The following is a 227,479-nucleotide window of genomic DNA, read 5'->3' on the forward strand; positions in this document are numbered from 1 at the left end:
CGAATCGATCAGCGAGGTACGAAAACGCCCTTCGAACAGGCCGCCGCTGCGCTCGTACTTGTGATTGAACCAGGGGACATACAGCCGGCCTACCTTCTGCATCATCAGCGCCAGGCCGGTGGCGTCGCTGGGCGTGGCCAGCAGGTGCAGGTGGTTCGGCATCAACACGTAGGTGTGGATCGCCACGTCGTAGAACCTGGCGCCTTCCTTGAGCCACACCAGGAAGCACTGATAGTCGGCTTCTTCGCGAAAGATCACCTGGCGGTTATTGCCGCGCTGGATGACGTGGTGCGGCTGCTCGGGAACGATGAGTCGGGGTTGGCGTGCCATGACGTTTGCTCAAATGTTGAGCAGGGGATTCTACAATAGAAAACGACTCTGTCCCTCATTAATCGCAAGCGGCGGCAAAAACACGCTGACTCTGTCCCTATTTAATTGACACATAAGCCAGGGGCAACAGAAGCCGAGCAATTTTGCGAGAATTTGGGTGAAAAGGGCAAGGTTGCCAAAGATATTGGCCAATAATTCTACTCTGACCCTAATTGTCCGAGCGGCTATTGGCCAATAATTCTACTCTGACCCTAATTATTATGAGAGGGTGAAGCCGGCGGAGAGGCTGTAGCCTTCGCCGTAGGCGCTGCGCAGGGGGAGGTCCTGGCCGAGGCCGGATCGGGCTTTCTTGCGCAGGCGGTAGACCAGCATGTCGACCCGGCGGCTGGCGTCCGGATCTTCGCCGCCCATGCCGGCCACGATCACATGGCGCGGCACCGGACGGGTGTTGATCGTCAACAGGTGCAGGAAATTGCACTCTTTTTCGGTCAGGTCGACGACCTTGCCCATCAGCTCGAGTTGGCGCGCACTCACGCGCAGGATCCACTTGCTCGGCGTCGGGACCGGATCGGGCGGACGCACCCGGCGGTCCAGGGCTTCGATGTGGGCCGCCAGTTCGGGGAACTTGATCGGCTTGGTCAAATAATGGTCGGCGCCCAGGCGCAGGCCCAGGATGCGGTGGTCGAACGCCACCCGGCCCGTCAGCACCAGCAGGCCGATCTCGGGATACAGCTGGCGCATGCGCGGAATGACGTTGAACCCGTCCTCATCCGGCAAGCCGAGGTCGAGCACGACCACCGCGGCCGGGGTGCGCGTCAACGCCGCCCACATTTCGCTGGCGGTCCTGGCGATCGTCACTTCATGGTCGAGCTCCTTCAGGAACTCGGCCATGTCGTCGGCGTACTCGCCATTGTCTTCAACAATCAGTATCTGCGTCATTCCCTGGCCATATCGTTCAATCACTCGACAATGATACCAATGGTAGCGTTATCCTTGCCGGGTCGCGGTCCGATTATCGTTGCTGAGGCGGTCTGAAGCAAGGAGTTGTTCCTCTACTGAGGCACCGATGTATTGTGGCGAAAGGGATTGGCACAGAAAAAAGCGGCCGGCAAGGCCTCGCCGGTCGCGCATCCACCTCAGCCATACCGCGCGTGGTTGGCGAGGATGTGCAACGCGGCAGGACGTTTTCATGTGCCGAACCGCCGCCAAGACTGGATCAGCCTCCCTACAGGCCCAAGGCAGGCATCCACAGGCGGAACTCGGCGCCCGCGCCTTCCTCCCCCGGCGCCAGGCTCAGCACTCCGCCATGCACCTCGACGATCGAGCGCGCCATGTACAGGCCGAGGCCGCTGCCGGCCAGGCCGGCGGCGTTGCGGCCGCGGTAGCCTTTGTCGAAGACCCGCAGCGCGTCTTGCGGCGGCACGCCGGCGCCGCCGTCGAGCACCGCCAGCTCGACCCCGCCGCCGCTGCGCCGCACACGCAGGATTACGGGCGCCGACGGCGGCGAAAACGCCAGCGCATTGTCGATCAAGACCTTGAGCGCCAGCCGCAGGCCTTCCGGCTCCCCGCGCAGGGTCAGTGGCAGTTCCTCCAGCCGCAGCACGGCTTCGCGGCCGGCCGCGCGGATCTGGGTGGCGCCGCTGTCGACCAGGCCGTTCACGGTGATCGTGTTCGGCTGGCGCGCGCGGCCGAGCGCGGCCATGCGGTCCGGAGACAGGTATTCGTCGAGCATCCCGATCAGGCGATCGACCGCGGCGCCGATCTTGCGGTAGCGCGTGCGCGTGGGCTCGTCGGCGTGGCTCGAGGTCGCCTCGAGGCGCTGGATGGCGCCGTCGATCGTGGCCAGCGGGGTGCGGAATTCGTGGTTGAGCATGCTGGCAAAACGCTTCTGCTCGCTTTGATGGGCGCGCTGCGCCGACAGGTCGCGCAGCAGGCCGACCAGGGTCGGGGCAGGGCCGGCCGCCGCATCGGCCACGGCATCGGCCAACACCGTGGCCAGGCCGTCCAGCGCCAGCGGCCGGCCTTCGGCGTCGAACAGGTCGAATTCGCGCCGGCTGCGCGCGCCGGGCTCGCCGCCGGCCGCCTCGCGCAGCCAGGCCGCGAGCGGCGCCAGGGGCGACACGCCCTCGCCGTCGAGCGCACGCTGCAGCGCCGCGCGGTCAAAGCCGCTCAGCGCGCCGAAGGCGGGGCTCAGATACACGAGGCGGCGCGCCGGCAGCGCGATGGCGAAGGCCACGTCGCCGCCCAGTTCGGCGATCGCGCGGAACTGGGCGGCCGGCAGCGCATCGTCATCGAGGCGGCCCGTGACGGGTGAGGAGCCTGGTGACGGGGCGGCGGCATGGGGGCTGGACTTCATCGGGGGTCTTTCTTAACCAGCTGACAAGGATGTCAGGTTTGACACCAAGTATACAGCCACGAAACAATGTTTTCGGAATATCTCTCGATGGCGCGCCTGATTCGCGCGAGCCCCGGCCACAAGCGGCCCGTACAAAGAAATGCGCCATGTCCCGGCGAGTTGAGGGATAATTCGCGCACCATGAACGATACCGCAACCCTCCCCCCGCTCCCAGACCGGCTGTCGATCGATCCGAGCAGCCCTTTCCACAACCGTGACGTGTTCCAGCACGAAATCGGCATCCGCTTCAACGACAAGGATCGCTACGACGTCGAGGAATATTGTCTCAGCGAAGGCTGGATCAAGGTTGCCGCCGGCAAGACGCTCGACCGCCGCGGCAAGCCGATGCTCATCAAGCTCAAGGGCAAGGTCGAAGCCTTCTACAAATAAGCCGTCTTGACGGCGCTGCACGCGGCCTTGCGCCGCGTGCATTCTTTCCGGGCCACGCTCACGCCAGCGAGCGCGGCCCCACCCAACCCACTCAATCGTCCAGCGGCGCGAAGATCGCCTGCAGGTCTTCCTGCGTCAGCGCCATCTTCTGCGATTCGCCTTCGGACAGGATCGACTGCGCCAGTTCCGACTTCTTCTGCTGCAGCAGCTGGATTTTTTCTTCCAGCGTGCCTTTCGCGATCAGCTTGTACACGAACACGGGCTTGTCTTGCCCGATGCGCCAGGCGCGGTCGGTCGCCTGATTCTCGGCCGCCGGGTTCCACCACGGGTCGTAGTGGATCACGGTGTCGGCCGCGGTCAGGTTGAGCCCGACGCCGCCGGCTTTCAGGCTGATCAGGAAGATCGGCACCGCGCCCTGCTGGAAGGCCGCCACCTGGGCCGAGCGGTCGCGCGTCTCGCCGGTCAGGATCGCGTACGGGATGTTGCGCGCGTCGAGTTCTTCCTCGATCAGGCCGAGCATGCTGGTGAACTGCGAGAACACCAGGATCTTGCGGCCCTCGCCCAGCAGGTCTTCGACCATCTGCATCAGGTCCAGCAGCTTGGCCGACACGGCGGCCGTGTTCTTCTTGGACGGCATCGACTTGACCAGGCGCGGATCGCAGCAGACCTGGCGCAGCTTGAGCAGCGCCTCGAGGATGACGATCTGGCTGCGCGCCACGCCCTTGCGGTCGATCTCGTCGCGCACCTTCTTGTCCATCGCCAGGCGCACCGTCTCGTACAGGTCGCGCTGCGGCCCGGACAACTCGATGCGGCGCACCATCTCGGTTTTCTCCGGCAGCTCCTTGGCCACATGGTCCTTGGTACGGCGCAGCAGGAAAGGCCGGATGCGGCGATTGAGCAGGGTGCGGCGCACCGGGTCATCCTGGCGTTCGATCGGATGGCGGAACTGCGTGTTGAAGGTCTTTTCGTCGCCCAGCAGGCCAGGGAGCAGGAAGTGGAACTGCGACCACAGCTCTCCCAGGTGGTTCTCGAGCGGCGTGCCCGACAGGCACAGGCGATGGCGGGCGTCGAGCGAGCCGGCCGTCTGCGCCGCCTTGGAGCGGGTGTTCTTGATGTAGTGCGATTCGTCGAGGATCACCAGGTGGTAGTGGTGCTTGCGCAGTTCTTCTTCGTCGCGCGGCAGCAGCGCATAGGTGGTCAGGACGATGTCGGCGTCGTCGATCTGGCCGAACAGGTCCATGCGCTCCTTGCCCTGCAGGAGCAGCACCTTGAGGCTCGGCGCGAAGCGCGCGGCTTCGTCGAACCAGTTGGTCATCAGGCTGGTCGGGGCGATCACCAGGGCCGGGCTGGTGAGGCGGCCGGCTTCCTTCTCGGTGAGGATGTGCGCCAGTGTCTGCACGGTTTTACCAAGACCCATGTCGTCGGCCAGGATGCCGCCCAGGTCGTACTCGCGCAGGAACTGCATCCACGACAGGCCGTCGAGCTGGTAGTCGCGCAAGGTGGCCTGCAGGCCGGCAGGGGCCTCGACCTTCTTGACCGCCCCGAACTGGCTCAGCTTGCGGCCGGTCTCGCGCAGGCGCTCGCCGCCGGTCCAGCGCAGCTCGACGCCGCGCGCCAGTTCTTCGAGGCGCGCCGCATCCAGGGTCGACAGGCGCAGCTTGCCCTTGATCTTGTCGTTGAAGTACAGCTCGCCCAAGGTGGCGAGGATCGGCTTGAGGCGGGCCCATGGCAGCGCCACGCGCACACCGTCGGGCAGGACGGCCAGCATCTGGTCGGCCTCCTGGTGGGCGGCCAGCACGCTTGGGTCGAATTCGAGCGGCGCGCCGCGGATCAGCTGCACCAGCACCGGCAGCAGCGGCACGCGCTTCTTCGCCACCACGATGCCCAGCTCCAGCTCGAACCAGGCATTGCCTGCCTCGGCCGGCTCGTCGATGTCGGCATACCAGTCTTCGACCGGGACCACGTCGTAGCGGTACTTGTTCGATTTCTGCAGATGCCAGCCGGCGTCGGACAGCGCGTCGACGTCGTTCTCGGCAAAGCGCAGCCAGTGCGCCTGGCTGTCGAGCTGCAGCGCACCGGCCATGGCGTTGAACGGGGCGGTGGCCGGCTTGCGAAAACCGATCTCGCCCAGTTTATCGAGGGCGTCGCTTTCGGCCTTCGGATCGCGCTCGATGATTTCGGTGACGTCGCCGATCTGGCGCACCACGCGCTGCGACGGGTCGAACGAGACGCGCTGGCCGTCGTAGTCGAAGGCCAGCACGGCGAAGTCCTGCCAGCGCGTGACGTTGCCGTCGGCCAGCTGGACGGCATCGAGCAGCAGGTGCGGAATCGGCTTGACGTCATTCCTCAGGCGCTGGGTGAGCGGCTGCGGCAATGGCATCAGCTGCTGCAGGCCGTGGGCCAGCAGCAGCTGCGAGACGCGCTTCTTGTCGGTGCCGGTCAGGGCCGGGGCTTGCGCCACCAGGGCCTGCAGTTCGGCCAGCGAGATGTCGATGCCGCCGCGATTGAGTTCGAGCGGCCCGCAGGACAGGTTGTCGATGTACCACGGCGGATCGGTCGGCAGCATGTAGTCGATCTGGTCGGCCGCGCTGTGGGTGGCGGCGCCGCCGACCGGCTCGACCGACCATCCGAGCTTGGACACGCGGCCTTCGTCGCGCCAGGCCAGGCTGGCCAGGCGGGTCGGGCCGCCCTGCAGCGGATACACCAGGCCGCTGGCCATGTCGGACCACGAGTTCGCCCACAGCAGCTTGCCCTGCTCGAGCAGCATCTGCAGCAGGATCGCGCCCACCTTGCCCTTGGGTTCGGTGGCGCTGGTGCCCTGGGCCGAGCCGCTGCGCATGGCGATGAAGAAGCGCACCAGGTCGACGTCGTCGCCTTCGAGATAGCTGGGCGGCGCCGACAGGAGCGAAAACACTTCGCTGACCGGGCTGGCCGCGGCCACGTCGCCGTTCGGGCGCAGGCGCGCCTTGCACAGGCACAGCGCGACGTGGCGGCCGCCGCTGGTGGGCGCCATGACATAGACGAACTTGTATTGCGCGGCCTTGGGGTCAACGACTTCGTCGGTCAGCTTCGGCTGGGGGTGGGCCGCGGCCTCGACCCGCTGCAGCCAGCTCACCACCGGCGCCGGAAGGGCCGGGGAACGTGCGGGAGCGCGGGCCGGAGGTGCGTCGCTGGCTTTCTCGCGAAGATAATCGACTGTGGTCATTGGGTCTCGTGGCTTCGTATCAAAAAAGGCAATAAACGGCATTATCTCGCATACGGACACTTCCGTTTTGTTCGGAATCGCACGTAGTGGACAAATCTCATCCGTGCGCAAAGCGCACGCTTACATGTCAACCGGTTGTTCTCTCATGTTCGTGTGGCGCTGTCAAGACTGGCGCATCGTCGATGAGCGCGTATCATTGGCCGCTTGGGAAGCGCTGATTTATTCTGGCGGATGGGATTGGCGACGGAAAAAGGCGCCCGGCAAGGCGTAAACCACAGCCATACCGCGTGGTATGGCGAGGATTTACAACGCAGCAGGGCGTCTTTTTTCCGTGCCAAGACCGCCGCCAGAATGAATCAGCGCTTCCCCCACCTTCGATACAACGATTCACGATCCATGCTGCCCTCCATCGAACAACGCCTCGCCCAAGAACTCGCCGCCCGCCCGGCCCAGGTGGCCGCCGCCATCGCCTTGCTCGACGAAGGCGCCACCGTGCCCTTCATCGCCCGCTATCGCAAGGAAGCCACGGGCGGTCTCGACGACATCCAGCTGCGCCTGCTCGAAGAACGCCTGCGCTACCTGCGCGAGCTCGAAGACCGGCGCGCCGCGATCGTCGCGTCGATCACCGAACAGAACAAGATGACGCCCGAGCTGATGCAGGCCATCGCCATGGCGGAAGACAAAACCCGGCTCGAAGACCTGTACCTGCCCTACAAGCAGAAGCGCCGCACCAAGGCCCAGATCGCGATCGAGGCTGGCCTGGCGCCGCTGGCGGAAGCGCTGCTGGCCGACCCGACCCTGAACCCGGAACAAGCCGCGAGCGGCTACCTGCGCGAGGCGTTCACGAATCCGGACGGCGGCGCCAACCCCGGCGTGCCGGACGCCAAGGCCGCCCTGGACGGCGCGCGCCAGATCCTGATGGAGCGCTTCGCCGAGGATGCCGAGCTGCTGCAGTCGCTGCGCGAGTACGTGGTCGAGCATGGCGTGGTCGAATCAAAGGTCGTCGCCGGCAAGGAAGACGAGGGCGAGAAGTTCGCCGACTACTTCGATTACAACGAGCCCCTGAGCGCCGTGCCGTCGCACCGCGCGCTGGCCCTGCTGCGCGGCCGCCGCGAGGGCGTGCTGGACGTGAGCCTGCGCCTGGATTCGGAACCCGAGAAGCCGAAGTGGGACGCGCCGCTGAACCCGTGCGAGGGCCGCATCGCGGCGCGCTTCGGCATCAAGGCGCAGGGCAGGCCAAGCGACAAGTGGCTGCAGGACACCGCGCGCTGGACCTGGCGCGTGAAAAGCTTCATGCACCTGGATACGGAGTTGATGGGCGCCCTGCGCGACAGGGCGGAACTCGACGCGATCGGCGTCTTCGCGCGCAACCTGAAAGCCCTGCTGCTGGCGGCGCCGGCCGGCCAGCGCGCCACCATGGGCCTCGATCCGGGCCTGCGCACCGGCGTGAAAGTGGCCGTGGTCGACGCCACCGGCAAGGTGCTCGATACCGCCACCGTCTATCCGCACCAGCCGCGCAACGACTGGCATGGCGCGCTGCACACGCTGGGCCAGCTGGCGGCGAAGCACAAGGTGTCGCTGATCTCGATCGGCAACGGCACCGGCTCGCGCGAGACCGACAAGCTGGCGCAAGACCTGATCAAGCAACATCAGGAACTCAAGCTCCAGAAGATCGTGGTGTCGGAAGCGGGGGCTTCGGTGTATTCGGCCTCGGAGTTCGCCTCGCGCGAGCTGCCCGACATGGACGTGTCGCTGCGCGGCGCGGTCTCGATCGCGCGCCGCCTGCAGGATCCGCTGGCCGAACTGGTCAAGATCGATCCGAAGTCGATCGGCGTCGGCCAGTACCAGCACGACGTGTCGCAGACCCAGCTCGCGCGCTCGCTCGACGCGGTGGTCGAGGACTGCGTGAACGCCGTGGGCGTGGACGTGAACACTGCCTCGGCGCCGCTGCTGGCGCGGGTGTCGGGCCTGTCGAGCACGGTGGCCCAGGGCATCGTGGCCTACCGCGACGCCAACGGCGCTTTTGCCTCGCGCGCCGCGCTGAAAAAAGTGCCGCGGCTGGGCGACAAGACCTTCGAGCAGGCGGCGGGCTTCCTGCGCATCGTGGACGGCGCCAATCCGCTGGATGCGTCGGCGGTGCACCCGGAATCGTATCCGGTGGTCGAGAAGATCCTGGCCGACGTCAAGCGCGACATGAAGGCGGTGATCGGCGACGCCGCGCTGCTCAAGGGCTTGAATCCGTCGAAGTACGCCGACGAGAAGTTCGGCGTGCCGACCGTCAGCGACATCCTGAAGGAGCTGGAAAAGCCGGGCCGCGACCCGCGTCCGGAATTCACCACCGCCACCTTCAAGGAAGGCGTGGAAGAAATCTCGGACCTGCGTCCGGACATGATCCTGGAAGGCGTCGTGACCAACGTCGCGGCCTTCGGCGCCTTTGTGGACATCGGCGTGCACCAGGATGGGCTCGTGCACATTTCGGCGCTGTCGAACACCTTCGTGAAGGATCCGCACACGGTGGTCAAGGCCGGCCAGGTGGTCAAGGTCAAGGTGCTGGAAGTGGACCCCAAGCGCAAGCGCATCGCGCTGACCATGCGCCTGTCGGACAGCGCGCCGCAGGCCGGTTCGCGGCCGGAGCAGCGCGGCGACCGCGTCGATGCCAAGCGCGTGGTCCAGCATCAGCGCCAGGAACGGTCGGCGCCGCCGTCCAACAATGCGATGGCGGACGCCTTCGCCAAGCTGCGCAAATAGCTGGCAGCTTCATCGTAAGGTGGGCGGGCTTCCCGCCCACGCGTTCGACCTCGATCCGCTCTGCCGCCACGCCTGCGTGATTTGAATGCGTGGACGGCACAGCCGCCTACGCTACGACATCGCGCCGCTGGCCCGTTGTCTCGTTTATCCGCTGTGCTTCATGAACATGCCGATCAGGTAGACCGTCAGGCAGCCGAAGCCGATCAGGAGCATGCGCGCCTGCGGGATGGCCGGCAGGCCGGTCTTCCTGATGTGGATGGCGTCGCGCACCAGCAACACGGCATACACCAGGGCCGCCGCGCCGGACAGGATGTCGCCCACGCTGGAGCGCGTGATGCCGCCATAGATGTTCAGCAGGCCGGGAATGCCCAGCAGGGCGGCGATCACGAAGTTCATGTTCGGCGACGGTACGCGCGGGCGGGGTTGCTGCATCGTTACTCCAATAATCGAATGACAAACCAGGCGATCATACCGCAATGCCGGCTGCATACCGTTACATCCCGGGCAGTTTCAGGGTCGCGCCCTGGGTCATGATCTTCACCAGGAAGCTGCCGACAAAAGCGCCGAAGCAGATGTAGCCGATCAGGGCGACACGCGGCGACTCCAGCAGCGCCGTGCGGCCGGCGCGGCGCTGCCAGGCGCACCAGGCCAGGTACAGCGCCATCATCAGGGGCCCGAGCGCGAAGAACATGCCGGCGAACCAGCCGCGCGCGAGGGCGCTGGCGATATCGAACAAGGCAGGCAGCCCGAGCACGGCCGCGAACACCCACATGGCCACTGGCGGCAAGGTAGCAAACGTCTTCATCGTGTTTCTTGATAATCTTGAACTGATCGATGATACCGCAGTCCACCAGCGGCCGACGGCGATGCGAACCTGCCCCCCCACCTGCGTGGGGGCGACTTGGCCAACTTTGTCGGCCAAGTCGTTATAGAATGTCGCCATCTACTTATTCCTTTTCTTCAAAGGCAGAATCAAATGAGCGACGTGCAAACCTGGATCAAAGAAACCGTGACCTCCACCCCGGTCGTGCTGTTCATGAAGGGCACCGCCCAGTTCCCGCAGTGCGGCTTCTCGGGCCGCGCCATCCAGATCCTGAAAGCCTGCGGCATTGACAACGTTGCCACCGTCAATGTGCTGGACGACGCCGAAGTGCGCCAGGGCATCAAGGACTACTCGAACTGGCCGACCGTTCCTCAGCTGTACGTGAAGGGCGAGTTCATCGGCGGCACCGACATCATGAACGAGATGTACGAATCGGGCGAACTGCAGGCCCTGCTGAAAAACGGCTGATCCCATGGCGGAAGGTCTCCGCCGCGGCGGCGAGCGCCGGATCGTTGTCGCCATCACCGGCGCAACCGGCGCGGCCTATGGCGTGCAGCTGCTGCGGCGGCTGCACGCCACCCCGGGCGTCGAGACCCACCTGGTCGTTTCCGACGCCGCCTCTCTCACCCTGCACCAGGAACTCGGCCTGCAGCGGCGCGACGCCGAAGCACTGGCCCACGTCGTCCATCGCAACCGCGACGTCGGCGCCTCGATCGCCAGCGGCTCGTTCCAGACCGACGGCATGGTGATCGCCCCCTGTTCGATGAAAACGCTGGCAGCGGTCGCCCATGGTTTTTCTGACAACCTTGTGACACGCGCGGCCGACGTGATCCTCAAGGAACGCCGGCGCCTGATCCTGATGGTGCGCGAAACGCCCTTCAACCTGGCCCACTTGCGCAATATGACGGCCGTGACCGAAATGGGCGGGATCGTCTTTCCTCCCCTGCCCAGCTTCTACCACCGGCCGGCGACGATCGCGGACATGGTCGAGCACACGGTGGACCGTGTCGTGGATTTGTTAGGGATAGAAAATGCCCAGGCCGCCCGCTGGGGTGGCATGAAGGGCGAACAAGACGCCTGAATGGCGGCGCCAGCGTCCGGCCGGCTCCCCGCGTTCAGCGTTTGTCGTCGTACTTGTCCTGGGACTTCTTCAACTCGCGCGCCTCTTCAAGCATTCGTCGCCGGGCATTGCGCTCTCGCATGACCTCGGCATGACGCGCTGCCGTCATGGGCGGCGCCGTCATCAAATCCTTGAGCTGGGCGGTATTGGCGTAGTTGTTTCGCATGCGTCAGCTGCTCCTGGGTGGACCTGGGGGCGGTGGCGAACAGGCTGCCACCTGAACAGATTATGACCCAGCTGCGGCCGTTTGTGCGGCACGGCATGACGAAAAGTGCAAGCCCCGGGCAAGCCGGCTTACTTCGCTTCCGCTTTCTGGTGGTTCATGCGCACCAGCATGCGGATGAACTCGCGCGCCAGCTGGCGATGGTGTTCATCCAGGCGCTGCAGGTCGGCAATGAGCTTGACGTCGGCCGATTCGAACCGGGCGCCGCCGTTGGCGGCGTCAAGGCTCGCGGCCTGCTCGGCGCCGCCGAAGCGCAGCCAGTCGGCAGGCACGCCCAGCCACTGGGCGATCATGCGCAACTTTTCCTGGGTGGGAATGGCTTCACCTACCAGCCATTTGCGGGCCGCGTGGACCGTGATCGGACGGCCTTCGAAGCGAATATTAAATTCTCGTGCCAGGCGGGTCGGGCTGTCAGGCGAGTAGTGTGCGTTCTTCAGGGCCTGCTGCAGTCGCTCGCTGAAGCTCTCCCGTTCATTCGTTGAATTCATCGTGATACTGGGTTATTGAGACTTGGACGGGCGGCTTCGTCTCCCTGTGGATGAGAAGCCAAAGGTCCAAATCATACAACCAAAATGTAACAATGATGTGGTTTTTTAATAGTTTTTACGCTTCGTGCAACTAATACCCAACAGCAATCCCGCAAAGTAGGATTTTTACAAAATTTTCTACGATGCGAAAGAATCAATCTACGCACCATTGGTTAGACCGTTCCTCGGGAATGCGCATGCCAAAAAAATTGTATCCGCCCGTGACAAATTGGATGTTAGATTTCCTGAAATCTCACCACGCCGTCGTCACCGGTCATGCGGCGCAGGCGGCCGCCGTACCAGAGCATGTGCAGGTGGGCCAGCGCCTCGCCCAGCGCGAAGCTGAGCTGGTGCGCATCGAGCGGCCGCCGGAACATGACCGGCACGATGTCGGTCGCCGAGCATGGCGTGGCGCAGGCCGCGATCACCTCATCCAGGCGCGCCGCGTGGTGGTCGCGCAGCTGGGCGATGCGGGTATGCAGACCGCGGAAGGGCTTGCCGTGCGACGGCAGCACCAGCACGTCTTCGGGCAGGCCGGCGAACTTCGACAGCGAATCGAGATAGAGCTGAAGCGGATTGCCTTCGGGCTCGACGGCGAATACCGAGACATTGGTCGAGATCCGCGGCAACACCATATCGCCCGAGACCAGCACGTTCAGCGCCGCGCAGTAGAGCGAGGCGTGTTCCGGGGAGTGACCGAAGCCGGTGATCACGCGCCAGGCCTGGCCGCCGATCGTGACGAGCTGCCCATCCTGCAGCCGGGTATAGGCTTGCGGTACCGCCGGCACCAGCGAAGGATAGTAATTGCGGCGGCTGCGCATCTGGTCCAGCAGCGCCGCATCGACCAGGCCGTGGCGCTCGAAATGGGGCACGGCCGACGGTCCGTCCACGCCGGGCAGCGCCGCCGCCATCATGCGCATGAAGCCGAACTCGCCGGTGGTGGTCCAGAACGGCGCCGCAAACCGCGCGCACAGCCAGCCGGACAGGCCGACGTGGTCGGGATGGCAATGCGTCGCGATCAGGCGCAGCAGCGGCCGGTCTTCCAGGCCCTGCGCCACCACCTGCTCCCAGGCGGCGCGGGTGGCGTCGGTACCGGCGCCGGTATCGACCAGACTCCAGCCGCGTCGCTCCTCGAGTTCGTCTTCCAGCAGCCACACATTGACATGGTCCAGCGCAAACGGCAACGGCATGCGCGCCCAGCGCAGGCCCGGCATGACGTCGTGCACGGCGCCGGGTACGGGGATGGCGTCGCCAAACGGATAATCCAGCTGGGCTTCAAGGGCATTCATGGCAATCTTTCGTTTTCGGGGTCGGAGACCGCGCTACAATGTGGCGACACTGTCAGTTAACGTAAACGGCAATCACGGTATCGTTTTGCGATTCTAAGCGATTCCCGCAAACGTTTCCCAACCGCCTGAAAACTCATGCCCACTACCTATACCATCGCCGAACTGGCGCGCGAATTCGACATCACCGCAAGGGCGATCCGTTTTTATGAAGACCAGGGCCTGCTCAGCCCCATGCGCGAAGGCGTGGGCGGACGCAACCGCGTGTACACCCCGCGCGACCGCACCCGCCTGAAACTGACCCTGCGCGGCAAGCGCCTGGGCCTGACATTGTCCGAAATTAAGAGCATCGTCGACATGTATGAGTCCCCAAGGGACACGGTGGCCCAGATCAACCGCTTCCTGGGCGTGCTGGCCCAGCAGCGCCTGACCTTGGAACAGCAGCGCGCCGACATCGACATGGCGCTGGAAGAAATCTCGGCCCACGAGGAAGAATGCCGTCGCCTGCTCTCCGAGGACGAGACGGCGCGCGACACGGCGTGACATTCGCCTGGCCATGTTGGCAGGAAGACCTGCAGTGATTCGGCTGATCAGAAGTGGTCGATCAAGTCAGCTGTCGGAGAACGAACAATTCCAACCCGCATGGCCATGAGCGCCGTGCGGATGGAATCAATATCGGTATCAGGACCGACGTCGAGGGCCGATCGATAGGTCGGCTAAATATTGAAGCACCCTCCAGCCCATCCCGAATTGGCTTTCCGAAATTCGGCGAGCGCCGTACGGCATTGCCCCAGAGTAGCGTACTTTCCGATACTCTTGAGATTCTGATTATTGCTCTGCCAGACCTTCAGCTCATAATGCACTGTATTGGCGGACGCAAAGCTTGCATGAGTTGACAGCAACAATATCATCAATAGCGCTTTCATGGTTTGCCTCCTGCTATGTAACATCAGAATCTTATACGTGGCAGAATTTTCTTGACTTCCCTCCCAATATTCTTGCCTGCCTTTTCCATTTCACGCACCGAATGATTAACAATCTTGACCGCTTCGTTATTCGGCCCAGGCATGGTGGTCATGGCATTCCAAGCCTGGACTGCCGCACTGTTCTGGCCAAAATGCTGTCCGATTTCATTTCCAATATTCCGAGCAGTGCTGACCAATGTATTCCCATCACCAAAACAGCCATTTCCACCGATGCCGTGCGTAAAACACTTGTTCAGCTCATTCGTGGCGAGCTGTCCACCAGTGCAGGTAGCAAACGTCATCGGATCACCACCACTAGCCATGGCACATTGCATTGCTATCAAGGACTCCTGATTCATGCCTTTCATTAAATCAGGCCCGGCATAGCACACCCCCATTCCCAGATAATCTATTCCGTTGCCACCGGCGCTCTTCTCAAGACACTGGATGGCGCGCGCCGTCCGTTCATCGAACGGCAGATTGTTCTGCAAGGCGCAAGCGGGGTATTGTTGCCAGGCCGTGCCGTATTGCCGATAACAAGCCTCTGCAGCATTCAGGGCCGCCCTCTCGTTCTGGCCCATTGATCTGCCGAGCATGCACAAGGCAAGTTCATCCTGGTTACCGCCATGCCGGCGCATGCAATCGTAGTAGCCATGTTCGCGGCTCCCCATCATTTTCGGCGCCATGCAATCCATGAATCCGTTGTGATTTCCCTGGCTCACATAGGACTGGCATTCCTGTGCTGCCGACAACTGGGGAACGAGCGGTTTGACAAACGTGATTTCTTGAATCAAGAAATTTGCCGGGATCGTTGCCGATCTTGTCATCCCATTCGTGCCCGGTGATTCGAAAACCACCGCATTATATTGCTGCGGCATCGGGAAGGTGACGATCGCCATACTCTGCACAAATTGTGGATTCATCTGGCATTTTCCGATGACATGCCACCCCATCTGGTCGATCTGGATCATGTTCATGTCCCAGGTCACCCAGACCGCGATACTGCTCACCGAGGGAAACCGCATGAAGGCCTGGCCGGAAGGATCGCGATAACCCTGACCTTGGTTTGCTGGGAAAAACTTTTGTTGTACAAAAAAATTTTGATAGACGCCAAAGATCTTTCCATCCCCTTGCAAACATTCACCGACGATCTGCTGCGCATGGGAAGGACGAGAAAAACCAGCAAACAAGAAACACAAAATGATTGCCAAATAACAATTCTTCATTTGTTATCCCCTAGCCACATCATTTTAATTGTTTTTTAAGAATAACAATAAAGGTAGCTTGATGCTTAGCTTATGATGCAAATACAACATTTAATACATATCAAGCCGGGCACCTGACTTTATGCTTTTTAGAGATCTTAGAATTTTTATTCCCTGCTTTACCCAGTTCCCGCTAGTTCATTCTCACCGACTTAAGTTGTTGTCGTTCCTGTCAACAATGGCTCCATCATGCGGGCTGGTTCGCTCACTAAACCATGAGGTCGCCACAGTGGCCTCACTTTACGTTTACGTTAACGTAACAGGCGAGTATGATATTCGTTCACTGGCTGCCCCACTCTGCCCAACCACCGTTCACCGTGAGGACGACATGCTGCATCTCCCAGGCTTGACCTTTGACCATGGCGACGACATCGCCGCGCTGCGCGAAGCGGTTCAACAATTCGCGGCAAGCGAAATCGCGCCGCGCGCGTCTGAAATCGACCGCAGCGACCAGTTCCCGATGGACTTGTGGAAGAAGATGGGCGAACTGGGCCTGCTGGGCATCACCGTCGGCGAGGAGTACGGCGGCGCCAATATGGGATACCTGGCCCACATCGTGGCCATGGAAGAAATCTCGCGCGCTTCGGCCTCGGTCGGCTTGTCCTACGGCGCCCACTCGAACCTGTGCGTCAACCAGATCAAGCGCAACGGCAATGCGGAACAGAAGCGCAAATACCTGCCCAAGCTGATCTCGGGCGAGCACGTCGGCGCGCTGGCGATGTCCGAGCCGAACGCCGGTTCCGACGTGGTCAGCATGAAGCTGCGCGCCGACCTCCAGGGCGATCGCTACGTGCTCAACGGCAGCAAGATGTGGATCACCAACGGTCCCGACGCCGATACCCTGGTGGTGTACGCCAAGACCGACCCCGAGGCGGGCCCGCGCGGCATGACCGCCTTCCTGATCGAAAAAGGCTTCAAGGGTTTCTCGGTCGCCCAGAAACTGGACAAGCTGGGCATGCGCGGCTCGCACACCGGCGAACTGGTGTTCCAGGATTGCGAAGTGCCTGTGGAAAACGTACTGGGCGGCGTCGGCAAGGGCGTCAACGTCCTGATGTCGGGCCTCGATTTCGAACGCACCGTGCTGTCCGGCGGTCCGCTGGGCATCATGGCGGCCTGCATGGACGTCGTGGTGCCGTACATCCACGACCGCAAGCAGTTCGGCCAGGCGATCGGTGAGTTCCAACTGATGCAGGGCAAGATCGCCGACATGTATTCGACCATGATGGCTTGCCGCGCCTATGTGTACGCCGTGGGCCAGGCTTGCGACCGCGCCACCGCGCCGGAACAGGTGCGCGCCCTGCGCAAGGACGCCGCCGGCGCCATCCTGTACAGCGCCGAGAAGGCCACCTGGATGGCGGGCGAAGCGATCCAGGCCCTGGGCGGCAACGGCTACATCAATGAATACCCGGTCGGCCGCCTGTGGCGCGACGCCAAGCTGTACGAGATCGGCGCCGGCACCAGCGAAATCCGTCGCATGCTGATCGGCCGCGAGCTGTTCGGCGAGACGATGTAATACTTGGGTTCCCGCCTGCGCGGGAATGACGGTTCACAGCTTCCAACTTTGGAGACTTTACAATGAATGATCCAGTCGTCATCGTCGGCGCAGCGCGCACCCCGATGGGCGCCTTCATGGGCGATTTTTCTTCCAAGACCGCGAGCGACCTCGGCGCGGTGGCGATCAAGGCCGCGGTCGAGCGCGCCGGCGTCGCGCCTGACGCGGTCGAGCACGTCTACTTCGGCAACTGCCTGATGGCCGGCCAGGGCCAGGCCCCGGCGCGCCAGGCGCTGATCAAGGCCGGCCTGCCGCTGTCGACCGGCGCCGTCACGCTGTCCAAGATGTGCGGTTCGGCGATGCAGGCCGCCATCTTCGCCCACGACCAGCTGGTGGCCGGCAGCGCCGACATCGTGGTCGCCGGCGGCATGGAGTCGATGACGGGTGCGCCCTACCTGATCCCGAAGGCGCGCGGCGGCTACCGCATCGGCCACGCGCCGATGTTCGACCACATGATGCTCGACGGCCTGGAAGACGCCTACTCGCGCAACGAAAAGACCGGTGAAGGCCGCTCGATGGGCACCTTCGCCGAAGAGTGCGTGGCCACTTATCAATTCACGCGCGAGGAGCAGGACGCGTTCGCGATCGCCTCGGTCAAGCGTGCCCAGGCCGCCAGCCTCGAGGGCGGCTTCGACTGGGAAATCGCGCCGGTCACCGTCACCAGCCGCGCGGGCGACACCGTGATCGACAAGGACGAAGGCCCGCTCAAGGCCAAGGTCGACAAGATCCCGTCGCTCAAGCCCGCGTTCAAGAAGGACGGCACCGTGACTGCCGCCTCGTCGTCGTCGATCAACGACGGCGCCGCCGCGCTGGTGATGATGCGCGAATCGAAGGCGAAAGAGCTGGGCCTGACCCCGATCGCGCGCGTGCTGGGCCACGCCACCCACGCGCAGGAACCGAACCTGTTCACCACCGCCCCGATCGGCGCGATGCAGAAGCTCTTTAAAAAGACCGGCTGGACCGCCGGCGACGTCGACCTGTTCGAGATCAACGAAGCCTTTGCCGCGGTGCCGATGGCCGCCATGCGCGACCTCGACATCCCGCACAGCAAGGTCAACGTCCACGGCGGCGCCTGCGCGCTGGGCCACCCTATCGGCGCCTCCGGCGCGCGCATCGTCATCACCCTGCTCGGCGCGCTCAAGCGCAGCGGCGGCAAGCGCGGCGTGGCCTCGCTGTGCATCGGCGGCGGCGAAGCCACCGCGATGGCGATCGAGCTGGTGTAATCCCGTTCGACCGGGTGTACGGCAATGATGAACGAACCATGCGAACATTGAGAATTCAACCGTTCACAAGGAGTTCATCATGCCTACCGTATTGATCGTCGGCGCCTCGCGCGGCATCGGGCAAGAAATGGTTCGCCAGTACCGCGCGGACGGCTGGCGCGTGATCGCCACCGCGCGCAAGCAGGAAGACTGCGACGCGCTGGTTCAACTGGGCGCGGTGGCGCACCAGCTGGACGTCACGAGCGCCGAATCGATCGCCGCACTCGGCTGGCGCCTGGACGATGAAAAGATCGATAGCGCCTGGCTGGTGGCGGGCGTCTACGGCCCGGACCACGGAAGCTTCCCGACCGGCCCCGAATTCGACGCCGTCATGCACACCAACGTGCTGGCCGCAATGCGCCTGATCCCCATCATCGGCCCGCTGCTGGCCGACACGCGCGGCAAGCTGGCCGTACTGTCCTCGCGCATGGGATCGATCGGCGAGCGTTCCGGCACAGACGGCACCTTGTACCGCGCCAGCAAGGCGGCGCTCAATTCCGTGCTGAAGGACGCTTCGATCACCTATGGCGCGCAGGGCGTCACCTGCGTCGCCTTCCATCCGGGCTGGGTCCAGACCGATATGGGCGGCTCGGGCGCCAGCCTGACGCCCGAACACAGCGTGCGCGACCTGCGCGCCACCCTGGCGAAGGTGGACGCCAGCGCCAACGGCAGCTTCCTGAACCACGATGGCGCCGCCATCGCCTGGTGAGTCATCCCCACACATAAAAAACCCACGAGACACCATGATCCTGAGCGAAGAACACCAGATGATCCGCGACGCCCTGCGCAGCTTCGCGCAGGAGCGCCTGGCCCCCAACGCCGCGCGCTGGGACCGCGAGCACCATTTCCCGAAAGAGGAGCTGAAGGAACTGGCGGCCCTGGGCGCGTTCGGCGTGGCGGTGCCGGAGCAGTATGGCGGCGCGGGCCTGGACTACGTGGCGCTGGCGCTGGTGCTCGAAGAAATCGCGGCCGGCGACGGCGGCACCTCGACCATCATCTCGGTCAACAACTGCCCCGTGTGCAGCATCGCCATGATGTATGCGAACGAGGAACAGAAAGCGCGCTGGCTGCGGCCGCTGGCCCAGGGCGAACTGCTGGGCGCCTTCGCCCTGACCGAGCCGCACACCGGCAGCGATGCGGCGGCGCTGCGCACCACCGCAGTACGTGACCAGGACGGCGCCGGCTACGTCATCAACGGCGCCAAGCAGTTCATCACCAGCGGCAAGCATGGCGACGTGGCCATCGTCATGGCCGTAACAAGCAAGGAAGCCGGCAAGAAGGGCATCAGCGCGTTCTGGGTGCCGACCGATACGCCCGGCTACATCGTGGCCGGCATCGAGCAGAAGATGGGCCAGCACTCGTCGGACACGGCGCAGATCGTGTTCGACAATTGCCGCATCCCGGCGGAGAACCTGATCGGCGAGGAAGGCATGGGCTACAGGATCGCCCTGTCCGGGCTGGAGGGCGGCCGCATCGGCATCGCCGTGCAATCGGTCGGCATGGCGCGCGCGGCCTACGAGGCGGCGCTCGGCTATGCGAAAGAACGCGAGAGCTTTGGCAAACCGATCTTCGAGCACCAGGCGGTGCAGTTCCGCCTGGCCGAGATGGCGATGAAGATCGAGGCCGCGCGCCAGCTGATCCTGCACGCCGCCGCGATGAAGGATGCGGGCCTGCCGTGCCTGAAGGAAGCGGCGATGGCCAAGCTGTTCGCTTCCGAGATGGCCGAGAACGTCGTGTCGAGCGCGATGCAGGTGTTTGGCGGCTATGGCTACGTGGCCGACTTCCCGGTCGAGCGCATCTACCGCGACGTGCGCGTATGCCAGATCTATGAAGGCACGAGCGACATCCAGAAGATCCTGATCGCGCGCGCACTGTGAGCCTGCCCCTCCTCCAGATCGCGCCGCTGGCGCCGGAGCGGCTGGCGCAGCTTTTTCAGTATCTCGACGACCAGCTGCAGGAAAATGGCCGCGCCGGCATGCCGCTGTTCCAGCCACTGTCGCGCCTCCAGTCGCGCGTGCCGCCCGAGAAAGCGGCGGCCTTCGCGGCCAGCTTCGCGGTGCCGTTCGGCCAGCCGGGCTGGCGCCGCATGTGGGTCGCGCTCGACACGCTGGGCGCGATCGCGGGCCACATCGACCTGCGCGCGCGGCCCGATCCATCCTCGAGCCATCGAGCACTGCTGGGCATGGGCGTGCACCGCGACTACCGGCGCTTTGGGCTGGGCCGGCAACTCGTCGAGACGGCGCTGGCCTGGGCCGCCGCCACGCCGCCGCTCGAATGGGTCGACCTCGACGTGCTGTCAGTCAACCTCGCCGCGCGCCGGCTGTATGAGCGCGCCGGCTTCGTGGTCACGGGCGACGTGCCCGACCTGTACCGCATCGATGGCGAGTCGCACGGCTCGGTCATGATGAGCCGGCACGTAGGGTTGGCGGCTGCGCCGCCGACGCGGTGAGCGCTACCGGCTCCGATATCGCGCCGGATGATCTCGCTGCCAACCATCAACGCGTCGGCGGCGCAGCCGCCGACCCTACGATACAGCAGCCTCCAGCAACGTGATCGTCTGCGCCCGGGTATCGATCCGCGCCTGGATCCCCATCGGCAGGGTGAACTGGTTGCGGATATGCCCGATCGAGTAGCCTGACACCGCGGGGATGGTCAACGGATGCAGGTGCAGGCCCAGCGTGCGCTCCAGCGTGAGCGAGATGTCTTCGTGCTCCGGCCCGCAGTTCTCGCAGATGCCGACCACCAGCGCCGCCGCATTCCTGAAGCCGCCCGCCAGGTCGAGCTGGGTCATCCAGCGGTCGATCCGGTACGGCGCTTCGTTCACCTCTTCCAGGAACAGGATGCTGCCCGCGATGTCGGCCGCGTACGGCGTGCCGGCCAGCGCCGCCACCAGCGACAGGTTGCCGCCCATGAGCGGACCGGTGGCCACGCCGTGGGTGAAGGTGTGGACGCCGAAGTGCGGTTCGCTCAGCGCGCGCTCGGCGTTCTCCCGCGACATCGGGATCGTGTAGCTGGCCTGCGGATCGGTGAGCACCGCCATCATGTGCTCGGTCGAATACGGCGTCATCGTCGACGACGCCACCGGGCCGTGGAAGGTCACCAGGCCGGTCTGCTTGAATATCGCCAGGTGCAGCGCCGTGATGTCGGAGTAACCGATCAAGACCTTGGGGTTGCGGCGAATGAGGTCGACATCCAGGCTCGATACCAGCGAGATGCAGCCCGAGCCGCCGCGGATCGGCCAGATCGCCTTGACCTCGGGGTCGAGGAACATCGCATGCAGGTCGGCCAGGCGCTGCTGGACCGAGCCTGCGTAGTTGCCGAACACTTCGCGCAGGTAGGCGCCCTGCTTGACGCGAAAGCCCAGCGCTTCGATATTGCGCACCGCCTTCTCGATGGCGCGCTCGTTGGTGTAGCCGCCGGGCGCGATCAGTCCGACGACGTCGCCGCGCTGCAGGCGTGGCGGCTTGATGAGTTTTTTCATGGGACGCGAGGAAGGCGTGCGCGCCGGGGCAACGCCGGGCAAGGCAAGGGACAAGGCGGCGGCAACGGCGCCGAAGCTGCGGCGGCTGATCTTCATGCGTGAGGCAACGCTCCAAAAGAAAAACGGCCCGCGCCGGGAGGTCGACCACCTCCCCGGCGCGGGCCATCAGTGTAGAGCAATCAGAAGAACTTGTAGGTCGCCATCAGGGTGAACGAGCGGCCACGCGGATCGGCCACGCGCGGTTCCCAGGTGCTGCCGGCGCCGGTATTGCTGTCGTAGGTGATCGCGAACGGCGGATCCTCGTCCAGCAGGTTCTTGATGCCGCCGGTCAGGGTCAGGTTCTGGAAGCCCGTGTAGTTCACCGTCAGGTTGAAGATCGAGTAGTCGTCGACCTTGCGCTGGTAGTTCGACGGCACGACGCGGCCGCTGGCCACGCCCGGCAGCACCTGGTCGTCATAGCCCGAACGGTAGATGTTCTGCAGCATGCCGCTCCAGTTGCCGTGCCTGTAGGTGGCATACGCGCTGTGCTTCCACTTCAAGCCCAGGTCGCCGGTGAACAGGAAGCGGCCCACTTCGCTCTCGCCGAATTCGGCGTTGCGGGTGGCGCGCGATTTCTTCTCGAGCAGGCGCGAACCGTCCAGGCCCACGCTCCACACCGCGCCGGTGCCGAGCTTGCCGTTCAGGCGGGCGCCGACTTCGACGCCGCGGGTGATGCGCTCGCCGGCATTGAGCCAGCGCTGGTCGATCGCCACCAGGTTGCCGGCCGGGTCGCGGAAGAACTGGTCCTGGAACAGGTTGTAGTTCGCGACCATGGTCGCCACATTGAACGAGTCGATCGTGTTTTCCTTGCGGATCTCCCACAGGTCGGCGTTGGCCGAGAAGTAGTTGGTCGGCTCGAACACGACGCCTAGGCTGGCCTGCTTGGCCGTTTCCGGTCCCAGCGTATCCTTGCCGCCGGTCAGGGTGATCGGGTTGACCGCGTCGCAGCCCGGCACGGTGGTATCGACGCGGCCGATCGAGCAGGTAGCCGGGTCGACCAGGTCCTTGCCCGCGTACGACGACTCGGTGATGCCGTTGAACAGCTGGTTGAACGACGGCGCGCGGAAGCCTTCGTTGTACGAGCCGCGGAACATCAGTTGCGGGATCGGCTGGTAGCGGAACGACACCTTGGGATTGGTGGTGGCGCCAAAGCCCGTGTAATCGTCGCGGCGGATGGCGAAGGTCAGTTCCAGCGCCTGGGTCACCGGCACCAGCACCTCGGCGTAGACCGCCTTGATGTCGCGCTTGACCTGGTCGAGCGCATTGACGTCGTCGAACGGCGCGTTCAGGATCGCCGGGCGCGCATTGGCGGCGCGGCGGTCGCCATTGAATTCGTACTCTTCACGACGCAGGTCGGTGCCCACCGCAGCCATGACCGGGCCAGCCGGCAGGTTGAACAGCTCGCCCGAGATCGCGGCGTCGAACTGGGTCAGGGTCTGCTTGCCGCCATACATCACCACGCCCGCGGCCGAGGTGGCGCGGATCGCGTCGATCGCTTCCTGGCTCTGGCTCTGGCCCGGCAGCAGGAAGGGATTCACGATGCCCGAACCGAGCACGTCGGCCAGTGCGCGGGTGTAGTTGAAGCCGGTGCCCAGCGTCGATTCGGATTCGCTATAGGCGCGCGACAGGCCGACACGGTAGTCGTAGCGCTTGCCGAACAGGTTCACCGGGCCGTCGGCGCCGACCAGCATGCGGCCGGCCTTGGTTTCGGTCTCGATCTCGCGGTTGCCGCATTCCATGCAGCGCCAGCGGTAGGCGATCGGCAGGCCGTAGTTGGCCGAGATGCTCGGGAAGACCTTGACCAGCGCGTTGTACACGCCGTCGTAGGCGGCGCCGGTGCTCGGATAGAACGAGGCCGGGCCGAAGGTCGAGGCGGAAGGAGAAACCTGGTTCGGCGAGAAGCGCTTGGCCACTTCGACGCGCGAAGCCACGCCTTCGGCGAAGAACTCGTGCTCGCCCATGCGGAAGGTGGCGCGCGCCAGCGCATTGGTATTCTTGACCGGCTGCTGCAGCACGGCGGCGCGGCCGGTATCCCAGGCGCAGCCATAGGCCGAGCCGGGCGAATCCCACAGCTTCTCGTCGTAGGCGCCCATGCCGTCGATGCTGTCGCAGCCCGGGCCGCCCGGCAGGTCGAGCAGGCTGATCCCATTGTAGGCCACGGTGCCGCCGCCCGGAATGGTCGGGCCAGTGCCGGTGCGCGACAGCAGGGTCGGCGCCAGGGTAGTAGCGAACACGTTGGCGCTCGGCGCGCCGCGCGTATCGACCGACACGCCGCGGTTCGGCTGGAAGGTGTTCACGAAGTCGCGCTGGTCGCCGCGCAGCGCCTTGTTCTCGCTGTGCGCGGCCGTCACCAGCACATTCCAGCCCTGGGTATCCAGGTCGCCCCAGCCGCCGGTGATGGAGGCGCGGCCGATCTCGCCGCCGCTCGCTTCGGCGACATCGGTGAAGGCCTGGGCTTCCAGGCCCTCGTAGTTCTTGCGCAGGATGAAGTTGATCACGCCGCCGATCGCGTCGGTGCCATACACGGCCGAGGCGCCATCCTTCAGCACTTCGACGCGCTCGACCGCCGCCATCGGGATCGAGTTCAGGTCGACCGCCGAGCCTTTCATGCCGTGGGTCGCGACGCGGCGGCCGTTGAGCAGCACCAGGGTGGAATCGGAACCCTGGCCGCGCAGGTTGGCGCTCGAGGCGCCGTTGTTGCCGCGCTGGGCGCCGGACGTCACGTCGGCGTTCGACGCCAGGTTGTCGGAACCGTTGCCGTTCACGTTCAGCGTCGCGATCAGCTGCTCGGCCGTCACGATGCCCTGGTCTTCGAGCTGCTTGCGCGAAATGATCTCGACCGGCAGCGCACCTTCCTTGGCGATGCGCTTGATGCTCGAACCGGTGATTTCCACCCGCTGTATCGACGCGTCGCTTTGCGCCTGCGCCTGCGCCTGCGCCGCGATCGGGGCAATCGCGCCCATCAGGGCCATCAACCGTGCCAGTTCCTTTAATTTCACCGTGTTTCTCCTAATGTTTCCCGTGGCGGTCTTGGGCCAGTCGGGTGCACCGCAGGGGTGCAACGCCTGGCCTGCTCTCTTCGCAATAGCTATTTCGCTCTTAGCATTACGTTATGTTATGAATCCAGAGTACGCCGACAAAAATCTCAGGTGCCAATGAATTATCCGGAGGGCAGTATAACCAGCAGGAATATTTTGTTTAGGAAAAACTAACGAAATCTAACGTTTAGCTCTGGCAGAGCGTGCTCTTTGCGCAACATCGACATCGAGGTAACGCCAGGTCGTGAATTCAACCGGATGCCGTTTGTAGTTTTTCAGCCACGGATGACGCAGGTCACTGGACAGCACATGGGTCAATGGCACCCACGGGTTATAGGCGTGGATGAGCTGGTTCATCTCGACATACAGCTTGTTGCGCTCCGCACCATCGCTGAGCAGGCGCGCTCTTTCGTAGCGCACATTGTATTCAGGCAAGTTAAAACGGGCGTAGTTGGCGCGGCCGGCATTGGGCCCGTACAGCAGCTGGTAAAAATTGTCGCCATCGGGAAAGTCGGCGATCCAGTTACTCTCGAACATCTGCACCGTGCCCAGGCGCGAAGCCTTGATGATCTCGGTCTTCTTGTCCGACTTGAACACAACGCGCAGGCCGATCGCGTTCAGGCATTTTCTCCACAACTCGTCGCGCAGGCGGCCGCCGACCGTGGCTTCGCTGTGCATGGTGAGCGTCAATGGCTTGCCGCCGGGCGCGCGCCTGAATCCATCGGCGTCGCGCTGGTCGTAGCCGTAGCGGTCCAGCAGCGCATTGGCCAGCGCCGGGTCGTACGGCACCGGGCTGCGATAGGCCGGATCGTAGCCGAGCACGTTCGGCGGCAGCGGCGATTCGGCCTTGATCGCGAATCCCTTCTTGAGCAGCGCGATGTCTTGCGCGCTGTTGTACGACATGGAGATCGCGCGCCGCAGCGCCACCTTGTCCTTGCCGTAGCCGCCGACCACCGGGTCGTTCATGTTCATCCACATGTAATAGGTCTGCAGCACCGGGAAACGCGACAACACGATGCCGCGCGCCGCCAGCTCGGGTTTCAGTGCGCCGTCCCGCACCACCATCTCGGTCATCGATTCGGGAATCTGTTCCAGGTAGTCGTATTCGCCATTCAGGAAGCCCAGCATGCGGCCCTGGAATTCTTCGGCGATCTTCACGTCGATCCGGTCCACCCGCGGCAGGCGCTTGCCCTCCAGGGCGGCGGCGATGGCCCGGTCTTCCGGGTCGTCTCCCGGCGTGGCATGGAACACGGCCGTCGAATACGGGTTGGCCAGCAGGACGATCCGGTCGCTGCGCTTCCACTCCTTGACCATGAAGGGCCCGGTGCCAACCGGGTGATTGCCGGCCTGGCCCGGATAGGCGTCGATCACCTCGCGCGCGACCACGCCGGTGGCCGGGGTGGCGAGGTAGAACAGGAAGTTGTTGTCGGGCGCGGCAAGGCGGATGCGCAGCGTGTAGCGGTCGACTGCCTCCAGCTGCTTGCCTTCGACCAGATACGACCACGGCGACCTGAGCGACGGATCGCGCAGGCGCCCGAGGCTGTACACATAGTCGGCCGCGGTGACTTCGCGTTTCACGCCCTTGAAGGCCGGGTCGGGCGTGAAGTAGATGCCGGGGCGGATGCGGAAGGTATACGTCAGGCCGTCGGCGCTGACCTGTGGCATCGCGCTCGCCGTGTTCGGCCGCAGCTTGGCCGGCCGCGCCAGGTAGTCGTAGCGCAGCAGCGGATCGAACAGGTTTTCCAGCAGCGACAGGGTGGCGTTGTCGGACGCCATCGCCGGATCGAGGCCTGTTTCGCTGGTGGACAGGAACATGCGCAGCACTTTCTGCGGCGCTTGCGCGGGCGGCTGCGCCTGGGCCTCGGCCGCCTGCGCTCCGAAGCAGGAGGCGGTGAAGGTGAAGGTGAAGACGAGGGCGGCGGCGTAGCGCAATGTCATGACGGCGGCTTGTGTTGGGCGTTGCGTATCATAGGCCGGCGCCCATCCCCGAGGCAACGCTCATAACTTTTGTACATGGTGCGGCTGCATTCTTTCATCTATGCAGCTTGCCCTCAGTCTCTGTCCACTGCACAATCGTGCGATACCCAGCAGCGATACATGACATGGCACTCAATTACATCTGGACAGGCTTCTTTCTCGTCGGCTTCATCGCGGCATTGGGACAATGGATCTTCCTCGGCGATACCGAGGTCTTCAAGCGCATCATCGACGGCACCTTTTCCTCGGCCAAGATGGCGGTGATGGATATCGCGCTGCCGCTGGCGGGCGTCATGACGCTCTGGCTGGGGATCATGAACGTGGGCGAAAAAGCCGGGGCGATCAATGTGTTCGCGCGCGTCATCGCCCCCTTCTTCTCGCGCATCTTCCCCGGCGTGCCGAAGGAACACCCGGCCAACGGCCACATGGTGATGAATTTCTCGGCCAATATGCTGGGCCTGGACAATGCCGCCACGCCCTTCGGCCTGAAGGCGATGGAAAGCCTGCAGTCGCTCAATCCGAAGAAGGACGAGGCCAGCGACGCCCAGATCATGTTCCTGGTGATCCAGACCTCGGGCCTGACCGTCATCCCGCTGGCCATCATGGCCCAGCGCGCGATCCTGGGCGCGGCCAATCCGGCCGACATCTTCATCCCGACCCTGATCGCCACCTATTGCTCGACCATGACCGGCATCATCGCAGTCAGCCTGCGCCAGCGCATCAACCTGCTCGACCCGGTGGTGTTCGGATGGATCGGCGGCGGCACCGCGCTGATCGGCGCCCTGGTCTTCGTCTTCACCCATTTCCTGGACAAGTCCCAGATCGAGCTGGTGTCGGTGGTCGCCGCCAACCTGATCCTGTTCTCGGTCATCGCCGTCTTCATGACCGGCGCCCTGCTCAAGAAGGTCAACGTGTTCGACGCCTTCATCGAAGGCGCCAAGGGCGGCATCGAGACTTCGCTCAAGATCATCCCTTATCTCGTCGGCATGCTGGTGGCCATCAGCGTGGTGCGCAACTCGGGCATCCTGGGCCTGATCGTGAGCGGTTTCGCCTGGATCTTCAATGCACTCGGCCTGCCGACCGACTTCGTCGGCGCCCTGCCCACGGCCCTCATGAAGCCGCTGTCGGGCAGCGGCTCGCGCGCCATGATGATCGACGCCATGACCACCTATGGCGTCGATTCCTTCGTCGGCCGCCTGGCCAGCATCCTGCAAGGCGCGGCCGACACCACCTTCTACATCGTGGCCCTGTATTTCGGCTCGGTCGGCATCCGCAAGACGCGCTACGCGATCGGCTACGGCCTGCTGGCCGACCTGGCCGGCGTCATCGGCGCCATCTTCGTCGCCTATCTCTTCTTCGGCTAAGTCTTCTTCATTCAGGAACAGCATGTTTCGACGCTACGCACTCGCCCTCGCCCTCCTTACGAGCATCTCGTTCGCCCACGCCCAGCTGCCGCAACCGGTGGCCCAGGCGCTGCAGCAACACGGCATCGGCCAGGACGAGATCGGGGTGCTGGTGCTGCGCGGCGACGCCGCCGTGCTCGAACACCGGGCCGGCCTGCCGATGCAGCCGGCGTCGACCATGAAGCTGGTGACGACCCTGGTCGGCCTGGAACGCCTGGGCCCCGCCTTCCGCGGCCGCACCGAGCTGCGCACCACCGGCCAGGTCGAGGACGGCGTGCTGCGCGGGAGCCTGTACCTGAAGGGCGGCGCCGACGCCGACTTATCTGGCGAACACATCGCCGACATGCTGCGCGCGCTGCGCTACGCGGGCATCGAGCGCATCGAGGGCGACCTGGTGCTCGACCGTACCCTGTTCCAGCCGGACCGCCCGGACGTGGGCCTGCCGCCCTTTGACGAGTCGCCCGAAGCGTATTACAACGTGATCCCGGACGCCCTGCTGGTCAACAAGAACATGCTGCAGCTCGACATGCGTTCGACCGCGTCAGCCCTGCAGCTGCGCATGCATCCGGAGCTGGAGCGGGTCTCGGTGGCCTCCGAGATGACCCTGGTCGACGCCGACTGCGCCCGCTGGGAGGCCGGCTGGCAGCTGCCCGAGGCGCGGCGCCAGGCCGATGGCCGCATCAAGGTGGTCTTGCGCGGCACCTTCCCCAGGAACTGCAACCGCAGCTACGGCGTCAACGTGCTCGATCGCGACGATTACGTGAGCCGCCTGGTGCGCCAGGTCTGGAGCGACCAGGGGGGCGTGCTGAGCGGGCGCACCATCACCGGCGCGACGCCGCTCGACGCCCGCCTGCTCGCCGCCCATGTGTCGCGGCAGCTGCCGGAACTGGTGCGCGACATCAACAAGCCGTCCGACAACGCCCTGGCGCGCACCCTGTTCCTGAGCCTGGGCAGCCTGCAGGACGACCCGGTGGCGGGCAGCCTGGCGCTGCCGCTGGCCGAGGAATCGACCTTTGCCCGCGCCGACGCCGCCGTGCGCGGCTGGCTGCGCGAAAAAGGGATCGACGACACCGGCTTCGTGATCGACAACGGCTCCGGCCTGTCGCGCATCGAGCGCATCAGCGCGCAGCAGATGGCCCGCTTGTTGCAGGCCGGGCTGCGCAGTCCCTGGGCGCCGGAATTCCAGTCCAGCATCCCGATCGGCGCGGTCGACGGCACCATGCGCCGTCGCCTGCAGGACAGCCCCGCCGCCGGGCGCGCGCGCCTGAAGACCGGCACCCTGCGCAACGTCACCGCGCTGGCCGGCTACGTGCCGGACGCGAACGGCATCCCTTGCGTGTTCGTGGCGATGATCAACAGCGAGCAGAGCGGCAATGGCCGCGGACGCGTCGTGCTCGACACGCTGGTGGACTGGGTGGCGCGCTCGGGCGCGGCGCCGTGAACCGGGAATGCACAGGTTAATGTTGCTTTTGAAATAAATTAATTGTCAAATTGCTATAATTTGTTAGTTTTCGATAGAAAAAGCTGACACAATAGCGGCCTGGCGCGTGTCCCGCGCCACCGGTTTCCGCCTCCGCAGGACGCGCTGCCGACTGTCAAGTTTGGCTGTCCTGATCATCCATGAAATTCCATCCCCTGACCGGAGAATTCGCGCGCGCCGCGGACGAGTCCGAATTCCTGAACAGCCAGTTGCCGCGCACGCGAGCGCTCCTCGGCTTCACGCTGCTGTTCTACGTCGTGTTTTTCCAGTTGTTCTTCCTGACCGATATCGCGGCGCTGGGCCTTTACACCGCGCTCAGGGAAACCCTGCCGGCGCGCCTGGGCGTGGCGCTCAGTAGCGGCATCTGCGCCTGGCTGGCCTATCGCCGTGCGCTGTCGGTGCGCGGCACGCGGCTGGCCGCGTCGAGCGCCGAAATCCTGTCGCTGGGCTGCTTCATGGTGGTGGCGCTGGCGCGTCCGAACGAAGTGCACTGGCATGCGCTGTCGATGGTGGTGATCCTGGTCGTGATCTACCTGTACATCCCGAACCGGCTGGCCTACGCCACCGCGATCGCGAGCGGCGGCATCATCGTTTTCGTGGCGCTGGTGCACTACATGCTGCCGCCGCGGCCCGTGGCCGACCTGCTCACCATGGGCATGCTGCTGGCGATGATCAATACCTTCGGCATCCTGGCGGCGCGCCGCTTCAACCGGGTGGCGCGCGAGGAATTCCGCCTGCAGAACCAGCTCAAGCGGCTCGCCGAGCGCGACCAGCTCACCGGCTGCTACAACCGCCACTACCTGCACGACCACCTGCTGGGCCCCGAGCTGGCGCGGGCGCGGCGCTTCGGCCATCCGGTCTCCGTCGTGCTGTGCGATATCGATCACTTCAAGCACATCAACGACACCTTCGGCCACCACCAGGGCGACAACGTGATCCGGAACTTCGCCACGCTTCTGCAGCGGATGACGCGCGAGGGCGTCGATGCGGTGGTGCGCTACGGCGGCGAGGAATTCCTGCTGATCCTGCCCGGGACCGGACTGGCGGGGTCAAGCGCCCTGGCCGGCCGCCTGCGCGACGCCTTCGCCGCCAGCACCTTCACGGTCGACAGCGAACCGGTGCCGACCAGCGCCAGCTTCGGCGTGGCCGCCTTCGATTTTTCCAGCGCCGACCTGCGCGTCACCCTGCCCGACCTGATCGTGGCGGCCGACAAGCAGCTGTATGTGGCCAAGCGCAACGGCCGCAACCGGGTCGAGTCGGTGGAGTTGGCGTAGACCCTACAGGACGCGGCGGAAGGTGGCGCGCACCAGGTCGCGGTCGCCGCAATCGAAGTGCCACCACTCGGTCTTGATGCCGAGGAAGCCGGCCTGCAGCATCGCCGTGCGCAGCAGGCGGCGGTTGGCCAGCTGGTGCCCGGTGAGCCGGCCGGCCAGCACGAAGCCCTCTTCCAGCGCCGGATGCGACAGCTCCGTCATGTCGTCGAAGGCGGTGCCCATGTCCAGCTCGACGCCGTCGGCGTCCACCAGCGTGATGTCGAGCGCCATGCCATACGAGTGGATCGAGCCGCGCGCCGGATCGGCCAGATACAGGCGCAGGTCGGTGCCCTCGAGCGCATCCCACAACTGCTGCTGCACGCGCTGCGGACGCAGGGCGTCGAGCACCAGCGGCCGCAGCCCGGGCGCATGCACGGCCAGCCAGGCCACCGCGCGTTCCAGCGCGGCCGCCGCCTCGACGTGCAGCCAGGCGCAGTCATGGGGCGAATACAGGTCGCGTCCGACGAAATTGTTGGCCGTGGCATAGCGCAGGTCGACATCGATGCCGGCGATGCTGTCCAGGTGGCGAAATTCCGGGCTGCCGGCGATGTCTTCGCTGGCGAGGGTCAGGTTCATTCAGGTATCTTCAAGACAGGCGCGCGCGGTGGCGCCGATACAGTTGGCCAGCTCGCGCGCCCCGTGCGACAGGGGTGAATGGCTGGCGGTGAGCAGGTACAGGTGCACCGGGATCGACGGCGACCACTGGCGGCACTGCACCCTGGCCGGGGCCGCCGAAGCGGCGGTAAACGGATCGAGGATGGCGGTGCCGGCGCCGGCCTCCACCAGCGAGCGGGCGATCTGGTAGGTCTGCACCACGGTGCGAAACACCGGCTGCACGCCCTGCGCCTCGCAGGCGGCGACGACCATCTCGCCCAGCGGATCGCGGTCGGCCAGGCCGATCAGTTCGCCGCTCAGGTCTTCGGCCGAGAGCGGCTTCCTGCATTCGTCTTCGGTCCAGGTGCCGGCGGGCGCCACCACGGTCAGCAGGCCATGGGCGATCGGCTCAGCCACGATGCCGGGATGGCGCGGATCCTGCAGCGACAGGGCGAGGTCGGCTTCGCCCAGGCGCAGCGCATTGACGATCTCGCTCGTGTGATGCGTTGCAAGTTCACAACGGGTATCGGGGAAATCGCGGCGCCAGGCCGTCATCCCCACCGGCAGCACGCTGACCGCGATGGTCGGCGTCGACACCAGGCGCACGGTCTCGACCGCGCGGCCCTTGAGGCTGGCGGCCAGGCGGCGGATGCCCTGCAGGTCGCGGTTGAGCTTCTCGGTTTCTGCGAACAGGCGGTGCGCTTCCGGCTTCGGATAGAGCTTGCCGCGCACGCGCTCGAACAGCGGCATGCCCAGCTGCAGCTCGGCGTGCTGCAATACCTTGGTCACCGCCGGCTGGGAGATGTGCAGCACCTGGGCGGCGCCGCTGATGGTGCCGACTTGCATGATGGCGTGGAACACCTCGATATGACGCAGACGCATTGCTTCATCCTTCAGTAGAAAATCCACCCTGCTTACGCACCGGGCGGATGGGCGAAGGATACAGTGAAACTTGCCGTCCGGCGATGGTCACGGCGGTGGTCATGGCATATTGACTGGCGGTGTCGCGGGCACTGGCGCAGGCACCGGCGCGGTCGGCGGCACGTTCTCCAGCGCGCCTGGCAGCGGCTCTGCGGTCGGGGCCGGCGCCGATGGCGGCACCGGCGTCGGCGCAGGTGCAGGTACAGGCGCCGGAGCAGGCGCCGGTGCAGGTGCAGGTGCCGCAGGCGGGAGCGGCGCAGCCGGCTGGCCGGGCACGGCCTGCCATGGCTGCGGCGGCGCCGGGATCGCCGGGATCGCCGGGATCGCCGGGATCACCGGCATCGGCGGCGGCGGCGTGCCGGCCGGCGTGGTCAACACTTCGAGCAGCGTCGCCGTTTCGGCGTCCGGATTGCCCGCGATATCGAGCGGACGGTATTTCATCTGGAACGCCGCCAGCGTGGTGCGGGTGGCCTCGTCGTACACGCCGCTCTGCTTGACACCGAAGCCGTGCATGGCCAGCTTGCGCTGGAACCAGCCGACGTCGGGCAGCAGGGCGTCGAAGGCCGGGCGCACGGCCGCCACGCGGACGGCGTCCGGCCACAGCACCAGGCCCTCTTGCGCCAGGCGCCGCCACGGGAATTGCGGCCCCGGATCCTGCTTCCTCAGCGGCGCGATGTCGCTGTGGCCCAGCACGTTCTCGGGCGCGATGCCGTGGCGCTGGACGATGTCCTTCACCAGCGGAATCAGGGCGTCCACCTGCGCTTGCGGGAACGGCGCATACACGCGCCCGGCCGGCGTGTCCTTCCAGCCGGCGTTGACGATCTCGATGCCGATCGAGCTGTTGTTGAGCTGAGTGAAGTTCTTCCAGCTCGAGTTGCCGGCGTGCCAGGCGGCGCGGTTCTCGTCGACCAGGCGGTAGATCTTCGGCGTCGCCTCGTCGGTCAGCAGGTAGTGCGAGCTGACCTGCTGCTCGGTCAGGATCTTGATCGAGCTCGGCGTGTTGGCGACCGTGTAATGCAGCACCAGGAAGCGCGCCCGGCTCGACTGGCCCTTGGCGGTATAGGTGGTGTCGTAGCGCGGGACGGTGGTGCAGCCCGCCAGCACGGTCAGGGCGAGTAAGGCGGCGATCGATTTCATGTTGTTCTCCTTGGTGGTTTCTTGTCGTTCAACCCAGCGCCAGGCGCGCAGCCGCGTGGTGGGCCCGCTGGCCGGTCTGGCTGAACGCGGTATTCGGGGGCAGCGCCGCGCGCATGGCGCCGGCGACCAGCGGATGCAGTTCGGCGGCGCGCCCGCTGAGCGCCACCGGACGCGCGCCGAAGCGCGCGATCAGGGCCGATGCCAGGCGCGCCAGTTCGCCGCCCGCCGCGACCAGGATCGCGCGCGCTACCGGATCGTGCTCTGCGCTGGCGGCGACGGCCAGCGCCAGCTTGCCGATGGTTCCGCGCTCGCTCTGATAGATAAATGTTCGCGACTCGGCCCAGTCCGATCCGCCGATGTGCGCGAACACGGCATGCGCCATCGGCGAATCGCGCCAGCCGCCGGGACGCTCGTCTTCGTTGCGCCAGATCTGGCGCAGCGCTTCGCGCGCGATCCAGAAGCCGCCGCCGCCATCGTCCAGCACCACGCCGCGGCCGCCGGCGCGGTGGAACACGCCGTGTTCGTCGATGAAGGCCCCGATCGAGCCGGTGCCGGCATAGACCAGGTAACCTTCGCCGGGCGCGAAGCTGGCGCGGTAGGCGATCTCGATGTCGTTGCACAGCACGACCGCGCCAGGTGCCACGCCCAGCAAGGCGGCCAGCCAGCCCTGCAGCAATTCGCCGTCGCCGCCGAACCCGGTCAGGCCGGCCTGCACGCGCGCCGGGCGCGCATGCTGCAGCACCGCCGCCGCCAGCCGCTCGAAGGTGGCGCGCACGGCTTCACGGCCGTGGGGCGTGGCCATCTGCAGGGCGGACAGACCCTCGACCGTGCCCTCGGCCAGGATCGCGCCGCCGGGCGCGGCCAGCGCCCAGCGGGTCTGGGTGCCGCCGGCGTCGATGCCCAGCCCAGGGCCGGGGCCAACCCCACGCGGATTGTCTTGATCAGTCGGCATACCGTGATGCTACCCGCATTATGGCTTCGACCACACACGCACGCGCTCGCCCTCGTTGCCGAGGCGGTCGACCGCGCTCACCACGACGACCTCGGCCGGGCCAAGGCGCTCGTCGTCGGCAATCGTCCAGGTCGTGCGCGCCGCCGGCGCCACGGCGAAGCGCCATTCATTGCCGTGGCGGGCCCAGATCGCATACAGGGCATTGCCCTTGCCCGCCTTCAGGCTCAGGTCGACCGAGCGGGCGGCGCGAACGGCCTTGATCGCGGGCGTGCCGGGACGCGTGCTGCCCAGCCATGGCGTGGCCGGCACCAGCGCCTGGCCGGTGTAGCGGGTCGCGCGCAGCTGGTCGCCGATGCCCTTGCGGTTCTGCATCAGGGCCACCATGCTGAAGTGGATGTGGCCGGTGGCCAGCGGACGCGAACGGGTCACGCTGACCTGCTGCAGCACTTCTTCCGGCTCGTAGTCGCGGGTCGGCGCGCCGATGCGGCTGGTGAACAGGCCCGGCCAGATGTGGCGGCCCAGCGGGTTCTGGCCGATCCAGTAGTCCAGCAGCACGTCATAGGCCTGGCCCGGCGGCTTGATCGGCCAGTACAGCTGCGGCACGAAGTAGTCGAGCCAGCCCTCCTGCAGCCACAGTTCGGCGTCGGCATACAGCTTGTCGTACTGCGAGAAGCCGACAATGCCGGGCGGACGGCGGTCGGGCCGGCCGATGCCGAAGGGACTGATGCCAAAGCGCACCCAGCTTTTCTCGGCGTGGATGCCCTTGTACATGGCCTCGATCAGGCGGTTGACGTTGTCGCGGCGCCAGTCGGGGCGCGCCAGGGCGCCGCCGCTCTTCAGGTAGCGCTGCCAGGCCGGATCGTCGGGAAAGTCCAGTTCGGCCTTGGCCGCGCGCCCGTCCAGCGCGGCGGCATTGCCGGCCACGGCCGGCGTGGTCTCGATCGGGTAGGGATAGAAATAGTCGTCGATGTGCACGCCGTCGATGTCGTAGCGGCGCACCACGTCGAGGATCACGTCCATGGTCTGCTTGACGGCGGCCGGCTCGCCCGGGTCCATCCACATGAACTTGCCGTAGCGCTTGACGATGTCGGGATTGGTGTTGGTGATGTGGTTGGGCGCCGACTGCGAGCGCGCCGCGTCCAAGCGCGCGCGGTAGGGGTTGAACCAGGCGTGCAGCTCGAGGCCGCGCGCATGCGCCGCGTCGATCCAGAACTTGAGCGGATCATAGGCCGGCATCGGCGCCTTGCCTTGGACGCCGCTCAGGTACTCGGTCCATGGCTCGAGCCTGGACGGGTAAATCGCGTCGGCCGAAGGACGCACCTGCAGCACGATCGCGTTCAGGTTCAGGGCCTTGGCGCGGTCGAGGATGGCGATGGCTTCCTGCTGCTGCCTGGCGGACGACAGGCCGGGTTTGCTGGGCCAGTCGATATTGGCGACGGTCGAGACCCAGGCGGCGCGCAGCTCGCGCGGTGCCGCCGGCGGATCGTCGCCGCCGCTGGTTTCGGCGACCGGCACGGTACCGGTAAGCGGCCGGGTGCCGCAGCCGGCCAGCAGGCCGCCGAGGGCGAAGGCGCTCGCCAGGCCAAGCGTGAAAGCGCGTTTTTTCATGTCGGGAAGCAAAGTGGCTCCTTGTGTGATCCGTTCAGACTTTGACGAACCAGCGCTTGCGCCACATCCACCAGGCGATGGCGAACATGCAGGCGTTGAAAGCGATGGCGTACAGTAATGAGGTGTTGCGTGGGTCCAGCGGCAGCGCGGCGAATGGCGCGTACAGCATGCGGCCGAGCGCGAGCTGGCTGCCGTCCGGCTGGGTGAGCTTGATAAAACCGAGCATCTTGGCGATGAGGCCCGCGAGCGCGAAGATGAACAGCGCGTTCATGCCGTAGATGACGAAGGGCGTGCAGAGGCGCGTCATGCGCTCGCGCAGCGCCGTTGACGGCGCCGCGTCCAGCAGCCAGTAGCTGGCGCCGAAGGCGAGCAGCGCCCAGCCGCTCATCAACAGGCAGAACGATGCCGTCCACAGGCTTTATTGATCGGCATGAGGACCGCGTCGAGCGTGGAGCCCAGCGCCAGGCAGGCCAAGCCAGAGAGCATCAGCCACACCACCTGCTCGACCCGCGGCAGCGCCGAAAGCAGCAGGCGGCCGGCCAGCACGCCGAACAGCAGGCTGCACACGGCCGGGAGCGTGGACACCAGCCCTTCCGGATCCCAGGTCGTCGCCTGCGCCCACAGGTGGCCGTCCATCAGCGCGCGGTCGACCCAGGCGCCGAAGTCCTGCCCCGGTTCGAGCCTGCCGGCGCCGATGCCGGGAACCGGAACGACGAGCATCAGGAAGCTGTACAGCGCCAGCAGCAGGAAGATGGCAAGCGCCTGGCCGCGCCAGCCCAGGTAGACCACCAGCGGCGCCGCCAGCAGCGTGCACAGGGCGATGCGCTGCAGCACGCCGGGAATGCGCACGCTGCCCCAGTCGAAACGCGGGATCAGGTGGAGCAACAAGCCGATCAGGAAGATCAGGGCTGCGCGTTTGGCGAGCTTGACCAGCAGCCGCGGCTTGTCGGCGCCAGCGGCGGCCAGGCGGCCCAGCGACAGCGCCATCGCCACGCCGCCGATGAACAAAAAGAAGGGAAAAATCGTGTCGGTGAACGTCCAGCCATGCCAGGGCGCATGCGCGAGCTGCGCATGCAGGTGGCCCCAGTCGCCCGGATTATTCACGAGCACCATCGCGGCGATGGTGAAGCCGCGAAAGGCGTCGAGCGATGTCAGGCGCACCGGTGCGTCGTTCATGGTCCGTTATTTTTTCCCGAACTCGGGATCGATCTTCACCAGCGCCGCCACGATGAAGGCGGGGATCGTGGCCAGGCAGGTCCAGATGAAGAAATGCTTGTAGCCCAGGTATTCCTGCAGGTCGCCGCTCCACATGCCGGGCACCATCATCCCCAGCGCCATCAGGCCGGTGCAGATCGCGTAGTGCGCGGTCTTGTTGGGACCGTCGGCCACCATGATCATGTACATCATCATGGCCGTGAAGCCGAAGCCGTAGCCGAACTGTTCGAGCGCCAGGAAGGCGGACACCGTCACCAGGTCGGTCGGCTGGGTCTGCGACAGATAGACGAACACCAGGTCCGGCAGGTGGATCGCGAACACCATCAGCCACAGGCAGCGCTTCAATCCCAGGCGCGAGATCAGCCAGCCGCCGGCCAGGCCGCCCAGGGTCAGCGCGATGATACCGACCGTGCCGTAGGCGATGCCGTATTCGGCGGTGGTGAGCCCCAGGCCGCCTGCGCTGACCGGGTCCTTGAGGAACGGCGCCACGAGTTTGAGCAGCTGGGCCTCGCCCAGCCGGAAGGTAAGGATGAAGGCGACGATCATCCAGATGTCGCGCTTTTTGAAGAAGGCGGCGAAGGTGCCGAAGAAGTCGCGCAGCGGGTTATCGCTGGTCGGGACGGGCTTGTCGTCGGGCGGCACCGGCAGCACGAACTGGTGCCAGGCGAACGCGGCGAAAAAGATCGCGGCGAGCACGTAGAACACGATCGCCCAGGCCTGCTTGACGTCACCCAGGGTCACGGCCAGGTAGCCGGCCAGCACCACCAGCGGACCCTGGCCGACCAGGGTCGCCAGGCGATAGAAGGTGCTGCGCACGCCGACGAAAGCCGCCTGCTGCTGCTGGCGCAAGCCCAGCATGTAGAAGCCGTCGGCCGAGATGTCGTGGGTGGCCGAGCTGAACGCCATGATCCACATGACGGCCAGGCTGACGGCGAAGAAGGCGGGCGTGTGCAAGACGGTGCCGACCGCGATCAGCGAAGCGCCGACCACGACCTGCAACAGCACGGTCCAGCGGCGCTTGGTGCCGAACATGTCGACGATGGGCGACCACAGCGGCTTGATCACCCATGGCAGGTACAGCAGGCTGGTGTAGAAGGCGATGTCGGAATTCGAGATCCCCATGTCCTTGTACATGATGACGGTCAGGTTCATCACCACGACGTAGGGGATGGCCTGGGCGAAGTACAGGGACGGCACCCACAGCCATGGGCGGTTCGCTTGCGGTTTTTGCATGTCTCTTTCTTGTGCCGCGCGGGCCGACGATGCGGGAATGGCGCGCCCGAGGTGAAACCCTCAGGCGAGCGCCTGGCGCACGCTGCCGCGCGCCGCTTCCAGCAGCGCTTGCGCCTGCTCGACACTGGTTTGTTTGGACAAGGCCACGATGGCGGTCTTGACGTGGAATCCGCATTGCTCCAGCACCGCCCGCGCGGCCTCCTCGTCGGCGCCGGTGGCGAAGCTGGTGAGGCGGATCGCACGCCGAACCAGTTTGGCATTGGTAGCCTTCAAGTCTACCATCAGGTTGCCGTAAACCTTGTTCAAACGCACCATCAGCGCGCTGGAAAAGGTGTTCAGCGCGATCTTTTGCGAGGTGCCGGCCTTCAGGCGCGTACTGCCCGAGACGACTTCGGGGCCGGTGTCGAGGGTGATGCCGATTTCGGCTTCCTGCGTGACCGGCGCGTCCGGGTTGTTGGCGAAGCCGATCGTCAGCGCGCCGACCGCACGCGCGGCCCGGATCGCGCCCAGCACATAGGGCGTGCCGCCCGATGCGGCGATCGCCAGCACCACGTCGTCCGGTCCCACGTTCACGCCCTCCAGGTCGGCGCCGCCCTGCACGGCATCGTCTTCCGCGCCTTCGACCGCGACGAACATCGCGTCGCTCCCGCCGGCCAGCAGCGCCACCGCGCGTCCATGCGGCCACGAGAAGGTCGGGTACAGCTCGACGCTATCGAGCACCCCCAGGCGGCCCGAGGTGCCGGCGCCGACGTAGATCAGGCGTCCGCCCGCTTCCATGCGCGGCAGCGCGGCGGCGACCGCGGCGGCGATGCGCGGCGCCGCCTTGCGCACCGCCTCGACGGCCTGGAACTGGTCGTCGACGAAGACGTTCACCAGTTCGGCGGTCGGGTACTGGTCGAGGGCGGCGTGCGCCTGGGAAGGGGTTTCGGTATTGAGCATCGCCATGTCTCGAAAATGGATTTTTGATGAAACCAGTGTAATACCAATTCGGCAAGCCATCCCATGAAAGGATCGGCCGGCGTCATGCCGCGAGGTTATGTGGGCCCGACGCAGGCGTCTACGCGGGCCTGCGCAGCTCGGCCACGAAGTCGTAGTGGTCGCTGCGGCAATAAGAATGGGTCAGCTCGACCGGCTCGCCCGACTCCAGGTAGCCGACGCGGGTGATGAACAGCACCGCACGGCCTTCCGGCACGTCCAGGCGCGCCGCCAGCCCGGCGTCGGCGTTCATGGCGCGGATGTGCTGCAGCGCGCGCACCGGCATGTGGCCGGTCTTGCCCAGGTGGGCGTAGAGCGAAGCGGCCACTTCGCCGGGAAGCGGCAGCACCGTGGCCGGGATCACGCTGACCTCGTAGGCCATCACGACGCCGTCGGCCAGGCGCAGGCGTTCCAGGCGCGCCACCCGCGCGCCGGGCGAGAGGCCGAGCGAGAGCTGCTCGTCGGCGTCGGCCAGGACCACTTCGCGGCGCAGCCACTCGGAGCGCGGGGTATAGCCGCGTTGCTGCAGCTGTTCCGAAAAACTCGACAGATTCGACAGCGGCTGCTCGATGCGCGGCGCAATATAGTTGCCCGAGCCGCGACGGCGCACCACGAGGCCCTGCTCGACCAGCTGGTCGATCGCCTTGCGCGCCGTGACGCGCGAGACGTCGAGCCGTTCGGACAGCATGCGTTCGGAAGGCAGCGCCTGGTCGGCCTGGTAACGGCCGTCGCGCACGTCCTGCGCCAGCTTGCGCGCCAGCTGCATATAGAGAGGAGAATTGTCGTCCAGGTTGACCTGGAATCCGGGACCGGGAATGTTCATACCGTGGAAGCATACCACTTGAGACCAATACAAAAGAGTTATGACTTCCCCACGGCTATTCATTAGGCAAGGGTTTCGGGCTGTCCGTATGCTGATCCGGCAAACACGATAAAAAAGGGAATGAAATGAATCATGGCAGGCGATCCCTGCTCGGCATGGCCATGCTGGGCGCCATGGAACCGCTGTTCGCGGCGATGCCGCCGGCGTCCGGCGGCGCCGCGGCCTCGCTCGACGCCGAGCTGGCCGCCATCGTCGACGATCCCGCCTTTCCGCTCGCCAGCCTGTCGGTGGTGGCCGTGCGCGCGGGCCGGCCGGTGTACGAAGGCGCATTCGGCCGCCGCACCATCGGCAACGGCGCCTTCCCCGACCGCCCGGCCACGCCCGACACGCTGTACCGCATCGCTTCGATCTCGAAGCTGGTCACCACGCTCGGCCTGATGCGCTTGCTCGAAGACGGCAGGGTCGACCTCGATGCCGACGTCTCGGGCTATCTCGGCTTCCAGCTGCGCAATCCCCATTTCGCCGGCCAGGCGATCAGCCTGCGCCACCTGCTGCTGCATACCTCGTCGCTGCGCGACGACGCCGGCTACTTCTGGCCGGCCACGACGGCGCTGAAGGACGTGCGGCCCGCCTGCTCTAGCCACGCCGGCCCCGGCGCCTACTACAGCTATTGCAACCTGGGCTTTGGCCTGGTCGGCACGATCATGGAGCGCGTGACGGGCGAACGCTTCGACCGCCTGATGACGCGCCTGCTGCTGCAACCGCTCGGCCTGCAGGCCGGCTACAACCCGTCCGAACTGCCGAAGGCGGCGCAGGACAGGCTGGCGACCATCTACCGCAAGCGCGCGCCGGACAGCGACACCTGGCAATCCGACGGCCCCTGGGCCGCGCAGGTGGACGCCCCCGGCATCCAGCCGCCCCCTGGCCTGGCCAGCTACGTGCCGGGGACGAACGCCACGCCGTTCAGTCCCACCGGCGGCCTGCGCATCTCGGCGCGTGATCTTGGCGTCGTCATGCGCATGCTGATGGCGGGCGGCGTCCATGACGGCAAGCGCCTGCTGCAGGCGGCGACGATCGAGCGGATGTTCGCCCGCCACTGGGCCTACGACGGCGTCGGCGGCAACGGCAACCCGCTGGGCAGCATCCTCAGCCCGCGCGGCCTGGGCAACGCCCATTATCCCGACCGTCCCGGCCTGTGGCTGACGCCCGGCTTCGACGCCGTCGGCCACCTGGGCGACGCCTATGGCCTGCGCTCGATCTTCGCCATGGACCGCACGATCGGCCACGGCGGCGGCAACGGCGGCGGCAACGGCATCGTGGTGCTGGCCGGCGGCAGCGCGCGCGACCCGGCCGACCAACCCGGGCGCGACTCCTCGCTGGCGCGCTACGAGGAACGCGTGCTGGCGAGCGTCTACCGTCGCGCCATCCTCGGCCAGGCTGCCTGAACGGCCCTGCGGATGCGTACATATATGCCGGTTATGACGTCGCCCCCACGATTCATTGGCGGCCTGTCCGTACAGCCTCTAAGCTCCTTTCCCCTATCTGAATGAACGAGTCTGGCATGCAGCACATCATCGTGATCGGCGGCGGCGTCGTCGGCCTGGCATCGGCCTGGTGGCTGGTGGAAGCCGGCTACGGCGTCACCCTGCTGGAGCGCGCGCCGGAAGTCGGCAGCGGCGCCAGCTACGGCAATGGCGGCCAGCTCAGCTACCGCTACGTCTCGCCGCTGGCCGACGAGGGCATTCCGCTCAAGGCCGTCAAATGGCTGTTCCAGGCCGACGGCCCGCTGCGTTTCAAGCCCGAGGCCGACCTGCGCCAGTACCGCTGGCTGGCCAGCTTCCTGGCCCACTGCCGCGCTGACGTCAACCGCCGCACCACGGCCAAGCTGCTCGAGCTGGGAGAGTGCTCGCGCCGCGCGATGGAGCAGCTCGCGCTGGTGGTGCCGCCCGAATCCTTCCACTGGCGCGACGCCGGCAAGCTGGTGGTCTACCGCTCGCGCGAAGTGTTCGAGGCGGCCGCGTCGAAACCCGGCGCCGGCCAGGTCTGGACGCCCGAGGAATGCGGCGCGCGCGAACCGGCGCTGGCGGCGAGCCAGCATCTGCTGGCCGGCGGCATCTACAACGCCGGCGAGGCGGTGGCCGACTGCCACGCTTTCTGCCTGGCCCTGGCCGAACGCCTGCGCGCGCATCCGCGCTTTCGCGGCTTCGCCCATGGCGAGGCGCGCGGGCTGTACGCCGAGCGTGGACGGATCCGCGGCGTCGAGACGGCCGGCGGCCTGCTCACGGCGGACGCCTACGTGCTGGCGGCCGGGATCCAGAGCCGCGACCTGGCCGAATCGATCGGGATCGACCTGCCGCTGTATCCGCTCAAGGGCTACAGCCTTTCCGCCCCGATCCGCCAGGACGACGTGGCGCCCGAGATCAGCGTGACCGACTTCGAACGCAAGGTGCTGTATGCGCGCATCGGCGACCGGCTACGCGTGGCGGCGATGGTCGACATGGTGGGCGAGGACCTGCGCCACGATCCGAAGCGGGTCGAGGGGCTGACGCGCCAGGTGCGCGACACCATGCCGCGCGCGGCGGATTATTCGCGCGTAGCGGTGTGGGCCGGATTGCGGCCGGCGACGCCGAGCAGCGCGCCGATCATCGGAGCCACCCGCTACGACAACCTGTGGCTGAACGTCGGCCACGGACCGCTGGGGTTTACCTTTGCCTGCGGGACGGCTGCGGTGCTGGCCGACCTGGTGCAGGGGAAGGCGCCGCCATTCGGGCTGGATGGGTTGACGCTGCGTACGTAGGGTCGGCGGCTTCGCCGCCGACGCGGTGATTGTTATCGGCTCCGATGTCGTTCCGGATGATCTCGCTGCCAACCATCACCGCGTCGGCGGCAAGCCGCCAACCCTACTGTTGGCACATATTTAACGGATTGACAGCCATGCATCCCGCATGACCGGCAGTGGAAAAATCGCGGATAATTGCCGCCATGTCCACCCGCCCCACCTCTCCCTGCCCCTGCGGCGGTCCCGCGTACGAGCAATGCTGCGGCCCCTACCTGGCCGGCGCGGCCGTGCCGCCGAGCGCCGAGACCCTGATGCGCTCGCGCTATACCGCGTTCACGCTCAAGGACGAGCCTTATCTGGTTGCTACCTGGCATCCCAGCACCCGCCCGCAGGAAGCGATCATCGATGAGCCCGAGCCCATGCGCTGGCTCGGACTCGAGATAAAAACTGCTTTACGTTTACGTCAACGTAAAGCAGAATTGGTGAACGATCCAGGGCAAGACCCGAACCGCATCGATGAGGACAGCGTCGAATTCGTCGCCCGCTTCAAGGTAGGCGGCCGGGCGCACCGCCTGCACGAAGTCAGCCGCTTCGTGCGCGAGCCCGGTCCGGATGGCGTGCTTCGCTGGTTCTACCTGGACGGCAGTTTCCCTGACAAGAAGTAACCGCCGGGAGAGGCGGACGAAAGAAGAGGACGGCACATGCCCCAGATCGAGAGCAAACTGAACCCGCGCGGCGAGGACTTCAAGACCAATGCCGCGGCAATGCAGGCGATGGTGGACGACTTGCGCGCGCGCGTCGCACAGATGTCGCAGGGCGGCGGTGCGGAGGCTTGCGCCCGTCATCTGGCGCGCGGCAAGCTGCTGCCGCGCGAGCGCGTCGAACACCTGCTCGATCCGGGCACGCCCTTCCTTGAATTCTCCCAGCTGGCCGCCTATGAAATGTATGACGGCGCCGCCCCCAGCGCCGGCATCATCACCGGCATCGGCCGCGTATCGGGCCAGGAGTGCGTGATCGTCTGTAACGACGCCACCGTCAAGGGCGGCACCTATTATCCGATGACGGTGAAAAAACACCTGCGCGCGCAGGAGATCGCGGAGCAGAACAACCTGCCCTGCATCTACCTGGTCGACTCGGGCGGCGCCAACCTGCCGAACCAGGACGATGTGTTCCCCGACCGCGACCACTTCGGCCGCATCTTCTACAACCAGGCGAATCTCTCCGCCAAGGGCATCCCGCAGATCGCCGTGGTGATGGGCTCGTGCACCGCCGGCGGCGCCTATGTGCCGGCGATGAGCGACGAGTCGATCATCGTCAAGGAGCAAGGCACGATCTTCCTCGGCGGCCCGCCGTTGGTGAAAGCCGCGACCGGCGAAGTGGTCAGCGCCGAAGACCTGGGCGGCGGCGACGTCCACACCCGCCTGTCGGGCGTGGCCGACCACCTGGCCCAGAACGATACGCACGCGCTGGCGCTGGCGCGCACCATCGTGTCGAACCTGAACCGGGTCAAACCGGTGCAAGGCGCGCTACGCCCATCGTGCGAGCCTCGCTATGCGCCGGAAGAACTGTATGGCGTGATCCCGGTCGATACCCGCAAGCCGTTCGACGTGCGCGAAGTGATCGCGCGCGTGGTCGACGGCAGCGAGTTCGACGAGTTCAAGGCCCGCTATGGCACCACGCTGGTGTGCGGCTTCGCCCACATCTACGGCATGAAGGTCGGCATCGTCGCCAACAATGGCATCCTGTTCTCGGAGTCGGCGCTCAAGGGCGCCCACTTCATCGAGCTGTGCTGCCAGCGCAAGATCCCGCTCGTGTTCCTGCAGAACATCACCGGCTTCATGGTCGGCCGCAAGTACGAAAACGAAGGCATCGCCCGCAACGGCGCCAAGATGGTCACTGCGGTGGCCACCGCCTCGGTGCCGAAGTTCACCGTCATCATCGGCGGCTCCTTCGGCGCAGGCAACTACGGCATGTGCGGCCGCGCGTTCTCGCCGCGCTTGCTGTGGATGTGGCCGAACGCGCGCATCTCGGTGATGGGTGGCGACCAGGCGGCATCGGTCCTGGCCACGGTCAAGCGCGATGGGCTGGAAGCGAAAGGCGGCCAGTGGTCGCTGGACGAAGAAGCCGCGTTCAAGCAGCCGATCAAGGACCAGTACGAGCACCAGGGCCACCCTTATTACGCCAGCGCGCGCCTGTGGGACGACGGCGTGATCGACCCGGTCGACACGCGCATGGTGCTGGGCCTGGGCCTGTCGGCAGCGATGAACAAGCCGATCGAGGACACGAAGTTCGGCGTGTTCCGCATGTAAGGAGAACAGCATGGATTACCAGACCCTCGCCATCGCGATCGCCGGCAAGGTGGCCACCGTCACCCTGAACCGCCCCGAGCTGCGCAACGCCTTCAACGAGCACACGATCGCCGAACTGGCGCTGGCCTTCGATGCGCTGGGCCGGAACGACATGGTGCGCGCCATCGTGCTGGCTGCGAATGGTCCGGCCTTCTGCGCCGGCGCCGACCTGAACTGGATGAAGAAGATGGCCGCTTACTCGCATGAAGAAAACCAGGAAGACGCTCTGCGCCTGGCCGACATGCTGCGCACCATCTACCTGTGCCCGAAGCCCACCGTGGCCAGGGTGCAGGGCGACTGCTACGCCGGCGGCATGGGCCTGGTGGCCGCCTGCGACATCGTCGTCGCCGTCGACACCGCCGGTTTTTGCCTGTCCGAAGTGAAGCTCGGCCTGATTCCGGCTACCATCTCGCCTTACGTGATCAAGGCCATGGGCGAGCAGGCCGCGCGCCGCTACTTTTTGACCGCCGAGCGTTTCGATGCGCCTGAAGCGCGCCGCATCGGTTTCGTGCATGAAGTGGTGGCCGCCGACGCGCTCGACGCGACGGTCGCCGGCATCGCCCGCGCCCTGGTCGACAACAGCCCGAACGCCGTGAGGCAAGCCAAGACGCTGGTGCGCGACATCGTCGGCAAACCAGTCGACGATGCGCTGCTGCTGGATACCGCCGGCCGCATCGCCGCCATCCGCGCCTCATTGGAAGGACGGGAAGGCGTGGCTTCCTTCCTTGAAAAACGCAAGCCGGCATGGCTGCGCTTTGACTAGATACTTATAGATATATTGGAATCCTGAAGTGACTCAATCGACCTCCTCCGAGTGGATCGCGCGCAGCCTGCGCAGCGTATGGCATCCCTGCACCCAGATGCAGCACCACGAGGAGGTGCCGCTGATCGCGGTCAGCCACGGCAAGGGTCCGTGGCTCTATGACTATGACGGCAAGCGCTACCTGGACGGCATCAGCTCGTGGTGGGTGAACATGTTCGGCCACGCGAACCCGCGCATCAACGCCGCGCTGAAGGACCAGCTGGACAAGCTCGAACACGCGATGCTGGCCGGTTTCACGCATGCGCCGGTGGTCGAGCTGGCCGAACGCCTCTCGAGGCTCACCGGCCACGCGCTGGGCCACGCCACCTTCGCCTCGGACGGGGCCTCCGCGGTCGAGATCGCGATGAAGATGAGCTTCCACGCCTGGCGCAACGCCGGGCGGTCGGACAAGCAGGAATTCGTCTGCCTGCAGGGCAGCTATCACGGCGAGACCATCGGCGCGCTGTCGGTCACCGACGTTGCGCTGTTCAAGGATGCCTATGGCCCGCTGCTGCGTGCCTCCCACGTGGTAAGCGCGCCGGACGCGCGCAACGCGAGAGAAGGCGAAACGGCCCAGGACGTGGCGCGCCGCGCGATCCTGGAGGTAAAGGAACTGTTCGAGCAGCGTGGCGACAGGATCGCCGCCATCATCGTCGAGCCGCTGGTGCAGTGCGCGACCGGCATGGCGATGTACGACCCGCTCTACCTCAAGTTGTTGCGCGACCTGTGCGACCAGCACCACGTGCACCTGATCGCCGACGAGATCGCAGTCGGCTGCGGGCGCACCGGCACCTTCTTCGCCTGCGAACAGGCGTCGATCTGGCCGGACTTCATGTGCCTGTCGAAAGGCATCAGCGGCGGCTACCTGCCGCTGTCGCTGGTGCTCACCCGCGACGACATCTACCAGGCCTTCTACAGCGAAGACATCACGCGCGGCTTCCTTCACTCGCATTCGTATACCGGCAATCCGCTGGCCTGCCGCGCGGCGCTGGCCACGCTCGACATCTTCGAACAGGACGATGTCTTGAACCGCAATCGCGAGCTGGCGACCAGGATGACGGCCGCGCTGGCGCCGCTGGCCGAGCATGCGCGCACGCGCCACTTCCGCCAGCGCGGCATGATCTTCGCGTTCGACGCCATCGAACCGGACAAGGATCGCGCCTCGACCTTCTCGCGCCGCTTCTTCTCCACCGCGGTCGAGAACGAGCTGCTGCTGCGCCCGATCGGCCGCACCGTCTACCTGATGCCGCCCTACGTGCTGGACGACGAGGAGGTCGCCGGCCTGGCCGCGCGCACCCTCAAGACCTTCGAGTCGGTGATCGCGGGTTGATGCCATGGATTTAATCGCCACTATCGACCGCAAGCTCGACGCCCTCGCCGCCCACAGCCTGGTGCGCAGGCGCCGCGTGACCGACGGCGCCTGCGCGCCGCGCCAGATCGTCGATGGCCGCGAACTGCTGGCCTTCTGCAGCAACGACTACCTCGGCCTGGCGTCGCACCCGCTGGTGGTCGAAGCGCTGCGCGCAGGCGCCACTTTGTATGGCGCCGGCAGCGGCGCCTCGCACCTGGTGTCGGGCCACGGCCGCGCCCACCACGTGCTGGAAGAGCGCCTGGCCGAGTGGATGGCGCCGCACCTGGAACAGGCGCGCGCGCTCACGCTGTGCACTGGCTACATGGCCAACCTGGCGATCCTGACCGCGCTGGGGCTGGACGCCGACGCGATGATCTTTTCCGAGGAGCTGAACCACGCCTCGCTGATCGACGGCGCGCGCCTGGCCAAGGCCGGCGTCGCGGTCTACCCGCACGGCGACGTCGACGCGCTCGAAGCGCGGCTCGCGGCCAGCAGCGCCGCCACGAAAATCGTCGTCACCGACAGCGTCTTCAGCATGGACGGCAACCTGGCCCCGCTGCCGGCGCTGCTGGCCGCATGCGAGCGTCACGGCGCCTGGCTGGTGGTCGACGACGCCCACGGCTTCGGCGTGCTGGGGAACAACGGCCGCGGCGCGCTCGAACACTTTGGCCTCTGCTCGCCCAATCTGGTGTACATGGGCACGCTCGGCAAGGCGGCCGGCGTCGGCGGCGCCTTCGTCGCCGCGCACGCCAGCGTCATCGAATTGCTGGTGCAGCGCGCCCGTCCCTACATCTACACCACGGCCTGCCCGCCGGCCCTCGCGCACGCCCTGCTCGCCAGCCTTGATATCATTGGCGGCGCCGAAGGAAAAACACGACGCGCCCACCTGGCGGGATTGGTCAAGCAATTGCGCGAATCGCTGGATTTCCAGCGTTGGACACTGGCGGCATCGACCACCGCGATCCAGCCCGTCGTCATCGGCAGCAACGACGCTGCGCTGCGCGCCTCCGCCGCCCTGCATGAACAGGGCCTGTGGGTGCCGGCGATCCGCCCGCCGACCGTGGCGCCGGGCACGGCGCGCCTGCGCGTGACCCTGTCGGCCGCCCACGGCATCGACGACGTCGCGCAACTGGCGCAGGCGCTCAACAGACTGGAAAAGGCCGCACCATGAACAACCCGAACGATCCGAACAACCTGAACGACCATGACGACCCGATCGCCGCGCCGGCGGTCGCGCCCTCGCCCATGATGCCGCAGGCCGAGTTCGACGAGCCGGCCCTGGAGCCGGAACTCGAGGCGCGCGCCATCGACGGCCTGCCCTCGCGCTTCGCCTGCTTCGTCACCGGCACCGACACCGAGATCGGCAAGACCCTGGTCTCGAGCGCCATCCTGCACAAGCTCGCCGCCAGCGGCGTGCGCGCCTGCGGCATGAAGCCGGTGGCGGCCGGCGCCGAACTGCGCGATGGCGAACTGCACAACGACGACGCCGACATGCTGTCGGGCGCCGGCAACGTGCACCTGCCGGTGTCGATCACCACGCCGTACATGCTGCGCGAACCGGCGGCGCCGCACATCGCCGCCGCGCTGGAAAACGTCACCATCGAATCGGCGCCGATCATCGCCGCCTTCGCCGAGATCCAGGCCGCGTCCGATGCGGTGGTAGTCGAGGGCGTGGGGGGCTTTCGGGTGCCGTTCAACGACACCTTCGACAGCGCCGACCTCGCCGCGCAGCTGAACCTGCCGGTGATCCTGGTGGTCGGCATGCGCCTGGGCTGCATCAGCCACGCCCTGCTCACGGTCGAGGCGATCGTGGCGCGCGGCCTGGTGCTGGCCGGCTGGGTCGCCAACACGGTCGATCCCGATATGAGCTTCGAGCAAGAGAACATCAAGGCGCTGGCACAGCGCATCCCGGCGCCGCTGCTGGGTCATGTGCCGCGCCTGCAAACACCGACGGCCGCCGCGGCGGCCGAATTCATCGATCTCGCTGGACTGCCGGGATGGCCGTCCACGCGAGGCAAGTCCTGAAGGAACCACCATGTCCGATATGAATACCATCGCCCTGCACCGCCCTGCGGCCGCCATCAAACCTGCTGAAAACGCCACCTGGCCGCTGGCCGATGTGCTGGCGCTGTTCGAGCTGCCGTTTCCCGAACTGATGCACCGCGCCTCGACGCTGCACCGCGAACACTTCCCCGACGGCGACGTCGAACTGGCGACCCTGCTGTCGATCAAGACCGGCGGCTGCGAGGAAGACTGCGGCTACTGCCCGCAGGCGGCGCGCTACGACACCGGCGTCGAAGCCAAGAAGCTCCTCGACATCGACACCGTGCTCGACGCGGCGCGCGCGGCCAAGGCCAGCGGCGCGACCCGCTTCTGCATGGGCGCCGCCTGGCGCAGCCCGAAGGAGCGCGACATGGAAAAGGTCGAGACCATGGTGCGCGAAGTGAAGGCGCTGGGCATGGAGACCTGCGCCACCCTGGGGATGCTCGAAGCCGGCCAGGCCGAACAGCTGAAAAAAGCGGGCCTGGACTACTACAACCACAATATCGATACCGCGCCCGACTTCTACAACAACGTCATTTCGACCCGCGAATACCAGGACCGCCTGGACACGCTGGGCCGCGTGCGCGAAGCGGGCCTGAAGGTCTGCTGCGGCGGCATCGTCGGCATGGGCGAGACGCGCGAGCAGCGCGCCGGCCTGATCGCCCAGCTGGCCAACCTGAATCCGTATCCGGAATCGGTGCCGGTCAACCACCTGGTGCAGGTGGCAGGCACGCCGCTGCACGGCCTGGACAAGCTGGACCCGATCGAATTCGTGCGCACCATCGCGGTCGCGCGCATCACCATGCCGCAAGCGCGCGTGCGCCTGTCGGCGGGCCGCCGCGAGCTGGGCGAAGCGGTGCAGGCGATGTGCTTCATGGCCGGCGCCAACTCGATCTTCTACGGCGACAAGCTGCTCACCACCGACAATCCGGAAGCCGACGACGACCGCGTGCTGCTGGCCAAGCTGGGTCTCAAGACGCGCGCCGCCATGCTCGATTCGGTGCAGAAGGAAGCCTGCGGGTGTTAAGAAAACTTAGGTTCCCGCTTACGCGGGAATGACGTTTCTGCGGCCGGGGAGACACGGCCGCGCGCACGACTCGTCCGAACAACCATAAGCGAAAGATAAAGCGCATGTTCACCAAGATCCTCATCGCCAACCGGGGCGAAATCGCCTGCCGTGTCGCCGCCACCGCGCGCCGCATGGGTATTCGTACCGTCGCCGTGTATTCGGAAGCCGACGCCGGCGCCAAGCACGTCGCGGTGTGCGATGAGGCGGTCCTGATTGGCCCTGCGGCCGCCAGGGACAGCTATCTTCGTGGCAGCAAGATCATCGAGGTGGCCAGGGCCACCGGCGCCCAGGCGATCCATCCGGGCTACGGCTTCCTGTCAGAGAATGCGGAGTTCGCGGATGCGGTGCAGGCCGCCGGACTGGTGTTCATCGGCCCGCCGGCGTCCTCGATGCGCGCGATGGGTTCGAAGTCGGCCGCCAAGCAGCTGATGGAGGGCGCCAACGTGCCGCTGGTGCCGGGCTACCACGGCGACGAGCAGGACCCTGGTTTTCTCCGCCAGCAGGCCGACCGCATCGGTTACCCGGTGCTGCTCAAGGCCAGCGCCGGCGGCGGCGGCAAGGGCATGCGCGTGGTCGAGCGTTCGGAGGATTTCGAGGCCGCGCTGGCCTCGTGCCAGCGCGAAGCGATCAGTTCGTTCGGCGACGCCAAGGTGCTGGTCGAGAAGTACCTGATCCGCCCGCGCCACATCGAGATCCAGGTCTTCGCCGACCGCCTGGGCGCGTGCGTCTACCTGCACGAGCGCGACTGCTCGGTGCAGCGCCGCCACCAGAAGGTGCTGGAAGAAGCGCCCGCGCCGAACATGCCGGCGGACCGCCGCGCGGCCATGGGCGAAGCGGCGGTCAATGCCGCGCGCGCGGTCGGCTACGTCGGCGCCGGCACGGTGGAATTCATCGCCAACCAGGACGGTTCGTTCTACTTCATGGAGATGAACACCCGCCTGCAGGTCGAGCATCCGGTGACCGAGATGATCACCGGGACCGATCTGGTCGAATGGCAGTTGCGCGTCGCCTTTGGCGAGCCGCTGCCGAAGAAACAGCATGAACTCGGCATCCACGGCCACGCGATCGAGGCGCGCGTGTATGCCGAAAACCCCGACAAGGGCTTCCTGCCGTCGATCGGCACCCTGCGCCACATGGACGTGCCGCGCGCGGTGGCGTTCGAGCTCGGCGCGGATGGCGTGGCCGGGGCGACGACGCCGGCCGCCGTGCGCGTCGACTCCGGCGTGCGCGAGGGCGATGCGATTTCGCCATTCTACGATCCGATGATCGCCAAGCTGATCGTCTGGGGCGCGGACCGCACGCAGGCGCTGGCGCGCATGTCGCAGGCGCTGGGCGAGTTCCGCATCGTCGGCCTGGCCACCAATATCGCCTTCCTGAAACGCCTGGTCGACGGCGAAGCCTTCTCGCGCGCCGACCTGGATACGGGTTTGATCGAACGCAATCAATCCACCTTATTCCCGCCGCCGGCGCCGGCGCCGCTGGGCGCCCTGGCCCTGGCCGCGCTTGCGCTCGTCAATGGCGAGACCGCGCACGGCGCCGCCAACGACGCCGATCCATGGAGCCAGGCCCGTGGCTGGCGCATGAACGGCGACTACCGCCGCGTGCTTTCCTTTAACGATGAGCACGGCGATTACCGTGTCGGTCTGACCTATCGCAATAGTGGATGGGAGATTGACCTTGATAAGCAACATCAGCGCATCGAATTAGTGTCGCAGAACGATGCCGAGCTGGCGCTGCGGCTGGGCGAAACCGCCGTGCATGGCGCCGTGCGCCGCGATGGCGACACATTCCATGTGTTTAGCGGTGGCCACCATCACACGCTGACGTACAATGACCCGATGGCACATGCTGGCGAGACTGAATCTGCCGGAGGCCGCCTGACGGCGCCGATGCCGGGCAAGGTGGTCGCGGTACTGGCCCAGTCCGGCGAGACCGTGGCGAAGGGCGAGCCGCTGGTGATCATGGAAGCGATGAAGATGGAACACACGATTTCCGCGCCGAGCGACGGCCTGGTGGAAGAAGTGCTGTACCAGGTCGGCGACCAGGTGGCGGATGGCGCGCCGCTGCTGGCCTTCAAGGCGGCGTAAGCGAACATACAAGAACCACCCTGACAAAAAACGAGGGGGAGACATGCGCATTGTCCTGTACCGGGGCGATGGCGTCATCGAGCCATGGGAACGCGAGTTCTCGGCCGTGATGCCAGGCGTCGAGACGGTCACCTGGAAGGAGGGCCAGCTACTGCCTCCTTGCGATTACGCGGTATTGTGGAACCCGGCGCCCGGCCTGCTGGCGCAGCTCGGCGAGGTCAAGGCGATCTTCCTGATGGGCGCCGGCGTCGACGCCGTGCTCAAGTTCGGCGACGCGCTGCCGCGCGTGCCGCTGGTGCGCCTGGGCGACGCCGGCATGGGCGTGCAGATGGCCGAGTACGTGGCGCACGCCGTGCTGCGCTATTTCCGCCGCTTCGACGAATACGAACAGCAGGCCCGGCACGGCGCCTGGAATGCGCTGCCCCAGCATCCGAAAGAGTCGTTCACGATCGGCGTCATGGGACTGGGCAAGCTCGGCATGCCAGTGGTCGCGGCGATGCGCCATTTCGGCTTCCCGGTGCGCGGCTGGAGCCGCAGCCCGAAGGACATCCCCGGCGTGCCGACCTATGCCGGCATGGAGGGGCTTGACGACTTCCTGCATGGCACGCGGGTGCTGGTCTGCCTGCTGCCGCTCACCGCGGAGACGACCAACCTGCTCGACCGCCACCGGCTGGGCAAGCTGGCGCCCGGCGCCTACCTGATCAACGTCTCGCGCGGCGCCATCCTGGCCGAGCCGGACCTGATGACGCTGATCCGCTCGGGCCACATCGCCGGCGCCACGCTCGACGTGTTCCGCCACGAGCCGCTGCCGGCCCCGCATCCGTTCTGGAACGAGCCGCGCATCGCCCTCACCCCGCACATCTCGGCGCTCACCATGCGCACGGATGCCGTGCGCCAGATCGCCGCCAAGATCGGCGCCCTGGAAGACGGCCAACCGGTCGACGACCTGGTCGACCGCCAACGTGGATACTGACATGAACCAACAACCCGCCGCCTTGCCCACCTTACCCGCCAAGGTCAAGATCGTCGAAGTCGGCCCGCGCGACGGCCTGCAGAACGAGAAGGAAGCGCTGAGCGCCGACGTGAAAGTGGAACTGGTCGAGCGCCTGGCGCGCGCCGGCTTCGTCAACGTGGAAGCGGCCGCCTTCGTCTCGCCGAAATGGGTGCCGCAGATGGCGACCAGCGCCGAGGTGCTGGCGCGCATCGAGCGCCGTCCCGGGACCGTCTATTCGGCGCTGGTGCCGAACATGCAGGGCTTCGAGGCCGCCCTTGCCGGCGGCGCCGACGAGGTGGTCGTGTTCAGCGCGGCCTCCGAGGCCTTCTCGCAAAAGAACATCAACTGCTCGATCGCCCAGTCGATCGCCCGCTTCGAACCGGTGGCGCGCGCGGCGCAGCAATACGGCCTGCGCCTGCGCGGATCGATCAGCACGGCCTTCGGCTGCCCCTACCAGGGCGAGGTGCCGCTCGACGCCGTCGGCGACGTGGTGGCGCGCATGCGCGACCTGGGCTGCATCGAAATCGACATCGCCGACACCATCGGCGTCTCGACCGCGCGCAAGACGCAGGCCGTGATGCTGCGCGCGGCGCAGGAATTCCCGATCGCCCAGCTGGCAGGACACTTCCACGACACCTACGGCCAGGCGCTGGCCAACATCTATGCGGCGATGGAGGTCGGGGTGGCGATCTTCCACTCCTCGGTGGCCGGCCTGGGCGGCTGCCCGTATGCCAAGGGCGCGACCGGCAACGTGGCGACCGAGGACGTGCTGTACCTGATGCAGGGGCTGGGCATCGAGACCGGCATCGATCTCGACCAGGTGGTCGACGCCGGCCTGTTCATCTCGCAGCAACTGGGCCGCAAGAGCATCAGCCGCGCCGGCAACGCGATCGCGGCCAGGCGCGCCGGATAATTTTTCGCGCTCGGCGCGACCATCGTCACCACGCAGGGTGGACGGCTTTGCCGTCCACGCGCGGATCGCCAGCGCCAGCCAACGCCACAACGAAAAAAGCCGACAACTCGCGTTGTCGGCTTTTTTCTTGATACTGGTCGGAGTACAAGGATTCGAACCTTGGACCCCCTGGTCCCAAACCAGGTGCGCTACCGGGCTGCGCTACACTCCGAAGAAGCGAGATCATAGCGGTTTCGCGTGACCCGGTCAAGTTTTCGTTGCAAAATAGTGAGTTGGTAGTTTTCTAAAGTTAAGTTGAGGTAGGTATGTCATGCATATGGCTCTGAGCTACGGCGATCCTGCCAGCCTGCGTCACGGCAATCGCCGCGTCGTCGTCGGCATAGTGGTATCGATCGCGGTGCATGCATTGTTCCTGCTGGCGTACCGGCATACGACCTTCCGGACGATGGAGTCCGGGCCGGCCGAGCCGACGGTGCTCTCGGTCTGGATCGCCCCGCCGGCCCCGCCACCGCCACCGCCACCGCCAGCGCCACCGCCACCGCCGGAGCCGGACATCGTTCGTCCCCCTGCGCCGGCCCCGAACGCCACCGCACCGCGCACCACCCGACCGGCGCCGCCGCAAGCCGTGATCGCGGTCCCGGACAGCGCAAGCGCCGCACCCGATCCATTCGTCGTGCAACAGGAAGAAGCCGCGGAACCGGCGCCGAAGTTCGACATGAACGCCGCGCGCGCGGTGGCGCGCGCGAATGCCCACCTGCGCGATCCGTCGAAGGAAGGCACGGCGCTGGCGCAATTTCCCGAGCCGGCGCTGCAGACCGAATCCAAGCTGGCGCGCGGCATCCGCGCAGCCAAGCGGCCCGATTGCAAGGACGGCCTTCCGGGCGGGCTGCTGGCGCCGATTTATTTATTGATGGAGAAAAAGGATTCGGGGTGCAAGTGGTGACCCGTCATCCGCCCTTGATCTGCAGCGCGCGCTCGTACAGCGCATTCTTCTTGCGGCCCGTGATCTGCGCCGCCAGGTTGGCCGCCTGCTTCACGCTGCACTCGCTCAACAGGATCTGCAGCACGCGCTCGGCTTCGACGTCCTCGGCGTCGGTGGCGTCGACGGCGCCGGCCACCAGCACCACGAATTCGCCGCGCTCGCGGTGCTGGTCGGCCGCGATCCAGGCCAGCGCATCCTTCAGTTCACAGCGGTGCACTTCCTCGAACATCTTGCTCAGCTCGCGGGCAAACACCACCTGCCGGGTCGGCTCGAACGCCGCCGCCAGCGCCTCGACGCAATCATTGATGCGGTGCGGCGCCTCATAGAACACCAGGGTCGAGGTCTCGCGCGCCAGCGCGGCCAGCGCCGCCTCGCGGCCCTTGGCCTTGGCCGGCAGGAAGCCGACGAAGTGGAAGCGGTCGTTGACCAGGCCGCTGGCCGACAGCGCCGCGATCGCGGCCGAGGGGCCGGGCAGCGGCACCACGTTCAGGCCGGCACTACGCACCGCATCGACGATGCGCGCGCCAGGGTCGGACACGCCCGGCGTGCCGGCGTCGGACACCAGCGCCACGCGCTGGCCGGCGCGCAGGCGCTCGACGATCTTGTCGGCCACTTCGCGCTCGTTGTGCTGGTGTGCGGCGATGGTCGGCTGGGACAGGCCGAAGCGCTGCAGCAGCGCGCCGGTCTTGCGCGTATCCTCGCAGGCGACCACGTCGGCCAATGCCAGCAGGTGCAGCGCACGCAGGGTGATGTCGGTGACGTTGCCGATCGGAGTAGCCACGACATACAGCGTTGCGGTAGGATAGGACTGCTGGGCCGCCTCGCCCATGACGGGAAGTCGGGCGATGTCGATGGTCTGCTGATCTGTCATAAGGGTTCCGATGCTGAAGAAAAAAAATCTACCGGGCTTGCTCGCGGCCGCCGTACTTACCTCAGTTGCCACATTGCTCGCTGGCTGCGGCAGTACGCCATTGCCTCCCGATACCGGTTGCGGCATGCCGGGCGGCGCGTGCGGTCCCGCGACGCCGGTGACGAATGCGCCGCCGCCGGCGCCAGCTTACACGCCGCCGCCGCGTCCTGAAAGTGGCGTACAGACCAATCCGGTCGAACTGCCGCCGAGCGCCGACGGCAGCCCGCGCGCGGCAGCGCCGTCGTCGGTGCCATTCTCGGCGCCCTACAGCGGCCCGGCCGTGCGCGTGGCGCTGTTGCTGCCGCTCGATTCGGCGGCGCTGGCCCAGCCGGCCGAAGCGGTGCGCGCCGGCTTCATGGCCGCCCACGAACGGCAACCCGAAGGCGTCACCGTCAACCTGGTGCCCACCGGCGACTCGTCGCCGGCCGCGCTCGACGCCTATCGCGGCGCAGCCGGGCAGAACGATATCGTGGTCGGTCCGCTGGCGCGTTCCGCCGTGGCGGCCCTGGCCACCAGCGGCGCGGTCAACAAGCCGACCATCGCCCTGAACCACCCGCAAATCAATGCCCCGCTGCCGCGCCAGATGCTGGTGATCGGCCTGTCGCTCGAAGACGAAGCGCGCCAGGTGGCCGAGTGGGCCGCCGCCGAGCAGCCGGCCGGCCAGGCCCTGGTGCTCACCGGCCGCGCCGCCTGGCAGCAACGCCTGTCGGGCGCCTTCAGCCAGCGCTGGGCCGAACTGGGCCGCATGCACGCCACGGTCGAGCTGCCGGCCGAAGGCGGCTACGTCGACGGCAATGCGCTGGCCGAGCTGCGCGCCCGCTTGTCCGCCGAACCGCCGCAGCTGGTCTACGCCGCGCTCGACGCCAACGGCCTGCGCCAGGTACGCAGCGCGATCGGCACCTCGCTGCCGACCTATGGCGCCGCCTCCGTCAATCCCGGCCTCGACTTGTCCAGCGTACCGTCCGAACTGGTCGGCGTGCGCTTCCTCGACCTGCCCTGGACGGTGCAGCCCGACCATCCGGCGGTCGCCGGCTATCCGCGCTGGAACGGCGCCAGCCAGGGTCTCGACCCGCAGCGCCTGTACGCGCTCGGCATCGACGCCTACCGCATCGCGCGCGAGCTGGCGCAGCGCCCCACCGGTTCGTTCGAGCTCGACGGCGCCACCGGCCGCCTGTCGGTGAACATGGGGCAACCCGGTGGACCGAACCAGCGCGCCTTCCGCCGCGTCGAGACCGGCGTCGTGGTGCGCGACAACGCCCCGCTTGACAACATCCTCACCGACGATGCCGGCGGCAACAGTGTCCCGCCACCGCGCCGCGTGTTCGAACCGGTCGCGACCGGCCTGACCGGCCAATGAGATGTGGCCCCTGCGCCTGTCCCGACGCCAGGCCCAGGGCCGGGAATGGGAACGCACCGCCCGCGATTACCTGAAGCGCCATGCACTGTCCCCGGTCGAGGAAAATTTTCGCTGCAAGGGCGGCGAGATCGACCTGATCATGCGCGATGGCGCAACCCTGGTGTTCGTCGAGGTGCGCCAGCGCGCCGACCGCGAGCACGGCGGCGCCGCCGCCAGCATCACCCCTGCCAAGATGCGCCGCCTGGTCTGTGCGGCGCAAGTCTACCTATTGCGTTATCCCGTCACTCCTCCCTGCCGTTTCGACCTGGTCGCCATCGATAGCGGGCAGATTGAATGGTTGCGGAACATCATTGAAGTGTAAGCAATTTTTACTACGCTTGCTCAGGTGGGGTTGCCGCTGCACTATAATCCTCGGCTATGAATACTCAACGCATCCTCGCTCACTTCCAGGAGAGCGCCGACCTGAAGATGAAGTCGGCCGCCACCCTGGCTCCTTCCATTTCGGCGGCAGTAGAACTCATGTTCAGCGCCCTTTCCAACGGCAACAAGATCCTGGCCTGCGGCAACGGCGGTTCGGCCGCCGACTGCCAGCACTTCGCGGCCGAGCTGGTCGGCCGTTTCGAGCGCGAGCGCTTTCCGCTGCCGGCGATCGCCCTGACCACCGACACCTCGATCCTGACCGCGGTCGGCAACGACTACAGCTTCCGGGAGATCTTCTCGAAGCAGGTGCAGGCATTCGGCCAGGCGGGCGACATCCTGCTGGCGATTTCGACCTCGGGCAACTCGTCCAACGTGCTGGCCGCGGTCGAGGCGGCCCTGGAGCGCGAAATGCGCATCGTGGCCTTTACCGGCAAGGACGGCGGCCAACTGGCCAAGCTGCTGACCGACGCCGACGTGCACATCAACGTCCCGCATGCACGCACCGCGCGCATCCAGGAAGTTCACCTGTGCGCCATTCACTGCATCTGCGACGGCATCGACGTCGCGCTGTTCGGAGGAGACGAGAATGCGTAACACCCGCCGGCCCATGGCCGCGCTGCTGACCAAGATTATCCTGGGCACCACCCTGGCCGCTTCGCTGTCGGGCTGCTTCGGCCTCATCGTCGGCGCCGGCGTGGCCGGCGCCATGTCCACGGTCGACCGCCGCACGCTGGGCGCCCAGACCGAGGACAAGTCGATCACGGTCAAGGCCGAGCTGGAAATGCGCAAAATCACGGGCGGCGCCGGCAACGTCAACGTCACCAGCTTCAACCGCCGCGTGCTGCTCACCGGCGAAGTGCGCGACGAAGCGATGAAGCAGGCGGCCGAACGCGAAGTGCGCGCGATCGCCAACGTGGTCTCGGTCATCAACGAGCTGGCGGTTTCCGGTTCGTCGAGCTATACCTCGCGTTCGAACGACGCCCTGATCACCACCAAGGTCAAGACCAGCCTGGTCGACATGAAGACCGTGTCGGCAATCTCGTTCAAGGTCACCACCGAACGCGGCGTGGTCTACCTGATGGGCCTCGTCACGCCACGCGAAGGCAATATCGCCGCCGATGTCGCCAAGGGCGTCTCGGGCGTGACCCGCGTGGTGAAGATCTTTGAATACATCAATGAAGAGGATCCGCGCGTACGGCAGAACAGCCCGGCGCAGGTTTCGCTGAACTGACCACGGGCTTTACCGGCCCTGGGCAAGCGGCAGGACTATAATGGTCCTGCCGTTTTTTTATATCGACGACCATGACCGCTCCCACCTCTTCCCGTTCCTGGTTCAAGCCCGCCGCCATCGGCGCCGTGGTGCTCGCCCTGGCCGGCATCGGCTACGCCTCGTTCAGCAGCACTACGCAGGCGCCTGACGTCACCTTCATCAGCATCGCCGGCGAAAAGATCAGCACCCAATCCTTGCGCGGCAAGGTCGTGATGGTCAACTTCTGGGCCACTTCCTGCGTCACCTGCGTCAAGGAGATGCCGGACATGGTCGCGACGTACAACAAGTACAAGGACCAGGGCCTGGAATTCGTCGCGGTCGCGATGCAGTACGACCGCCCCGACTACGTGCTGAACTTCACCGAGCAGCGCAAGCTGCCGTTCAAGGTGGTGCTGGATTCGGCCGGCGATATCGCGCGCCAGTTCGGCGACGTCACCCTGACCCCGACCACCTTCCTGATCGACAAGGAGGGCCGCATCCTCAAGACCTACGTGGGCGAGCCCGATTTCGCGGCGGTCCACAAGCTGATCGAGAAGGAACTGGCGGGGTAGGCTGAATATCGGCTCCGCTTTCGTGCCGGATGACGCGGCTGCCAACGCTCACCGCGTCGGCGGCCAAGCCGCCAACCCTACGCCTTCGGGTAGAGGATCATCTGGGTGCAGCGGAACAGGGCGATGGTCTTGCCGCTGGCCGCATCGATGACGGTGGCGTCCCACACCTGCGTGGTGCGGCCCAGGTGCACGGCGGTGGCGGTGCAGGACAGCAGGCCTTCGCGCGCGGTGCCCAGGTGGTTCGATTTCAGTTCGATGGTGGTGAAGTTCTGCGCGCCTTCCGGCAGGTTGCTGATGCAGCCGTAGCCGGCGCAGGTGTCGGCCAGGGTGACCACGCTGCCGGCGTGCAGGTAGCCATTGGGCGCCAGCAGATGCGGCTCGACCTTCATCTCGGCGGACAGCTTGCCGGGGCTGACGTCAAGGATGCGGATGCCCAGGTGGCCGGGGAGGAAGGTGGCGCCGAATTCGTTGAAGGCTTGCGGGGTGTGCTTGGTATTCAATGGTGTCTCGATGTTATTGTAAAAAACGGCATCGTACACCGGGAGTGCGTGGTTGTTTCGGGTATCGCGTCTATTCCGAGTTCTGAGCTCAGCCATCACCGCCTACGCCCTTCCTGGCGCTTCCCCCCACCCGGCTTCCCGCCCTGTCTTTTGCGCGCCGCCGAATTCTGCTGCTGCAGCACCGCATCGACCCGCTCCGCCGCCTCGCGCGCCAGCGCCAAGGCCAGCTCGATGCTCGGGAAGTATTCCGGCTCGCGGTAGCCCAGCCAGGCATAGGCCGAATACAGGCGGCAGGTATCCTCGATCTCTTGCAGGTTCATAGTGAACAGGTGCTGCGGATTCGGGTTCGGCTGCAGCTTGACCACCTTTTTCTTGGCCAGCGACAGCGCCCAGTGTTCCCAGGCGCTTTGCAGCACCGGCACGCGGCTCGAGATCGGCACCAGCGACAGCATGAATTTTTCCGCCACCGACAGCGGCAGCGTGTCGAGCCATTCGGCGCGCTCGTTCTGTTCATCCTGGATGCGCGGGTAGAAGAAGCCGTCCGGCACGTCGATGTTGTGCACGAAGCGTTTCAGGAGCTTGACCAGCGAGGTCTCGCCGGTCACCGCCGCGATGCGGTGCAGCTGCTCGAGCGACGGCGCGACCGCGAAACCGGTGGCGGCCACCGGCGGGATCTTTTCCTTCATCAGCGCGCGCATCACCTGGTGGGTGTCGTCGTCGTAGCCGGCGACGAAGCCTTCCTCGTGCACGCCGTAGCGCCCTGCCCGGCCCGCGATCTGTTTGGCGAGCGCCGCGGGGATCTCTTCTTCCTCGTAGCCGTTGTACTTGACCGTGGTGGTCATCACGATGCGCGCGATCGGCATGTTCAGGCCCATCGCCAGCGCGTCGGTGCCGACCACGATGTCGGCCTGCCCTTCGCGGAAGCGCTCGGCCTGGGCCCGGCGCACCTCGGGCGACAGGTTGCCGTAGACCGTCGCCACCGACAGGCCCTTCTCGGTGATCATGTCGCGCCACATCAGGACCTCGCGCCGCGAGAAGCAGATCACGGCGTCGCCGCGGCGCAGGTTCGACAGCTTGCGCACGCTGGACGGCTCCATCGACAGCGGCCCCATGCGCTTGAGCACATGGACTTCGAGCGGCACTTCCAGGCGCTCGGCCAGCGCCTCGATCGCGCGCCGCGCTTCCGGCGCGCCGACCAGGTACACGACGTTCGCCGGCGCCCCCACCACGGCGGCGGTCCAGGCGGCGCCGCGGTCGCGGTCGGCCAGCATCTGGATCTCGTCGATCACGGCCACTTCCACCGGCGTCCTGGTGTCGAGCATCTCGACCGTGCTGGCGACATGGGTCGCGCCTTCCTCGAGGCGCCGTTCCTCGCCCGTGATCAGGCTGACCTTGAGCGCGTCGCCATGCGCGCCGTGCGGACGCGCGGCCTGCAGGCGCTCGTAGTTCTCCAGCGCCAGGAGGCGCAGCGGCGCGAGATAGACGCCGCTGGCGGCCTTTGCCAGCGCTTCCATCGCGCGGTGGGTCTTGCCCGAGTTGGTGGGCCCGAGCAGGGCGATGAACTTGCGCTGCATGCGGCTGGCCACCTCGAACGACTGCGGATACTCGGCCAGGTTGATGCTTTCCTTGGTGCGCGCCGCATGGCGCTCTTCCTCTTCGCGCTCGGCCGCGTGGGTCAGGCGCTGCGAGATGCGCTGGAACACGTACTCGGCCGGCTCGGAGGTCTCGAGCTCGTCGAGCACGTCGAGGAAGGTCATCGGATCCCAGCCGAATTCGTCGGCGTCTTCGGCGATGTCGCGCACGAATTCCTCGGTTTCGAGGTGCAGGCGCCGCAGATCTTCCTCGTGGGTGCGTTCCTCGATCAGCACGCGCCGCGCGAGCAAGTCCATCTTGCGCCACTTGCTCGGCTTGGCCAGCACGCCGCGCGCCGGCACCAGGCGGTAGGGCACGCGCAGGCCGTCGTACTGCACCTCGCCGGAAAAGCGCAGGAACACGCGGCCTTCCATCTTGACCAGTTCGACGCCGCGCGCGGCCAGGCCGAGTTCACGCTCGAGGAAGGCGTCGTCGTGCTCGAGGTTGTCGGAAGTAGGCAAATCTCGGTGGTCGCTCATGGATCGGTGCTGGATGTCTGGTTGTCGTCACTATATCGCGCTGGCGGCGCGGGCCTCGCGCCGATGCCTGGAAGCAAAAAGGGACGGCCAAGCCGTCCCTTCGATCGAACGCGGAATCGAATTACGCTGCGACGCCCGCCTCGTGCGCCTGCTGGTCGGCGTGGTACGACGAACGCACCATCGCGCCCACGGCGGCGTGCACGAAGCCCATCTCGTAGGCCTTTTCTTCGAACATCTTGAAGACATCAGGATGCACGTAGCGGCGCACCGGCAGGTGCGAGTTGGTCGGCGCCAGGTACTGGCCGATGGTGAGCATGTCGATGTCGTGCTCGCGCATGTCGCGCATCACTTCCAGGATCTCTTCGTCGGTCTCGCCCAGGCCGACCATCAGGCCCGACTTGGTGACCGCGCCCGGGTACATCTTCTTGAAGTCGCGCAGCAGCACCAGCGAGTGGGTGTAGTCGGCGCCCGGACGCGCTTCCTTGTACAGGCGCGGCACGGTTTCCAGGTTGTGGTTCATCACGTCCGGCAAGCCGTCGGCGAAGATGTTCAATGCTTTTTCGAGACGGCCGCGGAAGTCCGGCACCAGCACCTCGATCTTGGTGTTGGGCGACAGCGCGCGGGTCTTCTGGATGCACTCGACGAAGTGGCCGGCGCCGCCGTCGCGCAGGTCGTCGCGGTCGACCGAGGTGATCACGACGTAGGACAGGCGCAGGTCGGCGATGGTCTTGGCCAGGTTGCCCGGCTCGTTCACGTCCAGCGGATCCGGACGGCCGTGGCCGACGTCGCAGAACGGGCAGCGGCGGGTGCACTTGTCGCCCATGATCATGAAGGTCGCCGTGCCCTTGCCGAAGCATTCGCCGATGTTCGGGCAGCTGGCTTCCTCGCACACCGTCACCAGATTGTTGGCGCGCAGGATGTCCTTGATCTCGTAGAAGCGCGACGAAGCGGTGGCCGCCTTGACGCGGATCCAGTCCGGCTTTTTCAGGCGCTCGACGTCCGCGATCGGCACGATCTTGATCGGGATGCGCGACGTCTTGCTGGCGCCTTTCTGCTTTTCGCTGGCGTTGTAGGCGGATGCGGAGGCGATGCCGGTGTCGATTTCGGAAGTCATTTGGCTCGTTGCCCCAGAAGGGCGTCAGTTGGTTTGTTCGGTTCGGACTGGCCGGGGTCGACCTGCGTACTGGTCTGCTGTCCGAGATGCACGACCAGGGCCCGGGCCAGCGCCTGCTGGACATCGGCCAGCGGCGCCTCGACGCCCATGGTGCGCATGTCGACCGTGGCCAGTCCCGAATAGCCGCACGGGTTGATCCAGGAGAACGGGGCCAGGTCCATGCCCACGTTCAGCGATACGCCATGATAGGTGCAGCCGTTGCCGCGCACCTTGAGGCCGAGCGCGGCGATCTTGGCGCCCTTGCGCGGGCCTGCGGCGATATAGATGCCGGGCGCGCCGGCGATGCGCTCACCGGCCAGATTATACGCCCCTAATACATCGATCACCGCCTGTTCGATTTTTTCCACAAACTGGCGCGCATACAGCTTGCCGCCCGGCTTGTTGCGGCGCAAGTCCATCAACAGGTAGATCACGACCTGGCCCGGGCCGTGGTAGGTAACCTCGCCGCCGCGGTCGGTCTGGACCACCGGCACGCCGTGCGGCGCCAGCACGTGGCCCGGGTCGGCGCCCAGGCCCAGCGTGAACACGGGCGGGTGCTCGACGATCCACAGTTCGTCCCGGGTCTCGGGCGTGCGCGCGTCGGTGAAGGCGCGCATGGCGGCGAAGGTGGGTTCGTAGTCGGCCCGGCCGAGTTCACGGACGAGCGGCGCGGCGGGGTGGATCGAAGACATGGAATCGGGACGCGAATCAGCGCGCGAAAATCGGGCCATAGGATGGGACAGCCCCGTCATTATAAGCCAGCGCGATCGGATGTGCCTGCCAAACAGGCAGCCCGGCCCGCCGGTTATCGATATGGCAATGTGCCGTTACAGGACCATCTTGACCATCGGGTGGGTCGACAGGGTGCGGTACACCTCGTCCAGCATCTCGCGGCTGGTGGCGGTGATGGTGACGGTCAGGCCGGTGTAGTTGCCCTTGGCCGACGGACGGGTTTCCAGCTTGCCTTCATGGAAAGTCGGATCCAGCTGGGTCACCAGCGCGACGATGGTGGGAGCGAAATCGATATGGGTCGCGCCCATCACCTTGATCGGGAATTCGCTCGGGTATTCGATGAGGGATTCTTTCGGGTCCATGACTAATCCTGTGTAAATGCGCATTGTAGCCAATGCCGGCGTTTTCCTCAGCGTTCCTGTATCTGCTCGCCGCGCGCATTGGTATGGGCGCGCTGCTCGCCGCCGCCGCGCGGCGTGAAGGCGGGCGTGGAAGGTTGCGGGCGCGGCGCGGGCGGTGCCACCATCTGCGGCGGCGGGGAGACCACCATCTGCGGCGGCGGACGCATGTCGGGCCGCGGCATCGGGCGTGGCTCGGGACGAGACTCGGGACGCATGTCGGGACGCAAGTCGGGACGAGAAAACGCCGGCGCCGGATTGGTCGCCATGGCGGGCGGGCGCTGCTGCTGCTGCAGTTGCTGGCCGCGTTCGGCCCGCTCGCGCATGCGCTCGCGCTGCTCGCGTTCGCGCTCGGCGTGGCGCCCGAAGCCCATGCGGTCGGCCTGCATGCGGTTGTCCAGGTCGCGCTGCATGCGGTCGCGCTGTTCCTGCTGGCGCATGACGCGCTCCTGGTGCTGCAGGCGTTCGCGCGACAGGCGCTCGTTGCTCTCGCGCTGGCGCGCCATCGGATCCGGCGCGAAACGGCGATCCTGCACGAAGCCGTCGCGCGTCACCTGGCCGGTCTCCAGGCGCGCTCGCGCCTCGCGCCGCTCGAGCAGGTCGCGCCGCTCATCGGTCGCGCGGTTCCAGCCGGCGCGCGCCACCAGCGGCGGCGGCGGGGCGCTGCCCTGTCCGCGCGGCAGCGCGAAGTTCGGGCGGTCGGGGCGCGGCGCGCGCGGCACCACCACCGGACCACGGCCGCCGAAGTGTTCGCGCGGCACCACGGTCAGGCCGTGGTGCCCGGGCCGGTGCCGGTCCGCGCGGCGGCTGGCGTGACGCCAGTCGTTCAGGCGCCGCAGGCGCTCGCCGGACAGGCGGTAGCCGGGCACGTAGCGGTCGTAGGGGCTGAGCGGATACCAGCCATGCGCGTGCAGGTCGTGCGAGGCGAAGCCGACGCTCCAGTTGCCGCCGCCGACCCAGCCGACCAGCGCCGGCGACCACACCGGCCGCCGCTCGAGGCGGCCCGGGGCCCAGGCCCAGCGGTCGCGCACCTGCACCCAGCGGCCGTAATGGAAGGGCGCATAGCCCCATGGCGCGTTGTCGACCCAGGTCCAGCCCCACGGCGCGATGTAGCTCCACTGGCCGTCGCGGTAGGGCGTCCAGCCGGACGCCACCACGGTCGGCGTCCACAGGCTGCCGTAGTCGGCGTGGGTGCTCCAGCTGCCGTAGCGGTCGAGTTCTTCGTAACCGGTCATCTCGGTGCCGATGTGGCGCGAGGATTGCTCGGCCACCAGCGTCTGGTCGCGCGTGAGGGCCCAGTCGTCGAATTCGTCGCGCCGCGCCTGGCGCGTACTCACGTCTTCGTCGCGCACCTCGGCGCTGCGGCCGGCGCGCACGGTGAGGCTGGCGCCGGCGCCGTCGACCTGGGCCTCGCCGTCGAGCACGCTCACCAGGCTGGTGTCGGGCACGCGGTCGGCATCCACGCGCAGGCGGCCCGGCTCGGTCAGGCGCACGGTCGCCTGGGGCGTGCGCAGTTCGAACTCGGGCGCCACCTCGCTGTTCATGACGCGGATGCTGGCGCTGCCGAAGTGCAGGCGCAGACGCAGGCTGTCGTCGTCCAGTTCGGTGAACTCGAGCGAGCTGTCGCCGTCCAGCCGGATCGAGGTGGAGCCGATCCGGATCTCGGTGCGCGCGCCGGGCGAGGTCGTGACCAGGTTGCGCGTGGTGACCGGCCAGTTGACCACGGCGGCGCTGCTCTCGGCGCCAACGTCGCCGCCGATCTCGACCTGGCCCTGGACCAGGGAAACGCGGCCGACCCGGCCCGGCGGCTCGGTCTCCATGACACCGCTTCCTGCCACCTCGGCCTGGCCAGGCGGATCGGTCTGCAGCACGGTCTGCGCGGTCGCGCCTGTGGAGAACGCGGCCAGCGTTGCCACGGTCAGCAGGGCGGCGGAATAGGCGAGGCGATGGGTCATGAGATGCTCCAGGATGGAACGCGGACGGGGTGGCTCAGCCTCATTACAACGCTCGCACTCCCGCGTGGACAACGCGGGTTACACAAAGTTGCATCTGCCGGCATAGCGGAAATAGTCGCCGACAGGACAAAGCCTCAGGCAGGCTGGCGCTTGACGAAGAATAGCATCGAACCGATCAGCACCAGTACCGCGCCGAACACGCGGTTCTGCAGGCGCATGTGGCGCGGATCGCGCATGAAGCGCTGCATCGAGGCGGCCAGGGCGGCGTAGCCGTGCATCACGATCGAATCGATCGCCACCATGGTCACGCCCAGGATCGCCAGTTGGGTGAACAGCGGCGCATCCTTGGCGATGAATTGCGGCAGCACGGCGACCATGAAGATGATGCCCTTGGGGTTCGTGGTATTGGTGAAAAAACCGGTCAGCACGCGCTTGCCGAAGGACGGATGCGCTTCCAGGCCGGCGGTCGACGCCGTCGGGCCGGGCGCCGGGGCGGCGCGCCACTGGCTGACGCCGAGGTAGATCAGGTACAGCGCGCCGATCACCTTGACCGCCGTGAAGGCGACCGTGGACGCCAGCAGCAGCGAACCGACGCCAGCGCCGGCGATGACCAGCACCAGGATCAGGCCCAGCTGCAGGCCGAGGACGGTCGCGCTGGCTTTCCTGAGGCCGTAGGCCAGGCCATGCGACATCGACAGGACCGCGCCGGAACCGGGCGAAATGGCGATCAGCGAACCGGCGATGACGAAGGCGATCCAGGTGGCGAAGCTCATGGCGGTGAAAAAATGAATGGTGCTGCAGGAGGGGGAATACGGCTGCCGGAAAGGCAAGGAACGGCACATTCAGCCAGCGCGCGCGACCCGCGCACGGGCCGCGACGCGAGGCCGGGTACGGATTACTTCTTCTTGGTCGGGTTGACCGCTGCCTTCAGGGTCGCGCCAGCCGAGAAACGCGGGCTCTTCGATGCCGCGATCTTGATCACTTCGCCGGTGGCAGGGTTGCGGCCCTTGCGTGCGGCGCGCTTGGTCACCGAGAAGGTGCCAAAGCCGGTGATGCCCACCGTGTCGCCCTTTTTCAGGCGCTCGGTGATGATCGCGATGATGGTGTTCACGGCGTCGCCTGCGGCAGCGCCCGACATCTCGGTGCGCTTCGCGAATTCTGCGATCAGTTCGCCTTTTTTCATAAATCCCTCCGGGGTTAAAAGAGCGGGAAGATTAGCATAAATATTGCTATGTGTAATGCCGCTCCCCGGGGGAAATTTGAAAGGAAGCCTTATGCGACGCCAGATTCGATGACCGGACCACCCAAACGGTTGCGCAGCGCGGCGTTGATCAGGGTCTGGTAGCCGGTGCCGCAACGCTCGGACAGGTTGCGGAATTCCTTCAGCACCTCGTCGTCGAGATAGATCGTGATGCGGGTCTTGCGCTTCGGCGCGCGGGCGCGGCGGGCCGGAGCGGAAGTGGCAGCAGCAGCGGCAGCGGCAGCGGCAGGCTGGATCGAATCGGTGTTCATTGGATGATCTCCTTCGTTTGGGGGGACGAGGCTGCAGTACCGCAACCTTCAGTGTCGCACTATACGTATGCAGACAGCTGGTTACCCGGCAAAAGCGACGAGATGCAGATTTCCAGGCATGAAACGCAAAAAGCCGCGCCGAACGGCTCTGCGAACCGTGTAGCCAGCATTTGGCTGGCTCTGTTAATATTGTATTAACTTGACATGAAGGAGCAGAGCTATGGCTGGAGTCGGTTTACTTGCACTCCTGGACGACATCGCCACCATCCTCGACGATGTGGCCGCGATGAGCAAGATCGCGGCCAAGAAGACCGCGGGTGTGCTGGGCGACGACCTGGCGCTCAATGCGCAGCAGGTCACCGGCGTGAGGGCCGACCGCGAATTGCCGGTAGTGTGGGCGGTGGCCAAGGGATCGATGATCAACAAGGCGATCCTGGTGCCGGCCGCGCTGGCGATCTCGGTCTTCCTGCCCTGGCTGATCACGCCGCTCCTGATGATCGGCGGCGCCTTCCTGTGCTACGAGGGCTTCGAAAAGATCGCGCACAAATATCTGCACAGTGCGCAGGACGACGCCCAGCACAAGGCGCAGCTCGAGAAGGCCGTGGCCAACCCTGCGATCGACATCGTCCAGCTCGAAAAGGACAAGATCAAGGGCGCGGTGCGCACCGACTTCATCCTGTCGGCCGAGATCATCGTGATTTCGCTGGGCACCGTGGCCGGCGTGGCGCTCGGCCAGCAGGCGGCGGTGCTGGTCACCATCGCGGTGGCGATGACGATCGGCGTCTACGGCCTGGTGGCGGCCATCGTCAAGATGGATGACGCCGGCCTGCACCTGAGCAAGAGCCAGAACGGCGCCGCGCGCGGCCTGGGCAGGGGCTTGCTGGCGACTGCGCCGCGCCTGATGAAAGTGCTGTCGGTAGTCGGCACGGCCGCCATGTTCATGGTCGGCGGCGGCATCATCGCGCACGCGATCGAAGCCGTGCACCATTTCTCGCAAGGCGTCGCCGCCTCGCTCGCCGATACCCCGGCGGTCGGCCCGGTGCTGGCTTTCCTGGCGCCGATCGTGGTCGATGCCCTGGTCGGCGTGCTGGTCGGCGCCGTGGTGCTGGCGGTCGTGACCCTGGTACAGCGCATGCGCGGCAAGAAAGCGGCCGCGCACTGACGTTCTTCCTGGTGCGGGTACCCTACCCGCACCATCGCTCCACTTCAGCGCGGCGGCTGATCCTTCCGCGTCAGGACGGCCCCGATGGCCAGTCCGATCGCAAACCCCACATACACCACGCCCAGCGCATTGCGCGACAGGCGCTTTTCATACCCCGGCTGCAGCGGCCGCGGCGTCAGCTTGTAGTCGGTGAAGGCGGCGAATGCCGACGTTGCCGCCGAGGCGGCGGCGATGGCCATCGGATTCTTGGCGTCCATGACTCCTCCCAAAGCGCGCTCGAACACGAACGACCAGAAGGTCGCGCTGGCATGGTGGATCAGATACCCGGGAACCGTGTAACGCAGCGAGAAGCGGTCGCGGTAGCCCGCTTTACGGCCGTGAACATAGTGGCTGACGGCATTGGTTGGTGCATAAGCGCTGCCGGTCTGGATCTTGCCGACCAGGGACATCGCCACCGTCGACAGGATGCTCGAAGTTGCCCCAGAGATAAGTGCGCGCTGTAATGCCGTATTTTCCATACAATCCTCTTTTACTCGATGTGAAGGGAACAACGGATGCGGATTTTGCTGACGGGGGCGAGCGGTTTCATCGGGCAACATCTGCTGCAGGCGTTGCTCACCGAAGGCCACCACGTCGTGTGTGCGGTACGCTCGCCTGAAGCGGTGCTTCCGACAAGCCATGACCCGCGCCTGAGCACTATCCACGCTGATTTTTCCAAAGATACCGATAAAGCCACCTGGCTGGCGCGCCTGTCGCACGTCGACGCAGTGATCAACACGGTGGGGATCTTCCGCGAAAGCGGGCGCCAGGATTTCGCCCGCCTGCACCGCGACGCGCCGCGCGCGCTGTTCGCGGCCTGCGCCGAATCGCATGACGTGCAGATGGTGATCCAGCTGTCGGCGCTGGGCGCCGACCGCGATGCGGCAACGCCTTACCACCGGTCCAAGCGCGATGCCGACGACTACCTGGCCTCGCTGCCGCTGCGCTCCTACATCGTCCAGCCCTCGCTGGTGTACGGCCGCGACGGCGCCAGCGCCCGCACCTTCCGCACCCTGGCCAGCATGCCGTTCGCCGTGCGCTTCGGCGCAAAGCCCCAGCTGGTGCAGCCGATCCACGTCGACGACCTGGTGTCGGCCATCGTCGGCCTGCTCAAGCACCGCCTGCCGATGATGCCGGGAGCCGGCACCTCGATACGGGTGCCGCTGGTGGGGCCGCAGGCGATGCCGTTCACCGACTATCTCGGCCTGCTGCGCGCGCGCATGGGCATGGGGCGCCAGCGCGTGTTGACCCTGCCGGGGCCGGTGGCGCGGCTGGCGGCCGCCGTCCTGCCCGGTTCGCTCATCAGCCGCGACGCGCTGAGCATGCTGGACCGCGACAACACGGCCGACGTCGTGCAGACGGCGGTGCTGCTCGGGCATCTGCCGCGCTCACCGGACGACTTCATCGGCGACCCGGACGGCGAACGCGCGCGCGCCAAGCTCGGCTGGCTGCTGCCGATGCTCCGCTACAGCATCGCCGCGGTATGGATCCTGACCGCGATCGTCTCCTTCGGCCTGTATCCGGTCGAGGCCAGCTACGCGCTGCTGGCGCGCACCGGCATTCCCCCCGATCTGCAACCGCTGATGCTGTATGGCGCCGCCACCTTCGACCTGCTGCTGGGACTGGGCATCCTGTTCCTGGCGCGGCGGCGCTGGCTATGGCTGGCGCAACTGGCCCTGATCGGTATTTATACGATCGTGATCGCGTTCAAGCTGCCTGAATTCCTGCTGCATCCCTACGGCCCGCTGACCAAGAACCTGCCGATGCTGGCCGCGATCTGGCTGCTGTACCAGCTCGAGGAAAAATAATGGATTACGTGGTGCTGAAGTGGCTGCACATCGTCTCGTCGACGCTGCTGTTTGGCACCGGCATCGGGTCGGCCTGGTACATGCTGTTCGCGACCGTCAGCCGCGACGTGCGCGCGATCGCGGTGGTGACGAAATACGTCGTCGTCGCCGACTGGCTGTTCACCGCCACCACCGTCATCCTGCAGCCGGCCACCGGTTTCTACCTGATCCACCTGGCCGGCTATCCGCTGCACAGCAAGTGGATCATGTGGTCGATCATCCTGTACGTGGTCGCCGTCGCCTGCTGGCTGCCGGTGGTGTGGCTGCAGATCCGCATGCGCGACATGGCGGCAGAGGCGGCGCGGCGCGATACGCCATTGCCGGCGTTGTACTGGCGTTATTTCAGGATCTGGGTGGCCCTGGGCGTGCCGGCGTTCGCGGCGTTCATCGTGATTTTCTGGCTGATGGTGGCCAAGCCGGTGTAGCGGGATGCATCCTTCGTTTCAAAATATGTTTGCGCCATGGCCCACCCGGCCCGGACACCCATGCCAAAGGCGATCAGGCCGGCTACCACGAGGACTGCTTTAAGCACTTTCCAAGTTGCTTGATCATCCATTCTTCCCTCTATAAATTGCAACCAAGATTCCTAATTTATCATCAAAGCCGGTACCCGGACACGAAACTGGCGAGCGTCCCGCCCCCAGGCGCGCGCGTACAATGCCCGTTTACCGATCAACCACAAGGGGATTAGGCATGCGAGCTTATCAAATCATTCACGGGGCGAACATCGACGGCCTCCAGTGCATCGACTACCCGGAGCGCGACCTCGGCCTGGGCGAAGTGCGCATCCGCGTGCATGCGGTCTCGCTCAACTACCGCGACCTGATGGTCGCCGGCGGCAACTACCTGGTCTCGGTCGAGGATCCCATCATCCCGTGCTCGGACGGCGCCGGCGAAGTGCTGGCGGTCGGTCCCGGCGTGACGCGGGTGCAGGTCGGCGACCGCGTGGCCGCTTCGTTCTTCCCGCACTGGCTGGAAGGCGGGCCGACGCCGGAGAAGGTACGTCACGGCCTGGGCGGCGACATCGACGGCATGCTGGCCGAAGAAGTCATCCTGCACGAGGACGCGTTGGCCCTCATCCCGGCCGGCCTGTCCTTCATCGAGGCGTCCACCATGCCGTGCGCCGCCGTCACCGCCTGGAACGCGATCTTCGTCTCCAGCAATCACGTCAAGCCGGGCGATACCGTGCTCCTGCTGGGCACCGGCGGCGTCTCGATCCTCGGCCTGCAACTGGCGCGCGCGGCCGGCCTGCGCACCATCGTCACCTCGTCCAGCGACGACAAGCTGGCCCGGGCGGGCGCGCTGGGCGCCCACCACACGATCAACTACCAGGCGATTCCCGAGTGGCACGACGAAGTGCTGCACCTCACGCACGGCGCCGGCGCCCAGGTGGTGCTGGAAGTGGGCGGCAAGGGGACGGTCAACAAATCGGTCTCGAGCGCTGCAATGGGCGGGAGCGTCGCCATCATCGGCGGCGTCAGCGGCTTCGGCGGCGACGTCAATCCGGCCTCGCTGCTGGCCAGCGCCAAGCGCCTGGTGGGCATCTACGTCGGCAGCCGCGCCATGCTGGAAGACGTGATGCGCTTCGTGGACGTGAGCGGCGTCAAGCCGGTGATCGACCGTGTGTTCCCGTTCGGCCAGGCCCGGGAGGCGTATCGCCACATGGCGTCCGGCGCGCACTTCGGCAAGGTGGTGATCGACGTCACCGACCGCAGCTAGCTTCCCTGGCTCAGCGGCGCAATTTATTTGCGCAGCTTGGGCACCAGCTCGATCTCGAACACCTTGGGCCACAGCTTGCCGGTGACGAACAGGCGCTTGCCCTTGCCGTCCCAGGCGATGCCGTTGAGGACGGCGTCGACTTCGCTGGTGCCGCGCTGGTCCCGCGGCAGCAGGCCGGTGAGGTCGATCACCCCGAGCACCTTGCCGCTGCCGGGATCGATGCGGGCGATGAGTTCGCTGCCCCAGATGTTCGAATACAGCTCGCCGTCGACCATTTCCAGTTCGTTCAGGCGCTCGACCGGACGGCCCTCGGCCGTGACCTGCACCCGGCGCAGCTCCTTCATCGTCTTGGGGTCGAGAATGCGGATGAAGGAACTGCCGTCGCTCATGTACAGCTGCTTCGCATCGCTGGCCAGGCCCCAGCCCTCGCCCTCGTACTTGAAGCTCTGCTTGAGCTTGAAGGTCTTGAGGTCGAACACATAGCCGACCTGCGAGGTCCAGGTCAGGCCGATCAGGTTGTTGCCCACTGCTGTCGACCCTTCGCCAAACACCTCCTTCGGCAAGTCGGCCTTCTGCACCACCTTGCCGGTCTTGAGTTCCACCTTGCGGATCGTCGAGCGGCCATACTGGCCGGTGCTTTCGTACAGGTGGCCATCACGGTAGAACAGGCCTTGCGTGAAGGCCTGGGGATCGTGGGGGTAGGTATTCTTGACGACAAAACCATAGACCGGCAGCGCGGCCTGGGCGGCGCCGGCGCTCACACAGGCGATGGCGCAGGCGACGGCGAAGGTGGAGAACTGTTTGGGCATCGTGGTTGACTGAAAAAGCGGCAACAGACTGTAGCACGATCGCCGCCGGCTCGCCGTCGCCAGCCCATCAGACATACGCCAGCAGGCGTCCGCAGGCGATCACGGCGATCCAGAGCAGCAGCGACAGCACGGCATGCAGCCTGGCCCAGGCCGGCACTGCACCCATCCAGCGGGCCGCCCCGCGCCAGGGGCCGGCATGAAAGGCGAGGGCATTCGCGCCGGCCGCCACGATCAGCGCCAGCTTGAGCAGGAATACGTCGTTACTCAACAGCTCGGGCTGGGTCGAAAACATCAGCAACCCGCTCGGCACGATCAGCAGCAGGCCGAACCAGGACCATGGCAGCAGGTGGCGCGCCAATGCCTGCACCGGCAGGCTGCGGCCGAAGCCGAGCAGGCGCAGGTCGAACATCGCCGCCGCCCCCACCAGCACGGTGAAGCCGACGATGTGGACGATCTCGACGATCGGATACAGCCAGGCATCGTCGCGCAAGACCTGCGCCAGCGGCGTCGCGGCGGCCCAGGCGGCCGCATCCTGGACGAAGTCCGGAACGAAATTCAGCGCAGCTCCGTCACCTTGTCGCCGACGGTGATGCGCTCGGCGCGCAACTCATCGTCCTTGCTGCGGTTGGGATAGCCGTAGACGGTGACCTTGTTGCCGACGGCCAGCATGTTCTTTGCCAGGCCGCGATTTTCCATCCGCCCCGGCGGCGCCAGCACCACGAGCCAGGTCTTGTCGGCCGTCTTCAGGCGCACGAAGCCGTGCGGCTGCTGGTAACCGGATTCTTCGATGGTGCCGGTCAGCTGTTGGGGTTGCTTGGCATCGTATTCGCTCCACCCGTGGTGGGCAAAAGCGCTGGCCGCGGCGGACAGCAGGGTGGCCAGCACGAGTGTGCGCTTGAAAGGCAGATTCATTGGCTTACTCCAGAAGAAGAAATCCGTGACGAATGCAGCATCCCAGCATAACGCCGGGGGCAGACGACAGGCGCACGGCTGCTCTGCGGGAGTGCGCACCGGGGCAGTCGGCGCGGTATGAAACAGTTTGCCATTATCGGTGTTCACCCAGGACGGGGCGATTTCCTGCAGGGTCACCGACGGCGTGCAGTGCTGCAGGCCGTCGTTCTTGCCGCCCCCCCCCGGGCGGCGCGATCGAGCGATCAGATGAAGCTGAAGGTCGCTTCCTGCGTCAGGCGCGATTTCGGCAGGCCGGCGTTGAAATCGCTTTCCGACGAATAGCCGAAGCTCACCAGCACCAGGCTGCTCAAGCCTTTCGCGTTCAGGCCGAACTCCTCGTCCAGGATCTTGCGGTCGAAGCCTTCCATCGGGGTCGCGTTGATCTCGAGCGTGGCTGCGCCGAGCAGCGCGGTGCCCAGCGCCAGATAGACCTGCTTCTCGAGCCACTGCGCCACGTCCTTGTCGCCGAAGCGGTGCTGCTGCACATAGCCGCGGCGTCCCGCATCCTGGCCGGCGCGCGCGGCGGCGTCGCGGAAGCGGCCGTCGCGATGCTCCTGGTCCAGCAGGGCTTCCAGGTGCGCCTCGTCCATGTCGATGCGCGAGCACAGCACGATCACGTGCGACGCATCAAGGATCTTGGGCGCGTTGTAGGCAAAGCCGCCCTGCGCCGCCTTGGCGATGCGCGCACGACCTTCCGGCGTGTTGGCGACGATGAAGTGCCAGGGCTGCGAGTTGACCGACGACGGGCTGCAGCGCAGCAGGTCATACACTTGCTGCATCACTTCTTCAGGGATGCGGCGCTGCGCATCGTAGGCTTTGGCGGTGTGGCGTTTTTGTGCGGCCGACAGAATATTCATGAGTCTCCTTCTGATGATGAATCTGGCAATCTTAAGCGATCTGCGCCTTAGAAGTCTTCGAGGACGATTTTTCCGATCGCGCGGTTGCTCTCGATGAGGGCGTGGGCGCGGCGCAGGTTGGCGGCGTTGATCGTGCCGAAGTGCTGGCCCAGCGTGGTGGTCAGGGAACCGTCCTCGATCATTGCGGCCACCCGGTTCAGGAGCTCGTGCTGGCGCACCATGTCGGGGGTTTGGTACATCGAGCGGGTGAACATCAGCTCCCAGTGCAGCGACAGCGACTTGCTCTTGAGCGGCATCGCGTCGAGCGTGGCCGGATCGTCGATCACCGCCAGCTGGCCCTGCGGCGCCAGCGCCGCGATGATGTCCTGGTAGTGGCGGTCGGTATGGGTCAGGCTGATCACGATGTCGACGTTGGGCAGGCCCAGCTCGGCCAGCTGCGGCTGCATCGGACGGGTATGGTCGACCGTGTGGTGGGCGCCGAGTTTGGTGACCCATTCGCGGGTGGCGTCGCGCGAGGCGCTGCCGATCACGGTCAGCTGGGTGAGCTGGCGCGCGAGCTGGACCAGGATCGAGCCGACGCCGCCGCCGGCGCCGACGATCAGCACCGACTTGCCCTCGCCGCCGCCTTCCGGCACGTGCAGGCGGTCGAACAGGAGTTCCCAGGCCGTGATCGAGGTCAGGGGCAGGGCGGCCGCCTCGGCGAAGCCGAGGTTGCGCGGCTTGCGTCCCACGATGCGTTCGTCGACGACCTGGAACTGGCTGTTCGAGCCGGGACGGATAAGCGAGCCGGCATAGAAGACTTCGTCGCCCGGTGCGAACAGGGTCACGGCGGAGCCGACGGACCGCACCACGCCGGCGGCGTCCCAGCCCAGCACGGGTGGATCCGGCAGGGCGCCGCCCAGGTCGATGGCGCCCTGGCGGATCTTGGTGTCGACCGGATTGACCGACACTGCGCGCACTTCGACCAGCAGATCATGCGGGCCGGGCACCGGCATCGGCAGTTCGGTATCGACCAGGGCCTGCGGGTCATCGATGGGCAGGCCGGGTTGGGTATAGACTGTCGCTTTCATTTTCTTCTCCGAGCATAAAGTGAATCAAATAGTGGCGAAGATTCTAGAGGTGGGGCGGGCCGCGAAACAGTGTCGCGGGAGGGTTACACTTTCACTGTGGCAGAGAAAATGATCCGTCTCAACGACCTATCGCTGTTCGTGCGCGCCGCCGCCCTCGGCAGCTTTTCGCAGGCCGCGCGCGAAGTGAACCTGCTGCCCGGCCAGGCCAGCGCGGCAATCGGGCGGCTCGAACGCCAGCTCGACGTGCGCCTGTTCGCGCGTTCGACGCGCAGCCTGCGCCTGACCGACGAAGGCAAGCGCTACCTGCCCTTCGCCCAGGATGCGCTGCAGGCGCTGCGCGACGGCCATGACGGCATGCGCGGCGAGAATGCGTCCCTGTCCGGCACGCTGCAGGTGGCGGCGCCGTCCGACTTCGGCCGCAACGTGCTGCTGCCATGGATCGCGGAGTTCCGGCGCGCGCACCCGGGCCTGGACATTCAACTGCTGGTGTCGGATCAGGTGGCGGACGTGTTCCGCGATCCGGTCGACATCGCGCTGCGCTATGGTCATATCGACGACGCCAGCTTCATCGCGCTGCCGGTGGCGCCGCACAACCGGCGCGTGCTGATCGGGGCTCCCGCCTACCTCGAACGGCGCGGCCGCCCGCGGGCGCTGGCCGACCTGGTCTCGCACTGCTGCCTGGCCTACCGCCTGCGCGGGCGCATCTATGACCGCTGGTGCTTTCCGCTGCCTGAAGGAGACCAGATGGTGCAGGTCAAGGGCTCGCTGGTCAGCGACGACGCCGACGTGGTGCGGCGCTGGGCCGTCGCGGGCGAAGGCATCGCCTATAAATCCTGGCTCGACGTCTGCGAGGACGTGACGGCGGGAAGACTCGAGGTGGTCTTGCCGGACGTGCCCGGCGAAGCCACCCCGATGAGCCTGGTGTGCCCGCATCGCAAGCAGTTCTCGCCCGCGGTGAAGCTGCTGCATGCGCTCCTGAAGGAACGCTGCGCGCCAATGCTGGAGCGCCTGGACAGCCTTTAGAGTGCGCCGCCCTTGACGACGGCGCCGCCCTGGATCACGACCGTTGGCGCCTCCAGCAAGGTGACGTCCACGAGCGGGTCGCCCTTCACCGCCACCATGTCGGCGTAGCGGCCCGGCTCGACGACGCCGACGTCCTTGCGCGCCAGCGCCTCGGCCGCGTTCACGGTCGCGCTCTGGATCGCCTGCAGCGGCGTCATCCCGTACTGGACCATGACGGCGAACTGCTTGGCGTTGCCGCCGTGCGGGTGCACGCCGGCGTCGGTGCTGAACACCATCTTGACCCCGGCCGCATGGGCCTTCCTGAAATTCTGGCGCTGCAGCTCGGTCACTTCGCGGTCCTTGCGCAGATTATCTTCCAGCACGCCGTTCTTCTTGCCCTCGGCCGCGGTATAGGTGCCGTTGTAGATGTCCATCGCCAGCCAGGCGCCGTGCTTCCTGGCGAGAAGGATGCCTTCGTCGTCGATCAGGCTGGCATGCTCGATCGTGTTGACGCCGGCGCGGATCGCATCCTTGATGCCGGCTGCGCCGTGGGCGTGGGCCGCCACCTGCAGGCCCCACTGGTGCGCTTCCTCCACCGCGGCGCGCATTTCGGCCAGGTTCATCTGCTGCTGGCCCGGCTCGGTGTTACGCGAAAACACGCCGCCGGTGGCGCAGATCTTGATCACCTGGGCGCCGTACTTGCGCAGCTCGCGCACCGACTTGCGCACCTCGTCGGGGCTGTCGGCGTTGTACCGGTTCTTTTCTTCCATCGACGGCGGGAAGTAGGTGCTGTCGCAATGGCCGCCGGTGGCCCCGAACGACCAGGCGGCCGGGACGATGCGCGGGCCGCGCACCTTGCCGGCGGCGATGGCCTGGCCCAGGCCGACGTCGTTCCAGTCCGAGGCGCCCAGGTTGCGCACCGTGGTAAAGCCGGCGTCGAGCGTCTTGCCGGCATGGGCCACGGCCAGCGCCGACCAGAAGCGGTCGTTGTATTCGAGGCCCTTGTAGCCGCCATAGGTTGGATCGGCATCGAGATGCACATGCATGTCGATCAGGCCGGGCAGCAGGGTCATGCCGGGCAGGGCGATGCGGGTCGCGTCGCTGGCCGGCGGCGAGGCGGCATCGGGCTTGAGGCTGACGACCTTCCCGTCGCGCACCAGGATCTCGGGGTTCTGGATCATGCGGCCGCTCTTTACGTCGAGCAGGCGGTCGGCGCTGATGATTACATCCGCGGCATGGGCAGAAGACCAGCCGGCGGCGGCCAGGCACAGGGATACGACGTTCAGGGTCAAGCGGTTCAAGCAGCCTCCGGGCAATGGATGGGTAAATAGCAACTTTACACCGGACAACATCTTACCCATCCATTTTTTTTGCTTAGCTGTCTATCAGCAGCAACGCCGCCAGCACCAGCATCATCGCGCCGCTCAAGGCCTCGAACACGCGCCACACGCCAGGGCGCGCCAGCACTGGCGCGAAGCGCCGGGCGCCGACGCCGATCGCCGTGAACCACAGGATCGAGGCCGTGATGGCGCCCAGCGCGAAGGAACTGCGCTCTTCCAGCGCCAGGCTGCTGCCGACGGCGCCCAGCAGCACCACGGTGTCGAGATAGACGTGCGGGTTGAGCAGCGACAGCGCCAGCACGGTCGCCAGCGCCGCGCCGAGGGTCTGGGCCTGCGCCGACGGCTCGGCCGCCAGCGCAGCGCCGCCGCGCAGGCTGCTGTTCCAGCAGAAGAGGCCATACCAGAGCAGGAAGGCGGCGCCGCCATAGCGCGCCACCGACGTCAGGAGCGGCGAGGCCTCGATCAGCGCGCCCAGGCCGGCGGTGCCGGCGGCGATCAGGATCACGTCGACCACGATGCAGGTGAGCACCGTCGGCAGCACGTGGCGGCCGCGCACCGCCGTGCGCAGCACATGGGCGTTCTGGGCGCCGATTCCCATGATGAGGCCGGCGCCCAGGCCCAGGCCCTGCAGATACACCTGATGCGAGAACATGGCCGCCTCCTTGCGCTTTGCTGGTAAAGCGCCACTATCCCAGTGCGGCGGAGCTACTTCAATTATATTCATGATTATTCACGCTACTTAAGAGAATCTAATCCATGACGATCGATCCCCGCCGCAGCGCAGCCTTCCTGGCCGCCATCGATTGCGGCAGCCTGGAAGGCGCCGCCGCCCAGCTCAAGGTGACGCCGTCGGCGATCTCGCAACGCATCGCGGCGCTCGAGCAGGAGCTGGGCACGCCGCTGCTGGTGCGCAGCCGTCCCTGCCGCCCGACCGCGCCCGGCACGCGGCTGCTGCAGTATTTGCGCCGCTCGACCCTGCTCGAATCGGAATTCCTGGCGGAGATGGAGATCGATTCCGGCCCGACGCGGGTCGCGCTGGCGGTCAACAACGACACCCTCGCCACCTGGCTGCTGCCGGTGCTGGCGCCGATCCTCGATGCCGAAGGGCTGCTGGTCGAATTCGTCCTCGACAACCAGGGCCATACCTTCGCGCTGCTGGAAGCCGGCCAGGCGGTGGCCTGCATCTCGGGCGAGACCGAGCCGATGCGCGGCTGCCGCGCCAGCGCGCTCGGTGTGATGCGCTACCGGATGGTGGCCTCGCCCGCGTTCGCGCGGCGCTGGTTCCCGGATGGGATGACGCGCGAGACGGCCCAGCGCGCGCCGCTGGTGGTGTTCGACCGCAAGGATGCGATGCAGTCTTCGTTCCTGCTCACCCACTTCGGCCTGCCGGACGGCGCCTATCCGTTTCACTACGTGCCGGCCAGCGATCCCTTCGTGCACGCGGTGCGGCATGGCATGGGCTACGGCATGCTGCCGCAGGAGCAGTGCGGCGCCCTCCTGGAAACAGGCGAACTGGTCGACCTGGCCCCGGCCTTGTACCACGACGTGCCGCTGTACTGGCACGCCTGGCGCATTCAGCCGCCGCGGCTGGAGCGCATGGGCGCGGCGCTGGTGAAGGCGGCGCGCGGCGTGCTGCTGCCGCTCGCCTGAACGACCGGCCACCACTGCGCCACGCCCCACAGCAGCTCGGGGATCAGGAACAGCCACAGCACCGGCAGATCCGCCTCGAGCATCGCCCAGCCGATCCAGAACGCGAACAGCAGCCGTCCGAGGCCGTCGAAGCGGCCCAGGCGCAGGCTGGGTTCCTTCAGGCGCACGGCGCACCACAGCAGCACCAGCGTGCCGAGGAGCGTGGACAGCAACAGGTGCAGCGGCGCGAACGGCGGCAGCGGCGCGCCGCCCAGCCACACGTTCAGCGCCGACAGCTGCCCGAGCAGCAGGGCGAAGGTCCAGGGGGTGGCGAAGGGCAGGATCTGCACGACGTCGTAGGCGGCGCTGGCGCGCGCGAGGCGCAGGTAGGCCGATAGTGGCAGGACAGGCATGGAAGGCTCCCGGTTGGATGCTCCGGTCGATGCTGACACGGGCCGGACTGGCCCATCTTGCGCCCCATAAAGGGAAGGGCCGGCTGCTCGCGCAACCGGCCCGTTCGCGCCTTGCCGACGTGAGATTACGAACCGATGCGGCCGCCGTCGTTCCTGGTGATGACCAGTGTCGCCGAACGTGGACGCTTGCCGGCGCCGTAGCCCGCGTTCGCCGGCCACTGGCTGGTGTACTTGCCCGCGTCGCCGATGTGCGCAGCGGCCGTGTTCTCGCCCGGATGCTGGATGTTGACGAACAGCGCCTTGCCGTCCGGGGTCTCGGTGATGCCGGTCAGTTCGCAGCCGACCGGGCCGACCAGGAAGCGCTTGAGCGTGTCGGCGCTGGCGGCCTTGCCCACGAAGGTGTCGACGCTCAGGGTCGAGCCGTCGGTCTTCGGATAGCTCAGGGTGACCTTCTTGCCGTCGCCCACCTTGCCCGGCAGGCCGGCCACCATCATGCAGTTGGTGACGTCGGTGTAGGCGCCGTCGTCGGTCTGGAACCAGCAGATGCCGGTTGCATTGCTGAAGGCCAGGCCGTCCGGGCTCGAGAAGTCCTGGTCGTTGGTGAGACCGGACAGGTTGATGCGGGCGGCGTCGGCGGCGGCTTCGGCGCCGAACAGGTAAACGTCCCAGGCGAAGCCGGTGGCGGTCGAACCGGCGGCGTCTTCACGCACGCGGATGATGTGGCCGTTCGAGTTGCCCAGCTGTGAGGCTGAACCCTTCATGTCGGTGTACGAACGCGGGTTGGCCGCGTCCGGCGCCATCTGGCTCGCGCTGCCCGGCTCGACGCGGCGGTTGCTGTTGTTGGTCAGCGTGTAGTAGATCTCGCCGTTGGCCGGGTTTACCGCGCACCATTCCGGACGGTCCATCCGGGTTGCGCCGACGGCGTCGGCGGCCAGGCGCGCGTTGACCAGCACGTCGGCCTGGTCGGCGAACTGGTAGGCCGCGTAGTTGGCGATGACGGCGTTGGCGATGGTCAGCTCGATCCACTGGCCCTTGCCGTCGGCGCTGAACTTCGCGACGTACAGCTTGCCGCTGTCGAGGTATTTGTCGCCGCTGGCGATGCGGTCGGCGGCGACGGCGTCGGCCGGGTTCCACGGTGCGGTGGAGACGAATTTATAGATGTATTCGCCGCGCGAATCGTCGCCCATGTACACGGCCAGCGGCTTGCCGGCTTCCAGGCGGCCGAACGCGGCGCTTTCGTGGGCGAAGCGGCCCAGCGCGGTGCGCTTCTTGATCGCGCGCGTCTTGTCGTAGGCGTCCATCTCGACGATGTAGCCTTCGCCGTTCAGTTCATTGCGGTAGTCGTCGCTGCCGTCAAGCGACGTGCCCTTCTTGCTGATGTCCCAGCGCTGGTACTTGTCGTCCACGCCGCCGGTTTCCCAGCCATGGCGCGAGGCCGCGCCCTGCGCCAGGCCGTAGCGGTTGAGCGAAGCGACGCTCTTGTCGCCGCGCGCGGCATTGTCGGCGCTTGACCGGGTGAAGTAGCCGGCCCAGTTTTCCTCGCCCGACAGATAGGTGTTCCATGGGGTGCGGCCGGTGCCGCAGTTGTTGAGGGTGCCGCGGAATCGGGTGCCGTCCGGCGAATACCTGGTCTTGACCAGGGCGTTGCCGCGCACCGGACCCGAGATCTGGACTTCGGTCTGCTGGTGCACGCGGCGGTTGAAGGTCGATCCCTTCAGGTATTCCCACTTGCCGTTGTTGCTGCGTACTTCGACAACCGACAGACCGTGCAGCGCCATTTCCTTGTCCACTTCCGCGCCTGGCCTGGGCAGCGCATTGGTGCCGCCGTTGTCATGCACGAAGAATGACGCCAGGCCTTCGTTGGTGGTGGCCTCGTGGTTCATCGCCAGCAGGCCGCGGGTGGCGCCGGTGGTCGAGACGCCGCCGGTGTCGGACAGCGAGAAGAACTCCATGCCGTCGTGGTGGTCGCCCGCACGGTTTTCGAAATCCAGGTCGGTGCCGTCGTTCTTGTAGGCCGGGGTGCTGCCGGTGAGCGGATCGCCCAGCGCATACAGGACGGTGGCGGTATAGCCGGCCGGGACCACGACGGCGTCGGCCAGGCTCTTGCCCACGGCGGTGAAGCCGAGCAGTTTTTCGACCGGCGCCGGCGGCGGCGTGGCGCCGGTCGGCGGCGCAGCGACGGGATCGTCGTTGGAACCGCCGCAGGCGGTCAGGCCGAAGCTGCCGAGCAGGGCGGTCGCGGCCGTCGCAGCGCCGCCGCGCAGCATGTTGCGGCGGCTCAGGCGGGTCTGGAGAATGGTGCTGAAGTGTTCGTTCGACGAAACGTTCGAATCGATGTCATCGTGGTCGACAGGCATGCGGGCGAAATCGGTCGGCTTGTTCACGGAAGTGGATCCTGTTGTCTGTTGTGGGAAAGGAAAGCCACTGCATGGTAGTCAGGCAGCATGACGTCTCTGTGACGGTTTGATCACAGTTTGATGACACTGCGGCGGCTTGCCTGTGCGTTTTTCGGCGGCGCCTTCAAGATTTGCGCGTCATTCACCGGACGCGGCCACCCAGGCCCTGGCTGCTGTGGTATAGATGACGTTTTACCGGGACCAGACAGATGCAGGAACAGCGCGCCACCATGCAGCAGCAGGACACGATCACCCTGGGATGGGCGCTCTTCGAAGCGATTCCCGACTGCGTGCATCTGCTCGACATGGACGGCATGGTGGTGGCGATCAACCGCAACGGCCTGCGCTCGATGGAGATCGACGACGCCGAGGCGGTGCGCGGCACGCCGTGGACGGCATCCTGGCCGCCGTCGTCGCGCGCGGCCATCGACGCGGCCCTGGATGCGGCGCGCGCCGGCGGCGCCGGGCATTTCCGCGCCGCCGGGCCGGCCGCGCGCGGCGCGCCCAGGTGGTGGGACGTGATCGTCACCCGCACCGCCGCGACCGGCGGCCAGCAGGCGCGCCTGCTGGCGATCGCGCGCGACATCACCGAGCAGGTGCGGCTTGATGCCGAACGCAAGCAAGCCGAGCGCGCGCTGCACGCCAGCCGCGAGCGCTTCGAGAAGATCGTCAGCCAGGCCGCCACCGGCGTGGTGCAGCTGGACACTGCGGGCCGCATCGTGCTGGCCAACCAGAAGTTTTGCGCGATGGTGGGGCGCAGCGAGGCCGAGCTGCTCGGCATGAGCGTGATCGAGGTCACCGCGCCGCAGTCGCGCGCCCAGACCCAGTCCGCGCTCGAGCGCCTGGCGGCCGGCGCCGCCGGCTTGGCGCTCGACAAGTGTTACCTGCACAAGGACGGCTCGCTGGTCTCGTCCACCAGCAGCGTCAATGCGCTGCGCGGGCCCGACGGCGAGTTCGAGGGCCTGGTCGCGATCGTGCTCGACACCACCGGGAGCAGGCAGGTCCAGGAGCAGCTGCGCGCCAGCGAGGAACGCTATCGCACCCTGTTCGAGTCGGTCGACCAGGGCTTCTGCATCTTCGAGATGATCTTCGACGCGGCCGGCAAGGCGGTCGACTACCGCTTCCTCGAGATGAACCCGATGTTCGAGCGCCACACCGGCCTGACGAATGCGGCCGGCCGCACCGCGCGCGAGCTGATCCCCGGCCTGGACGAGTTCTGGTTCGAGACCTATGGGAGGGTGGCGCTGACCGGCATCCCGGCGCGCTTCGAGAACGAGGCGCCGGCCATGGGCCGCTGGTTCGACGTGTATGTCAACCGCATCGGCGGCCCGGACAGCCGCAAGGTGGCGCTGCTGTTTTCCGACGTCTCGGCGCGCAAGCGCTCCGAGGAAGAGCTGCGCCGGCTGGCCGACGACCTGGCCGAGGCCGACCGCCGCAAGACCGAGTTCCTGGCCACGCTGGCGCACGAGCTGCGCAACCCCCTGGCGCCGATCCGCAACGGCCTGTCGGTGATGCGCCTGGGCGGCGACAAGCCGGCGGCGGTCGGCAAGGTCAGGGAGATGATGGAACGCCAGGTTGGCCACATGGTGCACCTGATCGACGACCTGCTCGACGTGGCCCGCATCAGCGGCGGCAAGCTCGAACTCAAGCGCCAGCGCGCCGACCTGCACGCGATCCTGGCCAGCGCGGTCGAGACCAGCCTGCCGCTGATCGAGGCCGGCCAGCACGCGTTCGAGGTGGACGTGCCCGACGTGCCGCTGCCGGTGTTCGCCGACGCCACCCGCATCGCCCAGGTGGTGGCCAACCTGCTCAACAACGCCGCCAAGTACACGCCGGCGCTCGGGCAACTCCGGCTGGCGGTGCGGCGCGATGGGCGCGATGCAGTCATCGCCGTCAGCGACACCGGCGTCGGGATCGCCGCCGACGCCCTGGCCGGCGTGTTCGACATGTTCAGCCAGATCGGCCGCACCGTCGACCGCTCGCAGGGCGGGCTGGGCATCGGCCTGTCGCTGGTGCGGCGCCTGGTCGAGATGCACGGAGGCAGCGTGGTGGCCGCGAGCGGCGGCGCGAATGCCGGCAGCGTGTTCACGGTGCGCCTGCCGCTGGCCGAGCCGTCCGACGACCGGGACGCCCACGCGCCGGGCGCGAGCGAGCCGGCCCGCGACGGCGGCGCCGGTCTGAAAGTGCTGGTGGTGGACGACAACGTCGATGCCGCCCTGACGCTGTCGATGATCCTGGAAGCGTCGGGCCACGTCACCCGGGTGACGCACGACGGCCACGGGGCGCTGGAGGCGGCGCGCGACTTTCGCCCGCACGTCGCCTTCCTCGACATCGGCATGCCGGGCATGAGCGGCTACGACACGGCGCGCGCGATGCGCGCCCTGGAGGAGCTGGATGGAATCGTGCTGGTGGCCCTGACCGGCTGGGGCGCCGAGAGCGACCGCCGGCGCTCGAGCGAGGCCGGCTTCGACCACCATCTCACCAAGCCGGTGCAGCTGGCGGTGGTGGTGGAGTTGCTGGCAGGGTTGGCGGCTGCGCCGCCGACGCGGTGATTGTTGTCGGCGCCGATACCTTGCCGGATGATTTTGCTGCCAACCATCACCGCGTCGGCAGCGAAGCTGCCGACCCTACGTCCTTCTCAGTTCATCTTCCAGGTCGCCGATCAGCTGGACCACGCTCGGCGTGATGCCCTTGTCGCCCGGGGTATAGAACACGCCCGGCAAGACCCGGTCTTCCTCCAGCTGCGGCAGCAGTTCGTCGATCAGCTCCTCGAGCGAGAACGCCTGGGCGTCATAACCGTCCCATTCGTATTCGGCGCACAGGCTGGCGTAGTCGCTCGCCGGCCACATCGGAAACACCAGGGTGCCGTCGTCGGTCTTGGCCAGGGCCCAGCCGTCCTGGTACAGCCCCCACACCTCGCGCGCGTCGGCGACGCGCTTGATGAAGTACTCGTAGCGTTCCGGCCCCGGCAGCGTGACCACGGCGGCCAGCTGCTGGCCGCCCAGCTTGATCGCCGAGATGATACGTTCGCTCATCACCATTCCCGTTCATTGAGGCGCAAAGCCTGACGGCATCAGGATACGCCATCGGGAGCCGGTGGGTGCGTTCGACAGGACCGCAAGGGGATCAGGATGCCTGCCCGGCCGCGTGCGCGGTAAGGTGCAGCCCATAGCGCACGTCGTGGCGGTCGCCCGGCGGGGCGTCCAGCACCAGGAAGGCGTCCCAGCCGAGGCGGCCGGGATGCCGGTCGTCCAGCGTGGTGTTGTGGACGTCGGCGGCGCGCAGCACCACCTCGACCTCGTATTCGAGCGCGACGCCGGTGAACAGCGCCAGCACGCTCCCCAGGGCCCGCGCCGCCAGGCCGCCCGGCAAGAAGCCCTGGAAGCTGGCATGCGCCAGCGGTCCCACGACCAGGCGCAGGCGCAGGCTGCGCTGCCAGACGCGGGCGCCGGCGATCGCGCGCGTGCCGAGGACGGCGCTGTCCTGGCCCAGCGTGGTCTGCTGCGCCAGCGGCACGTCGTACCAGGATCCGACGAACTGCTCGGCCTCGACCTGCTCGCCGAAGTATTCCGACAGCACCCGCGCCAGCTGCACGGCGGACACCGGGCGGTGCCGGATCGCGGCCGCGAAATACCCGATCGATTCGTCCAGCACGGCGCCGTCGTCCGCCCCGGCCAGGCGCCGGCGCAGCGCGGCGTCGCCCAGGCCGGCCAGGGACAGGAGCAGGGGCAGGAAGGCGTCCTGGCCGTCCAGCTGGTACTTGAACGGCAACCGGTACTTGCGCCAGGCTTCGTAGAACAGCGCCAGCGAGCGGTTCGAGAACACGTCCAGGAAGGCGCGCGGGCCCTGGTCTTCGTCTTCGTTCCTGTGGCGCGCCGCGTGCTCGGCGATGCGCTCGGTGTAGTGGGCCGGCAGCACGCCGTGCCCGCCCAAGAGGCCCATGAAGGCGGGGGTCAGGTGCACGCGGCGCAAGGTGCCTTCGCGCACCGCCTCGCCCAGCGCGGCGGCGTCGTTCGGCAGGTCGAACGGCATGCCGATCTCGAGGTCGCGCAGCTCGGGCTCGATGGCTTCCAGCTGGCTGGCCGGGAAACCCAGGGAGAGGGTGTTCCGGAACCGCAGCATGTCGGCCACCAGGCCGTGCGGGTCCCGGCCGCGGCGCTTGAGCCACAGCTCCAGCACGCGCACCGCCTGGAAGAACTCGAAGCGCCACGGCTCGCGCAGCAGGCGCTCGATCACAGGAGACTCAGTTCTCCGCTTCTCGGCCCGCATCGCAGCAGCTCCTCTCCGGATTGGTGGGACACGATCACCAGCTGGGTGAAGCTGTTGGCGTGCACGTACAGCGCCAGGAAGCGCTCGACGATGTGGGCAAAGGCATGGATGCCGCTCCCCACGAACGCTTCCTCGTCGATCGTGATCCTGACCTCGACCCCGCGCACCAGGCAGTTGAAGGGGTTCCCGGACAGCCAGGCGCTGGTGGGCACGTAGGCGATCGCATTGATGCCGCCGACCTGGCGCGTCGAGGCGGCCGAACGCGGCAAGTCGTGCAGCGCCAGCATCTCGCGGAAGGCGTCGACGCCGCCGTCGGCCAGCGACAGGTGGTTGAGCGAGAGCAGCGAGATCAGGCGCCAGTGCGCGCTGCGTCCGCGCGCGAAGCGCCAGGTGGGGCTGGGTTTGCGCAGGAAGGAAATCTCGCGCACGCTGGAACCGCCTTCGAGGAACAGGTCGCCGCCCGGCTGGCCGTAGCTCAGCAACTGTGGCAGGTCGCGGTTGGTGCAGGTCAGCTCCAGGTTCAGGGTCGTGGTCTCGACGTCGGCCGGGTCGAAGTCGATGTCGACGATCGAGATCTGGGTTTCGAAGCCCGGGCTGCGCTCGGCCATCGTGTCGTCGCGGCGCATGGCCCAGTAATGCCCGTTCTGCTCGGGCGTCTGCGCATGCTTGAGCGAATAAAAGGGCTGGAACCGCACCACCGTCTCGCCCTGCGGCGTCTGGCGCACCAGGTTGACCTCGTCGATCGCGTTGACCTCGTAGGCATAGGCGCGGCGCGCGTCGGCCAGCACCGGATAGCTGGCCGTGGCATGGGTCAGGCGGATCGGTTCGCCGCGCTGGGCGAACAGGTTGATCACCGGCGTGCAGCCGGCCACCAGGTTGTTGGTCGACAGGGTGGACAGCATGCGCGCCAGGTTCGAGTCGCTGCGGATCCCGCTCAAGGCCAGGTGCACGGTGACGCGGCGCGTGCCCGCCGGCAGGCTGCGCGCCAGCAGCGCCAGGTCGAGGTCGACGAAGTTGAACTTCTCGGGAAAGCAGAAGTATTCGGTCAGCAGGCGGTAGGCGGTGTGGGAACGCGCCGGGAAGTCGATCAGCGCGTCGCCCTCGACGAAACCGGCGGCGCGCACCGGCAGCGCCGGCAGGGCGATCCAGTGGCCGCCCTCGGGCTGCGCATAGGCGGCGACCGTGCGCGCCAGCAGCGCGTCGCGCAGGGCCGCGCAGAACGAGGGTTCGCCATCGAGGAACAGGCGCAGCGCCGCCAGGTCGATCGCCTCGAGGCCGCCCCCTTCGCAGCCAACGCTCAGGGACAGGCTGATGCTCGCGCTGGCGCCGGGCGGCAGGCGCACCGCGTCCGGCGCGTGGATGATCGGCGAGAACACCGCGCGGCTCAGGGCCAGCGGCGCCATCGCGACCGGGTACACGGTGCGGAAGATGCACGTCACGCCGCGCACCGGGCGCGTGGTCAGCTTGGTGCCGCGCGGGATGGTGCTCACCGCGGTCTGCTGCTTGGCCGCGGCGGCGATGTCCAGGCGCGCGATCGAGCACGATGGAAAGGGCCGCAGGTAATGCGGATACAGCACGTCGAACAGCGCCTCGGTGAACTCGGGATAGTCGTCGTCCAGGCGCTTGGCGATGCGCGCGTTGAGAAAGGCGAACGACTCGATCATGCGCTCGGTATGCGGGTCTTCGCATACTTCGCCGCTGATCGACAGGCGGCCGGCGATGCGCGGATAGCGTTCGGCGAATTCGCGCAGGTTGCGCCGCAGGTAGGCCAGTTCGCTTTCGTAATAGGGCAGCAGGCGGTCCAACTCAGGCTCCCGCCGCCGATGGCGATGCCGCCGCGCCGGCGGCATTGGCCGAGCCCGCGCGGCCGGCCTTGCGGATGCTGTACTGGAGCGTGGACGGCTGCAGCACGGCGTCGAAGTTGACCGGTTCCTGCGACATGCTCCCCATCAGCACCGCCGTGATCGAGAAACTCAGGCGGTTGACCGAAGGCGCGCCGCCATCGCCCTGCATCTCGAGCAGCGCCTTCACGTTCTGCAGCCGCGGTTCATGGCGCGCGATGGTGTTTTCGATGCAGGCGCAGATGTGCGCACGGTCGGCAGGACTGGACAGCGAGCGGTCGGCGAAGTCGCACAGCCCATAGCCGACCATCGACCGGACGCATTCGGGAAAGGCGGCCAGCGCGCCGTCCTGGATGGTCGAGCGCGTGTTGAGCAGCGCTTCGAGGTCGCGCGCCACCGCATCCTTCAGTTCCTCGACGTTCAGGCGCGCGACCGCCACGCCATTGCGCTGCGGCTGGCCGAGCAGGCGGTCGAACAGGTCCGGCGTGAATCCTTTCATCGATCCCCCTCGTTTGGCACACGCTGGTGTTGCAGACTGAAAACCAATCGCATGTTGCCACGGCGTTCAGCGTCAACCTTTGATCAAGTTCACATGCGCAACAGCATCTCGTCGTTATCGTTTCTTTTCGCACAGAACAAGGTGAAGGAACGACAACCATGACCAGCAAAGTCCTCTGGGGCGAAGGCCTGCTGCTACGCCCGCAGCATTTCCAGCGCCAGGACGCCTACCACGAGCATTGCCTGTACAAGGGCGTCAAGGCGGCGCACCCGTATGCATGGGGGGTCGAGCAGTTCGAGATCGACCGTGAGGCGCTGGCGAGCGGCATGCTGCGCGTGCTGGCGCTGTCGCTGCGCTTCCAGGACGGCGAGCTGTACGAGGCGCCCGGCCTCGACGAACTGCCCGGCACAGTCGACCTGAGCGGCCTGCCGCAGTCGGTGCAGGCCGTGACGTATTACGCGGCGCTGCCGGGACTGAAGCCCTTCAATGCCAATTTCGTCCAGCCGGGGCAGGCAGCGAACACGACGCGCTTCATGCAGGCCAACGAGGAGACGCCCGACCTCTACACGCAGGCGGCACCGGTGCAGCTGGCCTACCTGAAGCGCGCGCTGCGCCTGGTGTCCGAATTCGAGCCGCGCGACGCCTACATCCATTTTCCCTTGCTGCGCGTGCGTCGAAGCGCCACCGGCGGCTTCGAGCCCGATCCGGCGCTGGTGCCGCCGTCGATGTCGCTGGGCGCCGCCCCGGCCCTGTTCCAGCAGCTGCGCCGGCTGCTCGACGCGCTGCAGGCCAAGGTCGGCGCGCTGTACGGCCACCACCGCGAGCCGACCCGCAACGTCATCGAATTCCGCTCGGGCGACATGTCGTCGTTCTGGCTGCTGCACACGGCCAGTTCGGCCTATGCGGCGCTGTCGCACCACTTCAACCACCCGGCGCTGCACCCCGAGCGCCTGTTCGAGGCGCTGCTGGACGTGGCCGGCGGCCTGATGACCTTTTCCAAGAACTGGACCCTGTCCGACCTGCCGTCCTACCAGCACCACGACCCCGGCCCCGCCTTCGCCAAGCTGCACCAGATCATCCGCGAGCTGCTCGACACCGTCATCTCGGCCAAGTACTTCGGCATCTCCCTGAACGAAGTGCGGCCGTGCTACCACATCGGCATGCTCGACTCGGGCAAGATCGACGACGACACCACCCTCTACATCGCCGTCTCGGCCGACATCCCGGCGGTGGAACTGGTCGACGTGGCGCCGCTGCGCTTCAAGGTCGGCGCCCCGGACGACGTCGAGAAATTCGTGCTCTCGGCCCTGCCCGGCGTGCGCCTACAATACACGCCGCAGCCGCCGGCGGCCATCCCCGTGCGGCCCGACACCTGCTACTTCATCCTCGAGGCGAAAGGACCGATGTACGAGCGCATGCTCAAGGCGCAGTCGATCTCGATCTATGTCCCGGCCGGCATGAAGGAGCTCAAGCTCGAGCTGCTGGCGGTGATGTCCTGACCGATGTTCTGAAAAAAGGAGTGCAACCATGGCAGGAGCACTGATCAGACTCGGCGACAAGACCTCGCACGGCGGCGTCGTGCTCGAAGCCTCGCCCAACAGCGACATCGACGGCGTCGGCATCGCCCGCATGGGCGACCGGACGAGTTGTCCCAAGCACGGCCCCGGACCGATCATCGAAGGCGATGCGACCCTGATCGTCGACGGCAAGGCGGCCGCGCGGCACGGCGACAAGACCGCCTGCGGCGCGACCCTGATCGCCGGCCAGCAAACCACCATCGACCAGGTCTGACCCATGTCCACCATCACTTCGCCTCCTTCCCCAGGCTGGCTCGGCCGCATCGGCGGCAGGCTGATCGCGCGCCAGCCTGTCACGCAGGCAGCCGCCGCGCCGGCAGTGCAAAAGGACGCCGTCCCGGCACGCCGTTGCCCGACCTTGGCCATCCTGGCCGGCGCGCTGCGCACGCCTCACGGCGCATCCGCAGAGGAGCTGGGCGCCGCGCTGGCCGCCAACAAGGTCGATGCCGACCTTGACCGCGAACTGGTCGACGACGATGGCTTTCCGGTCATGAGCGCACGCTGCGAACCGGCCGGCGACGAAGCGGTGCGCGACGAGATCGCCGACTGGCTGGAGACCTGCGCCACGCCGGCGCCGCATCTCGGCGAGGAACAGTGGCGTGCACTCGTCCTTGGCACGGCGGTCCTGCGCGAACTCGCCGACCAGGCGGCCGGGCTGCCGGTCCCGGACGACGGCGCGCCTTTCGCGCTGCAACTGGCCCTGGTGCTGCCGGACGACTGGCAGGTGGAACCACGGCAGGCGGCGTCGATGTGGTGCAGGCAGGTGCTGGCGCAATCCGGCTGGCCCGCGGCGCGCATCGATGTGACCGAACAGGCAGCCCCGGCGCCGCTCCTTGCCCGGATGGCGCAGCAGGCGGAAAAAAGCACGACGCCCGCAGCAGCGATCCTGCTCGCGTTCTGCTCCCACATCGGCCAGGAGACGGTCGACCGCTGGTCGGCCGACGGCACGTTGTTCACCCCCTCTCACCCGCGCGGCCGCATCCCCGGCGAGGGCGCGGCCGGCCTGCTGCTGGCGCCGGCCGTGGACGGCGCCGGCATGGCCCACGTCAGCCTGGAAGCCGAGGCCTGCGATCCGGCATCCGTCGGCCTCAGGCGCCTGTCGCCGCAGCGCCTGAACACGCTCGCCGGGCGCCTGCTGGAAGATGCGGCGATCGCGCCGGCCGCCATCGCCATGATCGTCGCCGACGCCGGCGCCGACACGCGCCACGCGCTCGAACTGATGGAGTTTGGCGGCGCCACCGCGCCCCACCTCGACAATGCCAGCGACATCGTGCGCCTCGGCCCGGCCTGCGGCGCATGCGGCGCCGTGCCCTTCGTCGCCACGCTGGCGCTGGCCGCGCACGCCGCGCTCGAACGCGATGCGCCGCTGCTCTGCGTGAGCAACGACACGCCGGACGTGCGCGCGCTGGCCCTGGTCCGCCCCGCTCCTTTGTTACAGGAACAGGACACGCCGTGAGCTCACCCTATTACGTGCCGTCGGGCCGCCTGCCGGCGCCGGCGTTCGTCTGGACGGCGGCCTGCGCGGCGTTCGTCGTCATCCCGGCCTGGCTGTATGCCTGGCTGACGACCCACTCGCCGCTCGTCCTGCTCGACTGGGTTGCCATGTGCGTCTTTGCGGGCGTGATGGGCGTGGCCGCGCGCCAGGTGGCGCGCCGGGCCAAGGCGCGCAACCCCCTGTGGATGGGCGGATTGGGCCTGGCGATCGGCGTCGCGGGCTGGTATGCCCACTGGGCCGCCTGGCTTGCCATCGCCGACGCGGGCAGCTTCTCCTCTCTGCTCGGCGCGCCCCAGGACATGTGGCGCTTCGGGATGATGCTGGCGGAGCACGACGTGCGCCACGTCGCGGGGATGCGGATCGAGGGCAGCGCGCTGGTCGCCGGCTGGATCGCCGAATGCATCCTGTTGACCACCTTGCCCCGGTCGCTGGCGCGCAGCGCGGCCGAAGAACCGTTCTGCGAGCTCACCAACAGCTGGGCGACGCCGGTCGCGCTGCCGCGCAAGTTCGCGTGGATCGAGGAACCCGACGTCGTCGTGCACCGGCTCGAAACCGCGCCCACCGAACTGCTGTCGATCCTCGGCGCCGGCGTCGCAACGGACGCCGTGCGCTACGGCGCGGTGACGCTGTACCGCACCGCGGGCGACCCGTTCGTCTCGATCGACAACGTGAAGGTCGAGCGCGACGCAAAAAAGGAAAACAAGGAGCAAAAAAAGACCACGCGATCGGTCATCGCCTACCTGCGCCTGCCGGGCATGGACGCCGACCGGATCATCGAGGCATGCAGCGCAGCGAGCGCAACCCAAAACACAACAAACACCGGACAGGCCCAGGCCGACCCGCCGGAACTGGCCGAGGCCATCGACCATCTCGGCGCCGGCCGCCTGGAACAAGCGCTGGCCGGCGCCGTGCCCCATGTCGCGGCCACGCAGGACGGCGTGCGCATCGATGCGATCCGCCTGTGCGCGATGGCCAGCGCGCGCCTGGGCCGCTGGGCCGAATCGCTGCTTTATTGGCATGCCTTGTGCGACGAGGAGCCGAACGCCTTCAATGCCCTGCAAACCGGATGCTGCTGCGCCATGACGGGCGACCCGGCGCGCGGCGAAGAGTGGATCGCCTGGGCACGCGCACGCAATGCCGCCTCGCAAGAGATGCCGGACCCGCAGATCGTGACCAGCTTCATCTCGGCCCTCACCCAGTCCGGCCAGGCGGCGCGGGCGATGCCGTATCTGGAGCAGATGCGCGCGATCTATACGGACCTGGGCTGCACCGACGCCACCTTGCTGTTCGTGCGCCGGGCGCCGCTCTTCGGCGCTTTCCTGCAGGACAGTCTGCCCATCGTCCGCGCCGTGCTGGACCAGGAGGAGGGACGCGCCTGGTATGCCGCGATGCTGCCGCATCTCGACGGGCCGGCGAACGAGACATTGAACGCCTGGCTGGACGAGAATTTTGCCAACATGGCATCGGTCACGCCGGCCTCGGCCTGAGATAGCGGCAAATCCGCGACACTTGGCGTGATTGCCTGATGCTTTTGAGCAACCAAACCATCGTCTAGCGTATGATGGACAGCCCTACAACGAACATCCTGACGCGGTATGAAAACGGATATGGCACACCTGGACGTGACGCTCGACGACGTCATCGGGGCGGCCGACACCCTCCAGAACGACAAGCAGCAGGTCACGATCGAGGCGGTGCGCGCCCTGATCGGCGCCGGCTCGACCAAGACCATCCACCAGCACCTGGCCACCTGGCGCGCCAGCCACGCGAAACCGGTGGAGGCGCCGAAGGCCGAGATGCCGCCCGAGCTGCTCGCCGAACTGAGCCGCTGGGCGCAGCAGTATGCGCAGGATGCCGGCGCCGGCATGCGCGACGCGCTGTCGCGCGCCGAGAGCGACATGGATGCGCTGCTCGCGGCGGGGAATGAACTCGAAGCCGAGCGTGACGGCCTGAACGCCGAACTGGGCGACGCACGGATCGCGCGCGAACAGGCCCAGCTGATCTCGGACGAGCGCAACGAAGAGATCGAGCGCCTGACGGCCGAGCTGCGCAATGCGCGCCAGATCGCGGCCGACGCGCTGGTCGGCAAGGCCAAGGATCAGTTGGCGATCGACGGCAAGGATGCCCAGCTGGCCGACCTGCGCCAGCAGCTCGAGCGCAACGTGGCGGCCACCGCGGCCGAGTCGGATGAGCGCCTGCGCGCCCAGATGGAGCTGGTCGGCGTCACGACCGAACGCGACAACCTGGTGGCCGAGGTCAAGGAATTGCGCACCATGCTCGACAACTCGCGCAACGAACGCAGCAATCTGCGCGCCGAACTCGAAACCCTGCGCGCGCGCAAGTAAGCGTGTCTACGATGAAATAAAAAAAGCCTCGGTTCAAACGAACCGAGGCTTTTTTAATGCTTGAATCATTGCTGATTGAATCGCTGCGGCAGCGCCGCAGTCCTTCTTTACAGCATTACTCCTGCGTTGCCGCCTGCACGTCCAGCGTAACCGCCTTCAGGCCCAGCGCAGCGCTGCTCTGCTGGCGGATCTGGTTGGCGAAGGCCGGATCGTCGTTCAGCGTGCGGCCGTACGACGGAATCATCTCGTGCATCTTGGCTTGCCATGCTGGCGTTTCCAGCTTGTCGCGGAAGGCCGATGCCTTGAGCACCTTGAGCATGATCGGCGCGGCGGTCGAGGCGCCCGGCGAAGCGCCCAGCAGGGCGGTGACGGTGCCGTCGCTCGATGCCACGACTTCGGTACCGAACTGCAGCAGGCCACCCTTCTTCGGGTCATCCTTGACGATCTGGACGCGCTGGCCGGCGTTGACCAGTTCCCAGTCTTCCATCTTCGCTTCCGGGAAGTATTCACGCAGGGTCGCCACGCGGTCTTCCTGCGAGTTCATCACCTGCTCGACCAGGTACTTGGTCAGCGGGATGTTGTCGATGCCGGCTTGCACCATCGGACGCACGTTGCCGGTGCCGATCGAGGCCGGCAGGTCGACCCACGAACCGTTCTTGAGGAACTTGGTCGAGAAGGTCGCGAACGGGCCGAACAGCAGGGCTTTCTTGCCGTCGATGATGCGGGTGTCGAGGTGCGGCACCGACATCGGCGGCGAACCGACCGAGGCCTTGCCGTACACCTTGGCGTGGTGCGCTTCGATCAGCGCCTGGTTGGTGGTCACCAGCCATTGGCCGCCGACCGGGACGCCGCCGTAGCCCTTGGCTTCGGGAATGCCGGTCTTTTCCAGCAGCGGCAGCGCGCCGCCGCCGGCGCCGATGAACACGAACTTCGCGCTCACGGTCTTGAGCTGGTTGTCCGCCAGGTTCTTGACGGTCACGTTCCACAGGCCATCCTTGCCGCGCTTGATGTCTTCGACCTGGCTGCGCAGGTTCAGGGTCATGCCGTGGGTGCCGGTCAGGTGCTTGACCATGCTGCGGGTCAGGGTGCCGTAGTTGACGTCGGTGCCGATGTCCATGCGGGTCGCGGCCACTTTCTGGTTCGCGTCGCGGCCATTCATGACCAGCGGCGCCCACTTGCGGATGGTCTCGTGGTCTTCGGTGTACAGCATGCCCTTGAACAGGTTTTCCTTTTGCAGCGCGGCGTAGCGCTTGCGCAGGTAGCTGATGTTATCGTCACCCCAGACAAAGGCCATGTGCGGCACATTGGTGATGAAGGTGTTCGGCTCTCCCAGATATTGCTTCTTGACCTGGTAGGCCCAGAACTGCTTCGAGATCTCGAACTGTTCGTTGATGTCGACAGCCTTCTTGGTGTCGATGGTGCCGTCCGGCATTTCGGGCGTGTAGTTCAGTTCGGCGAAACCGGAGTGACCGGTGCCGGCGTTGTTCATGGCGTCCGAGCTTTCGGCCGAGACCGAATCCATGCGCTCGAACATCTCGATCGTCAATTCGGGATCGAGTTCCTTGAGCATGGTGCCAAGGGTGGCGCTCATGACGCCGGCGCCGATCAGGACGACGTCGACCGGTTTGTCATTGGAAGGAGCGGGGGCTTTGCTGCACGATGCGACGATGAAGCAAGAAAGGACAACGAGAAGCGAGGTGCGCATACGAAGTATCACCTGAAAAATGGTTGCGATGGCCTGGCATGCAATCAGATTTAAAAAGTTCAACGGCTCGGTAAAGGAACGTTTCCACACCGCCTGCTGGCGGTATCGAAGCACCGATAAGGAACGGGCTGGCGAGACATGTCGCGATCCGTGAGGACAGCAACAACACTCGGCAACCGACGCATAGCGAAGGCAAGGCAACGGCGCGCCGATGACGGTCGGGCCGGCCTTGCAAGCAACACGGATATGACGCGCTGACACGGGTTGTCAGGCGGGCCAGTCGATATCCCTGGCGTCCATTGAGCGGGAAGTCCTATAGAGGACTGAATGGAGTATAGCCCAAACGAATCAGGCTTGTGCGGGCCGCTGTCGGTATTCCCGGCCCTCTCAGTATTCGAGCTGTGGCGGCCTAGGTAGTATTACTTAGACCACGCGCCGGCGGGCCTGCGGCCCGGGTTCAGTCGTCGTCGGCCCCAGGTTTCGGGGCGCTCAGCCCCATGACTTCGAAGATATGGATGCGGCCATCGCGGCGCAGGAACAACTCCTGGTACAGGTCGGCCGCGCCCAGTTGCCCCCACTCGGCCGCCCGCCGCAGCAGGTAGGGCACCGGACTGTGTGGCTCGGCCCGTTGCAGGAAACCCGCCACCTGCTCCAGCAATGCGTAGGCTTCGGCGCGGTCGCGGATGCCGCCATCGCCGGCGCCGGGCGCCGTGTTGGCGGCAGCAGCAGGGGCAGCAGCAGCGGCGGGCAGTGCGCGGTCGGCGGCGCACACCGCCGGTTCCGCGACCGGCACAGCCGCCGCAGGAGTCGCGATGGGCGCCGCAGCCGCAGGCGCAGTCGCGATGGGCGCCGGATCGGCATGCCGGGCCAGGCCGCGCCGCCGCAGTTCGGCCTCGACCAGGCCATGCACCTGCTCCAGCGTGGCCTTGAAGGCGCCGAACCCTGGCGCCTCTCCGCCCAGATGGCGCACCAGCAGGGCGGCCAGGCGCGCCAGCATCGCCAGGGAGTCGGCCAGGTCGCGTTCCAGCGCGACCTGGACCTCGTCGGCGGTGGCGGCGAGCGCAGCGGCCAGCTCGGCGAAGCCCGGGCCTTCCAGCGCGCGTCCCGGCGCGGCCTGGGCCAGGCGCTCGAGGTGGTGCGCGCGATCCCAGTCGGCCAGCGCATAGGTGCGCTCCTGGCCGGCAGTGAGCGGCACGCCGCGCAACAGCGGCGACAGCGAGCGGTCGATCCAGCCGAAGATGGTGATGCGCTGGCCATGATCGCCATCCGCGCCGCGGGGATGGAGATCGTCCCAGTAATCCTCGCACAGCCGCGTCAGCAGGTGCAGGCCGCCGGCGATCGTGGCGAAACCGCGCTGGTGGATCTGCGCCTCCAGCAGCCAGGCCGCCACCTGCAGGTCCTTGCCCTCGTTGGCCAGGGCCGAAGCCGCGATGTGGACGGCCTTGCCCCAGTCGGCGCGCTTGAGATCGCGCTGCCAGACGCCCATCGGCAGGCTGGCGTCGTCGGCCTCGCGCGCGCCGCGCAGCGCCGCGGCCGCGCGCCCATGGCGGGCGGCAGTGCCGGCGCGCTCAGGCCCATCGATCGGCGCCAGCAATTGCGCGAACGGCATGCCGACAGCGTCGGAAAGGGCGTGCTCCGCACGCGCGATGACAGCCGCGTGCATCTCAGCGCTCCGATCCGGTTGGAATGATCTGGTTCATGCTTGTTTTCCTTTCGTGGACGTGCGCACGCACGGTGTCGTCTTCGAGCGGCGCCCGGCTGACACGGTCCGCACCCGCGCCCCGCGCCGTCCGGGAATGCTGGCGTGGCGTCTACCCGGTACGTCATCGCGGATAGTTCCTGGAAGGATACAGGAGATGCAGCTCCTGGGGACGGGCAGACCTCGCTTCGAGAACCGGCGCCAGCAAGGACTTGACATGACCCGCCGATGCGCTTCGAATCGTCATGGACGCTTGTCGAGCGGTATATGTTCGCTGACGAAGTCGATGAAGGCGCGTAATTTGGGGGTGATGTGCTTGCTGGCAGGCCATAGCAGACGGAACGTGTTCTGTTCCAGCGTGTAGTCCTTCAGCACCCGTACCAGCGCGCCGCTTCGCAGCGCCTCGCCGACGGCGAAATGCGGCATGTACGCGATACCGATCCCCTCGAGCGCGAAACAGCGGCGGGCCTCATCGGTATTGCAGGTGATGCGGCGGCCCAGCAGCGGCTCCGGTTCGCCGACGCCCAGTTGCAGTTGCCAGGCCTGCAAGCGGCCGGTATTGGGCATGCGGAACTGGATGCAGTCGTGATCCTGCAGGTCACGCGGATGCAGCGGTGTGCCGCGGCGCGCGAAGTAATCGGGCGCACCCACCAGCCACATCTGAAACGTGCCGAGCGTGCGCGAGGTCAGCCGGGAGTCGTCGATACTTCCGCTACGAATCACGACGTCGTACCCCTCGTCGATGACGTCGACATGGCGATTATCGAAATCCAGATCCAGCTCCACTTCCGGATAACGCTGCTGAAATGCAGCCAGCGTCAACACGAACGGTTCGCTGATCATCGGTAATCCAATGCGCAGGCGGCCGCGCGGCGTACTCATGGTTTGCGACAGCTCCGCCTGCGCCGCATTGAATTCGTCGAGAATGCGCCTGGCGCGCTCCAGGAACATTTCTCCTTCCGCGGTCAACGTCACGCTGCGGGTGCTGCGGTGGAACAGGCGCACGCCCAGGCTTTGTTCGAGTCGGGCGATGCTTTTGCCGATGCCCGACGCCGAGACGCCGACTGCCCGGCCGGCGGCGACGAAACTGCGCGTGTCAGCCACGTGCACAAATATACTGATGGCAAAACTATCCATATGACTTCCCTTGCGCGGACAGTTTGTCCTGTATATACGGAAGTCTAACCTACTTAATCAAAAGCAATATATAGGTTATCTTGAACCTGTCGGCAGGCGATCGTCGCCCGACGCGCATTCAGCGTTGACGAACGCGATTATGGAGGGAATGTCCATGGCCGGGAATCGGCCGTGATGACAGGCGGGAATCTATCCCGGCGCCTCCAACGAACCCTGCGCGACACATGGTTTAAGCAGGAGCATTTTTTAAACCGCCAACCCCGACCTCGTGGCGCGAACAACACGTGCCGATCGCGAGGAAGCGGAATCATCAGCTGAGAAATTCCAAGGCAGCTTTTGCCTTGAGGAGCTTGACATCCGGCGAACGAACGGTCCACGCTAGGCCTTTTTGTTTGCGCGGATTGCCACCCTTTTTCATTCGTCGTAGCTGTGCAAGCAGCATACGCTTGCATGCGAGTAAAGCCGCAGGCAAGCACACCAGCCGACAGGCGCCGGCAGACGGCGGCGCCCCCGGCGTTACAGGAGAAACAAGCATGACTACATTCCAACGCATCGTGCTGGCCTCGCGTCCCACGGGCGAGGCCACACCAGAAAACTTCCGGCTCGAAACGGTCGAGGTTCCCGTACTGAAGGACGGCGAAGTGCTGGTCCGCAACGAGTACATGACGGTCGACCCGTACATGCGCTCACTGATGAACGAGGGCAAAAGCTACATGCCGCCGGTGGAGCTGAACGCCACCATGGCCGGCGGCACGGTGGGCGAAGTGGTCGCGTCAAAGAACCCCAAATTCGTCGTCGGCGACAAGGTGGTCGACAATCTGGGCTGGGCCGAAATGGGCGTCTCGGACGGCAGCCAGATGCGCAAGGTCGACACCAGCGAAGTTCCGCTGCAGGCCTATCTGGGCGTGGTGGGCATGCCGGGCATGACCGCCTGGTACGGCCTGAACCAGATCATGGCCCCGAAACCCGGTGAAACCGTGGTGGTGTCGGCCGCCAGCGGTGCGGTAGGCAGCGCCGCCGGCCAGTTGGCCAAGCTGAAGGGCTGCCGCGTGGTCGGCATCGCAGGGGGCAAGGAAAAGTGCGATTACGTGGTCAATGAACTCGGCTTCGATGCATGCGTCGACTACAAGGCCGGCAACCTCGTGGCCGACCTTGCCGCTGCCACCCCGGACGGGATCGACGCGGTGTTCGAAAACGTCGGCGGCGAAGTGCTGGACGCCTCGCTCGCGCGCATGAATCCCTACGGCCGGATTGCCGTCTGCGGCCTGATCGCCGGGTATAACGGCGAGTCGCTCCCGGTCAATAATTTCAAGGCGGTGCTGGTCATGCGCCTGACCATGCGCGGCTTCGTCGTCGGCGAGCACATGGAGTTCTGGCCCCAGGGCCTGAACGAGCTGGCCATGCTCGTCGCCTGCGGCAAGCTCAAGTACCGCGAAACGATCGCGCAAGACCTGGCCAGCGCTCCCGAGGCCTTCCTGGGTCTGCTCAAGGGCAAGAACTTCGGCAAGCAGCTCGTCAAGCTGACCCGATAACGGGCCTGCGATAGCCAGCCGGAAGGGCTCCCCGCCGAGCCTGTTTTGCGCGCCCGGTGGTAGAGCAAGACCGAGCGGCGTGGACTCCCGGCTGTCTGACAGCGTCGGCAGTCACGAGGCGGGCGCGTCACCCATGATCAACGAGCCCGGACATTGCTGTCCGGGCTTTTTATTATTCTTGGCAACTCGGTATTGCCCATGCTCATTCCAGGTCATCAGAGTGCATCCGGCACGCGGAGCTCAGCGCTTGCGCATTGATTTTGGGCTATGTGCGGTAAGCCACAGAAGGCAAGCTTCGAAACGCGGATAACGGTGTCAGCAAGAAAAAACGTGTTTCGTACAAGCGGTTAAAAAAGAAATAGAACACGCCCCCATGGGCCGCTCCGTGTCTCCCCAGCTTCACATCCCACAAGGAATTATCATGAACATGCCCGTCAATAGCGCTTCGAAGAGTCGTGCCCATCCGATGCTGATCGTTGCCAGCAGCGCCGTCGCGCTGGTCTGCCTGACCGGGACCGCCGCCCTCATGGGATGGCTTCCGAGTTCAGTGGGCGCCAACGCCGATGCTGCTACGTCGGCGCTGGCGCAACCCGTGATCGCTGCGGCGCCTGCGAACCCTGCCCCGCAGGCGATCCATGCAGCGCCTCGGCATGTTGCGCCCAAGCCGGTTGCCCAGGCCCCATCCCGTGCCGAGCCGGTGCGCCGGGTCCAAACGCTGGTTTGCCAGAATTGCGGCACCGTCGAATCGATCCGTACGATTACCACCGGCGGGGACGGTAGCGGGCTAGGCGCTGCGGGGGGCGCCGTTGTTGGCGGCCTGTTGGGCAACCAGGTCGGCGGCGGCCACGGCAAGCAGGCGATGACCGTCGTCGGCGCGATCGGTGGTGCCCTCGCCGGAAACCAGATCGAAAAGAAGGCAAGAGCCACGCAGAGCTATGAAACCACGGTCCACATGAACAATGGCTCGACGCGCACTGTCGCACAGGCAACGCAACCTGAATGGCGTAACGGTGACCAGGTCAAGATTGTCGACGGCGTCGTGCAGATGAACGGCTGAACCGTATGACAAGCCGCAGCGCGCCTGGTGCAAGCCAGGGCGCTGCGGTTTCCGACCACCGGCTGCCGCGTGCCCTTGAGTGCCCGCCGCGGCCGTTTTTTTGTCTGGACGCCAGGCGCATCGACCAGCGCATGGATCAAACCGTACCACCATGTCGATACGAAGTATCCGTGCCACCGCGGACGCACATCCATCATCGCCGTGCCGTCGTTGCGCGAGCGTCCCACATGAAACGGTCGCACATCATGCTCGAGCTCGACACGGCGATCACTACAATAACCAGTCGATTGGCAATATCGACATCAACGAGACGCCTGCACGCTCGCCCAAGCTGGTGCCCGGCTCAACGTCATGCCGCAAAACCGTTCCCCCGCGGCGCTCCAGCCAATACAGCTGCCCTTCGGGGGACAGGCGCACTTCGTAGGCCTCCGTCGGCATTCTTTCATCAAACGCGGCAAAGATGCGTCGAGCCAATAGCGGGCTTTCGATAACAAAACCCATCTCGGTGTTGAGCCTGGCCGAGCGCGGGTCGAAATTGAAGGAGCCGACGAAAACGCGGGAACGATCAACCGAGAAGGTCTTGCTGTGCAGGCTCGAAGCCGAACTGCCCCGCAGGCCCAACACTCTCCTGCGCGCAGAAGCCTGGGTCAGGCGCCGAAGTTCGTAGAGCGACACTCCGGCTTCGAGCAGCGTCTTGCGGTGCTTTGCGTAACCTGCATGCACCGCCGCCACGTCGGTCGCTTCCAGAGAATTGGTCAGTATCGTGACCTTGACACCGCTTTTGACCAACGCCACGAATGTATCGGTTCCGGCCTCCATGGGCACGAAATAAGGCGATACCAGATTCAGTTCGGAAACCGGTTCGCCCATCCTCTTCCTGAGCTTGTTGACGACAAGGCTGCGGGGTTCTTCCAGCCCCAGTCCCTTGGCAGGATCGTCGCTGATCATGCGCGTCGTGGTCCATTCAAAGACCAGGCGGTGTTCCAGCAGGTCGCTGGCAAACGTGGAGCCGCGCAAGGCGCGCAGGTAAATCAGGGCACGCGGGCTGCGTTCAATATCTGACGCGGCTGCCGCCAGTGCATCGAGCGCGATGCGGTCCACGGCGGGCAGCCACCCACCTACAGGATACGATGAGTTGCTGTTCCAGTAGCGATCGAAGTCTTTTGACACCTCGGTGACGACCGGTCCGATTGCCATGATGTCGAGGTCCGCAAACAAGACGTCGTCGGCAGCGCCAAAGTAGGCGTCTCCCACATTCCGGCCGCCTACGATCGTCACCTGATTGTCCACAGTAAAGGACTTGTTGTGCATGCGGCGGTTGGCGCGGCTGAAGTCGGTGAGATAGCCGAAAGCACGCACGCTTCGAATAACAAATGGATTGAAAAGGCGCACTTCGATGCTGGAATGTGCATCGAGTGCTGCGAGCAAGGGATCCAGCCCGGAGGTATTCTGGTCGTCGAGCAGCAGCCGGACCCTCACGCCGCGGTCGGCAGCCTGGCGCAAGGCGGCAAACAGCAAGGTGCCGGTCATGTCGTTGTGCCAGATGTAATACTGGATATCGAGGGTGCGCTCGGCGGCCTGCGCCAGGAGTGCTCGCGCAGCAAAGGCGTTGCGGCCATCGGCAAGGGGATACACACCGGATTTGCCCGGATGCGCGCTCACCCCTGCCGCGATTGCTCGCCCGAGCTGAGTGGCGCCTGTATCCAGGTCGGCCGCGGAGCCAGGCCGGCTCGCCAGCGGCGGCAAGGCAGAGCAACCGGTGATCAAAAATGACAGCACGCACAGCGCAAATGCGGACGCCGGGCCGTAGCGATACCGACGCGCGTTCACATCCTGGCCGGCCGTTCCGCCGCTATCCGCAACGCGCTTGGACACGCCCGTTTCGTCCCGCCTCATCCTCGGCACTTCCCCATCCCACAGTGCAGCTTGTAACCTGCGGCCAATGGCCTGCCCAGGGCCGGGCACGGGCATCGGGTTGCCTGGGCGGACACGCGATGCCAGATCAGCCATGCAGCAGGAAGGTCCAGAGCATGGCCACGACTTTGGTCGCCGCGAGCGCCGCAACGGGCGAGGTGAGCGGACCCAACCAATTGGCCGAGCGGATCATCACGCTCGTGTAGTCCTGGACTACGTTCATGTTGTTGCTTTCTTATTGAGTACACCCTGCTCAGCAGGGGGCGGGCTGTGAAAGGCCGGCAGCGCGCCGGTCCCCGCCTCCACGCAGCACTATTACCCCATCCGATAGCCGGCTCCGTTCGGTACCACGCAAAGAAAAGACATAGATACCAAACACAATATTTCTTGGTTTTATGAAATTCGCATGCTAGGCTCCTGTGACATCAACGAAATCACCACGAAACAACTCACCCAGCGTGCTGTGTATGCAAGACCCAAACCAGAACCATCTTCTCGCAGCCCTGCTGGACGCCGAGTTCGAACGCCTTTCGCCTCACCTTGAATCCCTGCCGTTGCGCCTTGGCGACGTATTATGCGAGTCGGGCGATACGCTCGACTATGTGTACTTCCCGACGACGGCGATCATCTCCCTGCACTACCTGCTGGAAAACGGCGGCTCGTCTGAAATCGCCGGGGTCGGCAATGAAGGGATGCTGGGGGTATCGCTCTTCATGGGTGGCGGCAGCACCCCGAGCCGGGCCGTCATCCAGACCGGCGGCCATGGTTATCGCTTGCCCGTGCGGATCCTGATGGAAGAATTCAACCGGGCTGGCCCGGTGATGCGCCTGTTCCTGCGGTATACCCAGGCATTGCTCACCCATATGTCGCAGACCGCGGTCTGCAACCGCCACCATACCGTGGAGCAGCAACTGTGCCGCTGGCTGCTGCTGACGCTCGATCGCCTGGGCGCCGGCGAACTGACGATGACGCAGGAACTCATTTCCAACATGCTGGGAGTGCGCCGCGAAGGCGTGACCGAAGCGGCCGGTCGGCTGCAGGGACGCGGCCACATCAGTTATCGGCGCGGCCACATCACCGTGCTCGATCGCGCCGGCCTCGAAGGGCATGTGTGCGAATGCTACGGCGTCGTCAAAAAAGAATTCGGCCGGCTGTTGTCGGACGTACGCCACCACCAACCTGCGGGTTTGTCCCGGCGCGCTGCCTGACAGCGCGTGTCGCCACCACCTGCCGGACTTGACCTGCGCTCATGAGCCGGACACCGGATTGCACTATGCAACACATCAAACATTTTTTTGGCAAACGCCTGATGACGATTGGTTTCGCCACGACACTCGTCGCATTATTGCTGACTACAGCCATCGCGCTCGAGCAATTAAGCGGGGGCACGGCGGCGACACGTATCCAACTGATCATTGCACTGCTGCTATGTTTCCTCGGAGGCTTGCTGGTGCTGGCAAAGCGCCAGTCCCGCTTGCAACGCGCAACGCAGGCGAAGTTGCTCTCGGCTCCCTTGCTGAAAGCAGGCGCCCTGCAGGACGCCATTTTCAACAGCGCAAACTTTTCGAGTATCGCCACCGATGCCGACGGCGTCATCCAGATCTTCAACGTGGGCGCGCAACGCATGCTTGGCTACGCGCCCGAGGATGTGGTGAACAAACTGACGCCGGCAAGCATATCGGATGCGCAGGAGTTGATCGAGCGCTCGGCATTGCTCAGTAGTGAGTTCGGTACCGTGATCCGTCCCGGTTTTGACGCGCTCGTCTACAAAGCGTTGCGGGGCATCGAAGACAGTTACGAGCTTACCTATATCCGCGCGGACGGCTCGCGCTTCCAGGCGCTCATGTCGGTTACTGCCCTGCGTGGTGCCGAGGACAAGATCATTGGTTTTCTGCTGATCGGAACCGACAATACGGCCCGTAAGCAAGTCGAGGCCGAACAGGCCCTGCTCGACCAGCGCCTGCGCGACCAGCATTTCTATACGCGCTCGCTCATCGAATCGAATATCGATCCGCTGATCACGACGGACTTGCGCGGCATGATCAGCGACGTCAACCACCAGATGGAAATGCTGACCGGCCGCACCCGGGATGAGCTGATCGGCGCACCTTTCACCGGCTGTTTCACCGAGCCGCAGCGTGCCGCGGAGGCGATCACCCGGGTCCTTCAGGAAAGCAAAGTCACCAATTATGAATTGACCGCGCTGGCGCGCGACGGCACCAAGACGGTGGTGTCGTTCAACGCAACCACCTTCCACGACCGGGACCGCAATTTGAAGGGAGTGTTTGCCGCGGCGCGCGACGTCACCGAGCGCAAGCACTTCGAGGACGCCCTGCAAGAGACCAACGTCGCGTTGCAGCTTGCCAGGGAAGCGGCCGAAAAAGCCAACCGCGCGAAATCCGAATTCTTGTCGAGCATGAGCCACGAACTGCGTACCCCACTCAATGCGGTGCTCGGCTTTGCCCAGCTGATGGCCTCGGAAGTGCCGCCCCCTAGCCCGCGCCAGCAGCGTTCGATCGACCAGATACTGAAGGGAGGCTGGTACCTGCTGCGCCTCATTAACGAGATTCTCGACCTTTCCATGATCGAGGCAGGCAAGGTGACGATGTCGCAGGAATCGATGTCGATCAACGATGTGCTGCAGGACTGCAAGGGAATGATCGAACCGCAGGCAACGAAGCGCGGCATCGCCATGACCTTCCCCGAGCTCGACAACGTCTTCTACGTACATGCCGATCGCACCCGGATCAAGCAGGTGATGATCAATCTATTGTCGAATGCGATCAAATACAACGGTGCCGGTGGCACGGTGATCGTCGAGTGCGCCAAGCGTAGCGACGGCCGTGTACGCATCAGCGTGAAGGACACCGGCGCCGGTTTGCCTGCGGATCAGCTGGCACAGTTGTTCCAGCCCTTCAACCGCTTGGGCCAGCACGACAGTGTCGAAGAAGGTACAGGCATCGGCCTGGTCGTGACCAAGCAGCTGGTCGAGCTGATGGGCGGCCAGATCGGTGTCGAAAGCGTGGTCGGCACGGGAACGGTGTTCTGGGTTGAGTTTGCGGCATCGACCCCACCTGTCCTGGCACTCGACAACATCGACGAGATGTCGCTCGAGCGCCGGCAGGCCGCGGCGCTCGAGTCCGGCGACCAGCCGACGCTCTTGTATGTAGAGGACAACCCCGCCAATCTCGCCCTGGTCGAGCAGCTGATCGCGCGCCGCGGCGACTTGAAGCTGCTCACCGCGATCGACGGCCATCTCGGCATTGAATTGGCGCGCGCTTACCTGCCGGACGTGATCCTGATGGACATCAACCTGCCCGGCATCAGTGGTTATGGCGCACTCAAATGCCTGCGCGACGACCCCGCCACCGCGCACATCCCGGTCCTGGCACTGTCGGCGAATGCCGTTCCCCGGGACATCGAGAAGGGACTGGAAGCCGGTTTCTTCCGTTACCTTACCAAGCCGATCCGCGTTCACGAATTCATGGATGCGCTCGACGTAGCCTTGCTGCATTCAGCCAGCCTGGTTCAGCCGGCCGAACACGGCCAATAACGACATGTCGATGCAAATTCTGAGGAAGTGCCATGCTTGAATCCGCCGAAATCCTGAACGCGAGCATCCTGATCGTCGATGACCAGGAAGCGAACGTGATGCTACTCGAGCAAATGTTGCTCAATGAGGGCTATCAAAACATCACCACCACCCAATCGCCTCATGCAGTCTACGGACTGCACAAACAACACCGCTTCGACCTGATCCTGCTCGACCTGCAGATGCCGGAGATGGATGGTTTCGAGGTGATCGAAGAACTCAAGAAGATCGAGCAGGGCAGCTATCTGCCCGTGCTGGTCATCACCGCCCAGCCGGCCCATAAACTGCGTGCCCTGAAGGCGGGGGCGAAAGACTTTGTCAGCAAGCCTTTCGATTTCGTCGAGGTTCAGACGCGCATCCACAATATGCTGGAGGTACGCCTTCTATATCGCAAGCTGGATGACCACAACCGTCTGCTCGAACAGACCGTATGCGAGCGTACCGCCGAGTTGCGCGAAAGCGAAGCACGTTTCCAGCGTTTCACGGAACTCTCATCGGACTGGTATTGGGAACAGGACGCGACCGGCAGACTGACGCAATTCTCCGGCCCGGTCGAGGAAGTCCTCGGTCTCGGCGCCAGCACAAGCACCGAAGAACTGGCGGCAGCAGGCTGGAATATGCTGGAGCGGGCAACGCTTGAGGAAAAAATCGCCAACCGCCAGCCCTTCCTCGATTTTATTTACAGCAGGACCTTGCCGAACGCGCGCGTCCAGTATCTCCAGGTCAGCGGTGAGCCGATGTTTGACGCCGCCAGCGCGTTTTCCGGCTACCGGGGGATAGGACTGGACGTCAGCGAACGCATGCAACGGGCCTGAGGCGGCTTCACATCCGCGCAATTCCTCTTTTTCCGGGCGTCGTGGCGAAGTGTTGCCACCGTACTGAGAACCTATCCCGGTAGGTGGGAGGAAGTTCATGTCGATGCCTGGAGGGGCGTGAGCAAGGCGCGAGGAGGCAGCATGGCATGGGGTGCCATGCTACACAGCACCTGCCTGCCAGGCGCTCTCGGCCCGACGCTCACCTACCGGGATAGGTTCTCAGGCCCATCTCAGCCAGGCTTCAGCTGGTTTCGCGGGCAATGCTGGCACGCCGGGCCGGGCGTCGCATGGCCAGCGTGCATAGCCCAAGCGCGAACAGTGCCCGCGTAGCCGGTTCCGGAACATCACCGGACGGCCAATACCGGCGGAAAGTACTCAGTGTTCGGTTCCGAACGGAACTCGGCCTAACGGCAGAGCACAATCGGTCCACTCTTCGATCACGCCCCGCCTGCGCTCCACCCGACCAAGGCATCTGCGCGCACCGATAGTCTCCCGCCACGCAGGACTTGTGCACGATGCCGTCGAGCCGTTCCGCCCAAAGCGCCATACTGCCCCACCTAAGGATTCACCATGAAATATGCCCTGATCTTGCTCGCCTTCGCTGCGAGCGTTGTCCTGTCCGCTTGCCTGCCGGAGGACACGCCACCGATTGTGCAAGTGATTGCCGGTCCTGCCGGCGCCTCTGGCGCTACCGGTGCAACGGGCGCCCGGGCAGTAGCGGGCGCCACGGGCGACGATGGCGCAAAGGGCGACGCAGGACGGCCTGGGGACACGGTCGCTGTCCTTCCGCAGCGCCAAGCACGGAATTGCGACCATGCCGCATAAGAACGGACAGTCGATGCGCACCGTTAAACGTGCGCTCATCTGATGGCTTTTTGCAGGACAGCGCCAAATGCGCGCCTTGGGAAACAAGGGCATTCGGCGCACAAGGAGATAACAATGATTCTAATCGCAGATGATGATTCCGATTTCGCCGAGAACTGCTCGATGGTGCTGGAGTCCCATGGCTATGACGTTAGCGTCGTACTCAGTGGAACGGACGCCCTCGCACAAATTTCGCATCAACAACCGGACCTGCTCATCTCCGATTGTTGCATGCCTGGTATCGGCGGGCCGGAGCTGAGTGAACAATTAAAAGCCAGGCCACTCACTCAACAGTTTCCGGTCTTGTTGATGAGCGGTTCCTTGCGATGCGAGGTTGCCCCCGGAAACAGTTATGACGCTTTCCTGCGCAAGCCATTCCTGGCCGAGGACTTGTTGCTTGCGGTGAGAAAACTGCTGCAGGACAGCGCCGGAGCCGCTTACCGCTGTGAAGGACACCAATGAAATTATCCAGCTTTATTCTGGCCCACCTAGAAAACATACTGCAGGAGTGGGAGGATTTCGCCTCGACGCTGGAACCACTCGTTAATGCCAACAAAAAAGAATTAAGGGATCATGCGGTCGCCGTCCTGAAAGTGATTGCAGCCGACTTGGATACCCCGCAGGGTGAACACGAGAGTATTGCCAAGTCCAAGGGACTCGGACCGCAATCGAACGACGATACCGCCGCCGAGATCCACGCGGCCGACCGCGTGGCGGCCGGCTTCACCGGTGAGCAGGTCATGGCTGAATACCGGGCGCTTCGCTCGAGTGTGCTGCGCCTGTGGGCGTCTCAGGTTGACGTAACGACCGCTGGCGACATACAGGACATGGTTCGCTTCAACGAGGCGATCGACCAGGCCCAGACAGAATCGATGTCCCGCTATGCAAAAATGCTGCGCGAAGCCCAGCACCTCTTTCTGGCCATTCTCGGCCATGACGTTCGAACGCCGCTCGGTGCAATCAGCATGGGCGCCCAGGTGCTGCTTCAAGACCAGACCTTGCCGTCGAAAGCGCTGAAGGTGGGTCTCAGAATCTTTAACAGTTCGAAAAGAATGGATGCGATTGTACGGGACCTGCTTGATTTCTCGACGTCGCACCTGGGCGACGGCATACCGGTGGACCCTTACACCGTCGACCTTGCAGAGATATGTCATGCTGTAGTCGAAGAAGCCAGGACCTTCCATCCGGACCGTAAAATCGACCTCGTCATTGAAGGTGATTTGACAGGGGCCTGGGACGGCGCAAGGGTGGCCCAGGTATTTTCCAACCTGATTTCAAACGCCATCCAGCACGGCAAGCCAGAGAGCCTGATCAAGGTATCGATGCGGGGGCTTCCGGGCGAAGTGATATATGAAGTGCGAAACGAGGCCGAGTTGATTCCGCCGGCGAAGCTGCGGACACTGTTTGATCCTGTAAAACGTTTTGCAATACGTCCTGCAAGCGAGCGTGTTGCGTCAAGGACGCAAAACCTGGGCTTGGGCCTCTACGTCGTCAAGCAGATCGTCACTGCACACGAGGGGAAGGTTTCCGTGAGCTCCAGCGAGGATGACGGCGTCGTTTTTTCTGCGCGCCTGCCCAGGGTGATACCCCATCGCCGGAATGACGACCAGCAGTCCGACCTGGCGCAGCAGATGTAAGACGACATACTTGCCTACTGCACGATCACATTGAGATACTGCTCGCCACCGGCGCCTTTGTGGCGCGATCGGCGCTACCGTGGCGATTCATTGAGATATCGGTAACGTGCTTGCGTGCCCAGGGGGCCAGCCTTGATAGACAGAACGTGCCGTCGAAACCGCCACCGTCGATATCGGCCAGAACCGCGCACCCCTAGTTTGCTTGTGGTGACAATAGCGGAAGCAACACGGTAAACCTGCTGCCCATGTTCGTACCTGCACTTTCAACATGAACGGTTCCGCCATGAAGCTCTACCAGACTTTTCACGATTGGCAAGCCCATCCCTATACCGGAAGCCTTGCGGTCTCCGGACGCCTGGCCCTGGGAATACATATCGAACAGCGTCGCCATCAGTCCAGCCGACATGCCCTGGCCATCGTCGCACACCTGCAGTTTGACTGACTCCTTCTCGATCTCGATCGAGAGGCGAATCCCGGAATGCGCGGGGGAGTACCGTGAGGCATTTCCGACAAGATTCCCCAGCACTTGCGCCAATCTCACCCGGTCGCCACGGATCCGAGCAGGTTTGTCCGCAATGTGCTTCTGCAGCGTCTGATTTTTCTTGGCCAGTGCCGGACCAAGCTGCTCAACGAGGTCGCCGACACTGTCACGCAGATCGAACTCCTCGAATTTCATCGTGACCTGTCCCCGCGTGATCCGCGACACATCGAGCAAATCTTCGGCCAAGCGGCTCATATGGCCGACCTGACGCTGAATCAGTTCACTCACCTGCGCGACCTGTGGTGTGCTGGCGTGAAACTTTTCAAGCACTTTCGCTGCCATGGCCAGAGCGGAAAGCGGATTACGCAGTTCGTGAGAGAGTGCTGCCAGGAAGGCATCTTTCTGTTCATTCGCCTCTTCCAGCGCTTTCTTGGTACGCACCAGCTCCGTGACATCACGCGACACAACGAGCAATTCACTCACGCCGGAGGTTGGGCCCGCGACAGGGGTGACCACCACGTCCCACCATTTCGGTGTACGTTTCGCGGTTGGACAAAACGCCAGAAACTGGGTACGCCGGCCTTCGCGTCCTTCAACGACCGCCTGGTCGACACGCGCCTGCTCGCTGCCAGGCCAGAGACCAGGCCAGTAGGCGCCGTCGAGCTGGTTCAGGGTATCGAGTTCGAGGGCGACCTGGCCGCCAGTGCTCAACCGTTTGACGGTCCCGTCGAGTTTCAGGATTTTGATGCAGTCGGGGCTGCTTGCGAAGAGCTCTTTGCTAACTGAAGCAGGCAGTTCGTCGGAGTGACGCAAATCAGAAGAAGGAGGCATACAGAGAACAAATTCTGAGGATTGAGTCGTAGACAGACACATAGAAGCAGCCATCGACTATCGACCACGAAAACGCGTGCCTTGTCCTCCAATTATGACAGATATCTACGCCATATCATTTTTATAGCTTTAAGAATCAATACATAGACAATTTCACCACAGTTCGGATTTCACGGATTGCGTCATCAGGTACCAGCACTTTCTTGTCCCGGCACCGGGAAAGGACAGCTTCGGCTGTCAAGCGCCATCCAATATGGCGGTTTCGCGATTCGTCCGAGGCCCCACGTGCTCCATCCTTCGACACCGTCATGCGTGGTCCACGTTACGCCAGTATTGGCAAATCGATAAATGGTCGGACGTCGACCGGAATATCAATAATGAAAGCCGTTCCGCGTTCAAGACTACTGTCGACGGCGATGCTACCCGAATGGCTTTCCGCCACCGCGTTCACGTAGGCAGGCCGATTTCCCATCCCTGCCTGATGCCGTTATTGGCAACATCTGCTCGTTGATAAATCGCGAAAATGGCGTCCCTGTTCTTTTGGCGGAATCGGGCTCTATTCCGGCGCGGCGCATTGAAAAAGGAAGTGTTTCAGCAGTTGCGACGTACCCGGAATATGCGGCGGTCGCGTCATCACACGCAAAAGACAGGTAACCATTTACTGCCACCGTCTCGATCAACGAGCGTCCTGCTACTGTCGACGATCGCGCGAAACCTGAGCATTGGGAACAGTCAGAGTGCTACGCTCGTCGAGCGCCAGACCCCGTTATGTGATGCTGGTGAAGGCAGGCGGCAAAGACACCGGGGCGGTGGTCAATGCACTCATCATGAATGCGCGAAAGCTTCCTCAGGAGCTCTATAAATCACTGACATAGGATCGAGGCAATGTATTGCGAGCACTGATGGAATGCGCAGCCGATAGCGGACGGTCGGTATAGTTCAGTGCACGGCGTTGTTGCTACCCCCGGGAGCCAGCCGACTATGGCTGTTGTGGCAGACTTTATTGTTGGTGGCGCACTTTCTTAGTGCGCCACACAAATGCAACTTGCCCCGCCTGCCTTTACTCGACCGTCACCGACTTCGCCAGATTACGCGGCTTGTCCACGTCGGTCCCACGCGCCAGCGCCGTGTGATACGCCAGCAGCTGCAGCGCCGCCACGTGCAGGATCGGCGACAGCAGGCCGTAGTGTTCCGGCAGGCGGATCACATGCAGCCCGTCGCCCGAGGTGATGCGCGAATCGACGTCGGCAAACACGTACAGCTGGCCGCCGCGCGCGCGCACTTCCTGCATGTTCGATTTCAGCTTTTCCAGCAGCGCATCGTTCGGCGCGATCGTTACCACCGGCATCTCTTCGGTCACCAGCGCCAGCGGGCCGTGCTTGAGTTCGCCGGCCGGGTAGGCTTCGGCGTGGATGTACGAGATTTCCTTGAGCTTCAGCGCGCCTTCCAGGGCGATCGGGTAGTGGATGCCGCGGCCCAGGAACAGGGCGTTCTCCTTGCGCGCGAATTCCTCGGCCCAGGCGATGATCTGCGGCTCGAGCGCCAGTACCGACGACAGCGCGACCGGCAGGTGACGCATCATCTTGAGGTGCTCGGCTTCCTCGGCATCGGTCAGGCGGCCGTTTACTTGCGCCAGGGTCAGCGTCAGCAGGAACAGCGCGGCCAGCTGGGTCGTGAACGCCTTGGTCGAGGCCACGCCGACTTCGACGCCGGCGCGGGTGATGTAGGCGAGCTGGCACTCGCGCACCATGGCGCTGGTCGAGACGTTGCAGATGGTCAGCGTGTGGTGCATGCCGAGGCTGCGTGCGTGCTTGAGCGCGGCCAGGGTGTCGGCCGTCTCGCCGCTCTGCGAGATGGTCACCACCAGGGTGTCCGGGTGCGGCACGCTGTCGCGGTAGCGGTATTCGCTGGCGATCTCGACGTTCACCGGCACCTTGGCCACCGATTCGATCCAGTACTTGGCGGTCAGACCCGCGTAATAGCTGGTGCCGCAGGCCAGGATCAGCACGCGGTCGACCTTCTTGAACACGGCGAAGGCGCCGTCGCCGAACAGTTCCGGCATCACGCCGGTCACGCCCTCGAGGGTGTCGCCGATCACGCGCGGCTGCTCGAAGATCTCTTTCTGCATGTAGTGACGGTAGGGGCCGAGCTCGGCCGCGCCGGTGTGGGCGTGCACGGTTTTCACGTCGCGCTCGACCGGGCGGCCATCGACGTCGACGATCCAGTAGCGCGCCAGTTGCAGGTCGACCACGTCGCCTTCTTCGAGATAGATGATCTGGTCGGTGGTGCCGGCCAGCGCCATCGCGTCGGAGGCGACGAAATTCTCCTCCTTGCCCACGCCGACGATCAGCGGCGAACCCTGGCGCGCGGCGATCACGCGGTGCGGTTCCTCGCGGCAGAACACGGCGATGGCGTAGGCGCCGTGCAGGCGCTTGACGGCCTGCTGCACGGTCTCGAACAGGTCGCCCGTGTACAGGTGGTCGACCAGGTGGGCGATGACTTCGGTGTCGGTCTGGCTCGTGAACTTGTAGCCCAGGCCCGTGAGTTCGGCACGCAGCTCGTCGTGGTTCTCGATGATGCCGTTGTGGACAAGGGCGATGCGCGCATTGTCTTCGGTGGGCGAGAAGTGCGGGTGGGCATTGTGCGAGGCCGGGGCGCCGTGCGTGGCCCAGCGCGTGTGGGCGATGCCGGTGAAGCCGTCGAGGCGTGCTTCCTTGACTTGCGATTCGAGGTCGGCCACGCGCGAGGTGGAGCGCGAGCGGGTCAGGCGGCCATCGAGGTGGACGGCCACGCCGCAGGAGTCATAACCCCGGTACTCAAGGCGTTTGAGGCCTTCGATCAGGATGGGGGTGATATTGCGTTTGGCGACTGCTCCGACGATACCGCACATGGCTAACCTCTCATTGAAAACTGTTGAGTATTATCGTAGAGCAATCTGTGTGAAATAAGCTTACAGTGCGCGCCTATTTTTGTTAGATTATTTCATGCATCAGGCAGAAAGAAATAATGTTTCATATTATTTATTAAATTTACCGAATATTTCACGCCAATGACCGCGCCACCCGCTCTCGACGATCTAGATCGTCGCATTCTGAATATTTTGCAAACTGACGCATCGCATACGAACGCTGAACTGGCGGCGCTGGTGCATGTGTCGCCACCCACTTGCCTGCGCCGGGTGAAGCAGCTGACCGACAGCGGCGTCATCGAGCGCCAGGTGGCGATCGTGGCGCCCGACAAGGTGGGCAGCCGCCTGTCCGCCATCGTCGAGATCACGCTCGACGTGCAGGCCGCCGAGCGCATGCAGGAATTCGAGCATCTGGCCGCCAGGGAAGCGGCCGTGCTGCAGTGCTACCGGGTGTCGCCAGGACCCGATTTCGTGCTGGTCGTGCAGGTCGCCGACATGCCGGCCTACCATGCGCTGGCGCACCGGCTGTTCACGGCGCACGCCAACGTGCGCAACGTGAAAGCCTATTTTTCGACCCACCGCAGCAAGTTCGACACCCGGATCGCCGTCTAGATCAGGGGCCGCGGCCTGTGGATAATATTGTGGAGAACCAAGTGGATGGACAGGGGGTAACCACGGTAAAACCTTGTGTTTATCTTGTTCCTTTCCTGTGATTATCCTGTCGACAGCCGGTGGATTACTTCTTCACTTTCACCGGGCGCTTCCATCCTTCGATGGTCATTTGCTTGGGCCGCGAGATGGTCAGCTTGCCGGCCGGCGCATCCTTGGTGAGCGTGGTGCCGGCGCCAATGGTGGCGCCCTTGCCGATCGTCACCGGCGCCACCAGCTGGCTGTCGCTGCCCACGAACACCTCGTCCTCGATCACGGTACGGAACTTGTTGGCCCCGTCGTAGTTGCAGGTAATGACGCCGGCGCCGATGTTTACGCGCGAGCCCACTGTGGCGTCGCCGATATAGGCCAGGTGGTTGGCCTTGCTGTGCGCCGCCACGGTGCTGTTCTTGACCTCGACAAAGTTACCCACATGGACGTCCTCGCCCAGCTCGGTGCCCGGGCGCAGGCGCGCATACGGTCCGATCTGCGAAGCCGCGCCGATGACGGCGTCTTCGATATGGCAGAACGGCTTGATGTTGGCGCCGGCGCCGACCGTGGCGCCGACCAGCACGCAGTTGGCGCCGACCTTCACGCCGTCGGCCAGTTCAACCCTGCCTTCGAACACGCAACCGACGTCGATCACGACATCGCGGCCGCAAATCAGTTCGCCGCGCACATCGATGCGCGCCGGATCCATCAAGGTCACGCCTTGTTCCAGCAGCGCATGGGCGATATTCAGTTGGTGACGACGCTCGAGCTCGGCCAACTGCACCTTGCTGTTGACGCCAGCCACTTCCCATTCGCCCGACGGTTGCGCCGACACGACCTGCACGCCGTCCGCCACGGCCTGGGCCACGATATCGGTGAGGTAGTACTCGCCCTGGGCATTGTTGTTGGACAGCGCCGCCAGCCACTTCTTGAGGTGGCGGGTCGGGACCGCCATGATGCCGCTATTGATTTCGCGGATCGCGCGCTCGGCCTCGCTGGCATCCTTTTCTTCGACGATGCGCACGATATGGCCGTTCTCGCGCACGATGCGGCCCAGGCCGAAGGGGTTGGCCTGTTCGACGGTCAGGATGCCCAGCTTGTCGCTACCTGCGGCCTCGACCAGGCGGCGCAGCGTGTCCGCCGTGGTCAGCGGCACGTCACCGTACAGCACCAGGGTGGCGGCGCCATCGTCCAGTTGCGGCACGGCCTGCATCACCGCGTGGCCGGTGCCCAGCTGCGGCTGCTGCAGGGCGGTATCGATCGTGGCGCCGGTTTCCTGGGCCAGTACGGACACCATCTCGGGCACCGCTGCGCCGCCGTGACCGTAAATCACACATAATTTATGCGGACTCAGGCTACGTGCAGTATCGATGACGTGGCGCAATAACGGCTTACCAGCCAATGGATGCAGGACTTTCGGCAGGGCGGACTGCATGCGCTTACCCATGCCGGCGGCGAGGATCACTACGTTCATAAGCCGTTCTCAAAAAGTTGAAAATATGAAAAATTCTAGCATGCGAGATACCTTGTTCCGACGCACCCTTGCACTATTCGCGATCGCCCTGATGGCGCTGGCGGCCGGTTGCAGCACCATTCGCTTCTCGTACAACCAGGGCGACACCTTACTGTACTGGTGGATGAATTCCTATGTCGACCTCGAAGGACAACAGGCCGACATCGCCAAGCGCGACATCAATGGATTGTTCCAATGGCATCGCCAGACCCAGTTGCGCGACTATGCTGCCTTATTAGGCAGTTTCCAGCAAAAACTGGCTGGCAACCCGAGCCAGGCCGACCTGCTCCAGGCCTACCGCGAGATCCGCGTGCGCGGCGAGCGCCTGTCCCAGCGCGCCGTGCCGGAACTGACGACGCTGGCGATGTCGATCACGCCCGCGCAAATTGCCAATATCGACGAGAAATTCAAGGACAAGAACGAAGACTACCGCCGCAAGTTCATCAACGGCAGCGCCGACAAGCGCCAGCGCGCGCGCTTCAAGAAATCGATGGAGCAAATGGAACTGTGGTTCGGCCGTTTCAGCAGCGAGCAGGAAGCCGCCCTGCGCCGCGCTTCCGACCTGCGCCCGCTCGACCACCAGCAATGGCTGGAGGAGCGCCAGTACCGCCAGCGCCGCATCCTCGCGCTGCTGCAAGAGGTGCAGCAGAAAAAGCTCAACCGCGAGCAGACCACGGCCAAGGTGCAAGGCCTGATGCGCGAGTTGTTCACGCGCATGGAGTCGCCCGAGCGCAAGGCCTTCTATGACGCCAGCATCGACTACACGACGAAATATATCCTGACCGCGATCAAACTGGCGACGCCACAGCAAAAGGCCCATGCGCAGCAGCGCATGCAGGGCTGGATCAATGATTTCGAGGCGCTGGCGGCAGGCAAATAAGCAGTACAGGGCGGCCGCCGCGGGTCGTAAACCTGCATGCTATAGTGCCGCCCATGCAAAGAAAGTCCATCAAATCAAGGCCCCAGGCCGCCAAACCCCACGCCGCGCCGCGCATGGCCCAGCACCAGGTGCGCATCATCGGCGGCGCCTGGAAACGCACCCTGCTGCCGGTGGTCGACGCCCTCGGCCTGCGTCCCACCCCGGACCGCGTGCGCGAAACCGTGTTCAACTGGATCAACCACCAGCTCGGCGGCGACTGGGACCAGGCCAGCGTTCTCGACCTGTACGCGGGTTCCGGCGTGCTCGGCTTCGAGGCCGCCAGCCGCGGCGCGGCGAAGGTGACCATGGTCGACAACCATAGCCCGGCCGTGCGCCAGCTCGAAGCCAACCGCGACAAGCTCAAGGCCGACAACGTCACCATCCTGCGCGCCGATGCCCTGAGCCTGGCGCGTGACCTGGCCACCCGCGGCCAGCGCTACGACGTGATCTTCCTCGACCCGCCTTATCAACAGGAATTGCTGGCCACGACCCTGCCGCTGTGCGCGGCGCTGCTGCTGGAAGGCGGCATGGTGTATGCAGAAGCCGAGGCGCCGTTGCCGACCGAAGGCGACGACGTTCCCGACTGGCTGGACGGATGGGAAGTGGTGCGCGCCGATAAGGCGGGGATGGTCTATTATCATTTGCTCAAGCTGCAGGAAAAGGCGGCTTGAGTCTCGCAAAGGCCTGGAAACCGCACAACCATTGGGCAAACCGTGCCCCGGCCTGGGGCGGATGCCATGTTTTCAGGCATAATGCGCCTTCCAATAGGGTGTTCATTTTCAGGGAGCCGCAATGGTTGTAGCCGTTTATCCAGGTACGTTCGATCCGCTGACCCGCGGCCACGAGGATTTGGTACGCCGCGCATCCGGGCTGTTCGACCGACTGGTGGTCGGCGTCGCCGACAGCCGCAACAAACGTCCGTTCTTCACGCTCGAAGAACGCCTGGAAATCGCCAATGAGGTGCTTGGCCATTACCCGAATGTGCAGGTCGAGAGCTTCTCGGGCCTGCTCAAGGACTTCGTGCGCAAGCACGACGCCCGCGTGATCGTGCGTGGCCTGCGCGCGGTATCCGATTTCGAATACGAGTTCCAGATGGCGGGCATGAACCGCTACCTGCTGCCCGACGTCGAAACCATGTTCCTGACCCCGTCCGACCAGTACCAGTTCATTTCGGGCACCATCGTGCGCGAGATCGCCATGCTGGGCGGCGACGTGTCCAAATTTGTTTTCCCCTCGGTCGACCGCTGGCTGCAGCAGAAAATCGCCAGCATGGCGCAAGCGCCGAAGGCCTGACTCTCCAGGACGTATCATGGCTTTATTGATTACCGACGACTGCATCAACTGCGACGTCTGCGAACCTGAATGCCCCAACGATGCCATTTCGATGGGCGAAGAGTATTACCAGATCGATCCGCACAAGTGCACCGAGTGCGTCGGCCATTTCGATGAACCGCAGTGCGTGCAACTGTGCCCGGTTGCCTGCATTCCGCTCAATCCGGAATGGCGCGAATCGCGCGAAGAACTCCTCATCAAGTACGAGCGCCTGACGGCCGACAAGGCCACGGCCTGATCCCCTCCCAAAGCCGGCAACTCTGCCGGCTTTTTTATTTCCCGCCCGAGTTTTTCTGACCGCATACCGGCTCAACCGGCATGCGGCGTTCGCACGTCCGTGAACATCCTTTTCCTCTTCCAGCACTTTCGCTCGTCCTGAAAGTTACTGCCGGTCACGCTCCACCAACGCTTTTTCGCGCTTGTTGGTCTGCTGCTTTCGCTAGGACGGCACGATACCCTAAGTATTTTTTTATGATCGTTAGAATGTGAACTTTGTTTAACGCCCACCATGTGTCAACCATCATGGGAAGATATAACGCTAAACCATCGACATCTTCTCAAAAGATTGCCGGAAATTATAGCAAGGCATTGTTCTGCTATCCTCTCGCAAAATTGTTCTAAGCTACAGTTAAATATGCACATCAGTACGATAAGTTGGCGTATCCTGCCTGTCTTTATAAATCTCTTGTTTAACTCTTTGTGAATTTTGTTAAATTCAATGGCCGAGAAAAGTTGGGTGACGCAAAGTCACCGGGCGTGAAGCGACATCCGGGCGTTATTCGGGAGAGAGAAAGGGAGTTCACCGCCGTCACTGCGTGCGGAGAGCAGGGACGAAAAAAAACGCGGTGTCCGTTGCCGGAGACCGCGTCAGGGGAAGTCGGTAATCATCAGTGGCGGATGCCCATCGCGCGCACTTCGGCGGCGTCCACCGGATCCAGGCTGGTCAGCTTGCGCTTGAGCGCCAGCGCGTCGTCCAGCGCCAGGCGGGCGGCCAGCTCGGCCTTGCTGCGGCGCGGACGCACGGTCAGGTACAGGGCACGGCCGATGCCCACCAGCAGAGGGCGGAAGAACAGGACAACCCCAGCCAGCAAGGCAAGAAATACGGTGGTGCTGAATACCTGGCCGTAAGATACGGCGGCGGCGGCTTGGACTAGGGTGGCGGTGGAAGACATGATAGGCTCGTTCTGTTATTGATGAGAACTATAGTGCGTCGCAACATATAAATCTAATTTTGTTCCCTGATGGCGCTTATATTGTTTGTGAATGATTTGGAGTACACTACTCGTACACCTGCCTTCACAACAGTTTTCTCCAGAATCCCATGAGCTTTCTGACGCTTGACCTGAATCTGCTGCGCGTATTCGACGCGGTGATGACCGAGCAAAACCTGACCCGCGCCGCCGGCCACCTGGCGATGACCCAGCCCGCGGTGTCGAATGCGATCAAGCGACTACGAGAAAGCCTGGGCGACGAGCTTTTGATCCGCACCGCCTATGGCGTCAAGCCGACCCCGCGCGCCGAAGCCCTGTGGCCGGCCGTGCGCCAGGCCCTGGCGGCGCTGGAAGCGGCGGTGATGCCCGAGACCTTCGACGTCTCCAAGGCCCAGGCGACCTTCCGCATGGCGATGGCCGACGCCACCGCCGCGCTGTGGCTGCCATCCCTGATGCGCTCGATCGAAAGCGAGGCGCCGGGCGTGAACATCCGCATGGTGCCGCTGACCACGCGCGAACCGCGTCCGATGTTATTGCGCGGAGACATCGACCTGGCGGTCGGCTTCTTCCCCGGCGTCGCGGCCCAGCTGTCGTACGAAACCGGCTCACCAATCCGCCACGAGCGCCTGTACTCCGGCGTCTATGTGTGCGTGATGCGCAAGGACCATCCGCTGGCCAAGGAAAAGCTCGATCTCGACACCTATTGCAAGGCCAATCACTTGCTGGTGAGCTTCTCCGGCCGTGCCCATGGCCTGGTCGACGAGGCGCTGGCCCAGGTCGGCCGCGAACGCCGCATCCTCTTGACAGTGAACCAGTTCTTCACGGCGGGCAGGGTGGTGGCGAACTCGGACCTGATCACCGTGCTGCCAAAGCACTTACTGGTGTCGACCGGCATGACCGATCTGCTGATCTGGAAAGAACTGCCGTTCCAGCTGCCGGCGGTCCACCTCGACATGCTGTGGCACGAACGCGACGGCCGCAGCCCGGCCCACCGCTGGTTGCGCAAGAACCTGGAAGGGTCGGCGGAAAGCGCCACCAAAGCCGGCATCCGCAAGATCGTCTGACAACGCCAGCTACAGTATCTGTACCGGTGAATTGTTTCACGTGAAACAAAACGGCCAGGCAAATGCCTGGCCGTTTTACATTGCCACACTGCCTGATGATCAGCGGATCGGCAGCTTGGTCGTATTCTTGACTTCTTCCATCACCGCATACGTGTGCGTCTCGCGCACGCCCTTTTGCAGCAGCGTCTTGCCCAGGAATTCGCGGTAGGCCGCCATGTCCTTCACGCGCGCCTTGACCAGATAGTCGAAGCCGCCGGCCACCATATGACATTCCAGCACCTCGGGAATCATCTGCACGCTCTGCTTGAACGCATCGAAGACCTCGGGCGTGGTGCGGTCGAGCACGACCTCGATGAAGACCAGCAGCGACACGTCGAGCAGTTGCGGATTGAGCTGGGCCGTGTAGCCCATGATGTAACCCGATTCATGCAGCTTGCGCACGCGCTCGAGGCAGGCAGCCGGCGACAGGTTGACCCGCGCCGCCAGCTCCACATTGCTGATGCGGCCATCATTCTGCAGCTCGGCGAGGATCTTCTTGCTGATCTTGTCCAACATCGGGAGTCTCCCGTTAATTTTATTCGGTCAGATTGTCGCATCAAAAACTATCTATTGCTAGTCTGGATTAAAAACAGAATAAATCCAGAAGAAATCCTTCTACAATCGAATCATTTCCACCGACGTTCAAACCGCGCCGACCACCATCCGTGGGACGGCGCTTTTGCTGTGCGGTGCCCTCCGTTGTGACATTTTCTTTTGACTAGATAGCCATGCAGATCGCTGCTTCCCCGGCCTCCACCTTCGTTCCCTTCGACGCCCTCCACGCTGAAATCAGGGGCGTGCAGTCGCCCCTGCGCGCCGCCATCACCGCCGCCTACCGCCGCGATGAAGCCGAGGCCGTGCAGTGGTTGCTGGCCCAGGGCGCCACGCCCGGCGCCGACGCCCAGCCGCTGGCGCATCGCCTGGTGTCGAGCGTGCGCGAAAAGCGCACCCGCGCCTCGGGCGTCGACGCGCTGATGCACGAATTCTCGCTGTCGTCGGAAGAAGGCGTGGCCCTGATGTGCCTGGCCGAAGCGCTGCTGCGCATCCCGGACAGCGAAACCGCCGACCGCCTGATCGCCGACAAGATCAGCCGTGGCGACTGGCGCAAGCACCTGGGCGAATCGCCGTCGCTGTTCGTCAATGCCGCGACCTGGGGCCTGCTCATCACCGGCAAGCTGGTCTCGACCAATAGCGAGCAGGGTCTCGGTTCGGCGCTCACGCGCATGATCGCGAAGGGCGGCGAACCGCTGATCCGCAAGGGCGTCGACATGGCGATGCGCATGCTGGGCAACCAGTTCGTCACCGGCCAGACCATCGACGAGGCGCTGACGAACAGCCGCGACAACGAAACGCGCGGCTATCGCTATTCGTACGACATGCTGGGCGAGGCGGCGCTGACCGAAAGCGACGCGAAGAACTACTACGCCGCGTACGAAGCCGCCATCCACGCGATCGGCAAGGCCTCCAATGGCCGCGGCATCAAGGAAGGCCCGGGCATTTCGATCAAGCTGTCGGCGCTGCATCCGCGCTACAGCCGCGCGCAATACGCGCGCGTGATGGGCGAGCTGCTGCCGCGCGTGCGCAGCCTGGTCCTGCTGGCCAAGCGCTACGACATCGGCATCAACATCGACGCCGAGGAAGCCGACCGTCTCGAGATCTCGCTCGACATGCTTGAGGCGCTGGCTTTCGACCCCGAGCTGGCCGGCTTCGAAGGCATCGGCCTGGTGGTTCAGGCTTACCAGAAGCGCTGCCCGTTCGTGATCGACTATCTGGTCGACCTGGCCAGGCGCAGCAGCCGCAAGTTCATGGTGCGCCTGGTGAAGGGCGCCTACTGGGACGCCGAGATCAAGCGCGCCCAGGTCGACGGCATGCCCGGCTATCCGGTCTATACGCGCAAGGTCTACACCGACGTGTCCTATCTCACCTGCGCGCGCAAGCTCCTGGCGGCGGCCGACGTGCTGTATCCGCAATTTGCCACCCACAACGCCCACACGCTGTCGGTGATCTACACCTGGGCCAGGCAAGACAACGTCAGCAACTACGAGTTCCAGTGCCTGCACGGCATGGGCGAGACGCTGTACGACCAGGTCGTGGGCAGCAAGAACCTGGGCAAGGCATGCCGCATCTATGCGCCGGTCGGCTCGCACGAAACCCTGCTGGCCTACCTGGTGCGCCGCCTGCTGGAAAACGGCGCCAACTCTTCGTTCGTGAACCAGATCGTCGACGAGAACGTGGCGATCGAGACGCTGCTCACCGATCCGTTCGACGTCGCGCGCGCCAGCGGCGGCAAGCCCCATCCGGCGATCGCGCTGCCGCTCGACCTGTTCGGCGCCGAGCGCAAGAATTCGGCGGGCATCGACCTGGTCAACGAAGACGTGCTGGCCAGGCTCGCCACTGGCCTCGCCCAGCAGCGCGAGTACCTCGCCGGCCCGCTGATCGCCGGCTCGAGCGACGCCGGCGCGCCCGCCAACGTGGTCAACCCCGCGGTGTCGAGCGATATCGTCGGCCAGGTGAGCGAAGCGTCGCGCAGCGACGTCGAAACCGCCCTGGGCGCCGCCAGCGCCTTCGCCGGCGAATGGGCCGCCACCGCCACCCATGAACGCGCCGCCATCCTCGATCGCACCGCCGATCTGTTCGAGCAGCACGGCGTCGAGCTGATGGCCCTGGCGGTGCGCGAAGCCGGTAAATCGCTGCCGAACGCGATCGCCGAACTGCGCGAAGCGGTCGACTTCCTGCGCTACTACGCGGTGCAGATCCGTGGTTCGGCCAAGGCCGAAGCGCTCGGTCCGGTCAGCTGCATCAGCCCCTGGAACTTCCCGCTGGCGATCTTCACCGGCCAGGTGGCGGCTGCCCTCGCGGCCGGCAACGTGGTGCTGGCCAAGCCGGCCGAGCAGACCCCGTTGATCGCCTACCGCGCGGTGCAACTGTTCCTCGAGGCGGGCACCCCGCGCGCCGCGCTGCAGCTGCTGCCGGGCCGCGGCGAAGTGGTCGGCGCCGCCCTGACGGCGGACGGCCGCATCAAGGGCGTGATCTTCACCGGTTCGACCGAGGTCGCCCAGCTGATCAACCGCACCCTGGCCAAGCGCGCCGAGAAGGAAGGCATCGACATCCCGCTGGTGGCCGAAACCGGCGGCCAGAACGCGCTGATCGTCGACTCTTCGGCGCTGCCGGAGCAGGTGGTGCAGGACGTCCTCTCCTCGGCGTTCGACTCGGCCGGCCAGCGCTGCTCGGCGCTGCGCGTGCTGTTCCTGCAGGAAGACATCGCCGACAAGACCATCAAGATGCTCGAGGGCGCGATGCAGGAGCTGCGCGTGGGCAGCCCGGACCGCCTGGCGACCGACATCGGCCCGGTGATCGACGCCGAGGCCCAGCGCAACCTGCTGGCCCACATCGAGCGCACCAAAGCCACCGCGCGCAGCCACTTCGCGCTCGCGCTGCCGGCGTCGGTGCTTGGTGCCGGCACCTTCGTGCCGCCGACCGTGCTCGAAATCGGGTCGCTGGCCGAACTCAAGCAGGAAGTCTTCGGCCCGGTGCTGCACATCGTGCGCTACCGCCGCGCCGAGCTGCCCTCGGTGATCGATGCGATCAACGCCACCGGCTATGGCCTGACCCTGGGCGTGCATTCGCGCATCGATGAAACCATCGACACCATCGTCAGCCGCGCCCACGTCGGCAATATCTACGTCAACCGCAACATCGTCGGCGCGGTGGTCGGCGTGCAGCCGTTCGGCGGCGAAGGCAAGTCGGGCACCGGTCCCAAGGCCGGCGGCCCGCTCTACCTGAAACGCCTGCAGCGCGGCGCGGCGCCCCTGATGGAGCACGTGCGCCAGCCTGACGCGGCATTGGCAGCCCTGATCGGCTGGCTGCGCGCCAATGGCCAGCAGCCGGTGGCCGCGCTGGCCGAACGTTACGCGCGCACCTCGCTCAATGGCGTGTCGATGGACCTGCCCGGCCCGACCGGCGAAAGCAACCGCCTGTCGTTCACGCCGCGCGGCGCCGTGCTGTGCGCGCCCGCCACCTCGGCGGGCCTGCTCAATCAGCTGGCGGCGGCGCTGGCCACCGGCAACCGCGCGCTGGTGCTGGCGCCGACGCCGGACGCGATTCCAGCCAACCTGCCGGCGGCGGTGAAGGAACGCGTGCGCTTCGTGGGCAAGGAAGAAATCGACGCGGCCGACGTCGCGATCGCGCTGGTCGAAACGGGCCTGGCCGGCCTGCTGCGCACCCAGCTGGCGGCGCGGCCGGGCGCGATCGTGGGCATCGTCGACACCGACGCCCTGGTTCCGGTGGACCTGTGGCGCCTGGTCGCCGAGCGCGCGGTCTGCGTCAACACGACGGCGGCTGGCGGCAACGCAAGCCTGATGACCCTGGGCCTGTAAGAATCGTCATCATGTGGGTGGGCGGTTTTTCCGCCCATGCATCCAACGGTAGGGTCGGCGGCTTCGCCGCCGACGCGTTCAACGAACAGAAAATCAGCACGAGAATCAGCAGGAGAACCACCAGCAAGAACCACCCACAACAGGAGACAACCATGCTTGTAGGCGTTCCGAAGGAAATCAAGAACCACGAATACCGGGTAGGCCTCACGCCCGCATCGGTGCACGAACTGGTGGCGCGCGGCCATCAGGTGATCGTCCAGCAAGGCGCGGGCCGTGACATCGGCCTCGACGACGCGCACTACACCGCGGCCGGCGCCGCCATCGCCGACAGCGCCAGTGAAGTCTTCGCGCGCGCCGACATGATCGTCAAGGTCAAGGAACCGCAGCCGGCCGAATGCGCGATGCTGCGCGAAGGCCAGATACTCTATACCTACCTCCACCTGGCTCCGGATCCGGAGCAAACCGCAGCCCTGGTCAAGTCGGGCGCCGTCTGCATTGCCTATGAAACGATCACCGGCCCGGGCGGCGGCTTGCCCCTGCTGGCGCCGATGAGCGAAGTCGCGGGACGCATGTCGATCCAGGCCGGCGCCGCCCATCTCGAGAAATCGCGGGGCGGCATGGGCCTGCTGCTGGGCGGCGTGCCTGGCGTGGCGGCCGGCCACGTCGTCATCATCGGCGCCGGCGTCGTCGGCGCCAATGCGCTGCAGATGGCGGTCGGCACGGGCGCGCGCGTCACGGTGCTCGACAAGAACGTCGACCGGCTGCGCCAGCTCGACCTGGTGTTCGGCAACCGCATCTCGACCCTGTATTCGAACACCCATGCGCTCGAGGAAGCGGTCCTTGGCGCCGACCTGGTGATCGGCGGCGTGCTGGTGCCGGGCGCCGCGGCGCCGAAGCTGGTCACGCGCGACATGGTGGCGCGCATGAAGAAGGGCGCGGTGGTCGTCGACGTGGCGATCGACCAGGGCGGCTGTTTCGAGACCTCGCGCCCGACGACGCACGCCGATCCGACCTTCCTGGTCGATGGCGTGGTCCACTACTGCGTCGCGAACATGCCGGGCGCCGTGGCGCGCACCTCGACGTTCGCCCTGAACAACGCCACCATCGGCCATGCCCTGGCGCTGGCGAACAAGGGCTGGCGGCGCGCGCTGGCGGACGACGTCCATCTGCGCCATGGCCTGAACGTCTGCCAGGGCAAGGTGACCTTCGAGGCCGTCGCCCAGGCGCTCGGCTACGACTACATCCCGGCCGAGTCGCTCCTGGGCTGAAGCGGCGCTTCCACGAACTGCCGGCAAAGGCGCCGGGTGATGTGGAAAGCATATTGCGCGGCCACCGACTTCACGAAGCGCATGAAGTCGTGGGCCGCGTTTTCATTGGCATCGTCCGATACCGCGCGGATGACGGCGAACGGCACGTCCAGTTCGTGACACACCTGAGCCACCGCGGCGCCTTCCATTTCCACCGCCACCAGCCCGGGCAGGGCGCTGTTCAACGCATCGATGCGCAGGCGGTCATTGACGAACTGGTCGCCGCTGGCAATCAGGCCGCGATGCACGCGCGGCTGCACCAGGCCGAACGCCTGTCGCTCGGTCTCGGAGATCGTCTGCAGGAAGTCGCATTCCAGGAAGGCATGGGCGGCGCCCGACAGTCGCAACGACAGCTGCTGATCTGGCTGGAAATGCGTCCGGCCCGTGAGCGGCACCTCGAAGCGCGGGAACAGGGGGCTCGCGTCCATGTCGTGCTGGACCAGCGATTCGGCCACCACGATGTCGCCGACACGGATCGTCTTGTCCCCGGCGCCGGCCACGCCCGTGAAGAGGATGTGCGTAACTCCGAACTTTTCCACAAGCGTTGTCGCCGTCATGGCAGCGGCAACCTTGCCAATACGCGATAAAACGCACACAGCGTCGATTTCCCACAGTCGCCCGACCCAGAACGCGCGCTCGCCGTGGATGAGCTTGGCGGGCCCTTCCATGGCTTCCACGAGCCCTGCCTGTTCTTCGTGCAAGGCGCTGATGATCCCTAGACGCATGTTTTCTTGATAAGTAGATGGGGAGAGACGTTGTGCAGCTTACAGGCCATTCAGATCGGCAACTGTGCATAAGGGACGGATTGTACACAGCTTCCATCGCTTTCAGTCCTTCAATTGCAACGATATTGGTTCTTGCTGGACGAGGTGAATGGCCTGTCCTGGAAGACGCTTTTTTTTGCCTGCGCTGTGTTTGCTTATTTAATTAAGAGATATGTATACAAGGTTGATAGTAGTAGGTAAACGTGACGTTCTCTGTGGATAAGACAGGTTTACTCCACAGTATCAACGGTTTACGGCGTCGTATACAGGATGGACAAGGCTTGCGTGTGGCTTGCACGGTTTTGGGACAACAAATCGGCAATCGCAAATATGGCCTGTTCTGCACATCTGATGCTGTGGATATGCAGCGGCTTTTCCACAGCCCGGATCCTGTTTTTACGGTTCTGCAGGCTTGGCGGTGGTCTTGCTGCCTGGACTGCGGCGGCAGGCACCGGTGCGTTCACGGTGACCAGGTGCGCGTGCATACCGATTTTTTTGCATGCATTGGGTCGCGTGCGGCAACGAGGGGCGGCTGGAAGCGCTGAAGGCGCGACTTTTCTATATTGTTGTATCTAAAGGCTTGTATACAAAATGATAGTAGTAGTAAACGCACGCCTCTCTGTGGATAAGAACAATTCTTTCCACAACATCAGTGGTTTACGGTCGAGTAAAGCGGTGGGAAAACACTTGTGCTGGCGCTGTAGGAAAGTTGGATAGAAATTGCTTGTCTGCATAAGACAGGGGTTTCTGCACATTCCATCCTGTGGATATGCCTGCGGTTTTCCACAGCGGCCAGATGATTGAAGACGGTTGTCAGTCTGCGAGCTGCGCGCGGAGCGCACTGTCGAGATGGCTGGCAGCGTCGGTAGGCAGAATCGCTCTTCGCGGATTTACCACGATCGGGCAAAATTTTTTTTTAAAAAAGCTCGTCAGGTTTACAACCAAGATCTGTATACAAGAATGATAGTAGTAGTTAACGGTGGCAGGTCTCTGTGGATAAGCCGATTAATGATCGATAAATCAGGGGTGTAGATCAAGGATAAGCCCGTGCACTGGTGAGAAAACTGCTTGGTGGCAAATCTGGACAAGATTTTTGCCTGTGCAAAAAAGAGGAGTTTTGCACAAACGATACCTGTGGATATCAAGTAGCTTATCCACAGATGGGCTCTGGACAGGCGTTTACGTTCTGGTAAGCTGCTTCACATCGAGTCGGGCATCGAACCGTGCATCGACAGAGATGCGGCGAAACGAGGCACGTCGTATCGCTGTCCCAGGGTCACTGGCTCGAGACATGCATGACATCACTGCCGGTGTGGGCCCGGCAGCCGTGTTCCTCCATGGCGTTCCGGAATGCCGATGCGGTTTGGTGTGAGATCTCTGCCCTGGCCGCGGTGGGTGGTTCGCGTCGCCGCTCCCGACCTGCGCGGCACCGGCGAGACCGGGATGCCGCACGACGTCAGCGCTGGCGCCGTCAACTGCGTGCTCGCTTGTGTACTGCAGCGCCTGGATGCGCAGTCCCAGCCGCCTCGCCATTGAGCGCAATTCATTGGGCGTGCGTTCGAAGGCAGCGGTTTCGCCGGTATGACTCGCGCCGGAAAAGAGCTCGAGCGGCAAGGGCTGAACGGGAAGGGCTGAGCCGCGCTGGACGAGCTTGCTTGCCGTAAAATATTGGCTCTGCACTTCGCCCGAAAGTCTCCCATGATCGATGTAGTGTGGCTCGGCGGCGCCGCCTTTGCCGCCGGCCTGGTCGATGCCGTTGTCGGTGGCGGCGGCCTGATCCAGCTTCCTGCCATGTTCTCCCTGTTGCCGAGAGAAGCGCCGGCAACCATCCTGGGCACCAACAAGCTCGCAGCGATTTTCGGCACCGGTTCGGCCGCCGCCAGTTACGCGCGCCGGGTGCGGGTCGCGTGGAGCACCGCGGCGCCGGCAGCCATCGCCGCGTTTGCCCTGTCCTTCGCCGGCGCCTGGACCGTGACCCGGGTGCCGGCCGATTTCGTGCGCGCACTGCTGCCGTTCGTGCTGGTGGCAGTCGCCGTGTATACGTTCATGAAGAAGGATCTCGGCGCGGTGCACGCGCCGATGCATAGCGGCATGGCCGAGCGCTACTGGGCGATCGGCATCGGCGCCGCCATCGGTTTTTACGATGGTTTTTTCGGACCGGGCACCGGCAGCTTCTTGCTGTTCCTGTTCGTCCGCTTCTTCGGCTTCGATTTCCTGAGCGCGTCAGCTGCGGCCAAGGTCGTCAATGTCGCCTGCAATCTGTCGGCGCTGATGTGGTTCGGCTACAGCGGCCATCTGTTGTGGCAACTGGGTCTGCTGATGGCGGGATGCCAGATCGCCGGTTCCCTGATCGGCACCAGGCTGGCCTTGAAGCATGGAAGCGGTTTTGTGCGCAAGCTGTTCCTGCTCGTGGTGTCGGCGCTGATTGTAAAGACAGCCTACGATTCGTTCACAAAGTTGGGTTGGTAAGACTGTTCCACGTGGAACATCCAAGCCGGGGTCTGCCCCGGTTTTTTTTGCCGTGTTCCACGTGAAACACATTGGCAAGAACTACCGGCCAAGGTTTCACGTGAAACAAAATCTGTCGTTTTCAGACCCATGCAGAGTCCAGCAAGAAAAAAGAATCTATAATCGCGCATCGTCTCCTCGCTCCACACCCCATCATGCTATTTCCTACTGAATTCGACGTCATCGTCGTCGGCGGCGGCCATGCCGGCACCGAGGCGGCACTCGCGTCCGCACGCACCGGTCAAAAGACCCTGCTGCTGACCCACAATATCGAAACCCTTGGCGCCATGTCGTGCAATCCGTCGATCGGCGGTATCGGCAAGGGTCACCTGGTCAAGGAAGTCGACGCCCTCGGCGGCGCCATGGCCATCGCGACCGACGAGGCGGGCATCCAGTTCCGCATCCTGAACTCGTCCAAGGGCCCGGCCGTGCGCGCCACCCGCGCCCAGGCCGACCGCGTGCTGTACAAGGCGGCGATCCGCTCGCGCCTGGAAAACCAGCCGAACCTGTGGCTATTCCAGCAGGCGGTGGACGACCTGATGGTGGAGGGTGACCGCGTGGTCGGCGCCGTCACCCAGGTGGGCGTCAAGTTCCGTGCCCGCGCCGTGGTGCTCACCGCCGGCACGTTCCTGGACGGGAAGATCCACGTCGGCTTGCAGAACTACTCGGGCGGCCGTGCGGGCGACCCGCCGGCGATGTCGCTCTCCGCGCGCCTGAAGGAACTCAAGCTGCCGCAGGGGCGCCTCAAGACGGGCACGCCGCCGCGCATCGACGGCCGCAGCATCGACTTCTCGGTGCTGACCGAACAGCCGGGCGACCTTGATCCGGTTCCGGTGTTCTCCTATATGGGCAATGTGGCGATGCATCCGCGCCAGGTGCCGTGCTGGGTGACGCATACCAACGAGCGTACCCACGACATCATCCGCGCTGGCCTGGACCGCAGCCCGATGTACACCGGCGTCATCGAAGGCGTCGGCCCGCGCTACTGCCCGTCGATCGAGGACAAGATCCACCGCTTCGCCTCGAAAGAGTCGCACCAGATCTTCCTCGAGCCGGAAGGCTTGACCACCAACGAGTTCTACCCCAACGGGATCTCGACCAGCCTGCCGTTCGACGTACAGCTGGCGCTGGTGCGCTCGATGCGCGGCATGGAGAACGCCTTCATCCTGCGTCCCGGCTATGCGATCGAATACGACTACTTCGACCCGCGCGGCCTGAAGGCGTCGCTCGAGACGAAGGCGATCAAGGGCCTGTTCTTCGCCGGCCAGATCAACGGCACCACCGGCTACGAAGAAGCCGCCGCCCAGGGTCTGCTGGCGGGCCTGAACGCCGCGCTGCAGACCCAGGGAAAGGATGCCTGGACGCCGGGCCGCTCCGAAGCCTACCTGGGCGTGCTGGTCGACGACCTCACCACGCAGGGCGTCGCCGAGCCCTATCGCATGTTCACCAGCCGCGCCGAATACCGCCTGTCGCTGCGCGAGGACAATGCCGACATGCGCCTGACCGAGATCGGCCGCCAGCTGGGCATCGTCGACGACGCGCGCTGGCAGGCGTTCGAGATCAAGCGCGAATCCGTCGCCCGTGAACTGGAACGCCTGAAAGCAACTTGGGTCAACCCGCGCATCCTGGCCGCGGCCGAATCGGAACGCGTGGTGGGGCAGGCGCTCGAACGCGAGTACAACCTGGCCGACCTGCTGAGAAGGCCGGGCGTCGCGTACGACACCCTGATGACGATGCAGGGCAGCGAGGGCCAGCCGCTGGCCGGCCCCGGCGTCGCGGATCCGGCCGTGAAGGAACAGGTGGAGATCCAGCTCAAGTATTCGGGCTACATCGATCGCCAGGCACGTGAAGTCGAGCGGCACGACCACTACGAAAACCTGAAGCTGCCCGAAAACCTGAATTACCTCGAGATTGCGGCCCTGTCGTTCGAGGTGCGCCAGAAGCTCGACAAGCAGCGGCCCGAAACCCTGGGCCAGGCGTCGCGCATCTCGGGCGTCACCCCGGCGGCGATCTCGCTGCTGCTGGTGCACCTGAAGAAACGCGGCGCCAAGGGTTTTGCGCCGACCACGTCGGAGGCGGCGCAATGAGGTATGCGTTCGACCGCGATGCACTGGCCAGGGTGCTGGCCGACGGCGTCGCCGAGATGGGCCTGGACGTGACGCCAGAACAGCAGGGCAGGCTGATGGCCTACCTGCAGCTGATGCACAAATGGAATGCGGTGTACAACCTGACGTCGCTGCGCGACCCGGCGCAGATGGTGACCCACCACCTGCTCGACTCGCTGGCCGCGCTGCCGGCATTCAAACACGCGCACAACGTGCTGGACGTGGGCGCGGGGGGCGGATTGCCGGGCATCGTGCTGGCCATCACGCGGCCCGCCATGAAAGTGGCGATGATCGACACCGTGCACAAGAAAACCGCCTTCCTCACGCAAGTGAAGGCCGAACTGGGCCTGGCCAACGTGACGGTGCACACGATGAAGGTGCAAGACCTGGTCGTGAGCGATAAATTCGATGTCATCACCTCGCGCGCCTTCGCCGACCTGTCCGATTTCGTCAATTGGTCGGGACACCTGCTGGCACAGGGCGGCAAATTCATCGCCCTGAAAGGCGTAGCGCCGAGCGAGGAACGCGAACGGCTGCCGCGCGACTGGAAAGTGAGCGATTTGCAGCCACTGAACGTGCCAAGGCTGGGGGCGGAGCGCCATCTCGTGTTCATCGAGCGAACTGCTTAAACGATAGTAATCGTAGTAACCGTATAAACCGTATAAATCGTTTATATCGTTTATTCAGTATGAATCATTCAAATGGTTTGTACGGTATGAACGGTATGGCGTCTTGTAGCCGCTTTCAGGAAAGAGAATAGATGGCGAAGATTTTTTGCGTTGCGAACCAGAAGGGTGGGGTAGGCAAGACCACCACCTCCGTCAACCTGTCGGCAGGCCTGGCAAAACTGGACCAGCGCGTGCTGCTGGTCGACCTCGACCCGCAGGGCAATGCGACCATGGGCGCCGGCATCAACAAGGCGGCGCTCGAATCGTCGATCTATCAGGTGCTGCTGGGCGAGTCGGACGTGCCTGGCGCCCGCGTGCGCTCCGAGGCGGGGCGCTTCGACGTGCTGCCCGCCAACCGCGAGCTGGCCGGCGCCGAAGTCGAGATGGTGTCGCTCGAGAACCGCGAGCGGCGCCTCAAGGACGCGCTGGCCGCGGTCGACGCCGACTACGACTTCATCCTGATCGATTGCCCGCCCGCGCTGTCGCTGCTCACGCTCAATGGCCTGTGCGCCGCGCATGGCGTGATCATCCCGATGCAGTGCGAATACTACGCGCTCGAGGGCCTGTCGGACCTGGTCAACACGATCAAGAAGGTGCACGCCAACCTGAACACCGACCTCAAGATCATCGGCCTGTTGCGGGTGATGTTCGACCCGCGCATGACCCTGTCGCAGCAGGTGTCGAGCCAGCTCGAGCAACACTTCGGCGACAAAGTGTTCAAGACCATTATCCCGCGCAACGTCCGCCTGGCCGAAGCGCCGTCCTACGGCATCCCCGGCGTGACCTTCGATCCCGCGTCGAAAGGCGCGCAGGCCTACATCGCCTTCGGCGCAGAAATGGTCCAGCGCATCAAGACCATGTAATCATCAAGAGAGCTGACACAACAATGGCAACCAAAAAACTCAAGGGACTGGGCCGAGGGCTCGACGCCCTGCTCGGCGGCGACATGGATGCCGCGCCCGCCGCAAGCAACCTGCCTTCGGTCCTGGCGGTCACCCAGATCCAGGCCGGCAAGTATCAGCCGCGCACCCGCATGGACGAGGTGAGCCTGTCCGAGCTGGCCGCCTCGATCAAGACCCAGGGCATCATGCAGCCGGTGCTGGTGCGTCCGCTGCAACAGGGGAGCACCGCGGGTGGCGGCGCGCCGTACGAGATCATCGCCGGCGAGCGACGCTTCCGCGCGGCGCAGATGGCGGGCCTGGAAGAGATCCCGGTGCTGGTGCGCGACGTCGACGACCAGGCCGCGGCCGCCATGGCCCTGATCGAAAACATGCAGCGCGAAGACCTGAACCCGCTCGAGGAGGCGCAGGGCATCCAGCGCCTGATCTCGGACTTCAATTTCACGCACGAGCAGGCGGCCGGGGCGGTTGGCCGCTCGCGCAGCGCGGTGTCGAACCTGCTGCGCCTGATTAACCTCGCACAGCCGGTGCAGACCATGCTGATGGCGGGGGATATCGACATGGGTCATGCCAGGGCCTTGCTGGCGGTCGATAGCGCGCACCAGATCGCGCTGGCCAATCACGTCATCGCCCGGCGCCTGTCGGTACGCGAGACCGAGAAGCTGGTGGCGCGCGCGCTCGAGGAACAACAGGCGCCGGCCCAGTCTTCGCGCGCGAAGGACAAGCCGGGCGACATCGTACGCCTCGAAGAAGAATTGTCCGACAAGCTGGCGACGCCGGTGCTGTTCAAGATGGGCGCGAAAGGCAGGGGCCAGATGATCATCGACTTCGCCGACCTGGATATCCTGGAAGGGGTGCTCGCGCGTCTGCGCGCGTAAAAGGTGCTCGCGCGTCTGCGCGCGTAAAAGGTGCTCGCGCGTCTGCGCGCGTTAAAACAGGGACGCCACCTGTTCGCATGGGGTGGCGTCACCAGGCGGCCGGTTATCTGGCGGGCCGCCTGACGCGCATTAGCGCGCGTGAATTCGCGTGAATTCGCGTTAGCGCTATCAACTCGCGCAGCGGCCGGCGCGGCCTGCGCGCTACGTAAAACCGCGCAATTGTCACATACCCCTCTATACACGATCTGAGCTTAAGTAGCTGAAAATATTGTGCTATCCGTCGGCATCGTGTCACATTTTCGCCAACTATTCGTCCCAGTTATAAGTGTGGAATCGTTTGACTCACGTCCGTATAACCACTTATAATTCCGGCGATTCTTGTAATTATCACCTCGTAGTACGTCCAAAATGCGCTAGCGCAAGAGCTAAAAAAATATGCTACGCATCGTTTCCCTGCAGTTGATAGCAACGGTAGTCGTCGGCCTGATCGCCGCACTACTGGGGGGATGGGCTGCGATGTTTTCGGCAGTACTAGGCGGTTTGTGTTGTGTCGTACCCAACGGGATCATGGCAGTGCGCTTGTTCGCCGCGTCCGCGTCTGGAACGGCTACTCCCGCGACATTTTTCATCTGGGAATTTGTAAAGATTGCATTAACGCTGGCGCTTTTAGGCGCAACTGCGTGGCTGTATCACGATCTAAACTGGCTAGCACTGGTGGCTGGAATCATCGTGGCACTAAAAAGTTACATCATCTTATTATTTAGGCAATGACGACATGGCGACTCCAGTAGACGGCGCAGCGCACGCGCCCACCGCATCCGAATATATCATTCACCACCTGGGCCACCTGAAGAACCAGTACCAGGTGGGTCCGGTCGATTTTTCGGTGATCCACTACGACACCCTGTTCTGGTCGATCGCCATGGGCCTGACCGGCTGCCTGTTGATGTGGGCCGCCGCGCGCAAGGCGACGTCGGGCGTTCCTGGCCGTTTCCAGGCATTCGTCGAAATGATGTTCGAAATGGTCGACGACCAGGCCAAGACCATCGTGCACGGCGACCGCAGCTTCATCGCCCCGCTGGCATTGACCGTGTTCGTCTGGATCGTCCTGATGAACGCGCTGGACTTGCTGCCGGTCGACATGTGGGCCTGGCTGTTCGCCGCCTTCGGCGTCGAGCACATCTTCCCGTATCACCGTGTGGTCCCGACCGCCGACCTGAACGCGCCGATCGGCATGTCGCTGGGCGTGCTGCTGCTGATGATCTACTACGGCATCAAGATCAAGGGCTTCGGCGGCTGGCTCCACGAGCTGTTCTCGGCACCGTTCGGCATCTGGATGGCGCCGTTCAACCTGCTCCTGAACGTCATTGAATACGCAGCAAAAATGGTGTCGCTCGGTATGCGACTGTTCGGCAACATGTTTGCCGGCGAGCTGCTGTTCCTCTTGATCGCACTGCTGGGCGGAACCGCAACGATGTTCGGTTTCATCGGCCACGTGATTGCCGGTTCCATCTGGGCGATCTTCCACATCCTGATCGTGGTCCTGCAGGCATTCATCTTCATGATGCTGACGCTGGTTTACCTCGGTCAGGCTCACGAAGGCCACTGATCGAAGCCGCAAGCATCGAGTGAATGTGGTTGTAAAGAAGTTGTAGTTTTTAATCTAGTTTTTAATTTTAACTTTTGGAGTTTTTCATGACTGACCTTTCTTTTGTTGCACTGGCTTGCGGTTTGATCATCGGTCTGGGCGCAATCGGCGCTTGTATCGGTATCGCTCTGATGGGCGGTAAATACCTGGAAGCTTCTGCACGTCAGCCAGAACTGATGAACACCCTGCAGACCAAGATGTTCCTGCTGGCTGGTCTGATCGACGCGGCGTTCCTGATCGGTGTTGGTATCGCAATGCTGTTCGCATTCGCCAACCCATTCGTTCCGCCAGTCGCCTAAGACTCGCTCTCGAAGTCTTGAAGGGCCGAACCAGATTCTGGTTCGGCATCCGTGTTTCTGTAAGAAGGATAAACCCGTGAACCTTAATTTCACCTTGGTTGCACAGCTGGTGGTGTTCTTCATCCTGGCGCTGTTCACGATGAAATTCGTGTGGCCGCCGCTGATGAAGGCGCTCGACGAGCGCGCCGCAAAGATCGCAAGTGGCCTGGCCGCTGCCGATCGCGGCAAGGCCGACCTGGCTGCCGCCGAAAAGCGCGTCCAGACCGAACTGGCCGGCGCCCGTGACGAAGTACAGAAGCGTATCGCCGACGCCGAAAAGCGCGCTGCAGCGATTATCGAAGAAGCGAAGAAAACCGCTGCCGAAGAAGGCGCACGCATCATCGCTGCCGCCAAGGCCGACGCCGAGCAGCAAGTGACCCGCGCGCGCGAAGAACTGCGTGGCCAGGTTGCAACCCTCGCGGTTGCCGGCGCCGAGCAGATCCTCAAGCGCGAAGTCAACCCAGCGGTCCACGCCGACCTGCTGTCGCAACTGTCGACCGAGCTCTGATCATGGCTGAACTCGCAACCGTCGCCCGCCCTTACGCCGAAGCGCTGTTCCGTGTCGCCCAATCCGGCGACATGAATGCGTGGTCGGCGATCGCGTCGGAACTGGGCCAGATCGGCGCCAATCCCGATGTGCAAGCCTTCGCCAGCAACCCGAACGTCACGCATGCACAACTGGCGGACACGATTGCGTCGCTGGTCAAGGCTCCTTTGACTCCTGAAGCGAAGAACTTTATCGCGATGCTGGCCGAAAACGGCCGCATCAACCTGCTGCCCGAGATCAGCGCCCAGTTCGCGATCCTGAAGAACGCGAACGAAGGCGCAGCCGACGCGACGATTTTCAGCGCGTTCGAGATGTCGGCCGACCAACTGAACGGGCTGGTCGCCACGCTGGAAAAGAAATTTGGCCGCAAGCTGAACCCAACGGTGACAGTGGATCCCTCGCTGATCGGTGGTGTGCGCGTGGTCGTCGGCGACGAAGTGCTCGATACCTCGGTACGCGCCAAGCTGCAACGGATGCACGTTGCACTGGCTTCGTGATCGATAGTGTGCACTCGCATCGGCCGACGTCCCGCCCTTGCCCTACGCATCAAGAAACTATAATTGGAGTTAGCAAGCATGCAACTTAACCCATCTGAAATCAGCGAGCTGATCAAGAGCCGGATCCAGGGCCTGGAAGGCTCTGCAGACGTCCGCAACCAGGGCACCGTGATCTCGGTCGCCGACGGTATCTGCCGCATCCACGGTCTGTCGGACGTGATGCAGGGCGAGATGCTGGAATTCCCAGGCAACACCTTCGGCCTGGCGATGAACCTCGAGCGCGACTCGGTCGGCGCCGTCATCCTGGGTGCTTACGAGCACATCTCGGAAGGCGACATCGTCAAGACCACCGGCCGTATCCTGGAAGTGCCGATCGGTCCTGAACTGCGTGGCCGCGTGGTCAACGCGCTGGGCCAGCCGATCGACGGCAAGGGTCCGATCGCCACCACCCTGACCGCCCCGATCGAAAAGATCGCGCCAGGCGTCATCGCGCGTGAATCGGTGTCGCAGCCTATGCAGACCGGCATCAAGTCGATCGACGCGATGGTGCCGATCGGCCGTGGCCAGCGTGAGCTGATCATCGGCGACCGCCAGACCGGCAAGTCGGCCGTGGCGGTGGATGCGATCATCAACCAGAAAGGTCAAGGCGTCACCTGCGTGTACGTCGCGATCGGCCAGAAGGCGTCGACCATCAAGAACATCGTGCGTTCGCTGGAACAGCACGGCGCGATGGAGTACACCATCGTCGTGGCCGCATCGGCGTCGGAATCGGCCGCCATGCAGTACATCTCGGCCTACTCGGGCTGCGCGATGGGCGAATACTTCCGCGACCGCGGCGAAGACGCGCTGATCGTGTACGACGACCTGTCGAAGCAGGCCGTCGCCTACCGTCAGATTTCGCTGCTGCTGCGCCGTCCGCCAGGCCGCGAAGCTTACCCAGGCGACGTGTTCTACCTGCACAGCCGTCTGCTCGAGCGCGCAGCCCGCGTGAACGCCGACTACGTCGAGAAGTTCACCAACGGCGCCGTCACCGGCAAGACCGGTTCGCTGACCGCACTGCCGATCATCGAAACCCAGGCCGGCGACGTCTCGGCCTTCGTGCCGACCAACGTGATTTCGATTACCGACGGCCAGATCTTCCTGGAGACCTCGCTGTTCAACGCTGGTATCCGTCCTGCGATCAACGCCGGTATCTCGGTGTCGCGCGTCGGTGGCGCCGCCCAGACCAAGGTCATCAAGGGCCTGTCGGGCGGTATCCGTACCGACCTGGCGCAGTACCGTGAACTGGCTGCGTTCGCGCAGTTCGCATCGGACCTGGACGAATCGACCCGCAAGCAGCTGGACCGCGGCGCGCGCGTGACCGAGCTGCTCAAGCAGCCGCAGTTCTCGCCGCTGTCGACCTCGCTGATGGCCGCGTCGCTGTTCGCCGTCAACAAGGGCTACCTGGACGATATCGAAGTCAAGAAAGTGCTGCCGTTCGAGCACGGTCTGCATGCTTTCCTGAAGTCGGGTCACGCGTCCCTGCTGTCGAAGATCGACGAAACCAAGCAACTGGACAAGGACAGCGAAGCACTGCTCGCCGCCGCCATTGCTGATTTCAAGAAATCCGGCGCATATTAATTGATGGACCGGCGCCGCCTGCGGGCGGCGCCGGTGCCCGGAAGGAGTGAGGACTCATGGCAGCAGGCAAAGAGATTCGTGGCAAGATCAAGAGCGTAGAGAATACGAAGAAGATCACCAAGGCGATGGAAATGGTCGCCGCATCGAAAATGCGCAAAGCGCAGGATCGCATGCGCGCCGCCCGTCCCTACAGTGACAAGGTTCGTAACATCACCGCCAATCTGGCGGGCGCAAACCCGGAGTACACGCACGCATTCATGGCGCAAGCCAAGGGCGTGTCGGCAAAGGCAGTGGGTTTCATCGTCATCACGACCGACAAGGGTCTGTGCGGCGGCATGAACACCAACATCCTGCGCCAGGTAACGCAGAAGGCGCGTGAGCAGGAGCAACTGGGCAACCGTGTCGAGGCAGTCGCCATCGGCAACAAGGGCCTGGGCTTCCTGAACCGCGTCGGCATGAAGCTGGTCTCGCAAGCGACCCAGCTGGGCGATGCACCGCAACTGGACAAGCTGATCGGACCGGTCAAAGTGATGCTGGACGCGTACCAGGAAGGCAAGCTCGATGCCGTCTACCTGTGCTACACCAAGTTCATCAACACGATGAAGCAGGAAACGATGGTCGAGCAACTGCTCCCGCTGCCGGCGAAAGCGCTGGTGGCCGATGCAGGCGCCCACGGCTGGGACTACATCTACGAACCGGAAGCGCAAGTCGTCATCGACGAGCTGCTGGTGCGTTATGTGGAAGCGCTGGTGTACCAGGCAGTGGCGGAAAACCTGGCGTCCGAGCAATCGGCGCGCATGGTCGCGATGAAGGCCGCGAGCGATAACGCCGGCAGCGTCATCAGCGACCTGAAGCTGGTCTACAACAAGACCCGCCAGGCTGCGATTACCAAAGAACTCTCCGAGATCGTGTCGGGCGCAGCAGCCGTCTAACGGTTGCTCCCGCGATCAAGCATAAGAATCTAACTATATATATCTGAAGGAACGAACATGGCTGATGGCAAAATCGTTCAGTGTATCGGCGCCGTGGTTGACGTGGAATTTCCGCGTAACGCTATGCCGAAAGTGTACGACGCACTGAAAATGGCAGGCTCCGAACTGACCCTGGAAGTCCAGCAGCAGCTGGGCGACGGCGTGGTCCGTACCATTGCTCTGGGCAGCTCGGAAGGCCTGCGTCGCGGCATGATGATCCAGAACACCGGCAAGCCGATCATGGTTCCCGTCGGCGTGCCGACCCTGGGCCGTATCATGGACGTGCTGGGCAACCCGATCGACGAATGCGGTCCAGTCAGCCACGAGCGCATGGCATCGATCCACCGCGATGCGCCGGCCTACGACGAACTGTCGCCGTCGACCGACCTGCTGGAAACCGGCATCAAGGTCATCGACCTGGTCTGCCCGTTCGCCAAGGGCGGCAAGGTCGGCCTGTTCGGCGGCGCCGGCGTCGGCAAGACCGTCAACATGATGGAACTGATCAACAACATCGCCAAGGCACACTCGGGTCTGTCCGTGTTCGCCGGCGTGGGTGAGCGTACCCGTGAAGGTAACGACTTCTACCACGAGATGGCCGATGCAAAGGTCGTCGACCTGGAAAACCCGGCCAACTCGAAAGTGGCGATGGTCTACGGTCAGATGAACGAACCACCAGGCAACCGTCTGCGCGTCGCGCTGACCGGCCTGACCATGGCGGAAGCGTTCCGTGACGAAGGCAAGGACGTTCTGTTCTTCGTCGACAACATCTACCGTTACACCCTGGCCGGTACCGAAGTCTCGGCACTGCTGGGCCGTATGCCGTCGGCGGTGGGCTACCAGCCGACCCTGGCCGAAGAGATGGGCCGCCTGCAAGAGCGCATCACCTCGACCAAGACCGGTTCGATCACCTCGATCCAGGCCGTCTACGTCCCTGCGGATGACTTGACCGACCCGTCGCCTGCCACCACCTTCGCCCACCTGGACTCGACCGTCGTTCTGTCGCGTGACATCGCTTCGCTGGGTATCTACCCTGCGGTCGACCCGCTCGATTCGACCTCGCGCCAGCTGGACCCGCTGGTCGTCGGCGAAGAGCACTACGCAACCGCGCGCGCCGTGCAGGGCACCCTGCAGCGCTACAAGGAACTGCGTGACATCATCGCGATTCTGGGCATGGACGAACTGGCGCCGGAAGACAAGCTGGTCGTCGCACGCGCTCGCAAGATGCAGCGTTTCCTGTCGCAGCCGTTCCACGTCGCCGAAGTCTTCACCGGCGCCCCAGGCAAGTACGTTTCGCTGAAAGACACGATCAAGGGCTTCAAGATGATCGCATCGGGCGAACTGGATCACCTGCCGGAGCAAGCGTTCTACATGGTCGGCACGATCGAAGAGGCAATCGAGAAAGCCAAGAAACTGGCTGCCTAAGTCGGTTCCACTAAAGGACACACATGGCAAACACATTTCTCGTTGACGTAGTCTCGGCCGAAGAGCAGATCTTCTCCGGCCAGGCCGAATTCGTCGCGTTGCCGGGTGAAGCGGGTGAGCTGGGTATCTACCCGAAGCACACCCCCTTGATCACGCGCATCCGCCCGGGCGCCGTGCGCATCCAGGTGGCCGGCGGCGGCGAAGAGTTCGTCTTCGTCGCCGGCGGTATCCTCGAAGTGCAGCCGAACGGCGTGACCGTGCTGGCCGACACCGCGATCCGCGGCGCCGACCTGGACGAAGCGAAAGCGACCGAGGCCAAGAAGCAGGCCGAAGAGCTGATGCTGAACAAGGAATCGACCATCGATTACGCGAAAGCCCAGGCCGAGATGGCCGCCGCGATCGCGCAGCTGGCGGCGATCCAGAAACTGCGGTCGCGAGGCCGTTGAGCTCAATAAGCTCGGCATCGAAAGGGGCAGCCTGCGGGCTGCCTTTTTTTATATCCCGTCTTTTACCCAGTTCATCGGGCCGGATGAATCGTTCGTCGCATTTTTCACCGCTACCCATAAGGCAGAGTTACAGTATCAAGAATACAACTCGCCAGGAAGGGTAGTCGACCATGCTGAAACTCTCCGCCGCCGCCGTTGCTGTCGTCCTGTTGTCCAATCCCGTGCTCGCGCAAGCGCAACAGCCGGCTACCAAGACCGTCCCGGCGCAATCCCTGTCCGGCAAGCTCGACGCGCTGTTCAAGCCCCAGTACAAGGCGGAAGATCCCGGCGCCACCGTCATCGTGGTCAAGGACGGCAAGACGGTGTTCCGAAAAGCCTATGGCGCCGCCGATGTGGCCGCCAGGACGCCGCTGACGCCCGGCACCGTGCTGCGCCTGGGCTCGATCACCAAGCAGTTCACGGCGGTGGCGATCCTGATGCTGGCCGAGGAGGGCAAGCTGGCCCTGAACGATCCCATCACGCGCTTCTTTCCCGACTATCCGACCCAGGGCAAGGTCATTACCGTCGAGCACCTGCTGACCCACACCTCGGGCATCGTCAGCTATACCAGCAAGCCGGATTACGTGTCGACCATGGCGCAAGACTTCACCGTGGCCCGGATGATCGACGGCTTCAGGAACGATCCGCTCGAGTTCGAGCCGGGCACGACGTTCAGCTACAACAACAGCGGTTATTTCCTGCTCGGCGCGATCATCGAGAAGGTCTCGGGCATGACTTACGCCGGCTTCCTGGAACGGCGCATCTTCACGCCGCTGGGCATGAAAGACACCGCGTATGAAGGCGTCGAGCGTTCGAACGCACCGCGCGCGGCCGGCTACAGCGCGCAGGAGAAAGGGTTCGCGCCGGCGCAGCCCCTGTCGATGAGCCAGCCCTATGCGGCCGGCGCGCTGGTCTCCACCGTGGACGACCTGGCGACATGGGATACCGCCATCGCATCCGGCAAGCTCCTCACACCGGCAAGCTGGAAGCTGGCCTTCACGCCCTACAAGCTGAGCCCGGAGAAGTCGACCGGCTACGGTTATGGCTGGAGCGTGGGCACGCTTCAGGGCACGCCGATGGTCGACCATGGCGGCGGCATCAATGGTTTCCGCACCCATGCGCTGCGCCTGCCGGAGCAGAAGATCTTCGTGGCGGTGCTGAGCAATGCCGACAGCGGCAATGCCGATCCGGAGGTGCTGGCCAAGCGGGCGTCGGCGCTGGCGATGGGCAAGCCGTTCATGGAGCCGAAGGCATTCGAGCTCGATGCCGGGGCCCTGGATGCGTTCACCGGCGTGTATGAGATCGACGCCCAGGAAAAGCGTACCTTCACCAGCCGCGACGGCAAGCTCATGATGGCGCGCGGCGAGCGGTCGCCGCGCACCCTGACGCCGTATTCGAAGAACGGCTTCTTCCTGCCGGGAACGCTGGCGCGCTTCGAGTTCGGACGCGATGCGCGGGGCAAAGTCACCCATGTCACGGTCGACAACGCAGGCGAGCGGGTGCGCAATGAGCGCGTTGGCGACGCGCCCGCCGAACGGCAGGCGGTCAAGATCGACAACGCCGGCTTCGATGCGCGCGCCGGCGCCTACCAGCTCGCGCCGCAGTTCACGATCACGGTCAGCCGCGCGGGCGAACGCTATTACGCGCAGGCGACCGGACAGCGGCAGGTCGAGATCTTCCCGGCCAGCGAGAACGTGTTCTTCTCGCGCGACGTGAATGCGGAACTCCGGTTCGAGCAAGCCGCCGATGGCGCGCCAGTGGTCGTCTTGCACCAGAACGGCCAGGTCACGCGCGGCGCGCGCGTGCAGTAAGCGCTCACTGAGCAGGCCGGGCGCTTAGTTCGCGGCCTGCGCCTGCGCCAGTCGCAAGGCCACCTGGTGCCTGAAGTAATCATCCTTCACGTAGCGGTACAGGTGTTCGCCCGGGCACACGGTCTTGTCCGAATAATCGCGGTGGCTCCCGATAGCGTCCAGCGGGACCCGGTGCTTCGCGGCCAGCATCGCCATCAGGCGCACCACCGCATCGAGCTGCTGCTGGTTCGGCTCCACCTCCTCGAAATTGCCGACCACCTCGATCAACGCGTGGCCCTTCGGGTCGTAGTCGGTATTGGTGTCGCCGGCATAGGCGATGTCGCGCGCGCCGTAGATGCGGCCATCGAGGTCGATCACGTAGTGGTAGGGGATGTCGAGCCAGCCTTTATCAAGCCGCGACCAGGCCTGCAGGCGGCGCAGGTAGGCGTGCGGATCGGTGCCCGGCTTGAACGGTTCGCCCTGGTGGTGCAAGGTGATGTGGGTGATCTGGTGGCGGCGCGCCTTGGTCGCATCGGCCGCCGTGCCGCCCCAGCCGGCCACCGGCACGATGGCGCGTTCGACGTCCGGCAGGGAGCCGGCGCCGTGCGCGCCGGCGATCGAGAGGGCCAGCGCAACCAGGGCGCCGATACGCGAAACAGGTCCGAAGCGCATGTTGAAGGCATTCAGGATGGATGAGCCGCCATCTTTCCACGTTTGACCGTGCAGCGCCAGTGCATACAAACTGATAAGCTGGCTGCAACGACAACAACATCATGAGGCAGCATGAGAACGATCGCCCAGATCCTCCGCGACAGCAAGACTGTCGCCATCGTCGGCATGTCGAACAAGGAAGACCGCGCCAGCAACGAAGTGGGCGCCTACTTGCAGCGCAACGGTTACCGCATCCTGCCCGTCAACCCGAGCTACGCCGGCCAGGCCATCCACGGCGAGACCGTCTACGCCACCTTGCAGGAGGCGGCCGACTCGCTCGCGGCCAGCGGCCAGCAGATCGACATCGTCGACTGCTTCCGCAAATCCGAGGACATCGGCCCGATCGCGCGCGAGGCGATCGCCGTGCGCGCCGGCTGCCTGTGGATGCAGCTCGACATCGAGAACCAGGCCGCCGCCGACCTGGCGCGCGCCGCCGGGCTGGACGTGGTCATGAACCACTGCATCAAGATCGAGCACCGCGGCCTGGAAGGGTGAGAAAAGCGTTGGCCGCCGGGGTTGCCGCTTGCGCTACAATCGACGCACCTCAACCCCGTCAAGGGCACCTCGAAAAACCTGCTGCGCGTTGCATTTTCGGTCTGCGATGCTCGCTGTACTCTAGTACAGCTGCGCTTCTCGACCGAAACTGCTGCCGCTCGCGACGGTTTTTCGAGGTGCCCTCAATACCACGCCATGATCAAGACCATCGCCCTGCTGCTCGCCGCCACGGCCGCCGCCAGCGTCACCCAGCCGGCACGGGCGCAGGCCGCGCCGGTCGCCACTCTGACCAAGAGCCCGGCCGCCTGCCCGGCCGTACTCAAGCACAGCTTCAAGCGCCTGCAGGACGAGGCGCCGCAAGACCTCTGCCAGTACGCCGGCAAGGTGGTGCTGGTGGTGAACACGGCCAGCTACTGCGGCTTCACCAAGCAGTACGAAGGGCTGGAAAAGATCTATGCCAAGTATGGCGGCCGCGGCTTCGTGATCCTGGGTTTCCCGTCGAACGATTTCGGCCAGCAGGAACCGGGCAGCGCCAAGGAAATCGCCGACCTGTGCTTCAACACCTATGGCGTCAAGTTCCCGATGTTCGCCAAGAGCTCGGTGAAAGGTCCGCAAGCCAATCCGCTGCATGCGCAGCTGATCAAGACCACCGGCCAGGAACCGAAGTGGAACTTCACCAAATACCTGATCGGCCGTGACGGCAAGGTGCTCGATTATTTCCCGAGCAAGGTCACGCCGGAAGATCCCAAGCTGACCGGCAAGATCGAAGCGGCCCTGTAAGGGCATGCTCGGGCGATCAAGGATATCAAGCGCGAAACAGGCGTTTTAAATCAAGGGCTTACGCTGCCAGCACGGCGCGCAGCGGCCCGCGCAGGGCGTTGCAGACGACGATGTCGTCGGCCTGCGCCAGCATCGCGCGGGTGATCACGGCTTCGCGCGCATGCCATGCGGGCGCGGCCAGCATCACGCCGCGCATCACGCCCGGCAGCACGCCGGACGATAGCGGCGGCGTGAGCCATTCTTCGCCGAAGCGCAGGAACACGCTGCTGCGTCCCCCTTCGGTCAATTCTCCGCGTTCGTTGAAGAACAGCATGTCGAAGGCGCCTTGCGCTTCGGCCGCCTTCCACGCCGCGTCGTAGCGGCCGCGGATGCTGGTCTTGTGGCGCAGGAAGACGTCGCCGCTGTGCGTCGGCTCCTGGGCCAGGAGCACGGTCACCGGCTCGTGCACCGGCGCCAACTCGCCGGAGTTCAGCGTCAGCGCGCCGGTGTGGGAGACCGCCAGGCGCAGGCGGTGCAGCGCGTCGGAGGGCAGGGCCTGGCTGGCCTCCACCAGCGCGGCGTGCGCCGCGCCGCGGTCGAACGCAAAGCCGAAATAGGCGCACGATGCTTGCACGCGGTCCAGATGCTGTTCCAGGTGGCGGCAGCCATGCTCGCGCGAAGCGCGGATGGTCTCGAAGAGTTCGAACTCGTTGGCCAAGCCCGTGAGAAAACCCGCCTTCAGCCGGCACTCGGCGTATTCGGAGGGCGCATCGCTGTCGTAGACGATGCCGGCGCCGACGCCCAGTTCGCCAGAGCGCAGACCTCCCGGCACGCCGTCCCTGGGCGCGCCCAGCGCCAGTGTCCGGATCGGCACCGACAGGCAGAAGTCGCCGAAGGCGCGGCCCGCGGGCGCCGGATCGAACCAGCCGATCGCGCCGGTATAGATGCCGCGCGCATCGGGTTCGAGTTCGTGGATGATTTCCATCGTGCGCCGCTTCGGCGCGCCGGTAATCGAGCCGCACGGGTACAAGGCCTTGAAGATATCTTCCAGATCCGCATCCGGGCGCAGGCGCGCCTGTACGGTCGACGTCATCTGCAGCACGGCGCCGTAGCGCTGCACCTCGAACAGGGCCGGCGCCTCGACGCTGCCGGTCTGCGCCACGCGGCCCAGGTCGTTGCGCAGCAGGTCGACGATCATCAGGTTTTCGGCGCGGTTCTTGGTGTCCTGCGCCAGCGCCAGGGCGCGCGCGGCGTCGGTCTCGGGGTCGCCGCTGGCCGGCGCCGTGCCCTTCATGGGCCGCGCCACCAGCATGCCCGCGTCGTGGCGCACGAACAACTCGGGCGAGAACGACAGCACGGCGCCGCCGCCAGGTAGCGTCACCAGCGCGCCGTACGGCACCGGCTGGCGCGCGCGCAGGCGCGTGTACAAGGCGAGCAGCGAACCGAAGGCGTCGAAGCGCAGCCGCCAGGTGTAGTTGACCTGGTAGGTGTCGCCGGCCGCGATGTAGTCATGGATGCGGTCGATCGCCGCGGTGAACTGCGCTTCGTCGACATTGGCGCTGATGCCGGCGACGCCGGCCAGGCCGGGGTCCATGCTGCGCGTCGCCAGCCACGACGCCACCTGCTCGCCGGTCATGGTCTCGCAGTGGGTGAACAGCAGCACCTGCGCCAGCGGGCCGGCCAGTGGCCGGGCCGGCAGGCCCGCAAGGTGCGCCCCCAGTTCATAGCTCAGCAGCGGCACGGCGTGCCGGCCGTCCTGCAATGCCTGCGACAGCGCCGCCAGCAGTGGCGGCCAGCCGGCCGCGTCCTCGCACGTCAGCGTGCCCGCATGCCCGCTGTACAGGCGCGAGCGTGCTTCCCGGGCGGCGCGGGCATCGTCCAGCAGCGCGAAGACTTCGCCGGTATCCATGTCCTCGATTCTACGCTGCCAGCAGCAGGGACAGCTGGAGCGCCGTGCCTTCGGTCGGATTGAGCTTGAAGCCCGTCTTTGCGAAGCGGTGCCAGCGGCCGGTGACGTAGTTCACCAGCAGGCTGGCGCGCGCGGCGACGTCGGCTTCCTGGCCGTGTCCCTGCGTGACGGCCAGGCGCAGCGCTCCCTTGAAGGCCAGTTCGACCTTGTCGTAGAACCCGTTCATGCGCAGTTGCAGGCGCTCGTCTTCACCCACCAGCGCATCGCCGATCAGCACGCGCGTCATGCCCGGGTTGTTGGCCGCGAAGCCGAGCAGCATCTGCAGCATCGCGTGCGCCTGCGCCAGGCCGCGCTCTTCTTTCTCGGTGATCTGGTTGATCACGCCGAACACCGACGATTCGATGAACTCGATCAGTCCCTCGTACATCTGCGCCTTGCTGGCGAAGTGGCGGTACAGCGCCGCCTCGGACACCGACAGGCGCGCCGCGAGCGCGGCGGTGGTGATTTTCTCGCCCTTGGGCTGCTCGAGCATCGAGGCCAGGGCCTGGAGGATTTGCAGCTTGCGCTGGCCTGGCTTCGTGCTTGCCATGGGATCCCTAGGAGTTGTTATTGGAGCGGCGCAGCCCGGAGAGCCGCGTCGGAAGTTGCCGCACGGATTTTACTTTGACATTGACGTAACCGGGGCATTTCAGGGTCCGCGGCAGGGGCGCCTTGCCGATCGGATCGTTCATTCGCGCCGTGTGACGCAGATACTGGGTGACCCAGACGGTGCGCAGGCCCAGCTGGCGCGCGCTGCGCAGGTTGGCCAGCGTGTCTTCGACCAGGATGCAGCGCTGGGCCGCGACGCCGTGCTTGCGCAGCAGGCGGCGCAGCATCAGCTTCGACGGTTTCGGCCGCAACTGCCCGTGCACGTGCATGTGCTCGATCGCCACGTGGTGCGAAAAATGGTTGTGCAGCTTCAGGCGGCGCACGATCTCGGTCGAATAACTGTTCGGCGCATTGGTCAGCAAGATCTTGCGGCCAGGCAGGCGACGCAACAGGCGCGCCAGGCCGCGCTCGGCGCGCAGCAAGGCGTCGAGCGGGCCGATGTCGTGGGTCTGGTGCAGGAAATCTTTTGCGCACACCTGGTGGTGGCGCATCATGCCGAGCAGGGTAGCGCCGTAGCGCTTCCAGTAGCCCAGGCGCGCGGCATCGACCATCTCTTGCGTGGCCGGCACGCCATCGATGCTCAGCACGCGCGCGATATACGTGTTCATATTGGCGCTGATCGCCGGGAAGATCGCGTGCGAGGCGTCGTGCAGGGTGTTATCGAGGTCGAACAGCCAGACCGGGGCTTGGATGGATGAGGTGGACACGGGTAATCGGATCGCAAGGGTTGCAACACGCGATTATGCCAGCGGCGCATGACGACGTCATGGAGCGGGGTAAAACAGGGGGAGGGAAGTGGTGCCCTTGACGTGGATTGAACACGTGGCCTCTCCCTTACCAAGGGAGTGCTCTACCACTGAGCTACAAGGGCGGGTAGATGCGGTGGGCAATGCCCACCGTAACGACATTTTCTTGTGGGGGGTTTCCCCGTCACAAAAAAATTAGTGAGACCGGATCATAGTGCCAAAAGCCTGTTCGGTCAAGACCTCCAGCAACAAGGAGTGCTCGATGCGGCCATCGATGATGTGCACGGTGTTCACGCCCGACTTCGCGGCGTCCAGCGCCGACGAGATCTTCGGCAGCATGCCGCCCGAAATCGTGCCGTCCGCGAACATCTCGTCGATCTCGCGCGCCGACAGATCGGTCACCAGATTGCCCGCCTTATCCTGCACGCCGGCGATATTGGTCATCATGATCAGCTTTTCGGCTTTCAGGATTTCCGCGATCTTGCCGGCGACCACGTCGGCATTGATGTTGTAGGCCTGGCCGTCCTGGCCGAAACCGATCGGCGAGATGATCGGGATGAAGGCGTCGTCCTGCAGCGCTTTCACGACGGCCGGGTTGATCGCCTCGATCTCGCCGACGAAGCCGATGTCGAGGAACTCGCCCGGTTTTTCCTTGTCGGGCATCGCCATGCGGCGGGCGCGGATCAAGCCGCCGTCCTTGCCGGTCAGGCCGACTGCCTGGCCACCGTAGTGGTTAATCAGCATCACGATGTCTTGCTGAACTTCGCCGCCCAGCACCCACTCCACCACTTCCATGGTCTCTTCGTCGGTAATGCGCATGCCCTGCACGAAGGTTCCCTGCTTGCCGATCTTTTTCAGCGCATTGTCGATCTGCGGGCCGCCGCCGTGGACCACGACCGGGTTCATGCCCACCAGCTTGAGCAGGATGACGTCGCGCGCGAAGCCGTGTTTCAGGCGTTCCTCGGTCATGGCGTTGCCGCCGTATTTGATGACGATGGTCTTGCCGTGGAAGTTGCGGATGTAGGGAAGCGCTTCGGCCAGGATCTGCGCCTTCAGCGCCGTCGACACGGCAGTCAAGTCGTCAGGTTGGTCGTCGGTCTTCAGGCTGGTCACTTGAGCGTTCATGGAGGGTCCGAAATAAATGTCGCGAGATTTTACAGGCAAACGCCTTCAAAACAGCGTAAACCTTGTGGGGGAAGGGTGGTGTCCTGTTGTATTTTATGGCAGCTATCGGTACTTTATCAGTTATGAGTATTTGCACACGCTGCGGCAACGAATTCAGGTGCGCAATGGCCGACGGCGCCACCGAATCTTGCTGGTGCATGGCCTTGCCGCCGGCGGTGGCCGTGCCCCAGGAGGCGGCCGGCTGCTGGTGTCCAGCCTGCCTGCATGCGCATATTGCCGCGCATCCCATGCCGCCGGCGCCCGACTGACGGCTCAGCGCCGCGTGCGGAAGAAGCGCATCATCTCGCGGCTCGCATCCGGTCCCTTGCCGTCCGTATAGCTGCCGCGCGCATTGCCGCCGAACCAGGCGTGGCCGGCGCCATGCACCAGCCAGTGTTCGGCCTGCACCATGCCGTCCTCGTCCGGATACAGGGTGCGCGTGTAGGCATGGCCGTCCGGCACCCGGCCCGGCTCGGCGGTGCCCGGCTGCACCAAGTGGCGCGCGCCTTGCGCGACCACTTCCTCGCCGTTGGCCGGATGCACGGTGGTGTCGCGGTCGCCATGGAAAACGATGATCGGCAAGGGCTGTCCGCTCGTCGTGCTGCGCCGGAAATCGCCCTTCATCGCCGCCAGCGCCGACGACAGGCTGTTGGCCGAGGCAAAGGGCAGGCCGGAATGCACGCCCACCGCCGCGTACAGGTCGGGATAGAGCGTGCCCATGATGATCGCCATCGCGCCGCCGGCGGACAGGCCGGCCACATACACCTGGTTCGGGTCCACCGCATGGCTGGCCATGATTGCCTGCGTCATGCCGGCGATGATCGACGGCTCGCCCTCGTCGCGGCGCTGGTCGACCGCATTGAACCAGTTCCAGCAGCGCGACATGTTCGCGCCCTTGCTCTGGGCCGGATACAGCACCAGGCAGCCGATCTCCTCGGCCAGCACGTTCATCTGGGTGCCGGTGGCGAAATCTTCCGGGTCCTGGGTGCACCCGTGCAGCATGACCACCAGCGGCGCCGGCGTGCCGGTATAGCTGCCAGGCACATACAGTTTGTACTCGCGGCGGCCGGCGGCGTTCATGTGATGGCCGTCCTCGAACCTGCCGGACAATGGCGCGCGCGCCGACGGCGCAGGTGCGCCAGCTGGAGCTGGAGCAGGAGCAGGAGCAGGAGCAGGAGCGGGAGCGGGGGCGGGTGCGACGAAGTCGCGCATCTGGCGCTCTGCCGCGCGCTGCATGACCGCCGCGTTCTTGATGGCCTGCTGCACGGCGGCGCCGGGCGTTGCCGGTCCCGATCGCAACAGCGATCGGACGGCGCCGTTGACTTGCCTCATCAGTAGTCGGTTGAGTTTCATGGCATTCCTTTTGTGCACTGCACCAATTTCATGCCCCCGAGCTTACACCAACCTGTCGAGCGTTGCTGATTCGCCTCCGCTGCCGTATTTCTCCGACTGTTTTACCCGCACATCTCCACGTAATCGACCGCCGGCTTCAGGCCCGCCCGCATGGTCGTCAGTTTTCCCTTGCTGGATTCAAAGATCAGCGCCTTGTCCTCCCCTTGCGCCAGGATCAGGTACTGGCCCTGCTCGTCGTATTTATGGCGTTCGCTGCGCATCCCCGGCGCCTGGCGCAGGGCGTCGCTGGCCGACATGCGCTCCGTGATGCCGGCGCTGTTGCGCACCACGGTCCTGGCGTCGGCGCGCACGATCATGCCGTGCTCGACCATGAAGCTGACCTGTGGATAACGTTGGAAGCGGACGATGGAGCAGGACGGATCGAGCGGCCGCGGCGTCGCGCGCTGGCCGAGCGTGCGCTCCACCTGGTCGAGCCGCTGGCCGAACCGGATCTTGCCGTAGCCGTCGGGCGACAGCACCTGGCTTGACGCCGTGGCGGACACGCCCAGCAGGGCGGTTACGACGATGAAACGCAGGTTCATGGGTCACCTCGTGCAGCCAATGAATCAATGACACTGTTCCGACGACAGTGCGTATTGACGAGTATACTGACTCACAGGCAAAAACGGCGCTAGGGAAGCGCTGATTTATTCTGGCGGATGGGATTGGCGACGGAAAAAGGCGCCCGGCAAGGCGTAAACCACAGCCATACCGCGTGGTATGGCGAGGATTTACAACGCAGCAGGGCGTCTTTTTCCGCGCCAAGACCGCCGCCATGAATAAATCAGCGCTTCCCTAGCATGCCGGACGCGCGATAATGCCGCCTTCGACCCCTCTCCGCTCAGGCTTTCCGGCAATGGCTCCAGAACTGCAAACCCCCGTCCCTTCGCCCTGCATCAACGTCTGCAAGATGGTGCCCGCAACCGGCTTGTGCGAGGGCTGCATGCGCACGATCGACGAGATCCGCGCCTGGCGCAATGCCAGCGAGGACGAGAAGCGCGCGATCTGGGCCGACATCCGGCGCCGCCAAGCCGCGCTGTCCGGAGAATGAGGCCGCGCCGTGGACCTGCGTTTGCCATCGTCGGTTCATGTGCTCGAGCGCAACTGGCTGTCGTCGAATAATGTCCTCTTGATCGGGCCTGACGACACGGCCCTGATCGACAGCGGCTACGTCAGCCACGCGCCGCAGACGCTGGCGCTGGTGCGCCACCTGCTGCGCGATCGTCCGCTCGACCGCCTGCTCAACACCCATTTGCATTCCGACCATTGCGGGGGCAATGCGGCCCTGCAGGCGGCCTACGGCTGCCACACCGCGATTCCCGCGCTGGAAGCCGACAAGGTGGCGCGCTGGGACGAAGCGGCGCTGAGCTTTCGCGCCACCGGCCAGCAATGTCCGCGCTTCGGCTTCGACGGCGTGCTGGCGCCGGGCGACGTCCTGCTGCTGGGCGGCCTGCGCTGGCAGGTATTGGCCGCGCCCGGCCATGACCCGCATGCGCTGCTCATCTTTTGTGCAGACGAAGGCGTGCTGGTGTCGGGCGACGCGCTGTGGCAGGACGGCTTCGGCGTGATCTTTCCCGAACTGGCCGGTGAACCCGGCTTCGACGAGGTCGGCGCCACGCTCGACCTGATCGGCAGCCTGGCGCCGCGCGTGGTCATCCCCGGGCATGGGCCGGTGTTCGGCGACGCCGACGCCGCCCTGGCGCGGGCCAGGGCGCGCCTCGACTACCTGGCCGCCGATCCCGCGCGCAATGCGCGCAACGCGGTCAAGGTGCTGCTCAAATTCCTGTTGCTCGAGCGTGGGCGGATTGCCCTGGCGGGGCTGCCGGGCCTGCTTGCCTCGATCCCGCTGGTCGAGCGGGTGCGGCCGGCCATGCTGGATCTGGATGCCGACGAATTGGCGCAATGGGCCGCCGCTGCGCTGGTGCGCGCCGGCGCGGCCCGCATCGAAGGACAGATGTTGCTCGATCTTTAGAGGAAGGCGTCTACCACCAACGATCTAGCACGATCGTTCTTTTTTCGGGGCTATAATGATCCACCAACCAACCACCGAGAGTCCGCCCATGACGATGCCCGCCGCGTTGCAAGACCTGTCCCTTCCCGTCATCGCTTCGCCGATGTTCATCGCCAGCGGTCCCGCCCTGGTGGCGGCCCAGTGCAAGGCCGGCATCGTCGGCTCCTTCCCGGCCCTGAACGCCCGTCCGGCCGAGCTGCTCGACACCTGGCTGACCGACCTGCAGCACGAGCTGGCCGGGTACGCGGCCGCCAATCCGGGCGTCAGGGTCGGTCCGATCGCGGTCAACCAGATCGTCCATCAATCGAACGACCGCCTGGCGCACGACGTCGAGGTGTGCGTGAAGCACCAGGTGCCGATCATCATCTCGTCGCTGCGCGCGCCGCCGCGCGAGATGATGGATGCCGTGCATGCGTATGGCGGCATCGTGCTGCACGACGTGGTCTCGATCCGGCACGCCGAGAAGGCGCTGGAGGCGGGCGTGGATGGCCTGATCCTGGTGGCGGCCGGCGCCGGCGGCCATGCCGGCGCGCTGTCGCCGTTCGCGCTGGTGGGCGAGGTGCGCAGGTTCTTCAAGGGGCCGATCGCCCTGTCCGGATCGATCGCGACCGGCGACGCGATCCTGGCGGCGCAGGCGATGGGCGCCGATTTCGCCTACATCGGCTCGCGCTGGCTGGCCACGAAGGAATCGAACGTCAGCGACGGCTACCGCGACGCGATCGTCGAAGCGCGCGCGGCGGACGTGGTGTACACGAACCTGTTCACCGGCGTGCACGGCAACTACCTGAAAAAATCGATCGTGGCGGCCGGGCTGGATCCGGACAACCTGCCGCAATCGGACAAGAGCAAGATGAGCTTCGGCGCGGGCGCGGCCAAGGCCTGGCGCGACATCTGGGGCGCGGGGCAGGGCGTGGGCCTGATGGACGACGTGCCGACGGTGGCCGAGATGGTCGAGCGGCTCAAGCGCGAGTACGCCGCCGCGCGGGCGCGGCTTGCGCTGTAGGAGCGTGGCTGCGAGCCTGGTTTGAACGCGTCGGCGGCAAAGCCGCCGACCCTACGCCTGCTTCAAATCCTCGGGCCGAATGGTCCACAGGCCCGGCAGGTTGCGCCAGTAGCCGTACACGTCCATGCCGAAGCCGACCACGAACTTGTTGGGCAGGCTCAAGCCCACCAGGTCGGCCTGGATCGGCTTGGCGCGGCCCAGGTCCTTGTCGGCGAATACCACCACGATCACTTCGGCGGCGCCCATGTCGAGCAGGCGCTGCTTGACGTGGGCCAGGGTCTCGCCCTCGTCCAGGATATCGTCCACCACCACGATCTTGCGGCCGACGACGTTCTGGCGCGGGATGACCTTCCACACGATCTCGCCGCCGCGGTCTTCGTCGCCATAGCGGCTGACGTGGATGTAGTCAAAGTCGAGCGGGAAAGTCAGCTGCGGCAACAGGTGGCCGGTAAATACCACCGCGCCGCCCATCACGCCCAGCACCAGCGGGAATTCGGCGGCGCCCTCGGCGTTGAAACGGGCATTGAGCGCATCGGCGACACGCCGCACGGCGGCATTCACTTCGGCGGGTTCGACGATCTGGGTGGCATTCGCCAGTAGCGTGCGGGCGCGCTCGTGGTGGAAATCGTGCATGGTCATCATGGTCAATTAAACGCCGGGCCATTATGCGTCATCCCGGCGCAGAGGGTGGTTCCTGTTGGCATGCATGGCTTGGGAATGCCATTCGGGGGCATTGCGGCGTATGATATATGGCTTGGAAAACCAGACCGACGCACTATCCATGTCCCATCACGAAATCCAGGCCGCACGTGCAGGCCGCCTCGCGCAACTGCGCGCCGTCATGGCGCGCCACGGCATCGACGCCTGCATCGTCCCGTCGAGCGATCCGCATCTGTCGGAATACCTGCCCGGCCACTGGAAGGGCCGCGAATGGCTGTCCGGCTTCACCGGCTCGGTCGGCACCTTCATCGCCACCGCCGATTTCGCCGGCGTCTGGACCGATGGCCGCTACTTCACGCAGGCCGAAACCGAGTTGGCGGGATCAAGCATTGCGCTGATGAAGATCCCGGGCGCCGCGAGCCAGCTGCACGTCGACTGGCTGGCCGCCAACCTGACCGCGGGCCAGACCGTCGCCGTCGATGCGCGCGTGCTGGGCCTGGCCGGCGCGCGCCTGTTGAAAGACGCCCTGGCCGCGAAAGGCGTGAACCTGCGTCTCGACGCCGACCTGCTCGACGAGGTGTGGGGCGAGCGTCCGTCGCTGCCGCTCGAACCCGTGTTCGAGCACGTCGCGCCCTTTGCGACCGTCAGCCGCGCCGACAAGCTGCACGCCACGCGCGCCGCGATGGAGGCGCACGGCGCGGGCTTTCATTTCATCTCGACGCTGGACGACATCGCCTACCTGTTCAACCTGCGCGGCGCCGACGTCAGCTTCAACCCGGTGTTCCTGGCCCATGCGCTGATCGGCCGCGGCGACGCGACCCTGTTCATCCTCGAGGGCAAGGTGCCGGACGACGTGCGCGCGCGCCTGGAAGCCGACGACGTGCACCTGGCGCCGTACGCCAACGCCGCGCACGCGCTCGAAGCGCTGCCGGAAGGCGCGACCCTGCTGCTCGACCCGCGCCGCGTCACCGCCGGCATGCGCGCCGCCGTGGCGCCGGGCGTGAACGTGGTCGAGGCGATCAACCCGACCACCTTCGCCAAGTCGCGCAAGCTCGAAAGCGAGGCGGTGAACGTGCGCGCCACGATGGAACAGGATGGCGCGGCGCTGTGCGAATTCTTCGCCGCGCTCGAGCCGCTGCTGGCGGACCCGCGCCGCTCCCCCATCAACGAAGTCGACATCGACACCCGCATCACCGCCGCCCGCGCACGCCGTCCTCATTTTGTGAGCGCCAGCTTCTCGACCATCGCCGGCTTCAACAGCAACGGCGCGATCATGCACTACCGCGCCGAGCGCGCCACCTGCGCCGTCATCGAAGGCGACGGCCTGCTGCTGATCGATTCGGGCGGCCAGTACCTGGGCGGCACCACCGACATCACGCGCGTGATCCCGGTCGGCACGCCAGGCAGCGCGCAGAAGCGCGACTACACGCTGGTGCTGAAAGGCCTGATCAACCTGTCGGCCGCGCGCTTCCCGCGCGGCACCCGCGCGCCGCTGCTGGACGCGATCGCGCGCGCCCCGCTCTGGGCCGCCGGCATCGACTACGGCCACGGCACCGGCCACGGCGTCGGCTACTTCCTCAACGTGCACGAAGGCCCGCAGACGATTTCGCCGGCGGTGCCGCCGGAGCCGCATACCGCGATGGAGCCGGGCATGATCACCTCGATCGAGCCGGGCATCTATCGCCCGGGTCGGTGGGGCATCCGCATCGAGAACCTGGTGCTCAACGAGCACGTCGAGACGTCCGAGTTCGGCGAGTATCTCGGCTTCGAGACCCTGACCCTGTGCCCGATCGATACGCGCCCCATCGACCGCAGCCTGCTGCGGCCGGACGAAGTCGCGTGGCTGAACGACTACCACGCGACCGTGCGCGCGCGCCTGACGCCGTACGTCGAAGGCCCGGCATTCGAGTGGCTGATGCTGCGCACGGAGGCGATCTGATGGCCAGCTCACGCTCCACCCGCGCCAGCACCGCCGTCGAGCGCCTGAAGCAGCGCACCGGGAACGACCTGTATTCGATGGCGCGCACCGGCGACGGCCATTTCTACCTGTCCGAGGCGCCCGGCAGCCCGCCGCTGTGCCCGCCGATGGAGCTCGACGACTTCGTCCTCTTCGTCAAGGGCCTGGGCCCGCAGGAGCAGCCGCGCATCAGCAAGAACGACCTGGCGTTCGAGAAGCAGCTGGTCAAGAAGAAGCCTTGAATCGCCGCCCCGGTGTCAACCGCAGTGTCAACCTAAGACGCGCATGACCGAAGCCAACCTGTTCGCGGCCTACTGGTCCAAGAACGAGCTGTTCACCAATGGCCTGATCCTGTTGCACCTGGCCGGGGCCCTGCTGCTCGGCCTGCTGGTCGGCTACGAGCGCGCCTACCACGGGCGCGCCGCCGGCATGCGCACCTATGGCCTGGTGTGCATGGCCTCGGCCGGGCTGACGATCCTGGCCGGCTATCCGGACCTGTGGTACGGCGGCCACGCGGGCATCCTGGCGCCGATCGATCCGACCCGCATCATCCAGGGCGTGGTCACCGGCATCGGCTTTCTCGGCGCCGGCGTCATCATGCGCGACGGCTTCAATATCAGTGGCCTGACCACGGCGGCCTCGATCTGGGCCTCGTCCGCGATCGGCATCCTGGTCGGCGTCGGCTTCTACCTGGCCGCGATGGGCCTGGCCTTCCTGTCGGCGATGATCATGATCTACCTGAACCGCCTGGAGACTTTCCTTCCTTCGCGCCATGCGGTGGCGGTGCGGATGCGCTTCCGGCCCGCATTCATGCCGCGCGAAGACGCGATCCGCAAGGTGGCGCTCGAGCGCGGCTACGAGATCGCCGGCAGCTCGCTGACCATCAGCAGCGACGAAGGCCGCCAGGAATGGCGCTTCGTGGCGCTGGCGCTGTCGAGCAAGACCGGCGCGCCGCTGTCCGAACTGGCGCGCGAACTGGCGGCCTTCGACGGCGTCGATTCGTTCCAGCTGTCGCACGCGCGCAATTGATGCGCTGCGTGAGGCAGCGCGTGACGCAGCGCGCATCTTCAGGGCCACACCAATAACAAATTCCAAACGGGGTTTTCCAATGGACGCACAAGAAGTTCTCGATTTCTGGTTCCTGCCGCCTTCCGATCCAGGCCACGGCAAGCAGCGCGCCGCATGGTTCCAGAAGGATGACGCCTTCGACGCCGCGATCCGCGAGCGCTTCGGCGCGGCGATCAGCCACGCGGTCGCCGGCGGCCTGCGCGAATGGGACGAACAGGGTCCGCGCGGCGTGCTTGCGCGCATCCTGGTGCTGGACCAGTTCACCCGCAACGCCTACCGCGGCACGCCGGAATCCTTCGCCGGCGACACCCTGGCGCTGAGCGCCGCGCGCCAGCTGGTGGACTCAAGCGACCACCTGGCCTTGAGCCCTTGGGAGCGTTCCTTCGCCTACATGCCGTTCGAGCACGCGGAAGACGCGTGCACCCAGGAGCAGTCGGTCGAGCTGTTCACCGAGCTGGCCGCCAGCCATGAAGGCTTCGGTGAGTCGCTCGACTATGCGCACCGGCACCGCGGCGTGATCGCCCGCTTCGGCCGCTTCCCGCACCGCAACCCGATCCTGGGCCGCGCCTCGGCGCCCGAGGAACTCGACTACCTGGCTAAGCCGGGTGCGGGTTTCTGACGTGGCGCCGACCCTGAACCTGGTCGGCGCCGGCCATGTCGGCAAGGTGCTGGGGCGCCTGCTGTCGGCCAGCGGCGCCTGCGTGGTGCAGGACGTGCTGACCCGGTCGCCGGCCAGCGCCCGGGCGGCGTGCGACTTCATCGGCGCCGGCCGCGCCTGCGCCGGCCCCGACCTTGCTGCGCTGCGTCCGGCCGACATCTGGCTGCTGGCCGTGAACGACGACCAGATCGCGCCGATGGCCGCGGCGCTGGCGCAGGCGCATGAGGTCCGCGGCGCGGTCGTGTTCCACTGCAGCGGCGCCAAGGCCTCGGGCGAATTGCAGGCGCTCGCTGACAAGGGGGCGCTGGCGGCCAGCGTGCATCCGATCCGCAGCTTCGCCGATCCCGACGCCGTGGCGCGCGACTTCGCCGGCACCTTCTGCGGCATCGAGGGCGAGGCGCCGGCGCTGGCGCGGCTGGCGCCGGCGTTCGAGGCGATCGGCGCGCGTCTGGTGAGCATCGATGCCGCGGCCAAGACGGTCTACCATGCGGCGGCGGTGTTCGCGTCGAATTACCTGACCACGGTGCTCGACGCCGCCCTGCGCGCCTGGCAGGCGGCCGGCGTGCCGGAGCCGATAGCGCGTGAACTGGCGCGCCCGCTGGCCAGCGAGACCATGGCCAACGTGTTCCGCCTCGGCCCGGCGGCGGCCCTGAGCGGGCCGGTGGCGCGCGGCGACCATGCGACCGTGGCGCGCCAGCAGCAGGCCCTGCTCGACTGGGACGAGGCGACCGGCAGGCTGTACGAGGCGCTGCTGCCGCTGACGGCGGACCTGGCGCGGCGCAAGCAGGCGGCGGCGCCAGCCGCCACTTCTTCCTGACTTCAAGACAACAAGGAAAACGCGATGTTCTATACCGCCTGGACTACCCTGGCCGTCCTCGGGGTGTATTTCTGGACCTGGGGCGTCGCCGGCTACGCCCGCGTGCGCTACAAGGTGCCGGCGCCATCGATGGACGGTCCCGAGCCATTCCAGCGCGCCCACCGTGTCCAGATGAACACCCTCGAGATGCTGCCCCTGGTGCTGGCGCCGTTGTGGCTGTGCGCCACCTTCGTGGGCGACCTGTGGGCGGCGGCCGGCGGATTGCTGTGGTGCCTGGGCCGCATCATGTATGCGATCGGCTATTACCGCGACCCGGCCAAGCGCGAAGCGGGCTTCATTTTGGGCATGCTGGCTTGCGCTGCGTTAATCGGCGCCACAGTTTTTGGCTTATTAATGCGCTAAAGCGAAAAAGATGAATACAAAGATCGACAAAGTTCCCGTATGGAAATATGCTTGAGTACTGACTAACTAATTAGCATCGCGCGTCCTGTCCTGATGGTCACTGGCGCGCCAGGAGAACTATATGTTGTTTCTGAAGAGCACAAGTGTGACCAAGGCGCCCGGGATCTATGAGGTTGACATCGCAGCCAAGCCGCCAGGCAAGACGTTTGGCGTCTTCCTGGCGACCGACCCGGAAAATCCGCCGCATACCGTGCTTGCCGGCCTGGCCGAACTGGGTTTCCAGAACGTCCATCAGCAGAACTATATTCACCGCGACAAAGGCAAGGTGCTCGACCTGCATTTCCAGAAGGACGGCACCGATATGTTCAAGGGCTGGAAGGCGGAGGAATGCAGCGCCAACCTGGCCGCCATCGACGCCCTGTTCGGCAACGTCGGCATCAAGGTGGCGCCGCGCGTGATGAGCCTGGCGGAAGCCTACGCCTGAGGCCTGCGGCCTGATGCCCGGGCGTGCAACCCGGACCTGATCAGGCCATCACTTCCAGGTGATACAGGGCCCAAGGGCAGGCGCCGAAGCGCTGCGCCACCGGGAGCGCCGCCATTTCCGGCACCCGGTCGGCGTCATACACGGCCCATAGCGGCCCCAACCCACCCAACGGCATCGGCTTGCCATCCAGATGGGTGGCGACAATGACATTCCACGCTCGCAACTGTCGCATGTCCAGCACGGCGGCATAGCCGTCGACCGCCCGCATCAGCACCTTGGCGGCGTCGCGCGGCATCGCGCCGGCCACGGCCAGCACCTCGCGCAGCAGCGGTCCGCGCAGCGTATGCGGCTTGCCGTCGTACTCCAGGGTCGGGCGGATGGTGCGGGCCGGCAGGGCGGCCAGGGCCGCGAAATCGAGCGCATAGGCGCGCTCGAACGCCAGCTTCTGCTTGGCCATCATCTGGTCGAGCGCCGGATCGAGGGCGCCGCGGTTGCTGTGCGCGATCGCGCCGGTGATGGTCAGCAGCGTGGGCCCCGCGGTCGAACCCGCGGCCATGCCCGCGCCGCGGCTGGCGAAGGCCGGCGTTGCGCCAGCCAATACCGCCGCGCCGAGGAAGTGGCGTTTGTCCATGCGAGAATGGGGTGTGGTGAAAAGTTCACCATCATAACCGTGAATGTTTTGCGTATGGATTGACGATGGATTTATTCGCCACCGACTCCGCGCCGCGTCCGATCCCGCTCGACGACGGCGCGCTTGCCTGGATGCCTCAGCTGCTGCTGCCCTGGACCAATGCCGAGGTCATGGCGCGCCTGCTGCGCGAGACCGACTGGCGCGAAGAATCGGTCGTGGTGTATGGCAAACGCCACCTGCAGCCGCGCCTGAGCGCCTGGTATGGCGACGCGGCGTACACCTATTCCGGCCTGCGCCTGCGGCCGGCGCCGTTCACGCCGCTGCTCGACACCTTGCGCCAAGCCGTCGAAGCGGCAAGTGGACACCGTTTCAACAGCGTCCTGCTCAATCTCTACCGTGACGGGCGCGACAGCATGGGCATGCACAGCGACGACGAGCCGGAACTGGGACCGCAACCGGTCATTGCCTCGCTCAGCCTGGGCGCTGCCCGCACCTTTATCTTGAAGCATAAATACAACAAACAGACTGTCCGATTGGAATTGACTGACGGCAGCCTGTTGCTGATGCACGGTGAAACCCAGAAATATTGGTTGCATGGCATCAATAAAACGACACGCGCGTTACAACCGCGGATCAACTTAACTTTCAGGAAAATCGTTTAAGCCATATGTAACTGCGTTGATCCACGTGGAAATATTAATAACCGAGCGGTCATTAAGTTACACTTGCTTACAGTTCTTACGGAATCGGCACGGACTTGCTGTTTCGTCAGTGTTATCTTGGTCATATCGCGATTCGTTGGGAATCGCGAGCCAGATGAACAAGAAGAGGAATTGAGATGAAAAAGCTGATCGTTGCACTGCTCGCTACCACCGCCGCTGTCTCGGCTGTCCAGGCACAAGAATTCACCCCACGCGCCTACGTCGGCGCCGGTGTGGTGGCCACTGACTATGAATCCCGCGTCCCGGGCGCCACCAGTGCCGACATCGATACCATCAAGGCATCGGCCAAGCTGTTCGGCGGCTATGAGTTCACCCCGAACTGGGCAGTCGAAGTCGGCCACACCGACTACCGCAGCGCCGACATCTACTACACCCTGGGTCCTGTGAACGCCAGCGGCGTCGTCGATGGCCGTTCGACCTACGTCGCCGCCAAGTTCAGCACGCCGCTGACCGAGAAGCTGGTCGGCTACGCCAAGCTGGGCATGTCGCATGACGTGAACGAACTGGCGGCAGTCAACGCGTCGCTGAACCGTCGCGACAGCGACAACAACGCCTACGGCGCCCTGGGTGTGCAGTACAACATCAACCAGGACGTGGCAGTGATCGCCGAATACGAACGCTTTGGCGGCACCCGCGACTTCGGCGTGCGTCCGAACGCACTGACCATCGGCGCGAAATACTCGTTCTAAGCCGAGCGTGTAGTGAACGACAAAAGGCCCTGCGGGGCCTTTTGTCGTTAAATTAGCTGCTGAGCTAGCCGTCAAATACGTCGTCCCCGCGCAGGCGGGGACCCAAGTTCTGCAAATGTCGTCGAAACGCTTGCGAGATTGGGTCCCCACCTGCGTGGGGACGACGTTTTTACGCTAACTCAAGAAGACTTTCGCCTTAACTTAACGTCATTGCCCTGCGGGCTTTTTTTGTTGTCAGCGCAAAACGCGCAAGGCCTGCGGATCAGCGTCGATTCAGAGCCGCGCCAGCGCCTGGCCCTGTGGCCGGGTCACCCACGGCGGCACGATGATCGACGGCGCGGGCGCCGCGTGTCCGGCCGAGATGAAACGGTGCAGCGACGACCATGGCCAGTCGCGCGGTGCGAGGCAGTGGCCATGGCGGACAGCGTCGGTGTGGACATAGTCGACCAGGGCCGCGTAATCGTCGTCCAGGCCGACCCGGTAGTGGCGGTAATGGCGTTCCCAGACCGCGCCGTCGTCGACCCCGGGCTGGCCGGTCTTGCGCAGCGCCTTCGAAAAGGCGATCTTCACGGCCCGCCAGCGGCTGGAACAGTCGTGGTCGCCCGGTGGCAGGGTCCAGATCGCATGGGCGTGATCGGGCAGGACCGCCCAGGCGTCGACATGGAAAGGCCGGCGCGCACGCGCCAGCCGCATGGCTTGGCCGAATGCGGAAATATGCTCGGTCAACAGGTGACTGCCGCGGTCGAGCAGGCGCACCGTGAAGAAGAAGGTGCCGCCGGGAACGCGGTTATCGCGGTAATGGCGGCAGTGATTGCGGTGATGATCAGGGTAATCAAGCATGGCCTGGCCGGCGCCGCGAGCATGGAGCGGCTGCGGTCGACGCGCTTTCTGGTAGTCCTCATCGCAAAGAGTTTTACACATTTTGCATTCTGACCCCGTTCCATTTCCGCTAGTAAAAAGCCCGCCAAATGGCGGGCTTTCTATTACGAAACAAACGCTGGCATTCTGTCCAGCATTCAGGTGGTCAGCGGCTTGTAGCGGATACGCTTCGGCTTGGCGCCTTCTTCGCCCAGGCGTTTCTTCTTGTCGGCTTCGTATTCCTGGTAGTTGCCATCGAAGAAGGTGACTTGGGAGTCGCCTTCGAAGGCGAGGATGTGGGTCGCGATGCGGTCCAGGAACCAGCGATCGTGGGAGATCACCATCACGCTGCCGGCGAATTCGAGCAGCGCATCTTCGAGTGCGCGCAGGGTTTCGACGTCCAGGTCGTTCGACGGTTCATCCAGCAGCAGGACGTTGCCGCCTTGCAGCAGGGTCTTGGCCAGGTGCAGGCGGCCGCGTTCACCGCCCGACAGGTTGCCCACGACCTTTTGCTGGTCAGAGCCCTTGAAGTTGAAGCGGCCCAGGTAGGCGCGCGACGGCATTTCGAAGCGGCCGACGCTGAGCATGTCGGCGCCGCCGGAGACGTCTTCGAACACGGTCTTGGCATTGGCCAATTCGTCGCGGTGCTGGTCCACCAGCGACACGTGGGCGGTCTTGCCGATCGCGACTTCGCCGCTGTCCGGCTGCTCTTTACCGGCGATCATCTTGAACAGGGTCGACTTGCCGGCGCCGTTGGGGCCGATGATGCCGACGATGGCGCCTGGCGGGACGGTGAACGACAAATTATCGATCAGGAGGCGATCGCCGAAGGCTTTCGAGACGTTCTTGAATTCGATGACTTCATTGCCCAGGCGCTCGGCCACGGGAATGAAGATCTCTTGCGTCTCGTTGCGCTTCTGGTATTCGAACTCGGACAGCTCGTTGAAGCGGGCCAGGCGGGCTTTCGACTTGGCCTGGCGCGCCTTCGGATTCTGGCGCGACCATTCCAGCTCTTTCTGCAGCGCTTTCTGACGCGCCGATTCGGTCGATTCTTCCTGCTTCAGGCGCGCCTGCTTCTGGTCGAGCCACGACGAATAGTTGCCCTTCCATGGGATGCCATGGCCGCGGTCCAGTTCCAGGATCCATTCGGCGGCATTGTCGAGGAAGTAGCGGTCGTGGGTGATGCCGACCACGGTGCCCGGGAAGCGCAGCAGGAATTGCTCCAGCCACTCGACCGATTCGGCGTCCAGGTGGTTGGTCGGTTCGTCGAGCAGCAGCATGTCGGGTTTCGACAGCAACAGCTTGCACAGCGCCACGCGGCGCTTCTCGCCGCCCGACAGCACGCCGATCCTGGCGTCCCATGGCGGCAGGCGCAGCGCGTCGGCGGCCATTTCCAGCTGCAGGTTCAGGTTGCCGCCGTCGGACGACGAGATGATCGCTTCCAGGCGTTCCTGCTCCTTGGCCAGGGCGTCGAAGTCGGCGTTCTCGTCCGCATAGGCGGCGTACACGGCTTCCAGCTTGGCTTGCGCCTCGAAGGCTTCGCCCAGGCCGGATTCGACTTCCTGGCGGACGGTTTTTTCCGGGTCGAGCTGCGGCTCCTGCGGCAGGTAGCCGATGTTCAGGCCCGGCATCGGGCGCGCTTCGCCCTGGATGTCGGTGTCGATGCCGGCCATGATCTTGAGCAGGGTCGACTTGCCCGAGCCGTTCAGGCCCAGCACGCCGATCTTGGCGCCCGGGAAGAAGGACAGCGAGATATCCTTGAGAATTTGACGCTTCGGCGGGACGATCTTGCCCACGCGGTTCATCGTATAGACGTAATTGGCCATGCTTTGACTTTGGTGTTGTTTAAGGTGCACAGGATACGACAGAACCCCGTGCCCGACACAGGATTTCTTGGCGGATGCCGGTGAAATCCCGTGTGTGCTGCGCAGAATCAGTTCTTGGCGGAAGCCGGCGACCGGCGCAGCAGGCCTTCGCCGGCGAACAGGATCAGCGCGCTCCAGATCAGCACGAAGCCGACCAGGCGGTCGGCGGTGAACGCTTCCTTGAACAGCAGCACGCCGAGCAGGAATTGCATGGTCGGCGACAGGTATTGCAGCAGTCCCAGGATCGACAGCGGGATCTTGCGCGCGCCGGTGGCGAACAGCAGCAGCGGGATCGCGGTGAGCGGACCGGCCATCACCAGCAGCACGCGCGTGGTGTCGGAGTCGGTGTTGATGAACACGTTCTGGCCTTCCAGGGTCAGCCAGATGACGTAGGCCGCCGCCAGCGGGAACAGCACGATGGTCTCGAACGACAGTCCCTCGAGCGCGCCGAGCGCCGCCGTCTTGCGCAGCAGGCCGTAGCCGCCGAAGGAGAACGCCAGGAACAGGGCGATCCAGGGCACGGTGCCGGTCTGCCAGGTCAGCCAGGCCACGCCCAGCGCGGCAATCGCGATCGCCACCCACTGGACGGTGCGCAGGCGCTCCTTCAGGATCAGGTAGCCCAGCATGATATTGACCAGCGGATTGATGAAATAGCCGAGGCTGGCTTCGATCACATGGTGGTTGCTGACCGACCAGATGTACACCAGCCAGTTGGCGCTGAGCAGCAGGGCCGACAGCACGAAGCTGAAGAACACCCGCGGTTGGCGCACCACGTTCAGCCATTTCCACTGGCGCCGCAGCAGCAGCACGATCAGCAGGAAACCGAGCGACCACAGCATGCGGTGCGCCAGGATCTGCAGCGGCGGCACGCCGTCGAGCGCGTGAAAATAAATGGGGAACAGGCCCCAGCAGAGAAAGGCCAGGGCCGCGTAGATAATGCCGGAACGCATGGGAATGGGGACTGGATTGCAGGGACGACATTATCCCTGAATGCGTCCACGGTTGCTGGGGGCATGCCTCTTTTTGCACGGGTGTATGATGCACCACGAAATATTCTTGCTTTTTTTCCGCCACTATTTTATGGTGCGCCGCACCAATGCAAACGTGATGGTGTAATCTTGACAGCAGATAATAAGAAGAGCAGCCTGGCCGCCCTGACCCTGGCCGCGGTCGGCATCGTCTACGGCGACATCGGCACCAGCCCCCTCTACACGCTGCGCGCGGTGTTCGACGACACCCACGGCCTGCCCCTGAATACACCCAACATCCTCGGCGTCATTTCCCTGATCTTCTGGGCGCTGACGGTCATCGTCTCGCTCAAGTACGTGACCCTGGTGCTGCGGGCGCACAACCGCGGCGAGGGCGGCATCATGGCCCTGATGGCGCTGGCCACCAATTCGGTGCCGCGCCACTCGCGCTGGGGCTTCCCGCTGCTGGCCATGGGCGTCATCGGCGCCACCATGTTCTACGGCGACAGCGTGATCACGCCGGCGATTTCGGTGCTCGGCGCGATCGAGGGTCTCGAGGTGGCGGCGCCCGGCATGTCGCACTACGTGGTGCCGCTGGCGGTGGTGGTGCTGGTGGTCCTGTACAGCGTGCAGCGCCATGGCACGGCCGGCATCGGCCGCTTCTTCGGCCCCGTGATGCTGGTGTGGTTCCTGGCCCTGGCCGCGATGGGCATCGTCAACATCGTCGCGTCGCCGGTCATCCTCAACGCGCTGAACCCGTATCACGCCCTCCACTTCATGCTGGACAACAAATTGCTGGCCTTTATCGCGCTGGGGGCGGTGGTGCTGGCGATCACCGGCGCCGAGGCCCTGTATGCCGACATGGGCCACTTCGGCGCCAAGCCGATCCGCATGGCCTGGTTCCTGATCGCGTATCCGGCGCTGAGCCTGAACTACCTGGGCCAGGGCGGGCTGCTGATCGCCCAGCCCGAGGCGGTGGAAAACCCGTTCTACCACCAGCTCGGCACCTGGAGCGTGATCCCGCTGGTGATCCTGTCGACCATGGCGGCGGTGATCGCCTCGCAGGCCACGATCAGCGGCACGTATTCGATGACCAAGCAGGCGATCGCGCTCGGCCTGCTGCCGCGCATGCGCATCCTGCACACCTCGGAAAGCGAGATCGGCCAGATCTATATCCCGGCCGTCAACTGGCTGCAGCTGGCGGTGGTGCTGATCGCCGTGGTCGGCTTCGGCTCGTCGGACGAGCTGGCCGGCGCCTACGGCATCGCCGTCACGGCGACCATGATGATGACCACCGTGCTGACCTTCTTCGTGACCCGCTATCGCTGGCGCCTGCCGCTATGGGTCTGCCTGGGCGCGACCGGCTTCTTCCTGACGATCGATATCATGTTGTTCGCGGCCACCACGACCAAGCTCTTCCACGGCGGCTGGTTCCCGCTGCTGATGGGCGGTGTGCTGCTGACCCTGATGCTGACCTGGAAGCGCGGGCGCGCGCTGGTGTTCGAAAACCTGCAAAAGCATGCGATTCCGCTGGAAGCCTTCATGGAATCGCTGTTCGTGGCGCCGCCGACGCGGGTGCCGGGCACCGCCATCTTCCTGCGCGGCGAAAGCGACGGCGTGCCGCACGCGATGTTGCACAACCTGTCGCACAACAAGGTGCTGCACGAGCGGGTGGTGTTCCTGACCGTGCACATGCGCGAGGAGCCCTGGGTGGCGCGCGAAGAACAGATCGACATCGTCGGCCTGGGCCACAACTGCTACCAGCTGAACATCCACTATGGCTTCAAGGACGAGCCCGACATTCCGGACATCCTGGACCGCTGCGGTCCGCTCGGCCTGCCGTTCGAGATGATGGAAACCTCGTTCTTCATCGCGCGCCAGACCGTGATCTCGGCCCCAGGCGGCGGCATGGCGCCATGGCGCGAGCACCTGTACGTGGCGATGTCGCGCAATGCGCGCAGCGCGGCCGACTATTACCAGATCCGCAGCAACCGGGTGATCGAGCTGGGCACGCAGATCGAGATCTGAGCCGCCGTTCGCGCCGACCCGCGCACGGTAGAAGTGCATTACGGAAATTTCAGCAAATTATCTTATAATCAGGAACTATTGATTAATAGGCAATTTCAGAGCACCACCGCACGGGCAGGACGTCCGAACCGATCATTCCATTCCATTGGCGAGACATGAAGCTTTACTACTATCGAGGCAATAATTTCGGCGACAAACTCAATCCCGTGATCTGGGATGCGCTGATCCCCGAGCTCGTGGACGAGGACGATTCCACGCTCCTGGTAGGAATGGGCACCCTGATCAATTCGCGGGTGCCGGCCGAACCGCGCAAACTCGTGTTCGGATCGGGCGTCGGCTACAACAAGGCGGCGCAGGTGGACGACAAATGGAAATTCTACTGCGTGCGCGGGCCGCTGACCGCCGCCGCGCTGGGGCTGGACAAGCAGGTGGCGATCACCGATCCCGCGCTGCTGCTGACCCGGGTCGTCAACCAGCCGGTGGCGCCGACCGGCGAGGTCGTGTTCATGCCGCACCATTCGAGCATGCTCAATGCCGACTGGGCGCCGTTCTGCGCCAAGGCGGGTATCACCTTCCTCGACCCCGAGGCCGACATGCACGAAGTGCTGACGAAGATCCGCGGCGCGAAACTGGTCATCGCCGAGGCCATGCATGCGGCGATCGTGGCGGACGCCTACCGGGTTCCCTGGATTCCGGTGCAATGCTACGAACACATCCTGGGATTCAAGTGGGAAGACTGGTGCCAGTCGATGTCGGTGCCTTACCGGCCCCAGACCCTGCCGAGCGTATGGGACATCGACAAGACGCTCGGCCCGCGCGACCGCCTGGCGGCGAACGTCAAGCGCGGCCTGCGCGGCGTGGGCATCTGGAAAGGCGACTGGACCCCGCCGCCGCCGGCGAAGAACGTGCGCCAGGTCGAGGATGCCGTCGTCGGCGCGTTGTCGCGGCTGGCCGCCAGCGGCGAGTCCTACCTGACCGACGAGCGTGTGCAGAGCGTGGCGCTGGAGCGCCTGCTGGCGCAGATCGACCAGTTGAAACGGGATTACGCGGTCGTGGCCGCCTGACGCGGTTGCGGCGTCGACGCGTCGCTCCGCCTTGTTACCCAGCATTGCTGAACTACAATTATCAGACAAATGACGGACAGTTTCATGGGACTGATTCGATAAGGTACGGGGGTTCGTTACACACCCCCCGTTTGCCTTTTCCAGTCGAGGATACCCGATGAAACTGACGTTTCCCCTGATCGCGGCCTTTGCCGCCATGCTCGCCCTGACCGCCTGCGGCGGCGGCAGCGACGACAACAAGCCGGTCGCCAGCAGTCCGGCGACGCTGACGAAGACCGACATCACGGTCGGCACCGGCGCCGAGGCGATTACCGGCAAGCGCGTCACCACCCAGTACGTCCTGTGGCTGTACAACGACAAGGCGGCCGACTTCAAGGGCGCGCGCCTGGAAGCGGGCGAACTGACTCCCTACGTCATCGGCAGCGGCCGCGTCATTCCCGGCTACGACCAGGGCGTGATCGGCATGAAGGTCGGCGGCAAGCGCCTGGTCCTGATCCCATCCAACCAGGCCTACGGGCCCTCCGGCCACGGTCCGATTCCAGCGAACGCGGGCCTGGTGTACGAAATCACCCTGACCAGGGTGGAATAAGAGCCAGCGGCGCGAGACCGGGGCGGCGCCCCTAATGCCGTTAAGTTAAGCTAGCTGAGCTAGCCGTCGAATACGTCGTCCCCGCGCAGGCGGGGACCCAAGTTCTGCAAACGTCGTCGAAACGCGTGCAAGATTGGGTCCCCACCTGCGTGGGGACGACGCTTTTACGCTAACTCAAGAAGACTTTCGCCTTCACTTAACGTCATCAGGGCACTGCCTCGGTTTTTGCGCGCACTGCTGACTTCGCGCACGACCCGCAGGACGGTGGCGGGCGATGCTCGGGGCTTTTCAGGCCGAGCCGATCATGCGTTCCTCTTTCCAGTTTGCCGTCTGCCTGCTGCCCATCTGCCCCGCCGCCGCGACCACCGTGTCCGCCGAGGCCGCCGCGTCCGCGCCGGCGCGGACTTTTTCCGCCTGCGTCGTCGTCGATCCCGTTCTCGCCGCCGACCCGCCCGCCTGGCTGCTGCTGGCGGCCGCGGTGGTGCTGCTCGGGGCCGGCCGCCTGGCCGCCTCGTGACCGGCACGCGGCTGCGCTGGCGCAGAACGGCCCCACGGTGTTTGCGACATCGTCGAGATTCCCGGTCACCGGAAGGATCGATGATGTCCCTGCGCAGACATTTCTTAAATAAATTGTTGCTGGTCTTATTGGTCTGGCCGGGCTTGGCCATGGCGTCGCCGCTGTACCGCGTGACCTGGCTGCCGTCCGATTTCACCGCCGCCGGCCTCGACGGAGCAGGGCGGGTGGTCGGCACCGCGCGGGGCGGGGCGGCCGTGTGGTCGCCGGGCGGCGCCACCTACCTGGGGACGCTATTGCCCGGCAGCGAAGGCCTGGCCATCAACGCCGGCGGCGCCATCGTCGGCTGGTCCGGGCTCGAGGACAACGTCAGCGAACGGCCCGTCCTGTTCTCGCCCGTTGACAACCGCATGATCGATCTCGGCACGCTGGGCGGCGTGTCCGGGCGCGCCAATGCGCTCAACAACACCGGGGTGGCGGTGGGACTGTCCGGCGTCGGCAGCGCGGGCGGCTTCGACTACCACGCCTTCGTGTACGGGCATGACGGCATGCTCGACCTCAACGCGCTGGTGGACGAGCGTGGCGACTGGCAGCTGGTGAATGCGCTCGACGTCAATGGCGCCGGCCAGATCCTGGCCCAGGCCTGCAACGGGCCGGGCGACTGCCGTGCGGTGCGGCTCGACCTGGTCACGGCGGTGCCCGAGCCGGGCAGCTGGTCGATGCTGGGGGCCGGGCTGGCGCTGCTGGCATGGCGCGCGCGCCGGCCCCTGAGCGGGCCGTGGCGCCGCATCGCGCCGGCGCTCCTGATCGCGCTCCTGATCGCGCCGCTGGCCGCGCCGCCGGCATCGGCCACGCTGCCGGCCGCATCGAGCGGTTCCGCCGCGATCAACCGCCACGGCGCGGTGACCGGCACCGCGCCGGTCACCGCGTCGGTCACCTGGGACGCGCTCCCGGCGCCGCACCACCTCGCCTATGTGTACCGCGACCAGATCATGCGCAGCCTGGGGACGCTGGGCGGCAAGGACAGCAGCGCCTTCGACGCGAACAGCTATCTATGGCAACCGTATTCGGGCGGCGTGATGTATGGCCTGGGAGCGCTCGGCGGCTTCGGCGATGGCGCTGCCAATGGCCTTAACAACGCCGGCTCGGTGGTGGGTTCGTCGAGCGCCGACACGCCCGATGGCCCGGCGGCGCGCGCCTTCCTCTACGAGCGGGGCGCGATGCGCGACCTGAACGCGCTGAGCGCGATGCCCGCGGGCTGGACGCTGGTGGATGCGACCGACATCAACGATGCGCGCCAGACCCTGGCCCTGGCCTGTCATCTCGAAGACTGCCGGCATGTGCGGCTCGATCCTGTCCGGCGCGATCCGCCGCGGTGATGCGGTTGATGAAGCGCGTGCCGGCGGTGGCCGCGCGCGCAGGGCCGTTCAGCGCAACATGTCGATGTGCATGATGCCGTCTTCGTCATAGGGTTCCGAAACGGTCTGGAAGCCGAAGCTGGCGTAGAAGCGCTCCAGGTATTGCTGGGCGCCGATGCGGATGCGGTGGCCCGGATACAGCGCCTCGGCCTGGCGGATGCCCTCGCCGAGCAGGGCGCGGCCGGCGCCGGTGCCGCGCGCGGCCGGGGTGGTAATCACGCGGCCGATCGACATCTCGTCGTACTTGGCGCCCGGGGCCAGCACGCGCAGGTAGGCGGCCAGGCTGCGCTTGCCATCGACGCTGTGCCAGCCCAGCAGGTGGTGGGCGCTCGTGTCGTGGCCGTCGATGTCGGGATACAGGCAGGCCTGCTCGAGGATGAAGACATTCTGGCGCTGGGCCAGCACTTCGTGGAGGTCGAACGGGGTGAGGTCGGCGAAGCGCGAGAATTGCCAGTCAAGAGGGCTAGGGGTGGTCATGAAATACGCAGCGATGGTGGCGGGATGGGGCGGTCATTCGGCGGCGGTTTCGAAACCTTCCAGCACGTTGACCGTATGGATGCCAAGCTCGGGGCCGGCATTGCCGCCCTCGAACACGAAGGCAGTCGGCAGGCCGAGGTGGGCGATGCGTTCGCCGATGCGCAGGAAGTCGCCGCCCTGCAGGCCGAAGCGCGGATCGGCGCCCAGCGCCGCGGTATCGACGCCGAGCGAGACCACCAGCGCCTGCGGCCGGGTCATCGAAATCCTGAGGCAGGCCGTTTCCAGCGCCGCGAACCAGGCGTTGCTGCCGCAACCGGGCGCCAGCGGGATATTCATGGTGTAGCCGAGGCCGGCGGCGGCGCCGGTCTCGTCGGCGTGACCCAGGTAGAACGGATATTCCAGGCGCGGGTCGGCGTGGATCGAGACAAACAGCACGTCGTTGCGGTCATAGAAGATGCCCTGGGTGCCGTTGCCGTGGTGGTAGTCGAGGTCCAGGATGGCGACCCGTTCCAGGCCGTCGTCCAGCAGGTGCTGGGCCGCCAGCGCGGCATTGTTCAGGAAGCAGGAGCCGCCGAAGAAATCGCTACCGGCATGGTGGCCGGGCGGGCGCGTGAGCGCGAAGGTACCGCGCTCGCCACGCCGCAGGGCATGCGCCGCGTTGACGGCGCAGTCGGCGCCGGTCTTGGCCGCGATCCAGGTGCCGCTGGTGAGCGGGGTGCCGGCGTCCATCGAATACAAGCCGAGGCGGGCGCAGAAATTCTCGGGTTCGACGTCGTCGCGCAGCGTGCGCACCGGCCACACCGCCGGGAAGGCATCCTTGCCGGCATTACGGGCGTCGAGACCGATCCACTCGCTCCAGGCATTGCGCAAGAAATGCAGGTAGCGCGGGCGGTGCACCCGCTCGAGCGTCATGAGCGGCACGCCGTGCGGCGTGACGATGGCGCCCAGGCCGCGCCGCTCGCACTCCTTCAGGACGATGGCGGCGCGCTCGGGTTTTTCCGAACAGGGCACCAGCTCGCCGCGATAGATTTCGACGCGGCCGTCATGCTGGGCATGGTGTTCGTTGTAAAACGTGAGCAAGTGGTCCTCGCGGCTGCGGATTCGGTCGGGCGCCGCGATTGGCGGCTCAGTTATTGGAGCATAGCTTACTGCTGTTGTACGCCGCAACAAAGTCGTCGAAGCTGCCGCTGTCCGTCTGCTCGATGCGCGCCTGCTCGGCGTGCGAGCTGGCCGCCATCTCGTCGAACAGCGCTTCCTCGGCCGGCATCAGGGGGCTGTCGCGGAAGGTGGCCGCATGCAGGCGGCTCTGCTGCAGGCCGAAGGCCGTGGCCGAGCCGAGCGCGCGCACTTCTTCCAGCACCCGCGCCGACGGGGTGAGCGCCGGATCCTCGACCTTCGCCTTCTGCCTGGCCAGCGAAGCCTGGTGCACGTCGCCCTCGTTGTGCCCGTCGTCCAGCAGCTGCGCCACCGGGCGGATGCGCTCGATCAGCTCCAGCGCCCACTCCGTCAAAGGCACCTCGACGCCGTCGCGGGTCAGGGTCAGGTCGGGGCGGCGGCCTTCCTTGACCGTGCGCGCGAAGTTGCGCGCGTGTAGCTGGCTGTCATGGGCGCTGATCAGCGGGCTTTCTTCGAGCGCGCAGAACAGCAGGAAGGCGTCCAGGAAGCGCCCGGTCTCGAGGGCGATGCCCACCGGCTCGAACGGATCGACGTCGAGGCAGCGCACCTCGATGTATTGCACGCCGCGGTTGCACAAGGCCTGCACCGGACGCTCGCCGGTGCGGATCACGCGCTTGGGGCGGATGGTCGAGTAATACTCGTTCTCGATCTGCAGCACATTGGTCGACAACTGGATCCACTCGCCGTCCTTCTTCGTACCCAGCCTGGCGTAGGGTTCGTAGGGACGGTTGACCGCATCCATCAGGCTCGTGACGTAGCTTTCCAGGCTGTTCTCGTGCGGACGCAGGCCAGACTGGGCGTCGTTCTGGTAACCCAGGTCGCTCATGCGCAGGCTGGTCGCGTACGGCAGGTACAGGGTGTCGCTCGACAAGGTCTCGAGCTGGTGTTCACGGCCGCGCAGGAAGCTGGTGCTCAGGACAGGCGTCGCGCCGAACAGATACATCAGCAGCCAGGAATAGCGGCGGAAGTTGCGGATCATCGCGATATAGCTTTCCGACTGGAAGTCGCGCAGCGCATGGCGGCGTTCCTCGGTGATCCCTTCCTGTTGCGCGAACAGCTGCCACAATTGTTCCGGCAGCGAATAGTTGTAGTGGATGCCGGCGATGCATTGCATGGCCTTGCCATAGCGCAGCGCCAGGCCGCGCCGGTACACGTGCTTGAGCATGCCGATGTTCGATTTGCCGTACCAGGCGATGTCGATCTCTTCCTCGGGCGGCAGCTCGCCCGGCATCGACACGCTCCACAGCATCTCGTCGCCCATCCGGGCATGGGCGTAGCGGTGGATCGCATCGAGGCGGTGCAGCGCCAGCGCGATGTCGTGCTCGGCCGGCGTGATGAATTCCAGCAGCGCCTCGGCATAGTCGGTCGTGATGTGCGGGTGCGTCAGGGCCGAACCGAGTGCCGGAGCGTGCGGGGTGCGCGCCAGCCGGCCCGCCGCGTCCACCCGCAGGGTTTCGCGCTCGATGCCGCGCAGGCCCTGGCCCAGCAGGGCGCGGTGTTCGTCGTCGTCGAGCAGGGTCAGGCGGCGGTTGAATTGGTTCGACACGGGTGTTTCCTTTCTTGTACTGCCAGTTCGGTTGGTGCAGAGATTAACCGAAAAACGGACTGCGCGTTCGGGCGCCCCTCATTCAAGCCAGGGCGCAAACCAGGGCGGCGCGCGGAAGGACTTGCTGGCCGGCGCCGGCGCCGGGGGAGCCGGCGGCGCGAAATCGGGCGCCGGGCCAGGGTCATGGCCGGGCGGGAGTTCGCCGTCGAGCATGAAGTCGAATTCGAAGGTGGGTTCCCAGCCCGGCGCCGGTTCGGATTCGGCGTTGAACTCGGCGTCGGCGTTGGTGTTCGCGCCGGCCGCGGCCGGCGGCGCAGCGGCGCGCGTCGCCGGATCCTTCTCGGCCGCGATCCAGCGGCCGATGCGGCGCTCCAGCTCGGCCAGCGGCAGCGCGCCGCCGCCGAGCAGGGCGTCGTGGAAGCGACGCGGGTCGAACAGCTTGCCGAGCGCGGCGCGCGCCTGGGTGCGCAGCGCCAGGATGCGCAGCTGGCCGATCTTGTAGCCCAGCGCCTGGCCCGGGCGCGCGATATAGCGGTCGACCTCGGCCTCGTTGTCCGGCGCCGGGTTGGCGGTATGCGCGTTCAGGTAGTCGATCGCCTGCTGGCGCGTCCAGCCGAGCGAATGGATGCCGGTGTCGACCACCAGGCGCGCGGCGCGGAACATCTCTTCGTTCAGGTGGCCGAACAGCGAGAACGGATCCTGGAACAGGCCGAGCTCGGGACCCAGGCTCTCGGCATAGGTGGCCCAGCCTTCGCCGTAGGCGTCGTACCAGCCGTGGCGCCGGAACGCCGGCAGCGCGAGCTCCTGGGCGCGCGCCACCTGCAGGTGGTGGCCGGGCACCGCCTCGTGCAGGGCCACCGTGTCGACCTGCCAGATCGGGCGCGCGGTAAGGCGCGCCGTGTCGACCACCAGCGCGGCGCTGCGCGCCGCGTTGCCGGCCTCGTAATAGGCGGCCGGCTGGCCGCTGCTTTCGCTTGCGCCGCCCATCGGCTTGACGACGATGCCGGCCGCCGGGATCACCGTCGCTACGCGGCCCAGCCGCGCCTGCGCCAGCGCCAGCGTGCGCCGGTAGCGGTCGAGCAGCGCCGCCGCGTCGACGAAGAACAGGCGCCGGTCGCTGCGCGCGAAGGCGATGAATTCGGCGAAGCCGCCGCGAAAGCCGGTGCGCGGGATCAGGCGCTCGATCCCGGCGCGCAGGCGCGCCACCTCCTGCAGGCCGAGCGCATGCACCTGGGAAGGCGTCATCGCGGTGGTGGTGCTGTCCCGCACCAGCTGGGCGTACCACGCCGGGCCGCCCGGCAGCGCCGCGGCGCCGATGCTGTCGCGCGCGCCGGGCACGTAGTCCTGGCGCAGGAAGTCCTCGAGCTTGCGCAGGGCGGGCGCCGCCTGCTGTTCCAGCGCCGCCTTGCCGGCCGCGCGCAACTGCGCGCGCACCTCGGGGTCGATGGTCGCCGGGATGCGCTGGAACGGCGCGCCGAGCGGACCATCGGCGAGTTGTTCGCGCAGCGCCCGCAACCCATCCGGCACCGGCGCGATGGCGGGCTTCGGGATCGTCCAGCCGGCCTGTCTGCCGGCGCGCAGCTGCTCGATCAGGCCGTCGACGTGGGCCGGCAGCGCCTGCAGGCGCGCCAGATAGGCCAGGTAGTCGGCGTCGTTCGCGAACGGCATCTGCGCGACCAGGCGCGGCAGGCGCACCTGCAGGCCGTCGTAGGCGGTGATCGGGAGCGGATCGAACGGCGTCAGCGCGCCGGCGGCGATCAGGCGCTCCTTGTCGGCCACGAACAGGTCGTACGACACCTGGTCTTCGCCGCGCAGCTGCGCGCGGTCGATCTTCTGCGCCGCCGCCAGCATGGCGCGCTCGTGCTCGAGCGCGGCCGCGCGTCCCGCCAGCGAGGTGTCGGACAGCCAGGCGTTGTAACGATGCTCGCCCAGGGCGGTGGCCTTCTCGGGCGCATGGCGCAGCTGCCACTGCCAGTCGCGCTCGTAGAGCCGGGCGGCCAGCCTTGCCGGCTGCTCGGCCGGCGCATCCTGGGTGAGGGCGGGCGGCGCGGATGGCATTGGCGGCATGGGCGGCGTGGGCGGCACGAATGCAACGGCGGCGGCGCCATGCAGCGGCGCGAGCAGGGCGAGAGAGGCGAACAGGATGCGCATGCATGCTCCGGAATCAGAACTGGTCATTTTAACAAGTCTATCCCGCGGGGTGCGCACCGCGGCGGCCTCCGCTGACCCGCTCGATGCCGGCCAGGTCGCGCCAGCTCTGCACCTCGCCGTAGCCGCGCGCGCTCAAGAGGCCGCGCACGGCCCCGGCCTGGTCGTAGCCATGCTCGAGCAGCAGCCAGCCGCCGGGTTCCAGGTGCGCGGCAGCGCCAGCGGCGATGGTGCGAAGGTCGGACAGGCCGTCGGCATGGTCGGTGAGGGCGTCGATCGGCTCGAAACGCAGGTCGCCTTCAATCAGGTGGCGGTCGCCGGCCACGATATACGGCGGGTTCGAGACGATCAGGTGGAAGCGCTCGGCGCCCAGCCCTGCGAACCAGTCGCTGCGCAGGAAGCGCACGCGCGCTTCGTTGGCGGCGCCATTGGCGCGCGCGACGGCCAGCGCTTCCTCGCTCACGTCGAGCGCCGTGACGTCGGCGTCTGGCCGCGTATGGGCGACGGCGACGGCGATCGCGCCGCTGCCGGTGCCCATGTCGAGCACGCGCTGGCGCGGCGCCAGCCGCTCCAGCGCGAGTTCGACGATCAATTCGGTATCCGGACGCGGGATCAGCACCGCCGGCGTCACCTTGAACGGCAGCCCGAAGAATTCGCGCTCGCCGACGATGTAGGCGATCGGTTCGCCGTCCAGGCGGCGCCGCACCAGCGCCGCCAGGAGCGCCGCTTCTTCGGGGGTGAGCACGCGTTCCGACTGCGTGATCAGGGCCACGCGCGGCAGGCGCAGCGCATGGCACAGCAGGATGCGGTTTTCCAGCGGATCGAGCGGCAGCGACAGCCGCACCTGCCCGAGGGTGGCGCCGGCTTCGATCATGCCCGCTTGGCGCGCAGGTCGCGCAGCAGCACCCAGCCGAGCAGCACGGTGAGCACCACGAACCAGACCGCCGACCATTGCGGGATGGACAGGCCCAGGATGGCGTCGGTCGCGCCTTCGCACAGGCCGTCGGCGCGGAACAGCCACGGCAGGTACTCGGCGGTGGGAATCTTGTTGAGCAGGGTTTCCATCGGATCGATGCCGCACGAGAAGCCGGGATTGGCGATCACGTACAGGTGCTTGCCGACCGTGTACAGGCCGCCGAAGGCCGCCAGCAGGGCGAGCGTGGCGCCCGCGCGCACCTTGCCGCTGATGGCCGCGACCAGCGCGAATACGCCGACGGCGAGGAACAGGTAGCGCTGGATCACGCACAGCGGGCAGGGCCGCATCTCCATGATGTGCTGCAGATAGAGGGCGACGGCGATCAGCGCGAACGAGATCGACGAGATGGCGAACAGGACCTGGCGGTTGGTGGGCATGGATTTTTTCTCGATGTGGACCGGTGCGGATGCGTTCCAGTTATCTTTGGAGCCGTCGTTCCCGCGCAGGCGGGAACCCAAGTTTGCCTGAATGACCACTAGCGCTCGCCGACAGTGCAGCGCAAATGACTTGGGTCCCCGCCTGCGCGGGGACGACGTGCTTGTGCCAACAAAAAGAGTTGGCGCTAACGGGCTGGCAGATCGCGCTTATTTTCGCATAAACGTTGCAAACGACGCTTTGCCATTTTCAATCTGGCAACTTAACGATGACTTAAGCTACTCAGTTGCCCCGTTCAGTCGCCCAGCGCCGCCAGCAATTCGGCCTGGTGTTCCTGGGCCAGCGCATCGGTCAGCTCCTTCAGGTCGCCGTCCATGATGAAATCGAGCTTGTACAGGGTCAGGTTGATGCGGTGGTCGGTCAGGCGGCCCTGCGGGAAGTTGTAGGTGCGGATGCGCTCGCTGCGGTCGCCCGAGCCGATCAGGCTCTTGCGGGTGGCCGCTTCCTGCGACTGCTGCGCGCGCAGCTGGGCGTCCTTCAGGCGCGCCGCCAGCACCTTCATGGCCGAAGCCTTGTTCTTGTGCTGGCTGCGGTCGTCCTGGCATTCCACCACCAGGCCGGTCGGCAGGTGGGTGATGCGCACCGCGGAGTCGGTCTTGTTGATGTGCTGGCCGCCGGCGCCGGAGGCGCGGTAGGTGTCGATGCGCAGGTCGGCCGGGTTGATGTCGACGTCCTCGACTTCATCGGCCTCGGGCATCACCGCCACCGTGCAGGCCGAGGTGTGGATGCGGCCCTGCGTTTCGGTGGCCGGCACCCGCTGCACGCGGTGGCCGCCCGATTCGAACTTGAGCTTCGAATAGGCGCCGTGGCCGACCACGCGCACGATCACTTCGCGGTAGCCGCCCAGGTCGGACGGCGACTCGGACACCATCTCGACCTGCCAGCGGTTGCGCTCGGCGAAACGGGTGTACATGCGCAGCAGGTCGCCCGCGAACAGCGCCGACTCGTCGCCTCCGGTGCCGGCGCGGATCTCGAGGAAGATGTTGCGCTCGTCGTTGGCGTCCTTCGGCAGCAGCATTGTCTGCAGCTCGAGCGCCAGGCCCGCCATGCGCTGTTTCGCGCCCTCGATTTCTTCCTGGGCGAACTCCTTCATCTCGGGATCCTGCAGCAGCTCCTCGGCGGCGGCGGTGTCTTCCAGCGCGCCCTGGTACTGGCGGTACACGGCCACCAGCGGCGACAGCTCGGCGTGCTCGCGCGTCATCTTGCGGTAGCTGTCCATGTTCGCGGTGGCGCCTTCGCTCATCAAAAGTTCATCCAGCTCGACGAGGCGGTTGGCGAGTTGGTCCAGCTTGAACAGCATGGAAGGTTTCATGGGCAGTCTCGGTATGAAGATGGTCGGGAGGCCGCAGGGAAGGGCCGGGGTGCGCGAACGGCGCATGGCGGGCGCGGCCGCCGTGAGAATCGGGCGCTAACGGCGCCCGCGGAACAGCTGCGGCAGCAGGGTGGCCAGGCGCGCGCGGTCGTCGCCCTGGGCCTGGTGCAGGGCCTGTTGCGGGCCGTGCAGGAACTTGGCGGTGAGGCCTTTCGACAGCGCTTCGAGCACGGCTTCGGCATCGTCGCCGCGCGCCAGCATCCTGCGCGCGCGTTCCAGCTCGGCCTGGCGCAATGCCTCGCCCGATTCGTGCAGGTCGCGGATCACCGGCACCACGGCGCGGTCGCCCACCCAGTGCATGAAGGACTGGACCCGGGTCTCGATGATGGCTTCGGCCTGGCGCACGGCGGCCTGGCGGCTTTCCATGCCGGTCTGCACCACCTGGGCCAGGTCGTCGACCGTATACAGGAACACGTCGTCCAGGCGCGCGACCTCGGGTTCGATATCGCGCGGCACGGCCAGGTCGACCATGAACATCGGGCGGTGGCGGCGCGCCTTGACGGCGCGCTCGACCAGGCCCAGGCCGATCAGCGGCAGGGTCGAGGCGGTGCAGGAGATGACGATGTCGAATCCCTGCAGGCTGTCGGGCAGGTCGGCCAGGCGGATCGCGCGGCCATTGTAGCGGGCGGCCAGCGCCTCGCCGCGCTCCATGGTGCGGTTGGCGATGGTGACCGATTTCGGGTTCTGGGCCGCGAAGTGGGCCGCGCACAGCTCGATCATCTCACCGGCGCCGATGAACAGCACGTGCTGGTCGGCGATGCGGTCGAAAATGCGGTGCGCCAGGCGCACTGCGGCGGCGGCCATCGACACGCTGTGGGCGCCGATCTCGGTGGTGGTGCGCACTTCCTTCGCCACCGCGAAGGTGCGCTGGAACATCTGGTGCAGATAGGTGCCCAGGCCGCCGGCGGCATCGGCCGTGCGCACCGCATCCTTCATCTGGCCCAGGATCTGCGGCTCGCCCAGCACCATCGAATCGAGGCCCGATGCGACGCGGAAGGCGTGGCGCACGGCGTCGTCCTGCGGCAGCAGGTAGAGGTGCGGCCGCAGTTCGGCGTAGTTGAGCGCGTGATAATGCGCCAGGAACTGGGCGGAAGCGTCCAGCGGGTCGGGCAGCCTGGTCGCCGCGTACATCTCGGTGCGGTTGCAGGTCGACAGGATCGCCGCCTCTTCGCCGCCAGTCGACCCGTGGCGCGCGAACCAGCCGCGCGCCGACTGCACCGCCGTGCCGATCTGGTCGGGGGCGAGCGCCAGTTGCTCGCGCAGCGAGACCGGTGCAGTGGTGTGGTTCAGGCCGACGGCAAGCAGTTGCATTTCGGAGGGAGGGCAAGGGTCAATGTACTGAGGCCATTATACGCGCTTGCCGTCAGGGTTTCAGGCGGGGGTCTAGGCGCCGAGCTTTTCCAGCCGGTAGCCATAGCTGTAGACCGGCACGAGGCGAAAACCGTTCTCCGGCCGCAGATGGAGTTTATTGCGCACGCGCGAAACGTGGGTGTCCATGGTGCGCGACGGCACGTCGTTTTCGCGGACCCACACCGATTCATGGATATAGGCGCGCGACAGCGGGCGGCCAATATTGCGGAAGAACAGCAGCGCCAGCGAAAACTCTTTTTGGGTCACGTCGATCACCGAGCCGTCCTTGAGCAGCCGTCCGGGACGGGTCTCGAAGGTATACGGGCCGAACTGCAACTGCTCGGCGCTGTTCTGCGACGGGTAGGCGCGGCGCAGCAGGGCCGAAACGCGCGACACCAGCTCGCCGCGGCGCAGCGGCCTGACCAGGTAGTCGTCGGCGCCGGCGGTGACGCCGGCAATGATGTCGTCCTCGGCGTTATTCCCGACCAGGAACATCGTCGGCGCGGCGGACGGCAGTTTTTCCTTCGCGCGGCGCAGCACTTCGGCGCCTTCCATGTCGGGCACATTCCAGTCCATCACCAGCATGTCGGTGCTGTCCTTGCGTAACTGCCCCAGCAGCTCCCTGGCGCTGTCAAACGATTGACAGCTGTGGCCAGCAGCACTGAGGACCTGGCAAATCAGGTCAGCTTGGGGGCGGTCTTGCTCCAGTACGGCGATCTTCATGACGGGCGAAATGTTGTAGGGTTGCCTATGTAGGAAGATTCCTACAAAGTTAAACCAAATATATCAGACTTTCACAAAGCGATGCTACTGATAAACATGGCACAGGTATCAAAAGGTGACATTTGTCCTATGCGACTGTTGTGTTAAGGGGACCACGCAGAAAATCCCACTACAGGCGTAGACTCGATTTTATATGTCATTCAGATAATGTATAGGGGTAAATTATGTTATTTAAACGCAAAAAATTGTCTGTGCCCGACGACCGCGTCCCCGTCAGCGGCGCCGCCATCGAAACCACCCGTATCCGGTGCCTGGCCCTGGTCAAGAAACGCGCCGTCATGTCGGCCGCGGTGGCTGCGGTGCCGGTGCCCGGCCTCGACCTGCTGGCCGATATCACGGGCTTTGCCGCCCTGGTCGACCAGATCAATGCCGAGTTCGGCCTGACCCAGCAGCAGATCGAGCGCCTGAACCCGCGCCTGCGCGTGATCGCCTACAAGGCGGCGGCGTCGGTGGGCGGCATGCTGGTCGGCAAACTGGTGACGCGCGGGGCGGTAGCGCGCCTGTTCCGGCTCGTGGCCGGCCGGATGGCGGTCAAGACCACGGCCAAGATGGTGCCGCTGGCGGGCCAGATCGCGTCGGCGGCGATCGGCTACACGCTGTTCAAGCGGATGGGGACGCAGCACGTGGACGCCTGCGTCAAGGTGGTCCAGGAGCTGGAGCGGGCCGATGCCGCGGGTGAGGCGCCGCAACCGGTGGAGGAGGACGCCGCTGCTACCCAGGTCAATGGCGGCGCGGTCAGCGGACCGGCCAAGGAACCGGTGCTGGTGATGTGAACCGGGGTTGCCGGAATGCGGGAGCCGGCCGGGCCTCGAAACAATGCCGGCGATAAAAAATGCCGGCGACAGAACATGCCGGATACAAAAGACAATGCCCGCTCGGGGCGGGCATCGTCGGGTGAAGGGTGGCGCCGGTCAGGTGTCCGGCAGCACCACGTTCACGTCCAGCACTTCCAGGTTGCCCTGGCGGTCGACCGAGACCTTGATGTCGTCAGGGTTGACCTTGACGTACTTCGAGATCACGGCCAGCAGCTCCTGGTGCAGGGCCGGCAGGAAATCCGGACCGGCGCGGTTGGTCCGTTCGCGTGCGATGATGATCTGCAGGCGTTCCTTGGCGGCTGTCGCGCTCTTCTTTTTTTCGGGGAAGAGGAATGAAAGCAATGCCATCTCACTTGGCTCCGAAAATGCGCTGGAATATGCCCGGCTTTTCGTAACTGGTAAAGCGCAGCGGGCGCTCTTCGCCCAGGAAGCGCGCGACGACGTCCTCGTAGGCATCGGCCACGTCGGTACCCTTGAAGTGGATCGCCGGATTGCCCTGGTTCGAGGCGTGCAGCACCGATTCCGATTCCGGAATGATGCCGATCAGGGGGATGCGCAGGATTTCCTGCACGTCCTGGTAAGACAGCATTTCGTCCGCCTCGACGCGCTTCGGCGAGTAGCGGGTGATGAGCAGGTGTTCCTTGACCGGCTCGCTGCCGCTCTGGGCGCGGCGCGACTTGGCTTGCAGGATGCCCAGGATGCGGTCCGAGTCGCGCACCGACGAGACTTCCGGATTGGTGACCACGATCGCTTCGTCGGCGAAGGTCAGCGCCATCAGCGCGCCGTGCTCGATGCCGGCCGGCGAATCGCAGATGATGAACTCGAAGTCCATCTTGACCAGGTCGTTGATCACGCGCTCCACGCCTTCTTCGGACAGCGCGTCCTTGTCGCGCGTCTGCGAAGCCGGCAGGATGAACAGGTTCTCGCAGTGCTTGTCCTTGATCAGCGCCTGGTTCAGGGTCGCTTCGCCATTGACGACGTTGATCAGGTCGTAGACCACGCGGCGTTCGCAGCCCATGATCAGATCGAGGTTGCGCAGGCCGACGTCGAAGTCGATCACCGCCGTCTTGTGGCCGCGCATGGCCAGCCCGGTGGAGAAGCTGGCGCTCGAGGTCGTTTTGCCCACACCGCCCTTGCCGGACGTCACAACAATAATTCTTGCCACAAAAAAGTCCTTTACAGTATCTGTTCAGTTCGGGGATCAGGCGCGGTGTGCCGGAGCCAGCGATTGGATGTCGATCCGGTCACCCACCAGCCGGATCTGCGTTGGCTGGCGCGACAGGTCGGACGGGAAACCTTCGTCGAACGTGCGGTACACGCCGGCGATCGAGACCAGCTCCGGCTGCATCGACAGCGCGAAGATGCGCGCATCCGGATTGCCGGAGGCGCCCGCCAGTGCGCGGCCATTGAGCGGCGCATACACGTGGATGCTGCCGTCGGCGATCAGCTCCGCGCCATTGTTGACCACGGCGGTGACGATCAAATCGGTGCCGCGCGCATAGATGCGCTGGCCGGCGCGCACCGGGGTGTCGATGACCAGGGGCAGGGCGGCCGGCGCCTGGGCGGCGGCCGGTTCCGGGGCAGCCGCCGCGGGGGCTGCCGCCGGGGGCGCAGCCGGGGCAGTCGCCGGGGAAACCGCCGATTCCGGCGCGGCAGGGGCGGCAGGGGCGGGCGGCGCCGGGGCGTGACCGCTGGCGCGCACGCCGCTCGAGCCGTCGTCCAGCGCCAGGCCCTGGGCCCGGATCGCGTCGATCATCGCCGGGCTGGCGCCGCGCACGGCGACCGCGTTCAGGCGGTATTTCTTGAGCAGGGCGACCAGCGCCGCCCAGTCGAGCCTCGGCGCTTCGGGCGCGATCGCGGCCACGTCGATCACCGCGAACTCGTCCTCGAAGAAGTCCGACACGCCCCCGGTCATCTGCTCCAAGGCGGAATCGATGGCGTTCGGGTCGGCCGAGTGCAGGATCGTGGAGATCGCAACGACCGTGGAAATCTTGATTTCGATGGGAAGCGTGGTTTTAGGCATAAAACGGTGTAGTTGGCGTTGCGCTCGTGCATTCTACTGTGAAATTTGTGGAAAAGGGCAGAAGCGCGCATATCATTCCTAACAGAAATTGAACCTTTGTCAGCAACCAGAAATTAAGTCATGCGCTAGATCAAACCCACACGATTGGCATGTTGTTTTTAATGAATAAACTGCTAAGATTGCTGATGCTTAAATAGCAGCATGGGTTCCTGGTTGCGGTAGTTGTGGTTTTATCGATCCCATGCACAGAGGCCGCCAACGCAGAATAGCGCGCCGAGTCCGAGGGAATTCTGAATATTGCCGGCCGCGGCCGGCTGAACGGAGATTGAACATGGAAGACGTAGTCATCGTCGCCGCCGGTCGTACGGCCGTCGGCAAATTCGGCGGCACCCTCGCCAAGATTCCCGCCGCCGAGCTCGGCGCGCAAGTGATCAAGCATCTGCTGGCCAAGACCGGCATCGCTCCCGAATCCGTCAGCGAAGTCATCCTGGGCCAGGTGCTCACCGCCGGCGTGGGCCAGAACCCGGCGCGCCAGGCCGTCATCAAGGCCGGCCTGCCCGACATGGTGCCCGGCTATACCATCAACAAGGTCTGCGGCAGCGGCCTCAAGGCCACTCACCTGGCAACCCAGGCGATCCGTTGCGGCGACGCCGAGATCGTCATCGCCGGCGGGCAAGAGAACATGAGCGCCTCGCCGCACGTGCTGCCCGGCTCGCGCGACGGCTTCCGCATGGGCGACGCCAAGCTCACCGACACCATGATCGTCGACGGCCTGTGGGACGTCTACAACCAGTACCACATGGGCGTCACCGCCGAGAACGTCGCCAAGAAATACGAGATTTCGCGCGCCGAGCAGGACCAGTTCGCGCTGCAGTCGCAGCTGAAGGCCGAGGCAGCCCAGAAAGAAGGCAGGTTCAAGGACGAGATCATCCCGATCGAGATCGCGACCAAGAAGGGCACGACCGTCTTCGACACCGACGAGTATCCAAAACATGGCAGCACCCTCGAGGCGCTGGCCAGCCTGCGTCCGGCGTTCAACAAGGAGGGATCGGTCACCGCCGGCAATGCGTCGGGCATCAACGACGGCGCCGCCGCCGTGATCATGATGAGCGCCTCGAAAGCGAAAGAACTGGGCTTGACCCCGATGGCGCGCATCAAGGCCTATTCGTCGTCCGGCGTCGATCCGTCGATCATGGGCATGGGCCCGGTGTCGGCCTCGCAGCTGTGCCTCAAGAAGGCCGGCTGGACCCACGAAGACGTCGACCTGATGGAAATCAACGAAGCTTTCGCCGCCCAGGCCATCGCCGTCAACAAGCAGATGGGCTGGGACACGTCCAAGATCAACGTCAACGGCGGCGCGATCGCCCTGGGCCATCCGATCGGCGCCTCCGGCGCGCGCGTGCTGGTCACCCTGCTGCACGAAATGATCCGCCGCGACGCCAAGCGCGGCCTGGCGAGCCTGTGCATCGGCGGCGGCATGGGCGTGGCGCTGGCGGTCGAGCGCGACTGAGCGAGACCAGGCACGACAGAGCACGATCCGACGACAGACAGCGACGGCCCGCTTGCCGCGGCGCCGTCGGTTTCAAGCGGTATAACGTGACACAATATAAAATTGGAGAAGACAATGGCTCGAGTAGCATTAGTAACCGGCGGCATGGGCGGCCTGGGCGAAGCGGTGTGCATCAAGCTGGCCGCATTGGGATATCAGGTCGTCACTACTTTTTCACCGGGCAATACCAAGGTCGACGCTTGGCTCAACGCCATGAAAGAGCAGGGCTATGACTTCAAGGCCTATGCCTGCGACGTGGCCGACTATGACGCCGCCCAGGAATGCGTGCGCCAGGTGATCGCCGATGTCGGCCCGATCGACGTGCTGGTCAATAACGCCGGCATCACCCGCGACATGACCTTCAAAAAGATGGACAAGGTCAATTGGGACGCCGTGATCAAGACCAACCTCGATTCCGTGTTCAATATGACCAAGCCGGTCTGCGACGGCATGGTCGAGCGCGGCTGGGGCCGCATCATCAATATCTCGTCGGTGAACGGCCAGAAAGGCGCCTTCGGCCAGACCAACTACTCGGCGGCCAAGGCCGGCATGCACGGTTTCACCAAGGCGCTGGCGCTGGAAGTGGCGCGCAAGGGCGTGACCGTCAACACCATCTCGCCGGGCTATATCGGCACCAAGATGGTGATGGACATCCCGAGCGAAGTGCTGGAAACCAAGATCATTCCGCAAATTCCGATGGGCCGCCTGGGCAAGCCCGAAGAAGTGGCGGGCCTGGTGGCGTACCTGTCGTCGGACGAGGCGGCATTTGTTACCGGCGCCAATATCGCCATCAATGGCGGGCAGCATATGTCCTGATTCGTCAGGGCAGCATCTTCAGTTCGTTAGCTCGAGCACGTCGTCCCCGCGTTTGCGGGGACGACGTTTTGCGTTAACAATCCATCATAAAATACCAATCGACCGATCTTCACGGAGCAACCCATGCACACCTTGCCCCATGGCGGCCTCGCCCTGTCCAGCCTCGACGAACAGCTGCTGCTCCCCGGCGTCAAGGGCTTGCCGCTGCGCGCACCGTTGCGCCAGGGCGCGATCGCTGTGCAGGGGTGGAATGTGCTGCGCGGCGACACCAGCTATCCGGTCGCCGTGCTCAGGGAATCCAGCCTGCGCCACAACCTGGCCTGGATGCGCGCCTTTTGCGAGCGCCACGGCGTCACCCTGGCGCCGCACGGCAAGACCACGATGAGCCCGCAGCTGTTCGGCGCGCAACTGGCCAATGGCGCCTGGGGCATCACCCTCGCCACCGCGATCCAGGTCCAGGTGGCGCATCGCTTCGGCGTGCGCCGCGTGTTGCTGGCCAACCAGCTGGTGGCGCGCAGCGACATCGACGCCGTGCTGGCCCTGCTGCATGGCGATCCGGATTTCGAGTGCATCGTGCTGGCCGATTCGCACGCCGGCGTGGCGCGCCTGGCGGGGGCGGTCGCGGCGCACAAGCTGGCCCGTCCGTTGCCGGTGCTGGTCGAGCTGGGCCTGGCCGGCAAGCGCGCCGGTTGCCGCACGCCACAGGAAGCGATGGAGGTGGCGCGCGCCATCGCGCTGGCCGACGGCCTGGCGCTGGCCGGCTTCGAGGGGTACGAAGGCCTGCTGGTGAGCGACGATCACGCCGGCGACCTGGGCCAGGTCGACGATTTCCTGTCCCGGCTGATGGCGCTGGTGCGCGACGCCGATGCCGCGGGCCTGTTCGCGACATCCGAGATCGTGGTCTCGGCCGGCGGCTCGTCCTATTTCGACCTGGTGGCGCGCGGCGTCACGCGGGGCGACGGCCTGTCGCGTCCGCTGCGCGCCATCCTGCGCAGCGGCTGCTACCTGACGAGCGACCACGGCATGGTTCGGCGCCACATCGATGCGCTGAACGCGCGCGAAGGCCGTCAGGAAGAGGGCCTGCGGCCCGCGCTCGAAGTCTGGAGCACCGTGCAATCGCGCCCCGAACCGACCCTGGCCATCGTCACCATGGGCAAGCGCGATGCGTCGTACGACGCCGACCTGCCGATTCCGCTGTATGCGGCGCGTCCCGATGGCGATGCGGCGCCGGCCACGCTGCCGCCCGGCTGCACGATCTTCAAGATGAACGACCAGCACGCCTACCTGAGGCTGCCGGAAGGCGACCCCGTGTGCAACGGCCTGGCGGTCGGCGACCTGGTCGGCTGCGGCATCTCGCATCCCTGCACCACCTTCGACAAGTGGCCGCTGCTGCTGGTCGTGGACGACGCCTACGCGGTGCGCTACGCGCTCAATACCTTCTTCTAAAAGCGACTGTCGGTACGCTACAATCGGCTTCTTGAATCACCGCCAACAAGAGCCGCCATGCCCGTCACGCCGCCGTCGCTGTTCCCGCCGATCCAGCCCATCCGCCACGGCATGCTGGCGGTCGACGAGATGCACACGATCTACTGGGAAGAAGTCGGCAATCCGGACGGCATCCCCGTGCTGTTCCTGCACGGCGGCCCCGGCGCCGGCCTGTCGCCCCAGCACCGTCGCTTCTTCGATCCGCACGCCTACCGCGTGATCCTGTTCGACCAGCGCGGCGCCGGCAAGTCGACGCCGCTGGGCGAGTGGCGCAACAACACGACCCAGCTCCTGATCGAGGACATCGAGCGCCTGCGTGCGCTGTTCGGCATCGAACAGTGGCTGGTGTTCGGCGGCTCCTGGGGCTCGACCCTGGCGCTGGCCTATGGCCAGGCCCATCCCGCACGCTGCCTGGGCTTCGTGCTGCGCGGGATCTTCCTGTGCACGCGCGCCGAGGTGGACTGGTTCATCAACGAGGTGCGCTGGTTCTATCCCGAGCTGTACGAGGAATTCGTGGCCCCGATTCCGCAGGAGGAGCGGCGCGACCTGCTCAAAGCCTACGCGCGCCGCCTGTTGTGCCACGACCCGGACGTGTATTGGCCGGCCGCGCGCGCCTGGAGCCGGTTCGAGGGCCGGCGCGTGTTCCTGCTGCCGCAGCCCGAGGAAGTGGCGAACGATACGCTCGACCTGGGCGTCGGCCGGCTCGAGTCGCATTACATGCTCAACGGCGCCTTCCTGGACGAAGACCAGCTGCTGCGCGACCTGGCGCGCATCGCCCACCTGCCGGCGCTGATCGTGCAGGGCCGCTACGACGTGATCTGCCCGCCGCTGTCGGCCTGGCGCCTGCACACGGCGTGGCCAGGGTCGAAGCTGGAGATGATCGCCGACGCCGGCCATGGCGCGCTGGAGGCGGGGATCGCGCGCGCGCTGGTGGCGGCGACCGAGCAGTTCAAGCGGCTTCGCCGGTTCGAGTGAGGTTGGGTGACGGTGCTAATGGCTGCTACACTATGCGCATGCAGGTTGAACGCGTCGGCGGCAAAGCCGCCAACCCTACGCACATGCAGGTTGAACGCGTCGGTGGCAAAGCCGCCAACCCTACGTACATGCAGGTTGAACGCGTCGGCGGCATAGCCGCCAACCCTACGCGCATGTGGTTGAACACGCGTCACCAGCAGAGCCGCCAGCCCGACGTACCAGGCACATGACAACAATTCGAAACGTGTTCCCATGAATATCCAGATCAGCGATATCGGCCATGTCATCCAGCTGGCGATCGCGCCGGTTTTTTTGCTTACTGGCGTGGCCACCAAGCTGACCGTGCTGACCAACCGGCTGGCGCGCATCATCGACCGCACGCGCGTGCTCGAGGACCGGCTCAAGGTCAGTCCCAACGCCGAGTTTTCGAGCGAACTCGAGCTGCTCTACCAGCGCTCGCACCTGATCAACTTCGCGATCGCCTCCAGCACCGCCTGCGGCCTGCTGGTGTGCGTGGTCATCGCGATGCTGTTCGCGGGCGATACCACCGGCATTCCGCTCGACCAGTACATCGCCGCCTGCTTCGTGTTCGCGATGATCGCCCTGATCAGCAGCTTCGTCTATTTCTTGCGCGAGATCTTCATCGCGTCGAAGTTCATGCGCATGCAGCACCAGGCCATCATGATGCTGCAATCGCCGCCGCCGCCACCACCATCGCCAACCTCGCAGCCTTGAATGCGGCAAGAAAGAATCTTATGCACGACTACCAACGCCCTCCGACCCTGCACCGCTACGCCCTGCGCGCCGAACTCGAAAACGCGCTCAAGAACGGCCAGTTCCGCCTCGAACCCAGTGGCGGCTTCCTGCAAGTGTCGTTTTCCACCGTCTGGGACAAGCGCCTGTTCGACGTCATCACGCCGAGCGACGCCTGCCTGGTGATCCACAATACCGAGGAGTTCGGCGAGCGCCTGCATCGCGCGGTGCAGCGCCTGCTGCCCAACTGGGCCGGCATCGACGGCGCCATCGAGTACGGCAACCGTTCGCCGCTGGGCGCGGCCTTCACCAAGAGCCTGGGCCAGGCGCGCGAAAAAGAGTGGCAGTTCGCCTGGCGCCCGATGTCGGCCGGCGCCAGCCTGAACCCGGTGGTGGTCAGCATCGGCAGCATCGAAAGCTTTGCCGAACTGCGCGACCGCGAAAGCCACCTGGCTTGATGCGTCTTCCAGTCGTTTAGACGCACGACTCCAGAAAATCGCGGTGTAATGCCGCGATGACTACCTATCCCAATCTGCTGGCGCCGCTCGACCTGGGTTTCACCACCCTGAAGAACCGCGTGATCATGGGCTCGATGCACACCGGGCTCGAAGACCGCTTCTACAACTACGGCAAGCTGGCCGCCTTCTACCGCGAACGCGCGCGCGGCGGCGTGGGCCTGATCGTCACCGGCGGCATCTCGCCCAATCGCCAGGGCTGGCTGCTGCCGTTTGGCGGGACCCTGAACTCCCTCTTCGACGTGCCCAACCACCGGCGCGTCACGCGCGCGGTGCACGAGGAGGGCGGCAAGATCCTGATGCAGATCCTGCACGCGGGCCGCTACGGCTACCAGCCCTTCGTGGTGTCGGCGTCAAGCGTCAAGTCGCCGATCTCGCGCTTCAAGCCGAAGGCGCTCACCGAGGCCGGCATCGAAGCGACGATCCGCGCCTACGTGCGCTGCGCCAGGCTGGCGCGCACGGCCGGCTACGACGGCGTCGAGATCATGGGCAGCGAAGGCTATCTGCTGAACCAGTTCCTGTGCGCGCGCGCCAACCGCCGCACCGACCGCTGGGGCGGGCCGATCGAAAACCGCATGCGCCTGGCGGTCGAGGTGGTGCGCCGCATCCGCGCCGCGGTTGGGCCGGACTTCATTCTGATGCACCGCCATTCGGTGCTCGACCTGGTCGAAGGCGGCAACACCTGGGACGAGATCGTGCTGTCCGCCCGGGCGCTGGAAGCCGCCGGCGCCACGATCCTGAACACCGGCTATGGCTGGCACGAGGCGCGCATCCCGACCATCGTCACCTCGGTGCCGCGCGCCGCCTTCGCCGGGATCGCGGGACGGCTGCGCAAGGAAGTCGGCATTCCCGTGGTGGCCTCGAACCGCATCAATATGCCGGGCGAGGCAGAAAGCATCCTGGCGCGCGGAGACGCCGACCTGGTGTCGATGGCGCGGCCCTTCCTGGCCGACGCCGATTTCGTCGCCAAGGCCGCCGCCGGCCGCAGCGACGAGATCAACACCTGCATCGCCTGTAACCAGGCCTGCCTGGACCATACGTTCTCCAACCGGCGCGCGACCTGCCTGGTGAACCCGCGCGCCTGCCACGAGACCGAACTCGTGTTTCGCAAGGCCGCCACGGCGCGCCGCATCGCGGTGGTCGGCGCCGGCCCGGCCGGCCTGTCGGCGGCGACGGTCGCCGCCGAGCGCGGGCACCGCGTGACGCTGTTCGACGCCCAGGACCGCATCGGCGGCCAGTTCAATATCGCGATGAGGATTCCAGGCAAGGAGGAATTCGCGGAGACGATCCGCTACTTCGGCCGCCGGCTCGAACTGCTGGGCGTCGACACGCGCTTGAATTGCCTGGTGACGCGCGAGCAATTGCTGGCCCAGGGCTTCGACGACGTGATCGTGGCGACCGGCATCCGCATGCGCAAACCGGCGATTCCCGGCATCGACCATCCGAAGGTCCTGAGTTATCTCGACGTGCTCAAGGGCGGCCGCCCGGTCGGGCAACGGGTGGCGATCATCGGCGCCGGCGGCATCGGCTTCGATACCGGCGAATTCCTGGTGCACGATCCGCGGGTAGCGCTGCCGGTGCCGGCCGCGCACTGGATGAAGGAGTGGGGCGTCGACCCGCTGGTGGCGACGCCGGGCGGACTGGCGCCGCCGGAGGCGCCGCATCCGCCGCGCCAGGTCTGGCTCCTGCAGCGCAAGACCACGCGGCCGGGCGCCGGCCTGGGCAAGACGTCGGGCTGGGTGCACCGCGCCACGCTCGCGCGAAATGGCGTGACCATGCTGGCCGGCGTGGGGTACGAGCGCATCGACGACGCTGGCGTCTACATCACGGTGGGGGGCCAAGCGCGCCTGCTGGAGGTGGACAATGTGGTGATCTGCGCCGGCCAGGAAAGCCTGGCGGAACTGATGCCGGTCGAGGCAAACAGCGGCGGACCGCGCTTTTACAAGATCGGCGGCGCGGCGCTGGCGACGGAGCTCGATGCCAAGCGCGCGATCCGCGAAGGGGCGGAGCTGGCGGCGCGGCTTTGATGCTGCTGGTGCGTGCATCCTGGCTTGGGTCCCCGCCTGCGCGGGGACGACGTTGTTCAACGTTGCGAACAATGGCCAGCTAACGCTTTAGCCAATCACGCCAGAACGTCATCCCCGCGCAGGCGGGGATCCAGGTCAGCCCACAGAACCGATCGTCTCCCGCGACTGCGAGCCCATGATTTACTTCTTGCGCACCACCACGCAACCGATCGAATAACCGGCGCCGAACGAGCAGATGACGCCGTTGGCGCCTGCCGGCAGGTCGTCCTGGTAGCGGTGGAAGGCGATGATCGAGCCGGCCGACGAGGTGTTGGCATAGCTGTCCAGGATCACCGGCGCTTCGTCGGCTGTCGCGTCGCGGCCCAGCAGGGTGCGCACGATCAGCAGGTTCATGTTCAGGTTGGCCTGGTGCAGCCAGTAGCGCGCGACGTCCTTCGTTTCGAGCTTGGCCGCCGCGAGCGTGTCGGCGATGGTCTGGGCCGCCATCGGGCAGACCTCCTTGAACACCTTGCGGCCCTGCTGGCGGAACAGCTTGTCCGGCTGGCCGACGCCCGCTTCGTCGAAGCGGTTCATGAAGCCGAAGTTGTTGCGGATATTGTTCGAGAAACTGGTCTTGAGGCGGCTGTCGAGGATGTCCCACTGGTGCGCGCCGGTTGCCGTCTCCGCGGCCTCGATCACGATCGCGGTGCAGGCGTCGCCGAAGATGAAATGGCTGTCGCGGTCGCGGAAGTTCAGGTGGCCGCTGGTGATTTCCGGGTTGAGCACCAGCACCGCGCGTGCACGGCCGCCCCGCACCGCGTCGACCGCGGTGGCGATGCCGAAGGTGGCCGAGGAGCAGGCCACGTTCATGTCGAAACCGAAGCCGTCGATGCCCAGCGCCTCTTGCACCTCGACCGCCATCGCCGGATAGGCGCGCTGCATATTGCTGCAGGCGACCAGCACCATGTCAATGTCCTGCGGCTCTTTGCCGGCGCGCGTCAACGCTTCGCGCGCGGCGGCCACGCACATCTCGGCCTGCAGCGAGATCTCGTCGTCGGCCCGTTCCGGGATGCGCGCCGTCATGCGGGCCGGGTCGAGGATGCCGCTCTTTTCCATCACGTAGCGCGACTTGATGCCCGACGCCTTCTCGATGAAGGCGCTGCTCGACGGTTCCAGCGCCGTCACCTCGCCGGCTGCGATTTGCGCAGCATGTTCCTGGTTGTGCAGTTCGACATAGGCGTTGAAGGCTGCCACCAGCTCGTCGTTCGAGATGGAATGCGGCGGGGTAAACAGGCCAGTGCCGCTGATGACGACAGGTTTCATATTCAGCAAACTTTCAGGGAAAATAAGCGGGGTTGCCCGCAAGATGCGCCGATTCTACACGCTCGACGCATGCCTGGGAATCGGCTGCCGCAGGGACTGTTCAGTCGCGCTTAGAGCCTACCGGGATAGGCTCTTATTCGTCCTTGTGCCCGTGCTGGGCCAGCGTGGTGGCGGGCTCGGCGCGCTTGGACAGCACCACTTCCTGGCCCTTGAGGTGGCGCAGGGCCTGGGCCAGCTGGAAGTCGTCGGTGCTGCCGTAATCGAGCGGCTTGCGGGTGCGCGCCTCGGCGAGCAGGCGCATCTGTTCCTCGATGTCGTCCTCGCGCGTGGCCGCTTCCGGCCCCGCGCCGTTCGACAGGTGGTGCTGCAGGTCGGCCTCGCGCATGCGCAGCGCATTCAGGCCGTCGCCTTCCAGCGTTTCGTCCACGGGCAGGTCGGGCACGATGCCGCGCGCCTGGATCGAGCGCCCGGCCGGGGTGTAGTAGCGCGCCGTGGTCAGCTTGACCGCGGCGTCGCGCCCAATCGGGCGGATGGTCTGCACCGAGCCCTTGCCGAAGGTCTGGGTGCCCAGGATGGTGGCGCGCTTGTAGTCCTGCAAGGCGCCGGCCACGATCTCGGAGGCCGAGGCCGAGCCGGTATTGACCAGCACGACCATCGGCAAGTCCTTGAACGCCGGCGGCAGGGTGGCCAGCGGGTCGGCGCCGCTGCGCAGCATGTAGAACTCGGGCCGCGCGTAGAAGCGCTGGCGGGAATCGGCCAGTTGGCCGTTGGTCGAGACGACTTCGGCGTTCTTCGGCAGGAAAGCGGCGGCGACGCCGATCGCGCCCTGCAGCAGGCCGCCCGGATCGTTGCGCAGGTCGAGCACCAGGCCCTTCAGGTCCGGGTCTTCGCGGTACAGCGCCTGCAGCCTGGCCGCCATGTCGTCCACGGTCGGCTCCTGGAATTGCGCGATACGCAGCCACGCGTAGCCCGGTTCCACCATCTTTGCCTTGACGCTTTTTTGCATGATCTCGCGCCGCTCGATGGTGAAATCGAGCGGTTCCGGCGCGTCCCTGCGCGCGACCGTGAGCGTCACGCGCGTGCCCGGCTCGCCGCGCATGCGCTTGATGGCGTCGTCGATCGGCGTGCCCTGGACCGGATGGCCGTCGATGCGGGTGATCAGGTCGCCCTCCTTGATGCCGGCGTGGTAGGCCGGCGAGTCTTCCATCGGGCTGACGATCTCGATGTAGCCGTCTTCGCTCACGGCGATCTCGATGCCGACGCCGACGAAGCGGCCCTCGGTGCCCTCGCGCAGCTCACGGTAGGCGCGCGGATCGAGGTAGGCCGAATGCGGGTCGAGCGAGGCGACCATGCCGGCGATCGCCTCGGACAGCAGGGCCTTGTCTTCGACCGGCTCGACATAGGTGGACTTGATGACGCCGTAGACGGCGGCCAGCTGGCGCAGCTCGGCGATCGGCATGCTGGCCTCGACCGGCGGCTTGAAGGCGAGGGCGGAGAATTGCATGGTCAGGCCGACCCCGGCGATCACGCCCAGGCCGACGAGGCAGGAATTCTTGAAGGTGGAACCCATGGTGGTTGATCCGTTGAGGCACGTTGCGCACGGAACTGCAGGCGCGAACTTATGCCTGAGGTAACGCAAAGCCAGTATAAACCGGTTCGCGCGCCGCTGCGGGCGCCGCCGCAAAAGCGATCGACCTGCAGACAAGGAGGGGGTAAGCCGGATGGGGGAGGTTGTTGCGCCGATCCTACGATGGTAAGCAATTGTAAGAGTCGACGAGTGTGCAGATGAGGCAGCCTATAGTTGCACCAGTTTTTCTCTCTCTCCACTCTTGAAGTGGTCTTTGCCCGCGGCCTCCACCGCGGGCTTTTTTCTTCCTGGTTGCGTTTTCGCACGCTGTGCGATCTCGCAGGCTGCCTCTGCGGAGATTGTACATTCCTCGCCGCCGCCGACGGGGCGCGCCCGCCATTGCGCCTGTCATCTTGTTGTCATCTCCCAACACATGCATATGCGAAAACACATGTGTGCCGTGTATCGAAAAGTAAAAAATCGTACTCTGCCAGCGAGGTTTATTGCCTAACCGCTAGAATGATTTTTTGCCGACCGTCCGGCCGGAACCGATTCACCCCCTGCAATCGCACTGCAAGTAAGGATTCTTCCCGTGAAGCGACACCTCCTGAGCACCCTGACCCTGTCCCTGCTGGCCGCCGCGGCCGTCAATACCGCGCCGGCCATGGCCGCCGCCGCCGCCGATACTGCGCCGGCTGCCGCCACCGCAGCCACCGCCGCCGCGCCGGTCGGCGCCATCTCGGGCATCGACACCCAGTACATCGACACCAGCGTGCGTCCGCAGGACGACTTCTTCACCTACCTGAACGGCAAGTGGCTGAAGGACACCGAGATCCCGAGCGACCGCTCGAGCTGGGGCACCTTCATGAAGCTGCGCGAAGACACGACCCCGCAGCTGCTGGCGATCATCGAGGCGGCGCAGAAGGACGGTAGCGCCAAGGCCGGCACCGAGGCCAGGAAAATCGGCGACCTGTACGCCAGCTTCATGGACGCCGAGCGCCGCGAAACCCTGGGCTACAAGCCGCTGAGCGGCGAGCTGTCGCGGATTCGCGCGCTGAAGGACAAGAAAGGCATTCCGGCCCTGGCCGCCCACCTGGCGAAGATCGGCGTCTCGAGCCCGTACGGCATCTACGTCGGCCAGGACATGCGCGACTCGACCCGGTACGCCACCTACATCAGCCAGAGCGGCCTGGGGATGCCCGACCGCGACTACTACCTGAAGCAGGACGACGCCAAGCTGGCGGAGATCCGCGCCAAGTACCAGCAGCACGTCGAGAAGACGCTCCTGCTTGCCGGCGAGAAGAACGCCGCGGCCCAGGCCCGGGCCATCGTCGACTTCGAGACCGCGCTGGCCAGGGTGCAGTGGACCAAGGTCGAGAACCGCGACCCGGTCAAGCGCTACAACAAGATGAGTGTGCCTGAACTGTCCAAGCTGGCGCCGGGCTACGACTGGAAGGCGGCCCTGGGCGCCGCCGGTGTGGGCAACAAGCTCGACACCATCATCGTCAACCAGCCGAGCTACTTCACGGGCCTGACCGAGCTGCTGGGCAAGACCGAGCTGGCGACCCTGAAGTCGTACTTCGAATGGCAGCTGCTGCGCGAATACGCGCCTTACCTGTCCAAGCCCTTCGTGGACGAAAACTTCGCCTTCTACGGCACCGCGCTGACCGGCGTGACCGAGCAGCGTCCGGAATGGAAGAAGGGCGTGGCCACCGTCGAAGGCGCGCTGGGCGAGGCGCTGGGCAAGCTGTACGTGAAAGAGCATTTCCCGGCCGAGCGCAAGGCGCGCATGGAACAGCTGGTGAAGAACCTGATCATCGCCTACGGCCAGTCGATCGACAACCTGGAGTGGATGAGCCCGGCGACCAAGAAGGAAGCGCGCGCCAAGCTGGCCAAGTTCACGCCCAAGATCGGCTATCCGGACAAGTGGCGCGACTACGCTCGCTTGACCATCAAGCGCGACGACCTGGTCGGCAACGCGATGCGCGCCTCGACCTTCGAGTACGAGCGCAACATCGGCAAGCTGGGTAAGCCAATCGACCACACCGAGTGGGGCATGACGCCGCAGACCGTGAACGCGTACTACCGCAGCACGATGAACGAGATCGTGTTCCCGGCCGCGATCCTGCAGCCGCCGTTCTTCGACATGCGCGCCGACGACGCGGTCAACTATGGCGCGATCGGCGCCGTGATCGGCCACGAGATCGGCCACGGCTTCGACGACAAGGGCAGCCAGTCGGACGGCGACGGCAACCTGCGCAACTGGTGGAGCGCCGAGGACAAGACCGCGTTCAAGGCCCGCACCGACAAGCTGGTCAACCAGTTCAACGGCTACAGCCCGCTGCCGGGCTATAACGTGAACGGCGAGCTGACCCTGGGCGAGAACATCGGCGACAACGCCGGCCTGGCGATCGGCTACAAGGCCTACCAGATCTCGCTGCAGGGCAAGCCGGCGCCGGTGATCGACGGCCTCACGGGCGACCAGCGCTTCTTCATGGGCTGGGGCCAGGTGTGGCGCTCGAAGATGCGCGAAGCGCAGCAGATCAACCAGGTCAAGACCGACCCGCACTCGCCGGGCCAGTTCCGCGCCAACGGCGCCGTGCGCAATATGGCCGAGTTCTACAAGGCCTTCGACGTGAAGCCGGGCGACAAGATGTACCTGCCGCCTGAAGAACGCGTCATCATCTGGTAATCTGGTTCAAGGACGGGCCGGCGGATTGAAGCGCCGGCCCGTTTTGCATTGCACTCACAACAAAGAGAGAGAACATGAAACGACATCTGTTCAGCGCTGCCGCGCTCGTGCTGGTAGCTTCGTTCGCGCACGCCGGATCCGGCGCCGTTCCTGCTGCCGCCGATCCTGCCGCCGCCGCCAAGGCAGGCGCTTCGTCCGGCATCGCCACCCAGTACATCGATGCCGGCGTGCGTGCGCAGGACGATTTCTTCGAACACCTGAACGGCAAGTGGCTCAAGAGCGTCGAGATCCCGGCCGACAAGTCGACCTGGGGCGCCTTCCACCAGCTGCGCGACGACACCCTGCCGCAGTTGCGCGCGATCATCGAGAAGGCGGCCATGGAGCGCAGCGCGGCCAATGGCACTGAAGCGCGCAAGATCGGCGACTTCTACGCCAGCTACATGGACGAGGCGCGCCTGGAACAGCTGGGCGCCAAGCCGCTGGCCGGTGAACTGGGCAAGATCGCCGCCTTGAAGAACAAGAACGAACTGCCGGCGATGTTCGCCCACCTGGGCCGCATCGGCGTCAACGTGCCGTTCGTGTTCTTCATCCACCAGGACGCCAAGGATTCGACCAGGTACGTGGCCGACCTGTACCAGGCCGGCCTGGGCATGCCCGACCGCGACTACTACCTTAAAACCGACGACGCCAAGTTGGCGGACACCCGCACCAAATACCAGCAGCATGTCGAGAAGATCCTCGCGCTGGCCGGCGGCAAGAACGCGGCGAGAGACGCGCAAGCCATCGTCGCGCTGGAAACCGAGCTGGCCAGGGCGCAGTGGACCAAGGTCGAGAACCGCGACCCGATCAAGACCTACAACAAGGTCGAGCTCCCGAAACTGGCCGCGCTGGCGCCGGGCTACGACTGGACGCAGTGGCTGAAGGCTTCCGGCCTGCAGGGCAAGGCCGACTACCTGATCGTCAGCCAGCCGACCTACCTGAAGGGCTTCGCCGACGTTCTCGATCGTGTTCCGCTGGAGACCTGGAAAGCCTATCTGCAGTTCCATGCCGTGAACGGCTACGCCAACTACCTGTCGAAGGCCTTCGTCGACCAGCGTTTCGCCTTCCACGGCACCACCCTGGCCGGCATCCCGCAACTGGAACCGCGCTGGAAGCGCGGCGTCTCGACCCTGGAATCGAGCCTGGGCGATGCGGTCGGCAAGCTGTACGTGGCGAAGCACTTCCCGGCCGAGCGCAAGGCGCACATGGAAGTCCTGGTCAACAACCTGCTGGCCGCCTACAAGGAGTCGATCGACACCCTGGACTGGATGAGCCCCGCGACCAAGAAGGAAGCGCAGGCCAAGCTGGCCAAGTTCACGCCGAAGATCGGCTATCCGAACAAGTGGAAGGAATACACCGCGCTCACCGTCAAGCGCGATGACCTGGTCGGCAACGTGATGCGTTCGCGCGAAGTGGAGTACAACCGCGAGCTGAACAAGCTCGGCAAGCCGATCGACCGCGACGAGTGGGGCATGACGCCGCAGACCGTCAACGCCTACTACAACCCGGAACTGAACGAGATCGTGTTCCCGGCCGCGATCCTGCAGCCGCCGTTCTTCGACGCCAATGCCGACGACGCGGTCAACTACGGCGGCATCGGCGCCGTGATCGGCCACGAGATCAGCCACGGCTTCGACGACCAGGGTTCGCAGTACGACGGCGACGGCAATATGCGCAACTGGTGGACCAAAGAAGACGGCGAGCGTTTCGGCGAGAAGACCCGCGCACTGATCGCGCAATATGCCGCCTTCAGCCCACTGGAGGGCTACCACGTCAACGGCGAATTGACCCTGGGCGAAAACATCGGCGACAACTCGGGCCTGGCGATCGCCCATAAAGCCTACAAGATCTCGCTGAAGGGCAAACCGGCGCCCGTCGTCGACGGTCTCACCGGCGACCAGCGCTTCTACATGGGCTGGGGCCAGGTATGGCGCACCAAGATGCGCGAGCCGGCCCAGATCGCCCAGATCAAGACCGATCCGCACTCGCCGGCGCAGTACCGCGCCAACGGCACCCTGAAGAACCAGCCGGGCTTTTACGAGGCGTTCGGGGTCAAGGCGGGCGACAAGATGTACCTGGCGCCGAAGGACCGCGTGATCATCTGGTAAGCATGGCGGGAACCGGCTGCCGGACAGGTCCGGGAAACGGCGCGGCCGAACCGAGCGTTTGGCCGTGCCGTTTTTCGGTGGCAACTGGATCGCTATTTACTATTGCCAACGTTGCGATTAATCTGTTGGCAACTTAATCAATAATCAATAACGTGCAAGCTGCCCTTACCTTTGTCATCCCTGTCCGGCACCCAGACAACGCGCGCGACTGGAACGAGTTGAAGCGCAATCTGGCTGTCACGCTCGGTTCGCTCGCCAACCAGGCGGAGCCGGGATGGCGCGCCGTGGTGGTCGCCAATCGCGGGTCGGACTTGCCGGCGCTGCCCGAGGGCGTGCAGGTCAAATGGGTCGACTTCGCACCCAACCCGCTGCACGAGCAGGGGTCGTCCGACCGCGAGGTGTTCCATGAGGCGGTGCGCCTGGATAAGGGACGTCGCATCCTGGCCGGCATGCTGGACGTCGGACCGACCGCTTACTTCATGGTGGTCGACGATGACGACCTGATCAGCGATAAGCTGACCGGCTTCGTCAAGCAGCACCATGGCCAGAACGGCTGGTATGTCTACCACGGCTACGTCTGGTCTCCCGACAAGACGCTGATGTACCGTTATCCGAATTTCTCGATGCTTTGCGGCACCTCGCACATCATCCGTGCCGATCTGTTCGGGCTGCCGGCCAGCGTGGAAGTGGCGGACGAAGCCTATATCAAGAAGATGCTGGGTAGCCATGTGTTCATCGGAAAATACCTTGCGGAGCAGGGCACGCCGCTCGCCGCACTGCCGTTTCCAGGAGCGATCTACCGCACTGGCCATGCCGGCTCGCACAGCCGCTCGAAGGACATCCTGTCGACCTATCTGCTGCATCGCTCGCTGCTGAAGCGCCCGATGGAGCTGAGCCGGCGCCTTGGCCGCCTGCGTCTGCTGGGCGGCGGGCTACGGCGCGAGTTCTTCGGTCCGGGCTGATCCGCCGGGTCGCCATATGGAAAAAACGGCCGCATGCGGCCGTTTTTCATTGGACTGACAGCGAGGCACGACGATCCACCGGGTGCCGCTGGAGCCGCGTGCCGGGCGGGACAGGGCCGGTCGGCACGCCGACCGGCCCTGTCCCGATTGCTGCTATTCAGATCATTGCGCCAGGTTCGAGTAATGGCATTTTTTGGCAACACCGGGGATGGGGTTGCCAAATACCGCGCTGTTGCAGACCGTCTTGCGGGTCAGGACCTTGTAATTGTAGGCGCCTGGCGCACCGTAGCGGACCTTGCGGGTGCCGGTGAAGGAGCAACTGTTGGCTTCGGTGGAGCAGAACGTCCAGGTCTCCGGAGTTCCAGGCGCCGGTCCCGGTCCCGGTCCCGGTGCCGGGCCTGGCCCTGGCGCCGGCGCCGTGCCTGCCGTTTCATAGGCGCCGATGTCCAGCGTGCCGGAGGCCGGGCGGGATTCGGCGCCCGCCACATGCCTGTATTGCGCGTTCGGGCTCAGGTCCACACCCGAAGCCGACTTGCCGGGCGCCGTGCCGGCATCGATCACGAGCGGGTTGGCGGTCGGATGCAGGTCGAACGACGCGCGGTTCACGAAGCCCGGGGCGACCGAACGGAAGTTGGTTTTCTGGATGGCGCTGGCCTGGCCGGTGACGGTGCCCGTGCCGCCAAAGATATTATTCTGCAGCAGAGCAGGCTTGGTGACGCGGCGGTCGATCAGCACGAAGGTGCCGCGCGAACTGTCGTCGTTCAGGAAAGTATTGTTGATGACGTACAGGTCCTGGCCCGGATTGGTCGGACCTTCCAGGCCATAGGCCACCATGGCCGGGTTATCGTGGCTGGCGGGCTGGTGGATCACGTTGCCGATCACGTACGACGTTCCGCCATTGGGCAGGTCGATCTCGTAGCTTGGCTTGCCGGTCGTGCTCGAAAAGCGGTTGTAGCTGATGGTATTGAGCTTGGCGCGCGATTTCAGGTTGTGGCCGATCTTGGCATCGTGCGAATAGTTGTAGCGGAAGGTCAGGCTGGCGACGACGCCGATATACAAGTTATGGGTCTTGCCCTCCCCACGGCCATTGAAGCCGAACTCGTTGTTCTCGATCACGATATGGCTGTTGGCATTAACGCCGCTCAGGATGCCGTTCTCGTTATCGTGCAGATAAGACGAGCGCAGGGTGAAGTTGGTGCCTTCCAGACGCAGTGCGGCGCCGTTCTTGTCCGGGACCTTGGCGCCATACATCTCGACATTCTCGATCGTGACGTCATTGCCCTTGACGACCCACGTGCCCTTGCCCTGGGCATTCTTGCCAGCGGCATTGATCTTCGGACGACCGTTGACGCCGCGGATAGTGAGGTCGTTGACGTTGATGGCGCAGACGTCGCCACTATAGGTCTTGGTGCCGTCGATCTCGACGACGTCGCCAGCCTTGGCCTTGGCGAAAGCGGCGCATGGGGCGGCATACGTCTTGCCAGGACCGACCGACAGCGTGGCAGCCGAAGCGCCGCCGACGGCGGCGAGGGAAACGATCAGTGCGGCATTCAGACGAAGCGCGGCGTGTTGAACAGATAAATCGGTTCGGAATAGTTGCATGATAATCCTCTAAGTAATTCCCATTGGAATTTATTCCTAATGGAAATTTTTTTAAGGATACGATATTTACTACAAACAGTTTGTAACCAATTGTGACAGTTCATTTTTGCAATATTTATCAATTTCTAACATTGGAGTATAGGAAGAAACTATTTTGTAAATAATGAACTGATTCTTCTGGATAATTATCCATTATTTCCTTGCAAAAACCTTTGAATCGAACCCTCATGAAGACGGTCAAGGGCTTTCATTATGACGATAGCTGCGGCGCAGTGAATACCACATGCCACTACTGAAAAGTAACCGTGGTGGGATGTGTGCCAGATCAGCAAACAGTGCAAAAGTCGTGCGGCGGTGTCGAAATTATTGACAGCCTGGGTCGGAAAGGATGAAGAACATTTTTAATGTATTGTTTTTACGCGGAATCTTTTTTGGCATGAAACTTGCATAAAATGTTAAGAATTAAAATATGTAGGGGGAAATATGCACAAGTTTCTTGCTTCTATGACATTTTGCGTCGCGACGCTTGGTCTGGGCGCTCAAGCAGTCGCTGCACCATTCGTTCAGACCGGTTCGACGTATTCGCTCTACCTGGGCGAAGCCAGCGCTTCCGATCCGCTGTTCGTAGTCCCGGTCTTCGACGGCGCTCCCGAAGGGGGAAGCTGGAATGGCTTGAACCTGACGTTCACCGAATCGGAAACCGCATTGGATGATGGCCGGGCACTCATCAGTATTCAAATCAGGTCGAATGGCGAGATGTTCCCGGCGTCGGATGGGACGGCTGTCTATGGCATCGGGATTTTCGGCGACGCACTGGATTTTTTGCGCGAAGTAACGTTGTTCGATGCGCGGGTTTCCTTTTTTAATTCAAGTAATAAACTAGTTTCTGGAACCGATAATCTGGCCGGCGATGTCGAACAAAATCGTCCATGGGATGGATTGTTCCCCGCTTCGGACAATCTGTTTGGTTCGGAGGAGATCGGGGGGCTGGGTATTACAGGAATAAATTTTGATTTTTATATTGGTGAGGACATTGCTGAAGTCCCGGCGCCGGCAGGAATGTGGCTTTATGGGATTGGCCTGACAGCAGTGCTTGCCATGCAGCGCCGCCGGCAAAAAATATTTTCTCTGCAGAATTGATAAGTTGTCTGAAAACAACGTTAATGATTTTTGGTTAAGAGAACAGTTAACTGACGTGGCTGGGTTCGCCGCGCTTCCGGCCCGTTCGTCCGGAATACAAGGCGGAGCGTCGGGGGCCGCAGACCAGGCAAAATCAATCGTGCTGCAACGGAACTGGCGCCGCCTCGCCTGTCGAGCCTGCTTTGCCTGCGCTTTGCTTGCATGCAGGAGCAGGCTCGGCATCCTGTGAAACACGTCAACCAGCACGACGATGACTTTCTTGTCATCCGTTTCTTTGTACCGCCGCCGGCGAGTAGCCCGCAGTAGCCGGGCAACTTCCATCAATCCGACCGCCAGCGTTTCGTGCATTGTTCGCTCCGGTACGAGCCTGAGGGCGGCCGTGCTTCCACGGCAACAAAAAATATAATTTTTTCAATAAATTTATTTACTGACAACAATTGCTGGCGTATTCTTGTACGCGATGTCATCAAGATGTCATGTGAATACACCCAATAAAAATGCTTCGGGGAAATTATTGCGGCCAAGCGAATAAGGAGTAGAACAATGCCGTCCTATCAGTTATCCATTCGGCCACAGGCCATTGTCCGGATCCTCTTTGGGCTGGCGTTGCTCCTGCTGGTCGGTAGCTTCACCGGTCAGACCTTGCGTTTCGTTTTTGACCATGACCACGTCTTCGGACTCGTTCAGCTATTTAACGTCGATTATGAGCGTAATATTCCGACCTTCTTCACGGTCATGATCGCGTTGGGTAATGCCTTGCTACTTTTCCTTGTTGGGCTGAGCAGCCGCTCGAGTGCACCGCGCGATTCACTTTATTGGCAGGTCCTGGCGCTCGGATTTGTACTGATTGCCTATGATGAAGGATTCCAGGTACATGAAAAATTGATCGCGCCGATGCGCGGCCTGTTGGGACCGGGGGATCTGGGTGTCTTTTACTTCAGCTGGGTCATCCCGGGCATCGCTGTCGTCTGCGCCGCGGCATTGTTCTTCATGAAATTCCTGCTTCGGCTCGCGCCTGCCATGCGGCGCCAGCTGCTGCTCGCCGCCGCTATCTACCTGAGCGGATGCCTGGGCATGGAACTGCTCGACGGCGCCTATGCCGAAGCGTTCGGTCAGAACTTTACGTACGCCTTCCTGGTGACGATCGAAGAGGGCCTGGAGATGGCCGGCCTGATCCTGTTGACGCGCGCGCTGCTGGAATATTTTGCCGCCGAGCACGTCAAGCTGGCATTCGTCCCCACCCCACTGCCGCAGCCTTCTGGAGCGCCGGCGATCCAACCCCAGTCGAGCTGAGAAAACAGGTTTACCGGGCCGGGCGGCGCACTGGCCGGAATGGGCGCCCCGATCCTTCATTGCCAATCGCACGCTGGTGGAAAGTCCTGAAGGTGGCCCGGCCGGTGAAGCACCTGCCGAGATCGTCGGCAAGCGCTGCTGGTCAGCGGCGCCAATTGCGCCGATCGCGCCTGCGCCGATCCCCTTGGCGTCGCGCACCAGACCGTCCACTTCAGTGCCGCCGAACGCGTCCGCGCCGACGCCGGGGACGCCCGTCCATGTTTCACAGGCGAGCGCGTGTCACCGGCGCTTCAAGACATGGCTGGCGCGCTTCGATGGCGTGGCGTCGCACCGACGACCCAACTACCCGGGCGGCATCGGGCGCTCGATGGCGGGCGCGTTACAGCTGTCGCGCCAATGGCGGCGTATGGCATTCGGGGTCATCACCAGGGAACGGGTATCGCGCCATGTCGATTCCCCTCCTTGTTTGCAGCATCATATCGAAGCCAGGCATCGGCCCTGCGGCGTGTTCGCCGCACACCTTTATTTCACTGCAGCGACCATGTAATCGACCGCCGCCTTGACCTCGGCGTCGGGAATGGTCGAGCCACCCTTCGGCGGCATGAAGCCGGTCTTGCCCTGGAAACCCTTGATGGCGTGCTCGTACAGGGTGTTCGCGCCCTGGTCGAGACGTGCGGCCCACACCGCCTTGTCGCCGAATTTAGGCGCACCCGCGATGCCGGTGCCATGGCAGGCGATGCAGGCTGCGTCGTAAGCCTTCTTGCCGGTATCGGCACCGGCGACGGCCGGCGCCGCCGCGACAGCAGCAGGCTGGGGCGTTGCCGGGGGAGGAGTGTCGGCGGTCGCTGCGGTCACGGCGGTGCTGGCCGGCGCATCGGCGGCCGGCGGTGCCGACGCGGGTTCGGCCGGTTCCTTGAAGCTGGCGCCGCTCATGTTGGCCATGAAGACGACTGCGCGCTCCACTTCGAGATTGTCCAGATCCGGATTGCCGCCCTTGGCAGGCATGGCGCGGATCCCCTCGATCGCGTGCTTGAGCAGGGTGTCATAGCCTTGCGCCAGGCGTGCGCCCCAGGCCCCGTTGTCACCGGTCTTCGGTGCGCCTGCCATGCCGCTGTCGTGGCAGGACGCGCAGGTGGCGGCATAGACGACACCGCCGGCCTGGAGCACGCGCGGTGCATTGGCGTCGACCAGGGTGAAACCTTCTTCGGAAACAGGGCGGATACGGCTAGAAATGGCTTCGGCGCTCTGGCTGTCGGTGCCGGCGCCGGTAGTGGCGGTGCTGGTCACGAATATGACCAGCAAAATGATACCTATAACAATGACTAGAAAGAATCCCGTGACGGCAACGACGAGCTGTTTTGGCGTGCGGATGAGGGATTGATGTTCGTTGTGTGCGTCGCTCATGATTTCCTTAATTCAATTAAAAAAACCAGCCACTTGGGCACTGCGATCTAGTGGCTTTTTGCAAATGCCGTCGAGAATCTTATTATAGTGTAATCCTGTTTCGGTGTAGGGGTTTTTCCGCTTTTGCCCATGGACGTACCTGCGGAAAGACTGTATCCTTCGTCACGCCTCCAGCGCGGCTGTAGCTCAGTGGATAGAGTATTGGCCTCCGAAGCCAAGGGTCGCTGGTTCGATCCCAGCCAGCCGCGCCATTCCGGCATCATCGCCGTTGTTTTCCTCCCCCCGCCCGATCGTCCCGCATGCGCCGGCATGTCGCCGCCCCGCTTCCATACTCTCTCTTCGTTTCCGTAGCGCACCATTTGTGTAATGAAACACGCGCACAATTGACATTCCTCAGTGTTGACTTTAATGTAAGTAAGAGCTGGCAAGCTCCTCATTGCCGGCAGGCCCGATCCGGCAGTTTCGGGCGTCATGCGCGCCGCCATCTGCGCATGCTCCGCACCTTTGAAAGAGCACCTTCCATGACTCTCGACCATGGTCTTCGCGACCGTATCGCCCTTCTTCGCTTCGTCATGATCTTCGGCGTCATCATGCTGCATACGCCGCAGTACGTGCCCATGGTCGAGGTCGGCGATGGCTGGTTCGATGCCGTCAAAGCATTTTTCCAGCTCGCCGTCTTCCGCGCCAGCGTGCCGGTGCTGACCGTCATTTCGGGCTTCCTGCTGTTTGGCGCCGCGCTCGACCGCGCGCCGGCCCGCCTGTTCAACAAGAAGGCGCGCACCATCCTGCTGCCCTTCCTGTGCTTCAGCCTGCCGCTGGTGCCGCTGGCGCTGGGGGCGCAGGTGTTCGCCGGCATCGAGATGTCCGCGCAACTGTGGCCGTTCGAACCGATGGCCTGGCTCAATGCGGCCTTGGGCCTGACCGCTTCGCCTGTTAATTACCCGCTGAACTTCCTGCGCGACCTGCTGGCGCTGATCCTGCTCGCCCCATTGTTCGGCTGGCTGTTGCGCAACTACGCCTGGCCGGGCCTGGTCCTGGTGTCGGTGGTGTTCTTCAATAACTACGATGGTGCGCTGGTGCTGCGCGACCTGATGGCGGTGCTGTTCTATGTCGGCGGCATGGCGGCCGTGCGCGGCTGGAACCTGCGCCTGCTCGACCGTCATGCACTGTTGTGCCTGGTGTTGTTCGTGCTCGCCTGCGCCGCCATCGTGCATTTCCGTGTTGCGAACACGACCTATCTGCGCCTGGTCGCGCCGTTCCTCATCTGGCCGGCCACCGCCTGGCTGGTGGGGACCCGGCTCGGACCATGGTTGGTAGGCATGAGCAAGTACAGCTTCTTCATGTTCCTGGCGCATGCCCCTGTGCTGTTGCTGACCTGGCTCCTGTACAACCGCTATGGCAGCGCCTTGCCCTATCCCGTGTACTGGGTGATGGCGCCGGTGCTGGTCACGGCCATCCTGGTCGCCGTTTACCGCATCGCCGACGTCCTGATGCCGCGACTGTTCCCTCGGCTCATCGGCGCAGGAGCGCGCGCGCGTCAGCCGGCACCGGCCGCCGGCGCCATGCCGGTGCTGGATGCGCCCCAGGGCGCCGTGGCAAAGCTCTAAGACACACACTTGCTATAAATCAATATTGGCTTTAAAACAATAGCGCACGATATACATCGTTGTGCGGCATACTGTTGAGTCAATGCTAAAATTTCTTTCACTAATCGCAGGTGAGTCTTGGTCGCTTGTGTTACCCGTGTTGCATTGGCCTGACGCGGCAATGAAGCGTCGTTGAGCCTGTTTGTGTTTCCATGCTATATTTAATGTTAAAAATATGGCAAAAACATGTCTTGCAGGCGATAAATAAATTTGCATGAGCAGTCCGCTGTTCAGCAGACTTGCTTGCATGACCGACCAGTCATCGAGCGTACGGCGCCGGCTTGCCGTATGTTCACATGGTTGGCACTGAGCGGCACGCCGGCCTATGTGTCCGACAACAAGCTGTTGCCCCGCGCACGCTAGATGTAGCGATAAAGAAACAAATTCGAATCTTTGTTATATTGATAATGTTGCGCTAAGAAATTTGTTGACCAGAAGATGGTCATCTGTCGCCGATACAACAGGTATGCTGGCGAGCGCGACACGGTGTAGCTATTGTATGAGACCATGCGCGCGCTGCGTTCGATGCAGTGAAGCCTTGCCGTCGTTTTGCCAACTCAGCAAGCAGTGAAGCAATAATAAATTCTGGGGAATAACATGTTTCGGATCTCTAATCACTATGTGTCGAAGATCGTATTCGTCCTACTGTTCGTAGAGATATTGATCCTGCTCGGTGCAGCCTATGCGGGCGCAGCCATGCGCTTTCTTGACGTCGACGCGCCGGCGACAGCCTTGCAGCTCGATCACTTCATGGCGTCGGCCATCGCCTTCGCGATTGCGGTCAGCTTCAGCATGAGCGCCATGGGCATGTACCAGCTCGATTTCGACGAAGGCTTGCGCCATCCCTTCCTGATGAAGCTGATGCCCGCCTTCCTGATGGGCTTCCTGATCCTGACGCTGGTGTTCTATATTGCCCCCGACCTGTATTTCGGCCGCGGCATCCTGCTGCTGGTGTTCGGCCTGGCGGCGGTCGGTATCTTTACCGCGCGCATCATCTTCTTCAAGACGTCCGAAATGCGCCTGATGCAGTCGCGCATCATGTTCCTCGGCTGCGGTCCGCTGGCCAAGGAGTGCAGCGAGCTGGCGCAGAAGAAGACCAGCTACCACCGCTACAATATCGCCGGCTTCATCCCGGTCGCCAGCGAAGAGGTCTGCGTACCCTCCGGCGACCTGCTCAAGGTGCGTGACGGCGATTCGCTGGTCAAGGTCGCCAAGCAGTATGGCGTGCAGGAAATCGTGGTCTCGGTACAGAACCGGCGCGGCAGCTTCCCCATCAAGGAACTGCTCGACTGCAAACTGCAAGGCCTCAAGGTCACCGACGCCGCCACGTTCTTCGAACGCGAAACCTGCCAGATCCGGGTCGACTCCCTGCAGCCGAGCTGGCTGGTCTTTGGCGGTGGCTTTGACCAGAGCTATATCCGCACCTTCATGAAGCGAGGCTTCGACCTGGTGTGCAGCACCCTGATCATGGTCGTGACCCTGCCGATCATGCTGGCCGCGGCGATCGCCGTGTGGCTGGAAGACCGCGGCCCCGTGTTCTATTCGCAGGAACGGGTCGGCAAGGACGGCAAAATCTTCCGCGTGCACAAGTTCCGCAGCATGCGCACCGATGCCGAAAAGGGCGGCAAGCCGCAGTGGGCGGCCCAGAACGATCCACGCGTCACCCGCGTCGGCAATTTCATGCGCAAGACCCGCATCGACGAATTGCCCCAGGTGTTCAACGTGCTCAAGGGTGACATGTCGTTCGTCGGTCCGCGTCCCGAGCGTGCCTATTTCGTCGAGCAGCTGATCGAGGTGGTGCCATATTACAATGTGCGCCATAGCATCAAGCCAGGCATCACCGGATGGGCCCAGGTGCGTTACGGCTACGGCTCCTCGGCCGAGGATGCGCTGCAAAAGCTGCAGTACGACCTGTATTACGTCAAGAACAACAGCCTGTTCCTCGACGTGCTGGTGCTGATCAACACGCTCAAGGTCGTCCTGTTCCGCAGCGGGCGCTGAGGCGCACGCCCCGGAAGGCGCCAGGGCCGGGCATCGGTGTGATCTCCTCACCCGGATTTTTTCAATGCACGTTCTCATGGATGGCGCACGTTGACCAGCATTGCCGTCTATAGCTATAGCGTCGCCGCCATCGGTTTCTTCCTGCTGATCGGTCTCCTGCTGACGATCTGGCGCGGCCGCAGCCACGTCGCGCCGATCGCGATCGCCTGCGCGCTCACCGCGCTCTGGTCCGGCGCCCTGGCCATGGAAGCCGCGTCCGGCTTTAGGCTGTGGTCGGTCTGGACCGACAAGCTCGAGATCCTGCGCAGCGGCGCCTGGTGCGTCGTGCTGGTGCTGTTACTGGGAAACTACAGGGATCCGGGCAGCCGCTGGCCATTCGGCCTGCGCACGCCGGTGTTTGTCGGCGGCATGGTCTACCTGGGCCTGCTGCTGGCGACGGCGCTGCTGCGCACCGACCTGATGCTCAATGTCGACGGCATGCTGCCGAACGTGACGGCGCGCGTGTGCCAGGCGGTGCTGGGCATGCTGCTGGTCGAGCAGGTGTACCGCAACAAGACGGTGCAGGAACGCTGGGCCATCAAGTTCGCCTGCCTCGGCATCGGCGCCATGTTCGCCTACGACTTCTATATGTACAGCCAGGCGATGCTGTTCCACGAGATGCACCAGGACACCTGGGCCGCGCGCGGCATCGTCAACGCCCTGGCCATGCCGCTGATCGGCACCGCGGTCAAGCGCGGCACCTCGCGCGCCAATGCGCTGGCGCTGTCGCGGCGCGTGATGTTCCATTCGACCGCGCTGTTCGGCTCCGCGCTGTACCTGTTGGCGATGGGCTTCGCCGGCTACTACCTGCGCTACTTCGGCGGCAGCTGGGGCGGCGTGATGCAGGTCGTGTTCCTGTGCGGCGCGCTGCTGGTGCTGGCCGGCACCCTGTTCTCGGGCACGTTCCGCTCCTGGCTCAAGGTCTTCATCAGCAAGCATTTCTACAGCTACGGCTATGACTACCGCGAGGAATGGATGCGCTTCACGCGCACCCTGTCCGAGCACAGCGCCAATATCGGCGAGCGTGCGATCGAGGCGGTCGGCGCCCTGGTCGAAAGCCCGGGCGGGGTGCTGTGGCAGCGCCGCGACGGCGAACCCGACGGCGCCGGCGCCGGCACCTATCGCCCGGTGGCCGGCCTGCAGGCCGCCAGCAGCGCCGTCGAGCCGGCCGATTCGAAGTTCTGCCGCTTCCTGGAAACCACCCAGTGGGTGATCGACCTGCGCGAATACAAGTCCTTGCCCGAGAAGTACGGCGACCTCGAACTGCCGGCCTGGCTGAAGGAGTTCCCGCGCGGCTGGCTGGTGGTTCCCCTGATGATGCACTCGAAACTGTTCGGCTTCGTGGTGCTGCAGGATGCGCGCAGCACCGTGGCCCTGAACTGGGAAGTGTTCGACCTGCTCGAGATCGCAGGCAGCCAGGCCGCCAGCTACCTGGCGCAGCAGGATGCCGCCGACGAATTGATGGTGGCGCGCCAGTTCGACTCGTTCAACCGCATGTCGACCTTCGTGGTGCACGACCTCAAGAACCTGGTGTCCCAGCTGTCCCTGATGAACGCCAACGCCGAAAAGCACCGCGACAATCCGGAGTTCCAACGCGACATGCTCGACACGGTCGACCATTCGATCCAGAAGATGACGTCGATGCTGCAGAAACTGAGCCGCAACGATGCCCCGGCGCGGCCGCGCGCCTTGTCGGTCGAGGCCGTGGTGCGCCAGGCGATCGCGCTCAAGAGCGCCCTCGAGCCGCATCCGCTGCTGCAGGTCGAGCAGCAGGGCCTGATGGTGCTGGCCGACCGCGAGCGGCTCGAGCGCGTGCTGGGCCACCTGATCCAGAATGCGATCGAAGCCACGCCCAAGAGCGGGCGCGTCAACGTGAGCATTCGCCGCCAGGGCAACCGGGTGGCGATCACGGTGGCCGATACCGGCGCCGGCATGACCGAGAAATTCATTCGCGAGCGCCTGTTCAAGCCGTTCGAATCGACCAAGCCGGCCGGCATGGGCATCGGCGTGTTCGAGAGCCGCGAATACATCAATGAACTGGGCGGCGCGCTGGACTTGACCAGCACGCCCTCGGTTGGAACCACTTTTACCGTCACCCTGCCGTTGTACCACGAGGCCGGCATCGCCGCCGGCGCCGTCGATCGCGCAGCGTGAACTGAGGAATAGCCGTGACCCAAAATAAACCGAAACTGTTGATCATCGAGGACGACCCCGGTCTGCAAAAGCAGCTGCGCTGGAGCTTCGATGCCTATGACGTGGTCGTCGCCGGCGACCGCGAGAGCGCACTGGCGCAGATTCGCCGCCACGAGCCGGCGGTGGTCACCATGGACCTCGGGCTGCCGCCCGATCCGGACGGTTCGACCGAGGGCCTGGCCACGCTGGAGCAGATCCTGGCGCTGGCGCCGGACACCCGCGTGATCGTCCTGACCGGCAACCAGGAGCGCGCCAACGCGGTCAAGGCGATCGCCATGGGCGCCTACGACTTCCACCAGAAGCCGTGCGAACCCGAGGTGCTGAACCTGGTGATCCAGCGCGCTTTCTTCCTGCACAACCTGCAGATGGAAAACCGGCGCATGCAGTCGAACCAGGCCGATTCGCCGATGGCGGGCGTGATCAGCCGCGACGCCGGCATGCTCAAGGTGTGCCGCAACATCGAGAAGGTGGCCCCGACCTCGGCCTCGGTGATGATCCTGGGCGAATCGGGCACCGGCAAGGAAGTGCTGGCGCGCGCGCTGCACGCGCTGTCGCCGCGCGCCAAGGAGCGCTTCGTGGCGATCAACTGCGCCGCGATTCCGGAGAACCTGCTCGAGAGCGAACTGTTCGGCTACGAGAAGGGCGCCTTCACCGGCGCCGCCAAGCAGACCAAGGGCAAGGTCGAACTGGCCAACGGCGGCACCTTCTTCCTCGATGAAGTGGGCGACCTGCCGATGCCGCTGCAGGCCAAGCTGCTGCGCTTCCTGCAGGAGCGCGTGATCGAGCGCATCGGCGGCCACGAGGAAATCCCGGTCGACGTGCGCATCGTGTGCGCCACCCACCAGAAGCTCAAGGAATTGTGCACCACCGGGCGCTTCCGCGAAGACTTGTATTACCGCCTGTCGGAGATCGTCGTCACGATCCCGCCGCTGCGCGTGCGCCAGGGCGATGCGGCCCTGCTGGCCCACCATTTCAAGAACAAGTTCTGCGCCCAGGAGTCGCGCCCGACCCTGCACTTCGCGCCCGACGCGATCGCCGCGATCGAGGGCTACGAGTGGCCGGGCAATGTGCGCGAGATGGAAAACTGCGTCAAGCGCGCCGTGATCATGGCCGACGGCCCGACCATCGTGGCCGACGACCTGGGCCTGCCCGACCATGGCGCGCAGGTCGAGCAACCGCTGAATTTGCGCCAGGTGCGCGACGAGGCAGAGCATGCCGCCATCGTGCGCGCGCTGGCGCGCGTGGACGGCAATATCGTCAAGGCCTCCGAGATGCTGGGCGTGAGCCGCCCGACCCTGTATGACATGATGAACCGGCACGGCATCAAGAGCAGCGCATGAGGCGTGGCGCGCGGCTGGCGCTGGCCGCACTGGCGGCCTGCGTCGTGCTGGCCGGCTGCGGCATCGCCGCGACGCTGTTCGCGCTTGAACGCGCTGGCGTGATGCCGCGCGCGCTGGCGCCGTATATCGAAAAGCGCAGCAGCGGTCACAACGCGGTCATCACCGGCGCCGGCCGGCTCGCCAGCGATGTCTTGCTGACGCTGGACCGCGGCGCACCGGCCAGGGCCGGTCTCGACGGCCTGCGGCTGGGCGCCCAGCCGCAGGCCGCGGGCGCGCCCGGGCCCGCGGCCGGCCTGGTGCGCGACGTCGCCGCGCTGCGCGCCGCCATGGCCGCGGCTGCGCCCGGCGCCACGATCACGCTGGCGCCGGGAACCTACCGCATCGTGAACCGCTCGCTGGAAGCCGGCAGGCCCGGCGCCGCCGGAGCGCCGGTCGTGGTGCGCGCCGCACAACCTGGCACGGTGACCTTGCTCTCGCATGTCACGATCGCGATCCGCGTCAGCGCCCCGCACTGGCGCTTCGAGAACCTGGCCATCGACGGCGCCTGCCGCCGCCACGACGACTGCGAGCACGCGTTCCAGGTCACCGGCGCGGCCAGCCACTTCGCCGCCGTCAACAACCTCGTCCAGGGCTTCAATGCCCATTTCAAGATCAACGGCGCCGGCGGGCGCTTTCCCGACCATGGCCTGATCGAGGCGAATACCCTGTCCAATCCGGCGCCGCGCGCGACGCGCCGGCCAGTGACGCCGATCGACCTGGTCGCGGCCAGCGACTGGACGGTGCGCGGCAACGTCATTCGCGACTTCGTCAAGCTGCAGGGGAACCGGGTCAGCTACGGGGCCTTCGCCAAGGGCGGTGGCAGCGGCAACGTCTTCGAGCGCAACCTGGTGTGGTGCGAGCAGACGCTGGCAGGCCAGCCGGGCCAGCGCGTCGGCCTGTCGCTGGGCGGGGGCGGTACGGGCGCGCGCTTCTGCCGTGACGGACGCTGCGTCACCGAGCAGGAACGCGGCGTGCTGCGCGCCAACCTGATCGTCGGCTGTTCGGACGTCGGCATCTACCTCAACAGCGCTTCCGACTCCCGCATCGAGGACAATACCCTGATCGACACGGCCGGCATCGATGTCCGTTACGCCACCAGCAGCGCGCGGCTGGACGGCAACCTGGTCGATGGTCCGATCCGCAGCCGCGATGCCGGCCTGCTGCACCTGGGAGACAACCGCGATGCCGGCCTGTGGCGCTCGTACGTGGGCTGGCATCCGGTGCGCGCGCTGTTCGCAGCCCCGGGCGAAGGCGATTTTCGCTGGAAAGACGAGGCGCCGGGACGCACGCAGCCGCGCCGCGATGGAGTCGACCTGTGCGGCGTCGCGCGCGCCACGGTGGGCGTCTATGGCGCCTTCGACGATTTCGGCGCCTGCCGGCGCCGCTGAAGAGTTAGAGCCTTACCAGGAACGCAGCCACTCGCTGGTCCAGCGCGCGACCTGGTCGCGCCAGGCCCGCCGCGAGAAGGTATGGTCGGCGTCGTCGATCCGGCGCCGCGTCACGCGCGGTGGAGCGAGTATGCCGCGCCAGGCGAGGTCGGCATCTGCCAGGTCGCAGAACTCGCGCGCGGTCAGGTCGGCGCCGGCGATCACCAGCAGCACCCGGCCCCGGAAATCCTGCAGGCCGGCGCGCATCCGCTCGGGCAGCGAAGTCGTTGCGGGGGCGCCGGCGGCGGCGGCAGGCATGGGCTTGCCCCTGGCCTTGCGCAGCAGCGCCAGCAGCGAGGCCAGCGAGCGGCGCCAGTCGAGGCCTCCACGCAGCAGCTGTTTCCAGAAGGCGGGATCCTTCAGGCGCGCGCGGTAGTAGTGGCGCAGCGTGGCGCGCGCCAGGCCGTCCTCGGTGCGTACCCAGGGATTGAGCAGGACCAGGCCGGCCACGCGCGCGTCGCGCGCGGCGTATATGCCGATCGCCGAGGCGGCGTCGCACAAGCCCCATAGCACCACTTCGCGCAGCCCGGGGACGGCCGCCATGAAGGCGTCGATGGCGGCGCGCAGGTCGTCGTCGACGTCGTCGAAGGGGCGCGCGGCGCCTTCGCTGTCGCCCATGCCGCGGTAATCGAAGCGCAGCACCGGCACGCCGTCGCGCGCCAGCTCGCGTGCCAGCAGCGTGAACTGGCGGTGGCTACCGGCGCGGTATTGCGGCCCCCCGACCACCACCAGCACCCCGCGGGTGGCGGATGCCGCCTGGCCAGGCAGGCTCAGGATGCCGTACAGGCGTTCGCCGCCGCAGCCGAAGGCGAGCGCGCGCTCTTCGAGGCCTTCGTCGATGTTCGCGCCGGCTTCCATATGCGTTGTCTCCACGCCTTCAATGCCCATGCAGTCTTGCCTCCAGCGCGGCCACCCCGGCATCCAGCCAGGCCGCGTTCTCGGTGATTTCGGTGGTGGTCCAGAACGGCGCGCCATGGACCGGGTGCAGGCGCAGGTCGACGCCGTCCGTCCGCCAGGCGGCGGCGGCGCGCGCAGCGCCGGGAGCCGCTTCGGCGCCGGGCTGCATCACCGCTTCGATCCAGTCGACCGGGCACGCAGGCCGGAATGCGTCGAGCGGGTCGAGCGCGTCGAGCGCGGCCGCCAGGCGCGGATCGAGGTCGTAGCCCGCGATCTCGAGCGTCTCGCCGGCCTGCAGCGCCGCGCGCAGCGCAGTGGTACTGGCGCCGGGGCCGGCGTCGCCGTCGGCCAGCAGCGCCCCGGCCAGGCGCAGGCGCAGGAACTGGGTCAGATACGCGCCGCCTTTCAGCACCGGCTGCCACAGCAGCATGCCGGCCACCGGATGCGCGGCCGCGCGCGCGTAGTCCAATGCCAGCAGGGCGCCCAGGCGCAGGCCCCACAGCCGCAGCGGCGCGTCGGTTCGCTCGCGCAGCCAGGCCGCGGCCAGCGCCAGGTCGGCCTTCCACAGTTCCCAGCGCGCGTCGCCGAAGTCGCCGCTGCTGTCGCCGCAGCCGGCCAGGTCGATCTGCAGCACGGCGTGGCCGGCCGCGGCGAAGGCGCGCGCCTGCAGCGCCGCCATGCGGCGTGCGCGGTTCATCTCTTCGGCGAAAGGATGCACGTACAGCAGCGCGCCGCGCGCCGGGCCGGCTGGCGGGTGGTAGAGGCAGAAACGCTGTCCGCCGTCCGCCTTCAGGAAGAAGGGCTCGGCCGGCGCGCCGGCGGCGTCCTTCATGCGCCGCGCTTGGCTTCCACGAAGGCGGCCAGGCTGCCCAGGGTGGAAAAGGTGCTGGCGCTGATGTCGTCGTCGTCGATCGCGATGTCGAAGTGTTCTTCCAGGGCGGCGATCAGGCTGATCACCGCCATCGAGTCGAGTTCCGGCAGCGCGCCCAGCAGCGGCGAGTCGGCGGTCAGGTCGCGTCCGGCGTCGCCCAGGCTGAGGACGTCGGTGAGGATGGTCTTGGTTTGGTCGAGGTACATGTGGATTCCATTCACGGAAGGCGCCGCGCCTGTGCGGGCGCGCCTAAGGGTTGGGGCGCAGCAGCGCCAGCCGGTTCTTGATCGGCGCCGCCAGCCGGTGCACTTCGCCGACCAGTTCATGGCGCGTCAGGCGCAGCAGCAGGTACCAGACCGCGGCCAGCAGCGGCGCCATCACGAGCAGGCGCAGCATCGGCGCCAGCGACGACGGCAGCAGCATCGCCAGCAGCATACCAGCACCGACGCTGCCCAGGGCCACCAGGGCGCTCGGCGCCAGCGCGCGCAGCAGGGGCAGCATGCGCAGGTCGAAATAGCGCTTCTGCTGCATCGCGCGCAGCGGCAGGCTCACGATCGTCGCCAGGAACAGCGCCCAGGCAAAGCCGGCCAGGGAGCCATCGTACATCAGGACGCCGAACAGGATCCGCGCCAGCAGCATGCCCAGCACCGGGACCGCGCTCAGGTAGGGGCGGCCGATCGCGGCCACCGCCATCGAGATATAGTTGAACATCATGATCGCGGCCGCCGCCAGCGTCAGCGGCAGGATCGCCGGCACCGCCTCGAGCCAGGTCGGACCGTACAGGGCCAGTACGATGTCGTGGCCGAGCACCGCGGTCAGGCCCAGCGCGGTCCAGCCGACGCCGGTAAGCAGCAGCGTGGCGCGCGTGATGACGGGGGCCAGCGACTCGCCGCGGTGGTGGATCTGCGACAGGTAGGAGACGGCGCCATAGTTGACGGTGGAGCCGGCCACGTGGATGAAGATCTGGACCGTGGAGTTGGCGCGGCTCAGCAGGCCGACCTGGGCCGCCGACCCGAGCTTGCCGAGCAGGACGTCGGGAATCGCGTTGTTGACCGCCACCGCCATGTTGGATACCAGCGAGCCGACGCCGAAGTGCGCCACGCCGCGCCAGTGCGAGAACGACGGCATCCATGGGACGTTACGCGGGCGCATCGGGATCAGGGCCAGCATGCAGGCCAGGATGTTGATCAGGTTGGCCCAGGCCAGGCTCATGCTGCCGAAGCCGAGCTTGGCCAGCACCAGGCAGCTGACGCAGAAGCTGATGGTGCCGGCCGCGTTCACGATTGCCTGCTTCTCGGCCGCGAATTCGCGCGACAGCAGGGCATTGGTGACCGAGCCGAACGGGATGAAGACGAAGCCGAGCGCCAGCACCTGCATCACCGGCACGATCTCGGGTTCGGCAAACCAGTCGCCGAGCGCGTCGCTGGCCAGGTACAGGCACAGCGCGATCAGCCAGGACGACGTGAAGACCACCCCGCTGGCCGAGCGCAGCTTGTCGGGCGTGAGGTTCGGTTCGCGCTGAAGATAGCCCGACACGCCGAAATCGCGGAACACGCCGGCCAGGTTCACGAACACCACCGTCATCGAATAGACGCCGATCTCGCTCGGGCTCAGGATGCGCGCCAGCAGCACGCTGACCAGGAACTTGAGCATGGTCGCGCCGGACGACGAAAAGAAATTGATGATCAGCGAACGTCGCAGATTTGCCATGGCCATGGGGAGGTGAACGCAGCCGCCTCGTTCAGCGGGCGGGAGCGGGACACGGCGATTGCGGCGCCGCATCGGTTGCTGTAATGCACGACATTATATGCGGCATTGCTGTGGACAGATGCCCGCACGATACATTTTTGACAATGGTGTGGCGATGCTCAGCGGCGCGGGACGATCGCCCATTGCGGCGCCCTGGCATAGTCCGGCTTGTCGGCGCGTGCGTCGAAGCGCTTCCAGGCCTCGGCCGCGTTGTCGATGCCCGAAGTCGCCGCGACGGCGAGCGCCGGCTGCATGTTCGCCGGGAATCCCATCGGCGAATCGGCATAGCCAGACATGCGCCCGGGCGTCCACGTGCGGCGGTAGACCTTGGTCAGCCAGTCGGCCTGGGCCTGGCTGGCGCAGGGCTGGTCGATGAAGCGGGCGCCGTCCGGGTGGCTGGCGCGCTTGCCATCGTCCTTGCGATAGGAGTCGCGATCGTAATTGGCCCGGTACAGCTCTGCGAAGCTGTCGTACAGCGGTCCCCGTTCCTTGTCGTCGGGGCGGAACTTGAGGAAATAGGCGGCGCCTTCGGTCCAGCAGAAGCCGGGCGCGGTCATGCGTCCCACCGGGTAGGCGGCTTTCCAGCGCAGGATCGGGGTCGCCTTGGCGAAGCCGAGTTCGGCCAGGTGGCCGAAGCTCCAGGTCAGGAAGTCGTCCTGCCACGGGGCCGAGTTCTTGACCCGGAACGCGCCCTCGCCCGAGCCGTCGTAGACGCCCAGCTTGTTCGGCCGGCCGGCCACGTAGGTCGCGTGGTAGAACGCCAGGTTGTTGTCGAGCTGCTTCGTGAAATAGGCTTTCAGTGGATGGGCGTCGGGCGTGATGTAGGCGGCGTGGCCGAGCGTGCGTAGTGACCAGGCCTGGCCGCGCAACTGCTGCCAGCGCACCAGGCCCTGGCCTTTGCCGGAATTTGCCGGATCGGTGCCGAGCGGGTTGGTGGCGGCCCAGAACTGCAGCTCTTCGAGATAGTAGTAGTCGCCGGTGAGCAGGTAGGGCAGGTAGGCCAGCGAGGGCTGGTGCGCGGTGTCGTTGGTGTACGGCGTCTTGCACAGGTTCTTGCCGGCGCAGCGCGGCACCGGCAGCGGCCCCTTGTGCGCCAGGTTCATGTGGGTCGAGATGTCGCGGTTGGCCGGCGTGTCGGTGCGCACCGGGTAGCCGGTGCGCTCGTCGCGCAGGTGCACCGACCAGCTGCCCGATCCTTCCGCCGCCGCCATCATCGCATCGCGCGCACGCACGTCGGTCGACAGCAGGTAGTGCACCGACCAGGAGGGCAGCGGACCGATGTCGCCGCGGCCGCCGGAGGTCGGCATGTAGGCCATGACGGGGCCGATGCGCATCGGGCCGGTGTTGTCGGGCTTCAGCCGCTCCGCCAGGTTGGCCAGCGCCCGCTCGTCCGGCTTGATGGTCTGGTCGTAATTGGGCACGGCCCCGCTGGCGATCAGGTAGGCGCCGTTTGGCCGCACGTGGATCGCCGGCGCGCGCGTTTCGTTCCACCAGGCCAGCTGGCGCCAGCGCGCATGGCGGTAATGGGTAAGTCCGGCCTGCTGGTAGACCTTGCGCCCGCCGACCTCGACCTCGACGTCGTATTCGACGTTGCGCGCGCCGGCCTGGAAGGTCTTGGTGTTCTCGACCACGACTTCGACCCGCGCCTGTTTTTCCAGGCCCGGATACCAGCGCACCGCGAAGCTGGCGCCCAGCAGCGGGTGGGCCGAGCCGCTCGCCGACTTGAGCGGAACGGCGCCGCGCCACTCCCTGGCCACGGCGCCGTCCAGCCAGGCGCCGGCGTTTGCGCCCCTGGACGCGCCCTTGGCCGCGGCCAGCGCATCGGCCAGGGTAGCGCGATACACCGCGCCCTCCGTCCGGATGTCGATGCTGGCGCTCAGGCCATCGGCGAGCAGGCGCTCGATGCCGGCGCCGCCGGCGCGGGCCGGCTTCGCCGCAGCTGCCTTGACCAGCTCCAGGCTGGCCGTGGCGCGCGCCTTCAGCTTCGGCAGGATGCCGGAGACGATCGCGTGGCGTACCGAGCCGTCCGGATGGGTGGCCTTGACGTCGGCCTGCAACGGCAGCATGTTGCCGTCGCCGAGGCGCGCGGCCAGTCCATCGTTCTTGCCGAGGCTCCCGGGGGCGAACACCTGGCCGAAGGTGAACGGCACCTCGGCCTGGTCGGCGCCCAGGTTCTGGATGCGCACGCCGGTGATGGACTCGGCCGCGGCGGCCGGGGCGGCCAGCACGGCCAGTACGGCCAGGCAGGCCAGCGCGCAGGCCGGGCGGGGGACGAAAGCGGACAGGGGACCGAGCATGGCGAATCCGGGAAGCGGCCGGTTCAGCCGGCCGGGGTCGACTGCGCGAGCGTGACGCCGGCGGCGTTGCTGCTACCGATCATGCGGATAGCGTCGCGCGAGGTTGCTTCATACTGGCCGCTGATGAAGCGCATCGACCCGATGAAGTGGTAGAACGCAGTCTCGGAGGTCGCGCAGTCGGGGGTGCCGTATTTGGGGAACGGCAGCGAGCGGGTGCCCGGGGCGTTGGCCACCAGGTAGTTCGACGTCACCTGCTCGGTGCCCCAGCGCGTCCAGTCGTTGCCCAGCTTGGCGGTCATGCGGCGCGAGAAGTCGGTCATGCTGTCGCGCATGGTCTGGGAGCGCGGGAAACCGGTGAATCCGGAACAGCCGCGCACGTAACGGGCGTCCTGCGGCAGGCCGACGTTGACCATCTCGCTTTCGGTGACGGTCTGGATGTGGGCGTCCGGCTTGAGGAAGGCCAGCGCGCGCTCGCGCACCTCGGACAAGTGGCGGATCGGGGTGTCCGGCATTTCTCCCAGCACGAAGCCGGCGCCGTTGCGCACCGCCTCGAGCACTTCGGGAATCGGCTGCGTCGTCACGGTGTCGGCATCGAGCTGGATGACGTAATGCTCGCGCACCAGCCCGGCGATGGCGTACAGGCGTTCCCAGGTGCCGCCGCGCGGGATGTCGGGATGGGTGAATTCGTCGGCCGGGCGCAGTTCGATGTGCGGCACGTGCTGGCGCAGCAGGGCCTGGTCGTGGTCGCTGATCGACGGGTCGCACACGACCACGATCCGTTCCGGGTTCAGGAAATGGACGAAGGACTTGACTGCCACCAGGTAGGCCTGGACGTCGCGTGTGTGGACCATCGACAGCAGCACGAACGGCAGGCTGCCGCGTTCGACTGGGCGGGTCGACAAGATCTCCTGGATCACCTTCTGGTGCCGCGCGCGGAAATAGTCGCGCTTGAGACGTGCGACCATCCTATTAAATAAAGACATCCCTACTGGCTCCTGTATCGGCATTCAAGCGGGCTGGCGGGGCCAGCCCTGGACGGGTGATGCGGCTGAGCATCGCATGCTGCTCTTGCCTTCCTTGCAATGACGCGCAATTATTATATGCTGCAACATCCCGGCGCACGCGTTCCATGCTGCATTTTTGTCATCAGACATTAAATGTTGTCATTCTGAATGATGCGCGTGCCTGCCAACCTAGCATGGAGAGCGAGTGAGTAGTCATCCCGTAACATTTTTCCTGCCCGATGCGCAACAGGTGGCGCAGTTCCAGGACGCCGACCCGGATCGCGACTGGGCGCTGTTCAATACCGGCGTGCATGTCTGGGTCGGCCAGACCTATCTGCGCCTGAAGCGGGCCGGACATCCGGTGCTGCTGGCGGCATCGACGCCGCGCGCAGGCGTCGTGGTCGCCCATGCCGACCACGTTCCGGCGCTGCTGCGCCAGCGCGGCTGGCTGTCCCCGCTGACCATCGTGGCGGCGCGTGCCGACCGTCCGCGCCAGCCGTATGCCGACGTCGAGGTGGTGCAGAACGCCGCCTCGGCAACGGCGGCCAATGTGTTCCATGTCCAGCACTGGCCGCAGCCGGGCCTGGTGGCGCGCGATCCCTGCCGCGGCGACGCGGTGCGCACGGTCGCCTTCAAGGGGACGGTGGGAGAGATGACGCCCGAATTGGCCGCGCCGGCGTGGGCTGACGGACTGCGCGGGCAGGGCATCGAGTGGCAATGCGACGCGGTCGCGTGGGGCGGCAATGCCGCCGCCTACCAGACCAGCTGGAACGACTACGGCGCCATCGACGTGATCGTCGCCATGCGCAAGGACTTGTCTCACCTGCATGTGAAGAAGCCGGCCAGTAAACTGATCAATGCGTGGCTGGCCGGGGTGCCGGCCATCCTGGGGCCGGAACAGGCCTACCGCGAGCTGCGCCGCTCCGAGCTCGACTACATCGAGGTCGCGTCGGCCGGCGAAGCGGCGGCGGCGCTGGCGCGCCTCGCGTCGGATCCGGCGCTGTACCGCGCCATGGTCGAGAACGGGCGCCGGCGCGGCCAGGAGGTGCGGGCCGAGGCCTGCACCGCGGCCTGGGCGCGGCTGCTGTTCGAGACCGTCCCCGCGCGGCATCCGCCGGCTCTGGCCCGGCTGGGCTGGCGCAGCCTGCGCTGCCGGGCCGCAGCCTGGCGCGCCCGGTCGACGGCGCGATAGCGGCGGCGCCCCCCAAAAAAAAACCGGGCTTCTCGCGAAGCCCGGTCGTGGTGAAACGCGGTTGTCTGTCAGCGCGGGATGATGGCCCACTGCGGACCACGGCCGTAATCCTGCTTGTCGGCGCGGCCAGTAAATACCGTCCAGGCCTGGGCCGCGTTCGCGATGCCCGAGGTGGCGGCCACGGCCAGCGCCGGCTGCATGTTGGCGGGGTAGCCGAGCGGCGAATCCGAGAAGCCCGACATCCGGCCCGCAGTCCAGTGGCCCTTGGTCGCCGCGCGGAACCAGTCGCTCTGGGCCTGGCTGGCGCATGGCTGGTCGATGTATTTCTGGCCATCCGGGTGGGTCAGCCTCTTGCTTTCGTTCGAGATGCTGTCGCCGCCAAAGTTAAACTGATGCATCGTGGCCAGGTCGGTGAACAGCGGCTGCTTGGCGCCTGGACGGAATTCCAGATAATAGGCCGACGCCTGGATCCAGCAGTAGCCCGGCGTGGTCATGCGGCCGACCGGGTATTTCGCCTTCCAGTTGAGGATCGGCTGCGCCTTGCTGAAGCCAAGTTCCGCCAGGTAGCCGAAGCTCCAGGTCAGGAAGTCGTCCTGCCATGGGGCAGAGGCGCTCACCGCGAAGGCGCCGGCGCCGCTGCCGTCATAGACGCCGAGCTGGTTCGGATTACCGACCACGTAGGTGGCGTGGTAGAAATCCAGGTTGTTGTCGAGCTGCTTGACGAAGTAATCCTTCAGCGTATGGGTGTCCGGCGTGATGTAGGCCGCATGGCCCAGCGTACGCAGCGACCATGCCTGGCCGCGCACCTGCTGCCAGCGCACCAGGCCCTTGCCGTTGCCGGAATTGGCCGGATCGGTGGCCAGGGGGTTGGCCGCGGCCCAGAACTGCAGCTCTTCCAGGTAATAGTAGTCGCCGGTCAGCAGGTAGGGCAGGTAGGCCAGCGAAGGCTGGTGGGCGGTGTCTTCGGTGTTCGGCGTGCTGCACAGGCCCTTGTTGTTGTCGGCGCAGCGCGGCACCGGCAGCGGACCCTTGTGCGCCAGGTTCATGTGGGTCGACAGGTTCTTGTACGCGTCGTTGTCGACGCGCAGCGGGAATCCGGTCTGTTCATCGCGCATGTGGATCGACCAGGTGCCCGAGCCGTCGGCGGCCGCCATCATGGCGTTGCGAGCGCGCATGTCCATCGACAGCAGGTAGGAAACGGTCCAGCTCGGGAGCGGGCCGATGTCGCCGCGGCCGCCGGTGGTGGCCATGTAGGCGACCACCGGGCCGATCGTCATCGGGCCGGTATTGGCGGCCGTGATCTGCTTGCCCATGATCGCCAGCGAGTTTTCGTTGATCTCGATGTTCTGGTCGTAGTTCGAGATCGCCTTCGAGGCGATCAGGTAGGCCGTGTTCGGCCGCACGTGGATGTTCGGCGCGCGGCTGGCGTCCCACCAGCCGCTCTGGTGCCAGCGCGAGTGGTGGTAGTGCGCCATCTGGCTCTTGGCGAAGATCGAGCGGCCGCCGACGTTGACGTTCACGTCGTAGCGCTGGTTGCGTGCGCCGGCCTTGAAGGTCTTGGTGTTCTCGACGATCACGTCGACCCGCGCCTGCTTCGACAGGCCGGCATACCAGCGCACGGCGAAGCTGGCGGTCAGCAGCGGATGTTCGACGCCGGCGGCGTTCTTCAGCGGGGTGCTGAGGATCCATTCGCTGACGACCGGGCCCGACAGCCATTGGACCGGCTTTGGCGAGG

207 protein-coding genes, 3 tRNA genes and 1 pseudogene (2 of these 211 cut by a window edge) are annotated in these 227,479 nt (G+C 65.3%); 114 read left to right on the forward strand and 97 right to left on the reverse strand.

Features of this window, described 5'->3' with window-relative positions; translation table 11 throughout:
- From ABIB38_RS00735 to ABIB38_RS00745, 3 genes are all read right to left on the reverse strand, one after another.
- A protein-coding gene (locus tag ABIB38_RS00735) for a transposase (protein ID WP_429200887.1) crosses the window boundary here: on the reverse strand, positions 1-330 show its 5' portion. 381 nt of this gene lie to the left of the window's left edge; 330 of the gene's 711 nt are visible here — the first part of the coding sequence; the start codon lies at positions 328-330; its stop codon lies off the left edge, out of view.
- Between the two features lie 258 nt (positions 331-588).
- Complete coding sequence (locus ABIB38_RS00740) at positions 589-1,269, reverse strand: response regulator transcription factor (protein WP_429200889.1); 681 nt, start codon at positions 1,267-1,269, stop codon at positions 589-591.
- Positions 1,270-1,555: 286 nt separating this feature from the next.
- Positions 1,556-2,686 carry a sensor histidine kinase gene (locus ABIB38_RS00745; protein ID WP_429200890.1) on the reverse strand — a complete coding sequence of 377 codons (1,131 nt, stop codon included), beginning with the start codon at positions 2,684-2,686 and terminating at the stop codon, positions 1,556-1,558.
- A 180-nt stretch (positions 2,687-2,866) separates the two neighbouring features.
- Here ABIB38_RS00745 and ABIB38_RS00750 point away from each other — a divergent pair, with 180 nt between their 5' ends.
- A complete protein-coding gene (locus ABIB38_RS00750) occupies positions 2,867-3,115 on the forward strand; it encodes a DUF3297 family protein (protein WP_429200892.1) in 249 nt (82 codons plus the stop codon).
- A gap of 91 nt (positions 3,116-3,206) precedes the next feature.
- On the opposite strand, the gene ABIB38_RS00755 is transcribed toward ABIB38_RS00750, so the two are convergent.
- A complete protein-coding gene (locus ABIB38_RS00755; protein ID WP_429200894.1) occupies positions 3,207-6,320 on the reverse strand; it encodes a DEAD/DEAH box helicase in 3,114 nt (1,037 codons plus the stop codon).
- A gap of 396 nt (positions 6,321-6,716) precedes the next feature.
- On the opposite strand from ABIB38_RS00755, the gene ABIB38_RS00760 reads away from it, so the two are divergent.
- Positions 6,717-9,068: a Tex family protein gene (locus tag ABIB38_RS00760; RefSeq protein ID WP_429200896.1), complete on the forward strand. Its 2,352-nt coding sequence runs from the start codon at positions 6,717-6,719 to the stop codon at positions 9,066-9,068.
- Between the two features lie 144 nt (positions 9,069-9,212).
- Here ABIB38_RS00760 and ABIB38_RS00765 read toward each other — a convergent pair whose 3' ends face one another.
- Complete coding sequence (locus ABIB38_RS00765) at positions 9,213-9,500, reverse strand: hypothetical protein (RefSeq protein ID WP_429200897.1); 288 nt, start codon at positions 9,498-9,500, stop codon at positions 9,213-9,215.
- A 61-nt stretch (positions 9,501-9,561) separates the two neighbouring features.
- The gene (locus ABIB38_RS00770; RefSeq protein ID WP_429200898.1) at positions 9,562-9,873 is read right to left on the reverse strand and encodes a hypothetical protein; all 312 of its coding nucleotides are present in this window, start codon (positions 9,871-9,873) and stop codon (positions 9,562-9,564) included.
- A gap of 171 nt (positions 9,874-10,044) precedes the next feature.
- On the opposite strand from ABIB38_RS00770, the gene grxD reads away from it, so the two are divergent.
- Together grxD and ABIB38_RS00780 are read left to right on the forward strand one after the other, a co-directional pair.
- Entirely contained in the window at positions 10,045-10,359 is a 315-nt protein-coding gene (grxD, locus tag ABIB38_RS00775; protein ID WP_429200900.1) for a Grx4 family monothiol glutaredoxin, read from the forward strand.
- Positions 10,360-10,363: 4 nt separating this feature from the next.
- Entirely contained in the window at positions 10,364-10,972 is a 609-nt protein-coding gene (locus ABIB38_RS00780) for a UbiX family flavin prenyltransferase (protein ID WP_429200902.1), read from the forward strand.
- Between the two features lie 34 nt (positions 10,973-11,006).
- Here the strand turns inward: ABIB38_RS00780 and ABIB38_RS00785 are convergent, their stop codons facing one another.
- From ABIB38_RS00785 to ABIB38_RS00795, 3 genes are all read right to left on the reverse strand, one after another.
- On the reverse strand, positions 11,007-11,177 hold the full coding sequence (locus ABIB38_RS00785) for a hypothetical protein (protein WP_005664342.1): 171 nt from the start codon (positions 11,175-11,177) through the stop codon (positions 11,007-11,009).
- Positions 11,178-11,305: 128 nt separating this feature from the next.
- Positions 11,306-11,722: a hypothetical protein gene (locus tag ABIB38_RS00790; RefSeq protein ID WP_429200904.1), complete on the reverse strand. Its 417-nt coding sequence runs from the start codon at positions 11,720-11,722 to the stop codon at positions 11,306-11,308.
- A gap of 275 nt (positions 11,723-11,997) precedes the next feature.
- Entirely contained in the window at positions 11,998-13,050 is a 1,053-nt protein-coding gene (locus ABIB38_RS00795) for an MBL fold metallo-hydrolase (protein WP_429200906.1), read from the reverse strand.
- A gap of 135 nt (positions 13,051-13,185) precedes the next feature.
- Between ABIB38_RS00795 and ABIB38_RS00800 the strand changes: the two genes are divergently transcribed.
- Positions 13,186-13,590: a MerR family transcriptional regulator gene (locus tag ABIB38_RS00800; protein ID WP_429200908.1), complete on the forward strand. Its 405-nt coding sequence runs from the start codon at positions 13,186-13,188 to the stop codon at positions 13,588-13,590.
- 406 nt (positions 13,591-13,996) lie between these two features.
- On the opposite strand, the gene ABIB38_RS00805 is transcribed toward ABIB38_RS00800, so the two are convergent.
- Positions 13,997-15,238 (reverse strand): hypothetical protein, encoded by a 1,242-nt coding sequence (locus ABIB38_RS00805; protein WP_429200909.1) that lies wholly within the window; start codon positions 15,236-15,238, stop codon positions 13,997-13,999.
- Positions 15,239-15,605: 367 nt separating this feature from the next.
- Between ABIB38_RS00805 and ABIB38_RS00810 the strand changes: the two genes are divergently transcribed.
- The 5 genes from ABIB38_RS00810 (at position 15,606) to ABIB38_RS00830 (ending at position 20,540) form a co-directional block, all read left to right on the forward strand.
- Entirely contained in the window at positions 15,606-16,790 is a 1,185-nt protein-coding gene (locus ABIB38_RS00810) for an isovaleryl-CoA dehydrogenase (RefSeq protein ID WP_429200911.1), read from the forward strand.
- A 62-nt stretch (positions 16,791-16,852) separates the two neighbouring features.
- A complete protein-coding gene (locus ABIB38_RS00815) occupies positions 16,853-18,052 on the forward strand; it encodes an acetyl-CoA C-acyltransferase (protein ID WP_429200912.1) in 1,200 nt (399 codons plus the stop codon).
- 79 nt (positions 18,053-18,131) lie between these two features.
- Positions 18,132-18,800: an SDR family oxidoreductase gene (locus ABIB38_RS00820; RefSeq protein WP_429200913.1), complete on the forward strand. Its 669-nt coding sequence runs from the start codon at positions 18,132-18,134 to the stop codon at positions 18,798-18,800.
- A 34-nt stretch (positions 18,801-18,834) separates the two neighbouring features.
- Positions 18,835-19,968, forward strand: a complete 1,134-nt coding sequence (locus ABIB38_RS00825; protein ID WP_429200914.1) for an acyl-CoA dehydrogenase family protein — start codon at positions 18,835-18,837, stop codon at positions 19,966-19,968.
- The gene (locus ABIB38_RS00830) at positions 19,965-20,540 is read left to right on the forward strand and encodes a GNAT family N-acetyltransferase (protein ID WP_429200916.1); all 576 of its coding nucleotides are present in this window, start codon (positions 19,965-19,967) and stop codon (positions 20,538-20,540) included. The genes ABIB38_RS00825 and ABIB38_RS00830 overlap by 4 nt, the downstream gene beginning before the upstream one ends.
- 75 nt (positions 20,541-20,615) lie before the next feature.
- Here the strand turns inward: ABIB38_RS00830 and ABIB38_RS00835 are convergent, their stop codons facing one another.
- The 3 genes from ABIB38_RS00835 to ABIB38_RS00845 all read right to left on the reverse strand — a co-directional run bounded on the left by ABIB38_RS00835 (position 20,616) and on the right by ABIB38_RS00845 (position 26,587).
- Positions 20,616-21,668 (reverse strand): S66 peptidase family protein, encoded by a 1,053-nt coding sequence (locus tag ABIB38_RS00835; protein ID WP_429200918.1) that lies wholly within the window; start codon positions 21,666-21,668, stop codon positions 20,616-20,618.
- An 83-nt stretch (positions 21,669-21,751) separates the two neighbouring features.
- Positions 21,752-24,610 carry a TonB-dependent receptor domain-containing protein gene (locus ABIB38_RS00840; RefSeq protein ID WP_429200919.1) on the reverse strand — a complete coding sequence of 953 codons (2,859 nt, stop codon included), beginning with the start codon at positions 24,608-24,610 and terminating at the stop codon, positions 21,752-21,754.
- Positions 24,611-24,829: 219 nt separating this feature from the next.
- Complete coding sequence (locus tag ABIB38_RS00845; RefSeq protein WP_429200921.1) at positions 24,830-26,587, reverse strand: ABC transporter substrate-binding protein; 1,758 nt, start codon at positions 26,585-26,587, stop codon at positions 24,830-24,832.
- A gap of 164 nt (positions 26,588-26,751) precedes the next feature.
- On the opposite strand from ABIB38_RS00845, the gene ABIB38_RS00850 reads away from it, so the two are divergent.
- The 3 genes from ABIB38_RS00850 to ABIB38_RS00860 all read left to right on the forward strand — a co-directional run bounded on the left by ABIB38_RS00850 (position 26,752) and on the right by ABIB38_RS00860 (position 30,783).
- A complete protein-coding gene (locus ABIB38_RS00850) occupies positions 26,752-27,990 on the forward strand; it encodes a nucleoside recognition domain-containing protein (RefSeq protein WP_429200923.1) in 1,239 nt (412 codons plus the stop codon).
- Between the two features lie 22 nt (positions 27,991-28,012).
- Positions 28,013-29,470 carry a D-alanyl-D-alanine carboxypeptidase/D-alanyl-D-alanine endopeptidase gene (gene dacB / locus ABIB38_RS00855; RefSeq protein ID WP_429200925.1) on the forward strand — a complete coding sequence of 486 codons (1,458 nt, stop codon included), beginning with the start codon at positions 28,013-28,015 and terminating at the stop codon, positions 29,468-29,470.
- 179 nt (positions 29,471-29,649) lie between these two features.
- Complete coding sequence (locus ABIB38_RS00860; RefSeq protein ID WP_429200927.1) at positions 29,650-30,783, forward strand: GGDEF domain-containing protein; 1,134 nt, start codon at positions 29,650-29,652, stop codon at positions 30,781-30,783.
- A gap of 3 nt (positions 30,784-30,786) precedes the next feature.
- On the opposite strand, the gene ABIB38_RS00865 is transcribed toward ABIB38_RS00860, so the two are convergent.
- The 10 genes from ABIB38_RS00865 to ABIB38_RS00910 form a co-directional block, all read right to left on the reverse strand.
- The gene (locus ABIB38_RS00865; RefSeq protein ID WP_429200928.1) at positions 30,787-31,398 is read right to left on the reverse strand and encodes a M15 family metallopeptidase; all 612 of its coding nucleotides are present in this window, start codon (positions 31,396-31,398) and stop codon (positions 30,787-30,789) included.
- Complete coding sequence (locus ABIB38_RS00870; RefSeq protein WP_429200929.1) at positions 31,399-32,298, reverse strand: LysR family transcriptional regulator; 900 nt, start codon at positions 32,296-32,298, stop codon at positions 31,399-31,401.
- Positions 32,299-32,397: 99 nt separating this feature from the next.
- On the reverse strand, positions 32,398-33,474 hold the full coding sequence (locus ABIB38_RS00875; protein ID WP_429200931.1) for an N-acetylmuramoyl-L-alanine amidase: 1,077 nt from the start codon (positions 33,472-33,474) through the stop codon (positions 32,398-32,400).
- A gap of 28 nt (positions 33,475-33,502) precedes the next feature.
- Positions 33,503-34,426, reverse strand: a complete 924-nt coding sequence (locus tag ABIB38_RS00880; RefSeq protein WP_429200932.1) for an N-acetylglucosamine kinase — start codon at positions 34,424-34,426, stop codon at positions 33,503-33,505.
- Positions 34,427-34,444: 18 nt separating this feature from the next.
- On the reverse strand, positions 34,445-36,034 hold the full coding sequence (locus ABIB38_RS00885; protein ID WP_429200934.1) for a glycoside hydrolase family 10 protein: 1,590 nt from the start codon (positions 36,032-36,034) through the stop codon (positions 34,445-34,447).
- 34 nt (positions 36,035-36,068) lie between these two features.
- Entirely contained in the window at positions 36,069-36,422 is a 354-nt protein-coding gene (locus tag ABIB38_RS00890) for a hypothetical protein (protein ID WP_429200936.1), read from the reverse strand.
- Entirely contained in the window at positions 36,422-37,210 is a 789-nt protein-coding gene (locus ABIB38_RS00895; RefSeq protein WP_429200938.1) for an acyltransferase family protein, read from the reverse strand. The genes ABIB38_RS00890 and ABIB38_RS00895 overlap by 1 nt, the downstream gene beginning before the upstream one ends.
- A 6-nt stretch (positions 37,211-37,216) precedes the next feature.
- On the reverse strand, positions 37,217-38,482 hold the full coding sequence (locus ABIB38_RS00900) for an MFS transporter (protein WP_429200939.1): 1,266 nt from the start codon (positions 38,480-38,482) through the stop codon (positions 37,217-37,219).
- Positions 38,483-38,542: 60 nt separating this feature from the next.
- Positions 38,543-39,427: an N-acetylmuramic acid 6-phosphate etherase gene (murQ, locus tag ABIB38_RS00905; RefSeq protein ID WP_429200941.1), complete on the reverse strand. Its 885-nt coding sequence runs from the start codon at positions 39,425-39,427 to the stop codon at positions 38,543-38,545.
- 112 nt (positions 39,428-39,539) lie between these two features.
- Positions 39,540-40,280, reverse strand: a complete 741-nt coding sequence (locus ABIB38_RS00910; protein WP_429200943.1) for a GntR family transcriptional regulator — start codon at positions 40,278-40,280, stop codon at positions 39,540-39,542.
- Positions 40,281-40,405: 125 nt separating this feature from the next.
- Between ABIB38_RS00910 and ABIB38_RS00915 the strand changes: the two genes are divergently transcribed.
- The 12 genes from ABIB38_RS00915 to ABIB38_RS00970 all read left to right on the forward strand — a co-directional run bounded on the left by ABIB38_RS00915 (position 40,406) and on the right by ABIB38_RS00970 (position 54,666).
- The gene (locus tag ABIB38_RS00915) at positions 40,406-41,725 is read left to right on the forward strand and encodes a serine hydrolase domain-containing protein (RefSeq protein WP_429200945.1); all 1,320 of its coding nucleotides are present in this window, start codon (positions 40,406-40,408) and stop codon (positions 41,723-41,725) included.
- A 116-nt stretch (positions 41,726-41,841) separates the two neighbouring features.
- The gene (locus ABIB38_RS00920) at positions 41,842-43,077 is read left to right on the forward strand and encodes a D-amino acid dehydrogenase (RefSeq protein WP_429200947.1); all 1,236 of its coding nucleotides are present in this window, start codon (positions 41,842-41,844) and stop codon (positions 43,075-43,077) included.
- Positions 43,078-43,262: 185 nt separating this feature from the next.
- Positions 43,263-43,724, forward strand: coding sequence for a YchJ family protein (locus ABIB38_RS00925; protein ID WP_429200949.1), 462 nt, complete (start codon positions 43,263-43,265; stop codon positions 43,722-43,724).
- Between the two features lie 36 nt (positions 43,725-43,760).
- Positions 43,761-45,368, forward strand: coding sequence for a carboxyl transferase domain-containing protein (locus tag ABIB38_RS00930; protein WP_429200951.1), 1,608 nt, complete (start codon positions 43,761-43,763; stop codon positions 45,366-45,368).
- A 10-nt stretch (positions 45,369-45,378) separates the two neighbouring features.
- On the forward strand, positions 45,379-46,170 hold the full coding sequence (locus ABIB38_RS00935; RefSeq protein WP_429200953.1) for an enoyl-CoA hydratase/isomerase family protein: 792 nt from the start codon (positions 45,379-45,381) through the stop codon (positions 46,168-46,170).
- A 28-nt stretch (positions 46,171-46,198) separates the two neighbouring features.
- Complete coding sequence (bioA, locus tag ABIB38_RS00940) at positions 46,199-47,539, forward strand: adenosylmethionine--8-amino-7-oxononanoate transaminase (protein WP_429200955.1); 1,341 nt, start codon at positions 46,199-46,201, stop codon at positions 47,537-47,539.
- 4 nt (positions 47,540-47,543) lie between these two features.
- Positions 47,544-48,731 (forward strand): 8-amino-7-oxononanoate synthase, encoded by a 1,188-nt coding sequence (bioF, locus tag ABIB38_RS00945; RefSeq protein WP_429200957.1) that lies wholly within the window; start codon positions 47,544-47,546, stop codon positions 48,729-48,731.
- A complete protein-coding gene (bioD, locus tag ABIB38_RS00950; RefSeq protein WP_429200959.1) occupies positions 48,728-49,585 on the forward strand; it encodes a dethiobiotin synthase in 858 nt (285 codons plus the stop codon). The genes bioF and bioD overlap by 4 nt, the downstream gene beginning before the upstream one ends.
- A gap of 19 nt (positions 49,586-49,604) precedes the next feature.
- Positions 49,605-50,630, forward strand: coding sequence for a biotin synthase BioB (gene bioB, locus ABIB38_RS00955; protein ID WP_429201779.1), 1,026 nt, complete (start codon positions 49,605-49,607; stop codon positions 50,628-50,630).
- A gap of 104 nt (positions 50,631-50,734) precedes the next feature.
- A complete protein-coding gene (locus tag ABIB38_RS00960) occupies positions 50,735-52,759 on the forward strand; it encodes an acetyl/propionyl/methylcrotonyl-CoA carboxylase subunit alpha (protein ID WP_429200960.1) in 2,025 nt (674 codons plus the stop codon).
- Between the two features lie 43 nt (positions 52,760-52,802).
- Positions 52,803-53,732: a 2-hydroxyacid dehydrogenase gene (locus tag ABIB38_RS00965; protein WP_429200962.1), complete on the forward strand. Its 930-nt coding sequence runs from the start codon at positions 52,803-52,805 to the stop codon at positions 53,730-53,732.
- A gap of 1 nt (position 53,733) precedes the next feature.
- Entirely contained in the window at positions 53,734-54,666 is a 933-nt protein-coding gene (locus ABIB38_RS00970; protein ID WP_429200964.1) for a hydroxymethylglutaryl-CoA lyase, read from the forward strand.
- A gap of 134 nt (positions 54,667-54,800) precedes the next feature.
- On the opposite strand, the gene ABIB38_RS00975 is transcribed toward ABIB38_RS00970, so the two are convergent.
- A tRNA-Pro gene (locus ABIB38_RS00975) sits at positions 54,801-54,877 on the reverse strand.
- A gap of 99 nt (positions 54,878-54,976) precedes the next feature.
- Between ABIB38_RS00975 and ABIB38_RS00980 the strand changes: the two genes are divergently transcribed.
- Positions 54,977-55,609 carry a hypothetical protein gene (locus ABIB38_RS00980; RefSeq protein WP_429200966.1) on the forward strand — a complete coding sequence of 211 codons (633 nt, stop codon included), beginning with the start codon at positions 54,977-54,979 and terminating at the stop codon, positions 55,607-55,609.
- Between the two features lie 4 nt (positions 55,610-55,613).
- Here ABIB38_RS00980 and rsmI read toward each other — a convergent pair whose 3' ends face one another.
- Positions 55,614-56,519, reverse strand: coding sequence for a 16S rRNA (cytidine(1402)-2'-O)-methyltransferase (rsmI, locus tag ABIB38_RS00985; RefSeq protein ID WP_429200968.1), 906 nt, complete (start codon positions 56,517-56,519; stop codon positions 55,614-55,616).
- 100 nt (positions 56,520-56,619) lie between these two features.
- Here rsmI and ABIB38_RS00990 point away from each other — a divergent pair, with 100 nt between their 5' ends.
- From ABIB38_RS00990 to ABIB38_RS01010, 5 genes are all read left to right on the forward strand, one after another.
- Positions 56,620-57,915 (forward strand): penicillin-binding protein activator, encoded by a 1,296-nt coding sequence (locus tag ABIB38_RS00990; RefSeq protein ID WP_429200970.1) that lies wholly within the window; start codon positions 56,620-56,622, stop codon positions 57,913-57,915.
- Position 57,916: 1 nt separating this feature from the next.
- The gene (locus ABIB38_RS00995; protein ID WP_429200972.1) at positions 57,917-58,276 is read left to right on the forward strand and encodes a YraN family protein; all 360 of its coding nucleotides are present in this window, start codon (positions 57,917-57,919) and stop codon (positions 58,274-58,276) included.
- Between the two features lie 56 nt (positions 58,277-58,332).
- Positions 58,333-58,929, forward strand: a complete 597-nt coding sequence (locus ABIB38_RS01000) for a phosphoheptose isomerase (RefSeq protein ID WP_429200974.1) — start codon at positions 58,333-58,335, stop codon at positions 58,927-58,929.
- Entirely contained in the window at positions 58,922-59,566 is a 645-nt protein-coding gene (locus ABIB38_RS01005; protein WP_429200976.1) for a BON domain-containing protein, read from the forward strand. Before ABIB38_RS01000 ends, ABIB38_RS01005 begins: the two co-directional genes overlap by 8 nt.
- Before the next feature lie 71 nt (positions 59,567-59,637).
- Entirely contained in the window at positions 59,638-60,156 is a 519-nt protein-coding gene (locus ABIB38_RS01010) for a TlpA disulfide reductase family protein (protein WP_429200978.1), read from the forward strand.
- A gap of 77 nt (positions 60,157-60,233) precedes the next feature.
- On the opposite strand, the gene ABIB38_RS01015 is transcribed toward ABIB38_RS01010, so the two are convergent.
- The 9 genes from ABIB38_RS01015 to ABIB38_RS01055 all read right to left on the reverse strand — a co-directional run bounded on the left by ABIB38_RS01015 (position 60,234) and on the right by ABIB38_RS01055 (position 68,517).
- Complete coding sequence (locus tag ABIB38_RS01015; protein ID WP_429200979.1) at positions 60,234-60,695, reverse strand: PaaI family thioesterase; 462 nt, start codon at positions 60,693-60,695, stop codon at positions 60,234-60,236.
- 56 nt (positions 60,696-60,751) lie between these two features.
- Positions 60,752-62,767: a helicase-related protein gene (locus tag ABIB38_RS01020; RefSeq protein ID WP_429200981.1), complete on the reverse strand. Its 2,016-nt coding sequence runs from the start codon at positions 62,765-62,767 to the stop codon at positions 60,752-60,754.
- A 121-nt stretch (positions 62,768-62,888) separates the two neighbouring features.
- On the reverse strand, positions 62,889-63,881 hold the full coding sequence (lipA, locus tag ABIB38_RS01025) for a lipoyl synthase (protein WP_429200983.1): 993 nt from the start codon (positions 63,879-63,881) through the stop codon (positions 62,889-62,891).
- Positions 63,878-64,612, reverse strand: coding sequence for a lipoyl(octanoyl) transferase LipB (lipB, locus tag ABIB38_RS01030; RefSeq protein WP_429200985.1), 735 nt, complete (start codon positions 64,610-64,612; stop codon positions 63,878-63,880). The genes lipA and lipB overlap by 4 nt, the downstream gene beginning before the upstream one ends.
- Before the next feature lie 135 nt (positions 64,613-64,747).
- The gene (locus ABIB38_RS01035) at positions 64,748-65,014 is read right to left on the reverse strand and encodes a DUF493 family protein (RefSeq protein ID WP_429200986.1); all 267 of its coding nucleotides are present in this window, start codon (positions 65,012-65,014) and stop codon (positions 64,748-64,750) included.
- A 47-nt stretch (positions 65,015-65,061) separates the two neighbouring features.
- Positions 65,062-67,005, reverse strand: coding sequence for a DUF6600 domain-containing protein (locus ABIB38_RS01040; protein ID WP_429200988.1), 1,944 nt, complete (start codon positions 67,003-67,005; stop codon positions 65,062-65,064).
- A gap of 134 nt (positions 67,006-67,139) precedes the next feature.
- Positions 67,140-67,778, reverse strand: a complete 639-nt coding sequence (locus ABIB38_RS01045; RefSeq protein WP_429200990.1) for a LysE family transporter — start codon at positions 67,776-67,778, stop codon at positions 67,140-67,142.
- A gap of 122 nt (positions 67,779-67,900) precedes the next feature.
- Positions 67,901-68,188, reverse strand: coding sequence for an HU family DNA-binding protein (locus ABIB38_RS01050; RefSeq protein WP_429200991.1), 288 nt, complete (start codon positions 68,186-68,188; stop codon positions 67,901-67,903).
- Between the two features lie 89 nt (positions 68,189-68,277).
- On the reverse strand, positions 68,278-68,517 hold the full coding sequence (locus ABIB38_RS01055) for a BrnA antitoxin family protein (protein WP_429200993.1): 240 nt from the start codon (positions 68,515-68,517) through the stop codon (positions 68,278-68,280).
- 220 nt (positions 68,518-68,737) lie between these two features.
- Between ABIB38_RS01055 and ABIB38_RS01060 the strand changes: the two genes are divergently transcribed.
- Positions 68,738-69,679 (forward strand): DUF808 domain-containing protein, encoded by a 942-nt coding sequence (locus ABIB38_RS01060; RefSeq protein ID WP_429200995.1) that lies wholly within the window; start codon positions 68,738-68,740, stop codon positions 69,677-69,679.
- A gap of 44 nt (positions 69,680-69,723) precedes the next feature.
- On the opposite strand, the gene ABIB38_RS01065 is transcribed toward ABIB38_RS01060, so the two are convergent.
- Positions 69,724-70,197 (reverse strand): hypothetical protein, encoded by a 474-nt coding sequence (locus tag ABIB38_RS01065; protein ID WP_429200996.1) that lies wholly within the window; start codon positions 70,195-70,197, stop codon positions 69,724-69,726.
- Between the two features lie 36 nt (positions 70,198-70,233).
- Here ABIB38_RS01065 and ABIB38_RS01070 point away from each other — a divergent pair, with 36 nt between their 5' ends.
- The 3 genes from ABIB38_RS01070 (at position 70,234) to ABIB38_RS01080 (ending at position 73,284) form a co-directional block, all read left to right on the forward strand.
- Positions 70,234-71,526: an SDR family oxidoreductase gene (locus ABIB38_RS01070; protein ID WP_429200998.1), complete on the forward strand. Its 1,293-nt coding sequence runs from the start codon at positions 70,234-70,236 to the stop codon at positions 71,524-71,526.
- Positions 71,526-71,990, forward strand: coding sequence for a DUF2269 family protein (locus ABIB38_RS01075; RefSeq protein ID WP_429201000.1), 465 nt, complete (start codon positions 71,526-71,528; stop codon positions 71,988-71,990). The genes ABIB38_RS01070 and ABIB38_RS01075 overlap by 1 nt, the downstream gene beginning before the upstream one ends.
- Before the next feature lie 268 nt (positions 71,991-72,258).
- On the forward strand, positions 72,259-73,284 hold the full coding sequence (locus ABIB38_RS01080; RefSeq protein ID WP_429201002.1) for a zinc-dependent alcohol dehydrogenase family protein: 1,026 nt from the start codon (positions 72,259-72,261) through the stop codon (positions 73,282-73,284).
- 23 nt (positions 73,285-73,307) lie between these two features.
- Here ABIB38_RS01080 and ABIB38_RS01085 read toward each other — a convergent pair whose 3' ends face one another.
- From ABIB38_RS01085 to ABIB38_RS01105, 5 genes are all read right to left on the reverse strand, one after another.
- The gene (locus ABIB38_RS01085; protein WP_429201004.1) at positions 73,308-74,093 is read right to left on the reverse strand and encodes a glutaminyl-peptide cyclotransferase; all 786 of its coding nucleotides are present in this window, start codon (positions 74,091-74,093) and stop codon (positions 73,308-73,310) included.
- 67 nt (positions 74,094-74,160) lie between these two features.
- The gene (locus ABIB38_RS01090) at positions 74,161-74,583 is read right to left on the reverse strand and encodes a DUF6644 family protein (protein ID WP_429201006.1); all 423 of its coding nucleotides are present in this window, start codon (positions 74,581-74,583) and stop codon (positions 74,161-74,163) included.
- Between the two features lie 65 nt (positions 74,584-74,648).
- On the reverse strand, positions 74,649-75,005 hold the full coding sequence (locus tag ABIB38_RS01095; RefSeq protein ID WP_429201007.1) for a DUF6152 family protein: 357 nt from the start codon (positions 75,003-75,005) through the stop codon (positions 74,649-74,651).
- Between the two features lie 242 nt (positions 75,006-75,247).
- Positions 75,248-75,901 carry an oxygen-insensitive NAD(P)H nitroreductase gene (gene nfsB, locus ABIB38_RS01100; RefSeq protein WP_429201009.1) on the reverse strand — a complete coding sequence of 218 codons (654 nt, stop codon included), beginning with the start codon at positions 75,899-75,901 and terminating at the stop codon, positions 75,248-75,250.
- A 47-nt stretch (positions 75,902-75,948) separates the two neighbouring features.
- Positions 75,949-76,971 (reverse strand): zinc-binding alcohol dehydrogenase family protein, encoded by a 1,023-nt coding sequence (locus ABIB38_RS01105; RefSeq protein WP_429201011.1) that lies wholly within the window; start codon positions 76,969-76,971, stop codon positions 75,949-75,951.
- A 108-nt stretch (positions 76,972-77,079) separates the two neighbouring features.
- Here ABIB38_RS01105 and ABIB38_RS01110 point away from each other — a divergent pair, with 108 nt between their 5' ends.
- Positions 77,080-77,994 (forward strand): LysR substrate-binding domain-containing protein, encoded by a 915-nt coding sequence (locus ABIB38_RS01110; protein WP_429201013.1) that lies wholly within the window; start codon positions 77,080-77,082, stop codon positions 77,992-77,994.
- On the opposite strand, the gene ABIB38_RS01115 is transcribed toward ABIB38_RS01110, so the two are convergent.
- Both ABIB38_RS01115 and ABIB38_RS01120 read right to left on the reverse strand, forming a co-directional pair.
- Positions 77,991-79,274: an amidohydrolase family protein gene (locus tag ABIB38_RS01115; RefSeq protein WP_429201015.1), complete on the reverse strand. Its 1,284-nt coding sequence runs from the start codon at positions 79,272-79,274 to the stop codon at positions 77,991-77,993. The genes ABIB38_RS01110 and ABIB38_RS01115 overlap by 4 nt on opposite strands.
- A gap of 73 nt (positions 79,275-79,347) precedes the next feature.
- Positions 79,348-79,965, reverse strand: a complete 618-nt coding sequence (locus ABIB38_RS01120) for a LysE/ArgO family amino acid transporter (protein ID WP_429201017.1) — start codon at positions 79,963-79,965, stop codon at positions 79,348-79,350.
- A gap of 104 nt (positions 79,966-80,069) precedes the next feature.
- Between ABIB38_RS01120 and ABIB38_RS01125 the strand changes: the two genes are divergently transcribed.
- Complete coding sequence (locus tag ABIB38_RS01125; protein WP_429201019.1) at positions 80,070-80,963, forward strand: LysR family transcriptional regulator ArgP; 894 nt, start codon at positions 80,070-80,072, stop codon at positions 80,961-80,963.
- Here the strand turns inward: ABIB38_RS01125 and ABIB38_RS01130 are convergent.
- Both ABIB38_RS01130 and ABIB38_RS01135 read right to left on the reverse strand, forming a co-directional pair.
- Positions 80,888-81,355 carry a hypothetical protein gene (locus ABIB38_RS01130; protein ID WP_429201020.1) on the reverse strand — a complete coding sequence of 156 codons (468 nt, stop codon included), beginning with the start codon at positions 81,353-81,355 and terminating at the stop codon, positions 80,888-80,890. The two genes, ABIB38_RS01125 and ABIB38_RS01130, sit on opposite strands and share 76 nt — an antisense overlap.
- 125 nt (positions 81,356-81,480) lie before the next feature.
- Positions 81,481-83,739: a PhoX family protein gene (locus ABIB38_RS01135; protein WP_429201022.1), complete on the reverse strand. Its 2,259-nt coding sequence runs from the start codon at positions 83,737-83,739 to the stop codon at positions 81,481-81,483.
- Between the two features lie 221 nt (positions 83,740-83,960).
- On the opposite strand from ABIB38_RS01135, the gene ABIB38_RS01140 reads away from it, so the two are divergent.
- Entirely contained in the window at positions 83,961-86,303 is a 2,343-nt protein-coding gene (locus tag ABIB38_RS01140) for a PAS domain-containing protein (RefSeq protein WP_429201024.1), read from the forward strand.
- 75 nt (positions 86,304-86,378) lie between these two features.
- Here ABIB38_RS01140 and ABIB38_RS01145 read toward each other — a convergent pair whose 3' ends face one another.
- From ABIB38_RS01145 to tssE, 4 genes are all read right to left on the reverse strand, one after another.
- A complete protein-coding gene (locus ABIB38_RS01145; protein ID WP_005664212.1) occupies positions 86,379-86,786 on the reverse strand; it encodes a DUF2750 domain-containing protein in 408 nt (135 codons plus the stop codon).
- A 91-nt stretch (positions 86,787-86,877) separates the two neighbouring features.
- Positions 86,878-88,020: a type VI secretion system baseplate subunit TssG gene (gene tssG / locus ABIB38_RS01150; RefSeq protein ID WP_429201026.1), complete on the reverse strand. Its 1,143-nt coding sequence runs from the start codon at positions 88,018-88,020 to the stop codon at positions 86,878-86,880.
- Positions 87,984-89,825 (reverse strand): type VI secretion system baseplate subunit TssF, encoded by a 1,842-nt coding sequence (gene tssF, locus ABIB38_RS01155; RefSeq protein WP_429201028.1) that lies wholly within the window; start codon positions 89,823-89,825, stop codon positions 87,984-87,986. The genes tssG and tssF overlap by 37 nt, the downstream gene beginning before the upstream one ends.
- A 1-nt stretch (position 89,826) precedes the next feature.
- Positions 89,827-90,360, reverse strand: a complete 534-nt coding sequence (tssE, locus tag ABIB38_RS01160; protein ID WP_429201030.1) for a type VI secretion system baseplate subunit TssE — start codon at positions 90,358-90,360, stop codon at positions 89,827-89,829.
- A gap of 158 nt (positions 90,361-90,518) precedes the next feature.
- Between tssE and tssK the strand changes: the two genes are divergently transcribed.
- The 5 genes from tssK (at position 90,519) to ABIB38_RS01185 (ending at position 95,777) form a co-directional block, all read left to right on the forward strand.
- Positions 90,519-91,859 carry a type VI secretion system baseplate subunit TssK gene (gene tssK / locus ABIB38_RS01165; protein ID WP_429201032.1) on the forward strand — a complete coding sequence of 447 codons (1,341 nt, stop codon included), beginning with the start codon at positions 90,519-90,521 and terminating at the stop codon, positions 91,857-91,859.
- A gap of 28 nt (positions 91,860-91,887) precedes the next feature.
- Positions 91,888-92,151, forward strand: a complete 264-nt coding sequence (locus ABIB38_RS01170; protein WP_071360974.1) for a PAAR domain-containing protein — start codon at positions 91,888-91,890, stop codon at positions 92,149-92,151.
- Between the two features lie 3 nt (positions 92,152-92,154).
- Positions 92,155-93,393: a hypothetical protein gene (locus ABIB38_RS01175; protein WP_429201034.1), complete on the forward strand. Its 1,239-nt coding sequence runs from the start codon at positions 92,155-92,157 to the stop codon at positions 93,391-93,393.
- Positions 93,390-94,919 carry a hypothetical protein gene (locus tag ABIB38_RS01180; protein ID WP_429201036.1) on the forward strand — a complete coding sequence of 510 codons (1,530 nt, stop codon included), beginning with the start codon at positions 93,390-93,392 and terminating at the stop codon, positions 94,917-94,919. Before ABIB38_RS01175 ends, ABIB38_RS01180 begins: the two co-directional genes overlap by 4 nt.
- A gap of 120 nt (positions 94,920-95,039) precedes the next feature.
- Positions 95,040-95,777, forward strand: a complete 738-nt coding sequence (locus ABIB38_RS01185) for a DNA-binding protein (protein ID WP_429201038.1) — start codon at positions 95,040-95,042, stop codon at positions 95,775-95,777.
- Between the two features lie 115 nt (positions 95,778-95,892).
- Here the strand turns inward: ABIB38_RS01185 and mqo are convergent, their stop codons facing one another.
- The 3 genes from mqo to ABIB38_RS01200 form a co-directional block, all read right to left on the reverse strand.
- Positions 95,893-97,482, reverse strand: coding sequence for a malate dehydrogenase (quinone) (gene mqo, locus ABIB38_RS01190; RefSeq protein WP_429201040.1), 1,590 nt, complete (start codon positions 97,480-97,482; stop codon positions 95,893-95,895).
- A 457-nt stretch (positions 97,483-97,939) separates the two neighbouring features.
- A complete protein-coding gene (gene tssA, locus ABIB38_RS01195; protein ID WP_429201041.1) occupies positions 97,940-99,145 on the reverse strand; it encodes a type VI secretion system protein TssA in 1,206 nt (401 codons plus the stop codon).
- A gap of 279 nt (positions 99,146-99,424) precedes the next feature.
- On the reverse strand, positions 99,425-100,318 hold the full coding sequence (locus ABIB38_RS01200; protein ID WP_429201043.1) for a LysR family transcriptional regulator: 894 nt from the start codon (positions 100,316-100,318) through the stop codon (positions 99,425-99,427).
- Positions 100,319-100,851: 533 nt separating this feature from the next.
- Between ABIB38_RS01200 and ABIB38_RS01205 the strand changes: the two genes are divergently transcribed.
- Both ABIB38_RS01205 and ABIB38_RS01210 read left to right on the forward strand, forming a co-directional pair.
- Positions 100,852-101,850, forward strand: coding sequence for an NADP-dependent oxidoreductase (locus ABIB38_RS01205; RefSeq protein WP_429201045.1), 999 nt, complete (start codon positions 100,852-100,854; stop codon positions 101,848-101,850).
- A gap of 421 nt (positions 101,851-102,271) precedes the next feature.
- Positions 102,272-102,907, forward strand: coding sequence for a glycine zipper 2TM domain-containing protein (locus tag ABIB38_RS01210; RefSeq protein ID WP_429201047.1), 636 nt, complete (start codon positions 102,272-102,274; stop codon positions 102,905-102,907).
- A 270-nt stretch (positions 102,908-103,177) separates the two neighbouring features.
- Here the strand turns inward: ABIB38_RS01210 and ABIB38_RS01215 are convergent, their stop codons facing one another.
- Together ABIB38_RS01215 and ABIB38_RS01220 are read right to left on the reverse strand one after the other, a co-directional pair.
- Positions 103,178-104,782, reverse strand: a complete 1,605-nt coding sequence (locus ABIB38_RS01215; RefSeq protein WP_429201049.1) for a phospholipase D family protein — start codon at positions 104,780-104,782, stop codon at positions 103,178-103,180.
- A 127-nt stretch (positions 104,783-104,909) separates the two neighbouring features.
- Positions 104,910-105,044, reverse strand: a complete 135-nt coding sequence (locus ABIB38_RS01220; protein ID WP_429201051.1) for a hypothetical protein — start codon at positions 105,042-105,044, stop codon at positions 104,910-104,912.
- 244 nt (positions 105,045-105,288) lie between these two features.
- Here ABIB38_RS01220 and ABIB38_RS01225 point away from each other — a divergent pair, with 244 nt between their 5' ends.
- The 3 genes from ABIB38_RS01225 (at position 105,289) to ABIB38_RS01235 (ending at position 109,228) form a co-directional block, all read left to right on the forward strand.
- Complete coding sequence (locus tag ABIB38_RS01225; RefSeq protein WP_429201052.1) at positions 105,289-106,029, forward strand: Crp/Fnr family transcriptional regulator; 741 nt, start codon at positions 105,289-105,291, stop codon at positions 106,027-106,029.
- A gap of 65 nt (positions 106,030-106,094) precedes the next feature.
- Positions 106,095-108,374 (forward strand): PAS domain-containing hybrid sensor histidine kinase/response regulator, encoded by a 2,280-nt coding sequence (locus tag ABIB38_RS01230; RefSeq protein WP_429201054.1) that lies wholly within the window; start codon positions 106,095-106,097, stop codon positions 108,372-108,374.
- A gap of 32 nt (positions 108,375-108,406) precedes the next feature.
- Entirely contained in the window at positions 108,407-109,228 is an 822-nt protein-coding gene (locus tag ABIB38_RS01235; RefSeq protein WP_429201056.1) for a response regulator, read from the forward strand.
- Between the two features lie 241 nt (positions 109,229-109,469).
- Here the strand turns inward: ABIB38_RS01235 and ABIB38_RS01240 are convergent, their stop codons facing one another.
- A complete protein-coding gene (locus ABIB38_RS01240; protein ID WP_429201058.1) occupies positions 109,470-109,775 on the reverse strand; it encodes a PEP-CTERM sorting domain-containing protein in 306 nt (101 codons plus the stop codon).
- A gap of 392 nt (positions 109,776-110,167) precedes the next feature.
- On the opposite strand from ABIB38_RS01240, the gene ABIB38_RS01245 reads away from it, so the two are divergent.
- Together ABIB38_RS01245 and ABIB38_RS01250 are read left to right on the forward strand one after the other, a co-directional pair.
- Positions 110,168-110,554: a response regulator gene (locus ABIB38_RS01245; RefSeq protein WP_429201060.1), complete on the forward strand. Its 387-nt coding sequence runs from the start codon at positions 110,168-110,170 to the stop codon at positions 110,552-110,554.
- Positions 110,551-111,729, forward strand: a complete 1,179-nt coding sequence (locus ABIB38_RS01250; protein WP_429201062.1) for an ATP-binding protein — start codon at positions 110,551-110,553, stop codon at positions 111,727-111,729. The genes ABIB38_RS01245 and ABIB38_RS01250 overlap by 4 nt, the downstream gene beginning before the upstream one ends.
- A gap of 193 nt (positions 111,730-111,922) precedes the next feature.
- On the opposite strand, the gene ABIB38_RS01255 is transcribed toward ABIB38_RS01250, so the two are convergent.
- Entirely contained in the window at positions 111,923-113,041 is a 1,119-nt protein-coding gene (locus ABIB38_RS01255; RefSeq protein WP_429201064.1) for an ATP-binding protein, read from the reverse strand.
- A gap of 550 nt (positions 113,042-113,591) precedes the next feature.
- Between ABIB38_RS01255 and ABIB38_RS01260 the strand changes: the two are divergent.
- Positions 113,592-113,913: pseudogene (locus ABIB38_RS01260) on the forward strand (IS30 family transposase); the annotation flags it as partial.
- 188 nt (positions 113,914-114,101) lie between these two features.
- Here ABIB38_RS01260 and glmS read toward each other — a convergent pair.
- Complete coding sequence (glmS, locus tag ABIB38_RS01265; protein WP_429201066.1) at positions 114,102-115,931, reverse strand: glutamine--fructose-6-phosphate transaminase (isomerizing); 1,830 nt, start codon at positions 115,929-115,931, stop codon at positions 114,102-114,104.
- 159 nt (positions 115,932-116,090) lie between these two features.
- On the opposite strand from glmS, the gene ABIB38_RS01270 reads away from it, so the two are divergent.
- Complete coding sequence (locus ABIB38_RS01270; RefSeq protein WP_429201068.1) at positions 116,091-116,561, forward strand: Lrp/AsnC family transcriptional regulator; 471 nt, start codon at positions 116,091-116,093, stop codon at positions 116,559-116,561.
- A gap of 124 nt (positions 116,562-116,685) precedes the next feature.
- On the opposite strand, the gene glmU is transcribed toward ABIB38_RS01270, so the two are convergent.
- Positions 116,686-118,062: a bifunctional UDP-N-acetylglucosamine diphosphorylase/glucosamine-1-phosphate N-acetyltransferase GlmU gene (gene glmU, locus ABIB38_RS01275; RefSeq protein ID WP_429201069.1), complete on the reverse strand. Its 1,377-nt coding sequence runs from the start codon at positions 118,060-118,062 to the stop codon at positions 116,686-116,688.
- Between the two features lie 52 nt (positions 118,063-118,114).
- On the opposite strand from glmU, the gene ABIB38_RS01280 reads away from it, so the two are divergent.
- From ABIB38_RS01280 to ABIB38_RS01295, 4 genes are all read left to right on the forward strand, one after another.
- Positions 118,115-118,981 (forward strand): DUF6279 family lipoprotein, encoded by an 867-nt coding sequence (locus ABIB38_RS01280; RefSeq protein ID WP_429201071.1) that lies wholly within the window; start codon positions 118,115-118,117, stop codon positions 118,979-118,981.
- Between the two features lie 53 nt (positions 118,982-119,034).
- Positions 119,035-119,691: a 16S rRNA (guanine(966)-N(2))-methyltransferase RsmD gene (gene rsmD / locus ABIB38_RS01285; RefSeq protein WP_429201073.1), complete on the forward strand. Its 657-nt coding sequence runs from the start codon at positions 119,035-119,037 to the stop codon at positions 119,689-119,691.
- A gap of 121 nt (positions 119,692-119,812) precedes the next feature.
- Positions 119,813-120,313 (forward strand): pantetheine-phosphate adenylyltransferase, encoded by a 501-nt coding sequence (coaD, locus tag ABIB38_RS01290; protein WP_429201075.1) that lies wholly within the window; start codon positions 119,813-119,815, stop codon positions 120,311-120,313.
- Between the two features lie 16 nt (positions 120,314-120,329).
- A complete protein-coding gene (locus tag ABIB38_RS01295) occupies positions 120,330-120,590 on the forward strand; it encodes a YfhL family 4Fe-4S dicluster ferredoxin (RefSeq protein WP_071360959.1) in 261 nt (86 codons plus the stop codon).
- A 649-nt stretch (positions 120,591-121,239) separates the two neighbouring features.
- Here the strand turns inward: ABIB38_RS01295 and ABIB38_RS01300 are convergent.
- A complete protein-coding gene (locus tag ABIB38_RS01300) occupies positions 121,240-121,524 on the reverse strand; it encodes a hypothetical protein (protein ID WP_429201077.1) in 285 nt (94 codons plus the stop codon).
- Positions 121,525-121,673: 149 nt separating this feature from the next.
- Between ABIB38_RS01300 and ABIB38_RS01305 the strand changes: the two genes are divergently transcribed.
- A complete protein-coding gene (locus ABIB38_RS01305) occupies positions 121,674-122,627 on the forward strand; it encodes a LysR family transcriptional regulator (RefSeq protein WP_429201078.1) in 954 nt (317 codons plus the stop codon).
- A gap of 99 nt (positions 122,628-122,726) precedes the next feature.
- Here ABIB38_RS01305 and ABIB38_RS01310 read toward each other — a convergent pair whose 3' ends face one another.
- A complete protein-coding gene (locus ABIB38_RS01310) occupies positions 122,727-123,182 on the reverse strand; it encodes an Lrp/AsnC ligand binding domain-containing protein (RefSeq protein ID WP_005664065.1) in 456 nt (151 codons plus the stop codon).
- Between the two features lie 212 nt (positions 123,183-123,394).
- Here ABIB38_RS01310 and putA point away from each other — a divergent pair, with 212 nt between their 5' ends.
- Entirely contained in the window at positions 123,395-127,042 is a 3,648-nt protein-coding gene (gene putA / locus ABIB38_RS01315) for a trifunctional transcriptional regulator/proline dehydrogenase/L-glutamate gamma-semialdehyde dehydrogenase (RefSeq protein WP_429201080.1), read from the forward strand.
- A gap of 152 nt (positions 127,043-127,194) precedes the next feature.
- Complete coding sequence (ald, locus tag ABIB38_RS01320; RefSeq protein WP_429201081.1) at positions 127,195-128,310, forward strand: alanine dehydrogenase; 1,116 nt, start codon at positions 127,195-127,197, stop codon at positions 128,308-128,310.
- Here ald and ABIB38_RS01325 read toward each other — a convergent pair.
- A complete protein-coding gene (locus tag ABIB38_RS01325) occupies positions 128,280-129,074 on the reverse strand; it encodes a 5'-methylthioadenosine/adenosylhomocysteine nucleosidase (protein WP_429201082.1) in 795 nt (264 codons plus the stop codon). The genes ald and ABIB38_RS01325 overlap by 31 nt on opposite strands.
- Before the next feature lie 290 nt (positions 129,075-129,364).
- Entirely contained in the window at positions 129,365-129,598 is a 234-nt protein-coding gene (locus tag ABIB38_RS01330; protein ID WP_429201083.1) for a hypothetical protein, read from the reverse strand.
- Positions 129,599-130,811: 1,213 nt separating this feature from the next.
- Between ABIB38_RS01330 and ABIB38_RS01335 the strand changes: the two genes are divergently transcribed.
- From ABIB38_RS01335 to ABIB38_RS01405, 15 genes are all read left to right on the forward strand, one after another.
- On the forward strand, positions 130,812-131,582 hold the full coding sequence (locus tag ABIB38_RS01335) for a sulfite exporter TauE/SafE family protein (protein WP_429201085.1): 771 nt from the start codon (positions 130,812-130,814) through the stop codon (positions 131,580-131,582).
- 194 nt (positions 131,583-131,776) lie between these two features.
- Positions 131,777-133,708 carry a tRNA uridine-5-carboxymethylaminomethyl(34) synthesis enzyme MnmG gene (gene mnmG / locus ABIB38_RS01340; RefSeq protein ID WP_429201087.1) on the forward strand — a complete coding sequence of 644 codons (1,932 nt, stop codon included), beginning with the start codon at positions 131,777-131,779 and terminating at the stop codon, positions 133,706-133,708.
- Positions 133,705-134,355 carry a 16S rRNA (guanine(527)-N(7))-methyltransferase RsmG gene (gene rsmG, locus ABIB38_RS01345; protein WP_429201089.1) on the forward strand — a complete coding sequence of 217 codons (651 nt, stop codon included), beginning with the start codon at positions 133,705-133,707 and terminating at the stop codon, positions 134,353-134,355. Before mnmG ends, rsmG begins: the two co-directional genes overlap by 4 nt.
- A 131-nt stretch (positions 134,356-134,486) precedes the next feature.
- Positions 134,487-135,257, forward strand: coding sequence for a ParA family protein (locus tag ABIB38_RS01350; RefSeq protein ID WP_429201091.1), 771 nt, complete (start codon positions 134,487-134,489; stop codon positions 135,255-135,257).
- A 23-nt stretch (positions 135,258-135,280) separates the two neighbouring features.
- The gene (locus tag ABIB38_RS01355) at positions 135,281-136,171 is read left to right on the forward strand and encodes a ParB/RepB/Spo0J family partition protein (protein WP_429201093.1); all 891 of its coding nucleotides are present in this window, start codon (positions 135,281-135,283) and stop codon (positions 136,169-136,171) included.
- 435 nt (positions 136,172-136,606) lie between these two features.
- Positions 136,607-136,942, forward strand: a complete 336-nt coding sequence (locus ABIB38_RS01360; protein ID WP_040774964.1) for an ATP synthase subunit I — start codon at positions 136,607-136,609, stop codon at positions 136,940-136,942.
- 4 nt (positions 136,943-136,946) lie between these two features.
- The gene (gene atpB, locus ABIB38_RS01365) at positions 136,947-137,780 is read left to right on the forward strand and encodes a F0F1 ATP synthase subunit A (RefSeq protein WP_429201094.1); all 834 of its coding nucleotides are present in this window, start codon (positions 136,947-136,949) and stop codon (positions 137,778-137,780) included.
- A gap of 86 nt (positions 137,781-137,866) precedes the next feature.
- On the forward strand, positions 137,867-138,118 hold the full coding sequence (gene atpE, locus ABIB38_RS01370) for a F0F1 ATP synthase subunit C (protein WP_429201096.1): 252 nt from the start codon (positions 137,867-137,869) through the stop codon (positions 138,116-138,118).
- Positions 138,119-138,194: 76 nt separating this feature from the next.
- Positions 138,195-138,665: a F0F1 ATP synthase subunit B gene (locus ABIB38_RS01375; RefSeq protein ID WP_429201098.1), complete on the forward strand. Its 471-nt coding sequence runs from the start codon at positions 138,195-138,197 to the stop codon at positions 138,663-138,665.
- A 2-nt stretch (positions 138,666-138,667) separates the two neighbouring features.
- Positions 138,668-139,201, forward strand: a complete 534-nt coding sequence (locus tag ABIB38_RS01380; protein WP_429201100.1) for a F0F1 ATP synthase subunit delta — start codon at positions 138,668-138,670, stop codon at positions 139,199-139,201.
- Between the two features lie 78 nt (positions 139,202-139,279).
- Entirely contained in the window at positions 139,280-140,821 is a 1,542-nt protein-coding gene (atpA, locus tag ABIB38_RS01385) for a F0F1 ATP synthase subunit alpha (protein WP_429201102.1), read from the forward strand.
- 56 nt (positions 140,822-140,877) lie between these two features.
- Positions 140,878-141,753: a F0F1 ATP synthase subunit gamma gene (gene atpG, locus ABIB38_RS01390; protein WP_429201104.1), complete on the forward strand. Its 876-nt coding sequence runs from the start codon at positions 140,878-140,880 to the stop codon at positions 141,751-141,753.
- 57 nt (positions 141,754-141,810) lie between these two features.
- Positions 141,811-143,214, forward strand: a complete 1,404-nt coding sequence (gene atpD, locus ABIB38_RS01395) for a F0F1 ATP synthase subunit beta (RefSeq protein WP_429201106.1) — start codon at positions 141,811-141,813, stop codon at positions 143,212-143,214.
- 23 nt (positions 143,215-143,237) lie between these two features.
- A complete protein-coding gene (locus tag ABIB38_RS01400) occupies positions 143,238-143,660 on the forward strand; it encodes a F0F1 ATP synthase subunit epsilon (RefSeq protein WP_429201108.1) in 423 nt (140 codons plus the stop codon).
- 170 nt (positions 143,661-143,830) lie between these two features.
- The gene (locus ABIB38_RS01405; protein WP_429201110.1) at positions 143,831-145,510 is read left to right on the forward strand and encodes a serine hydrolase domain-containing protein; all 1,680 of its coding nucleotides are present in this window, start codon (positions 143,831-143,833) and stop codon (positions 145,508-145,510) included.
- Positions 145,511-145,534: 24 nt separating this feature from the next.
- On the opposite strand, the gene ABIB38_RS01410 is transcribed toward ABIB38_RS01405, so the two are convergent.
- The gene (locus ABIB38_RS01410) at positions 145,535-146,161 is read right to left on the reverse strand and encodes a peptidoglycan recognition protein family protein (protein ID WP_429201111.1); all 627 of its coding nucleotides are present in this window, start codon (positions 146,159-146,161) and stop codon (positions 145,535-145,537) included.
- Positions 146,162-146,272: 111 nt separating this feature from the next.
- Here ABIB38_RS01410 and ABIB38_RS01415 point away from each other — a divergent pair, with 111 nt between their 5' ends.
- Together ABIB38_RS01415 and ABIB38_RS01420 are read left to right on the forward strand one after the other, a co-directional pair.
- Positions 146,273-146,695, forward strand: coding sequence for a CoA-binding protein (locus ABIB38_RS01415; protein WP_429201113.1), 423 nt, complete (start codon positions 146,273-146,275; stop codon positions 146,693-146,695).
- Between the two features lie 195 nt (positions 146,696-146,890).
- A complete protein-coding gene (locus ABIB38_RS01420; RefSeq protein ID WP_429201115.1) occupies positions 146,891-147,475 on the forward strand; it encodes a glutathione peroxidase in 585 nt (194 codons plus the stop codon).
- A 58-nt stretch (positions 147,476-147,533) separates the two neighbouring features.
- On the opposite strand, the gene pabB is transcribed toward ABIB38_RS01420, so the two are convergent.
- From pabB to argB, 5 genes are all read right to left on the reverse strand, one after another.
- Positions 147,534-149,363, reverse strand: coding sequence for an aminodeoxychorismate synthase component I (gene pabB / locus ABIB38_RS01425; protein ID WP_429201117.1), 1,830 nt, complete (start codon positions 149,361-149,363; stop codon positions 147,534-147,536).
- 10 nt (positions 149,364-149,373) lie between these two features.
- A complete protein-coding gene (slmA, locus tag ABIB38_RS01430; RefSeq protein WP_429201119.1) occupies positions 149,374-149,952 on the reverse strand; it encodes a nucleoid occlusion factor SlmA in 579 nt (192 codons plus the stop codon).
- A gap of 7 nt (positions 149,953-149,959) precedes the next feature.
- Entirely contained in the window at positions 149,960-150,718 is a 759-nt protein-coding gene (locus ABIB38_RS01435) for a pyrimidine 5'-nucleotidase (RefSeq protein WP_429201120.1), read from the reverse strand.
- An 89-nt stretch (positions 150,719-150,807) separates the two neighbouring features.
- Positions 150,808-150,882: transfer RNA gene (locus tag ABIB38_RS01440), tRNA-Thr, on the reverse strand.
- 70 nt (positions 150,883-150,952) lie between these two features.
- Positions 150,953-151,882: an acetylglutamate kinase gene (gene argB, locus ABIB38_RS01445; RefSeq protein WP_137172632.1), complete on the reverse strand. Its 930-nt coding sequence runs from the start codon at positions 151,880-151,882 to the stop codon at positions 150,953-150,955.
- A 122-nt stretch (positions 151,883-152,004) separates the two neighbouring features.
- On the opposite strand from argB, the gene ABIB38_RS01450 reads away from it, so the two are divergent.
- Complete coding sequence (locus ABIB38_RS01450; protein ID WP_429201122.1) at positions 152,005-152,190, forward strand: cysteine-rich CWC family protein; 186 nt, start codon at positions 152,005-152,007, stop codon at positions 152,188-152,190.
- A 4-nt stretch (positions 152,191-152,194) separates the two neighbouring features.
- Here the strand turns inward: ABIB38_RS01450 and ABIB38_RS01455 are convergent, their stop codons facing one another.
- A complete protein-coding gene (locus ABIB38_RS01455; RefSeq protein WP_429201124.1) occupies positions 152,195-153,274 on the reverse strand; it encodes an extracellular catalytic domain type 1 short-chain-length polyhydroxyalkanoate depolymerase in 1,080 nt (359 codons plus the stop codon).
- 101 nt (positions 153,275-153,375) lie between these two features.
- Positions 153,376-153,855: a hypothetical protein gene (locus tag ABIB38_RS01460; RefSeq protein WP_429201126.1), complete on the reverse strand. Its 480-nt coding sequence runs from the start codon at positions 153,853-153,855 to the stop codon at positions 153,376-153,378.
- 314 nt (positions 153,856-154,169) lie between these two features.
- Between ABIB38_RS01460 and ABIB38_RS01465 the strand changes: the two genes are divergently transcribed.
- The 3 genes from ABIB38_RS01465 (at position 154,170) to ABIB38_RS01475 (ending at position 156,327) form a co-directional block, all read left to right on the forward strand.
- Entirely contained in the window at positions 154,170-154,364 is a 195-nt protein-coding gene (locus ABIB38_RS01465) for a DUF1289 domain-containing protein (protein ID WP_429201128.1), read from the forward strand.
- Between the two features lie 9 nt (positions 154,365-154,373).
- Positions 154,374-155,285, forward strand: coding sequence for an MBL fold metallo-hydrolase (locus ABIB38_RS01470; protein ID WP_429201130.1), 912 nt, complete (start codon positions 154,374-154,376; stop codon positions 155,283-155,285).
- An 88-nt stretch (positions 155,286-155,373) separates the two neighbouring features.
- Positions 155,374-156,327, forward strand: a complete 954-nt coding sequence (locus tag ABIB38_RS01475) for an NAD(P)H-dependent flavin oxidoreductase (protein WP_429201132.1) — start codon at positions 155,374-155,376, stop codon at positions 156,325-156,327.
- Positions 156,328-156,378: 51 nt separating this feature from the next.
- Here ABIB38_RS01475 and ABIB38_RS01480 read toward each other — a convergent pair whose 3' ends face one another.
- Positions 156,379-156,960, reverse strand: a complete 582-nt coding sequence (locus tag ABIB38_RS01480) for a hypoxanthine-guanine phosphoribosyltransferase (RefSeq protein ID WP_429201781.1) — start codon at positions 156,958-156,960, stop codon at positions 156,379-156,381.
- 148 nt (positions 156,961-157,108) lie between these two features.
- Here ABIB38_RS01480 and ABIB38_RS01485 point away from each other — a divergent pair, with 148 nt between their 5' ends.
- From ABIB38_RS01485 to ABIB38_RS01515, 7 genes are all read left to right on the forward strand, one after another.
- Positions 157,109-158,926 carry an aminopeptidase P family protein gene (locus ABIB38_RS01485; protein WP_429201134.1) on the forward strand — a complete coding sequence of 606 codons (1,818 nt, stop codon included), beginning with the start codon at positions 157,109-157,111 and terminating at the stop codon, positions 158,924-158,926.
- Positions 158,926-159,186 (forward strand): hypothetical protein, encoded by a 261-nt coding sequence (locus tag ABIB38_RS01490; RefSeq protein ID WP_429201136.1) that lies wholly within the window; start codon positions 158,926-158,928, stop codon positions 159,184-159,186. Before ABIB38_RS01485 ends, ABIB38_RS01490 begins: the two co-directional genes overlap by 1 nt.
- Positions 159,187-159,229: 43 nt before the next feature.
- Positions 159,230-159,973 (forward strand): MgtC/SapB family protein, encoded by a 744-nt coding sequence (locus ABIB38_RS01495; protein ID WP_429201138.1) that lies wholly within the window; start codon positions 159,230-159,232, stop codon positions 159,971-159,973.
- A gap of 79 nt (positions 159,974-160,052) precedes the next feature.
- Positions 160,053-160,631, forward strand: coding sequence for a DUF924 family protein (locus tag ABIB38_RS01500; protein ID WP_429201140.1), 579 nt, complete (start codon positions 160,053-160,055; stop codon positions 160,629-160,631).
- A gap of 1 nt (position 160,632) precedes the next feature.
- Positions 160,633-161,487: a Rossmann-like and DUF2520 domain-containing protein gene (locus ABIB38_RS01505; RefSeq protein WP_429201783.1), complete on the forward strand. Its 855-nt coding sequence runs from the start codon at positions 160,633-160,635 to the stop codon at positions 161,485-161,487.
- A 24-nt stretch (positions 161,488-161,511) separates the two neighbouring features.
- Entirely contained in the window at positions 161,512-161,889 is a 378-nt protein-coding gene (locus ABIB38_RS01510; RefSeq protein WP_429201142.1) for an MAPEG family protein, read from the forward strand.
- Between the two features lie 121 nt (positions 161,890-162,010).
- Positions 162,011-162,373 carry a hypothetical protein gene (locus tag ABIB38_RS01515; protein ID WP_429201144.1) on the forward strand — a complete coding sequence of 121 codons (363 nt, stop codon included), beginning with the start codon at positions 162,011-162,013 and terminating at the stop codon, positions 162,371-162,373.
- Between the two features lie 40 nt (positions 162,374-162,413).
- Here the strand turns inward: ABIB38_RS01515 and ABIB38_RS01520 are convergent, their stop codons facing one another.
- Entirely contained in the window at positions 162,414-163,004 is a 591-nt protein-coding gene (locus ABIB38_RS01520) for a molybdopterin-dependent oxidoreductase (protein ID WP_429201146.1), read from the reverse strand.
- Between the two features lie 65 nt (positions 163,005-163,069).
- Here ABIB38_RS01520 and ABIB38_RS01525 point away from each other — a divergent pair, with 65 nt between their 5' ends.
- A complete protein-coding gene (locus ABIB38_RS01525) occupies positions 163,070-163,666 on the forward strand; it encodes an alpha-ketoglutarate-dependent dioxygenase AlkB family protein (protein WP_429201147.1) in 597 nt (198 codons plus the stop codon).
- A gap of 176 nt (positions 163,667-163,842) precedes the next feature.
- Entirely contained in the window at positions 163,843-164,415 is a 573-nt protein-coding gene (locus ABIB38_RS01530) for a porin family protein (protein ID WP_429201149.1), read from the forward strand.
- Between the two features lie 273 nt (positions 164,416-164,688).
- Here ABIB38_RS01530 and ABIB38_RS01535 read toward each other — a convergent pair whose 3' ends face one another.
- The 3 genes from ABIB38_RS01535 to rarD all read right to left on the reverse strand — a co-directional run bounded on the left by ABIB38_RS01535 (position 164,689) and on the right by rarD (position 168,088).
- Positions 164,689-165,255 (reverse strand): REP-associated tyrosine transposase, encoded by a 567-nt coding sequence (locus ABIB38_RS01535; protein WP_429201150.1) that lies wholly within the window; start codon positions 165,253-165,255, stop codon positions 164,689-164,691.
- A 176-nt stretch (positions 165,256-165,431) separates the two neighbouring features.
- Positions 165,432-167,099, reverse strand: coding sequence for an energy-dependent translational throttle protein EttA (gene ettA, locus ABIB38_RS01540; protein WP_429201152.1), 1,668 nt, complete (start codon positions 167,097-167,099; stop codon positions 165,432-165,434).
- A 107-nt stretch (positions 167,100-167,206) separates the two neighbouring features.
- Positions 167,207-168,088: an EamA family transporter RarD gene (gene rarD / locus ABIB38_RS01545; protein ID WP_429201154.1), complete on the reverse strand. Its 882-nt coding sequence runs from the start codon at positions 168,086-168,088 to the stop codon at positions 167,207-167,209.
- Positions 168,089-168,256: 168 nt separating this feature from the next.
- Between rarD and ABIB38_RS01550 the strand changes: the two genes are divergently transcribed.
- The 5 genes from ABIB38_RS01550 (at position 168,257) to ABIB38_RS01570 (ending at position 173,680) form a co-directional block, all read left to right on the forward strand.
- Positions 168,257-170,134 (forward strand): potassium transporter Kup, encoded by a 1,878-nt coding sequence (locus ABIB38_RS01550; RefSeq protein ID WP_429201155.1) that lies wholly within the window; start codon positions 168,257-168,259, stop codon positions 170,132-170,134.
- 155 nt (positions 170,135-170,289) lie between these two features.
- On the forward strand, positions 170,290-171,198 hold the full coding sequence (locus ABIB38_RS01555) for a polysaccharide pyruvyl transferase family protein (protein WP_429201157.1): 909 nt from the start codon (positions 170,290-170,292) through the stop codon (positions 171,196-171,198).
- A 157-nt stretch (positions 171,199-171,355) separates the two neighbouring features.
- Positions 171,356-171,787 carry an FKBP-type peptidyl-prolyl cis-trans isomerase gene (locus ABIB38_RS01560; RefSeq protein WP_429201159.1) on the forward strand — a complete coding sequence of 144 codons (432 nt, stop codon included), beginning with the start codon at positions 171,356-171,358 and terminating at the stop codon, positions 171,785-171,787.
- 304 nt (positions 171,788-172,091) lie between these two features.
- Positions 172,092-172,304, forward strand: a complete 213-nt coding sequence (locus ABIB38_RS01565; protein WP_429201161.1) for a hypothetical protein — start codon at positions 172,092-172,094, stop codon at positions 172,302-172,304.
- A 149-nt stretch (positions 172,305-172,453) separates the two neighbouring features.
- Positions 172,454-173,680, forward strand: a complete 1,227-nt coding sequence (locus ABIB38_RS01570; protein ID WP_429201163.1) for a PEP-CTERM sorting domain-containing protein — start codon at positions 172,454-172,456, stop codon at positions 173,678-173,680.
- Positions 173,681-173,728: 48 nt separating this feature from the next.
- On the opposite strand, the gene ABIB38_RS01575 is transcribed toward ABIB38_RS01570, so the two are convergent.
- The 9 genes from ABIB38_RS01575 to ABIB38_RS01615 form a co-directional block, all read right to left on the reverse strand.
- Positions 173,729-174,196 carry a GNAT family N-acetyltransferase gene (locus ABIB38_RS01575; protein ID WP_429201164.1) on the reverse strand — a complete coding sequence of 156 codons (468 nt, stop codon included), beginning with the start codon at positions 174,194-174,196 and terminating at the stop codon, positions 173,729-173,731.
- A 33-nt stretch (positions 174,197-174,229) separates the two neighbouring features.
- Positions 174,230-175,276, reverse strand: coding sequence for a histone deacetylase family protein (locus ABIB38_RS01580; protein WP_429201166.1), 1,047 nt, complete (start codon positions 175,274-175,276; stop codon positions 174,230-174,232).
- Positions 175,277-175,322: 46 nt separating this feature from the next.
- A complete protein-coding gene (gene gshA / locus ABIB38_RS01585; protein ID WP_429201168.1) occupies positions 175,323-176,918 on the reverse strand; it encodes a glutamate--cysteine ligase in 1,596 nt (531 codons plus the stop codon).
- 78 nt (positions 176,919-176,996) lie between these two features.
- On the reverse strand, positions 176,997-179,069 hold the full coding sequence (locus ABIB38_RS01590) for a DUF885 domain-containing protein (protein WP_429201170.1): 2,073 nt from the start codon (positions 179,067-179,069) through the stop codon (positions 176,997-176,999).
- 37 nt (positions 179,070-179,106) lie between these two features.
- Entirely contained in the window at positions 179,107-179,940 is an 834-nt protein-coding gene (gene prmC, locus ABIB38_RS01595; protein WP_429201171.1) for a peptide chain release factor N(5)-glutamine methyltransferase, read from the reverse strand.
- Entirely contained in the window at positions 179,937-180,419 is a 483-nt protein-coding gene (locus ABIB38_RS01600) for a disulfide bond formation protein B (RefSeq protein ID WP_429201173.1), read from the reverse strand. The genes prmC and ABIB38_RS01600 overlap by 4 nt, the downstream gene beginning before the upstream one ends.
- A 293-nt stretch (positions 180,420-180,712) precedes the next feature.
- Positions 180,713-181,789, reverse strand: a complete 1,077-nt coding sequence (gene prfA, locus ABIB38_RS01605; RefSeq protein WP_429201174.1) for a peptide chain release factor 1 — start codon at positions 181,787-181,789, stop codon at positions 180,713-180,715.
- A 96-nt stretch (positions 181,790-181,885) separates the two neighbouring features.
- Positions 181,886-183,160 (reverse strand): glutamyl-tRNA reductase, encoded by a 1,275-nt coding sequence (hemA, locus tag ABIB38_RS01610; protein ID WP_429201176.1) that lies wholly within the window; start codon positions 183,158-183,160, stop codon positions 181,886-181,888.
- Positions 183,161-183,232: 72 nt separating this feature from the next.
- A complete protein-coding gene (locus tag ABIB38_RS01615) occupies positions 183,233-183,922 on the reverse strand; it encodes a response regulator transcription factor (protein ID WP_429201178.1) in 690 nt (229 codons plus the stop codon).
- A 251-nt stretch (positions 183,923-184,173) separates the two neighbouring features.
- On the opposite strand from ABIB38_RS01615, the gene ABIB38_RS01620 reads away from it, so the two are divergent.
- Positions 184,174-184,755: a hypothetical protein gene (locus ABIB38_RS01620; protein WP_429201179.1), complete on the forward strand. Its 582-nt coding sequence runs from the start codon at positions 184,174-184,176 to the stop codon at positions 184,753-184,755.
- Between the two features lie 138 nt (positions 184,756-184,893).
- Here ABIB38_RS01620 and minE read toward each other — a convergent pair whose 3' ends face one another.
- From minE to minC, 3 genes are read right to left on the reverse strand one after another with little or no spacing between them, the layout of a single operon-like run.
- Entirely contained in the window at positions 184,894-185,145 is a 252-nt protein-coding gene (minE, locus tag ABIB38_RS01625; RefSeq protein WP_109345644.1) for a cell division topological specificity factor MinE, read from the reverse strand.
- Position 185,146: 1 nt separating this feature from the next.
- Positions 185,147-185,962 (reverse strand): septum site-determining protein MinD, encoded by an 816-nt coding sequence (gene minD, locus ABIB38_RS01630; protein ID WP_429201182.1) that lies wholly within the window; start codon positions 185,960-185,962, stop codon positions 185,147-185,149.
- 36 nt (positions 185,963-185,998) lie between these two features.
- Positions 185,999-186,820 (reverse strand): septum site-determining protein MinC, encoded by an 822-nt coding sequence (minC, locus tag ABIB38_RS01635; RefSeq protein ID WP_429201184.1) that lies wholly within the window; start codon positions 186,818-186,820, stop codon positions 185,999-186,001.
- 331 nt (positions 186,821-187,151) lie between these two features.
- Here minC and ABIB38_RS01640 point away from each other — a divergent pair, with 331 nt between their 5' ends.
- From ABIB38_RS01640 to ABIB38_RS01670, 7 genes are all read left to right on the forward strand, one after another.
- Entirely contained in the window at positions 187,152-188,330 is a 1,179-nt protein-coding gene (locus ABIB38_RS01640; RefSeq protein ID WP_429201186.1) for an acetyl-CoA C-acetyltransferase, read from the forward strand.
- A gap of 114 nt (positions 188,331-188,444) precedes the next feature.
- Positions 188,445-189,185 carry an acetoacetyl-CoA reductase gene (gene phbB, locus ABIB38_RS01645; RefSeq protein WP_429201188.1) on the forward strand — a complete coding sequence of 247 codons (741 nt, stop codon included), beginning with the start codon at positions 188,445-188,447 and terminating at the stop codon, positions 189,183-189,185.
- 123 nt (positions 189,186-189,308) lie between these two features.
- Positions 189,309-190,631 carry an amino acid deaminase gene (locus ABIB38_RS01650; RefSeq protein ID WP_429201190.1) on the forward strand — a complete coding sequence of 441 codons (1,323 nt, stop codon included), beginning with the start codon at positions 189,309-189,311 and terminating at the stop codon, positions 190,629-190,631.
- A 57-nt stretch (positions 190,632-190,688) separates the two neighbouring features.
- The gene (pip, locus tag ABIB38_RS01655) at positions 190,689-191,645 is read left to right on the forward strand and encodes a prolyl aminopeptidase (protein ID WP_429201192.1); all 957 of its coding nucleotides are present in this window, start codon (positions 190,689-190,691) and stop codon (positions 191,643-191,645) included.
- A 252-nt stretch (positions 191,646-191,897) separates the two neighbouring features.
- Positions 191,898-192,380, forward strand: a complete 483-nt coding sequence (locus ABIB38_RS01660) for a DUF2721 domain-containing protein (protein WP_005663930.1) — start codon at positions 191,898-191,900, stop codon at positions 192,378-192,380.
- A gap of 20 nt (positions 192,381-192,400) precedes the next feature.
- The gene (locus ABIB38_RS01665; RefSeq protein ID WP_429201194.1) at positions 192,401-192,856 is read left to right on the forward strand and encodes a hypothetical protein; all 456 of its coding nucleotides are present in this window, start codon (positions 192,401-192,403) and stop codon (positions 192,854-192,856) included.
- Positions 192,857-192,912: 56 nt separating this feature from the next.
- On the forward strand, positions 192,913-194,940 hold the full coding sequence (locus ABIB38_RS01670) for an FAD-dependent oxidoreductase (RefSeq protein ID WP_429201196.1): 2,028 nt from the start codon (positions 192,913-192,915) through the stop codon (positions 194,938-194,940).
- 180 nt (positions 194,941-195,120) lie between these two features.
- On the opposite strand, the gene ABIB38_RS01675 is transcribed toward ABIB38_RS01670, so the two are convergent.
- Together ABIB38_RS01675 and ABIB38_RS01680 are read right to left on the reverse strand one after the other, a co-directional pair.
- Positions 195,121-196,242, reverse strand: a complete 1,122-nt coding sequence (locus tag ABIB38_RS01675) for a beta-ketoacyl-ACP synthase III (RefSeq protein ID WP_429201198.1) — start codon at positions 196,240-196,242, stop codon at positions 195,121-195,123.
- 133 nt (positions 196,243-196,375) lie between these two features.
- Complete coding sequence (locus ABIB38_RS01680; RefSeq protein ID WP_429201199.1) at positions 196,376-197,812, reverse strand: S41 family peptidase; 1,437 nt, start codon at positions 197,810-197,812, stop codon at positions 196,376-196,378.
- A 589-nt stretch (positions 197,813-198,401) separates the two neighbouring features.
- Here ABIB38_RS01680 and ABIB38_RS01685 point away from each other — a divergent pair.
- The 3 genes from ABIB38_RS01685 (at position 198,402) to ABIB38_RS01695 (ending at position 203,610) form a co-directional block, all read left to right on the forward strand.
- The gene (locus ABIB38_RS01685; RefSeq protein ID WP_429201201.1) at positions 198,402-200,501 is read left to right on the forward strand and encodes a M13 family metallopeptidase; all 2,100 of its coding nucleotides are present in this window, start codon (positions 198,402-198,404) and stop codon (positions 200,499-200,501) included.
- A 74-nt stretch (positions 200,502-200,575) separates the two neighbouring features.
- The gene (locus ABIB38_RS01690; RefSeq protein WP_429201203.1) at positions 200,576-202,648 is read left to right on the forward strand and encodes a M13 family metallopeptidase; all 2,073 of its coding nucleotides are present in this window, start codon (positions 200,576-200,578) and stop codon (positions 202,646-202,648) included.
- 218 nt (positions 202,649-202,866) lie between these two features.
- Positions 202,867-203,610, forward strand: coding sequence for a galactosyl transferase (locus ABIB38_RS01695; RefSeq protein ID WP_429201205.1), 744 nt, complete (start codon positions 202,867-202,869; stop codon positions 203,608-203,610).
- Between the two features lie 162 nt (positions 203,611-203,772).
- Here ABIB38_RS01695 and ABIB38_RS01700 read toward each other — a convergent pair whose 3' ends face one another.
- Positions 203,773-205,212, reverse strand: a complete 1,440-nt coding sequence (locus ABIB38_RS01700) for a hypothetical protein (RefSeq protein ID WP_429201207.1) — start codon at positions 205,210-205,212, stop codon at positions 203,773-203,775.
- Positions 205,213-205,695: 483 nt separating this feature from the next.
- On the opposite strand from ABIB38_RS01700, the gene ABIB38_RS01705 reads away from it, so the two are divergent.
- Together ABIB38_RS01705 and ABIB38_RS01710 are read left to right on the forward strand one after the other, a co-directional pair.
- Positions 205,696-206,352 carry a hypothetical protein gene (locus ABIB38_RS01705; protein WP_429201208.1) on the forward strand — a complete coding sequence of 219 codons (657 nt, stop codon included), beginning with the start codon at positions 205,696-205,698 and terminating at the stop codon, positions 206,350-206,352.
- 543 nt (positions 206,353-206,895) lie between these two features.
- Positions 206,896-207,645, forward strand: coding sequence for a hypothetical protein (locus tag ABIB38_RS01710; protein ID WP_429201210.1), 750 nt, complete (start codon positions 206,896-206,898; stop codon positions 207,643-207,645).
- A 522-nt stretch (positions 207,646-208,167) separates the two neighbouring features.
- On the opposite strand, the gene ABIB38_RS01715 is transcribed toward ABIB38_RS01710, so the two are convergent.
- On the reverse strand, positions 208,168-209,049 hold the full coding sequence (locus ABIB38_RS01715; RefSeq protein WP_429201212.1) for a c-type cytochrome: 882 nt from the start codon (positions 209,047-209,049) through the stop codon (positions 208,168-208,170).
- A 175-nt stretch (positions 209,050-209,224) separates the two neighbouring features.
- Between ABIB38_RS01715 and ABIB38_RS01720 the strand changes: the two genes are divergently transcribed.
- From ABIB38_RS01720 to ABIB38_RS01745, 6 genes are all read left to right on the forward strand, one after another.
- Positions 209,225-209,300 (forward strand) — tRNA-Arg (locus ABIB38_RS01720).
- 270 nt (positions 209,301-209,570) lie between these two features.
- Entirely contained in the window at positions 209,571-210,656 is a 1,086-nt protein-coding gene (locus ABIB38_RS01725) for an acyltransferase family protein (RefSeq protein WP_429201214.1), read from the forward strand.
- A gap of 636 nt (positions 210,657-211,292) precedes the next feature.
- Positions 211,293-212,696 (forward strand): TIGR03013 family XrtA/PEP-CTERM system glycosyltransferase, encoded by a 1,404-nt coding sequence (locus ABIB38_RS01730; RefSeq protein WP_429201215.1) that lies wholly within the window; start codon positions 211,293-211,295, stop codon positions 212,694-212,696.
- 90 nt (positions 212,697-212,786) lie between these two features.
- Positions 212,787-214,889, forward strand: coding sequence for an XrtA/PEP-CTERM system histidine kinase PrsK (gene prsK / locus ABIB38_RS01735; RefSeq protein ID WP_429201217.1), 2,103 nt, complete (start codon positions 212,787-212,789; stop codon positions 214,887-214,889).
- A gap of 14 nt (positions 214,890-214,903) precedes the next feature.
- Positions 214,904-216,268 carry a PEP-CTERM-box response regulator transcription factor gene (gene prsR, locus ABIB38_RS01740; RefSeq protein ID WP_429201219.1) on the forward strand — a complete coding sequence of 455 codons (1,365 nt, stop codon included), beginning with the start codon at positions 214,904-214,906 and terminating at the stop codon, positions 216,266-216,268.
- On the forward strand, positions 216,265-217,695 hold the full coding sequence (locus ABIB38_RS01745; RefSeq protein WP_429201221.1) for a right-handed parallel beta-helix repeat-containing protein: 1,431 nt from the start codon (positions 216,265-216,267) through the stop codon (positions 217,693-217,695). Before prsR ends, ABIB38_RS01745 begins: the two co-directional genes overlap by 4 nt.
- Positions 217,696-217,707: 12 nt before the next feature.
- Here ABIB38_RS01745 and ABIB38_RS01750 read toward each other — a convergent pair whose 3' ends face one another.
- The 6 genes from ABIB38_RS01750 to ABIB38_RS01775 all read right to left on the reverse strand — a co-directional run bounded on the left by ABIB38_RS01750 (position 217,708) and on the right by ABIB38_RS01775 (position 224,531).
- Complete coding sequence (locus ABIB38_RS01750; RefSeq protein WP_429201222.1) at positions 217,708-218,622, reverse strand: hydrolase 1, exosortase A system-associated; 915 nt, start codon at positions 218,620-218,622, stop codon at positions 217,708-217,710.
- A complete protein-coding gene (locus ABIB38_RS01755) occupies positions 218,612-219,463 on the reverse strand; it encodes a hydrolase 2, exosortase A system-associated (RefSeq protein WP_429201224.1) in 852 nt (283 codons plus the stop codon). Before ABIB38_RS01755 ends, ABIB38_RS01750 begins: the two co-directional genes overlap by 11 nt.
- A complete protein-coding gene (locus tag ABIB38_RS01760; RefSeq protein ID WP_429201225.1) occupies positions 219,460-219,708 on the reverse strand; it encodes an acyl carrier protein in 249 nt (82 codons plus the stop codon). Before ABIB38_RS01760 ends, ABIB38_RS01755 begins: the two co-directional genes overlap by 4 nt.
- A 43-nt stretch (positions 219,709-219,751) precedes the next feature.
- On the reverse strand, positions 219,752-221,212 hold the full coding sequence (locus tag ABIB38_RS01765) for an oligosaccharide flippase family protein (protein WP_429201227.1): 1,461 nt from the start codon (positions 221,210-221,212) through the stop codon (positions 219,752-219,754).
- A gap of 158 nt (positions 221,213-221,370) precedes the next feature.
- Positions 221,371-223,548: a hypothetical protein gene (locus ABIB38_RS01770; protein ID WP_429201229.1), complete on the reverse strand. Its 2,178-nt coding sequence runs from the start codon at positions 223,546-223,548 to the stop codon at positions 221,371-221,373.
- A 23-nt stretch (positions 223,549-223,571) separates the two neighbouring features.
- Entirely contained in the window at positions 223,572-224,531 is a 960-nt protein-coding gene (locus ABIB38_RS01775) for a hypothetical protein (protein WP_429201231.1), read from the reverse strand.
- 226 nt (positions 224,532-224,757) lie between these two features.
- On the opposite strand from ABIB38_RS01775, the gene ABIB38_RS01780 reads away from it, so the two are divergent.
- Complete coding sequence (locus ABIB38_RS01780) at positions 224,758-225,744, forward strand: hypothetical protein (RefSeq protein ID WP_429201233.1); 987 nt, start codon at positions 224,758-224,760, stop codon at positions 225,742-225,744.
- A 68-nt stretch (positions 225,745-225,812) separates the two neighbouring features.
- Here the strand turns inward: ABIB38_RS01780 and ABIB38_RS01785 are convergent, their stop codons facing one another.
- On the reverse strand, positions 225,813-227,479 hold the 3' portion of the coding sequence (locus ABIB38_RS01785) for a hypothetical protein (RefSeq protein WP_429201235.1). The gene runs 661 nt beyond the window's last position; the window shows 1,667 of its 2,328 coding nt (coding positions 662-2,328); the start codon falls outside the window, past its right edge — the gene reads right to left on this strand; its stop codon occupies positions 225,813-225,815.

This window comes from Massilia sp. UYP11 (genome assembly GCF_050434805.1).
Taxonomy (GTDB): domain Bacteria; phylum Pseudomonadota; class Gammaproteobacteria; order Burkholderiales; family Burkholderiaceae_D; genus Telluria.

Excerpts from the sequence above, each read along its gene's own strand:
- rsmI (WP_429200968.1), bottom strand. The coding sequence starts at position 56,519 with ATGACAGATCAGCAGACCATCGACATCGCCCGACTTCCCGTCATGGGC.
- phbB (WP_429201188.1), top strand. The coding sequence starts at position 188,445 with ATGGCTCGAGTAGCATTAGTAACCGGCGGCATGGGCGGCCTGGGCGAA.
- atpG (WP_429201104.1), top strand. The coding sequence starts at position 140,878 with ATGGCAGCAGGCAAAGAGATTCGTGGCAAGATCAAGAGCGTAGAGAAT.
- ABIB38_RS01050 (WP_429200991.1), bottom strand. The coding sequence starts at position 68,188 with ATGAAAAAAGGCGAACTGATCGCAGAATTCGCGAAGCGCACCGAGATG.
- ABIB38_RS01715 (WP_429201212.1), bottom strand. The coding sequence starts at position 209,049 with ATGAGCGACGCACACAACGAACATCAATCCCTCATCCGCACGCCAAAA.
- grxD (WP_429200900.1), top strand. The coding sequence starts at position 10,045 with ATGAGCGACGTGCAAACCTGGATCAAAGAAACCGTGACCTCCACCCCG.
- ABIB38_RS01250 (WP_429201062.1), top strand. The coding sequence starts at position 110,551 with ATGAAATTATCCAGCTTTATTCTGGCCCACCTAGAAAACATACTGCAG.
- minE (WP_109345644.1), bottom strand. The coding sequence starts at position 185,145 with ATGGCATTGCTTTCATTCCTCTTCCCCGAAAAAAAGAAGAGCGCGACA.
- ABIB38_RS01235 (WP_429201056.1), top strand. The coding sequence starts at position 108,407 with ATGCTTGAATCCGCCGAAATCCTGAACGCGAGCATCCTGATCGTCGAT.
- ABIB38_RS01095 (WP_429201007.1), bottom strand. The coding sequence starts at position 75,005 with ATGAATCTGCCTTTCAAGCGCACACTCGTGCTGGCCACCCTGCTGTCC.
- ABIB38_RS01660 (WP_005663930.1), top strand. The coding sequence starts at position 191,898 with ATGAATATCCAGATCAGCGATATCGGCCATGTCATCCAGCTGGCGATC.
- ABIB38_RS01035 (WP_429200986.1), bottom strand. The coding sequence starts at position 65,014 with ATGGACCCGAAAGAATCCCTCATCGAATACCCGAGCGAATTCCCGATC.
- ABIB38_RS01145 (WP_005664212.1), bottom strand. The coding sequence starts at position 86,786 with ATGAGCGAACGTATCATCTCGGCGATCAAGCTGGGCGGCCAGCAGCTG.
- ABIB38_RS01565 (WP_429201161.1), top strand. The coding sequence starts at position 172,092 with ATGCGTTCCTCTTTCCAGTTTGCCGTCTGCCTGCTGCCCATCTGCCCC.
- ABIB38_RS01590 (WP_429201170.1), bottom strand. The coding sequence starts at position 179,069 with ATGCGCATCCTGTTCGCCTCTCTCGCCCTGCTCGCGCCGCTGCATGGC.
- ABIB38_RS00995 (WP_429200972.1), top strand. The coding sequence starts at position 57,917 with ATGTGGCCCCTGCGCCTGTCCCGACGCCAGGCCCAGGGCCGGGAATGG.
- ABIB38_RS01380 (WP_429201100.1), top strand. The coding sequence starts at position 138,668 with ATGGCTGAACTCGCAACCGTCGCCCGCCCTTACGCCGAAGCGCTGTTC.
- ABIB38_RS01205 (WP_429201045.1), top strand. The coding sequence starts at position 100,852 with ATGACTACATTCCAACGCATCGTGCTGGCCTCGCGTCCCACGGGCGAG.
- ABIB38_RS01350 (WP_429201091.1), top strand. The coding sequence starts at position 134,487 with ATGGCGAAGATTTTTTGCGTTGCGAACCAGAAGGGTGGGGTAGGCAAG.
- ABIB38_RS01065 (WP_429200996.1), bottom strand. The coding sequence starts at position 70,197 with ATGGAAAATACGGCATTACAGCGCGCACTTATCTCTGGGGCAACTTCG.
- ABIB38_RS00965 (WP_429200962.1), top strand. The coding sequence starts at position 52,803 with ATGCGCATTGTCCTGTACCGGGGCGATGGCGTCATCGAGCCATGGGAA.
- glmU (WP_429201069.1), bottom strand. The coding sequence starts at position 118,062 with ATGAACGTAGTGATCCTCGCCGCCGGCATGGGTAAGCGCATGCAGTCC.
- ABIB38_RS01245 (WP_429201060.1), top strand. The coding sequence starts at position 110,168 with ATGATTCTAATCGCAGATGATGATTCCGATTTCGCCGAGAACTGCTCG.
- bioF (WP_429200957.1), top strand. The coding sequence starts at position 47,544 with ATGGATTTAATCGCCACTATCGACCGCAAGCTCGACGCCCTCGCCGCC.
- ABIB38_RS00770 (WP_429200898.1), bottom strand. The coding sequence starts at position 9,873 with ATGAAGACGTTTGCTACCTTGCCGCCAGTGGCCATGTGGGTGTTCGCG.
- ABIB38_RS01200 (WP_429201043.1), bottom strand. The coding sequence starts at position 100,318 with ATGGATAGTTTTGCCATCAGTATATTTGTGCACGTGGCTGACACGCGC.
- ABIB38_RS00755 (WP_429200894.1), bottom strand. The coding sequence starts at position 6,320 with ATGACCACAGTCGATTATCTTCGCGAGAAAGCCAGCGACGCACCTCCG.
- ABIB38_RS00835 (WP_429200918.1), bottom strand. The coding sequence starts at position 21,668 with ATGAAGATCAGCCGCCGCAGCTTCGGCGCCGTTGCCGCCGCCTTGTCC.
- ABIB38_RS01220 (WP_429201051.1), bottom strand. The coding sequence starts at position 105,044 with ATGAACGTAGTCCAGGACTACACGAGCGTGATGATCCGCTCGGCCAAT.
- murQ (WP_429200941.1), bottom strand. The coding sequence starts at position 39,427 with ATGGCGATGCTCAATACCGAAACCCCTTCCCAGGCGCACGCCGCCCTC.
- ABIB38_RS01775 (WP_429201231.1), bottom strand. The coding sequence starts at position 224,531 with ATGTCTTTATTTAATAGGATGGTCGCACGTCTCAAGCGCGACTATTTC.
- prfA (WP_429201174.1), bottom strand. The coding sequence starts at position 181,789 with ATGAAACCTTCCATGCTGTTCAAGCTGGACCAACTCGCCAACCGCCTC.
- ABIB38_RS01175 (WP_429201034.1), top strand. The coding sequence starts at position 92,155 with ATGTCCACCATCACTTCGCCTCCTTCCCCAGGCTGGCTCGGCCGCATC.
- ABIB38_RS00790 (WP_429200904.1), bottom strand. The coding sequence starts at position 11,722 with ATGAATTCAACGAATGAACGGGAGAGCTTCAGCGAGCGACTGCAGCAG.
- lipB (WP_429200985.1), bottom strand. The coding sequence starts at position 64,612 with ATGTCTTCGATCCACCCCGCCGCGCCGCTCGTCCGTGAACTCGGCCGG.
- ABIB38_RS00930 (WP_429200951.1), top strand. The coding sequence starts at position 43,761 with ATGCCCCAGATCGAGAGCAAACTGAACCCGCGCGGCGAGGACTTCAAG.
- ABIB38_RS01120 (WP_429201017.1), bottom strand. The coding sequence starts at position 79,965 with ATGTTCTCGCATCAGGTGTATCTGCAGGGCCTGGGCCTGGGCGCCGGC.
- ABIB38_RS01520 (WP_429201146.1), bottom strand. The coding sequence starts at position 163,004 with ATGGACAAACGCCACTTCCTCGGCGCGGCGGTATTGGCTGGCGCAACG.
- atpD (WP_429201106.1), top strand. The coding sequence starts at position 141,811 with ATGGCTGATGGCAAAATCGTTCAGTGTATCGGCGCCGTGGTTGACGTG.
- ABIB38_RS01000 (WP_429200974.1), top strand. The coding sequence starts at position 58,333 with ATGAATACTCAACGCATCCTCGCTCACTTCCAGGAGAGCGCCGACCTG.
- ABIB38_RS01085 (WP_429201004.1), bottom strand. The coding sequence starts at position 74,093 with ATGCCCAAACAGTTCTCCACCTTCGCCGTCGCCTGCGCCATCGCCTGT.
- ABIB38_RS00880 (WP_429200932.1), bottom strand. The coding sequence starts at position 34,426 with ATGCCGACTGATCAAGACAATCCGCGTGGGGTTGGCCCCGGCCCTGGG.
- ABIB38_RS00865 (WP_429200928.1), bottom strand. The coding sequence starts at position 31,398 with ATGAACCTGACCCTCGCCAGCGAAGACATCGCCGGCAGCCCGGAATTT.
- ABIB38_RS00815 (WP_429200912.1), top strand. The coding sequence starts at position 16,853 with ATGAATGATCCAGTCGTCATCGTCGGCGCAGCGCGCACCCCGATGGGC.
- mnmG (WP_429201087.1), top strand. The coding sequence starts at position 131,777 with ATGCTATTTCCTACTGAATTCGACGTCATCGTCGTCGGCGGCGGCCAT.
- ABIB38_RS00780 (WP_429200902.1), top strand. The coding sequence starts at position 10,364 with ATGGCGGAAGGTCTCCGCCGCGGCGGCGAGCGCCGGATCGTTGTCGCC.
- ABIB38_RS00875 (WP_429200931.1), bottom strand. The coding sequence starts at position 33,474 with ATGAAATCGATCGCCGCCTTACTCGCCCTGACCGTGCTGGCGGGCTGC.
- ABIB38_RS01270 (WP_429201068.1), top strand. The coding sequence starts at position 116,091 with ATGACCGCGCCACCCGCTCTCGACGATCTAGATCGTCGCATTCTGAAT.
- ABIB38_RS01240 (WP_429201058.1), bottom strand. The coding sequence starts at position 109,775 with ATGGCGCTTTGGGCGGAACGGCTCGACGGCATCGTGCACAAGTCCTGC.
- ABIB38_RS00845 (WP_429200921.1), bottom strand. The coding sequence starts at position 26,587 with ATGACATTGCGCTACGCCGCCGCCCTCGTCTTCACCTTCACCTTCACC.
- ABIB38_RS00805 (WP_429200909.1), bottom strand. The coding sequence starts at position 15,238 with ATGAAGAATTGTTATTTGGCAATCATTTTGTGTTTCTTGTTTGCTGGT.
- ABIB38_RS00925 (WP_429200949.1), top strand. The coding sequence starts at position 43,263 with ATGTCCACCCGCCCCACCTCTCCCTGCCCCTGCGGCGGTCCCGCGTAC.
- ABIB38_RS00935 (WP_429200953.1), top strand. The coding sequence starts at position 45,379 with ATGGATTACCAGACCCTCGCCATCGCGATCGCCGGCAAGGTGGCCACC.
- ABIB38_RS01770 (WP_429201229.1), bottom strand. The coding sequence starts at position 223,548 with ATGCTCGGTCCCCTGTCCGCTTTCGTCCCCCGCCCGGCCTGCGCGCTG.
- putA (WP_429201080.1), top strand. The coding sequence starts at position 123,395 with ATGCAGATCGCTGCTTCCCCGGCCTCCACCTTCGTTCCCTTCGACGCC.
- ABIB38_RS01225 (WP_429201052.1), top strand. The coding sequence starts at position 105,289 with ATGCAAGACCCAAACCAGAACCATCTTCTCGCAGCCCTGCTGGACGCC.
- ABIB38_RS01075 (WP_429201000.1), top strand. The coding sequence starts at position 71,526 with ATGGATTACGTGGTGCTGAAGTGGCTGCACATCGTCTCGTCGACGCTG.
- ABIB38_RS01690 (WP_429201203.1), top strand. The coding sequence starts at position 200,576 with ATGAAACGACATCTGTTCAGCGCTGCCGCGCTCGTGCTGGTAGCTTCG.
- ABIB38_RS01750 (WP_429201222.1), bottom strand. The coding sequence starts at position 218,622 with ATGGGCATTGAAGGCGTGGAGACAACGCATATGGAAGCCGGCGCGAAC.
- ABIB38_RS01460 (WP_429201126.1), bottom strand. The coding sequence starts at position 153,855 with ATGAACCTGCGTTTCATCGTCGTAACCGCCCTGCTGGGCGTGTCCGCC.
- ABIB38_RS01255 (WP_429201064.1), bottom strand. The coding sequence starts at position 113,041 with ATGCCTCCTTCTTCTGATTTGCGTCACTCCGACGAACTGCCTGCTTCA.
- ABIB38_RS01450 (WP_429201122.1), top strand. The coding sequence starts at position 152,005 with ATGAGTATTTGCACACGCTGCGGCAACGAATTCAGGTGCGCAATGGCC.
- ABIB38_RS01105 (WP_429201011.1), bottom strand. The coding sequence starts at position 76,971 with ATGAAAGCGACAGTCTATACCCAACCCGGCCTGCCCATCGATGACCCG.
- bioD (WP_429200959.1), top strand. The coding sequence starts at position 48,728 with ATGAACAACCCGAACGATCCGAACAACCTGAACGACCATGACGACCCG.
- ABIB38_RS01725 (WP_429201214.1), top strand. The coding sequence starts at position 209,571 with ATGACTCTCGACCATGGTCTTCGCGACCGTATCGCCCTTCTTCGCTTC.
- slmA (WP_429201119.1), bottom strand. The coding sequence starts at position 149,952 with ATGGCAAGCACGAAGCCAGGCCAGCGCAAGCTGCAAATCCTCCAGGCC.
- ABIB38_RS01665 (WP_429201194.1), top strand. The coding sequence starts at position 192,401 with ATGCACGACTACCAACGCCCTCCGACCCTGCACCGCTACGCCCTGCGC.
- rsmG (WP_429201089.1), top strand. The coding sequence starts at position 133,705 with ATGAGGTATGCGTTCGACCGCGATGCACTGGCCAGGGTGCTGGCCGAC.
- atpA (WP_429201102.1), top strand. The coding sequence starts at position 139,280 with ATGCAACTTAACCCATCTGAAATCAGCGAGCTGATCAAGAGCCGGATC.
- lipA (WP_429200983.1), bottom strand. The coding sequence starts at position 63,881 with ATGACTTCCGAAATCGACACCGGCATCGCCTCCGCATCCGCCTACAAC.
- ABIB38_RS01010 (WP_429200978.1), top strand. The coding sequence starts at position 59,638 with ATGACCGCTCCCACCTCTTCCCGTTCCTGGTTCAAGCCCGCCGCCATC.
- ABIB38_RS00820 (WP_429200913.1), top strand. The coding sequence starts at position 18,132 with ATGCCTACCGTATTGATCGTCGGCGCCTCGCGCGGCATCGGGCAAGAA.
- ABIB38_RS01560 (WP_429201159.1), top strand. The coding sequence starts at position 171,356 with ATGAAACTGACGTTTCCCCTGATCGCGGCCTTTGCCGCCATGCTCGCC.
- tssG (WP_429201026.1), bottom strand. The coding sequence starts at position 88,020 with ATGCGGGCCGAGAAGCGGAGAACTGAGTCTCCTGTGATCGAGCGCCTG.
- ABIB38_RS01495 (WP_429201138.1), top strand. The coding sequence starts at position 159,230 with ATGACCGAAGCCAACCTGTTCGCGGCCTACTGGTCCAAGAACGAGCTG.
- ABIB38_RS00850 (WP_429200923.1), top strand. The coding sequence starts at position 26,752 with ATGGCACTCAATTACATCTGGACAGGCTTCTTTCTCGTCGGCTTCATC.
- glmS (WP_429201066.1), bottom strand. The coding sequence starts at position 115,931 with ATGTGCGGTATCGTCGGAGCAGTCGCCAAACGCAATATCACCCCCATC.
- ABIB38_RS00960 (WP_429200960.1), top strand. The coding sequence starts at position 50,735 with ATGTTCACCAAGATCCTCATCGCCAACCGGGGCGAAATCGCCTGCCGT.
- ABIB38_RS01040 (WP_429200988.1), bottom strand. The coding sequence starts at position 67,005 with ATGACCCATCGCCTCGCCTATTCCGCCGCCCTGCTGACCGTGGCAACG.
- pip (WP_429201192.1), top strand. The coding sequence starts at position 190,689 with ATGCCCGTCACGCCGCCGTCGCTGTTCCCGCCGATCCAGCCCATCCGC.
- ABIB38_RS00900 (WP_429200939.1), bottom strand. The coding sequence starts at position 38,482 with ATGCAAAAACCGCAAGCGAACCGCCCATGGCTGTGGGTGCCGTCCCTG.
- ABIB38_RS00750 (WP_429200892.1), top strand. The coding sequence starts at position 2,867 with ATGAACGATACCGCAACCCTCCCCCCGCTCCCAGACCGGCTGTCGATC.
- ABIB38_RS00825 (WP_429200914.1), top strand. The coding sequence starts at position 18,835 with ATGATCCTGAGCGAAGAACACCAGATGATCCGCGACGCCCTGCGCAGC.
- ABIB38_RS00860 (WP_429200927.1), top strand. The coding sequence starts at position 29,650 with ATGAAATTCCATCCCCTGACCGGAGAATTCGCGCGCGCCGCGGACGAG.
- ABIB38_RS00915 (WP_429200945.1), top strand. The coding sequence starts at position 40,406 with ATGAATCATGGCAGGCGATCCCTGCTCGGCATGGCCATGCTGGGCGCC.
- ABIB38_RS01080 (WP_429201002.1), top strand. The coding sequence starts at position 72,259 with ATGCGAGCTTATCAAATCATTCACGGGGCGAACATCGACGGCCTCCAG.
- tssA (WP_429201041.1), bottom strand. The coding sequence starts at position 99,145 with ATGCACGCGGCTGTCATCGCGCGTGCGGAGCACGCCCTTTCCGACGCT.
- ABIB38_RS01705 (WP_429201208.1), top strand. The coding sequence starts at position 205,696 with ATGCACAAGTTTCTTGCTTCTATGACATTTTGCGTCGCGACGCTTGGT.
- ABIB38_RS00760 (WP_429200896.1), top strand. The coding sequence starts at position 6,717 with ATGCTGCCCTCCATCGAACAACGCCTCGCCCAAGAACTCGCCGCCCGC.
- ABIB38_RS01530 (WP_429201149.1), top strand. The coding sequence starts at position 163,843 with ATGAAAAAGCTGATCGTTGCACTGCTCGCTACCACCGCCGCTGTCTCG.
- ABIB38_RS01515 (WP_429201144.1), top strand. The coding sequence starts at position 162,011 with ATGTTGTTTCTGAAGAGCACAAGTGTGACCAAGGCGCCCGGGATCTAT.
- ABIB38_RS00920 (WP_429200947.1), top strand. The coding sequence starts at position 41,842 with ATGCAGCACATCATCGTGATCGGCGGCGGCGTCGTCGGCCTGGCATCG.
- ABIB38_RS01755 (WP_429201224.1), bottom strand. The coding sequence starts at position 219,463 with ATGAAGGACGCCGCCGGCGCGCCGGCCGAGCCCTTCTTCCTGAAGGCG.
- ABIB38_RS01045 (WP_429200990.1), bottom strand. The coding sequence starts at position 67,778 with ATGAGCTTCGCCACCTGGATCGCCTTCGTCATCGCCGGTTCGCTGATC.
- argB (WP_137172632.1), bottom strand. The coding sequence starts at position 151,882 with ATGAACGCTCAAGTGACCAGCCTGAAGACCGACGACCAACCTGACGAC.
- mqo (WP_429201040.1), bottom strand. The coding sequence starts at position 97,482 with ATGCGCACCTCGCTTCTCGTTGTCCTTTCTTGCTTCATCGTCGCATCG.
- ABIB38_RS01475 (WP_429201132.1), top strand. The coding sequence starts at position 155,374 with ATGACGATGCCCGCCGCGTTGCAAGACCTGTCCCTTCCCGTCATCGCT.
- ettA (WP_429201152.1), bottom strand. The coding sequence starts at position 167,099 with ATGGCCAATTACGTCTATACGATGAACCGCGTGGGCAAGATCGTCCCG.
- ABIB38_RS01405 (WP_429201110.1), top strand. The coding sequence starts at position 143,831 with ATGCTGAAACTCTCCGCCGCCGCCGTTGCTGTCGTCCTGTTGTCCAAT.
- ABIB38_RS01360 (WP_040774964.1), top strand. The coding sequence starts at position 136,607 with ATGCTACGCATCGTTTCCCTGCAGTTGATAGCAACGGTAGTCGTCGGC.
- ABIB38_RS01070 (WP_429200998.1), top strand. The coding sequence starts at position 70,234 with ATGCGGATTTTGCTGACGGGGGCGAGCGGTTTCATCGGGCAACATCTG.
- ABIB38_RS01005 (WP_429200976.1), top strand. The coding sequence starts at position 58,922 with ATGCGTAACACCCGCCGGCCCATGGCCGCGCTGCTGACCAAGATTATC.
- ABIB38_RS01330 (WP_429201083.1), bottom strand. The coding sequence starts at position 129,598 with ATGCACGCGCACCTGGTCACCGTGAACGCACCGGTGCCTGCCGCCGCA.
- ABIB38_RS01295 (WP_071360959.1), top strand. The coding sequence starts at position 120,330 with ATGGCTTTATTGATTACCGACGACTGCATCAACTGCGACGTCTGCGAA.
- ABIB38_RS01710 (WP_429201210.1), top strand. The coding sequence starts at position 206,896 with ATGCCGTCCTATCAGTTATCCATTCGGCCACAGGCCATTGTCCGGATC.
- ABIB38_RS01730 (WP_429201215.1), top strand. The coding sequence starts at position 211,293 with ATGTTTCGGATCTCTAATCACTATGTGTCGAAGATCGTATTCGTCCTA.
- ABIB38_RS01325 (WP_429201082.1), bottom strand. The coding sequence starts at position 129,074 with ATGCGTCTAGGGATCATCAGCGCCTTGCACGAAGAACAGGCAGGGCTC.
- ABIB38_RS01700 (WP_429201207.1), bottom strand. The coding sequence starts at position 205,212 with ATGCAACTATTCCGAACCGATTTATCTGTTCAACACGCCGCGCTTCGT.
- ABIB38_RS01510 (WP_429201142.1), top strand. The coding sequence starts at position 161,512 with ATGTTCTATACCGCCTGGACTACCCTGGCCGTCCTCGGGGTGTATTTC.
- pabB (WP_429201117.1), bottom strand. The coding sequence starts at position 149,363 with ATGGATACCGGCGAAGTCTTCGCGCTGCTGGACGATGCCCGCGCCGCC.
- ABIB38_RS01680 (WP_429201199.1), bottom strand. The coding sequence starts at position 197,812 with ATGGGTTCCACCTTCAAGAATTCCTGCCTCGTCGGCCTGGGCGTGATC.
- atpE (WP_429201096.1), top strand. The coding sequence starts at position 137,867 with ATGACTGACCTTTCTTTTGTTGCACTGGCTTGCGGTTTGATCATCGGT.
- ABIB38_RS00890 (WP_429200936.1), bottom strand. The coding sequence starts at position 36,422 with ATGAGCGGCTGGGCGCTGCTCGCCTTCGGCGCCAGCTACTGGCTGCTG.
- ABIB38_RS01485 (WP_429201134.1), top strand. The coding sequence starts at position 157,109 with ATGTCCCATCACGAAATCCAGGCCGCACGTGCAGGCCGCCTCGCGCAA.
- ABIB38_RS00870 (WP_429200929.1), bottom strand. The coding sequence starts at position 32,298 with ATGCGTCTGCGTCATATCGAGGTGTTCCACGCCATCATGCAAGTCGGC.
- ABIB38_RS01650 (WP_429201190.1), top strand. The coding sequence starts at position 189,309 with ATGCACACCTTGCCCCATGGCGGCCTCGCCCTGTCCAGCCTCGACGAA.
- ABIB38_RS01570 (WP_429201163.1), top strand. The coding sequence starts at position 172,454 with ATGGCGTCGCCGCTGTACCGCGTGACCTGGCTGCCGTCCGATTTCACC.
- ABIB38_RS01535 (WP_429201150.1), bottom strand. The coding sequence starts at position 165,255 with ATGCTTGATTACCCTGATCATCACCGCAATCACTGCCGCCATTACCGC.
- ABIB38_RS01060 (WP_429200995.1), top strand. The coding sequence starts at position 68,738 with ATGGCTGGAGTCGGTTTACTTGCACTCCTGGACGACATCGCCACCATC.
- coaD (WP_429201075.1), top strand. The coding sequence starts at position 119,813 with ATGGTTGTAGCCGTTTATCCAGGTACGTTCGATCCGCTGACCCGCGGC.
- ABIB38_RS01420 (WP_429201115.1), top strand. The coding sequence starts at position 146,891 with ATGATCAAGACCATCGCCCTGCTGCTCGCCGCCACGGCCGCCGCCAGC.
- ABIB38_RS00910 (WP_429200943.1), bottom strand. The coding sequence starts at position 40,280 with ATGAACATTCCCGGTCCCGGATTCCAGGTCAACCTGGACGACAATTCT.
- ABIB38_RS00980 (WP_429200966.1), top strand. The coding sequence starts at position 54,977 with ATGCATATGGCTCTGAGCTACGGCGATCCTGCCAGCCTGCGTCACGGC.
- ABIB38_RS01140 (WP_429201024.1), top strand. The coding sequence starts at position 83,961 with ATGCAGGAACAGCGCGCCACCATGCAGCAGCAGGACACGATCACCCTG.
- ABIB38_RS01210 (WP_429201047.1), top strand. The coding sequence starts at position 102,272 with ATGAACATGCCCGTCAATAGCGCTTCGAAGAGTCGTGCCCATCCGATG.
- ABIB38_RS00970 (WP_429200964.1), top strand. The coding sequence starts at position 53,734 with ATGAACCAACAACCCGCCGCCTTGCCCACCTTACCCGCCAAGGTCAAG.
- ABIB38_RS01640 (WP_429201186.1), top strand. The coding sequence starts at position 187,152 with ATGGAAGACGTAGTCATCGTCGCCGCCGGTCGTACGGCCGTCGGCAAA.
- ABIB38_RS00740 (WP_429200889.1), bottom strand. The coding sequence starts at position 1,269 with ATGACGCAGATACTGATTGTTGAAGACAATGGCGAGTACGCCGACGAC.
- ABIB38_RS01765 (WP_429201227.1), bottom strand. The coding sequence starts at position 221,212 with ATGGCAAATCTGCGACGTTCGCTGATCATCAATTTCTTTTCGTCGTCC.
- ABIB38_RS01615 (WP_429201178.1), bottom strand. The coding sequence starts at position 183,922 with ATGAAGATCGCCGTACTGGAGCAAGACCGCCCCCAAGCTGACCTGATT.
- ABIB38_RS01500 (WP_429201140.1), top strand. The coding sequence starts at position 160,053 with ATGGACGCACAAGAAGTTCTCGATTTCTGGTTCCTGCCGCCTTCCGAT.
- ABIB38_RS01455 (WP_429201124.1), bottom strand. The coding sequence starts at position 153,274 with ATGAAACTCAACCGACTACTGATGAGGCAAGTCAACGGCGCCGTCCGA.
- ABIB38_RS01170 (WP_071360974.1), top strand. The coding sequence starts at position 91,888 with ATGGCAGGAGCACTGATCAGACTCGGCGACAAGACCTCGCACGGCGGC.
- rarD (WP_429201154.1), bottom strand. The coding sequence starts at position 168,088 with ATGCGTTCCGGCATTATCTACGCGGCCCTGGCCTTTCTCTGCTGGGGC.
- ABIB38_RS01355 (WP_429201093.1), top strand. The coding sequence starts at position 135,281 with ATGGCAACCAAAAAACTCAAGGGACTGGGCCGAGGGCTCGACGCCCTG.
- ABIB38_RS01400 (WP_429201108.1), top strand. The coding sequence starts at position 143,238 with ATGGCAAACACATTTCTCGTTGACGTAGTCTCGGCCGAAGAGCAGATC.
- tssE (WP_429201030.1), bottom strand. The coding sequence starts at position 90,360 with ATGAAAGGATTCACGCCGGACCTGTTCGACCGCCTGCTCGGCCAGCCG.
- ABIB38_RS01575 (WP_429201164.1), bottom strand. The coding sequence starts at position 174,196 with ATGACCACCCCTAGCCCTCTTGACTGGCAATTCTCGCGCTTCGCCGAC.
- ABIB38_RS01760 (WP_429201225.1), bottom strand. The coding sequence starts at position 219,708 with ATGTACCTCGACCAAACCAAGACCATCCTCACCGACGTCCTCAGCCTG.
- ABIB38_RS01130 (WP_429201020.1), bottom strand. The coding sequence starts at position 81,355 with ATGCCTGTCCTGCCACTATCGGCCTACCTGCGCCTCGCGCGCGCCAGC.
- ABIB38_RS01745 (WP_429201221.1), top strand. The coding sequence starts at position 216,265 with ATGAGGCGTGGCGCGCGGCTGGCGCTGGCCGCACTGGCGGCCTGCGTC.
- prmC (WP_429201171.1), bottom strand. The coding sequence starts at position 179,940 with ATGATCGAAGCCGGCGCCACCCTCGGGCAGGTGCGGCTGTCGCTGCCG.
- ABIB38_RS01125 (WP_429201019.1), top strand. The coding sequence starts at position 80,070 with ATGACGATCGATCCCCGCCGCAGCGCAGCCTTCCTGGCCGCCATCGAT.
- ABIB38_RS01230 (WP_429201054.1), top strand. The coding sequence starts at position 106,095 with ATGCAACACATCAAACATTTTTTTGGCAAACGCCTGATGACGATTGGT.
- ABIB38_RS01055 (WP_429200993.1), bottom strand. The coding sequence starts at position 68,517 with ATGAACACCGATTCGATCCAGCCTGCCGCTGCCGCTGCCGCTGCTGCT.
- ABIB38_RS00895 (WP_429200938.1), bottom strand. The coding sequence starts at position 37,210 with ATGAACGACGCACCGGTGCGCCTGACATCGCTCGACGCCTTTCGCGGC.
- ABIB38_RS01675 (WP_429201198.1), bottom strand. The coding sequence starts at position 196,242 with ATGAAACCTGTCGTCATCAGCGGCACTGGCCTGTTTACCCCGCCGCAT.
- ABIB38_RS01300 (WP_429201077.1), bottom strand. The coding sequence starts at position 121,524 with ATGTCTTCCACCGCCACCCTAGTCCAAGCCGCCGCCGCCGTATCTTAC.
- ABIB38_RS01410 (WP_429201111.1), bottom strand. The coding sequence starts at position 146,161 with ATGCGCTTCGGACCTGTTTCGCGTATCGGCGCCCTGGTTGCGCTGGCC.
- ABIB38_RS01305 (WP_429201078.1), top strand. The coding sequence starts at position 121,674 with ATGAGCTTTCTGACGCTTGACCTGAATCTGCTGCGCGTATTCGACGCG.
- hemA (WP_429201176.1), bottom strand. The coding sequence starts at position 183,160 with ATGCAACTGCTTGCCGTCGGCCTGAACCACACCACTGCACCGGTCTCG.
- ABIB38_RS00885 (WP_429200934.1), bottom strand. The coding sequence starts at position 36,034 with ATGAAAAAACGCGCTTTCACGCTTGGCCTGGCGAGCGCCTTCGCCCTC.
- ABIB38_RS00745 (WP_429200890.1), bottom strand. The coding sequence starts at position 2,686 with ATGAAGTCCAGCCCCCATGCCGCCGCCCCGTCACCAGGCTCCTCACCC.
- tssK (WP_429201032.1), top strand. The coding sequence starts at position 90,519 with ATGACCAGCAAAGTCCTCTGGGGCGAAGGCCTGCTGCTACGCCCGCAG.
- ABIB38_RS01480 (WP_429201781.1), bottom strand. The coding sequence starts at position 156,960 with ATGCACGATTTCCACCACGAGCGCGCCCGCACGCTACTGGCGAATGCC.
- atpB (WP_429201094.1), top strand. The coding sequence starts at position 136,947 with ATGGCGACTCCAGTAGACGGCGCAGCGCACGCGCCCACCGCATCCGAA.
- ABIB38_RS00795 (WP_429200906.1), bottom strand. The coding sequence starts at position 13,050 with ATGAATGCCCTTGAAGCCCAGCTGGATTATCCGTTTGGCGACGCCATC.
- ABIB38_RS01310 (WP_005664065.1), bottom strand. The coding sequence starts at position 123,182 with ATGTTGGACAAGATCAGCAAGAAGATCCTCGCCGAGCTGCAGAATGAT.
- ABIB38_RS01020 (WP_429200981.1), bottom strand. The coding sequence starts at position 62,767 with ATGAGCGACCACCGAGATTTGCCTACTTCCGACAACCTCGAGCACGAC.
- ABIB38_RS01525 (WP_429201147.1), top strand. The coding sequence starts at position 163,070 with ATGGATTTATTCGCCACCGACTCCGCGCCGCGTCCGATCCCGCTCGAC.
- ABIB38_RS00785 (WP_005664342.1), bottom strand. The coding sequence starts at position 11,177 with ATGCGAAACAACTACGCCAATACCGCCCAGCTCAAGGATTTGATGACG.
- ABIB38_RS01335 (WP_429201085.1), top strand. The coding sequence starts at position 130,812 with ATGATCGATGTAGTGTGGCTCGGCGGCGCCGCCTTTGCCGCCGGCCTG.
- ABIB38_RS01185 (WP_429201038.1), top strand. The coding sequence starts at position 95,040 with ATGGCACACCTGGACGTGACGCTCGACGACGTCATCGGGGCGGCCGAC.
- dacB (WP_429200925.1), top strand. The coding sequence starts at position 28,013 with ATGTTTCGACGCTACGCACTCGCCCTCGCCCTCCTTACGAGCATCTCG.
- ABIB38_RS01465 (WP_429201128.1), top strand. The coding sequence starts at position 154,170 with ATGGCTCCAGAACTGCAAACCCCCGTCCCTTCGCCCTGCATCAACGTC.
- ald (WP_429201081.1), top strand. The coding sequence starts at position 127,195 with ATGCTTGTAGGCGTTCCGAAGGAAATCAAGAACCACGAATACCGGGTA.
- ABIB38_RS00765 (WP_429200897.1), bottom strand. The coding sequence starts at position 9,500 with ATGCAGCAACCCCGCCCGCGCGTACCGTCGCCGAACATGAACTTCGTG.
- ABIB38_RS01490 (WP_429201136.1), top strand. The coding sequence starts at position 158,926 with ATGGCCAGCTCACGCTCCACCCGCGCCAGCACCGCCGTCGAGCGCCTG.
- ABIB38_RS01415 (WP_429201113.1), top strand. The coding sequence starts at position 146,273 with ATGAGAACGATCGCCCAGATCCTCCGCGACAGCAAGACTGTCGCCATC.
- ABIB38_RS00800 (WP_429200908.1), top strand. The coding sequence starts at position 13,186 with ATGCCCACTACCTATACCATCGCCGAACTGGCGCGCGAATTCGACATC.
- ABIB38_RS01670 (WP_429201196.1), top strand. The coding sequence starts at position 192,913 with ATGACTACCTATCCCAATCTGCTGGCGCCGCTCGACCTGGGTTTCACC.
- ABIB38_RS01555 (WP_429201157.1), top strand. The coding sequence starts at position 170,290 with ATGAAGCTTTACTACTATCGAGGCAATAATTTCGGCGACAAACTCAAT.
- nfsB (WP_429201009.1), bottom strand. The coding sequence starts at position 75,901 with ATGAATATTCTGTCGGCCGCACAAAAACGCCACACCGCCAAAGCCTAC.
- ABIB38_RS00810 (WP_429200911.1), top strand. The coding sequence starts at position 15,606 with ATGCTGCATCTCCCAGGCTTGACCTTTGACCATGGCGACGACATCGCC.
- bioB (WP_429201779.1), top strand. The coding sequence starts at position 49,605 with ATGAATACCATCGCCCTGCACCGCCCTGCGGCCGCCATCAAACCTGCT.
- ABIB38_RS01600 (WP_429201173.1), bottom strand. The coding sequence starts at position 180,419 with ATGCCCACCAACCGCCAGGTCCTGTTCGCCATCTCGTCGATCTCGTTC.
- minC (WP_429201184.1), bottom strand. The coding sequence starts at position 186,820 with ATGCCTAAAACCACGCTTCCCATCGAAATCAAGATTTCCACGGTCGTT.
- ABIB38_RS01110 (WP_429201013.1), top strand. The coding sequence starts at position 77,080 with ATGATCCGTCTCAACGACCTATCGCTGTTCGTGCGCGCCGCCGCCCTC.
- rsmD (WP_429201073.1), top strand. The coding sequence starts at position 119,035 with ATGCAAAGAAAGTCCATCAAATCAAGGCCCCAGGCCGCCAAACCCCAC.